Source organism: Streptomyces sp. NPDC018026, from assembly GCF_044327745.1.
Classification (GTDB): domain Bacteria; phylum Actinomycetota; class Actinomycetes; order Streptomycetales; family Streptomycetaceae; genus Streptomyces; species Streptomyces rubrogriseus.
Window position 1 is genome coordinate 392,975 of the sequence record NZ_JBIRFY010000002.1, and the last position, 215,124, is coordinate 608,098.

The 215,124-nt window shown below is 72.2% G+C and carries 174 protein-coding genes, 4 tRNA genes and 3 pseudogenes (1 of these 181 running past the window's edge); 104 read left to right on the forward strand and 77 right to left on the reverse strand.

What is annotated here, in order from left to right; all coding sequences use genetic code 11:
• The 3 genes from ACH4D3_RS07420 to ACH4D3_RS07430 all read right to left on the reverse strand — a co-directional run.
• Positions 1-1,141, reverse strand: the 5' portion of a protein-coding gene (locus tag ACH4D3_RS07420; RefSeq protein ID WP_398317546.1) for an ABC transporter substrate-binding protein. The gene continues 197 nt to the left of window position 1, outside the view; the window shows 1,141 of its 1,338 coding nt (coding positions 1-1,141); its start codon is at positions 1,139-1,141; the stop codon falls past the left edge of the window.
• 97 nt (positions 1,142-1,238) lie between these two features.
• Entirely contained in the window at positions 1,239-2,456 is a 1,218-nt protein-coding gene (locus ACH4D3_RS07425) for an ROK family protein (RefSeq protein ID WP_398317549.1), read from the reverse strand.
• A gap of 226 nt (positions 2,457-2,682) precedes the next feature.
• Complete coding sequence (locus ACH4D3_RS07430; protein ID WP_398318914.1) at positions 2,683-3,867, reverse strand: mechanosensitive ion channel family protein; 1,185 nt, start codon at positions 3,865-3,867, stop codon at positions 2,683-2,685.
• Between the two features lie 256 nt (positions 3,868-4,123).
• Between ACH4D3_RS07430 and ACH4D3_RS07435 the strand changes: the two genes are divergently transcribed.
• Positions 4,124-4,660, forward strand: a complete 537-nt coding sequence (locus tag ACH4D3_RS07435) for an HNH endonuclease (RefSeq protein ID WP_061444733.1) — start codon at positions 4,124-4,126, stop codon at positions 4,658-4,660.
• A gap of 43 nt (positions 4,661-4,703) precedes the next feature.
• Here the strand turns inward: ACH4D3_RS07435 and ACH4D3_RS07440 are convergent, their stop codons facing one another.
• Positions 4,704-5,216 carry a Uma2 family endonuclease gene (locus ACH4D3_RS07440; protein ID WP_398317552.1) on the reverse strand — a complete coding sequence of 171 codons (513 nt, stop codon included), beginning with the start codon at positions 5,214-5,216 and terminating at the stop codon, positions 4,704-4,706.
• The gene (locus ACH4D3_RS07445) at positions 5,213-5,662 is read right to left on the reverse strand and encodes an ATP-binding protein (RefSeq protein WP_398317555.1); all 450 of its coding nucleotides are present in this window, start codon (positions 5,660-5,662) and stop codon (positions 5,213-5,215) included. Before ACH4D3_RS07445 ends, ACH4D3_RS07440 begins: the two co-directional genes overlap by 4 nt.
• A gap of 156 nt (positions 5,663-5,818) precedes the next feature.
• Here ACH4D3_RS07445 and ACH4D3_RS07450 point away from each other — a divergent pair, with 156 nt between their 5' ends.
• Both ACH4D3_RS07450 and ACH4D3_RS07455 read left to right on the forward strand, forming a co-directional pair.
• On the forward strand, positions 5,819-6,703 hold the full coding sequence (locus ACH4D3_RS07450) for a helix-turn-helix domain-containing protein (RefSeq protein ID WP_398317558.1): 885 nt from the start codon (positions 5,819-5,821) through the stop codon (positions 6,701-6,703).
• Positions 6,703-6,915 carry a DUF397 domain-containing protein gene (locus ACH4D3_RS07455; RefSeq protein WP_398317561.1) on the forward strand — a complete coding sequence of 71 codons (213 nt, stop codon included), beginning with the start codon at positions 6,703-6,705 and terminating at the stop codon, positions 6,913-6,915. The genes ACH4D3_RS07450 and ACH4D3_RS07455 overlap by 1 nt, the downstream gene beginning before the upstream one ends.
• Here ACH4D3_RS07455 and ACH4D3_RS07460 read toward each other — a convergent pair.
• On the reverse strand, positions 6,888-7,544 hold the full coding sequence (locus tag ACH4D3_RS07460; protein WP_398317564.1) for a class I SAM-dependent methyltransferase: 657 nt from the start codon (positions 7,542-7,544) through the stop codon (positions 6,888-6,890). The two genes, ACH4D3_RS07455 and ACH4D3_RS07460, sit on opposite strands and share 28 nt — an antisense overlap.
• A 312-nt stretch (positions 7,545-7,856) precedes the next feature.
• On the opposite strand from ACH4D3_RS07460, the gene ACH4D3_RS07465 reads away from it, so the two are divergent.
• The 3 genes from ACH4D3_RS07465 to ACH4D3_RS07475 all read left to right on the forward strand — a co-directional run bounded on the left by ACH4D3_RS07465 (position 7,857) and on the right by ACH4D3_RS07475 (position 10,640).
• Positions 7,857-8,168 carry a hypothetical protein gene (locus ACH4D3_RS07465; protein WP_061444727.1) on the forward strand — a complete coding sequence of 104 codons (312 nt, stop codon included), beginning with the start codon at positions 7,857-7,859 and terminating at the stop codon, positions 8,166-8,168.
• A 9-nt stretch (positions 8,169-8,177) separates the two neighbouring features.
• Positions 8,178-10,280, forward strand: coding sequence for a 4-alpha-glucanotransferase (malQ, locus tag ACH4D3_RS07470; protein WP_398317567.1), 2,103 nt, complete (start codon positions 8,178-8,180; stop codon positions 10,278-10,280).
• A 72-nt stretch (positions 10,281-10,352) separates the two neighbouring features.
• On the forward strand, positions 10,353-10,640 hold the full coding sequence (locus ACH4D3_RS07475) for a hypothetical protein (protein ID WP_398317570.1): 288 nt from the start codon (positions 10,353-10,355) through the stop codon (positions 10,638-10,640).
• Between the two features lie 111 nt (positions 10,641-10,751).
• On the opposite strand, the gene ACH4D3_RS07480 is transcribed toward ACH4D3_RS07475, so the two are convergent.
• Positions 10,752-11,309, reverse strand: a complete 558-nt coding sequence (locus tag ACH4D3_RS07480) for a TetR family transcriptional regulator (protein WP_398317573.1) — start codon at positions 11,307-11,309, stop codon at positions 10,752-10,754.
• Between the two features lie 129 nt (positions 11,310-11,438).
• Between ACH4D3_RS07480 and ACH4D3_RS07485 the strand changes: the two genes are divergently transcribed.
• Complete coding sequence (locus tag ACH4D3_RS07485; protein WP_398317576.1) at positions 11,439-12,959, forward strand: FAD-dependent monooxygenase; 1,521 nt, start codon at positions 11,439-11,441, stop codon at positions 12,957-12,959.
• A 63-nt stretch (positions 12,960-13,022) separates the two neighbouring features.
• Here ACH4D3_RS07485 and ACH4D3_RS07490 read toward each other — a convergent pair whose 3' ends face one another.
• The gene (locus ACH4D3_RS07490; RefSeq protein ID WP_398317579.1) at positions 13,023-13,541 is read right to left on the reverse strand and encodes a MarR family winged helix-turn-helix transcriptional regulator; all 519 of its coding nucleotides are present in this window, start codon (positions 13,539-13,541) and stop codon (positions 13,023-13,025) included.
• A gap of 131 nt (positions 13,542-13,672) precedes the next feature.
• Here ACH4D3_RS07490 and ACH4D3_RS07495 point away from each other — a divergent pair, with 131 nt between their 5' ends.
• Complete coding sequence (locus ACH4D3_RS07495; protein ID WP_398317582.1) at positions 13,673-14,623, forward strand: EamA family transporter; 951 nt, start codon at positions 13,673-13,675, stop codon at positions 14,621-14,623.
• Between the two features lie 64 nt (positions 14,624-14,687).
• Here ACH4D3_RS07495 and pepN (ACH4D3_RS07500) read toward each other — a convergent pair whose 3' ends face one another.
• Both pepN (ACH4D3_RS07500) and ACH4D3_RS07505 read right to left on the reverse strand, forming a co-directional pair.
• Entirely contained in the window at positions 14,688-17,261 is a 2,574-nt protein-coding gene (gene pepN, locus ACH4D3_RS07500) for an aminopeptidase N (RefSeq protein ID WP_398317585.1), read from the reverse strand.
• A 106-nt stretch (positions 17,262-17,367) separates the two neighbouring features.
• Positions 17,368-18,585, reverse strand: coding sequence for an IS701 family transposase (locus ACH4D3_RS07505; RefSeq protein WP_398317588.1), 1,218 nt, complete (start codon positions 18,583-18,585; stop codon positions 17,368-17,370).
• Positions 18,586-18,775: 190 nt separating this feature from the next.
• Between ACH4D3_RS07505 and ACH4D3_RS07510 the strand changes: the two genes are divergently transcribed.
• Positions 18,776-19,363, forward strand: coding sequence for a TetR family transcriptional regulator (locus ACH4D3_RS07510; protein WP_398317591.1), 588 nt, complete (start codon positions 18,776-18,778; stop codon positions 19,361-19,363).
• Positions 19,364-19,390: 27 nt separating this feature from the next.
• Here the strand turns inward: ACH4D3_RS07510 and ACH4D3_RS07515 are convergent, their stop codons facing one another.
• The 11 genes and pseudogenes from ACH4D3_RS07515 to ACH4D3_RS07565 form a co-directional block, all read right to left on the reverse strand.
• A complete protein-coding gene (locus ACH4D3_RS07515) occupies positions 19,391-20,755 on the reverse strand; it encodes an MFS transporter (RefSeq protein WP_398317594.1) in 1,365 nt (454 codons plus the stop codon).
• Between the two features lie 26 nt (positions 20,756-20,781).
• Complete coding sequence (locus tag ACH4D3_RS07520) at positions 20,782-22,194, reverse strand: dihydrolipoamide acetyltransferase family protein (RefSeq protein WP_398317597.1); 1,413 nt, start codon at positions 22,192-22,194, stop codon at positions 20,782-20,784.
• A 15-nt stretch (positions 22,195-22,209) separates the two neighbouring features.
• Entirely contained in the window at positions 22,210-23,187 is a 978-nt protein-coding gene (locus ACH4D3_RS07525; protein ID WP_398318917.1) for an alpha-ketoacid dehydrogenase subunit beta, read from the reverse strand.
• A 19-nt stretch (positions 23,188-23,206) separates the two neighbouring features.
• A complete protein-coding gene (gene pdhA, locus ACH4D3_RS07530) occupies positions 23,207-24,409 on the reverse strand; it encodes a pyruvate dehydrogenase (acetyl-transferring) E1 component subunit alpha (RefSeq protein WP_398317600.1) in 1,203 nt (400 codons plus the stop codon).
• Positions 24,394-25,473: pseudogene (locus ACH4D3_RS07535) on the reverse strand (serine hydrolase domain-containing protein); the annotation flags it as partial. The pseudogene ACH4D3_RS07535 and the gene pdhA, both read right to left, overlap by 16 nt.
• Before the next feature lie 133 nt (positions 25,474-25,606).
• Complete coding sequence (locus ACH4D3_RS07540; protein ID WP_398317603.1) at positions 25,607-26,281, reverse strand: HAD-IA family hydrolase; 675 nt, start codon at positions 26,279-26,281, stop codon at positions 25,607-25,609.
• Complete coding sequence (locus tag ACH4D3_RS07545) at positions 26,266-27,168, reverse strand: sugar phosphate isomerase/epimerase family protein (RefSeq protein ID WP_398317606.1); 903 nt, start codon at positions 27,166-27,168, stop codon at positions 26,266-26,268. The genes ACH4D3_RS07540 and ACH4D3_RS07545 overlap by 16 nt, the downstream gene beginning before the upstream one ends.
• Entirely contained in the window at positions 27,165-29,405 is a 2,241-nt protein-coding gene (locus ACH4D3_RS07550) for an ROK family protein (protein ID WP_398317609.1), read from the reverse strand. The genes ACH4D3_RS07545 and ACH4D3_RS07550 overlap by 4 nt, the downstream gene beginning before the upstream one ends.
• Positions 29,402-30,613, reverse strand: coding sequence for a sedoheptulose 7-phosphate cyclase (locus ACH4D3_RS07555; protein ID WP_398317612.1), 1,212 nt, complete (start codon positions 30,611-30,613; stop codon positions 29,402-29,404). The genes ACH4D3_RS07550 and ACH4D3_RS07555 overlap by 4 nt, the downstream gene beginning before the upstream one ends.
• Before the next feature lie 193 nt (positions 30,614-30,806).
• On the reverse strand, positions 30,807-31,757 hold the full coding sequence (locus ACH4D3_RS07560) for an aldo/keto reductase (RefSeq protein ID WP_398317615.1): 951 nt from the start codon (positions 31,755-31,757) through the stop codon (positions 30,807-30,809).
• A 55-nt stretch (positions 31,758-31,812) separates the two neighbouring features.
• Positions 31,813-33,492, reverse strand: a complete 1,680-nt coding sequence (locus ACH4D3_RS07565) for an FAD-binding protein (protein ID WP_398317617.1) — start codon at positions 33,490-33,492, stop codon at positions 31,813-31,815.
• A 348-nt stretch (positions 33,493-33,840) separates the two neighbouring features.
• On the opposite strand from ACH4D3_RS07565, the gene ACH4D3_RS07570 reads away from it, so the two are divergent.
• Together ACH4D3_RS07570 and ibuL are read left to right on the forward strand one after the other, a co-directional pair.
• Positions 33,841-34,827, forward strand: coding sequence for a nitroreductase/quinone reductase family protein (locus tag ACH4D3_RS07570; protein WP_398317619.1), 987 nt, complete (start codon positions 33,841-33,843; stop codon positions 34,825-34,827).
• A complete protein-coding gene (gene ibuL, locus ACH4D3_RS07575) occupies positions 34,824-36,500 on the forward strand; it encodes an isobutyrate:CoA ligase IbuL (RefSeq protein WP_398317622.1) in 1,677 nt (558 codons plus the stop codon). The genes ACH4D3_RS07570 and ibuL overlap by 4 nt, the downstream gene beginning before the upstream one ends.
• 54 nt (positions 36,501-36,554) lie before the next feature.
• On the opposite strand, the gene ACH4D3_RS07580 is transcribed toward ibuL, so the two are convergent.
• From ACH4D3_RS07580 to ACH4D3_RS07595, 4 genes are all read right to left on the reverse strand, one after another.
• Positions 36,555-37,799, reverse strand: a complete 1,245-nt coding sequence (locus ACH4D3_RS07580; RefSeq protein WP_398317625.1) for an MFS transporter — start codon at positions 37,797-37,799, stop codon at positions 36,555-36,557.
• 134 nt (positions 37,800-37,933) lie between these two features.
• Positions 37,934-38,662, reverse strand: coding sequence for an SDR family NAD(P)-dependent oxidoreductase (locus tag ACH4D3_RS07585; RefSeq protein ID WP_398318920.1), 729 nt, complete (start codon positions 38,660-38,662; stop codon positions 37,934-37,936).
• A gap of 125 nt (positions 38,663-38,787) precedes the next feature.
• Entirely contained in the window at positions 38,788-39,504 is a 717-nt protein-coding gene (locus ACH4D3_RS07590) for an HAD family phosphatase (protein WP_398317627.1), read from the reverse strand.
• A gap of 84 nt (positions 39,505-39,588) precedes the next feature.
• The gene (locus tag ACH4D3_RS07595) at positions 39,589-40,209 is read right to left on the reverse strand and encodes a ScbR family autoregulator-binding transcription factor (protein ID WP_398317630.1); all 621 of its coding nucleotides are present in this window, start codon (positions 40,207-40,209) and stop codon (positions 39,589-39,591) included.
• Positions 40,210-40,425: 216 nt separating this feature from the next.
• On the opposite strand from ACH4D3_RS07595, the gene ACH4D3_RS07600 reads away from it, so the two are divergent.
• Positions 40,426-41,385: a ScbA/BarX family gamma-butyrolactone biosynthesis protein gene (locus tag ACH4D3_RS07600; RefSeq protein ID WP_398317633.1), complete on the forward strand. Its 960-nt coding sequence runs from the start codon at positions 40,426-40,428 to the stop codon at positions 41,383-41,385.
• 98 nt (positions 41,386-41,483) lie between these two features.
• Here the strand turns inward: ACH4D3_RS07600 and ACH4D3_RS07605 are convergent, their stop codons facing one another.
• Positions 41,484-42,509, reverse strand: coding sequence for an aspartate-semialdehyde dehydrogenase (locus ACH4D3_RS07605; protein WP_398317636.1), 1,026 nt, complete (start codon positions 42,507-42,509; stop codon positions 41,484-41,486).
• 266 nt (positions 42,510-42,775) lie between these two features.
• Between ACH4D3_RS07605 and ACH4D3_RS07610 the strand changes: the two genes are divergently transcribed.
• Complete coding sequence (locus ACH4D3_RS07610; protein ID WP_398317639.1) at positions 42,776-43,312, forward strand: RNA polymerase sigma factor; 537 nt, start codon at positions 42,776-42,778, stop codon at positions 43,310-43,312.
• 1 nt (position 43,313) lies between these two features.
• Entirely contained in the window at positions 43,314-44,066 is a 753-nt protein-coding gene (locus ACH4D3_RS07615) for a hypothetical protein (RefSeq protein WP_398317642.1), read from the forward strand.
• Positions 44,067-44,137: 71 nt separating this feature from the next.
• Here ACH4D3_RS07615 and ACH4D3_RS07620 read toward each other — a convergent pair whose 3' ends face one another.
• From ACH4D3_RS07620 to pepN (ACH4D3_RS07630), 3 genes are all read right to left on the reverse strand, one after another.
• Positions 44,138-47,434 carry a S8 family serine peptidase gene (locus ACH4D3_RS07620; RefSeq protein ID WP_398317645.1) on the reverse strand — a complete coding sequence of 1,099 codons (3,297 nt, stop codon included), beginning with the start codon at positions 47,432-47,434 and terminating at the stop codon, positions 44,138-44,140.
• A 231-nt stretch (positions 47,435-47,665) separates the two neighbouring features.
• Entirely contained in the window at positions 47,666-48,736 is a 1,071-nt protein-coding gene (locus ACH4D3_RS07625; RefSeq protein WP_398317648.1) for a hypothetical protein, read from the reverse strand.
• 251 nt (positions 48,737-48,987) lie between these two features.
• Positions 48,988-51,570, reverse strand: a complete 2,583-nt coding sequence (gene pepN / locus ACH4D3_RS07630; RefSeq protein ID WP_398317651.1) for an aminopeptidase N — start codon at positions 51,568-51,570, stop codon at positions 48,988-48,990.
• Between the two features lie 145 nt (positions 51,571-51,715).
• Between pepN (ACH4D3_RS07630) and ACH4D3_RS07635 the strand changes: the two genes are divergently transcribed.
• Positions 51,716-52,354: a DsbA family protein gene (locus ACH4D3_RS07635; RefSeq protein ID WP_398317654.1), complete on the forward strand. Its 639-nt coding sequence runs from the start codon at positions 51,716-51,718 to the stop codon at positions 52,352-52,354.
• A 59-nt stretch (positions 52,355-52,413) separates the two neighbouring features.
• On the opposite strand, the gene ACH4D3_RS07640 is transcribed toward ACH4D3_RS07635, so the two are convergent.
• The 9 genes from ACH4D3_RS07640 to ACH4D3_RS07680 all read right to left on the reverse strand — a co-directional run bounded on the left by ACH4D3_RS07640 (position 52,414) and on the right by ACH4D3_RS07680 (position 61,676).
• Positions 52,414-52,638: a hypothetical protein gene (locus tag ACH4D3_RS07640; RefSeq protein WP_382887444.1), complete on the reverse strand. Its 225-nt coding sequence runs from the start codon at positions 52,636-52,638 to the stop codon at positions 52,414-52,416.
• A gap of 87 nt (positions 52,639-52,725) precedes the next feature.
• A complete protein-coding gene (locus ACH4D3_RS07645; RefSeq protein ID WP_398317657.1) occupies positions 52,726-53,619 on the reverse strand; it encodes a TauD/TfdA dioxygenase family protein in 894 nt (297 codons plus the stop codon).
• Positions 53,620-53,630: 11 nt separating this feature from the next.
• The gene (locus tag ACH4D3_RS07650; protein WP_398317660.1) at positions 53,631-55,004 is read right to left on the reverse strand and encodes an LLM class flavin-dependent oxidoreductase; all 1,374 of its coding nucleotides are present in this window, start codon (positions 55,002-55,004) and stop codon (positions 53,631-53,633) included.
• Positions 55,004-55,735: an ABC transporter ATP-binding protein gene (locus ACH4D3_RS07655; RefSeq protein ID WP_398317663.1), complete on the reverse strand. Its 732-nt coding sequence runs from the start codon at positions 55,733-55,735 to the stop codon at positions 55,004-55,006. The genes ACH4D3_RS07650 and ACH4D3_RS07655 overlap by 1 nt, the downstream gene beginning before the upstream one ends.
• On the reverse strand, positions 55,711-56,562 hold the full coding sequence (locus tag ACH4D3_RS07660; RefSeq protein WP_398317666.1) for an ABC transporter permease: 852 nt from the start codon (positions 56,560-56,562) through the stop codon (positions 55,711-55,713). The genes ACH4D3_RS07655 and ACH4D3_RS07660 overlap by 25 nt, the downstream gene beginning before the upstream one ends.
• A complete protein-coding gene (locus ACH4D3_RS07665) occupies positions 56,559-57,623 on the reverse strand; it encodes an ABC transporter substrate-binding protein (protein ID WP_398317669.1) in 1,065 nt (354 codons plus the stop codon). Before ACH4D3_RS07665 ends, ACH4D3_RS07660 begins: the two co-directional genes overlap by 4 nt.
• Positions 57,624-57,873: 250 nt before the next feature.
• A complete protein-coding gene (locus ACH4D3_RS07670; RefSeq protein ID WP_398317672.1) occupies positions 57,874-59,073 on the reverse strand; it encodes an ROK family protein in 1,200 nt (399 codons plus the stop codon).
• Positions 59,074-59,502: 429 nt separating this feature from the next.
• A complete protein-coding gene (locus tag ACH4D3_RS07675) occupies positions 59,503-60,144 on the reverse strand; it encodes a superoxide dismutase (RefSeq protein WP_398317675.1) in 642 nt (213 codons plus the stop codon).
• A gap of 146 nt (positions 60,145-60,290) precedes the next feature.
• On the reverse strand, positions 60,291-61,676 hold the full coding sequence (locus ACH4D3_RS07680) for an amino acid permease (RefSeq protein ID WP_398317678.1): 1,386 nt from the start codon (positions 61,674-61,676) through the stop codon (positions 60,291-60,293).
• A 335-nt stretch (positions 61,677-62,011) separates the two neighbouring features.
• Between ACH4D3_RS07680 and ACH4D3_RS07685 the strand changes: the two genes are divergently transcribed.
• Entirely contained in the window at positions 62,012-62,593 is a 582-nt protein-coding gene (locus tag ACH4D3_RS07685) for a biotin transporter BioY (RefSeq protein ID WP_398317681.1), read from the forward strand.
• Between the two features lie 82 nt (positions 62,594-62,675).
• Here the strand turns inward: ACH4D3_RS07685 and ACH4D3_RS07690 are convergent, their stop codons facing one another.
• Complete coding sequence (locus ACH4D3_RS07690; protein ID WP_398317684.1) at positions 62,676-64,124, reverse strand: amino acid permease; 1,449 nt, start codon at positions 64,122-64,124, stop codon at positions 62,676-62,678.
• 208 nt (positions 64,125-64,332) lie between these two features.
• Here ACH4D3_RS07690 and ACH4D3_RS07695 point away from each other — a divergent pair, with 208 nt between their 5' ends.
• A complete protein-coding gene (locus ACH4D3_RS07695; RefSeq protein ID WP_398317687.1) occupies positions 64,333-64,818 on the forward strand; it encodes a ribose-5-phosphate isomerase in 486 nt (161 codons plus the stop codon).
• 94 nt (positions 64,819-64,912) lie between these two features.
• Positions 64,913-65,779 (forward strand): Fpg/Nei family DNA glycosylase, encoded by an 867-nt coding sequence (locus tag ACH4D3_RS07700; protein WP_398317690.1) that lies wholly within the window; start codon positions 64,913-64,915, stop codon positions 65,777-65,779.
• Positions 65,780-65,789: 10 nt separating this feature from the next.
• Here ACH4D3_RS07700 and ACH4D3_RS07705 read toward each other — a convergent pair whose 3' ends face one another.
• Positions 65,790-67,034, reverse strand: a complete 1,245-nt coding sequence (locus ACH4D3_RS07705) for a GNAT family N-acetyltransferase (RefSeq protein ID WP_398317693.1) — start codon at positions 67,032-67,034, stop codon at positions 65,790-65,792.
• Positions 67,035-67,247: 213 nt separating this feature from the next.
• Between ACH4D3_RS07705 and ACH4D3_RS07710 the strand changes: the two genes are divergently transcribed.
• A complete protein-coding gene (locus tag ACH4D3_RS07710) occupies positions 67,248-68,435 on the forward strand; it encodes a PP2C family protein-serine/threonine phosphatase (RefSeq protein WP_003976175.1) in 1,188 nt (395 codons plus the stop codon).
• A 47-nt stretch (positions 68,436-68,482) separates the two neighbouring features.
• Positions 68,483-68,950 carry an HD domain-containing protein gene (locus tag ACH4D3_RS07715; protein WP_398317696.1) on the forward strand — a complete coding sequence of 156 codons (468 nt, stop codon included), beginning with the start codon at positions 68,483-68,485 and terminating at the stop codon, positions 68,948-68,950.
• Between the two features lie 10 nt (positions 68,951-68,960).
• Here ACH4D3_RS07715 and ACH4D3_RS07720 read toward each other — a convergent pair whose 3' ends face one another.
• Entirely contained in the window at positions 68,961-70,127 is a 1,167-nt protein-coding gene (locus tag ACH4D3_RS07720; RefSeq protein ID WP_398317699.1) for an acyltransferase family protein, read from the reverse strand.
• 635 nt (positions 70,128-70,762) lie between these two features.
• Between ACH4D3_RS07720 and ACH4D3_RS07725 the strand changes: the two genes are divergently transcribed.
• Positions 70,763-70,957 (forward strand): hypothetical protein, encoded by a 195-nt coding sequence (locus ACH4D3_RS07725; RefSeq protein ID WP_003976178.1) that lies wholly within the window; start codon positions 70,763-70,765, stop codon positions 70,955-70,957.
• 137 nt (positions 70,958-71,094) lie between these two features.
• Here ACH4D3_RS07725 and ACH4D3_RS07730 read toward each other — a convergent pair.
• Positions 71,095-71,165 (reverse strand) — tRNA-Gly (locus ACH4D3_RS07730).
• 163 nt (positions 71,166-71,328) lie between these two features.
• On the opposite strand from ACH4D3_RS07730, the gene ACH4D3_RS07735 reads away from it, so the two are divergent.
• From ACH4D3_RS07735 to clpX, 5 genes are all read left to right on the forward strand, one after another.
• A tRNA-Pro gene (locus ACH4D3_RS07735) sits at positions 71,329-71,405 on the forward strand.
• A gap of 187 nt (positions 71,406-71,592) precedes the next feature.
• Positions 71,593-72,999: a trigger factor gene (tig, locus tag ACH4D3_RS07740; RefSeq protein ID WP_398317703.1), complete on the forward strand. Its 1,407-nt coding sequence runs from the start codon at positions 71,593-71,595 to the stop codon at positions 72,997-72,999.
• A 331-nt stretch (positions 73,000-73,330) separates the two neighbouring features.
• A complete protein-coding gene (locus tag ACH4D3_RS07745) occupies positions 73,331-73,936 on the forward strand; it encodes an ATP-dependent Clp protease proteolytic subunit (RefSeq protein WP_030186848.1) in 606 nt (201 codons plus the stop codon).
• A gap of 50 nt (positions 73,937-73,986) precedes the next feature.
• Positions 73,987-74,697, forward strand: coding sequence for an ATP-dependent Clp protease proteolytic subunit (locus ACH4D3_RS07750; protein WP_385350073.1), 711 nt, complete (start codon positions 73,987-73,989; stop codon positions 74,695-74,697).
• A 191-nt stretch (positions 74,698-74,888) separates the two neighbouring features.
• Positions 74,889-76,175, forward strand: a complete 1,287-nt coding sequence (gene clpX / locus ACH4D3_RS07755; RefSeq protein ID WP_003976182.1) for an ATP-dependent Clp protease ATP-binding subunit ClpX — start codon at positions 74,889-74,891, stop codon at positions 76,173-76,175.
• 93 nt (positions 76,176-76,268) lie between these two features.
• Here clpX and ACH4D3_RS07760 read toward each other — a convergent pair whose 3' ends face one another.
• The gene (locus ACH4D3_RS07760) at positions 76,269-77,276 is read right to left on the reverse strand and encodes a hypothetical protein (protein ID WP_398317706.1); all 1,008 of its coding nucleotides are present in this window, start codon (positions 77,274-77,276) and stop codon (positions 76,269-76,271) included.
• 138 nt (positions 77,277-77,414) lie between these two features.
• Between ACH4D3_RS07760 and ACH4D3_RS07765 the strand changes: the two genes are divergently transcribed.
• The 17 genes from ACH4D3_RS07765 to obgE all read left to right on the forward strand — a co-directional run bounded on the left by ACH4D3_RS07765 (position 77,415) and on the right by obgE (position 102,662).
• Positions 77,415-80,066 carry a valine--tRNA ligase gene (locus ACH4D3_RS07765; RefSeq protein WP_398317709.1) on the forward strand — a complete coding sequence of 884 codons (2,652 nt, stop codon included), beginning with the start codon at positions 77,415-77,417 and terminating at the stop codon, positions 80,064-80,066.
• Positions 80,067-80,312: 246 nt separating this feature from the next.
• The gene (locus ACH4D3_RS07770; protein ID WP_398317712.1) at positions 80,313-81,836 is read left to right on the forward strand and encodes a bifunctional folylpolyglutamate synthase/dihydrofolate synthase; all 1,524 of its coding nucleotides are present in this window, start codon (positions 80,313-80,315) and stop codon (positions 81,834-81,836) included.
• Positions 81,837-81,842: 6 nt separating this feature from the next.
• A complete protein-coding gene (locus ACH4D3_RS07775; RefSeq protein ID WP_159329532.1) occupies positions 81,843-82,199 on the forward strand; it encodes a DUF4233 domain-containing protein in 357 nt (118 codons plus the stop codon).
• A gap of 135 nt (positions 82,200-82,334) precedes the next feature.
• On the forward strand, positions 82,335-82,748 hold the full coding sequence (gene ndk, locus ACH4D3_RS07780) for a nucleoside-diphosphate kinase (RefSeq protein ID WP_398317715.1): 414 nt from the start codon (positions 82,335-82,337) through the stop codon (positions 82,746-82,748).
• Between the two features lie 333 nt (positions 82,749-83,081).
• A complete protein-coding gene (locus ACH4D3_RS07785; protein ID WP_007449816.1) occupies positions 83,082-84,101 on the forward strand; it encodes a rod shape-determining protein in 1,020 nt (339 codons plus the stop codon).
• Positions 84,102-84,283: 182 nt separating this feature from the next.
• Positions 84,284-85,327, forward strand: a complete 1,044-nt coding sequence (gene mreC, locus ACH4D3_RS07790) for a rod shape-determining protein MreC (RefSeq protein WP_398317718.1) — start codon at positions 84,284-84,286, stop codon at positions 85,325-85,327.
• A gap of 13 nt (positions 85,328-85,340) precedes the next feature.
• Complete coding sequence (gene mreD, locus ACH4D3_RS07795; protein ID WP_398317721.1) at positions 85,341-86,012, forward strand: rod shape-determining protein MreD; 672 nt, start codon at positions 85,341-85,343, stop codon at positions 86,010-86,012.
• Positions 86,013-86,116: 104 nt separating this feature from the next.
• Positions 86,117-88,426 carry a penicillin-binding protein 2 gene (gene mrdA / locus ACH4D3_RS07800; protein ID WP_398317724.1) on the forward strand — a complete coding sequence of 770 codons (2,310 nt, stop codon included), beginning with the start codon at positions 86,117-86,119 and terminating at the stop codon, positions 88,424-88,426.
• Positions 88,423-89,619, forward strand: coding sequence for a rod shape-determining protein RodA (gene rodA, locus ACH4D3_RS07805; RefSeq protein WP_398317727.1), 1,197 nt, complete (start codon positions 88,423-88,425; stop codon positions 89,617-89,619). The genes mrdA and rodA overlap by 4 nt, the downstream gene beginning before the upstream one ends.
• Positions 89,620-89,710: 91 nt before the next feature.
• Positions 89,711-91,651 carry a TIGR03960 family B12-binding radical SAM protein gene (locus ACH4D3_RS07810; protein ID WP_398317730.1) on the forward strand — a complete coding sequence of 647 codons (1,941 nt, stop codon included), beginning with the start codon at positions 89,711-89,713 and terminating at the stop codon, positions 91,649-91,651.
• A 234-nt stretch (positions 91,652-91,885) separates the two neighbouring features.
• A complete protein-coding gene (locus tag ACH4D3_RS07815; RefSeq protein WP_398317733.1) occupies positions 91,886-93,835 on the forward strand; it encodes a S1 family peptidase in 1,950 nt (649 codons plus the stop codon).
• Positions 93,836-94,092: 257 nt separating this feature from the next.
• On the forward strand, positions 94,093-94,869 hold the full coding sequence (locus tag ACH4D3_RS07820; RefSeq protein ID WP_398317736.1) for a TIGR03936 family radical SAM-associated protein: 777 nt from the start codon (positions 94,093-94,095) through the stop codon (positions 94,867-94,869).
• Between the two features lie 274 nt (positions 94,870-95,143).
• A complete protein-coding gene (locus tag ACH4D3_RS07825) occupies positions 95,144-99,109 on the forward strand; it encodes a ribonuclease E/G (protein ID WP_398317739.1) in 3,966 nt (1,321 codons plus the stop codon).
• Positions 99,110-99,257: 148 nt separating this feature from the next.
• On the forward strand, positions 99,258-100,319 hold the full coding sequence (locus tag ACH4D3_RS07830; RefSeq protein WP_398317742.1) for an iron-containing alcohol dehydrogenase family protein: 1,062 nt from the start codon (positions 99,258-99,260) through the stop codon (positions 100,317-100,319).
• Positions 100,320-100,519: 200 nt separating this feature from the next.
• Complete coding sequence (gene rplU, locus ACH4D3_RS07835; protein ID WP_007449531.1) at positions 100,520-100,840, forward strand: 50S ribosomal protein L21; 321 nt, start codon at positions 100,520-100,522, stop codon at positions 100,838-100,840.
• Positions 100,841-100,854: 14 nt separating this feature from the next.
• Entirely contained in the window at positions 100,855-101,109 is a 255-nt protein-coding gene (gene rpmA, locus ACH4D3_RS07840) for a 50S ribosomal protein L27 (protein ID WP_003976205.1), read from the forward strand.
• Positions 101,110-101,219: 110 nt separating this feature from the next.
• Positions 101,220-102,662, forward strand: coding sequence for a GTPase ObgE (obgE, locus tag ACH4D3_RS07845; RefSeq protein ID WP_398317746.1), 1,443 nt, complete (start codon positions 101,220-101,222; stop codon positions 102,660-102,662).
• A gap of 119 nt (positions 102,663-102,781) precedes the next feature.
• On the opposite strand, the gene ACH4D3_RS07850 is transcribed toward obgE, so the two are convergent.
• Positions 102,782-104,818: a glycosyltransferase family 4 protein gene (locus ACH4D3_RS07850; protein WP_398318923.1), complete on the reverse strand. Its 2,037-nt coding sequence runs from the start codon at positions 104,816-104,818 to the stop codon at positions 102,782-102,784.
• A gap of 493 nt (positions 104,819-105,311) precedes the next feature.
• On the opposite strand from ACH4D3_RS07850, the gene ACH4D3_RS07855 reads away from it, so the two are divergent.
• Positions 105,312-106,808: a D-ribitol-5-phosphate cytidylyltransferase gene (locus ACH4D3_RS07855; protein ID WP_398317749.1), complete on the forward strand. Its 1,497-nt coding sequence runs from the start codon at positions 105,312-105,314 to the stop codon at positions 106,806-106,808.
• A gap of 177 nt (positions 106,809-106,985) precedes the next feature.
• Positions 106,986-109,103 carry a hypothetical protein gene (locus tag ACH4D3_RS07860; RefSeq protein ID WP_398317752.1) on the forward strand — a complete coding sequence of 706 codons (2,118 nt, stop codon included), beginning with the start codon at positions 106,986-106,988 and terminating at the stop codon, positions 109,101-109,103.
• A gap of 100 nt (positions 109,104-109,203) precedes the next feature.
• Here the strand turns inward: ACH4D3_RS07860 and ACH4D3_RS07865 are convergent, their stop codons facing one another.
• The 3 genes from ACH4D3_RS07865 to ACH4D3_RS07875 form a co-directional block, all read right to left on the reverse strand.
• The gene (locus ACH4D3_RS07865) at positions 109,204-112,797 is read right to left on the reverse strand and encodes a CDP-glycerol glycerophosphotransferase family protein (RefSeq protein ID WP_398317755.1); all 3,594 of its coding nucleotides are present in this window, start codon (positions 112,795-112,797) and stop codon (positions 109,204-109,206) included.
• A 23-nt stretch (positions 112,798-112,820) separates the two neighbouring features.
• The gene (locus ACH4D3_RS07870) at positions 112,821-115,052 is read right to left on the reverse strand and encodes a CDP-glycerol glycerophosphotransferase family protein (RefSeq protein WP_398317758.1); all 2,232 of its coding nucleotides are present in this window, start codon (positions 115,050-115,052) and stop codon (positions 112,821-112,823) included.
• A gap of 229 nt (positions 115,053-115,281) precedes the next feature.
• Entirely contained in the window at positions 115,282-117,591 is a 2,310-nt protein-coding gene (locus ACH4D3_RS07875; RefSeq protein ID WP_398317761.1) for a hypothetical protein, read from the reverse strand.
• 264 nt (positions 117,592-117,855) lie between these two features.
• Between ACH4D3_RS07875 and proB the strand changes: the two genes are divergently transcribed.
• From proB to ACH4D3_RS07900, 5 genes are all read left to right on the forward strand, one after another.
• Positions 117,856-118,959: a glutamate 5-kinase gene (gene proB / locus ACH4D3_RS07880; protein ID WP_398318926.1), complete on the forward strand. Its 1,104-nt coding sequence runs from the start codon at positions 117,856-117,858 to the stop codon at positions 118,957-118,959.
• Between the two features lie 135 nt (positions 118,960-119,094).
• Entirely contained in the window at positions 119,095-119,625 is a 531-nt protein-coding gene (locus tag ACH4D3_RS07885; protein WP_398317764.1) for a hypothetical protein, read from the forward strand.
• 73 nt (positions 119,626-119,698) lie between these two features.
• Positions 119,699-120,985 (forward strand): glutamate-5-semialdehyde dehydrogenase, encoded by a 1,287-nt coding sequence (locus ACH4D3_RS07890; protein WP_398317767.1) that lies wholly within the window; start codon positions 119,699-119,701, stop codon positions 120,983-120,985.
• A 124-nt stretch (positions 120,986-121,109) separates the two neighbouring features.
• The gene (locus tag ACH4D3_RS07895; RefSeq protein WP_398317770.1) at positions 121,110-121,679 is read left to right on the forward strand and encodes a hypothetical protein; all 570 of its coding nucleotides are present in this window, start codon (positions 121,110-121,112) and stop codon (positions 121,677-121,679) included.
• 85 nt (positions 121,680-121,764) lie between these two features.
• Complete coding sequence (locus ACH4D3_RS07900; protein WP_398317773.1) at positions 121,765-122,835, forward strand: hypothetical protein; 1,071 nt, start codon at positions 121,765-121,767, stop codon at positions 122,833-122,835.
• A 13-nt stretch (positions 122,836-122,848) separates the two neighbouring features.
• Here the strand turns inward: ACH4D3_RS07900 and ACH4D3_RS07905 are convergent, their stop codons facing one another.
• The gene (locus ACH4D3_RS07905; protein ID WP_398318929.1) at positions 122,849-124,039 is read right to left on the reverse strand and encodes a M48 family metallopeptidase; all 1,191 of its coding nucleotides are present in this window, start codon (positions 124,037-124,039) and stop codon (positions 122,849-122,851) included.
• A 141-nt stretch (positions 124,040-124,180) separates the two neighbouring features.
• Between ACH4D3_RS07905 and ACH4D3_RS07910 the strand changes: the two genes are divergently transcribed.
• The 9 genes from ACH4D3_RS07910 to ACH4D3_RS07950 all read left to right on the forward strand — a co-directional run bounded on the left by ACH4D3_RS07910 (position 124,181) and on the right by ACH4D3_RS07950 (position 129,387).
• Complete coding sequence (locus tag ACH4D3_RS07910) at positions 124,181-124,342, forward strand: hypothetical protein (RefSeq protein ID WP_398317776.1); 162 nt, start codon at positions 124,181-124,183, stop codon at positions 124,340-124,342.
• Between the two features lie 97 nt (positions 124,343-124,439).
• Positions 124,440-124,607, forward strand: coding sequence for a hypothetical protein (locus ACH4D3_RS07915; RefSeq protein ID WP_398317778.1), 168 nt, complete (start codon positions 124,440-124,442; stop codon positions 124,605-124,607).
• 59 nt (positions 124,608-124,666) lie between these two features.
• Positions 124,667-125,383, forward strand: a complete 717-nt coding sequence (gene nadD, locus ACH4D3_RS07920) for a nicotinate-nucleotide adenylyltransferase (RefSeq protein WP_003976224.1) — start codon at positions 124,667-124,669, stop codon at positions 125,381-125,383.
• A gap of 16 nt (positions 125,384-125,399) precedes the next feature.
• Positions 125,400-127,217, forward strand: a complete 1,818-nt coding sequence (gene pdtA, locus ACH4D3_RS07925) for a polydiglycosylphosphate transferase PdtA (protein WP_398317780.1) — start codon at positions 125,400-125,402, stop codon at positions 127,215-127,217.
• A 93-nt stretch (positions 127,218-127,310) separates the two neighbouring features.
• Entirely contained in the window at positions 127,311-127,757 is a 447-nt protein-coding gene (gene rsfS, locus ACH4D3_RS07930) for a ribosome silencing factor (RefSeq protein ID WP_052838175.1), read from the forward strand.
• Positions 127,754-128,425, forward strand: coding sequence for a histidine phosphatase family protein (locus ACH4D3_RS07935; protein WP_398317782.1), 672 nt, complete (start codon positions 127,754-127,756; stop codon positions 128,423-128,425). Before rsfS ends, ACH4D3_RS07935 begins: the two co-directional genes overlap by 4 nt.
• 108 nt (positions 128,426-128,533) lie before the next feature.
• Positions 128,534-128,606, forward strand: a tRNA-Ala gene (locus ACH4D3_RS07940).
• A gap of 378 nt (positions 128,607-128,984) precedes the next feature.
• A complete protein-coding gene (locus ACH4D3_RS07945; RefSeq protein ID WP_003976229.1) occupies positions 128,985-129,218 on the forward strand; it encodes a hypothetical protein in 234 nt (77 codons plus the stop codon).
• Positions 129,219-129,314: 96 nt separating this feature from the next.
• A tRNA-Ala gene (locus ACH4D3_RS07950) sits at positions 129,315-129,387 on the forward strand.
• Positions 129,388-129,443: 56 nt separating this feature from the next.
• On the opposite strand, the gene ACH4D3_RS07955 is transcribed toward ACH4D3_RS07950, so the two are convergent.
• Positions 129,444-131,054 (reverse strand): NADH-quinone oxidoreductase subunit NuoF family protein, encoded by a 1,611-nt coding sequence (locus tag ACH4D3_RS07955; protein WP_162833105.1) that lies wholly within the window; start codon positions 131,052-131,054, stop codon positions 129,444-129,446.
• Positions 131,051-132,340, reverse strand: coding sequence for a cytochrome b/b6 domain-containing protein (locus ACH4D3_RS07960; protein ID WP_398317784.1), 1,290 nt, complete (start codon positions 132,338-132,340; stop codon positions 131,051-131,053). Before ACH4D3_RS07960 ends, ACH4D3_RS07955 begins: the two co-directional genes overlap by 4 nt.
• Before the next feature lie 536 nt (positions 132,341-132,876).
• Here ACH4D3_RS07960 and leuS point away from each other — a divergent pair.
• The 9 genes from leuS to holA all read left to right on the forward strand — a co-directional run bounded on the left by leuS (position 132,877) and on the right by holA (position 144,762).
• Positions 132,877-135,777, forward strand: coding sequence for a leucine--tRNA ligase (gene leuS, locus ACH4D3_RS07965; RefSeq protein WP_398317787.1), 2,901 nt, complete (start codon positions 132,877-132,879; stop codon positions 135,775-135,777).
• Between the two features lie 168 nt (positions 135,778-135,945).
• Positions 135,946-136,725 (forward strand): hypothetical protein, encoded by a 780-nt coding sequence (locus ACH4D3_RS07970; protein WP_398317790.1) that lies wholly within the window; start codon positions 135,946-135,948, stop codon positions 136,723-136,725.
• 91 nt (positions 136,726-136,816) lie between these two features.
• Positions 136,817-137,662 (forward strand): DegV family protein, encoded by an 846-nt coding sequence (locus ACH4D3_RS07975; protein WP_398317793.1) that lies wholly within the window; start codon positions 136,817-136,819, stop codon positions 137,660-137,662.
• A 142-nt stretch (positions 137,663-137,804) separates the two neighbouring features.
• A complete protein-coding gene (locus ACH4D3_RS07980) occupies positions 137,805-138,866 on the forward strand; it encodes a helix-hairpin-helix domain-containing protein (protein WP_398317796.1) in 1,062 nt (353 codons plus the stop codon).
• Positions 138,863-141,448: a ComEC/Rec2 family competence protein gene (locus tag ACH4D3_RS07985; RefSeq protein ID WP_398317798.1), complete on the forward strand. Its 2,586-nt coding sequence runs from the start codon at positions 138,863-138,865 to the stop codon at positions 141,446-141,448. The genes ACH4D3_RS07980 and ACH4D3_RS07985 overlap by 4 nt, the downstream gene beginning before the upstream one ends.
• Positions 141,449-141,452: 4 nt before the next feature.
• Complete coding sequence (locus tag ACH4D3_RS07990; protein ID WP_398317801.1) at positions 141,453-142,331, forward strand: arylamine N-acetyltransferase; 879 nt, start codon at positions 141,453-141,455, stop codon at positions 142,329-142,331.
• Between the two features lie 170 nt (positions 142,332-142,501).
• Entirely contained in the window at positions 142,502-143,383 is an 882-nt protein-coding gene (locus tag ACH4D3_RS07995; RefSeq protein WP_398317803.1) for a YceI family protein, read from the forward strand.
• Positions 143,384-143,417: 34 nt separating this feature from the next.
• A complete protein-coding gene (locus tag ACH4D3_RS08000; RefSeq protein WP_398317806.1) occupies positions 143,418-143,663 on the forward strand; it encodes a hypothetical protein in 246 nt (81 codons plus the stop codon).
• Positions 143,664-143,772: 109 nt separating this feature from the next.
• Entirely contained in the window at positions 143,773-144,762 is a 990-nt protein-coding gene (gene holA, locus ACH4D3_RS08005) for a DNA polymerase III subunit delta (protein WP_398317809.1), read from the forward strand.
• 257 nt (positions 144,763-145,019) lie between these two features.
• Here the strand turns inward: holA and rpsT are convergent, their stop codons facing one another.
• Positions 145,020-145,286, reverse strand: coding sequence for a 30S ribosomal protein S20 (gene rpsT, locus ACH4D3_RS08010; protein ID WP_003976241.1), 267 nt, complete (start codon positions 145,284-145,286; stop codon positions 145,020-145,022).
• 237 nt (positions 145,287-145,523) lie between these two features.
• Between rpsT and lepA the strand changes: the two genes are divergently transcribed.
• The 5 genes from lepA to ACH4D3_RS08035 all read left to right on the forward strand — a co-directional run bounded on the left by lepA (position 145,524) and on the right by ACH4D3_RS08035 (position 154,044).
• Positions 145,524-147,392, forward strand: coding sequence for a translation elongation factor 4 (gene lepA / locus ACH4D3_RS08015; protein ID WP_398317813.1), 1,869 nt, complete (start codon positions 145,524-145,526; stop codon positions 147,390-147,392).
• A gap of 318 nt (positions 147,393-147,710) precedes the next feature.
• Positions 147,711-149,588, forward strand: a complete 1,878-nt coding sequence (locus ACH4D3_RS08020; protein WP_398317816.1) for an AMP-dependent synthetase/ligase — start codon at positions 147,711-147,713, stop codon at positions 149,586-149,588.
• 204 nt (positions 149,589-149,792) lie between these two features.
• A complete protein-coding gene (locus tag ACH4D3_RS08025; RefSeq protein WP_398317819.1) occupies positions 149,793-152,087 on the forward strand; it encodes a SpoIIE family protein phosphatase in 2,295 nt (764 codons plus the stop codon).
• Between the two features lie 45 nt (positions 152,088-152,132).
• Positions 152,133-153,365: a radical SAM family heme chaperone HemW gene (gene hemW, locus ACH4D3_RS08030; RefSeq protein ID WP_398317822.1), complete on the forward strand. Its 1,233-nt coding sequence runs from the start codon at positions 152,133-152,135 to the stop codon at positions 153,363-153,365.
• Between the two features lie 100 nt (positions 153,366-153,465).
• Positions 153,466-154,044 (forward strand): Uma2 family endonuclease, encoded by a 579-nt coding sequence (locus tag ACH4D3_RS08035; protein WP_398317825.1) that lies wholly within the window; start codon positions 153,466-153,468, stop codon positions 154,042-154,044.
• Here ACH4D3_RS08035 and ACH4D3_RS08040 read toward each other — a convergent pair.
• Together ACH4D3_RS08040 and ACH4D3_RS08045 are read right to left on the reverse strand one after the other, a co-directional pair.
• Positions 154,022-154,843: a DUF3097 domain-containing protein gene (locus ACH4D3_RS08040; RefSeq protein ID WP_398317828.1), complete on the reverse strand. Its 822-nt coding sequence runs from the start codon at positions 154,841-154,843 to the stop codon at positions 154,022-154,024. The genes ACH4D3_RS08035 and ACH4D3_RS08040 overlap by 23 nt on opposite strands.
• Before the next feature lie 34 nt (positions 154,844-154,877).
• Positions 154,878-155,621 carry an MBL fold metallo-hydrolase gene (locus ACH4D3_RS08045; protein ID WP_398317831.1) on the reverse strand — a complete coding sequence of 248 codons (744 nt, stop codon included), beginning with the start codon at positions 155,619-155,621 and terminating at the stop codon, positions 154,878-154,880.
• Between the two features lie 166 nt (positions 155,622-155,787).
• On the opposite strand from ACH4D3_RS08045, the gene hrcA reads away from it, so the two are divergent.
• The 9 genes from hrcA to ACH4D3_RS08090 all read left to right on the forward strand — a co-directional run bounded on the left by hrcA (position 155,788) and on the right by ACH4D3_RS08090 (position 166,223).
• Complete coding sequence (gene hrcA / locus ACH4D3_RS08050) at positions 155,788-156,804, forward strand: heat-inducible transcriptional repressor HrcA (protein ID WP_052838210.1); 1,017 nt, start codon at positions 155,788-155,790, stop codon at positions 156,802-156,804.
• Entirely contained in the window at positions 156,805-157,941 is a 1,137-nt protein-coding gene (gene dnaJ, locus ACH4D3_RS08055; protein ID WP_003976250.1) for a molecular chaperone DnaJ, read from the forward strand.
• Between the two features lie 88 nt (positions 157,942-158,029).
• A complete protein-coding gene (locus ACH4D3_RS08060; protein ID WP_398317835.1) occupies positions 158,030-159,124 on the forward strand; it encodes a nitronate monooxygenase in 1,095 nt (364 codons plus the stop codon).
• Entirely contained in the window at positions 159,121-159,870 is a 750-nt protein-coding gene (locus tag ACH4D3_RS08065) for a 16S rRNA (uracil(1498)-N(3))-methyltransferase (protein ID WP_398317838.1), read from the forward strand. Before ACH4D3_RS08060 ends, ACH4D3_RS08065 begins: the two co-directional genes overlap by 4 nt.
• A 178-nt stretch (positions 159,871-160,048) precedes the next feature.
• A complete protein-coding gene (locus tag ACH4D3_RS08070) occupies positions 160,049-160,564 on the forward strand; it encodes a hypothetical protein (protein ID WP_398317841.1) in 516 nt (171 codons plus the stop codon).
• Between the two features lie 67 nt (positions 160,565-160,631).
• The gene (locus tag ACH4D3_RS08075) at positions 160,632-163,835 is read left to right on the forward strand and encodes a S41 family peptidase (RefSeq protein WP_398317844.1); all 3,204 of its coding nucleotides are present in this window, start codon (positions 160,632-160,634) and stop codon (positions 163,833-163,835) included.
• Positions 163,836-163,911: 76 nt separating this feature from the next.
• Positions 163,912-164,265, forward strand: coding sequence for a histidine triad nucleotide-binding protein (locus ACH4D3_RS08080; protein ID WP_356860710.1), 354 nt, complete (start codon positions 163,912-163,914; stop codon positions 164,263-164,265).
• Between the two features lie 33 nt (positions 164,266-164,298).
• Complete coding sequence (locus ACH4D3_RS08085; protein WP_398317847.1) at positions 164,299-165,204, forward strand: ribonuclease Z; 906 nt, start codon at positions 164,299-164,301, stop codon at positions 165,202-165,204.
• Positions 165,205-165,224: 20 nt separating this feature from the next.
• Positions 165,225-166,223, forward strand: a complete 999-nt coding sequence (locus ACH4D3_RS08090; RefSeq protein WP_398317850.1) for an adenosine deaminase — start codon at positions 165,225-165,227, stop codon at positions 166,221-166,223.
• Between the two features lie 19 nt (positions 166,224-166,242).
• Here the strand turns inward: ACH4D3_RS08090 and ACH4D3_RS08095 are convergent, their stop codons facing one another.
• On the reverse strand, positions 166,243-167,592 hold the full coding sequence (locus ACH4D3_RS08095; protein WP_398317853.1) for an MFS transporter: 1,350 nt from the start codon (positions 167,590-167,592) through the stop codon (positions 166,243-166,245).
• A gap of 381 nt (positions 167,593-167,973) precedes the next feature.
• Here ACH4D3_RS08095 and ACH4D3_RS08100 point away from each other — a divergent pair, with 381 nt between their 5' ends.
• Both ACH4D3_RS08100 and ACH4D3_RS08105 read left to right on the forward strand, forming a co-directional pair.
• Positions 167,974-169,269 (forward strand): glucarate dehydratase family protein, encoded by a 1,296-nt coding sequence (locus ACH4D3_RS08100; protein WP_398317856.1) that lies wholly within the window; start codon positions 167,974-167,976, stop codon positions 169,267-169,269.
• A gap of 180 nt (positions 169,270-169,449) precedes the next feature.
• The gene (locus ACH4D3_RS08105; protein ID WP_398318932.1) at positions 169,450-170,595 is read left to right on the forward strand and encodes a carbohydrate kinase family protein; all 1,146 of its coding nucleotides are present in this window, start codon (positions 169,450-169,452) and stop codon (positions 170,593-170,595) included.
• A 181-nt stretch (positions 170,596-170,776) separates the two neighbouring features.
• Here ACH4D3_RS08105 and era read toward each other — a convergent pair whose 3' ends face one another.
• The 3 genes from era to ACH4D3_RS08120 all read right to left on the reverse strand — a co-directional run bounded on the left by era (position 170,777) and on the right by ACH4D3_RS08120 (position 173,084).
• Positions 170,777-171,730 carry a GTPase Era gene (gene era / locus ACH4D3_RS08110; RefSeq protein ID WP_016326176.1) on the reverse strand — a complete coding sequence of 318 codons (954 nt, stop codon included), beginning with the start codon at positions 171,728-171,730 and terminating at the stop codon, positions 170,777-170,779.
• Between the two features lie 65 nt (positions 171,731-171,795).
• Positions 171,796-172,152, reverse strand: coding sequence for a cytidine deaminase (locus ACH4D3_RS08115; RefSeq protein WP_398317859.1), 357 nt, complete (start codon positions 172,150-172,152; stop codon positions 171,796-171,798).
• A gap of 38 nt (positions 172,153-172,190) precedes the next feature.
• Positions 172,191-173,084 (reverse strand): helix-turn-helix transcriptional regulator, encoded by an 894-nt coding sequence (locus tag ACH4D3_RS08120; protein WP_398317862.1) that lies wholly within the window; start codon positions 173,082-173,084, stop codon positions 172,191-172,193.
• Positions 173,085-173,197: 113 nt separating this feature from the next.
• On the opposite strand from ACH4D3_RS08120, the gene ACH4D3_RS08125 reads away from it, so the two are divergent.
• Positions 173,198-174,658, forward strand: a complete 1,461-nt coding sequence (locus ACH4D3_RS08125; protein WP_398317865.1) for an MFS transporter — start codon at positions 173,198-173,200, stop codon at positions 174,656-174,658.
• On the opposite strand, the gene ACH4D3_RS08130 is transcribed toward ACH4D3_RS08125, so the two are convergent.
• The 7 genes from ACH4D3_RS08130 to ACH4D3_RS08160 all read right to left on the reverse strand — a co-directional run bounded on the left by ACH4D3_RS08130 (position 174,620) and on the right by ACH4D3_RS08160 (position 180,746).
• Positions 174,620-174,994: an MmcQ/YjbR family DNA-binding protein gene (locus tag ACH4D3_RS08130; RefSeq protein ID WP_398317868.1), complete on the reverse strand. Its 375-nt coding sequence runs from the start codon at positions 174,992-174,994 to the stop codon at positions 174,620-174,622. The two genes, ACH4D3_RS08125 and ACH4D3_RS08130, sit on opposite strands and share 39 nt — an antisense overlap.
• Positions 174,991-176,295, reverse strand: a complete 1,305-nt coding sequence (locus ACH4D3_RS08135) for a hemolysin family protein (protein ID WP_398317871.1) — start codon at positions 176,293-176,295, stop codon at positions 174,991-174,993. Before ACH4D3_RS08135 ends, ACH4D3_RS08130 begins: the two co-directional genes overlap by 4 nt.
• On the reverse strand, positions 176,292-176,789 hold the full coding sequence (gene ybeY, locus ACH4D3_RS08140; protein ID WP_398317874.1) for an rRNA maturation RNase YbeY: 498 nt from the start codon (positions 176,787-176,789) through the stop codon (positions 176,292-176,294). The genes ACH4D3_RS08135 and ybeY overlap by 4 nt, the downstream gene beginning before the upstream one ends.
• Positions 176,790-176,801: 12 nt before the next feature.
• Positions 176,802-177,881: a PhoH family protein gene (locus ACH4D3_RS08145; RefSeq protein ID WP_398317877.1), complete on the reverse strand. Its 1,080-nt coding sequence runs from the start codon at positions 177,879-177,881 to the stop codon at positions 176,802-176,804.
• A 105-nt stretch (positions 177,882-177,986) separates the two neighbouring features.
• Positions 177,987-179,330: a GH1 family beta-glucosidase gene (locus tag ACH4D3_RS08150; protein ID WP_398317880.1), complete on the reverse strand. Its 1,344-nt coding sequence runs from the start codon at positions 179,328-179,330 to the stop codon at positions 177,987-177,989.
• Positions 179,331-179,387: 57 nt separating this feature from the next.
• Positions 179,388-179,654: a protealysin inhibitor emfourin gene (locus ACH4D3_RS08155; RefSeq protein ID WP_385961181.1), complete on the reverse strand. Its 267-nt coding sequence runs from the start codon at positions 179,652-179,654 to the stop codon at positions 179,388-179,390.
• A 21-nt stretch (positions 179,655-179,675) separates the two neighbouring features.
• A complete protein-coding gene (locus ACH4D3_RS08160; RefSeq protein ID WP_398317883.1) occupies positions 179,676-180,746 on the reverse strand; it encodes a M4 family metallopeptidase in 1,071 nt (356 codons plus the stop codon).
• Between the two features lie 352 nt (positions 180,747-181,098).
• Between ACH4D3_RS08160 and leuA the strand changes: the two genes are divergently transcribed.
• Together leuA and ACH4D3_RS08170 are read left to right on the forward strand one after the other, a co-directional pair.
• The gene (gene leuA / locus ACH4D3_RS08165) at positions 181,099-182,820 is read left to right on the forward strand and encodes a 2-isopropylmalate synthase (protein ID WP_398317886.1); all 1,722 of its coding nucleotides are present in this window, start codon (positions 181,099-181,101) and stop codon (positions 182,818-182,820) included.
• Between the two features lie 184 nt (positions 182,821-183,004).
• Positions 183,005-183,700, forward strand: coding sequence for a TerB family tellurite resistance protein (locus ACH4D3_RS08170; protein WP_398317889.1), 696 nt, complete (start codon positions 183,005-183,007; stop codon positions 183,698-183,700).
• On the opposite strand, the gene ACH4D3_RS08175 is transcribed toward ACH4D3_RS08170, so the two are convergent.
• The gene (locus tag ACH4D3_RS08175; protein ID WP_398317892.1) at positions 183,697-184,251 is read right to left on the reverse strand and encodes a GNAT family N-acetyltransferase; all 555 of its coding nucleotides are present in this window, start codon (positions 184,249-184,251) and stop codon (positions 183,697-183,699) included. The genes ACH4D3_RS08170 and ACH4D3_RS08175 overlap by 4 nt on opposite strands.
• 248 nt (positions 184,252-184,499) lie before the next feature.
• Here ACH4D3_RS08175 and ACH4D3_RS08180 point away from each other — a divergent pair, with 248 nt between their 5' ends.
• The 9 genes from ACH4D3_RS08180 (at position 184,500) to ACH4D3_RS08220 (ending at position 195,561) form a co-directional block, all read left to right on the forward strand.
• Entirely contained in the window at positions 184,500-185,273 is a 774-nt protein-coding gene (locus tag ACH4D3_RS08180) for an SCO2525 family SAM-dependent methyltransferase (protein ID WP_398317895.1), read from the forward strand.
• A gap of 83 nt (positions 185,274-185,356) precedes the next feature.
• Positions 185,357-187,201: an SCO2524 family protein gene (locus ACH4D3_RS08185; RefSeq protein WP_398317898.1), complete on the forward strand. Its 1,845-nt coding sequence runs from the start codon at positions 185,357-185,359 to the stop codon at positions 187,199-187,201.
• A 2-nt stretch (positions 187,202-187,203) separates the two neighbouring features.
• Positions 187,204-188,121, forward strand: coding sequence for an SCO2523 family variant P-loop protein (locus ACH4D3_RS08190; RefSeq protein WP_398318935.1), 918 nt, complete (start codon positions 187,204-187,206; stop codon positions 188,119-188,121).
• Positions 188,118-189,083, forward strand: a complete 966-nt coding sequence (locus ACH4D3_RS08195) for an SCO2522 family protein (RefSeq protein WP_398317901.1) — start codon at positions 188,118-188,120, stop codon at positions 189,081-189,083. The genes ACH4D3_RS08190 and ACH4D3_RS08195 overlap by 4 nt, the downstream gene beginning before the upstream one ends.
• Position 189,084: 1 nt before the next feature.
• Positions 189,085-190,065 (forward strand): SCO2521 family protein, encoded by a 981-nt coding sequence (locus ACH4D3_RS08200; RefSeq protein ID WP_398317904.1) that lies wholly within the window; start codon positions 189,085-189,087, stop codon positions 190,063-190,065.
• Between the two features lie 99 nt (positions 190,066-190,164).
• On the forward strand, positions 190,165-191,316 hold the full coding sequence (locus ACH4D3_RS08205) for a hypothetical protein (protein WP_398317907.1): 1,152 nt from the start codon (positions 190,165-190,167) through the stop codon (positions 191,314-191,316).
• A gap of 147 nt (positions 191,317-191,463) precedes the next feature.
• Positions 191,464-193,542, forward strand: a complete 2,079-nt coding sequence (locus ACH4D3_RS08210; RefSeq protein WP_398317910.1) for an MMPL family transporter — start codon at positions 191,464-191,466, stop codon at positions 193,540-193,542.
• Positions 193,543-193,609: 67 nt separating this feature from the next.
• Positions 193,610-194,887 carry a sensor histidine kinase gene (locus tag ACH4D3_RS08215; RefSeq protein WP_398317913.1) on the forward strand — a complete coding sequence of 426 codons (1,278 nt, stop codon included), beginning with the start codon at positions 193,610-193,612 and terminating at the stop codon, positions 194,885-194,887.
• The gene (locus ACH4D3_RS08220) at positions 194,884-195,561 is read left to right on the forward strand and encodes a response regulator (RefSeq protein WP_398317916.1); all 678 of its coding nucleotides are present in this window, start codon (positions 194,884-194,886) and stop codon (positions 195,559-195,561) included. Before ACH4D3_RS08215 ends, ACH4D3_RS08220 begins: the two co-directional genes overlap by 4 nt.
• On the opposite strand, the gene ACH4D3_RS08225 is transcribed toward ACH4D3_RS08220, so the two are convergent.
• The 4 genes from ACH4D3_RS08225 to ACH4D3_RS08240 form a co-directional block, all read right to left on the reverse strand.
• Complete coding sequence (locus ACH4D3_RS08225; protein ID WP_398317919.1) at positions 195,549-197,048, reverse strand: alpha/beta hydrolase; 1,500 nt, start codon at positions 197,046-197,048, stop codon at positions 195,549-195,551. The two genes, ACH4D3_RS08220 and ACH4D3_RS08225, sit on opposite strands and share 13 nt — an antisense overlap.
• A gap of 72 nt (positions 197,049-197,120) precedes the next feature.
• Positions 197,121-197,663: a hypothetical protein gene (locus ACH4D3_RS08230; RefSeq protein ID WP_398317922.1), complete on the reverse strand. Its 543-nt coding sequence runs from the start codon at positions 197,661-197,663 to the stop codon at positions 197,121-197,123.
• A 28-nt stretch (positions 197,664-197,691) separates the two neighbouring features.
• Complete coding sequence (locus ACH4D3_RS08235) at positions 197,692-197,904, reverse strand: DUF397 domain-containing protein (RefSeq protein ID WP_398317925.1); 213 nt, start codon at positions 197,902-197,904, stop codon at positions 197,692-197,694.
• Complete coding sequence (locus ACH4D3_RS08240; protein ID WP_398318938.1) at positions 197,886-198,716, reverse strand: Scr1 family TA system antitoxin-like transcriptional regulator; 831 nt, start codon at positions 198,714-198,716, stop codon at positions 197,886-197,888. Before ACH4D3_RS08240 ends, ACH4D3_RS08235 begins: the two co-directional genes overlap by 19 nt.
• Before the next feature lie 114 nt (positions 198,717-198,830).
• Here ACH4D3_RS08240 and ACH4D3_RS08245 point away from each other — a divergent pair, with 114 nt between their 5' ends.
• Genes ACH4D3_RS08245 through ACH4D3_RS08260 form a run of 4 tightly spaced genes read left to right on the forward strand, consistent with a single transcriptional unit; the run spans position 198,831 to position 200,867 of the window.
• A complete protein-coding gene (locus ACH4D3_RS08245) occupies positions 198,831-199,037 on the forward strand; it encodes a hypothetical protein (protein ID WP_361000689.1) in 207 nt (68 codons plus the stop codon).
• Positions 199,034-199,255, forward strand: coding sequence for a hypothetical protein (locus ACH4D3_RS08250; RefSeq protein WP_398317928.1), 222 nt, complete (start codon positions 199,034-199,036; stop codon positions 199,253-199,255). The genes ACH4D3_RS08245 and ACH4D3_RS08250 overlap by 4 nt, the downstream gene beginning before the upstream one ends.
• 22 nt (positions 199,256-199,277) lie before the next feature.
• Positions 199,278-200,024, forward strand: a complete 747-nt coding sequence (gene recO / locus ACH4D3_RS08255) for a DNA repair protein RecO (protein WP_042826133.1) — start codon at positions 199,278-199,280, stop codon at positions 200,022-200,024.
• 12 nt (positions 200,025-200,036) lie between these two features.
• Positions 200,037-200,867, forward strand: coding sequence for an isoprenyl transferase (locus tag ACH4D3_RS08260; RefSeq protein WP_398317931.1), 831 nt, complete (start codon positions 200,037-200,039; stop codon positions 200,865-200,867).
• Positions 200,868-200,899: 32 nt separating this feature from the next.
• Here ACH4D3_RS08260 and ACH4D3_RS08265 read toward each other — a convergent pair whose 3' ends face one another.
• The 4 genes from ACH4D3_RS08265 to ACH4D3_RS08280 form a co-directional block, all read right to left on the reverse strand.
• Positions 200,900-201,319, reverse strand: a complete 420-nt coding sequence (locus ACH4D3_RS08265) for a Fur family transcriptional regulator (RefSeq protein WP_398317934.1) — start codon at positions 201,317-201,319, stop codon at positions 200,900-200,902.
• 62 nt (positions 201,320-201,381) lie between these two features.
• A complete protein-coding gene (locus tag ACH4D3_RS08270) occupies positions 201,382-202,284 on the reverse strand; it encodes a metal ABC transporter permease (RefSeq protein ID WP_398317937.1) in 903 nt (300 codons plus the stop codon).
• Between the two features lie 13 nt (positions 202,285-202,297).
• The gene (locus ACH4D3_RS08275) at positions 202,298-203,068 is read right to left on the reverse strand and encodes a metal ABC transporter ATP-binding protein (RefSeq protein WP_398317939.1); all 771 of its coding nucleotides are present in this window, start codon (positions 203,066-203,068) and stop codon (positions 202,298-202,300) included.
• A gap of 61 nt (positions 203,069-203,129) precedes the next feature.
• The gene (locus ACH4D3_RS08280) at positions 203,130-204,110 is read right to left on the reverse strand and encodes a zinc ABC transporter substrate-binding protein (protein WP_398317942.1); all 981 of its coding nucleotides are present in this window, start codon (positions 204,108-204,110) and stop codon (positions 203,130-203,132) included.
• Between the two features lie 160 nt (positions 204,111-204,270).
• On the opposite strand from ACH4D3_RS08280, the gene ACH4D3_RS08285 reads away from it, so the two are divergent.
• Positions 204,271-205,653, forward strand: coding sequence for a glycine--tRNA ligase (locus tag ACH4D3_RS08285; RefSeq protein ID WP_398317945.1), 1,383 nt, complete (start codon positions 204,271-204,273; stop codon positions 205,651-205,653).
• Between the two features lie 104 nt (positions 205,654-205,757).
• On the opposite strand, the gene ACH4D3_RS08290 is transcribed toward ACH4D3_RS08285, so the two are convergent.
• Positions 205,758-206,834: a chitinase gene (locus tag ACH4D3_RS08290; protein WP_398317948.1), complete on the reverse strand. Its 1,077-nt coding sequence runs from the start codon at positions 206,832-206,834 to the stop codon at positions 205,758-205,760.
• Between the two features lie 112 nt (positions 206,835-206,946).
• Entirely contained in the window at positions 206,947-208,377 is a 1,431-nt protein-coding gene (locus ACH4D3_RS08295) for an MFS transporter (protein ID WP_398317951.1), read from the reverse strand.
• Between the two features lie 101 nt (positions 208,378-208,478).
• On the opposite strand from ACH4D3_RS08295, the gene ACH4D3_RS08300 reads away from it, so the two are divergent.
• The 3 genes from ACH4D3_RS08300 (at position 208,479) to ACH4D3_RS08310 (ending at position 214,707) form a co-directional block, all read left to right on the forward strand.
• Positions 208,479-209,384, forward strand: a complete 906-nt coding sequence (locus ACH4D3_RS08300; RefSeq protein ID WP_398317954.1) for a helix-turn-helix domain-containing protein — start codon at positions 208,479-208,481, stop codon at positions 209,382-209,384.
• A 112-nt stretch (positions 209,385-209,496) separates the two neighbouring features.
• Positions 209,497-210,255, forward strand: coding sequence for a hypothetical protein (locus ACH4D3_RS08305; protein WP_398317956.1), 759 nt, complete (start codon positions 209,497-209,499; stop codon positions 210,253-210,255).
• Between the two features lie 9 nt (positions 210,256-210,264).
• On the forward strand, positions 210,265-214,707 hold the full coding sequence (locus tag ACH4D3_RS08310; RefSeq protein ID WP_398317959.1) for an HAD-IC family P-type ATPase: 4,443 nt from the start codon (positions 210,265-210,267) through the stop codon (positions 214,705-214,707).
• Here ACH4D3_RS08310 and ACH4D3_RS08315 read toward each other — a convergent pair.
• Positions 214,658-214,849 (reverse strand): annotated as a pseudogene (locus ACH4D3_RS08315) (MFS transporter); the annotation flags it as partial. The gene ACH4D3_RS08310 and the pseudogene ACH4D3_RS08315 overlap by 50 nt on opposite strands.
• 95 nt (positions 214,850-214,944) lie before the next feature.
• A pseudogene (locus ACH4D3_RS08320) lies at positions 214,945-215,124 on the reverse strand (MFS transporter); the annotation flags it as partial.

Below are 215,124 nucleotides of genomic sequence, written 5' to 3' on the forward strand. Positions count from 1 at the left end.
GGTCGGTCTTCAGGTCGGGCGACTTGAGGGCCGGGAAGGTGGAGGGCACGTTGCGGATGGCGTTGGCGAAGGCGACGACGGCCTCGGTGTCGGTCGTCATGTACTTCACCAGCTCCCACGCGGCGTTCTGCTTCTTGCTCTGCGGGGCGATGCCCATGACGGTGCCGGACAGGAAGCCCTTGCCGTACTCGGCCACCTCGTCGTCGGCGACGGGCATCGGCGCGGTGCCGATCTCGAAGCCGACCCCGGCGTCCTTCGCCATGCCGAGCCGCCACTCGCCGTCCAGCTGCATGGCGACCTGGCCGGTCTGGAACGGGTGCTTGGCACCCCACTCGTCGCCGAAGGTGTTGCGGTACTTCTCCAGCTTCTCGAAGCCGCCGAGGTCGTCGACGAGCTTCTTCTGGTACGTGAACATCTCGGCGAACGCCGGGTCCTCGGCGACGCTGGACTTGCCGTCCTCGCCGAAGTAGGCGTGGTCCCACTGGGACATGTAGTGGTCGACGACGGTCTCGTAGCCGTGGTAGTTCGGCATGAAGCCGAGCTGCTCGTACGAGTCGCCCTTGGTCTTCGTCAGCTTCTTCGCCACCTGGGCGAACTCGGACCAGGTCTTCGGCGGGGCCTTGATCCCGGCCGCCTCGAAGGCGTCCTTGTTGTAGTAGAGGCCGTAGGCGTCGCCGAGCAGCGGCAGGGCGCAGCGCGTCCCGTCGAACTGCGTGTAGTCCAGCATCGGCTTCGGGATGAGCGCGTCCAGGTCGAGCTTCGACTTCTCGACGAACGGCTTCAGGTCGAGGAAGGCGCCCGAGGAGCAGAACTTGCCGATGTTGGAGGTGGTGAAGGAGGACACCACGTCGGGGCCGCTCGAACTGCCCGCGCGCAGGGCCTGGTTGAGCTTGTCGTCGTTGATGTTGCCGACGACCTTGACCTTGATGTTGGGGTGCGCCTTCTCGAAGCGGTCCACGTTCGCCTGTACGGCCTTCACCTCGGCGGGGGCGCTCCAGCCGTGCCAGAAGGTGATGGTGGTCTCGGCGTTCGGGTCGTCGGAGGCGCCGGACTCGGACTGGCCGGTACAGGCGGTGGCGAGCAGGGCGAGGGAGGCGGAGGCGGCGACCGCGAGGGCCGCTTTTCGGGATGTTCCGGGCATGGCGAAGCTCCCAGGGGACAGGGCGGGACAGGGAAGGGTGGTGCGCGGGTACGGGGTACGTGGGTGCGGGGCTGGGACCGGTGGGGTGGCGCGGGGGTCAGCGCGAGGTGTCGAAGACCTCGTCGCGGGTGGTCGCGAGCGCACTCTCCAGCGCGCCGCGCAGGACGGGGTGCTCGGTCACGTCACCGACGGCGAGCCGGGGCCGGGAGGCGGCCAACTCCTCCAGCTCGTCCCGGACCAGGTCGCGCAGCGCCTCGCCGCCCGCGGTGAGGGCGGTGCCGCTGAGGACGACCAGCTCGGGGTCCAGCACCGAGACGAGGGAGGCGAGGCCGGTGGCCAGACGGGTGGCGTAGGTCTGGAGCAGCCGGCGGTGCGGGTCGTCGTCGCCGTCGGCCCCCGCGGCGCGGGCCACCAGGGCGGCGGCGACCTCGGTGTAGGGCCCCGACGGCACGTCGGTGACCCCCACCTCCCGGGCCAGTCCCGCCAGGGCCTGGGAACCGGCCAGCTCCTGGAAGCCGCCGCTGCCGGTACGGCTGACCTTGCGGACCAGCGGGGCGCCCGGCACCGGCAGGAAGCCGACCTCGCCGGCGCCGCCGGTCCAGCCGCGGTGCAGCCGGCCGCCGAGGACCAGGGCGGCGCCCAGGCCCTCCTGGTTCCACAGCAGCACGAAGTCCTCGTGGCCCCGGGCCGCTCCGAGGCGCTGCTCGGCCACGGCGACGAGGTTCACGTCGTTCTCGTACTCGACCGGCATCGGCAGCGCGGCGGCGAGTTCGTCCAGGAGGGTGGGGGAGTGCCAGCCGGGCAGGTGCGAGGCGTAGCGCAGCCGCCCGGTGCCCGGGTCGAAGGCGCCCGGTGTGCCGACGACGAGGCGGTGGACGTCGTCGCGGGCGAGTCCGGCGGCCTTCACCGCGCCGTCGAGGGCGTCGGTGACCTGCTGGACGACGGGGGTGGCGGCGCGCCGGCCCGGGGTGGGCAGCTCGTACCGGCCGACGGTGCGCCCGGTGACGTCGGCGACCGCGGCGAGGATGCGGTGCGGGGTGACGTCGATCCCGGCGGCGTACGCGGCGGCCGGGTTGACCTCGTACAGCTGGGCGCCGGGACCCGGGCGGCCCTCGGTCGTGCCCCCGGCCAGGACCAGTCCGGCCGCCTCCAGCCGGGCCAGCAACTGCGAGGCCGTCGGCTTCGACAGGCCGGTCAGCTTGCCGATCCGGGTCCGGGACAGCGGTCCGTGCTCCAGCAGGAGGTCGAGGGCGGCCCGGTCGTTCATGGCGCGCAGGACGCGCGGGGTGCCCGGCGTACCGGCGGTTCCTGCCATGCGTGTCCACACCTGCCTCTCGGCCGCTCAGCTTTTCAGGGCGCGGTGGGGGAAGTCCACCGCGCGGATCACGGGAAACGTTCCGGCGGGACGCCCGAGGTGCGTCTGTTAGGAAAGTTTCCTGTTGGCTGGAGAACGTAGGCCCGCCCGCACGGAGCCGTCAAGAGACCGCCCCCGAGGCAACGCAGTCGTTACCTCGGGGGCGGGAAGCGCACCGGGCGGGGAGCTACTTGCTGGTGCTGGGCGGCGGAATGGGGGACGCCGCGATGGACTGCGGCGACACGCTGCTCGCGTACGCCGACGGCGCGGCGACGCCCGCCGCGGGGTCGGCGGCGGCCGGAGCGCCCTCCAGCGGGACGGTGGCGCCGCCGACGATCGCGATGCCGGCCGCGTCGAAGGCCCGCTTGATCCGCCAGCGCAGTTCACGCTCGACGGTGAGGGACTTGCCGGGCATGGTCTTCGCGGACACCCGCACCACCATCGAGTCCAGCAGTACGGAGTCCAGCCCGAGGGTCTCGATCGGCCCCCAGAGCATCTCGTTCCAGGGCTCTTCCTTGCTCATCCGCTCGCCGACCGCGGAGAGGGTCTCCTTGACCTTGTCCAGGTCCTCGTCGGAGCGGACGGTGACGTCGACCCCGGCCGTGGACCAGCCCTGGGAGAGGTTGCCGATGCGCTTGACCTCGCCGTTGCGGACGTACCAGATCTCGCCGTCCACGCCGCGCAGCTTGGTCACCCGCAGCCCGACCTCGATCACCTCGCCGGAGGCCACCCCGGCGTCGATGCTGTCGCCGACGCCGTACTGGTCCTCCAGGATCATGAAGACGCCGGACAGGAAGTCGGTGACCAGGTTGCGGGCGCCGAAGCCGATCGCGACACCGGCGACACCGGCCGAGGCCAGCAGCGGGGCCAGGTTGATCTGGAAGGTGCCGAGCACCATCAGGGCCGCGGTGCCGAGGATGAGGAAGCTGGCCACCGAGCGCAGTACGGACCCGATCGCCTCGGAGCGCTGGCGGCGCCGCTCGGCGTTGACCAGCAGCCCGCTCAGCGCGGTGCCGGTCGACGAGCCGGTCCTGCGGTTCATCCGTTCTATGAGCTTGGTGATCGCCCGCCGCACCACGGCGCGCAGCACCAGCGCGATCACCACGATCAGCAGTACCCGCAGCCCGATCGCGAGCCACGTCGACCAGTTCTCCTCGACCCAGCCCGCGGCGTTGGTCGCGCTCTCGTGGGCCTCCTTCAGCGAGGGCACGGTCGGCGCCGTCGGGGACGGCGACGGCGAGGGCGACGACGCGGACGAAGCAGATGACGAACCGGCGGCCGGCAGGGGCAGGACGGCGGCGGACAGGGACACGGCGGAAACCTCCAGATGCGGCGGCCCGTCCTGCGCGGTCCGGTCCGAGGTCCGGTCCAAGGTCACGGAAAGGTCACCGGACGGGCAGATGCACCACACTAACGGGGCACCGGACGCGGTTCGGCCCGAAACGGGCGGGCGAGACACTGCTCACCCACGCCTGAACCGGTCACGCCCGGGACCGCGGGCCCCGTGTGGTCGAAAACACTCCCAGCCCGTTACCGGGACATGGTGGCGCTACGACCAGGCATGAGGGGAGACTGAACCAGATCGTCCCGGCGCGAGCCACGCGCCGCCGACGCCCAAGGAGGCACCCGTGCCGCATGTCCTGGTCCTCAACGCGTCGTACGAGCCGCTCGGCGTCGTACCGCTCCGCCGCGCGCTCGTCCTCGTCCTGGAGAACAAGGCCGTGTGCCTCGAGGAGTCCGGCGCCTACCTGCACAGCGCGACCGTCACCGTGCCCGCACCCAGCGTGGTCCGGCTCAAGCGGTTCGTGCGGGTGCCCTACCGGGGCCCCGTCCCGCTCACCCGACGCGCCCTGTTCGCGCGCGACGGGGGCCGGTGCATGTACTGCGGCGCCGTCGCCACCAGCGTCGACCACGTCATCCCGCGCAGCCGCGGGGGCCTGCACGCGTGGGACAACGTGGTGGCGTCCTGCCGCCGCTGCAACCACGTCAAGGCCGACCGCCACCTGGTCGAGCTGGGCTGGCGCCTGCGCCACAAACCCGCCCCGCCCACCGGTCTGGCCTGGCGCATCATCGGCACCGGCCATCGGGACCCGCGCTGGTTGCCGTACTTGCAGCCGTACGGCGCGGAGGACGCCATGGCCCGGATCGACGGCATTTCCGCCTGACGTCCGGGCCTCCGCTTGCTCCGGCTTTGGCCCCTGCTCCGGCTCAGCGCACCCAGTTCTTCAACGGCTCGGTGTCCAGGACGATCCCGACCGGCTCGGGCAGCGCGACCTCCTTGCCGAAGGGCAGCGTCTGCACGGTCTCGTACCGTCCCCCGTCCGGACGGCTGTGCACCTTGACCTCACAGGTGCCCCGGTCGATGAGCAGGTACACCGGGATCCCCGTCTCGGCGTAGGCCCGGGGCTTGGCGACCCGGTCACGCCGGTCGGTGTCCGAGTCGTACGAGGTGACCTCGACGACCATGAGGACGGGAGCGGGGTCGGCCCATTCGCCCGCCCCGACGAAGGCGTGACTGGGGACCAGGGAACCGTCGGGGCGGGCGCGGCCCTCGCCGTGGCGCCCGACGCTCAGTCCCTGCCGGGAGTCGAGCCACAGCTCGCGGCGCTGTGACAGGCAGGTGCGCGTGAGCCACTGGATGACGCGTCCTCGGGATCCGTCGGGCCAGACCTTCCGGCCGAGGAGTCCACCGAGGAACTCCAGCCGGGCCTCCTCCCTCACGTGGCTCCCACCACTGCGGCGGTGGGCAGGTCCCACTCGGCGTACACGGTCTTGCCGACGCTCCGTGGCTCCCAGCCCCACCGCGTGGCCAGCGCTCCCACCAGTAAGAGCCCGCGCCCGAACTGCTCACCGGCCTCCGAGAGCGGGCGTGGGCGCGGCAACCGCTCGCCGCGCGGGTCACTCACCTCCACGCGGAGGATCCGGTGACCGAGGGTGACGTGTACGCGGATGAGCCGTCCCCGGAGGCTGCCGTGCAGCAGGGCGTTGGTCATCAGCTCCGACACGACCAGGGCGGCGTCTCCTGCGATCCCCGGCTGCCCCCACTCCGAGACGAGCCGTGCGGCTCTGCGCCGGGCGAGGGGGACGCTGCGCTGGGTGGGGGTGTAGTCGAGCAGGTCTTCACGGAGGGGCGGTGCGGGCGGTGACAAGGGCACGGGTTCTGTCATGGGGCGGTGCCTCCAGGTAGGGGGAGCCAAGGATGGGCCGCAGAGTGAGCGGCCGAGCACTCAAAGTAGTGGGATGCAGTTCCTGGGGGCAATCGCTTCAGGGAATTAATTCCCAAGAGTTCGACGTGATGGGGGATCGACGCCACACTGTGGCGGGTGACGCGATCAACTCTGGCCGCAGGAAACCGGATTTCGACGGTTCTGGGCCGCAAGCTGGGTGCCGAACTGCTGCGTCTGCGTGACGGGTCGGGCCGTACGCAACAGCAGGCGGCCGGTGCCATCTCCGCAACCGCGACGAAGGTCGTGAAGATGGAGCGTGGCTGGGTACCTATGCGGGACCCGGACATCCGCGCGCTCTGTGAGTTCTACGGGGTGCGTGAAGGCCGGACCGTCAACCGGCTGCTCGGCCTTGCTCGGCTGGACCGGGAACGCCGTAAGGCGAAGGGCTGGTGGAAACAGTCGCCGCAGGCCGAGGCAGTGGCGGAGTACATCTCCATGGAAGACGTGGCCGGCGGGGTGCGCACTTGGCAGCAGGCATTCGTGCCCGGGCTGCTCCAAACGCCCGAGTACACGCGGGCCTTGGTGGTCAGTGAAGGGGTCTGGACGGACCCGGACGAGATCGAGGGCGTCGTCGACGTCCGGATGAAGCGGCAGGAACGTCTTGAGGGAAGCCGGCCCCTTCAGCTTTACGCGGTCGTCTGGGAGGCCGCTCTACGGCAGCAGGTCGGCGGCCCCGACGTGATGCGCGCGCAGCTTCACCGCATCCTGGAACTGGCTCAACTCCCCAACGTGCGACTCCAGGTACTGCCGTTCCGGGCGGGCGGACACGCTTGTATGGCCGGTGCCTTCAGCATCGTCTCGTTCGTCGAGCCGGAGGCCGTCGACGTGGTCCACGTCGACACCATCGCGGCTACCGTGTGGGTCGAGGACGAGGCCGAAAGCGCTACGTACAGTTCGTTCTTCGACCGCACCGCACGACTGAGCCTGGCTCCCCAGGACTCGCTCAGACTGATCGAAAACATCAGCGAGGACATGCATTGATGAACGGCTTCGATTTCGTGAAGTCCAGCCACAGCAGCGGAAGCGGCGAATGTGTCGAGGTGGCCTTGAACGTCATCGGGACCGTGGCCGTCCGCGACTCCAAGGGCGCTGCCGACGGGCCGATACTCCGGCTCGCGCCGCAGGCGTGGGCGAGATTCGCGGGGGAGTTGGGCCGGCAGGCCGCTCAGGGGCGGCGCCACGTGAGTGTGTAGCGCCAGAAGAGGCGACGGCGCAGCCGGGCGCCGGGCAGCACCGTGCGGGCCGCCTCGGCGATGTGGGCGAACGGCATGTCGGCGGGGCGGGTCCGGGCGGTCATCGAGGTGGGTGGGGCGGCGCTCCGGCCTCTGTTCTTGAGCCATCCGGTGGCGGCGTTCGGGAGGGCGGCGGCCGCGCTCAGCAGGTGGTCCGTGGCGGTCTGCGGCCGGTAGAGGCCGACGAGGACCAGGGTGCCTCCGGGAGCGAGGTGCCTGCGGAAGGTGTCCAGGGCCTCGGTGAACGGTAGGTGGTGAATGGCGGCGACGCAGGTGATGACGTCGTGGGGTCCGGCGGGGAGCTCCGTCGGGGCGTCCGCGACGGTGAAGGACGCCGCCGTCGCCTCCGGGGTCAGCCTGCGTGCCCGCGAGACGATCACGGGGTCGGAGTCGACGCCGTGCACGGTGTCGGACCGGGTGGCGAGCAGGCGGGCCAGGTCGCCGGTGCCGGAACCGACGTCCAGCGCGCTGCCGAACCGGCGGGGGAGCTGCCGCAGGATCCAGGGGTGGTAGTGGGCGTTGTGGTCCCAGGGGTGAGTGGTGTTGAACCGGTCGAGCGCCTGGAGGAGCCGGTGCGGCAGTGACGTCATGTGTTCCTTCGACGATTCGTCCCGGGGTCACAGTTCCCGAGACTGTGAGTACGCGTACGTGGCCTGGCCCGGTGACCGGTTTGGGTGATCCCTGCCCGGGTTACGTGTTTTTTTGGCTGGGTATGTACGTGTTCGGGAGGGGGTGGGTGTGACCAGGGCCACGTTGGCGGTATTGGGGCGTCTGTCCTCGCGGGGACTGGGTAGGGGCTGCCGTAACTCGCCACAAGCGTGCTCGACACAACGCCCGACCCGGGGCCCGATGGCGGGCCCGTTCCACCGTCCGACCCAGAGCCTGATCCAAAGGAGACCCCCGTGGCTGCACTGGCGCCCCTTCTGCTGCCGGCCCCCTCCAAACCCGTGGCGGAGCCGTCCACCCCCTGGGCGGAGCCCTCCGCCGCCTCCGAGACCCCGCACTACTGCGTCTTCGGCGCCACCGGCAGCTGCGCCGAGACCCCGCTGACCAGCGAACCGCCGCTGCCCGACGCCGAGCCCCTGACCAGCGAGTCGCCGTTCGCCGACGCCGTGCCGCTGACCAGCGAGTCCTCGCCCGAACTCACGGCCGACGTGCCGGAGCAGGGCGGCCCCTCCTTCGCCGTCCCCGTCCCGGAACCCACGAGGTCGTAGAGGAAGCAGATGCCCGCAGCGCAGCCGGCCGAGCCCCCCGCCGAGGACCTTCCCGAGGATCTGACCAGGCTCGCCGCCCTGCACGGCGTCGCCACCTCCTACCGCCCCTCCCCGGACCGCACCGTCCCGGCCACGGCCACCGCCGTCTCCCTCGCGCTGGCCGCCCTCGGCGTGGACACGCGCACCCCCGGGGCCGTACGGGCCGCGCTCGCCGCCCGGGAGACCGAGCTGCGCGAACGGCTGCTGCCTCCCACCGTCGTCCGCTGGGACGGCGGCGGCACCCCGGCCGCCCTGGCGGCCCTGCCCGCGGGCACCCGGCTGCGCGTCGAGACCGAGCGAGGCGAGCGCCGCGACGGAGTCGAGGGGCTTGCGCACGGGGTCCACCGGCTGACCGCCAGCGCGCCCGACGGGCGCACCGCCGACGCCCACCTGATCGTCGCGCCCGCCCGGCTGCCCAGCCCCGCCGCGCGCTGCCACGGGCTTCTCGTCCAGCTCTACTCCCTCCTCTCCCGCCGCTCCTGGGGCATGGGCGACCTCGGCGACCTCGGGGAACTCGCCGACTGGGCCGGACGCGCCCTCGGTGCCGGGTTCGTGCAGGTCAACCCGTTGCACGCGGCGGTACCGGGCGCCCCCACCGACCCCTCCCCGTACCGGCCGTCCTCGCGACGCTTCCCCGACCCGGTGCACCTGCGGATCGAGGACGTGCCCGAGTACGCGTACGTCGCCGATCCCGAGCGCGCCCGGGCCCTGCGGGAGCGGGCCGGTCGGCTGCGCGAGGGCGTCCTGGAGAAGGACGCGCTGATCGACCGGGACGCCGTGTGGGAGCTGAAGCGCGACGCGCTCGAACTGCTCCACGAGGTCCCCCTCGGCCCGGGCCGCCGCGCCGCCTACTGCGACTACCTCGCCGCACAGGGCACCGCCCTGGAGGACCACGCCACCTGGTGCGCGCTCGCCGAGGTCCACGGCTCCGACTGGCACCGCTGGCCCGAGGGCCTGCGCGACCCCCGCTCGGCCGACACCGACCGGGCCCGCGGCGAGCTGATGGACCGCGTCGACTTCCACTCCCGGCTCACCTGGCTCACCGACAACCAGCTCACCGCCGCCCAGCGCACCGCCCGCGAGGCCGGCATGCCGGTCGGGATCGTCCACGACCTCGCCGTCGGCGTGCACCCGCGCGGCGCCGACTCCTGGGCCCAGCAGGAGTACTTCGCCGCCGGGATGTCGGTGGGAGCGCCGCCGGACGCCTTCAACTCCCGCGGCCAGGACTGGGGTCTGCCGCCCTGGCGCCCGGACCGCCTGGCCGGGTCCGGGTACGCGCCCTTCCGGGAGCTGTTGCGCGGCCTGTTCCGGTACGCCGGGGCGCTGCGCGTCGACCACGTCATGGGCCTGTTCCGGCTCTGGTGGGTGCCCGAAGGGCGGCCGCCCACCGAGGGCACCTACGTGCACTACGACGCCGAGGCCATGCTCGCCGTCCTCGTCCTGGAGGCCCACCGGGCCGGTGCCGTCGTCATCGGCGAGGACCTGGGCACCGTGGAGCCCGGGGTGCGCGAGGCGCTGCGCGAGCGCGGGGTGCTGGGCACCTCGGTGCTGTGGTTCGAACGGGACTGGACCGGCGACGGCCGCCCCCTGCCGCCCGAGCGATGGCGCGCCGACTGCCTGGCCACCGCCACCACGCACGACCTGCCGTCCACCGCCGCCCGCCTCACCGGCGAGCACGTCGAACTCCGCGACCGGCTCGGCCTGCTCACCCGCCCGCTGGAGGAGGAACGCGCCGAGGCCGCCGCGGACACCGCCGAATGGCTGGAGGTCCTGGCCCGGCTCGGGCTGCTGCGCGGCACCGGCGGCGACACCGGAACGCCCGCCGAGGAGGCGGAGATCCAGGCCGTGCACCGCTTCCTGCTGCGCACCCCCGCCCGCATGGTCGGCGTCTGGCTCCCGGACGCCGTGGGCGACCGGCGCCCGCAGAACCTGCCCGGCACCTGGGACCAGTACCCGAACTGGCGACTGCCGGTCGCCGACGCCCAGGGCCGCCCGGTGACGCTGGAGGACCTGGCCGCCTCGCCCCGGCTGCACGCCCTGATCGACGCCGTGCGCGCGGCCGCGAGCCGCTGACCGGGGCGGCCCCGGACCCCGTACGGGCACCCCGGGCGCGCGGCCGCCCGGACGGTTCGCTAACTTGGCACCGTGGACAAGAAGAACGCCCTGCGCGCCGGCGCCCTGGCAGCCGGTACGACGCTGATGATGCTGCTCATGTCGTCCCCCGCGCTCGCGCTGACGCGCGACGACGGCGACGACCCCGGCACCGGCCTGAGCGTCGTCGAGACGCTGGGTCTCTACGTCCTGGCCCCGATCGCCCTGTTCGCGATCATCGCGGGCCTGATCATGGTCCTGGACCGGTCCCACCCGGACCACCGGGTCTCGGCTCCCGGTGCCAAGAACAAGGCCAAGGCCAAGGTCGCCGCGAAGGCCTGACCCGACGCCCGGCCGCCCGCCCCAGTCTCACCGAGGGCGCCGCCCCCACCGCACGTACGCGCGCCAGCCGTACGCGGACGGGGACGGCGCCCTTCGGCGTTTCCGCGGCGCTCAGGGGCTCGGCGCCGTCAGGTAGCGCTGGAGCGTGGGCGCCAGCCAGGCCACGACCTCGTCGCGGTGGAGCGCCGCGGTCGGCGGGAAGCGCAGTACGTACCGGGTGAGCGCCAGCCCGAGTACCTGTGTCGCGACGAGCGCGGCCCGTGCGGGGGCCTGTTCGGGGTCCGGGCACACGCGCTGTGCGACCGGCAGGAACTGGTCGCGGAAGATGCCCCGCATGCGCTCCGCCCCCGCCTGGTTGGTGACCCCGACCCGGAGCAGCGCGGTGAGCACCTCGTCCTCCTCCCACCTGGCGAGGAAGTGGGACACCAGGGCCCGCCCGACGTCCTCGCGCGGCAGTCCGGTCAGATCGGGCAGCGCGAGGTCGACCGTCATGGCCGCCGCGAACAGGCCCTCCTTGTTGCCGTAGTAGCGCATCACCATCGACGGGTCGATGCTCGCGTCCCGGGCGATGGCGCGGATGGTGGCCCGTTCGTAGCCGTCGGCGGCGAAGCGTTCGCGTGCCGCGTCGAGGATTGCCGCGCGGGTGCTCTCGGAGCGACTGGAAGGCATGCCCACAAGCGTAGGCCAACACCTGTAGGCCAACAAGTGTTGACTTCGGTCCGGGACAGTCCTACGGTGACAACAAGCGTTGGCAAACCGTTGTTGGCAAACAAGCGTTGGCATCGCAAGGAGGCCCAGATGAACGGCACCCGGCACGCGAACCCCAGCCCCAGCCCCCGCCCCAACCCCAGCCCCCGCCCCCGCCCCGGTCCCGTGATCGTCGTCGGCTCGGGCCCCACCGGCCTGCTGCTGGCCGGTGACCTCGCCGCCGCAGGCATCCCCGTCACCCTCGTGGAGAAGCGCCCGCGCCGGATCAGCAACCTCTCCCGCGCCTTCGTCCTGCACGCCCGCACCCTCGAACACTTCGACGCCCGCGGCCTGTCCGACGAGGTGGAGGCCGTCGGCCGCCCGCTGGACCGCCTTCGCCTCTTCGGCCGCCTCACCGTCGACCTCGCCGACCTGCCCTCCCGCTTCCGCCACCTCCTGGTCCTCCCGCAGTACGAGGTCGAGAAGGTGCTGGAGCGGCGGGCGGTGGCGGCCGGGGTGGAGTTCCGCCACGAGACCGAGACGGTCGGCGTGCGCCAGGAACCGGCGAAGAGCGGCGCGGAGGACGCCGTGACCGTCGAGGTCCGCGGTCCCGGCGGGGAGACGGAAACACTGCGGGCGGCCTACGTCGTCGGCGCCGACGGCATGCACAGCACCGTGCGCGAGGCGGTCGGCCTGCCCTTCCCCGGGCGATCGGCCATCCGTTCCGTCGTCCTCGCCGACGTGCGCCTCGCCGAGCAGCCGGAGACGCTGCTGAGCGTCAACGCCGTCGGGGACGCCTTCGCGTTCCTCGCGCCGTTCGGCGACGGGTACCACCGCGTGATCGGCTGGCACCGCGGCCGGAACGTCCCCGACAGCGAGCCCCTCCACCTCGACGAGGTCAAGGAGATCACCCGCCTCGCCCTCGGCCGGGACTTCGGGATGCACGACGCCCGCTGGCTGTCCCGCTTCCACAGCGACGAACGGCAGGCGCCCGCCTACCGGGTGGGCCGCGTCTTCCTGGCCGGCGACGCCGCGCACGTGCACACCCCGGCGGGCGGCCAGGGCATGAACACCGGCCTCCAGGACGCGGCGAACCTGAGCTGGAAGCTGGCGGCCGTCCTGCACGGGCACGCCGGGCCCGAGCTGCTGGACACCTACCAGTCCGAACGGCACCCCGTGGGCAGGTCGGTGCTGCGCAGCAGTGGCGGCATCGTCCGGCTCGCCATGGCCAAGCGCCCCTGGACGCTGGCGTTGCGGGCGGCCCTCACCGCCGTCCTCGACCACGTGGGCCCGCTCCGCCGCCGGGCGACCGGCCACATCACCGGCGTCGGGTTCCGCTACCCCGCGCCCCGCGGGTCCCACCGGCTCACCGGCACCCGGGTGCCCGACGTGGCCCTCGCGGGCGGCGGCCGGCTGTACGAGGCGCTGCGCGGCGGCCGGTTCGTCCTCGTCACCCCGGACGCGGAGGAGTACGGCGCCGCCCTTGGCCGCGAGGACCGGCTGACGGTGGCGCACTGGGCGAGCGGACGCCGTACGACCGTGCTGGTGCGGCCCGACGGTCACGTCGCCTGGGCGGCGGACGACGCGGACGCGGCCCGGACGCGGGCGGCGCTCGCCGCGCACGTGGGCTGAGGCGGGCCGCCGCGGCGCGTCTCGCCTGCGCCCTCGCCTGCGCCCCTCGCCCGCGCCTTTCGCCTACCTCTCGGTGCCGGCGAGGAGGTCCCGCAGCAGGTCGGCCAGCTGGCCGGCCCGTTCCGCGTCGAGGGCGGCCAGCGCCTCGGTCTGGGCGTCCAGACCCGCGCCGACCGCCTCGTCGATCAGTTCGAGGCCCCGTTCGGTGAGGGTGACCTGGAGTCCCCGGCGGTCGTGCGGGTCGGGGGAGCGGCGCAGCAGGCCCGCCCGCTCCAGCTTGTCCAGCCGGCCGGTCATGCCGCCGGTGGTCAGCATCAGCGTGGCCGACAGCTGCCGCGGCGAGAGCGTGTACGGCTCCCCGGAGCGGCGCAGGGTGGCCAGGGCGTCGAACTCCCCGCGCGAGATGCCGAAGCGCGCGTACGCCTTCTCCATCCGGTCGCCCATCGCGCGCGCCAGCCGGAAGACCCGGCCGAAGACCTCCATGGCGGCCGTGTCCAGGTCGGGCCGGACCGCCGCCCACTGGTCGATGATCACGTCGACGGGGTCCTTGCGCGGTCCGGGCTGCGGGGGGCGTTCAGTCATGCGACGAGTATCGGGGCCGGTCCGCTCGGCCGCAAGAAAGTGGCTTGACGGAAACTAGCTTAGAAGTAAGCTAGTGGCTACTGAGCTTTCCGATCGCCGAGCCTGCCTCGATCCCCGCGAAGGATGCCCTCATGCCCGCCACCCGCCCCGCCCTCGTCGCGCTCACCGCCCTCGCTCCCGTCTCCTGGGGTACGACCTACGCGGTGACCAGCGAGTTCCTGCCGCCGGACCGGCCCCTGTTCACCGGGCTGATGCGCGCCCTGCCGGCCGGGCTGCTGCTGCTCGCCCTCGCCCGGGTGCTGCCGCGCGGCGCCTGGTGGGGGAAGGCGGCGGTGCTGGGCGTGCTCAACATCGGGGCCTTCTTCCCGCTGCTGTTCCTCGCCGCCTACCGGATGCCCGGCGGAATGGCCGCCGTCGTCGGCTCGGTCGGTCCGCTCCTCGTCGTCGGTCTCTCGGCCCTTGTGCTCGGGCAGCGGCCCACCACCCGGTCCGTGCTCACCGGCGTCGTCGCCGCGTCCGGCGTCAGCCTGGTGGTGCTGGAGGCGGCCGGGGGACTGGACGCGCTCGGCGTACTGGCGGCCCTCGCCGCCACCGCGTCCATGTCCACCGGCACCGTGCTCGCGGGGCGCTGGGGCCGCCCCGACGGCGTCGGCCCGCTCGCCCTCACCGGCTGGCAGCTGACCGCGGGCGGCCTGCTCCTGGCACCGCTCGCCCTGCTGGTCGAGGGTGGCCCGCCCGCCCTGGACGGCCCGGCGGTCGGCGGCTACCTCTACCTGGCGCTGGCCAACACGGCGCTGGCGTACTGGCTCTGGTTCCGGGGCATCGGCCGGCTCTCCGCCACCCAGGTCACCTTCCTCGGCCCGCTCTCACCGCTGACCGCCGCCGTGATCGGCTGGGCGGCGCTCGGCGAGGGGCTCGGCCCGGTGCAACTGGCGGGGATGGCGCTGGCGTTCGGGGCGACCCTCGCGGGGCAGAGGGTGCCGCGTGCGAGCACGGTCGAGGTGGTGCGCGGTCCCGGCCTCAGGGCGGTCTCCGCACCCCGCCGCCCGGCCGGGCCCCCGGCCGCACCCGCCGACCGGTAGCAACGGGGAAGGGGACGCCCGGCGCGACACGTGCGCCGGGCGCCCCCTCGTACGTACCGACCGCCTACTCGGCCGCCGCCGCGTCCGCCGCCTGGGCCTTCAGCGCACGCTCGACGCCGGAGCGGGACTCCGAGACCAGGCGCCGCAGGGCCGCGTTCGGCTCGGCGGAGGCCAGCCACGCGTCCGTGCGGTCCAGGGTCTCCCGCGACACCTGCACCGCCGGGTACAGGCCGACCGCGATCTGCTGGGCCATCTCGTGCGAACGGGACGCCCAGACGTCCTTCAGCGCCTCGAAGTACCGCTCCGTGTACGCCGCAAGCAGCTCGCGCTGGTCGGTCTGGACGAAGCCGGCGATGACCGCCTCCTGAACGGCGTTCGGCAGCTTGTCGGAGTCGACGACCGACTCCCAGGCCTCCGCCTTGGCCGCCTCGGTCGGGCGGGCCGCCCGCGCGGTGGCCGCGTGGCGCTCACCGGCGGCGGTCTTGTCCCGCTCGTACTCGCTCTGGATCTCCGAACCGCCGAACCGGCCCACGGCCGCGAGCCGCTGCACGAACGCCCAGCGCAGCTCGGTGTCGACGGCCAGGCCCTCGACCGTCTGCGTGCCGTCCAGCAGCGCGTCCAGCAGGTCCAGCTGCTCCGGCGTCCGCGCCGTCGCCGCGAACGCCCGCGCCCACGCCAGCTGGTGGTCGCTGCCCGCCTCGGCGGCCCGCAGGTGGGCCAGCGTGGCCTCGGTCCAGCGGGTGAGCAGCGCCTCCCGGGCGGTCGGGGCGGCGTACTGGTCGACGGCCAGCTTCACCTGGCGGTGCAGCGACTGCACGACACCGATGTCGGACTCCTTGCCGATGCCGGACAGCACCAGCGACAGGTAGTCCCGGGTCGCCAGCTCCGCGTCCCGGGTCATGTCCCACGCCGACGCCCAGCACAGGGCGCGGGGGAGGGACTCCGTGAAGTCGCCCAGGTGCTCGGTGACCACGGCGAGCGACTGCTCGTCCAGGCGGACCTTGGCGTACGACAGGTCGTCGTCGTTCAGGAGCAGCACCGCCGGGCGGGGCTTGCCCACGAGCTGCGGCACGGCCGTCAGCTCGCCGTCCACGTCCAGCTCGACGCGCTCGCCGCGCACCAGCTTGCCGTCGCCGTCGAGGTCGTAGGCGCCGATCGCGATGCGGTGCGGGCGCAGGGTGGGCTCGCCCTTGGCACCGGCGGGCAGCGCCGGGGCCTCCTGGCGGACGGCGAAGGAGGTGATGACACCCTCGGCGTCGGTCTCGATCTCCGGGCGCAGCACGTTGATGCCGGCCGTCTCCAGCCACGCCTTCGACCAGGCCTTCAGGTCGCGCCCCGAGGTCTCCTCCAGCGCGCCCAGCAGGTCGGACAGGCGGGTGTTGCCGAACGCGTGCCGCTTGAAGTACGCCTGCACGCCCCGGAAGAACGCGTCCTCACCGACGTAGGCGACGAGCTGCTTGAGGACGCTGGCGCCCTTGGCGTACGTGATGCCGTCGAAGTTGACGAGCACGTCGTCCAGGTCGCTGATGTCCGCCATGATCGGGTGCGTGGACGGCAGCTGGTCCTGCCGGTACGCCCAGGTCTTCATCTGGTTGGCGAACGTGGTCCACGAGTGCGGCCACTTCGAGCCCGGCGCGTCGGCCTGGCAGGCGGCCTCGGCGTAGGTGGCGAACGACTCGTTCAGCCACAGGTCGTTCCACCACTCCATGGTGACCAGGTCGCCGAACCACATGTGCGCCAGCTCGTGCAGGATCGTCGCCGCCCGCACCTCGTACGCGGCGTCCGTCACCTTGGAGCGGAACACGTACTGGTCGCGGATGGTCACCGCGCCCGCGTTCTCCATCGCGCCCGCGTTGAACTCCGGCACGAAGAGCTGGTCGTACTTCTTGAACGGGTACCGGTAGTCGAACTTCTCCTGGAACCAGTCGAAGCCCTGCCGGGTGACCTCGAAGATCGCGTCCGCGTCCAGGTGCTCGGCCAGCGAGGGGCGGCAGTAGATGCCGAGCGGGACGGACTGGCCGTCCTTCTCGTACACGCTGTGCACCGAGTGGTACGGGCCGACGATCAGCGCCGTGATGTACGACGAGATGCGCGGCGTCGGCTCGAACTCCCAGACGTTGTCCTTCGGCTCGGGCGTCGGCGAGTTGGAGATGACCGTCCAGCCCTCGGGGGCCTTCACGGTGAACTGGAACGTCGCCTTCAGGTCCGGCTGCTCGAAGCTCGCGAAGACTCGGCGCGCGTCCGGCACCTCGAACTGCGTGTACAGGTACGCCTGGTCGTCCACCGGGTCGACGAACCGGTGCAGGCCCTCGCCGGTGTTGGTGTACGCGCAGTCGGCGGCCACGCGCAGGATGTTGCGCCCCGGCAGCAGGCCCGGCAGCGCGATCCGGGAGTCCTGGAACACCTCGGCGGCGTCGAGGGCGTCGCCGTTCAGCGTCACCTCGTGGACCGCCGGCGCGACCAGGTCGATGAAGGAATCGCCGCCGCCCTCCGCGACGTCGAAGCGCACCGTGGTCACGGACCGGTAGGTCCCGCCCTCCTGCGCGCCGGTGAGGTCGAGATCGATCTCGTACGAGTCAACGGTCAGCAGCGTCGCCCGCTGCCGCGCCTCTTCGCGAGTCAGGTTTGTGCCAGGCACGCGGTCATCTCCTCGTTATGTGTGGGTTGCGCCATCCTTCCACGGTGTGCGGCGTCCCACGATGCCCGGCCCGGATGCCGTGCCGCGAACCCCCGGCCGCCCGGGCTCAGGCCGCCGCCAGGGGGGCCGTGGCCGCCGCGGCCGGTGCTCCCGAGAGCAGGGCGTAGGCGTACGCGGCCGCCACCAGCGTCGTGTGGCGGTGCCAGCCCGGAAAGGACCGGCCCTCGAAGTCGAGGAGGCCGTAGTGCTCGCCGAGGGTGCCGATCGTCGCGCGGGCGCCGGCGGACGCGTCGGCGAGGCTCAGCAGCTCGCTCATCCTGCGCTGGGCCAGATTGGTCAGCCAGATCCGGCCCAGCCTGCGGTGGGTGGCGTCCCACTCGGCGAAGACCCGGCCCGGGGAGGAGACCCGGCTGCCGTCGGGCCGCAGGGCGGGTATCTCGGCCGGGCTCGAGACGACGTGCAGGCGCCGGGGGTGCCCGTCCGGCCCGGCCGTCAGGGCCACGTCCGGATGGCGGATGCCGCCCTGGAGCAGCAGCTGGCGGGCGGAGACCGGGGCGGCGGGTTCGTGCAGGGCCCGGGGGGCATGGCGCCCGACGGCCAGCGGCAGATGGCCGTCGACGCCGAGCAGGAAGCCGTGTCCGTGCCCGGACAGTCGCTCGACCAGCGGGCGGATGTCCATCAGGGCGGTCAGGTCGGCGACGACCGGGGCGGGGACGGCACCGGGCCGTGCGGCCAGCGTCTCGACGAGTTCCAGCGCCTGGGCCCACAGCGGTTGCGGGCGGGTCGCCTCCGGGACGCGTGCCCGGCTGCGGACGGCCCGGTCGCCCGCCCAGCGCTCGGGCAGGTGCAGGCGCCAGTCGACGGGGACGTGTACGTCGGCGGCGGAGAGGAGGACCGCCAGGCCGAGCTGGCAGTTGAGGGTGCGGCCCTGCTCGCGCACGAAGCGGCGGTGCACGCCGACCGAGTGGTCGCCCCGCTTGGGCAGCACGGCCGGTGCGAGGGTCCAGGCGCGGGTGCTCAGCCGTCCCGCCGCCCAGCGCAGCAACTCGCCGCGAGGAATCTCCCAGTCCCAGGGGCTCGCGCTGACGAACTGCTGGAGCGACTGGTGTGCCGTCGGAGAGGCGGCCACCGCCTCCGCCATGCGCCGCACCGACTTCTTGCCCGGGGTGTCCAGCAGCCCCTGGAGGTACAGGTGCCCCCAGCGCTGCTGGTCGGCCCGGGGCAGGTGCCCGAACAGCCGCCGGCTGAACTCGGTGAGCGCCGTGGCTCCGTCCAGCCATCCTCGTGCCGTCGGGTTCCGCCGTGCTTCTTGAATCGTGGACACCCCGTCCCCCTCCTTGCGGTGTGGTCCCGTCCAGGCTTGCAAGAAGCATAAAGAACGTTTGCTTTGTTTCGGGCCCAGTCTCGACTACTTTGGCGAGTCCGGCCCTCCTTCAGGGCGTCACCAGGGGAATGTCAGAAGGGGGACGTCCGTCGTCGGCTGGCGACGACGGCACCGGAAGGCGGAACATTCCATGCAGCAGAGGGCTGCGCTGACGCAGCGAGCACTGATCCACGCGGCGGCGGAGGACTTCGACCGGCACGGCTACGAAGGAGCCTCGCTCTCCCGCATCAGCAAGGGCGCGAACAGTTCGATGGGGGCGTTGACCTTTCACTTCCCCACGAAACGGGCACTGGCCGACGCGGTGCGGGCCGCGGGGCGCGAGATCGTCGAACCGGTGGTGTGGGGGGCGCTGAGCGACACCGGCACCCCGCTGAGGGTTCTCGCGGACCTGACGGCCGGCCTGGTCCGGCTGCTGAACGACGACGTGGTGGTCCGGGCGGCGGCCCGGCTGGAGCGCGACGGTCCGGACGGAACGGCCGACAGCGCGCAGGCCCGGATCTGGTCGCTCGCGCTGCGAACCCTGCTGGAACGGGCCGGAACGGCGGGCGAGCTGCGGCCCGGTGTGCGGCCCGAGACCGCGGCGTCCCTGATCGCCAGGCTGGTCGAGGGCAGTTGGGAGCGGGCCGGGCGGATACTCGGCGAGCCGCGCACCGGGACGGCCTCGGCGGCGGACTTCTGGGACCTGGTCCTGCACGGGGTGAGCGTCGCCCGCCGCTGACGGCACGGCGGGCGGCGCCCCCGCCCGTCAGCCGCGGGCGGACGGCACCGGCGGCGCGGTGGTCCGGGACCGCTTCCCGGTCTGCCGCGCGGCCCGGGCAGCCAGCTCCCCCTGGACCTCGGCCAGGGACCGGTGCTTCGTCTCCGGGACCGTGCGCAGCACGAAGACGGCCGCACCAGCCGACACCGCGGCGAAGAACCAGAACACCGGCCCCACGCCGACCAGATCCGCCGTCGGCAGGAACATCTGCCCGACGACGAAGTTGGCGGCCCAGTTGACCAGCGCGCACATCGCCCCGCCCCGGGCCCGGACCTCGGGCGGAAACAGCTCGGCGGCCAGGATCCAGAAGACCGGGCCGAGCCCGATGGCGAAGGAGGCCACGTAGACGACCATGAGAACCAGGGCCGTCACGTTGGCCACCGGGCCCGTCGGCAGCCCCAGCACCACCCCCAGGGCGACCAGCGAGACGGCCATGCCCGCCAGCGAGACCAGCAGCAGCGGGCGCCGGCCGGCCCGGTCCACGAGCGGAACGGCGGCCACGGTCGCCACCACGTTCACGGCGCCGATCACCACCGAGTACGTGATCGAGTTGGCCGCGGGCAGCCCCGCCCGGGCCATGATGCTGGGAGCGTAGTAGATGATGCTGTTGATGCCGCCGAACTGCTGCGCGGCGGCCAGGACCGTGCCGATCAGCAGGGCCGGCCGCACGACGGGCGACAGCAGCGCGGCGCGCGACGTCCGGGCGGCGGCGGCGCCCGTGCGCGCGGCCCGGGTGCGCAGCCACTCGGGGCTCTCCGGGATCGCCAGGGTTCCCACCAGCATGACGACGGAGGGGATCAGTCCGACCGCGAACATGGCCCGCCAGTCGGCGCTGCCCGAGTAGGCGAGGTTGATGAGGTAGGACACCAGGATCCCCACCGTCAGCAGGATCTGGTTGGCCGTCACCAGCCGGCCGCGCAGCCGCGGCGGAGCGATCTCCGCGAGGTACAGCGGTACGACCGTGGAGGCGCCGCCCACCGCGAGGCCGAGCACCGCGCGTGCCGCGACCAGCGTCGTGAAGCCCGTGGCCAGCACGGCGGCGAGCAGCCCCAGGGTGAAGGTCAGCGCGATGGCCACGAGTACCTTCTTGCGGCCGAACCGGTCCGCGGGCCGCCCGCTGCCCAGGGCCCCGAGGGCCGCCCCGAGCAGCAGTGCGGAGATGATGGCGCCCTCCTGGAAGGAGTTGAGCCCGAAGTCGGTCCTGATGAACAGCAGCGCCCCGGACACCACCCCGGTGTCGAAGCCGAACAGCAGCCCGCCGAGAGCGACGACCGCCGTGCACAGTCCGAGGCGGGCGGGCGGAAGCGCGGCCACCGGTGCCGCCGGACCGTCCTGCGGGGGAGCGTCGAGCATGGTCGTCCTCTTCCGGTCGCGAGCGGTCAGGCCCGGGTGATGAGCAGGTCGGGATCGTGCAGGAGGGCCGCCGTCTCCGCGAGCACCCGGGAGCCGAGGTCGCCGTCGACCAGGCGGTGGTCGAAGGAGAGGGCCAGCGTGGTGGTCTGCCGTGGCACGACCCGGCCGCGGTGGACCCAGGGGCGGGGCGCCACGGTGCCGAGCGCGAGGATGGCCGACTCACCGGGGTTGAGGATCGGCGTGCCCGTGTCGACGCCGAACACGCCGATGTTGGTGAGGGTCACGGTGCCGCCGCGCAGTGCGGCGGGCGGGGTCCGCCCCTCCCGGGCCGCGCGGACCAGTTCGTCGAGGGCGGCGGCGAGTTCGGGCAGGGTGCGGCGACCCGCGTCGTCGATCACCGGCACCAGCAGCCCGCGCGGGGTGGCGGCGGCGATGCCCAGGTTCACCCGTGGCTTGCGGACGATCTCCTGCCGTTCCTCGTCCCAGGAGGCGTTGATCTCCGGGTTGCGCCGCACCGCGAGGGCGAAGGCGCGGGCGGCCAGGAGCATCGGTCCCACCCGCAGGCCGGCCATGTCGGGGTGCCGCTGGAGGCGGCGGACCAGCTTCATGCTGCGGGTGACGTCGACGGTGACGAACTCGGTGACGTGCGGCGCGGTGAAGGCGCTGGCCACCATGGCACGTGCGGTCGCCCGCCGCACACCGGTGACCGGGACCCGGGTCTCGTCGGCATCGGACACCGGCGGGCCGGACACCGGCGGGCCGGACACCGGCGGGCCGGACACCGGCGGGCCGGACACCGGCGGGCCGGACACCGCTCCCGTGCGCGGTTCGGCCGCGGCGGCCTGGACGTCGGCGCGGGTGACGTCCCCGCGGGGTCCGGTCGGCCGGACCGCCGCCAGATCCACCCCCAGCTCCTTGGCCAGCCTGCGCACCGGCGGCTTCGCCAGCGGCAGCGCGGCGGGTGGTGCCGGGGCGGCGGCGGGGGATCGGCGGGCGCGCCGGGCCGGGGCGGCGGCGGGGGTGGCGCCGTAGCCGACCAGGACCGGCGTACGGCCCTCGGCGGCGTCGGCGCTCTCGGCGCTCTCGGCGCTCTCGGCGATTCCGGCGGCTTCCGCGCCTCCGGTGCCGACCGGTGCCGGCCGCTCCGGGTCCGCGGGGTCCGCGTGGTCCGCCCCGGCCCGTGGCCGGGTGTCCACGGTGATGATGGGGGCGCCGACGTCGACCGTCGCGCCCTCCGGGAAGCACAGTTCCCGCACCACGCCCGCGAACGGCACCGGCAGTTCCACGGCGGCCTTGGCGGTCTCGATCTCGCAGACGATCTGCCCGTCGCCGACGGTGTCCCCCGGCCCGACGAGCCAGCGGACGATCTCGGCGTCCCTGAGACCCTCGCCCACGTCGGGCATCAGGAACTCCCGGTCGTACTCAAGGGTGTCCGTCATGGTCAGCAGAGCTCCTCAGTGGGCCAGTGCGCGGTCGACCGCGTCGAGTACGCGGTCGATCCCGGGGAGGTACTCGTCCTCCAGCCGGGACGGCGGATAGGGACTGTGACAGGCGCCGACGCGGAGCACCGGCGCCGACAGGTGGTAGAAGCAGCGCTCGGTCACGTGGGCGGCGATCTCCGCGCCGGCGCCGAAGAAGACCGGCGCCTCGTGCGCGACCACCAGCCGGCCGGTACGGCGCACCGAGCGCTCCAGGGTGTCGAAGTCGATCGGCGAGACGGACCGCAGGTCGACGACCTCCAGGCCGTGCCCCTCCTCGGCGGCCACCTCGGCGGCGTCGAGACAGACGCGCACCATGGGCCCGTAGGCGGCGAGCGTGAGGTCGCTCCCCGGCCGGACCACGCGCGCGGTGGACGCCGGCGGCTGCCGTTCACCGGCGACGGGGTCCGGGTCCACCTCGCCCTTGTCGTAGTAACGGCGCTTGGGCTCGAAGAAGATCACCGGGTCGTCGCTCGCGACCGCCTCCCGCAGCATCCAGTAGGCGTCCGAGGGCGTCGCCGGGGACATCACGCGCAGCCCCGCGACATGCGCGAACAGGGCCTCGGGAGACTCCGAGTGGTGCTCCACGGCACCGATGCCGCCGCCGTACGGGATGCGTACGACGACCGGGAGACGTACCAGGCCGCGCGATCGGGCGTGCATCTTGGCCAGCTGCGTGACGATCTGGTCGTAGCCCGGGAAGACGAAGCCGTCGAACTGGATCTCCACGATCGGCCGGTAGCCGCGCAGTGCCAGTCCGATCGCCGTGCCGACGATGCCGGACTCGGCGAGCGGCGTGTCCAGCACGCGGTCCTCGCCGAAGTCCTTCTGCAGCCCGTCGGTCACCCGGAACACGCCGCCGAGCCTGCCGACGTCCTCGCCCATGACGAGTGTCTTGGGGTCCGAGGCCAGCACCTGGCGCAGGGCCGTGTTGAGGGCCGCCACGAGGGTCATTCGGGTCGCCGTCACGAGGTCACCCCTTCTCGGCGAAGGTCGCCTGGTAGGCCGCGAACGCGGCACGTTCCCGGTCCACCCCGGAGTGCGCCTCGGCGTAGACGTGGTCGAACAGTTCGCCGGGCGCGGGGGAGCCCATGGCGCGCACGCCGTCCCGGACGCGACCGGCCAGCTCCTCGCCCGCCCTCGCGGTCGCGGCGAAGAACGCGTCGTCGGCGGCGGCCTCGTTGCGCAGCAGCCGTTCGAGCCGCAGCAGCGGGTCCTTGGCCCGCCAGCTCTCCACCTCCGCGGCGTTCCGGTACCGGGACGGGTCGTCCGAGGTGGTGTGCGCCCCCATGCGGTAGGTGAACGCCTCGACGAGGAACGGCCCGCGGCCCGAGCGGGCGTGGTCCAGTGCCGCCCGGGTCACCTCCCGCACCGCGAGGACGTCGTTGCCGTCCACCCGGACCCCGGGGAAACCGAAGCCCTGGGCCCGCTGGTGCAGGGGCACCCGCGTCTGGCGCTCGTTCGGCTCGGAGATGGCCCACTGGTTGTTCTGGCAGAAGAACACGATCGGCGCGTCGTACACGGCGGCGAAGTTGAACGCCTCCGCCACGTCGCCCTGACTGGTGGCACCGTCGCCGAAGTACACCATGACCGCCGCGTCGGCGCCGTCCCTGGCCATCCCGCACGCGTAGCCGGTCGCGTGCAGCGTCTGCGAACCGATGACCAGCGTGTAGAGGTGGAAGCCGTGCGCGTCCGGGTCCCAGGACCCGTGGTCCACCCCGCGGAACAGCCGCATCAGGGCCAGCGGGTCGACCCCGCGGCCCAGCGCGACGGCGTGTTCCCGGTAACTGGGGAACACGTGGTCGCCGTCGCGCAGTGCCCGCACCGATCCGGTCTGGGCCGCCTCCTGGCCGAGCAGCGAGGGCCACAGGGCCAGCTCGCCCTGCCTCTGGAGGGTGACTCCCTCGGCGTCCACCCGCCGGGCGACCGCCATGTCCCGGTACAGGGCGCGCAGTTCGTCCGGGCCCGCCTGCGACGCGTAGTCGGGGTGCGCCACCCGGGTGCCGTCGGGCGCGAGCAGCCGTATGCCGTCGCCGCTCACCGGGTGCCGCCGAGGCCCAGTCCGGCCATGGCGCCCGCCACGGCCTTCACCAGCGAGGAGGCCCGCTTGTCGTCGGGCCCGAGCGCGATCAGCCGGTTCATCACGTAGCTGACCCCGGCCGCCGCCCGCGGCCACGCCTGGTTGGCGGAACCGCCGGCGCCGTCGTGGCCGAACGAGTCGCCGTCGACGGTCGGCCGCGGACTGGTCCGCAGCCGGTAGCCGCCGCCCCCGTAGACCATGGGTACGTCGATGAGCTGATCGGTCTTGCTGACCCGCGGCGCGCGGGCCTCGTCGAGCAGCGGGCGCGACAACAGCACCGGTGCCTCGTCCGCCGGACGCGCGGCGTCGGCGGCGAGGATGCCGTAGAGCTTGGCGAAGCCGCGGGCGGAGCCGTAGACGTTGGCGGCGGGAATGAGGGCGAAGCGTCGGTCCGAACGGTTCCAGATGTCCTCGTCCTCGGGAAACGGGACGGGGTTCTGCCAGATGCGCTGGGTGAGCGGGTCCTCGCTGGTGAAGTACCCGGCGAACTGGGCGCGGAAGCCTGTGCCGTACTCGGTGCGGGCGACCCGGTCCAGCCACTGGGGGGCGAGCCCGAAGGACACGTCGATCCCGAGCGGCTCCGCCACCTCCTCGGCGAAGAAGCGGTCCAGCGCACGCCCGTCGACGCGGCGGATCACCTCCGCGATGATCCACCCGGTCGCCCAGGGGCCGTACAGGATGCCCTCCGCGCGCGGATCGGCCTCCGGTTCCTGGTCGGCGAGGAGTTTGGCCATCGCCCGGGGGTCGCAGAGGTCGTCCTGGGTCAGCCGGGCGGCGACGGCGGGCATGCGGGCGGTGAAGGTCAGCACCTGGCGCACGGTGATCGCACCCTTGCCGCGGGACGCGAACTCCGGCCAGTAGCGGGCGACCGGCGCGTCCAGCTCGACCTCGCCGCGGTCGACGAGCAGCAGCAGGGCGGTCGCCAGCACGCCCTTGCTGCCGGAGAAGATCAGTTGGACGGTGTCGCCGTCCCAGGCACGGCCGGTGACGGGATCCGCCGGGCCGCCCCACAGGTCCACGACCCGGTTCCCGCCCACTGCCACGGCGAGCGCGGCACCCTGTTCGTCCCGCTCGGCGAAGTTGCGCGCGAACTCCTCGCGCACGGCCTCGAATCCGGGCGCGACGTGGCCGTGGACGACGACTTCCTGTGCTGTGGTCATGGAGGGAGCACTCCGATCGGTGAGACGAGACGAGACGAGATGGGACGAGACGAGACGAGACGAGATGAAGTGATGTGCGGTGAGCCGGACGGCCCGGGCGGGCCGGAACGTGGAGTGACGCGTCCAGCGGTGTTCAGGCGGGCACCATGGACGGCAGCCGGGTCGGCAGGGTCAGCCGCAGCGCGTCGCCCGAGTCGGAGCAGGCGGCGCCCCGGTAGTCCGTGATCCGCGGGCGGCCCCGGGCGGCCCGGCCGCCGTGCGGACCGACCACCACGGTCCAGCCGCCGGCGGCGCGGCCCGCCCGCAGGCCCAGCTCGGCGTCCTCGAAGACGACCGTCGCCCGCGGGTCGACCCCCAGCCGGCCGGCGGCGGCCAGGTACCCCTCCGGGTCGGGCTTGCCGCGCCGCACGTCCTCGGCGGCGACGACCACGTCCGGCAGCGGCAGTCCGGCAGCGGCCATGCGCCGTTCGGCCAGCTCCCGTCCGGCGGAGGTGACGAGCGCCCAGCGCCCGCGGGGCAGCGCGGCCAGCAGCTCGGCCGCGCCCGGGAGGGCGACGGTGCCGCTGGTGTCGGCGATGTCCTGGGCGACGAGCCAGGCCGTCTCCGCGGCCGTGTCCGTGCCCGGCGGCGCGTGCGCGGCCACCGTCTCGGCGGTCCGCTGCCCGTGGGCGCCGGCCAGCACCGCCGCCGGGTCGAGTCCGTGCCGCGCGGCGAACCGCCGCCAGGTGCGCTGCACCGCCGCCGTCGAGTCGACGAGGGTGCCGTCCATGTCGAACAGCAGCGCCTGCGCCGTCACCGTGATGCCCATGTCCCCGCCGTTTCCTTCGCTTCTGCCGAGTGGTCCGCCACCGTGGTCCGCGGCCCCCGGCGCAGCCCCGCGGCGAGCGCCCGGAGCCGGTCGAGGTCGGCGCGCAGACGGGTGGCGTCGCCCGCGCGGTGATCGTTCTCCAGCACCAGGGCACGTACCGGCGGGCCGTGGGCGGCCATCGCCGCGAGCGTGCCGCCGACCCTGCCGTCGCCCTCCCCGAGCAGGGGCGTGGCGTCCGCACCGGCCGGCCCGTCCTTGGCGTGCACCTGGTCGGCCAGGTGGGCTCCGGCCGTGGTGACCAGGGCCACCGGGTCCAGGCCCGCGGCACGCGCGTTGTAGGTGTCCAGCAGCAGCCGGAACGCGGGCGAGCCGACCTCGCCGACCAGCCGCAGGCTCGCTCGTGGTGTCAGGGTGTTCTCGCTGGCCAGGACGAGGCCGCGGGCCGCCGCCCGGTCGGCCGCGGCACGCAGGACGAGGGCGGTGCGGCGCAGCGCGGTCTCCGTGTCGATCGCGCTGCGCCGGAAGCTGGGCACGAAGACCAGCGGCGCGCCGAGCCCGGCGGCGGCGTCCAGGAGCCGCCGCAGCACGTCCTGCACCCGGGCGGCGGCGAGGGTCCCCTCCGGGGCGGTGAGACCGATGTCGTTGAGCACGTTGCCGGTGACCGCCAACGGGACGACCCCCGCCGCGCGGGCGGTACGGGCGAGCCGGGCGAGCCGCCCCGGCGCGTCCAGCAAGGGGCCGCGGCCGGGTCCTCCCAGGTCGAACTGGATGCCCGGGACCCGGTACCGGAAGGCGAGGTCCACCGCCGCCTCTCCCCGTACGGGCAGCCGCCAGTCCGCCAGCGCGGTCAACGGGTGGCCGGACTCCGGCCGTCCGCCGCCCGTCACGACGGTTCTCCCAGCCGTACGGCCAGCTTGACGAGCCGGCGGCCGGAGACGATCCGGTCGCCGGACTCGGCGAGCCGTGCCAGCACCGGCACCGCGCCCGCCAGGTCGACGACATGCGTCACCAGGTCGCGGTACCGCTCGGGCGACCGGCACAGCTCGGCGGCGGCTTCGAGCAGGTGCTCGCCCGCCACCCCGCGATGCCCCAGAACCCGCACCTTGTGTCCGTTCACGGTGCCCAGTCGCCCCACCCGCGGCGGCAGCGGCCGGCCCGCGCGGTTCGCGGCCCGCAGGCCCGCGAGGTCCACGCCCGGCAGCCGGGTGCTGGTGGCCGGCGGCGCCAGCCCGCTCACCAGGTCGACGACGGCGTCCTTGCCGTCCACCGCGTCGAGCGCCAGGTCCAGACAGGGCAGGGTCGCCGCTGCCGGGGTGGCGACCAGCACGCCGAGCGGCTCGTCGCCGAGAACGTCCGCGAGCCGTCCGGCGGACAGGTCGGCGAAGCGCAGTCGCACGTCGGCGGCGTGCCGGGCCCGCTCGCTCCAGGCCAGGCCCTCGCCGGTGTGGTGGACGTGGACGGTGCGCACGTCGGGCCCGTACCAGCGCCGCGCGGTGCGCACGGCGAGGTGCCCGACCGTGCCGTCGCCGAAGACCAGCAGGGTCCGCGGGCGGTGTTCGGCCAGCGCGAGGGCGGCGTACCGCACCACGGCGAGCGGTTCGATCAGCGCGCCGAGGACGCCGGGAGGGACCTCGGGCAGGGGCAGGACCAGGCCGTCGCGCACCGCCGTTGCGGGGATCAGGGCGCGCTCCTGGAGGAGACCGTCCGTGGTGTTGTGGCCCAGCAGGAAGGACGGGTCGGTGGGGTGGGTGGGATTGACCACGACCTGGGCTCCGGGCACCAGGCGCGGATCATCGACGCCGGGACCGGCGGCCACGATCCGCGCCACGCCCTCGTGCCCCAGCACGGGCGCGCCGTCGTTCCGCAGCCCCCGCAGCATCTGCAGATCGGTGCCGCACACGCCCGCCACGCCCGGGGCGACGAGCAGCTCGCCCGGTCCGGGGCGGGGGGTGGGGCGCGGGGAGAGGTGCATACCGGTGGCGTCACGGACGACGGCATAGTGCCGGCGTGCGCCGTCGGCCGGACCGGGGGCGGTGTGCGGACGGACACGGACCGGGGGGCCGTACGCGGCCCCGTCGGGCGGGGGACCGCCGGCGGGTGGGCCGCCGAGGGCCGCGATGCCCGCGCCGACCAGCCCGTTGGCCTCGCCGGGCGCGCACACGGTGATGCGGCCGGTCAGCCAGCCGGGTGCCAGTTCACCGGTGAGGTACAGGTCCTGGCGGGCGAAGTGCCGGCGCAGGGAGTCCTCGTAGTGCCTGCCCAGGCCGGTGGCCACGCCTCCGGTGATCGCCAGTTCGTCCAGTTCCGGGTCGAGGCACAGCGCGGTGCGCAGTACGTCGGCGACCGGCGCCGTCGCGGCGTCCAGCAGCTCGGCCGCCAGGGCGTCACCGGCGTCGAGCGCGCCGCTCAGCGCCTGGTCGAAAGCCTCGGCCCCGGCCAGCCGCCGGCCCAGCTCCGACGCCTGCCAGCGGTCGCCCGCGCGCTCGCGCAGTACGTCCGCCATCCGGCGCAGCGCCGGGCCGGAGGCGTACGCCGACACATGGCCCACGACCCCGCAGTCGCACGTCAGTTCGACAGGTGATCCGCAGAGTTCCGTGCCCGAGGGCAGGTGACCCGCCTCGCCCTGGAGCCCGCAGGCGTCCGTGGCGATCGTGCCGGTGCGCAGGTCGACGGTGCGGCAGGCGATTCCGGAACTGACCGTCATCAGCAGGACCTTGCGCAGGTGCCGTCGGCGCGGCGCGGACGCGAGGTGCAGCAGCGCCGCGGTCACGTCGTTGACCACGTGCCAGCGCACGTCCGGCCGCCGTTCGCGCAACGCCCCCGGCAGGTCCAGCGGGGTCGTCTCGGCCCCGAAGAGCGGCGCCGAGCCGTAGACCGTGCCGGTGCGCTGGTCGAGGGCCGCGCCGAAGGAGACGCCGGCCGCCGCCGTACCAGGAGGCACCGCCTCGCAGATGACGGTCAGCAGCCGGGCCTTCAGCCTCTCCACAGGCGTCCCGGGATGGTTGAGCAGGCTGGGCGAGGGCGAGTCGGTCACTTCGCCCAGCCCGTCCCGGGGCGACCAGAGCGCGTGACGCACATGGGTCCCGCCCACGTCCAGTACGGCGATGGTGCCCTCGGCGGTCACCGTCCCGGTCCGTCCGCCCGCTCGGTGAACGCGTGCACGTACTCCAGCGCGCGGGCCAGCTCGGCCGGCGTGACGTCGTTGACGAACACGCAGGACCCGATGCCGTCGGTGAGCGGCAGCCGCTGGCGGCCGTCGCGGTGCTTGACGGCGTCGGCCAGCCCCACCTGGAGCAGTTCGGGCGTGAACACGGGGTGCGTCAGGGGAAGTCCGGCGGCGGAGATCAGCGCGAGCGCCCGGTGGGCCTCGTCCTCGGCGAGGTACTGGCGCCCCACCGCGAGGGCCACACACACCGCCATGTCGACGGCCACGGCCTCGCCGTGCAGCAGCGGCGGATCGGCGCGCAGTTCCAGCGACGGGCTGAAGGTGTGGCCGTAGTCCACCGACCGCTCCAGCACGCTCTCCCACAGGTTCGGCTCCAGCTCGTCGAGCATGCCCGCGATGGCCCGGGAGACCACCTCGCTCATGTCCGATCCGCAGTCCGCCAGCGTGTCGTTGGAGATGTGCGCGACGGTCTCCTCCAGCAGCCGGAACAGGTCCGCGTCCTTGATCAGCGCCATCTTGATGATCTCGGCGAGTCCGTTGGAGATGTGCCGGGCCGGCACGGTGCGCAGGAACTCCGGGTCGATCAAGGTCGCCTCGGGCGCGAAGTAGGTGCCCAGCCGGTTCTTGTGCGTGCCGTGGTTCACGCCGGTCTTCACGCCGACGCCCGCGTCGACCTGGCCGACAAGGGTGGTGGGGACCCGGACGTAGGGGGCACCGCGGCGGTAGAGGCTGGCCGCCATGCCGACGACGTCCATCAGCACACCGCCGCCCACCACGACCAGGCGCTCGGTACGGCGCAGGATGCCCATGTCGGTCATGGCCCGGGTGACCTCGACGACCTGCTCCAGGGCCTTGGTCTCCTCGTCACCGGGCATCACCAGCCAGCGGGCGTCGGCCTGCCAGGCGGCGAAGTACGCGCGCAGCGCGGTGCCGTACAGCTCGTCGACGCTCCGGTCGACCACGACCAGGGTGCGCACGCCGTCGCGGCCGTCGGCTCCCACGGCCTTCGCCAGGGTCGGGTTGGCCGGGGCGAGCAGTCCCCGGGTGAGGGACACTTCGTACCCGACGGGCTGCTGGGCCTGTACGTACCAGGTCAGCCCCGGGGCGCGGGGTATGTCGAAGGCGGACGTCAGGCGCGACGGCCTGGCCGTCGTGATCTCGCTCATTGCTGGTCTCCCACTGAGGGTCGGCGACGATGAGGCGGTACGAGGGTGTGGGGGTGCGGGTGGGGGGAACGGCGGACGGGCCGGGTACGACGTGCCCCGCCGGTGCCGGGCCGAGGATGGCCCGGCCCCGGCACCGGCGGGACGGTTCCGGCGGGGATCACCCGCCGAAGCAGGACGGGTGCGGCGGGCCGGCTCAGGCCTCGGCCGCGCCCATGGGCTCGGGCAGCGCGTCCAGTTCGGCCACGTCCTCGGCGCTGAGCACGAGGTCCGCACCGCCGACGTTCTGCTCCAGGTAGCGGCTGGTCTTGGTGCCGGGGATCGGCACGACGTGGTCGCCCTTGCCGATCAGCCAGGCGAGCGCCACCTGCGCGGTGGTGGCCTCGTGCCGCGCGGCCACCGCGGCGACCGTGTCGACGATCGCCCGGTTGTGGGCCAGGGCCTCACCGGTGAACCGCGGCTGCGTGCTGCGCCAGTCGTCCTTGGGCAGGTCGGCCGGCGTGGTGAAGGCACCGGTGAGCAGGCCGCGGCCCAGCGGGGAGAAGGGCAGGAAGGCGATGCCCTGTTCGACGGTGTACGGCAGCACGTCCCGGAAGGCGTCGCGGGTGAACAGCGAGGCCTCGGACTCCACGGCCGCCACCTCGTGCACCTGCTGGGCGGCCCGGATCTGGTCCAGCGTCACCGCCGACAGACCGAGGGCGCGGATCTTGCCGGCCTCGACCTGCTGGGCGAGCGCGCCCCAGCTCTCCTCCAGCGGCACGGACGGGTCGACCCGGTGCAGGAAGTACAGGTCGATGTGGTCCACGTCGAGCCGCTGCAGACTGGCGTCGACGGCGGCCGACAGGTGCTCGGGGCGCCCGTCGAGCCCCAGCCCGTCCGCACCGACGACCAGGCCGCCCTTGGTGGACAGCACGACCTCGTCGCGCCGGCCCCGCAGGGCGCGGCCGACGAGCGTCTCGTTGGTGAAGGGCCCGTAGGCGTCGGCCGTGTCGATCAGGTTGACGCCGAGGTCCAGCGCGCGGTGGATGACCTGGACCGAGGCGTTGTCGTCCCAGCCGTGCGGGTCGTAGCCGAAGGACATGCCCATGGTGCCGAGGCCGACGCGTCCTACGACGGGGCCCTTGGTGCCGAGAGTCGTGGTGCGCATGTTTGATCACTCCAGTTCGGGAGGGTCGGGTGTACGGGTGGTGCGAGGGGTTGGTCTAGGGGAGGCGGACCGACTGCCGGTGCCGGAACACGTCGCGGGGGTCCCAGTCCCGCTTGACCTGCTGAAGCCGCGGGTAGTTCTGCTTCCAGTACAGGTCGTGCCAGGGGACGGAGGAGGTGTTGTAGGCCGGGTCCGACAGGTCGCCGTCGGGGTAGTTGATGTAGCAGCCGTCGGTGACGTCGTTGGGCACGGGCACGCCCCCCGTGTCGCCGTAGACGGCACCGAAGGCTCCGCGGATCCACGCGGTGTTCTTCGCGTCGTCCGCCGCCGCGTACCAGCGGCTCTCGAAGTTCACCTTCATGATCGCGTCGCGTTGGGCCACGGCCGTCGCGGTGGGCGACACGCTCGCGATCCGGCCGCCGGAGGCGGACAGCACGATGCCGGTCATGGTGCTCGGCCGGTCGTCACTGGTGAGGTGGGCGTACATGGCGTCGATCTGGCGCTGCGGGGTGCGCTTGCGCAGATGCGCGGACTTGTGGCAGCCGCGGGTGGTGGGATCGAGCTGGGTCGGGGAGATGGCGCCGATGTAGCGGGTGCCGCGCAGCCACGGCATGAGGCGGGTCGTCGTGTACTGGGAGTCGAGCACGCCGTCGTGCCGCGCGGTCGCGGAGTGCAGGCCGAGGGCCTGGTCCATCCCGGCGAGGAAGTCGGACAGCACACTGGCCGCGTTCGGCAGCGAGGCGTCCAGCTGGACCACCGCGGCCAGCGAGCCGCTGTCGCGGTGGTTGAGCATCAGCCAGGAGTAGAGCGAACCGGCCGTGGTGCCGGCGGTGTTGTGCTGCTCGAACCAGGTGCCCCAGTAGTCGACGAGCCCGCTGAAGCCCTCCTCGGTGACCTTGTCCCAGGGCCAGTTCGCCAGGGTGAGGAATATCTTGGAAGGCGCCTTGGGCAGCAGGGCGCCCGCGGCGCCGGTGGCCCCGGGGGTGCGGAAGAAGTAGGCGGTGACCACACCGAAACTGCCCCCGCCCCCGCCCGTGTGCGCCCAGAACAGATCACGCAGCCGGGCGTCGGACGAGTCCCGGGCGGCGACCACGGCGCGTGCCTGGCCGGCGGCGTCCACGACGACGATCTCCACGGCGTGCAGGTGGTCCACGGTCAGCCCGTACTGGCGGGAGAGGTTGCCGTACCCGCCGCCGGGTATGTGCCCGCCCACGCCGACCGTGTGGCAGATGCCGCCGGGGACGGTGACGCCCCAACCCTCGTAGAGGGCCTCGTAGACATCGAGCAGGGTGGCGCCGGAACCGACCTTGAACGCGTTCATCGAGGGGTCGAAGGAGACCGCGCTCATCAGGGACATGTTGATGTTGATCCGTATGTCCGCGTTGAACACGAAGTCCTCGAAGCAGTGGCCGCCGCCGCAGACGGACAGCCGCTTGTCACCGGTGACCGCCTCCTGCACCGCGGAGACGACCTCGGCGGTGGTCCGCGGCAGCACGACCTTGTCCGGAGCCGCCTTCCAGCGCAGGTTGTTGCCCGACGTCAGGTCCGGGTAGCGGGAGTCGGACGGCGTCACCGCCACAGCCACCGCATCCGCCGCCCGCGCCGTACGAGCCGTACGGGCCGTTCCCGTGCCGGCCCGTGCCGCCGGCGCGGTCGCCAGCCCCGTTCCGGCAGCGGCCGTGAACGCCAGCCCGGAACCGATCCCGACGAACCGACGTCTCTTCAAATCACTCATCAAAAGCCCCCGTTTCTTGAACCGCGCTGTGAAATCGGCACGCCGGAATCCGGCGCGCGCCTGAATCGGCATGTTCGGAATCGGCATGTTCGGAATCGGCAGGTCGGGAATCGACCCTGCGTGAAGTCGGCGGGATTCGGCTCACCGCCCTCGACGGACACCATCTGAACAGGGCCCGATCCCCGAACGCCAGCCCGCCGCGCGTACTTCGGCATGTCCGGCCGACTTCCCGGACTCGCCCTTGTCCCCGCCCGGCGTTCCGCACAGGATTCCGGCCGGAACCCGGGCACACGGCCCGGAACAGCCACGCGTCCGCCCCGGCGGACCGATGCCGAACGGAGCGGAGACGTGAGCACACTTCCCGGAGCCCGGGCCGTCCACCACATCGCCTACACGGTGCCCGACCTGGAGCAGGCGGTCACGTTCTTCGTGGACGTCATCGGCGCCGAACTCGCCTACCGGCTGGGCCCGGTCGAGGACCCCGAGGGTGACTGGATGACCCGCAAACTCGGCGTTCACCCGCGGGCCTCGGCGCACATCGCGATGCTGCGGCTGGGCCCTGTGACCAACCTGGAGCTGTTCGAGTACACCGCCCCCGACCAGGACCGCCGCCGGCCTCGCAACAGCGACTGGGGCGGACACCACCTCGCCATCCACGTCGACGACGTGGACAAGGCGGCCGCCCACCTTCGCGAGGTTCCCGGAGTGACGATTCTCGGGGAGCCGGAGACCATCACGGACGGTCCCATCGCCGGAGACCGGTGGGTGTATTTCACCACCCCCTGGGGTCTGCACATGGAACTCATCAACATGCCCGCCGGAATGCCGTTCGAGGCGACGACCGACACCCGCCTCTACGCTCCCGAGGAATCCTGGGACGCCCATCGGCCGCGACCGGAAAAGGCGTCCGAGAGCGTCAACGCCAATGCCTTCAACCGCCGGGTCATCGACGAATTCCGCGCGAGCGACGGCCGGGTGGCCGACTTCGGCGACGTGCCGCTGCTGCTGCTCAGCACCTCCGGCCGGCGCAGCGGCATGACCCGGACCACCCCGCTGGTCCACCTGCGGCACGAGGGCCGCCACATCGTCTTCGCGGCCAACGGCGGGGCCGACGCCCACCCCGCCTGGTACCGCAACCTCATGGCGGCGGGCGCCGGCACGGTGGAGCTCCCGGGCCGGCGGTTCGCCGTCCGGCCGGTGCCCGTCCCGGCCGCCGAACACGAGGAACTGTGGAACCTGCAGTGCGCCCAGGACGCCAACTTCGAGCAGTTCCGCGACCGTACGGACCGGGACATCCCGGTCGTCGAACTGGTCCCGGTGGAGGCCGCACAGTGACGACGGCCACGGAGTTGTTCCGCAGTGCGCGGGACTTCCTGCTGGAGCACCGCGAGGACTACACCGCCGCCTACGAGGGGTTCCGGTGGCCCCGTCCCGATGCCTTCAACTGGGCGTTGGACTGGTTCGACGTCATCGCCGAGGGCAACGGGCGCACCGCGCTGCACATCGTGGAGGAGGACGGGGGCGAGGTCCGGGTCTCCTTCGCCGAGATGTCCGCCCGCTCCAACCGGGTCGCGAACCGTCTGCGCGAGTGGGGGGTCGGCCCCGGGGACCGCATTCTGGTGATGCTGGGCAATCAGGTGGAGCTGTGGGAGACGGCGCTGGCCGCGATGAAGCTGCGCGCGGTCGTGATTCCGGCGACCACGCTGCTCGGTCCGGCCGATCTGCGCGACCGGGTCGACCGGGGCCGGGTGGGGCATGTGATCGTGCGGGCCGAGGACGCCGGCAAGTTCGACGAGGTGCCCGGCGACTACACGCGCGTCGCGGTGGGCGGGGGCACACCGGCTGCCGGCTGGCGGGCGTACGAGGACGTGTACGGCGCCTCCGACGTCTTCTCCCCGGACGGCCCGACCGCCGCCGACGACCCGCTGATGCTGTACTTCACCTCGGGCACCACCGCCCGCCCCAAGCTGGTCGAACACACCCACGTGTCCTACCCCGTGGGGCATCTGGCGACCATGTACTGGATCGGGCTGAAGCCCGGGGACGTGCATCTGAACATCTCCTCGCCGGGCTGGGCCAAGCATGCCTGGTCGAATCTGTTCGCGCCGTGGAACGCCGAGGCGACGGTCTTCCTGTACAACTACACGCGGTTCGACGCGTCCCGGCTGATGGCCGAGATGGACCGGGCGGGGGTGAGCACGTTCTGCGCGCCGCCGACGGTGTGGCGGATGCTCATCCAGGCCGATCTGTCCCGGCTGGCCACCCCGCCGCGTGAGGTCGTCGCGGCCGGGGAGCCGCTCAACCCCGAGGTGATCGAGCAGGTCCGCCGTCTGTGGGGGAGGACGATCCGGGACGGTTTCGGTCAGACGGAGACCGCCGTGCAGGTCTCCAACAGTCCGGGCCAGGTGCTGAAGACCGGTTCGATGGGCCGTCCCAGCCCCGGTTACCGCGTCGAGCTGCTGGATGCGGTGACCGGCGCGCCCGGTGCCGCCGAGGGGGAGATCGCCCTGGACCTGTCCGGGCGTCCGGTGGGTGTGATGACCGGCTACCACGGCGACCCGGACCGTACCGGCGAGGCGATGGCGGGCGGCTACTACCGCACCGGGGACATCGGCGCGCGGGACGCGGACGGTTACCTGACCTATGTGGGCCGGGCCGACGACGTGTTCAAGGCCTCCGACTACAAGATCAGCCCGTTCGAGCTGGAGAGCGCGCTGCTGGAGCACGAGGCGGTCGCCGAGGCCGCGGTCGTGCCCGCCCCGGACGAGCTGCGCCTGGCGGTGCCGAAGGCGTACATCGTGCTGGCGGCGGGCTGGGAGCCCGGACCGGACACCGCGAAGGTGCTCTTCGAGCACTCCCGCGACAGCCTCGCCCCGTACAAGCGGGTGCGCCGTCTGGAGTTCGGCGAGCTGCCCAAGACCGTCTCCGGCAAGATCCGCCGGATCGAACTGCGCGAGGCCACCGCGGCCGGTTCCACCAACGAGTACCGCGAGGCCGACTTCCGCTGACCTGCTTCGCCCGTGCGGCCGGCACTCGACGGGGTGCCGGCCGCACGGGCGTTCTCAGCGCCGTGCGCCACCGGGCTCCGGCGCCCTGGTGCGGCTCAGCACCCACACCAGTGGGAGTGCGGCCGCGCAGATCACCGCACCGGTCAGCGGCAGCGCGGCGACCCCGTGACCGGTGCCGACCCAGCCGGCCACGGCGGAACCGGCGGCGATTCCCGCGTTGCCCGCCGACGCCCCGAGCGTCGACGCCAGATCCGCACCGGGACCGGCCAGTTCGAGGGTGCGCACCTGGAGCGCCGGTGCCAGACCGAAGCCGAACAGCCCGAACGCGGCCAGGGCGAGGGCGGCCGCCACCGGGTGCGCGCCGACCGGGTGGAGTGCGGCCAGGGCCAGCGTCAGCACCGTGCCCGCCGTCAGTAGCGTCGCCCCGGTGTTCCGGTCGGCGCACCGCCCACCGACCAGCGTGCCGACGGTTCCGGCGGCACCGAACACCAGCAGGTAGCCGCCGACCGCTGCGCCGGACACGCCGGTGACCTCCCGCAGGTAGGGGCCGAGCAGGGTGAAGAGGGTGAACTGGCCGCAGAACAGCACCACCGCGGTACCCAGTGCGATCAGCACCGGCCGCCTCAGCACGTACCGGGTCTGCGCCCGCAGCGCGCCGCGGCCGTCGTCGGGCACCCGGGGCACCAGCGCGAAGGCCAGGGCGAGTGCGGCACAGCTCAGGACGGCGATTCCGGCGAACACCGACTGCCAGGGCAGCACGTGGCCGACGTAGGTGGCCAGCGGCACCCCGAGCAGATTGGCGGCGGCGATCCCGCCGAAGACCACGGCCACCGCACGCCCCTTGCGCTCCGGGCCCGCCAGCGTGCCGGCGGTGGCCGAGGCGGCCCCGACGAACAGTCCGTGCACCGACCCGGTGACCGCCCGGACCGCCACCAGCACCAGGAAGTCGCCCGCGATCGCGGCCACGGCGTTGGCCAGCGCGTACAGAGCCAGCGTGGCGCAGATCAGCAGGCGGCGCGGAAGTCGGATCGTCAGCGCCGTCAGGAGGGGGCCGCCCACGCAGACCCCGAGTGCGTAGGCCGTGACCAGCAGACCGGCGGTGCCGACCGTGATGTCCAGCCCGGCCGCGATCCGGTCCAGCACACCGACCACGACGAACTCGGCCGTGCCGACCACGAACGCGCTGAGTCCCAGCGCGACGAGGGCGCGTCCGCCGGGCCTGCGCGGGGCCCGCGGGGCCGAAGGTCTGGAGGTGGCCGGACGCAATGTCGGCGGTCGGCCGGCAACGGTTCGGGGCATGACGGCTCCTCGGCTTTCGAACGGCGATGGTGTGCGGTCAGCTCACCAGGTCCGCCCACCGCTCGTCCTCGCCGACTGCCCCAAGTAGCGCCCGATCTCGCGCGGCACGTCGGGACGCCGCGCGACGCCGCGCCTCACAGGGCCGTCGCGCCGCCGTCCACCGGTATCGCCCCGCCGGTGATGAAGGAGGACGCGTCCGCGCACAACCAGGCGGCGACGCGCGCGACTTCGGCGGGTTCGGCCATCCGCTTCTGGACCGCGTGCGACGCGAAGCGCTCCTCCAGCTCCGGTGTCTCCCGGAGCACCTCTTCCATCATCTCGGTACGGGTGCTCCCCACGATCAGGGCGTTGATCCGGACACCGTGCGGTCCGTACTCGGCGGCGGCCGCCCGGGTCAGTCCCAGCACGGCGTGCTTGGCGGCGACGTAGGCCGCACTGGCGCCGGTGGCCCGCTGCCCGGCCACGCTGGAGGTGTTGACAATGGCACCGCCCCGCTCCAGCAACCGGGGTATCTGGTGGTGCATGCAGTTCCAGACACCGCGCACGTTGACGTCCATCGTGCGGTTGTAGACCTCGGTGTCCGTTTCGTGCAGGCGGGTGCCCGCCGTTGCGTAACCGGCGTTGTTGAAGGCGCAGTCGAGCCGGCCGAACTCCGTCACGGCCGCCTCCACGACGTGCCGGACGTCGTCCTCCGAGGCGACGTCGCCGGGCAACGCGAGAGCCCGGGCCCCGGACGCGGTGAGTTCCTCGGCCAGGGCGCGCAGCCGGTCCTCGCGCCGGGCCATCAGCACGACCGTCGCCCCCTCTTCGGCGAACAGCCGGGCCGCCGCCGCACCGATGCCGCTGGAGGCACCGGTGATCATGGCTACTCTGCCCCGCAGAGTGCCCTGCGCCTGCGTCTGCGTCTGCACCTGCTCGTGTCCCTGCCCCTGCCCCTGCCCCTGCCCCTGTCCGGGCTTGTGCCCCTCCCCCTGGCGCATCGTGCGGGTCACACCCTCTCGGCGGCGGCGGGCGCCCAGAAGGTGCCGCGGGCCAGTTCCGTGTCGACCGTCCGCAGCAGCGGTTCGTCGATCCGGTCCAGCGCGTCGACCAGATGGCGCACCCCCGCCTCGCGCATGAGCGCCGGCTGATGACTGTGGGCGAAGCCGGTCGGATGGCCGATGAACGCCGTCCCCAGGTCCCGTGCCGCCTCGGCGACGCGGGCCACGTCGTCGACGAACAGCGCCTCCTCGGGCCGCAGTCCGAAGACGTCCTCGGTGATTTCGCGGAGTCCGGGCCGGAAGTCGTTGGTGCACACGTACCCGGGGCCGTCGAACAGGTCCGCGTAGTGGCCGAGGAAGCGCTCGAAGTGGTCGGCGCCCAGCCCGCCGTAGCACACCGTCTTCAGCCCCAGCCGCCGCAGTCGCCGCAGCAGTGCCTCCGCGCCGGGCAGCACGCGGACGGGGTGGTGGGCGAGGTGGGCGTCGCGTTCGGCGAAGTACGCGGCGAGAGCCTGCGGTCCGGTGAGCTGCCCGGGCACCGCCCTGGCCATGTTCTGCCCGGCTATGTGCTGCGGCTGGGAGAACACCGAGCGTTCGAGGTCGGCCGTGTACCGGCCGCCGCGGCTCACCACGAAGTGGTGGATCACCGGGCTGAAGGTGTCGTTCAGCAGTACGCCGTCGATGTTCAGCGCGGCCAGCCGCAGGCGTGCCAGACCTTGGGACATGGGTCCTCCGTAAGCGGGCGCGGCGGTGAGCGCCACGCGGGTGGTGAGGTGGGGTCGTGCGGGTCGGTTCGGCCGGGCCCGGGATCAGACGAGCGGCGTCCGCACGCGCTCCGGGCCCAGCTCGATCCGGGCGACGATGGCCGGTACCGCGATGCCGGGCAGGAGCAGTCGCCACATCCTCGTGGTCCGCTCCATCAGATCCTCCCGGCCGCTGATGACGGCCGAGAACATCTGCATGCCGGTGCACGCCTCGACGACGAACTCGCCGACCTCGGCGGCCTCCACTCCGGCCTGCAGTTCGCCGCGCTCGTGCGCCTCGTGCAGGCAGTCGGCCATGATCTGCGCCCACTCCCGGTAGGGGCTGGCGTCCTGCAGCCCGAAGGACGCCTGTTCGTTGGTCAGCCGGACGCCGGCCCGCAGCAGCGGGTCCACCTGGAGGCGGCGGGACCAGTTGAGCGTGATGTCCACCAGCCGCTGCAGTCCGTGGGACTCCAGGCCCGGGACAACCGTCTCGGCCTGGCTGTTCATCACCGCCCGGGCCAGCTCCTCCTTGGAGTCGAAGTGGAAGTAGAGCGCCCCCGCGGTGAGTCCGGCACGCTTCAGGATCCGGTTGATGCTGGCACCGGAGTAGCCGAATTCGTCGAACGTCTCCGCGGCCGCGCGCAGCAGCGACTCCCTGGTGTGTACCGCTCGCTCCTGCTTCACGCCGCCGGCCATCACTGCCCTTTCAGAAGTAGAACGTTCCTTATGTTATCGGCCGGGTGGTGCCGCTTGGCAACCCTCCGACGGGCGAGGAGGCGGCCGGAAGTGGCTTGTTTTGGTCGTCCATTGGGATTTTCTTTACTCTTTCTTGGTTTGAAGAAAAAAGAACGCTCTTTATGTTTGTGTCTCGGCAACTACCAGAACCTGGGGGGATTCGGTATGTCCGGAATACTTGAGCAGCGCGCGCCGCAGGCCCGGTGGCCCGTCGGGGAGGTCCGCGGACCGGCCCTGGCCGTGCACCAGGAGCACGTGCACAAGAGGAACGGCGCGGAGGTCCTGCTCTCCACCTGGCGGCCCGAGGGGGAGGACACCTTCACCGTCACCGCGCTCTGGCCGCGCGACCATTGCTTCTACGGCCCCGTCCACGGACTGCACGACCCGCTGCTGCTCGCCGAGTCCGTGCGGCAGTCGGTGCCCCTGCTCTCCCACGTCGCCTACGGTGTTCCCTTCGGCCACCAGCAGGCCTGGGAACGGCTGAACTTCGAGCTGGACGCGATGTCGCTGGTGGCCACCACGGCCCCGGCCGAACTGGAACTGCGCGTCAGGTGCTCGGACATCGTGCGCCGGGGTACGCGGCTGGCCGCACTGACCATGACGGTGGACCTCGCCCTCGACGGGCGGCCGCTCGGCACCGCGTGCACCCGATTCAACAGCCAGCCGCGCGCCGTGTACCAGCGGCTGCGCGGCCGCCATGCCGACCTCGAAGGCGCGCTGGCCCGTGCGCTGCCGCCCGGCCCGGCCGTCGCGCCGCACCGCGTCTGCCGCACCCGGGAGGAGGACGTCGTGCTGTCCCCGACCTCGACACCCGGCCGGTGGCGGTTGCGGACGGATCTGTCCCACCCCGCGCTCTTCGACCATCCGGTCGACCACGCCCCGGGCATGCTGCTGCTGGAGGCCGCCCGGCAGGCGGCACACACCGCCGCCGCGCGGGCGTCGACGGTCGTCGCCATGGACAGCGAGTTCGTCCGGTACGCCGAACTCGACGCCCCCTGCTGGGTCTGGACCGACCTGCTGCCCTCCGACGCGCAGGGCCGCCGCAGGGTGCTGGTGACCCTGGAGCAGAACGGGGCCCGCGTCTTCTCCGCGGACGTCACCCTGGAGTCGGCTCCCGGGCTGTGACACGCGCGAGGGCGCGGCCACCGTCGGGTGGCCGCGCCCTCGCGCACGTCACGACGAGCCGTCAGGCACTCCGCCGGTCCTTCAGCTTCGCCAATCCTTCAGCTCCGCCGGTCCTTCAGCTCCGCCGCCACCAGCTCCGCGATCTGCACCGCGTTCAGGGCCGCGCCCTTGCGCAGGTTGTCGTTGGAGACGAACAGGGCGAGGCCGTTGTCCACGGTCTCGTCCTGGCGGATCCGGCCCACGTACGACGGGTCCTGGCCGGCCGCCTGCAGCGGCGTCGGCACCTCGGTGAGCGCCACGCCGGGGGCACCGGCCAGCAGCTCCTTGGCGCGCGCCACGCTGATCGGCCGGGCGAAGCGGGCGTTGATCTGCAGGGAGTGGCCGCTGAAGACGGGCACGCGCACGCAGGTGCCGGACACCTTCAGCTCCGGGATCTCCAGGATCTTGCGGGACTCGTTGCGGAGCTTCTGCTCCTCGTCCGTCTCGTGCAGGCCGTCGTCGACGATGGAACCGGCCAGCGGCAGCACGTTGTAGGCGATGGGCGCCACGTACTTGTCCGGCTTCGGGAACTCGACCGCCGAACCGTCGTGGGTCAGCTTGGGTGCGTCCGCGCCCACCTTCTGGACCTGCTCGAACAGCTCGTCCACGCCGGCCAGGCCGGAGCCGGACACCGCCTGGTAGGTGGCGACGACGACGGCCTCCAGGCCCGCCTCCGTGTGCAGCGGGCGCAGCACGGGCATCGCGGCCATCGTGGTGCAGTTCGGGTTGGCGATGATGCCCTTGGGGCGGTCGGCGATCGCGTGCGGGTTCACCTCGGAGACCACCAGCGGGACCTCGGGGTCGCGGCGCCAGGCGGAGGAGTTGTCGATCACGACGGGCCCCTGCGAGGCGACCTTTTCGGCCAGCGCCCTGGAGGTGGCGCCGCCCGCCGAGAACAGCACGATGTCCAGCCCGGAGTAGTCGGCGGTGGCCGCGTCCTCCACCGTCACGCCGTCCAGCTCCTTGCCGGCGCTGCGGGCCGAGGCGAACAGGCGCAGCTCGGTGACGGGGAAGTCGCGCTCCGTGAGGATCCTGCGCATGACCGTGCCCACCTGACCGGTGGCTCCGACGATTCCGACCCTCACGGTGGCTCCTTCTCCGTTTGTGCGCGTGTCTTCACGCGCGCTTTGCTCGGCCGAGACTTTTCCATCATGGGGCGAAGCCCGGCCCGCCTGTCCAATCCTTTGCACGGTGTTCCCGCACCTTGGGACGCGGTGGCTCGGTCCGCCCCTGCCCATCCCTTCCCGCCCCACACGACGATGTGACGTACGCCTCGCGCCGAAAGGCGGCCGTGCGGGCGAACGTTTCGGGCCGCTCGCGCGTCGTAAGGGAAACGTGGCCGGGGGAGGAAATGGCTTTGCTGCGCAGAAGGGCTCGCCGCGGCCAGGGGGACGACGTACGGGACGACCCCCTGGACGCGGCACAGGAACGCCGGGTGCGGGCGGTGCTCGCGCTCGGCGGGGTGCCGCAGGCGGACCTGCCGGACGGGGTGCAGCAGGTCCGCCTGCGGCTGCTGGAGCGGACGGCCAGTGGCCGCGAGGCGCCGCGCGACGTGTCGGCCTGGGCGGCGGTCGTCGCCTCCAACCTGGCCATGGACTGGCACCGGGCCCGGCGCCGCCAGGACCGGCTCGGGGAACGCCTGGCCGCGTTGCGCCAGCCGGAGCACCCCCGTGACGAGGACCGCAGCGTCCTGTCCCTCGCCGTCGCGCAGGGCCTGGACGAGCTGCCCGACGCCCAGCGCCAGGTCCTCGTCCTGCGCTTCTACGCCGATCTTCCGGTGCGCGGCATCGCCGAGGAGCTGGGCATCCCCGAGGGCACGGTCAAGAGCAGGCTGCACACGGCGGTACGGGCCCTGCGCGCCCGCCTGCACGAGGACGAGGTGGTGTGAGATGGCCGCCGAACAGCACCCCGGTGGGTACGACGACGGGTACGACGCGCTGATGGCCGCGGTCACGGGCGAGCCGCTGCCGCCGGACGCGGGGCCCGACGCCCGCGGCGAGTACCGGGCGGCGACGGCCGACGTGGCGCTGCTGCGCGAGCAGCTGGCCCTGCTCGGCGACGCCCTGGGCGAGGCCGCCCCGGCCGAGCGCCCGGCTCCGGCCCCCGTCCGGGTCCCGGCACCCCGCCGCCGTCCCTTCCGTCTCGCGCTGGGCGTCCTCGCGGCGGCCTGCGCGGGTGTCGTGGTCACGGGCCTGGGCTGGCTGGTCGTGCAGGGCGGCACCGGTGCCACCCAGGACGCGGCGAGCGACAGCGCGGCCGACAGGTCCGCGGCGCGGCCGGACCGCCCGTCCGCGGGCCAGGAGGCCGCCGTGGTCTTCGGCACGCCCCGCTACCTCGCCTGCGCCCGGCTGGTCGCCGAGGGCACGGTGACCGCCGCCGAACCGGTACCGGGCACCGCACGGCACCGGATCACGCTCCGCGTGACGCACACCTACGCACCCGCCAGGAGCACCGGGCCGACGACGGCGTTCGTCCTGGACGACACCCTCGCCCGCCTCGCCCCCGGCGACCGGGTGCTGGTCGGCGCCCTGCGGGACCGGCCCACCGCGGACACGGTGATCACCGGCGACCGGAACATCGCCACCGCCCGCACCTGGATCACCGCCTCCCTCCCGGAGTCCCGCACCCTCACCTGCGACTGACGCCCGGCCCGGGGCAGGCGAAAGGGGCGGGCGCCCAACCCGGCGCCCGCCCCTCCCCGTACCGCACCGGACTACGGCACGACCTTCCCGATCCGCACGCTGCCCAGGCCCGCGACCGTGCCGCGGGCGTTGACCAGCTGGACGCGGCCGAAGAACTCGCGGCCCTCGGGCGCGGCGGCCAGGGCCGTGACGCTGCCGGAGACCGTGGCGGAGTCGCCCGTGCCGAGCTTCACCGCCGCCGAGTCGTCCACCGTCACCGAGCCGAGCGTGGCGGCGAAGTACACGTCCCGGTAGTCGTACTCCGTGCTGCCCGACGGCACCGAGTAGCCCACGACCTCGACGGTGTACGTGCCGGCGGCCGGCTTCGCGACGGAGACCGACTCCTCCGAGTCGCCGTCGGCGGACTGGGCGACGACGGCGCCGTCCTCGCCGTAGACCGTCAGGTCCAGGTCGGCGGCCGCGTCGGAGACGCCCCCGATGGCGACGTCCAGCGACTGGGCGCCCTCGGGCACCTCGACCGTGGAGGTGGCCGTCTGACCCTGCTCGATCGTCGGCCGGGACGTCTCGGAGGAGCCGAGCGGGCCGCCGACCAGCTTGCCCTCCAGGGCGGCGTACTTGTTGGTCACCGTCCAGGAGGCGTCGGCCGGGGTGCCGGCCTTGGCCTCGGGCACGGTCACGACCTCCGGGTCGAAGTCCGCGCCGAGCACGGTGACGTCCAGCTCGTAGGGGTTGTCGAGCAGCGGCGACGTGCGCCGTGCCTCGACCTCGACCTCCCAGACACCCGGCTGCGGGTCCGCGTACGCACGCGCGTCGGGGCGGCAGCCGTTGCCGTCGAGGTAGTTGTTGTAGCAGTACGGCGTCGAGGTGTTGTCGGACGGGACGCCGTACGGGTGGATGGAGATGAACCGGGTCTGGCTCTCACCCTTGAGCCCGCCGATCGCCACCTCCAGCGCCTTCGCGCCCTCGGGGACGGTCACGAAGTACGACTCGGTGCTGTTGCGCTGCACCGAGCCCTTCGCGGAGAAGTCGTACTTCAGCGGGGCGGAGACCACGACCGTGGTCAGCACCTGCTGGTCGACGCCCTCGGTGCGCGGGTCGTCCACCTCGAGAATCGCGCTCTTGAGCCCGGCGGAGCCGGGGCGCGCCTCGACCTCGACGGTCACCGGCTCGTTCAGCGGCAGCCGCACCTCGTCGCGGCCGACGATCCGGAAGGTGCGGCCCGCGTTGTTCTCGAAGTCCAGCTCGTGCCGGATCGGCCGGTCGGCGCCGGAGGTACGCGTGAGCGTGATCTCGTAGGTCTTCCGCTGCCCGGCCTTCAGGCCGCCCTCGCGGTCGTAGAGGCCGGTGCCGTAGCCAGGCGTCTCCAGGAACTGGTCGATCGCGGTGTCGACCGGTGCCTTCACGGTGTACTCGTGGGCGCTCGCGCCGCGCCGGATCGACTTCCAGGCGTCGGGGACGTCGATCAGACCCGCGCCCTCCTCGTACGCCTGCACACCCTTGATGTGGTCGGCGGTGGAGGTCAGCGCCGTGCGCAGCTTCGCCGGGGTCAGGTCGATGCGGGCCTGCTTCGCCGCCGACAGGAGCAGCGCCGAGGCGCCCGCGGCCTGCGGGGACGCCATCGAGGTGCCCTGGAGCATGCCGTAGCCGGCCGGGAGGTCGTAGCCCGCCTCCGGAACCGGGGCGCCCGGCATCCAGGTCTGGATGGAGTTGACCGCCGCGCCGGGCGCGGTCAGCGTCGGCGTGAAGCCGCCGTCCTCACGCGGGCCGCGCGAGGAGAACGGCATCATCTGGTACTTGGTCCGAACCGCGGAGCCGTAGTTCGCCGCCCAGGTCTCGCGGGAGATGGACGCGCCGACCGAGATCACCTTGTCGGCGAGGCCGGGGTCGCCGATGGTGTTGGCGCCGGGGCCGGAGTTGCCCGCGGAGATGACGAGCTGCACGCCGTAGGTGTCGATGAGCCGGGTGTACAGCTCGGCGCGGGCGTTGTTGCCGTCGTTGAGGGCGGGCAGTCCGCCGATCGACATGTTGACGATGTCGACGCCCCGGTCGACCACGAGGTCGATCATGCCCTCGGTGAGCGCGACGTTGGTGCAGCCGCCGCTCCACGTGCAGGCGCGGGACGACACGATCTTCGCGCCGGGCGCGGCACCGTCCATCCGGCCGCCGAACAGCCCGTTGGCGGCGGCGAGTCCGGCCACGTGCGTGCCGTGCTCGGACTCGATGACGCCGATGTTGACGAAGTCCGCCTTGTCGCCCGCGGAGTTGTGGACGACGTCCTTGCGGATCTCGACCACGAAGGGCTGGCGCTCGGCCACGTCCGTCTTCGGGTCGTCGGTGCCGAAGTACCCGACCTGGAAGCCGTCCTTGTAGGGCTTCATCGGGGTGTCGTCGGAGAAGTCGTGGTTGTCGTTCAGGTCGACGCGGACCGTGCCGGCCTGCGCGTCGTACAGGACGCCCCAGGAGTCGGTGGTGTCGCCGTCCCGGTTGGCGTCGCCCGCGGCGTCACCGCCGGTGGTGTACGACTCCAGGAAGGTGCTGACCCGGTACGCGCCCGCGGGCGCCGTCCAGGTCTGCCCGCCGTAGGTGAAGGTGGGCCCGGAGACCGAGGTGGTCATCGGGCGCCAGGTGCGGTCGCCGTCGACGACCGGGTCGGTGGCGGTGACCCAGTCGACGATCTTGCGCTCGCCGGTGGTGGTCTTCTGCAGCGCAGGGTGGCCGAGGTCGACACCCGAGTCGAGGATGCCGATGGTCACGCCGCGGCCGTCCGACTTCGGGTGCTTCTTCACGAAGTCGACGGCGCCCGTCTCGAAGGACGGGTTGTACGGGTTCTCGGCCGGGGTCCAGCGGTTCGGCGCCGGGTAGGAACGGCCCTTGTGCGAGGCGCCCTTCGCCGTGTCCGCGCTCGGCGTCGGGTCGTCCAGCGGGATCTCGTCGCGCAGGTCGATGCCGTGCACGGAGGAGAGCTTCGCGGCGGCGGCGATGGCCGAGTCCGCCTTGGCGGTGGGCACGGTGGCACGCACGTAGCCCAGCTCGTCGTAGGTGCGGCCGACGGTGCCGCCGGAGACCGCGTCCAGCTCCTTGGCCACCTGCTCGGTCCGGCCCGGCGCGGTGGCGACCATCATCGTGACGTTCTTCTCGCCGTCGGCCTTCGCCTCGGCGAGCAGGTCCGCGTCGTCGGAACCGAGCTTGTCGTGGGCGGACTTGACGGACGCGTCGACGGGCGGCGCGGTCGTCGCGGGCCCGTCGGCGGCGAGGGCCGCGGGCACCGGCCCGACGGCGGCGAGCGCGGCGGCGAGACCCGTGGCGAGGGCCAGACGGGCCGCGCGTCTGGCGCCCGGTATCGGTTCGCGCTGGGGGCTGTTGGTCATCGGCATCCCTTGGGGTGAAGGAACGAGCGGTACGACCAAGGCCGACCGGCCCTGGCCGAGGCGGTCCGGAATCCGATCCCGGACGACCGCTCAGCTTTACTCAAGGGATCACTGATTGGGGAGAGTTGTCCGGGACGGGACGAAGCCATGGCGTACTTCCGCCATGCGCCATCGGGGACGCAAGGGGCGGCTCATGACAATCCCGTCACCCGGTGGCCCGCCCGGCGCCCCCTACCGGGGCAGTACCACGACATACGCGGCGGGCTCCCGGTCCCCGGCCGCCATCAGCGCCGTCCGTACGACGGCCGCCTGGTGCTCCGGGCAGTCCCGCAGCTTGCGCGGGGTGAGGTGCACGACCGTGATCCCCAGCCGCTCCAGGTGCTCGCGCTTGCGGGCGTGCTCCGCCCGGGCGGCGTCGTCCTCCTGCTGCCGGTGCGCCCGGGTGTCCAGCTCCAGCGCCACCGCCTGCTCGGGCCAGAAGGCGTCCACGCCGCCCAGGTGGGGGCCGCCGGGCAGGCGCAGGCCGACGTTCCAGACCGGCTCGGGCAGGGCGTGCTCGCGCACCATCCGGTACAGCCGCTGCTCGGCCAGCGCCCGCCCCTCGGCGACCAGCGAGTCCACCGCGTCCACCACGTGCGGACGGCTGAGCAGCCGCGCCCGGTTCAGCTCCCGTACCACCGCGGCCGGTTCGCAGTGACCGCCGCGCACCGCCTCCGTCAGCAGCCGGTGGACCGTGCCCGGGTCGGTCAGCTCCGCGACCGCGTCCGCCAGGGCCCGCGCCACCGGCGCCACCGGAACCCCCGTCAGCTCCACGGCGGTCGGCAGCGCGGTCGTGCGGACGATGCGCGCGCACCCCGTCGTGCGCAGCCTGCGCAGCCGCGGGACCAGGACGTCGATGAGTTCCAGGGCCGACAGCGGGGGAGCGGCGGAGAAGCCGTGCAGCGTCAGCGCGGCCAGGCCCGTGATCATCGCCTCCGCGTAGGCCGGTACCGGCGGGTGCTCCCCGCCCGGCTGGACCGGGACCGAGGCGGTCCCGCCGGGTGCCGTGCCCGAGGTGCGCTCCCGCGCCGCGTAGAGCAGCACCGCGTGCAGGCGCTCGTCGCTGGTCGGCGGCCCCGGGTGCAGCAGGACGACGTTCGGCAGGAGCTGCTGCCAGGGTCCGCCGGGCCGGCACTGCTCGTTGGTCTCCGCGGCGGAGACACCGTGCGCCCGCAGCTGGGCGGCCGTCATCAGCCGGCGCCGGCCGTCGGCCAGGACGTGCAGCGGGCGGGGGCGGGGCGAGAGCGGGATGTTGTGCGTCATGACCGGCAACTTCCCGCGCCCGATCGGCCCCTTAACCGCTGTTACACGCCCATCGCCGAACCGGGACAAGCCCGGACTAAAGGACGGGTGTTCGGATGCCGAAACCCCTGGTCCGAACGGGTGGGACCAGGGGTTACGGCCGGCCGGGCACTCATCTTGTAACGACGACGGAACGCCCAGTCATTGGCCAGAGATCGGGTGATCCGAGCGGGGAGGGCGCCCGCTGCCGAACGCCCGCTACGGAACGCCCGCTACCGAACGCCCGCCGCCGCGTCGCAGGCCTGCCCGCGCAGCGCCCGCGCCAGGTCGTCCCGAGCCTCCAGCACCAGCCGGCGCAGCGCCGGAGCCGCGTCCTCGTGCGCCGACAGCCACGCGTCGGTCGCGTCCAGGGTGTCCCGGGAGTCCCGCAGCGACGGGAACAGGCCCCGGACCACGTCCATCCCGATCTGGATGGACCGCTCGGCCCACACCCGCTCGATCGCCGCGAAGTACTTCTCGGTGTACGGCGCGATCAGGTCCCGCTGCGAGGGCTGCGCGAACCCGGCGATGGTCGCCTCCACCAGCGCGTTCGACAGCGCGTCCGACTCCACCACCTGCGCCCAGGCCTGCGCCTTCACCGCCGCCGAGGGGCGGGCCGCCAGACAGCGCACCTGGTGGCGCTTGCCGGAGGCCGTGTCGTCGCGGGCCAGCTCGGCGGCCAGGACGCCCTCGTCGGCGGCGCCGTGGGCCGCCAGCGGCGCGAGGAAGGCCCAGCGCAGCTCCTGGTCCACGTCCAGGCCCTCGATCTTCTCGGTGCCCTCCAGCAGCCCGCGCAGCAGCTCCAGCTCCGCCCCGCCGGACGCCACCGACGCGAAGAACCGCGCCCACGCCAGCTGCTGCTCACTGCCCGGCGCCGCGTCCCGCAGCTCGCGCAGCGCACCCTCGCCGAGCAGCCGGCCGCCGGTCTCCCGCCAGTCGGGGGCCGCGTAGTGCACCAGCGCCGAGTTCGTCCAGGCGTGCAGCATCTGCAGGACGCCGATGTCGGACTCGCGCCCCGCGAACCGCAGCACCAGCGCCGCGAAGTCCCGGGCGGGCAGCAGCGCGTCCCGCGTCATGTTCCACAGCGCCGACCAGCACAGGGCACGGGCCAGCGGGTCGGTCAGGGACCCCAGGTGTGCGCGCAGCGTCTCCAGCGAGGTCGCGTCGAACCGCGTCTTGCAGTACGTGAGGTCGTCGTCGTTGACCAGGACCAGCTCGGGCGCCTCGGCACCGGCCAGCTCCGCCACCACCGTGCGCGGCCCCTCGACGTCCACCTCGGCGCGCGCGTACCGCTCGAGCGCGCCCTCGGCGGTACGCCGGTACAGGCCCACCGCGACGCGGTGCGGGCGCAGTTCGGGATGCGACTCGGCGGCCTCCTGCACGACCGCCAGCTCGTCGACCGTGCCCGCCTCGCCCAGCAGCACCTGCGGGGTCAGCGAGTTGACGCCGGCCGTCTGGAGCCAGGAGCGCGACCAGGCCGCCATGTCCCGGCCGCTGGTCTCCTCCAGCACCGACAGCAGATCGCCCAGGCGCGTGTTGCCGTACGCGTGCCGCTTGAAGTAGCGCCGCGCGCCCTCCAGGAACGCGTCCTGCCCGACGTACGCCACCAGCTGCTTGAGCGCGGAGGCGCCCTTGGCGTAGGTGATGCCGTCGAAGTTGAGCTTGGCGTCCTCCAGGTCACGGATGTCGGCCGTGATCGGGTGCGTGGAGGGCAGCTGGTCGGCGCGGTACGCCCAGGCCTTGCGGCGGTTGGCGAAGGTGATCCAGGCGTCCTTGAAGCGGGTCGCGTTGACGTTCGCGAAGGCGCCCATGAAGTCCGCGAAGGACTCCTTCAGCCACAGGTCGTCCCACCACTCCATGGTGACCAGGTCGCCGAACCACATGTGCGCCATCTCGTGCAGGATCGTGTTGGCGCGGCCCTCGTACGACGCCCGCGTCACCTTCCCGCGGAAGATGTACTCCTCCCGGAAGGTCACCATCCCCGGGTTCTCCATCGCGCCCAGGTTGTACTCGGGCACGAAGGCCTGGTCGTACTTCCCGAAGGGGTACGGGTAGTCGAAGTGGTCGTGGAAGAAGTCCAGCCCCTGCTTGGTGATCAGGAAGACGTCGTCCGCGTCGAAGTGCGGCGCCAGGCCCTTGCGGCACAGGGCGCCGAGCGGGATCTCCAGCCGGGTGCCGTCCTCGAAGGTCCGCTCGTAGGAATCCGTCACGTAGTGGTACGGACCGGCCACGACACACGTGATGTACGTCGAGATCGGCTTCGTCTCCGCGAACCGCCACACCCCGTCGACGCGCTCACCGGCGCCGTTGGACCACACCGTCCACTCCTCGGGCGCCCGCACCTCGAAGCGGAAGGGCGCCTTGAGGTCCGGCTGCTCGAAGCCCGCGAAGACCCGGCGCGAGTCGGCCGGCTCGTACTGGGTGTACAGGTACACCTCGCCGTCCTCCGGGTCGACGAAGCGGTGCATGCCCTCGCCGGTACGGGAGTACGCGCACTGGGCGTCGACCACCAGTTCGTTGTCGGCGGCCAGGTCCTCCAGCGCGATCCGGGTGCCGTCGAAGACCTCGCTCGGGTCGAGGTCGCGGCCGTTGAGGGACACGGCGGTGACGCTCGGTGCGACCAGGTCGGCGAAGCTGCTCGCGCCGGGCTCGTTGCAGCGGAAGCGGAGCGTGGTGACGGACCGGAACGTGCGCGGCCCCTCGCCCTGCGCGTCACCGACGGCCGAGCGCACGTCGAGGGACACCTCGTACCCGTCGACGGACAGCAGGGCGGCCCGCTCCCGGGCCTCGTCGCGGGACAGATTCTCACCGGGCACGGGCGGCACTCCCTCGGAAGGTGTTCAGTATGCGGACAGCACCGATCCTGCCATGCGCCCCTGACGGGCGGCAGCCGGGAATGGGCGGGCCGGTCGTTCGGTTGCCCCGATGAGTACTCGCTCGCGCCGCCTCATGAGGAGAGACATGTCGGAGAAGACGCCCGTCGACTTCTGGTTCGACCCGGGCTGCCCCTGGGCCTGGATGACCTCGCGCTGGATCCTGGAGGTGGAGAAGGTCAGGGACATCGAGGTCCGCTGGCACCTGATGAGCCTGGCCGTCCTCAACGAGGACAAGCTCGACGAGCTGCCCGCCGAGTACCGCGAAATGCTGGAGACCAAGGCCTGGGGCCCGGTGCGCATCGTCATCGCCGCCCAGGAGGAGCACGGCGCCGACGTGCTCGGCGACCTCTACACGGCGCTCGGCACCCGTATCCACAACCAGGACGAGGGCCTGGGCCGGGAGACGGTCGCGGCGGCCCTGAAGGACGTCGGTCTGCCCGAGTCCCTCATGGACCACTGGGACGACACCCCCTACGAGCCGCAGCTGCGCGCCTCCCACAAGGAGGGCATCGACAAGGTCGGCCAGGAGGTCGGCACCCCGGTCATCGCCGTGCCCGGCGCCGACGGCGGGCAGCTCGCCTTCTTCGGCCCGGTCGTCACCCCCGCCCCCAAGGGCGAGGACGCCGCCAAGCTCTGGGACGGCACCCTGGCCGTGGCCTCCGTGCCGGGCTTCTACGAGATCAAGCGCACCCGCACCAAGGGCCCGGACTTCAGCAACCTCTGAGCAGGGCACGCATGTCCCCGCGCCCCTCCCAGGGGGCGCGGGGAAAAGGAGGGGGGCAGTCAGTCCTCCTCGGGCAGCGTCGCGCCGACGCGCCACCGGTCCTTGCGCTGGATCCGGCGGCAGCCGTTGTACGTGCAGCGGTGATAGGCCTTGGCGACGAAGACCTCCCCGGGTGCCAGCAGCTCCCCGAGGGCCAGCCGGGCCGCCGCCTTCTCCTCGTCCCCCTCCAGGTCGCGGAACTCGTGCATCGTGTCGCCGCAGTTCGGACACCGTACGTACGCCATGAGCGCCTCCTCGGGTGAACGGTGAGTCATTTCCCCCCGGGGAGGCGCCCTACCCCTGCGCTCGCAGGGGCCGTGTCCGGTCCGCCGCTACGCGGCGACCGGGGTGTAGTGCGAGGCGTCGCCCTCGATGGAGTAGCTCTCCTTGCCCTCGATGCCCACCGGCACGGGGCCGGCCAGCGTCACCCGGTGCAGCCGGCGCGGCCGGCCGTCGTAGTTGTCGACGGCGTAGTGCTGGGTGATGCGGTTGTCGAACAGCACCAGCTGGTTCTCCGACCAGCGGTGGCGCAGCACGTTCTCCGGGCGGGTGACGTAGGACTGGAGCAGTTCGAGCAGCTTGCGCGACTCGCCCACCGACAGGCCCACGATCCGCTGCGCGAACCCGCCGATGAACAGTCCGCGCTCGCCGGTCAGCGGGTGGACCCGCACCACCGGGTGGGCCGTGCGGTACTTGATCGAGGTGAACCTGGACCGGTGCGCGGCCTTCTCGGCGTCGATGTCCTCGTCCGCCACCGCGTAGTCGTAGTCGTTGGTGTGCTCCGCCCACAGGCCGTCGGCCAGTCGCCGCAGCGGCTGGGGCAGGTCGCGGTAGGCGCCCGCCGAGGACGCGATCAGGGTCTCGCCGCCGTACGGCGGGACGGTCAGGCTGCGCAGCGAGGTGGCCTGCGGCGGGTTGAGGACGAAGGTGACGTCGGTGTGCCAGTGGTTGGCGCGGCCCCGCTCGCTGTCGACCGGCAGCACGTTCGGGGCGCCGTTCACCGCGTCGACGGTCGGGTGGGCGGTGGTGAGGTCCCCGAAGGCGCGCACGAAGGCCTGCTGGCCCTCGTCGTCGAGGTTCACGTCGTCGAAGACCAGCGCCTTGTGCTCGGCGAGGGCGGCCCCGAGCGCGGTGACGGTGGCCCCGTCCAGCGGCCGGGAGACGTCGACGCCGGACACCTTCGCGCCGATACGGGAGGTGATCTTGGTGATCCGCAGATCGCTCATGCCGGTTCCTCTCAGATGCGGGTGAGTGCGGCCGGTGCCCCGGCCGCGGCCGGGCCGGTGGCCTCGGTGACGTACTGGTTGCGGGGCCGGGGCAGCCCGTAGCGCTCGCGCAGGGTCTGCCGGGGCCCGTACGCGGTGCGCAGCAGTCCGCGCCCGCGCAGGATCGGGACGACGTGGTCCACGAAGGTCTCCAGGCCCGAGGGCAGCACCGGCGGCATGATGTTGAAGCCGTCGGCGGCACCCTCCGTGAACCACGACTCGATCCGGTCGGCCACCTGCTCCGGTGTCCCGGTGAAGGTCAGATGGCCGCGCCCGCCGCCGAGCCGCCCGATCAGCCGCCGCACGGTCAGGCGCTCGCGCCGGGCCAGCTCCACGATCAGCGTGTAGCGGCTCTTGGCGCCCTCGACGGCGCTCTCCGGCGGCAGGTCGTCCGGGAGCGGACCGTCCAGGTCCAGGGTGCCCGGCTCCAGCCGCAGCAGGTCCTCCAGGCGCCGTACGCCGTGCGCGGGCACGATGTGGTCGTCCAGGACCCGCTCCGCGGCCCGTGCCTCCGCCTCGGTGGAACCGAGCACCGGGACGATGCCCGGCAGCACCTTGAGGTGCCCGGGGTCGCGCCCCGCGAGCCGGGTACGGGCCTTGATGTCGGCGTAGAAGGCCTGCGCGTCCCCCAGCGTCTGCTGTGCGGTGAACACCGCCTCCGCGTACCGGGCCGCGAAGGACTTGCCGTCCGTGGAGGACCCGGCCTGCACCAGCAGCGGGTAGCCCTGCGGGGTGCGCGGCACGTTGAGCGCGCCCTCGACACGGAAGTACGTGCCCTTGTGGCGCGGCGGATGGACGCGGGCGTCGTCGCCCCACACGCCGGCCGCCTTGTCGGCGAGGACCGCGTCGTCCTCCCAGCTGTCCCACAGCTTCAGCGCCACGTCCAGGAACTCGGCGGCACGGGCGTACCGCTCGGCGTGCGCGGGCTCGGCGTCCAGGCCGAAGTTGCGGGCCGCCTCGGCCCCCGCGGTGGTGACGATGTTCCAGCCGGCCCGGCCGCCGCTGACGATGTCCAGCGAGGCGAACCTGCGGGCCAGGTTGTAGGGCGAGTTGTAGGACGTGGACGCCGTCGCGATCAGCCCGATGTGCTCGGTCGCGGTGGCCAGCGCGGTGAGCAAAGTGAGCGGTTCCAGCGCGCCGGCCGGCCGCTGTGCGAGGTTGCTCCACAGCTGCGGGCCGTCGGCGAGGAACAGCGAGTCGAAGGTGCCTCGTTCGGCGGTCCGGGCGAGATTCACGTAGTGCGCGAGACTCACGTGCGCGTACGGGTCGCTCTCCGGCAGCCGCCAGGACGCCTCGTGGTGACCGGTGTTCATCAAGAACGCGTTCAGATGCAGTCGGCGGGTCATCAGTGGTCCTCCGTCACACCGAGGGCGGCCAGCAGCCGCTCCCGGTACTCGCCCAGCTTCGGCTCCCGGTAGGAGCGCGGATGGGGGCGGTCGATGGTCAGGTCGAGGCCGATACGGCCGTGCTCCAGCACCAGCACCCGGTCGGCGAGCACGATCGCCTCGTCGACGTCGTGGGTGACCAGCAGCACCGTGGGCCGGTGGCGCGTCCACAGCTCCCGCAGCAGGCCGTGCATCCTGATCCGGGTCAGGGCGTCCAGGGCGCCGAACGGCTCGTCGGCGAGCAGCAGCTGCGGTTCCCGCACCAGGGCCCGGGCCAGTGCCGCCCGCTGGGCCTCGCCGCCGGACAGCTCCCCGGGCCAGGCCCGTTCCCGCCCCGCGAGACCCACCTCGGCCAGGGCGGCCCGGCCGCGCCCGGCGGCCTCCTTGCCCTCCGCGCCGAGCAGCACGTTGTCCAGCACCCGGGACCAGGGCAGCAGCCGGGAGTCCTGGAACACCACCGACACTCGCTCCGGCGCCGACAGCCGGCCCGCGCCCTCCACGCCGTGGTCCAGTCCGGCCACGGCCCGCAGCAGGGTGCTCTTGCCGGACCCGCTGTGTCCCAGCAGCGCCGTGAACTGGCCGGCGGGCAGTTCGAGGTCGATGCCGTCGAGCACCGTACGGCCCTTGAACGACCTGGTCAGACCGCGCAGCCGGACGGCCGGACGGGTCAGCTGCTCAGTGTGCGTCGCCATGACAGCACCCTCCGCTCGATCAGACGGACCACGCTGTCGGAGACCAGGCCGAAGACGCCGTAGATCAGCAGGCCGACGAGGATCACGTCCGTCTGGCCGTAGTTCTGGGCCTGGAACATCAGGTAGCCGAGGCCGCTGGTGGCGTTGATCTGCTCCAGCACCACCAGCCCCAGCCAGGAGCCGGTGACACTGAGCCGCAGCCCCACGAAGAAGCCGGGCAGCGAGCCGGGGATCACCACTTGGCGGATGAACCGCAGCCGGGACAGGCCCTGCACCTCGGCCAGTTCGACGTAGCGGCTGTCGATGCCGGACAGCGCGGCGTGCGTGTTCAGGTACATCGGGATGTACACGACGATCGCGATGATGGCGATCTTGAAGGTCTCCCCGATGCCCAGCCACAGGATGAACAGGGGGATCAGACCCAGGGTCGGAACGGCCCGGTTGAGCTGCACCGTCCCGTCGATCAGGGCGTCGCCCACCCGGCTGAGCCCGGCGGCCAGCGCCAGCAGCACCCCGGCACCGAGCCCGATCGAGAATCCGGTCGCCGCCCGGCGCAGCGAGGTGACGACGTCGGTGGCCAGCGTCCCGTCCGACCACAGCCGGCCGGCCGTCTCCGCCACCGTCCAGGGCGCCGGGATCGCGCCGGGATCCAGCGCCCCGGCGGCCGAGGCGGCCGTCCACAGGACGACCACCAGCAGCGGACCGGCGAGCCGGGCGGCCGGCCACCGCTTTCCGGGCGACAGCCGGCGGCGCCTGCGCACCTGACGGGTGTCCTCGGCGAGGGTGACCGCGCTCTCGGCGGTCGCGAGGGTGGTCACGGCGCTCACCTCCGGTATTCCGCCGTCGCGGCCCGTGCCGCGATGGCCTCGAAGCGACGGTCGAAGAGCTGCGTCACGTCGAACTTCTTCACGAAGCCGCCCTCCGCCAGCAGGTCCGCCGTCTCCTGCTCCCACCTGATCGCCTCGTCCCAGTTCGGCGGGAACAGCGGCTTGTTGGCCAGTTCGGTGACGGCCTCCGCCTGCGCGAGGGTCAGGTTCTGGGTCTTGACGTAGTACTCCTCGTTCCACCGGTCCGGGTGCTCCCAGGTCCAGACGAGGCCCTTGACCCACTGCGGGATGTAGGCGGCGACCGCGGCGGCCTTGGCGGGATCGTTCAGTACGGACTGCGGCGCCCACAGCACGCTGAGCAGGTCGACCACGTCGGTCTCGATGGTGTGCGCGCCCTTGGACCCGTACTGGTTGAGATAGGCGGGGGCCTGGCTGTTGGCGAGCGGGGCGATGTCCACCTGACCGGACTGGAGCGCGGTCAGGAACTGGTTGCTGGTCAGCGGCACCAGTTCGACCTGGTCGTGGTCGAGTCCCGCCTTCTTGAGCGCGCGCAGCAGCACGACGCCCTGCGCCTGCCCCTGCGAGAAGGCCAGTTTCCTGCCCTTGAAGTCGGCCGGGGTGCGAATGTCGCTGCCGGGCTTCGTCGCGAACAGGTAGTTCGGTTTACGGGTGAGGTTGACGGCGACGATCCTCGCCCTGAAACCCTGGTAGTAGGCCTGGATCGGCGGAATACCCGCATTGTTGGCGAGGTCCAGGGAGTCCGCCCGGAAGGCGTTGATGACGTCGGGTCCCGCACCGATGTTCAGCCAGTCCGACACCTTGAACGGAACCGTCAGCCGGGCCAGTTCGAACTGGATTTGCTGAGTGTTCTGATAAGAGGAGATCTTCAGGCTGGTGCCCTCGGGCACCGTGTCGGAGAGCGGAGCGGTGGAGGCGCCCTCCGTCTCGGCGGCGGCACTGCCGCCGGCGCAGCCGCTGAGCCCGGCGACGGCTGCCGAAGCGCCGATCAGCGAGGTGAGGAAGAGACGGCGGTCAATGCCTGTGGCAGGCGGAGAGGGCATGGGAGAACTCCCTGATCTCATACGGACGGGAAACGGCGGCAGCCGGGGAAGACGGCACGGCACGGCAGGGTGGTGCCGGGGCAGTGGGGCATGCGGAATTCCGGAGACGGAAAAGGGAATTCACGCAGAATTCACGCAGCGGGATGCGCGCTCCGGGCGCGCCGGGGCGTCAGCAACAGAGGGTGCGACAGCTCATGGGGTGAATGCTTCCGGTCGTCGGTGATCCGTGTCAACATTCCGAGGCGCTGAATTAATTAACCTCAGGTGAAGCGCCCAACGGATCCCGGTACAGCACGTCCAGGACGACCGAGCCGCCCGCGACGGCCAGCACGGATTCGGGAAAACTCGTCGGGAAGACGTCCGCCGCGCGTTCGGCGCCGACCTCCTCCCGCAACGCCGCCAGGCAGTCCGTGCGGTGCACGGCGCCGATCTCGGTCACCAGCACCGTCTCCGGGTTGAGGACGTCCGCCAGCAGCCCCGCCGCCCGCCCGGTGGCCCGCGACCGCTCAAGCAGCAGGGCGGCGGCCACCGGATCACCGGCGTCCGCCGCGGCGAGCACGTGCCGCGGATTGGCCCCGTCGGTGATCCCGGCCGCACGGGCCCGACGGCACAGGGTCCGCTCGCTCAACTCCGCCTGGAGGCAGCCGGTACGCCCGCACGCGCACGGCTCGCTGCCGCCCGGCACCGGCAGATGTGCGATCGCGCCCGCCTGCGAACGCGGCCCGTGGTGCACCTCGTCGTGGGTGGCGAAGGCCGCGTCGACCACGTTGCCGACGAACAGGTGCAGCACGCTCCCGCTGCCCCGCGCCCGGCCGAACAGCCGCTCACCGTTGACCAGCGCCCGGGCGTGCCCGTCGACGTGGACCGGCAGCCCGGTGTGCGCGCCGAGCACCTCCCGCACCGGTACGTCCCGCCAGCCCAGCAGTCCGTGCTCGACGATCACGCCGGAATCCCGGTCGACCCAGCCGCCGGCCGCGAGCCCCACCCCGAGCGGCCGGGCGTCGCGGACCTCGGCCAGCATCGCCGCCAGTGCCTCGGCCGCGCGGGGCAGCACCCACCGCGGATCGGTGCGCTGGTGCTTCAGTTCCCGCTGCCGCACCACCCGGCCGCGCAGGTCGAGCAGCGCGACGGTGGTGTGGGGGACGGCCACGTGCAGCCCGCCGACCACGAACCGCGAGTCGTCGAGGTCCAGGGGCACGTGCGGACGGCCCACCCCCTTCGACCGCCGCGGCGGCTCGGCCTCGCGGACCAGCCCGAGCCGGGTGAAGCGGGCGCAGTAGTCCGTCACGGACGCCGGGGACAGTCCGGTCAGCCGGGCTATGGTGCTGCGCGCCACGGGCCCGTGCTCCAGCACGGAGCGCAGCACCACACCGGCGGTGGCCCGCCGCCGGTCGCGGTCGGCGCCGCGCGGTAGGGGGGAAGCGATCAGGGTTGCCGCGGTACGGGGCATGGGGGTGGGTCTCCTCCGGAACGGGTCCGACACTGCGCCGTCTGAACGGACGGAGGCGTGCCGGGTCCACCCCGCCCGCCTCACGGATCTGTTGACTCGTTCGCCGGGGGCACCCGTGTGGTGGTGCCCCGTCAGCTCACGCGAGGACGGCGACAGGTGGCGGTGCCCTGGCGTCGCAGGTCGACATAGCGACGCGACGTGAAGTTCCGGGCCTGGGCAACCATGTGTTCGAAGCTAGCAAAACGCCACCGCCCTGCCCAGACGGCGACCGACGGGCGAGACGGAGAGCGCCGTGCGGCGAGACGGAGAGCGCCGAACGGCGAGACAGAAGGCCCCCGCGAGTCACGTCCTCGCGGGGGCCTTCCTCATTCCGCCTGCCCGGTGAAGGTTGAGAAGACGATCACGAGGCAGGGCGATCGGGGGCGGCTGTCACGGCGCCAGCAGCAGCGTGTTGGTACGGGACTTGGCGGCCTCGTAGCGCCTGGCCACGTCCTGCCAGTTGACGACGGCCCACATGGCGTCGATGAAGTCCACCTTCTGGTTTCTGTACTGCAGGTAGAAGGCGTGCTCCCAGGCGTCGAAGACCAGGATCGGGGTGGAGCCCTGGCCGACGTTGCCCTGGTGGTCGTAGATCTGCTCGACGATCAGCCGGCCGCTCAGCGGCTCGTAGGCCAGCACGCCCCAGCCCGAGCCCTGGGTGGTGGCGGCGGCCTTGGTGAGCTGGGCCCGGAATCCGGCGAAGGAGCCGAAGGACTCGGCGATCGCGTCGGCCAGCTCGCCCACGCCGTCCTTGTCCAGGGGCTCGCCGCCGCCGTCACCGGTCATGTTGTGCCAGTAGATCGAGTGCAGGATGTGGCCGGAGAGGTGGAAGGCCAGGTTCTTCTCCAGGCCGTTGATCGAGCCCCACGTCTCCTTGTCCCGCGCCTCGGCGAGCTGCTCCAGCGTGTCGTTGGCGCCCTTGACGTACGCGGCGTGGTGCTTGTCGTGGTGCAGCTCGATGATCTCGGGACTGATCACGGGAGCCAGCGCCGAGTAGTCGTACGGCAGTTCAGGAAGCGTGTAGACGGACATGGCGGATCCCCTCCGGCCTCTTATTGCAAAGGGCTTGCAAGTGCACGCTAGCAGCAAGAGGTCCGGGAGGGGCGGACCCGGCACGCACGAAAGGACCCCCGCACGCCTTCGTGCGGGGGCCCGGGGGAGATTCGCGGGCGGGGACCCTAGCGGCGAGCCGCGCTCCGCCGCTGCCGGGCGTAGCCGACGGCCGCCAGGACCAGCGTCATCCCGCCCGTCGAGTACAGCTGCACCCGTGTGTCCGGCTCGCGGGCCATCAGAACGAACACCGCGGCCATGCCCGCCAGCGCCACCCAGGTCAGCCACGGGAAGGCCCACATGCGCACGACCAGCTTCTCGGGCGCCTCCCGCTCCAGCCGGCGGCGCAGCCGCAGCTGCGCGGCGGCGATGAAGATCCAGACGACCAGGATGACCGCGCCGATCATGTTCAGCAGCCAGGAGAAGACGTCGTCCGGCCGCCAGTAGCTGAGCAGCACGCAGCCGAAGCCGAAGAGGGAGGAGACCAGCACCGCGACCCGCGGCACCCCGCCCGACACCCGGCCCAGCACCTTCGGTCCCTGACCCCGCTCGACCAGCGAGTAGCCGATGCGTGAGGCGCCGTAGATGTTGGCGTTCATCGCGCTCAGCAGCGCCACCAGCACCACGATGTTCATGAGCTGCCCCGCGCCCGGGATGCCCAGTTCGTCGAGGGCCGCCACGTACGGGCCCTTCTCGACGACCTCGGGGGAGTCCCAGGGGACCAGGGTCACGATGACCGCCATCGAGCCGATGTAGAACAGCGCGATGCGCCACATCGCCGTCCGCACGGCGCTCGCCACGCCCCTGACCGGGTTCTCCGACTCGGCCGCCGCGATGGTCACGGTCTCCAGGCCGCCGTAGGCGAACACCGAGGCGAGCAGGCCGATGATCAGACCGTTGCCGCCGTTCGGCAGGAAGTCGTCCAGGTGGGAGGTGCCGGGGGAGTCGGTGCCCGGCAGGACCCCGCAGACCGCCAGCACGCCGAGCACCAGGAACAGCGAGATCGCGCCGACCTTGAGGGCGGCGAACCAGAACTCGAACTCGCCGAAGTTCTTCACGGCGGCCAGGTTCGTCCCGCAGAACACCACCATGAACAGCGCCACCCACGCCCACTCGGGCGTACCGGGCAGCCAGCCGTGCACGATCTGCGCGGCGCCGATGCCCTCAAGACCGACGGCCGTGCACAGCAGCACCCAGAACGCCCAGCCCGCGGTGAAACCGGCCCACGGGCCGATCGCCCGCTCGGCGTGCGCGGAGAAGGAACCGGAGGAGGGATACGCGGCGGACATCTCGCCCAGCATCCGCATCACCAGCATCACGAGCAGGCCGGAGACGGTGTAGGCGACGACGATCGAGGGTCCCGCGGCGGCGATCCCGGCGCCGGAGCCGACGAACAGCCCGGCTCCGATCACCCCGCCGAGGGCGATCATCGACAGGTGGCGCTGCTTGAGGCCGTGGGAGAGGGAGGCGTCCGGCGACTGCTGCGGCGCCTTGGTGGTGGTGCTGTTGGACATGGAGCGGCTCGTCCAATGCGTGGGGGGCTTGGGCAGGGCAAAAGCGCCCACAGTCTCGGGTCTCGTGCCGCCCGGCGACAGCGGATGCCCACGATACGGACGACCCGGATACGGAATGTGATCATCCGAATGCGAAGTTCCGCTTACTGGTGACGCCCGCCTCACCCCCTCGGTGACCGGTGTCACCCGAGTCCGTGTGTATCCCGCGGCCTTTGTCGGGAGCCCACCAAGCCCACGCGCGGGCCTTTGTCGAGCGCTGCTGGTGATCGGTCCCGCCCGCTGGGATAGCGTCGCGGTGTCCCGACATGTCCACACCACCCCACCGCGGAGTCCCCATGAGCACCGCTGCCGTCCCCGCCCGATCCGGGCAGGTCCTCGCCGACCTCATCCCCTCCTCCCGAGTCCGGGACGTCGCGCTGGTGGCGGGCGGTGCCGTGCTCACCGGCATCGCGGCCCAGATCGCGGTGCCCGTGCCCGGCTCCCCGGTGCCGGTGACCGGCCAGACCTTCGCGGCGCTGCTCGTCGGCACCTCGCTCGGCGCCCGCCGCGGCCTGCTCTCCCTCACGCTCTACGCCCTGGTCGGGATGGCGGGCGTGCCGTGGTTCGCCGAAGGCGGCTCCGGCACCGCCGCCCCCTCCCTCGGCTACGTCTTCGGCATGCTGCTCGCCGCCACGGCCGTGGGCGCCCTGGCCCGCCGCGGCGCCGACCGCTCGGTGCTGCGCACGGCCGGCACGATGCTGCTCGGCGAGGCGGTCATCTACGCCGTCGGCGTGCCGTACCTGGCCCTGGCCGCCGACATGTCCCTCACCGCCGCGATCGCGGCCGGCCTCACCCCGTTCCTGATCGGCGACGCGCTGAAGGCCGCGCTGGCGATGGGCGTCCTGCCCACGGCGTGGAAGCTGGTCGACAAGCGATAACCGGCCGCCGCGGGCCCGCACGAGAAGAGGCTCGCCGGAGCGCTACAGCGCCCGGCGAGCCTCTTTCGTTTCCCGGCGGAGATCAGCCCTTCACGGCGTCGGCGGCCTTCCGCGTCGCGGTGACCCGCTGCTTGACGAAGGCGACGACGAGGACGAGCGCGGCGACGAGCAGCGACAGCAGCACGGTGCTGCGCCCGTCGTGCTCGGTGTCGGTCAGCATGTAGCCGAGCACGAAGACGATGACCGCGGCGGCCGCCCAAGTCAGGTACGGGTACAGCCACATCCGCACGACCAGCTTCTCCGGCGCCTCGGCCTGGATGATCTTCCGCAGGCGCAGCTGCGAGAAGCAGATGGCCAGCCAGACGAAGAGGGCCACCGCGCCCGAGGAGTTGAGCAGGAAGAGGAAGACCGTGTCGGGGAACTTGTAGTTGAAGAAGACCGCGACGAAGCCGAAGACGACGGACGACAGGATCGCCGTCTGCGGCACCCCGCGCCGGGTGGTCCGGGCGAAGGCCTTCGGCGCGTCCCCGCGCTGACCGAGCGAGAAGGCCATGCGGGAGGCGGTGTAGAGCCCGGAGTTCAGACAGGACAGCACGGACGTCAGCACGATGAAGTTCATGATCTCGCCGGCGTTCGGGATCCCGAGCGAGTCCAGCGCGGCGACGTAGGAGCCCTGGTCGACGATCGACTGCGAGTCCCAGGGCAGCAGCGCGACCACGACGAAGATGGACCCGAGGTAGAAGACGGCGATGCGCCAGATGATGCTGTTGGTCGCCTTGGTGACGGCCCGCTGCGGGTCCTCCGACTCACCGGCGGCGAGCGTGGGGATCTCGCTGCCCATGAAGGAGAAGACGACGAGCAGTACGCCGGTGAGAACGGCCCCGGCCCCGTGCGGCAGGAACCCGCCGTGTTCGGTGAGGTTCCCGAGCCCGGCCTGGTCGCTGTCCACGCCGGGCAGCACCCCGAAGACGGCCAGCCCGCCGACGACGATGAACGCCGCGATGGCGACGACCTTGATCCCGGCGAACCAGAACTCGAACTCGCCGTAGGAGCCGACGGAGGCGAGGTTGGTGGCGGTGAGCACGACCATCACGATCAGTGCCCAGCCCCACTGCGGCACGGCGGGAATCCACCCTTCGAGGATCTTGGCCCCGGCGGTGGCCTCCACGGCCAGCACCACGACCCAGAAGAACCAGTAGAGCCAGCCGATGGAGAACCCGGCCCACGGGCCGAGCGCACGGTCGGCATGTGCGGAGAACGAGCCCGAGGTCGGGTTGGCGGCCGACATCTCCCCGAGCATCCGCATCACCAGCACCACGAGTGTGCCGACGAGGGCGTACGAGAGGAGGATGCCGGGTCCCGCGGTGGCGATTCCCGAACTGGAGCCCACGAACAGCCCGGCTCCGATGACGCCGCCGATGGCGATCATCGAGAGGTGGCGGTTCTTGAGTCCGGCCTGAAGACCGGAACCGGGTCCCGAGGGGCCCGCGGGCCCCTCCTCGGACTTGGTCAAGGTCGGCTGCGAAGTCATGGGGGGAGGGTTTCCTTTGCGCCGGTCGAGCACTTTCCCGTACGAGCGGTGTACGAGCCGGACCAGTGAAACGGAGGCGAACGAATTCAGGAACCTTTGAATCCGGATCGATACTTGAGCTTTTCCTGAGCTTTTAAAGTTTCACGAGTCGTTTTCCCAGTCGCGACCCGAAGCGTCCACCGCTCGGCGCGCGTGTCACACTCGACGCATGCGCGTGTATCTCGGCTCGGACCATGCGGGCTTCGAACTCAAGAACCACCTCGTCGAGTGGCTCGCGGCGGCGGGTCACGAGCCCGTCGACTGCGGTCCGCACATCTACGACGCCCAGGACGACTACCCGCCCTTCTGCCTGCGCGCCGCCGAGCGCACGGCCGCGGACCCCGACGCCCTCGGCATCGTGATCGGCGGATCCGGCAACGGCGAGCAGATCGCGGCGAACAAGGTGAAGGGCGTGCGCGCGGCGCTGGCCTGGAGCGAGGAGACGGCGTCGCTGGGCCGCCAGCACAACAACGCCAACGTCGTGGCGGTCGGCGCCCGCATGCACACGCAGGAGGAGGCGACGAAGTTCGTCGAGACCTTCCTCGGCACCCCGTTCTCCGGCGACGAACGCCACATCCGCCGCATCGACATGCTCACGTCCTACGAGACGACGGGCGACCTTCCCCCGGTGCCGTCCCACCACCCGCAGCAGTAGAACCCCCCGAGGACCCGACCCGCCCCGCCGCCCCCCACCGCGCGAGCACCGGGGGGCGGCACCGGCCCCGCGGCCGGGCGAAAGGACACCGCACGTGCCAGAGGGGCACACGATCCACCGGCTGGCCCAGGACTACACCGCCGCCTTCGCCCGCACGGCAGTCCGCGTCACCAGCCCGCAGGGCAGGTTCGCCGACTCCGCCGCCCTTCTCGACGGCACCGTCCTGACCACCGCCGACGCCCACGGCAAGCACCTCTTCCTCGGCTTCGGCACAGCCGGGAACGCGACCGAGGACGCGGCCGGGAACGCGACCGAGGACGCCGCCGAGAACCCCGCCTGGGTCCATATCCACCTCGGCCTCTTCGGCAAGGTCGCCTTCGGCCCGGCCCCCGCGCCGCCGCCCACGGACACCGTCCGCCTCCGCCTGGCCAACGACACCGCCCACGTCGACCTCCGCGGCCCCACCACCTGCGCCCTGATCACGGCCCCGGAGAAACAGGCGATACACGACCGCCTCGGCCCCGACCCGCTGCGCACCGACGCCGACCCCGCGGCCGCCCACCGCCGGATCTCCCGCAGCCGCACCACCATCGCCGCCCTGCTCATGGACCAGAAGGTCGTCGCCGGCGTCGGCAACGTCTACCGCGCCGAGGTCCTCTTCCGCCACGGCATCGACCCGTACCGCCCCGGCAAGGACCTCACCCCCGCCGAGTGGGACACCATCTGGCAGGACCTCACCGCCCTGATGCGCGAGGGGGTGCGGAACAACCGCATCGACACCGTCCGCCCCGAGCACACCCCCGAGGCCATGGGCCGCCCGCCCCGCGTCGACGACCACGGCGGCGAGGTCTACGTCTACCGCCGGGCCAACCAGCCCTGCCACCTGTGCGGCGGCCCGATCAGCACCGCCGACCTCGCCGCCCGCAACCTCTTCTGGTGCCCCACCTGTCAGAAACGGTGAGAGTCCGGACTCAGAACCCGTGCGGCAGCCACGGCGCCACGTCCGACCCGAACCCCACCGACGCCTCCGCCAGCGCCCCGGCCCGCACCTCGCGCACCCGGCCGGCCGCGCCCAGCGAACCCAGCCGCACACCCCCCAGGTACGCCGCGCCCAACTCCCGCACGGACAACGCCAGATCCGCCCCGTCGGACGTACGCTCGCACGACGCGCCCTTCGCGTCGCCGCTGAGGCGCCAACGCCCCGCGTTCCAGGGGCAGAAGGCGTCCTCCACCTCGAACACCACGTCCACCGGCGCCTGGTAGGTCCGCGCCGCGAGCGCCGCACCCACGTCCACCAGCCGCACGTACAACGCGTCTCGCAGCTCCGGACGGCACCGCCGGATGTCCGACACCTGGTACTGCCACGCCTCGTCGACCGGCCGCCCCCGCACCGCCAGCCGGGAGGTCAGGTCGACGTCGTACAGGAAGCGCCACAACGCCGCCTCGGTCGCCGGGTCGAGCCCCGCCAGATCGCCGAGGACCACGGTGCCCCCGGCCCCCTCGGGCCCCCAGGCCGGCCGCACCCGGAACCGCGCGAACCCGGTGACCTCGCCGCCCCGCCGGGCGAGGACGCACTGCAGGGGCGAGGCGCCGTCCCGCCCGCTCTCCGGATCCAGCAGCGCCAGCCGCTCCCAGCCGGGCCGCCGGGCCAGCATCCCCGGCCGCCCCGGCACCAGCCGCGCGTAGACCGCCTCGCACGCGTCGAGCACGTCGGCGGGCGCCGCGTACCGCAGCCGTACGTCATCCGTGCCGGCCGGCACCGACAGCCGGACCCGGCTCGTGTCGATCTCCGCGCTCAGCGAGAAGGTCGCGGCGCCGTACCCGAACCGGCCGTAGATGGCCGGCTCGGAGGCCGTCAGGACCGCCAGCGGCTCGCCCCAGGCCCGTACGTCGTCCAACTGCCGCCGCATCATCGACGTCAGCACGCCCCGGCGCCGGTGCGTGGCGGCGACGCTCACCATCGTCACGCCCGCCGCGCGCACCCGCGCGCCGCCCGGCACGGTCATCCGGAAGTCGAACGACCCTGTCGTCCCGACGCACGCCTCGCCCTCCCCGTCGTCCTCCCAGACGCCGATCGACCGGTCCACCCGCGTCAGCTCCCGGAACAGCTCCAGCTCCTCGGCCGGCTCCGGAACCCCGCCGAAGGCACGGATCAGCGACCCGTACCAGGTGTCCCACTCCTCGCGCCGCAGCACCCGCGGCTCCGTCGTCGTCATCGGCATCGTTGTCGTCGTGCCGCCGCCGTCATCACCCGTGGACCGTTCCATACGGCATGCGTACCAGGGCGGCACGAGTCGGGCGAGACAATTTCCGCAGGGGTGCGGCGCGGGAGCCGTTCGTGAAGTTCACTGTGAAGTCCGGCCTCGGACGGGGGACAAGTGGGACCTCCCGTGCCAAGCGGCCGGTCCGATGGATAGGGTCCCGAACTAATGGCAGCAGGACGACAGCGGCGCGCGGAGGCCGAGACGTTCACGGCCCGGTGGAAGAAGCAGTGGCACCGGGCCCGCGTCGGCGTGCGCCGAGCCGCCGTCGACTACTTCCGCGGCGACGGCTCGGACTGGATCGCGCTCGCCGGACTGCTGCTCACGATCCCCGTCATCGCGGCCACCACGATGGCCAACTCCGTGTGGTGCTCGCCCTCCGCGCTGGTCATCCCGATCGTCGCGGGCGGCCTGCTGCTGCGCCCGGCGAGCCTGCTCGGCCTGTACGCCGCGGCGGCCACCGCGCTGATCGTGGAGTCGGTGCAGCTCGGCCCGTACACCGAGGGCCCCTCCCGGGTCACACCCGGCGTGGTCCTGGTGGTGGCGGCCTGCGGCTTCTTCGGGCTCCTCGTCGCCCAGTTCCGCAGCCGGGTCGGCGTGCCCTGGCGGCGCGGCGGCACCATGCTCTTCGACCTGCGCGAACGCATCCGCGTCCAGAGCAAGCTGCCCAAGCTGCCCAAGGGCTGGCACCGCGAGATGGCGCTGCGCCCGGCGGGCGGGCAGTCCTTCTCCGGCGACTTCGTCGTCGCGGCCCGCACCAACGGCGGCCGGACGCTGGAGGTCGTCCTCACCGACGTCTCCGGCAAGGGCATGGACGCCGCCTCGCGCGCGCTGCTGCTGTCGGGGGCCTTCGGCGGACTGCTGGGCAGCCTGCCCCCGCACGCCTTCCTGCCGGCCGCCAACGGCTACCTCCTCCGCCAGGACTGGGACGAGGGCTTCGCCACCTCCATCCACCTCGTCCTGGACCTCGACTCCGGCGACTACGAGCTGTACTCCGCCGGGCACCCGCCGGGCCTCCAGCTCAGCGCGGGCACCGGCCGCTGGGAGGAGAAGTCCGCCGACGGACCGCTGCTCGGCGTGTACGACGGTGCGCAGTTCGACCAGGTGAAGGGCTCGCTGCGGCCCGGGGACGTACTGATGCTGTTCACCGACGGACTGGTGGAGACCTCCGACCGGGACATCGCCGAGGGCATCGACCGCCTCACCGGCGAGGCCGACCGCTATGTCGCGGGCGGCTTCCACGGCGCGGCCTGGCACCTGATCGAGGCCGTGGCCAAGGACGTCAACGACGACCGGGCGCTGCTGCTGATCTGCCGGGAGGGCCCGACGGCCCAGTCCGCACCGGCCACGGACTGAGGCCCGCGCCGGCCACGGACCGAGGCCTGCGCCGCATACTGGGCCCCATGCCCCACGACTCCGGACCGCCCGCCCCGCCGCTCACCCTGGCCGAGGTCGAGGCCACGGCCCGCGCCGCCCACGCCGGACAGACCGACAAGGCGGGCCGGCCGTACGCCGAACACCTGAGGGCCGTCGCCGAGGGCGTGCGGCGGCGCGGTGGCGACGACGAGCAGGTCGCGGCCGCCTGGCTGCACGACGCCGTGGAGGACGACGCGCTGACCGAGGGATGGCTGGACGCGGCGCCGCTGAGCCGTCGTACCAAGGACATCGTCCTGGCCCTCACCAAGCGGGCGGGGGAGCCGCCCGAGGCGTACGTCGCGCGGATCCTGGCCACCCCCGGCGCGCGGCTGGTCAAGGAGGCGGACCTGGCGCACAACGCCGACCCCGCGAGGCTGGCCGTCCTCGACGGGGCCACCCGCACACGACTGACCGAGAAGTACACGCGGATGCGCGCACTTCTCGGTCAGGGGTGACCCACCGGTTCTAGACGGAGACCTTCTCGCCGCCGGCGTCCGACGCGGCGGGCTCGGCGGACGCCTCGCGTGCCCCGGTACCGGCCCGGTCCCGCTTCTCACGGTCCCGGGCGGCGTCCCCGGCGTCGTGTCTGAAGGCCCAGTCCATCCTCGGTTCGACCACGTACCGCAGGACCCGTTGGACGGGCTTGGTGCACAGCAGGGTGATGGCGGCGGCGCCGAGTACGGTGAGCCCGATCTCGCCGAGCGGCCGGTCCAGGAAGGGCTGCTGGAACCAGCCGGTGTAGTCGCCCTCCTTCACCAGGAAGCCGTGCAGCAGGTAGCCGTAGATCGTGCCGGCGCCGAGCGCGGTGAACCACATGCGCCGGCCGGGCACCCAGGCGAAGAAGCAGGCGGTGAGCACCACCGAGCAGCCGAAGAGCGCGAGGGTCAGAACCGGCCCGGACCACCAGGGGGCGCTCGTGTCCTGCACCGAGGCGTTGCGGTAGAACCAGCCGGTCTCCATGCGCGGCACCGACCACCAGGCGATCGCCAGCGCCGCCGCGACCACCGGCACGGACCAGATCCGCACCGAACGGCGCCGCACCAGCTGGAAGTGCTCGGGGCGCAGCAGCAGACCCAGTACGAAGCACGGCAGGAACTGCAGCACCCGCTGCATGTTCAGGTCGTTGCCGACGGTCGGCGTCACGGAGGCCAGCGCGGCGATGCCGAGGGCGATCGGGAGCGGCCAACGGAGCGTCTGCCACAGGGGGGTGGTCAGCCGCCACACGAACAGCGCGCACAGGAACCACAGGAGGTAGGTGGGGTCCAGCAGGCTGATGTCGTTGGCCGGGTCCTCGCTGACGCGGCGGTGCAGCGCGTAGGCGACCTCGAAGACGACGTAGGGGACGACGACACCCGTGATCAGCCGTTTGACGCGCTTGGGGCTCAGGTCGAAACTGCGCGAGAAGTAGCCGGAGATGACGATGAACGCCGGCATATGGAACGTGTACAGGACCCGGTAGAGGGTCTCCACGGTCCGGTTCCCGTCCAGGATCTGGCCCCAGGCGTGGCCCACGCCGACCAGGACGATCGCCAGGTACTTGGCGTTGTCGAAGAACGCGTCGCGCTGCCGGCTCGGGCGGGTGCGTGGGGACGGCGACTTCCGGTCGCCGTCGGATCGCAGCGAGCTAGTCATGCAACCACCCGCCGAAAATCCGGCGAGTAGTCACAGGACCTCGCTGCTCTGATGGGGGACGAGGCAGCGTAGAACATCTGAGGCACCCTAGCGTTCGCCGTCGTATTCCGTAAAACGCTCGACGTCATTCCTGCATTTCGGGTCTTGGGCACGGTGTGAGTACGGTGCGAGTACCCCGTATTTCGGGAACTCGGCCTGCCCGGACGGGTGACGGCCCCCGCGCGGGAGCGCCCTGTTTGTCCTGACACATCATGACTGAACAGCGCACTTACGGGCTTCACGGGTGATCCTGTGATGTCCCTGTGATTCCCCTGTGATCACCCTGTGGTGATGCTGCCGGCGCACTCGCCGATGTGTCCACCGCGACAATTCGAAATACCTGCGAACGCGTTGTGTGGGCACGGAAACGAAACGACTCGAATTCCCCGCAGGTATGGATCGTCGAAATCATGTGCGGGCGGCGACGGCGGGCCGCGCCCGCGTGCGCGGGGGAGCGTGCCGCTCACGGAACCGGCCGGACGATGTGTCACCTGCCGCATGACAGGGCCCGGTTGGTGGCACGATGGTTCTGGCGGGGGTGTTGCGGTGCCACACCTCCGGGCGGGAGTGCGGACCGACCGAGGGTGTGATCAGTTGTGGCCATTTCACTGTCAGTGGTGCTGCTCTTGGGGATCATCCTGGTGGTGCTGCTGCGGGGAGGGTCGATCAAGGCGGGGCCGGCGGTCGTCGCGGTCCTCTTCGGCTTCTTCCTCGCCTCGACCGGCATGGCCGACGACATCCAACGCTTCCTGGACTCGATAGCGGACACGATCAACTCGATCCAGTTCTAGCCCCGCCGCCGCCAGGCCCCGTGCGGTCCGGGCCCCCGGGACCGCACAAAGGCCCCGGGGGCCCGCCCGGAGGCCTCCGGGAACCGCACAAAGGCCTCCGGCCCGATCCCTGCGGGACCGGGCCGGAGGCCTCTCGGAGCGGGCGACGGGAATCGAACCCGCGTAGCCAGTTTGGAAGACTGGGGCTCTACCATTGAGCTACGCCCGCACAGCACGCGCCGCAGGTCGGTGACCGCGGCACTGCACGCATCGTAGCGGGTCGTGCCCCCTCACCGCACACCCCTTCCGGTCCGCGCCGGACCTTCACGGACGCTCGGGAAACCCTGAGGTCCCCGGTGGCCGGCGGCATGTACCCTACGTGTCGCACCAGACGGGGTGTGGCGCAGCTTGGTAGCGCGTCCGCTTTGGGAGCGGAAGGCCGTGGGTTCAAATCCCGCCACCCCGACCATCGACCCATCGACCGACCTCCGAGTGATCGCCGAGTGATCGCCTTTTGGGCCGTGTAGTCGCTGCCGTTACTATGCAAGCTGCACGCCCGTGTGTCTCAGTGTCTGAAGTCTCCGGGCGGCGTAATTTGCCGGACACTCTCTGGTTCCGGCAGAACCCAAGAAGTCAGCCACCAAGGAGACCGAACCGTGAAGAGCGCCGTGGAGACCCTGAACCCGACCCGGGTTCGGCTCACTGTCGAGGTGCCCTTCGAGGAGCTCAAGGACAGCCTCGACGCGGCGTACAAGAAGATCAACCAGCAGGTCACGGTGAAGGGCTTCCGCAAGGGCAAGATCCCGGCCCGGGTCATCGACCAGCGGTTCGGCCGCGGTGCGGTTCTGGAGGAGGCGGTCAACGACGCGCTTCCCAAGTTCTACACCGACGCGGTCAACGAGGCCGAGCTGAACCCGCTCGGCCAGCCCGAGGTCGACATCACGGAGCTGAAGGACGGCGAGACGCTGAACTTCACCGCCGAGGTCGACATCCGCCCCTCCATCGAGATCCCGGACTACTCCGGCATCGAGGTCGAGGTCGACGCCGTCGAGGTCAGCGACGAGGACGTCGAGAAGTCGGTGGAGCAGCTGCGCGAGCGCTTCGCCTCGACCTCCCCGGTCGAGCGCGCCGCCGCGGACGGCGACGTGCTCACCCTCGACCTGCAGGCCAAGGTCGACGGCGAGGTCCTCGAGGACGGCGTCGCCGACGGTGTGTCCTACACCATCGGCTCCGGCGAGCTGCTGGACGGCATCGACGACGCCGTGAAGGGCCTGGAGGCCGGTGGCGAGGCCACCTTCACCTCCGAGCTCAAGGGCGGCTCGGCGGCCGGCAAGGAGGCCGAGGTCACCGTCAAGGTCTCCCAGGTCGCCGCGCGCGAGCTGCCCGAGCTGGACGACGACTTCGCGCAGCTCGCGTCGGAGTTCGACACGCTTGAGGAGCTGCAGGCCGACAGCCGCAAGCGCCTCGCCAACATGAAGCAGTACGACCAGGCCACGCAGGCCCAGGAGCGCGTCCTGGACAAGCTGCTCGAGCTGGTCGAGGTCCCGGTCCCCGAGAAGCTCCTCGAGGACGAGATCAACACCCGCAAGCACAACCTCGAGCACCACCAGCTCGGCCAGATGGGCCTCGACCTGGAGAAGTACCTCGAGCTGCAGGGCAAGACCGCCGAGGAGTTCGAGACCGAGACCCGCGAGGCCGCGGTCAAGGGCATCAAGACCCAGTTCGTCCTCGACGAGCTGGTCAAGCAGGAGAAGCTCAACGTCAGCCAGGAAGAGCTGACCGAGCACCTCATGCGCCGTGCCGCCTCCTCCGGCATGTCCCCCGACCAGTTCGCCCAGGCCGTCGTCGAGCAGGGCCAGGTCCCGCTCCTCGTCGGCGAGGTCGCCCGCGGCAAGGCCCTGGCCGCCGTGGTCGAGAAGGCCACGGTCAAGGACACCAACGGCGAGATCGTCGACCTGGACGACGAGGAGGACGAGGAGACGGAGGCCGCCGAGGCCGCCGCCACCGAGCCCGCCGACGCCGAGAAGGCCGACGACAAGGCCGAGGAGAAGACCGAGGGCTGATCCCCTCGCGCCGTCCCCGACGGATGTGAAACGGGCCCCGGACGTTCCGACGCCGGGGCCCTTTCACTTACGGCTGGACAGCGCCGCAAGGGGCGCGGGGAACTGCGCGACCAGCCACCCACGGACCCGCACCCGGCAATGAACAGGCACCGTCACGGCGCTACGCCCGAGGCGAACACCCGCAGAACCGGGATGGCACCGGAGGGTCACCGCGTTAGGGTCCATGAATACGAGGGCAGGGGAGTCCCGGAAAGCGGCTCCAGCCCCGCAGGGAAACGTGAGACGGCCCGGCGCCGTCGTAAGACGAGCAGGTGGATACGTGACGAATCTGATGCCCTCAGCCGCCGGCGAGCCCTCCATCGGTGGCGGCCTCGGCGACCAGGTCTACAACCGACTGCTCGGCGAGCGGATCATCTTCCTCGGCCAGCCGGTCGACGACGACATTGCGAACAAGATCACCGCACAGCTGCTGCTCCTCGCGTCCGACCCGGACAAGGACATCTTCCTGTACATCAACAGCCCGGGCGGTTCGATCACGGCCGGCATGGCGATCTACGACACCATGCAGTACATCAAGAACGACGTGGTGACGATCGCGATGGGTCTCGCGGCCTCCATGGGACAGTTCCTGCTCAGCGCGGGCACCCCCGGCAAGCGCTTCGCGCTGCCGAACGCCGAGATCCTGATCCACCAGCCCTCCGCCGGCCTGGCCGGTTCGGCCTCGGACATCAAGATCCACGCCGAGCGGCTGCTGCACACCAAGCGGCGCATGGCCGAGCTGACCTCCCAGCACACCGGCCAGACGATCGAGCAGATCACCCGCGACTCGGACCGCGACCGCTGGTTCGACGCCTTCGAGGCCAAGGAGTACGGCCTCATCGACGACGTCATCGCCACGGCCGCCGGCATGCCGGGCGGCGGCGGCACGGGCGCCTGAGCCATCCTCCGCCCCGAGCCGACCGCCTCAGCCCCTTTACAGGAGACACTGTGAACGACTTCCCCGGCAGCGGCCTGTACGACCGCATGAACGCCACACAGGACATGCGCGCCGCTTCCCAGGGCCGCTACACCGGCCCCCAGGCCGAGTCCCGCTACGTCATCCCGCGCTTCGTCGAGCGCACCTCGCAGGGCGTGCGCGAGTACGACCCGTACGCGAAGCTCTTCGAAGAGCGCGTGATCTTCCTCGGGGTCCAGATCGACGACGCCTCCGCCAACGACGTCATGGCGCAGCTGCTGTGCCTGGAGTCGATGGACCCCGACCGGGACATCTCGGTCTACATCAACAGCCCCGGCGGCTCCTTCACCGCGCTCACGGCCATCTACGACACGATGCAGTACGTGAAGCCGGACATCCAGACGGTCTGCATGGGCCAGGCCGCCTCCGCCGCCGCCGTCCTGCTCGCGGCCGGCACCCCGGGCAAGCGCATGGCGCTGCCGAACGCCCGCGTCCTGATCCACCAGCCGTACAGCGAGACCGGCCGCGGTCAGGTCTCCGACCTGGAGATCGCCGCCAACGAGATCCTCCGGATGCGCTCGCAGCTGGAGGAGATGCTGGCCAAGCACTCCACCACGCCGGTCGAGAAGATCCGCGAGGACATCGAGCGCGACAAGATCCTCACGGCCGAGGACGCGCTGAGCTACGGCCTGATCGACCAGATCATCACCACCCGGAAGATGGACAACTCCTCTCTCCGCTAGGCGGGAGGCTGTATCGTCTGCCGCTCCTTGGCACGGTTTGACGCGATTCACGTCAAAGCGAACCGTGCCAAGGGGGGCCCGGACGAGGGGCCCGGCAAGGTACCGTCGGACATAAGGCAGCACCAGGAGTCCGCCCGCCGTCGACGTGACGTCGACGTACGGGAGTCTCCCAGGCGAAGGGGAAGCACACCGTGGCACGCATCGGTGACGGCGGCGATCTGCTCAAGTGCTCGTTCTGCGGGAAGAGCCAGAAGCAGGTCAAGAAGCTCATCGCAGGGCCCGGTGTGTACATCTGCGACGAGTGCATCGACCTCTGCAACGAGATCATCGAGGAAGAGCTGGCCGAGACCAGCGAGGTGCGCTGGGAGGAGCTTCCCAAGCCGCGCGAGATCTACGAGTTCCTCGAGAGCTACGTGGTCGGCCAGGAAGCGGCCAAGAAGGCCCTCTCCGTCGCGGTGTACAACCACTACAAGCGGGTCCAGGCCGGCGAGAACGGCGGCGCCCAAGGCCGCGAGGACGCCATCGAGTTGGCGAAGTCCAACATCCTCCTGCTGGGCCCCACGGGCTCCGGCAAGACCCTCCTCGCCCAGACCCTCGCCCGCATGCTGAACGTCCCCTTCGCGATCGCCGACGCCACGGCGCTCACCGAGGCGGGGTACGTCGGCGAGGACGTCGAGAACATCCTGCTGAAGCTGATCCAGGCCGCGGACTACGACGTCAAGAAGGCCGAGACCGGGATCATCTACATCGACGAGATCGACAAGGTCGCGCGGAAGAGTGAAAACCCGTCCATCACACGCGACGTGTCGGGCGAGGGCGTTCAGCAGGCCCTGCTGAAGATCCTGGAGGGCACCACGGCCTCCGTGCCGCCGCAGGGCGGCCGCAAGCACCCGCACCAGGAGTTCATCCAGATCGACACGACGAACGTGCTGTTCATCGTGGGCGGCGCCTTCGCGGGCCTGGAGAAGATCATCGAGGGCCGGGCCGGCGCCAAGGGCATCGGCTTCGGCGCGCAGATCCGCTCCAAGCGGGAGATCGAGTCCAAGGACCAGTTCGAGCAGGTCATGCCGGAGGACCTGGTCAAGTTCGGCATGATCCCCGAGTTCATCGGCCGACTGCCCGTCATCACCTCCGTCCACAACCTCGACCGCGAGGCGCTCCTCCAGATCCTGGTCGAGCCGCGCAACGCCCTCGTCAAGCAGTACGAGCGCCTCTTCGAACTCGACGGCGTGGAGCTGGACTTCGAGCGCGAGGCCCTGGAGGCCATCGCCGACCAGGCCATCCTCCGCCAGACCGGCGCCCGCGGCCTGCGCGCCATCATGGAGGAAGTCCTCCAGGGCGTGATGTACGAGGTCCCCTCCCGCAAGGACGTCGCCCGCGTCGTCATCACCGCCGACGTGGTCCTCTCCAACGTCAACCCCACGCTGATCCCCCGCGATTCGCGGGGCCGCGGCCCGGGCGAGCAGAAGACGGCGTAGCCGGTCACGCGCCACGCACCACGCGCAACGCACGCGGGAGGGGCCCGGTCGAATTCGACCGGGCCCCTCCCGCGTTGCCGTTGGACGCGCGCGTCAGGCCTTGACGCGGACCTCCTCGCGCAGCTTCGACGTGATGTCGATCGCCTTCTGCTTGCCGACCCCGGTACCGGCGTTGTCGCCGGGGGAGACCATGGCGATCGTGCTGTAGTCGGCCCAGGCGCAGAACCAGTCGGTCGACTCCTTCTTGGTGAGCGCGTTGGTGGCCTTGGTCGACTGGCACTTGGCGACCGTGCCGTCGATCTCGACCTCCTCGGGCTCGCCGACCAGCTCGGCGTTCTGCATGCCGCCGGTGTCGCTGGTGGAGCTGTCCTTGACTTCCTTCTGGATGTTGGCGAAGAACTTGTCCAGGGTCGCCTGGGGGTCGTCGATCTTGCCGTAACCGCCCACCATCGTGAAGCCCTTGGCGGTCAGCAGCTCCGACTTGTCGGGCAGCGTGGACGGGTCCTGGGGGTCGTAGCCGCTGAGGTCGGCGGTCGACCACTGCCCGATCACGGCGGTGCCGTCCTTGACGCCGCTCTTCTCCATGTCCTTGGCGGTGTCGGAGTCACCGCTCTCCTGGCCCTGGACCTTCGTGTACTCGCCGAGTGCCTTCTCCGGCGTCGCCAGCTTGTGCGCGCCGTCGTCCTCCAGGCCGCCCGCGCCACCGCCCCCGCCGATCACGAAGTAGGCGCCCACGCCGATCGCCGCCACGACGGCGACCGCGCCGATGATCAGGCCGGCCTTCTTCTTGCCGCCACCGCCCGGAGCCGGGGGCTGGGGCATGCCGTAGGGCTGCTGACCGTAGGGCGGCTGCTGACCGTAAGGGGGCTGCTGGCCGTAGCCGGGCTGCTGGCCGTACGGGGGAGTCTGCGGCGGGACGCCGCCCTGCTGGGGCTGCTGCGGGTAGCCGTAGCCCGGCTGCTGCGGCGGAGGCGTCTGCTGGGGGTAGCCGTAGCCGGGCTGCGGGGCCTGCGGCGGCTGCTGACCGTACGGTCCCGGCTGGCCGTACGGTCCGGGCTGCTGGGGCTGCCCGCCGTACGGGCCCGGCTGGTTGTGACTCATTTCTGGGTTCCCCCTCGGATGCTTTACGTGGTTCTGACATCCTGACTCAAGCCTGGCGTGCGCAGGTCACCGGGGGCCGCACCGTTACAGAAGAAACGCGTTTCGGGACAGGGCCGTGACGCCCGTAAACTGACCCACGTGACCGAGAACTCTCAGCAGCCGCAGCCCGCACCCAGCACCGAACTGCCGACCCAGTACACGCCGGCCGAGGTAGAGGGGCAGCTGTACGAGCGCTGGGTGGAACGGGGTTACTTCGAGGCCGACGCGAAGAGCGACAAGCCGCCGTACACCGTCGTCATCCCGCCGCCGAACGTCACGGGCAGCCTGCACCTCGGGCACGCCTTCGAGCACACGCTCATCGACGCCCTGACCCGCCGCAAGCGCATGCAGGGCTACGAGACGCTGTGGCAGCCCGGCATGGACCACGCCGGCATCGCCACCCAGAACGTCGTCGAGCGGGAGCTGGCCAAGGAGGGCAAGTCCCGGCACGACCTCGGCCGGGAGGCCTTCGTCGAGCGCGTCTGGCAGTGGAAGAGCGAGTCCGGCGGGCAGATTTCCGGCCAGATGCGCCGCCTCGGCGACGCCGTCGCCTGGTCCCGCGAGCGCTTCACGATGGACGAGGGCCTCTCCCAGGCCGTCCAGACCATCTTCAAGCGGCTCTACGACGACGAGCTGATCTACCGCGCCGAGCGCATCATCAACTGGTGCCCGCGCTGCCTGACCGCGATCTCCGACATCGAGGTCGAGTACCAGGACGACGACGGCGAACTGGTCTCCATGAAGTACGGGGACGGCGACGAGACCATCGTCGTCGCCACCACCCGCGCGGAGACGATGCTCGGCGACACCGCCGTCGCCGTCCACCCCGAGGACGAGCGCTACAAGCACCTGGTCGGCAAGCTCATCAAGCTGCCGCTGACCGACCGCTCCATCCCGGTCGTCGCCGACGAGCACGTCGACCCCGAGTTCGGCACCGGCGCCGTCAAGGTGACGCCCGCCCACGACCCGAACGACTTCGAGATCGGCCAGCGGCACGGTCTGCCGTCCATCACCGTGATGGACGAGCACGCCGTCATCACCGCCCACGGCCCCTTCCAGGGCCAGGACCGGCTCGAGGCCCGCTCCGCCATCGTCGCCGCGCTGCGCGCCGAGGGCCGGATCGTCGCCGAGAAGCGGCCCTACGTCCACTCCGTCGGCCACTGCTCGCGCTGCAAGACCACCATCGAGCCGCGCCTGTCCATGCAGTGGTGGGTCAAGGTCGGCCCGCTGGCCAAGGCCGCCGGTGACGCGGTCCGCGACGGCCGGGTCAAGATCCACCCGCAGGAGATGGAGAAGCGGTACTTCGACTGGGTCGACAACCTCCACGACTGGACGATCTCGCGCCAGCTGTGGTGGGGCCATCGCATTCCCGTCTGGTACGGCCCCGAGGGCGAGGTCGTCTGCGTCGGCCCCGGCGAGGAGCCACCCAGCGGCGAGGGCTGGTACCAGGACTCCGACGTCCTGGACACCTGGTTCTCCTCCGGCCTGTGGCCGTTCTCCACGCTCGGCTGGCCCGAGCAGACCGAGTCGCTCGCGAAGTTCTACCCGAACTCGGTCCTGGTCACCGGCTACGACATCCTCTTCTTCTGGGTCGCCCGGATGATGATGTTCGGCCTCTACGCGATGGACGGCACCCCGCCGTTCCACACCATCGCCCTGCACGGCATGGTCCGTGACCAGAACGGCAAGAAGATGTCCAAGTCCTTCGGGAACGTGGTGAACCCGCTGGACTGGATGGACAAGTACGGCTCCGACGCCCTGCGCTTCACCCTCGCGCGCGGCGCCAACCCGGGCGTCGACGTGCCGATCGGCGAGGACTGGGTCCAGGGCTCCCGGAACTTCGCCAACAAGATCTGGAACGCCACCCGCTTCGCGCTGATGAACGGCGCGACGGTCGAGGGCCCGCTGCCGGACGCGTCGAGGATGTCCTCGACCGACCGCTGGATCCTCTCCCGCCTTAACTCGGTCGTCGCCGAGGTCGACGCGTACTACGAGGACTACCAGTTCGCGAAGCTCTCCGACGCCCTGTTCCACTTCGCCTGGGACGAGGTCTTCGACTGGTACGTCGAGCTGTCCAAGACCACCTTCCAGGCGGGCGGCGAGGCGGCCGAGGTCTCCAAGCGGGTCCTGGGCGAGGTCCTGGACGTGACGCTGCGTCTCCTCCACCCGATCGTGCCCTTCGTCACCGAGACGCTGTGGACGACGCTGACGGGTGGCGAGTCGGTCGTCATCGCCGAGTGGCCGTCGGCTGTGTTCGTTCCTGGGGCTGACGCCCCGGGCGGTTTCCGGGACGCGGAGGCCGAGCGGGAGATCGAGACCGTCCAGTCCGTCATCACGGAGGTCCGCCGCTTCCGCGCCGACCAGGGGCTCCAGCCCGGCCAGCGGGTCCCGGCCCGGCTGACCCTCGCGGGCAGCGCGCTCGCGGCCCACGAGGCGGCCGTCCGGCAGCTGCTGCGGCTCCAGCCGGAGGGTGACGGTTTCGCCGCGACGGCGACGCTGCCGGTCGCGGGGGTCGAGGTCGCCCTCGACCTCTCCGGTGTCATCGACTTCGCCGCCGAGCGCAAGCGGCTGGCGAAGGACCTCGCCGCGGCGGAGAAGGAGAAGGCCCAGGCGAACGCCAAGCTCGGCAACGAGGCGTTCCTCGCCAAGGCGCCGGACCACGTGGTGGACAAGATCCGCGGCCGCCTGACCAAGGCGGACGAGGACATCACCCGCATCACCGCCCAGCTGGAAAAGCTGCCGAAGGCGTAGCCGCCGTACGTCGACGAAGGCTCCCGGCGCCGTATCGGCACCGGGAGCCTTCGCACGCTCAGGGGCGCGGGGAACTGCGCGACCAGCCACGACGGCGCTGCACTCGCCCGGGTCCCAAGTCGCCCCCTCCGTTGGCGCCCCGCAGGGCATCGCGCAGCCCGGCGCTCACGGGGTGCCGCCGCGCCCACCCGTGCCGCCTCGCGACTGCCCGCGGTCACGGGGGGCGGGGTACGTAGACTGGTCCCCGTGAGCGACATCCCCGGCCAGAACGACCAGCCAGACCCCTCCGACCCCCTCGACTCCTTCGACGAGATCATCGACGCGGAGACCACCCGCGACCCCGACCTCGCCGTCATCGAGGCCGGCAGCCGCACCCTGCGCACCCAGGGCGGCCCCCCGCAGGCCGACGTCCCCGGGCGCCCGGAGGACCCCGAGGTGGACGCGGCCCTGCGCGCCGTCGAGACGGAGCTGGCGACCCGCTGGGGCGAGACCAAGCTGGAGCCGTCCGTCAGCAGGATCGCCGCGCTGATGGACGTACTGGGCGAGCCGCAGCGCTCGTACCCCTCCATCCACATCACCGGGACCAACGGCAAGACCTCCACAGCCCGCATGATCGAGGCCCTGCTCGGCGCCTTCGAGCTGCGCACCGGGCGGTACACCTCGCCGCACGTGCAGTCGATCACCGAGCGGATCGGCCTGGACGGGGCGCCGATCTCCGCCGAGCGGTTCGTCGAGACCTACGACGACGTCAAGCCGTACGTCGAGATGGTCGACGCGCAGCAGGAGTACCGGCTGTCCTTCTTCGAGGTGCTGACCGGCATGGCGTACGCCGCCTTCGCCGACGCGCCCGTGGACGTGGCCGTCGTCGAGGTCGGGATGGGCGGCTCCTGGGACGCCACCAACGTCATCGACGGGGACGTCGCCGTCGTCACCCCCATCGACCTGGACCACACCGACCGGCTCGGCGGGACGCCCGGCGAGATCGCGGTCGAGAAGGCCGGGATCATCAAGCAGGACGCCACCGTCATCCTGGCCCAGCAGCCGGTGGACGCGGCGCAGGTGATGCTGAAGAAGGCCGTCGACGTCAACGCCACCGTGGCCCGCGAGGGACTGGAGTTCGGCGTCGTCGCCCGGGAGGTCGCCGTCGGCGGGCAGCTGGTCACCCTGCGCGGACTCGGCGGCGAGTACACCGAGGTCTACCTGCCGCTGCACGGCGCCCACCAGGCGCACAACGCGGCGGTCGCGCTGGCCGCCGTCGAGGCGTTCTTCGGCGTCGGCGCGCAGCGCCCCGAGCCGCTGGACGTCGACACCGTGCGCAAGGCCTTCGCCTCCGTCGCCTCGCCGGGGCGGATGGAGGTGGTGCGGCGTTCGCCGACCGTGGTCCTCGACGCCGCGCACAACCCGGCCGGCGCCCGGGTCACCGCCGAGGCGGTGGGGGAGGCCTTCCAGTTCAGCCGCCTCATCGGGGTGGTCGGCGCCAGCGCCGACAAGAACGTGCGGGGGCTCCTCGAAGCCTTCGAGCCGGTCTTCGCCGAGGTCGTCGTCACCCAGAACTCCAGCCACCGCGCGATGGACGCCGACGAGCTGGCCGCGATCGCCGTCGAGGTCTTCGGCGACGACCGCGTCCAGGTCGAGCCGCGGCTGCCGGACGCCCTGGAGGCCGCCATCACGCTGGCCGAGGAAGAGGGCGAGTTCGCGGGCGGCGGTGTGCTCGTCACCGGATCCGTCATCACCGTCGGCGAGGCCCGACTGCTCCTGAGGAGGGGCTGAGCAACCGTGCGTACGCTCTGTGCTTCGACGCTGATCGGCGAGTTCTTCGTGATCGGCTTCGCCGGACTGGTCGCCATGAAGGACCCGGACCTGTCGGTGGGGACGGTGTGGACGGTCAGCGGCATCGCGATGGTCCTCAGCGTGCTGCTGTGCGGGGTCATCACCCGGCCCGGCGGGGTCGCCCTCGGCTGGGCGCTGCAGGTCGCGCTGATCGCCTCGGGCTTCGTGGTGCCGACCATGTTCTTCCTCGGCGCGATCTTCGCCGCGCTGTGGTGGGCCTCCGTGCACTACGGACGGAAGATCGACGAGGCGAAGGCGCGGTTCGCAGCTCAAGCCGAGGCCTCCGCGCCCGACCCCGCCTGAGCGCGGGAGCGGCCGACGGGGCCGACCTTCGGGCGCGGTATGCCTGACGCTGCGTGACGGACGCCGCGACACGCCCGGTAACCTCAGTCATCACCCGCACGACCGCACAACTCGAACATCTTCAAGGGAGCCCTCGTGACCCAGCGCAGCCTCGTCCTCCTCAAGCCCGACGCCGTCCGTCGTGGCCTGACCGGCGAGATCATCAGCCGCATCGAGCGCAAGGCCGGCTGGCAGATCACCGCGCTGGAACTGCGCACCCTGGACGCCGAGACGCTGGAGCAGCACTACGGCGAGCACAAGGGCAAGCCGTTCTACGAGCCGCTGGTCGAGTTCATGGCGTCCGGGCCGGTCGTGGCGATGGTCGTCGAGGGCGAGCGGGTCATCGAGGGCGTGCGCGCACTGGCCGGTCCGACCGACCCGATCGCCGCCGCCCCGGGCTCCATCCGCGGGGACTACGGTGTGATCGTCCGGGAGAACCTGATCCACGCCTCCGACTCCGAGGAGTCCGCCGAGCGCGAGCTGAAGATCTTCTTCCCGGGCCGGGGCTGATCCGTCTGTTCCGATCCGTCTTCGGGACACGCCGGAGAGGCTTTTTTTCTGACACCGTGTCAGTCGAATGGACCGGGCGGAGCCGGGGCGGTCGCGTAAAAGCGACCGCCCTGTGGCATATGCGCGCCTGATCGGGGGAACGGATCCCACCGTTGGCCCGTCTCCACAAGCGAGGCGGTGCGCCATCTGCTGACAATGGCGAAGACCCTCGCGCAGTGTTCGCGAAAGCGCGTCTACGATGGAAGCCTCCACGCGTCACTGCACCCACTTCGCCTACCTGAAAAGCCCTCAAAAGCTCCTGGGAAGGCCAGTCGAATCCTGATGGGGAACTCAATGTCGTTCATCGGCCGTGACATGGCTGTCGACCTCGGGACCGCCAACACGCTGGTGTACGTCAGGGGTCGCGGGATCGTACTCAACGAGCCGTCCGTCGTCGCGATCAACACCAACACCGGTGGCATCCTCGCGGTCGGCGCCGAAGCGAAGAAGATGATCGGGCGCACGCCCGGCAACATCGTTGCCGTGCGCCCGCTGAAGGACGGCGTCATCGCCGACTTCGAGATCACCGAGCGGATGCTCCGCTACTTCATCCTGAAGATCCACAAGCGGCGGTATCTGGCTCGGCCGCGGGTCGTCGTCTGTGTGCCCTCGGGCATCACCGGCGTCGAGCGCCGCGCCGTCATCGAGGCGTCGTCCCAGGCCGGCGCCCGCCAGGTGCACATCATCGAGGAGCCCATGGCCGCGGCCATCGGATCCGGCCTGCCGGTCCACGAGGCCACGGGCAACATGGTGGTGGACATCGGCGGCGGCACGACGGAGGTCGCGGTCATCTCGCTCGGCGGCATCGTCACCGCCCAGTCCATCCGTGTCGCGGGTGACGAGCTGGACAACGCGATCATCCAGCACGTGAAGAAGGAGTACAGCCTTCTGCTGGGTGAGCGCACGGCCGAACAGATCAAGATCACGATCGGTTCGGCGTACGACCTCGACTCCGACGAGCACACCGAAATCCGCGGCCGGGACCTCGTCTCCGGGCTGCCCAAGACCGTCGTCATCTCCGCCGCCGAAGTGCGCAAGGCGATCGAGGAGCCGGTCAACGCCATCGTCGACGCCGTCAAGACCACCCTCGACAAGTGTCCGCCGGAGCTGTCCGGCGACATCATGGACCGGGGCATCGTCCTGACCGGCGGCGGCGCGCTGCTGCGCGGGCTCGACGAAAGGCTGCGCCGGGAGACCGGGATGCCGATCCACATCGCCGAGGACCCGCTGGACAGCGTGGCGCTCGGCAGCGGCAAGTGCGTCGAGGAGTTCGAGGCGCTCCAGCAGGTGCTGGACGCCTCGCCCCGCAGATGACGTAACACTTCGGTTCCGCCGTACGAGACGATCTCCTCTCGTGCGGCGGATCGTTGATATAGAGGGTTGCGGTACCGGATGCGCGTGAAGTGCCCGACGTACCGAATCAGCTCAATTCCTGAACACCGCCACGTACATTCCGAGATTCCCGAATTCCGACGAGGAAGGCACGGCCGCCGCACGTGAGGGACACGAAAGAGAGCCGGCTGCTCCTGGTGCTGCTGATCGCCATCGCGTTCGCACTGATCACGGTGGACATCCGCGGCGGGGAGGACTCACCGGTCGACGGTGCCCGGCAGGCCGCGGCCAACGTCTTCGGTCCGATCGAGAACGGGGTCTCCTCCGCGGTCGACCCGGTCGGCAACGCGGTCTCCGCGATCCGCGACTCCGGCGACCGGCACGACCGGCTCGCGCGGCTGGAGACGGAGAACGCCGCCCTCAAGGCCAAGCTCGGCAGCGACGAGCGCGGCCGCAGCCGGCTGAAGCAGTTCGACAAGATGCTCGGGCTGGCCGGCGCCGGGCAGTACGGCATCAAGGGCGCCCAGGTCATCGCCATAGGAGCGGCCCAGGGCTTCTCCTGGACCATCACCATCGACGCCGGTGCCGACGACGGCGTCAAGCGCGACATGACCGTCCTCAACGGCGACGGCCTCGTCGGCCGTGTGACCACCGTCGGCCCGGGCACCGCCACCGTGCTGCTCGCCAACGACCCGGACTTCACCGTCGGCACCCGGATGGAGTCCGGCGACGAACTCGGCTTCGCCTCCGGCCAGGGCAGCCGCCCCCTGCGCGTCGAACTCCTCAACGGCAAGGCCGACGTCAAGAAGGGCGACCGCCTCGTCACCTTCGGCTCCCAGGCCGACAAGCCCTTCGTGCCGGGCGTGCCCGTCGGCACCATCACCCGCGTCGACCCCAACGGCGGCGACCTGACCCGCATCCTCGACGTCACGCCGTTCGTCAGCTTCACCAAGCTCGACATCGTCGGCGTCGTCGTCCAGGCCCCGGCCAAGGACCCGCGCGACACGGTGCTCCCGGAGAAGAAGCAGCCGAAGCCCACGCCGACCGTGACGGTCACCGTCACCCCCGGGGCCGACCCCGAGGGCCAGGCCCAGAACGACGAGGCCGGGCAGAACGACGAGGCCGTGCCCAACGACGCGACCGGCCAGAACGACGCGACCGGCCAGAACGACCAGACAGAGCAGCAGAACGAGCAGCCCGAGCCGTAGGAGCCTTCACCCCATGCGCGTCAACCGGATCCTGCTGTCCGTCGCCCTCGTCGTCGTCGCCCTGGTGGTCCAGGTGAGCGTCCTCGCCCGCCTCCACCTGCCCGGCGCCGTCCCCGACCTGCTGCTGCTCACCGTCCTCGGCCTCGCCCTGGTCTACGGCCACGTCGGCGGCGCCCTCGTCGGCTTCGGCGCCGGACTCCTCGCCGACCTCGCCCCGCCCGCCGACCACGCCGCCGGGCGCTACGCCCTGGTGCTCTGCGTCATCGGCTACCTCGCCGGACTCGCCAGACCGGACAACGGACGGCTCCGCTCGGCCACCGGCCCCATGGTCGTCGTGGTCGCCGCAGCCGTCGGCACCACCCTGCTCTACGCCGGCGTCGGCGCCCTCGTCGGCGACACCGCCGCCCGCCACGTCGGCCTGCCCAGCCTGCTGTTCACGGCCGCCCTGTACGACCTGCTGCTCGCGCCCTTCGTCGTCCCCGGCATCATGGCGCTCGCCCGCCGCGCCGAACACGACCCGCTGGCCGACACCAACTCCGCCGCCCAGAGCCCCGACATCTCCTCCGGCTGGCTCTCCTCGGGCACCGGCCTGCGCATCGGCAGACAGCGCAACGCGCTGCGGGTGAAGACGGCCCGGGCCCGCGTGGCCCGCGCCGGACGCATCAAGGGGGTCAAGCGGCTGTGACGACGCGGCAGCACACCAGTACCTGCTTCTTCAGGGGGAGGCACCAGCAGTGACCAATCCCCACCCGTCGCCCACCACCACCCTCGACCGGATGGGCTGCGCCCATGACTAACATTCCGGAGACCGGCCGCAGCACCCGCGTCCAGACCCGGCTCGTCGTCATCCAGATCCTCGTCCTCTCCCTCCTCGCCACCCTCGGCGGCCGCCTCTGGTACCTCCAGATCCGCCAGGGCGACGAGTACGCCGCCGAGGCCTCCGGCAACCACGTCCAGCAGGTCGTCCAGCCCGCCACCCGCGGCTCGATCCTGGACGCCCGCGGCGTCGCCCTCGCCGACAACGAGACCCGCCTCGTCGTCTCCGCCTCCCGCACCGACCTGCTGAAGATGAGGGACGACGGCAAGGCGGTCCTCACCAAGCTCGCCGGTGTCCTCGGCATGAAGCCCCAGGACGTCATCGACAAGGTCCGGCTCTGCGACGCCGAGACCCCGCAGCCCTGCTGGAACGGCTCGCCCTACCAGCCGATCCCCGTCACCGACGAGGCCACCGTCAAGCAGGCCCTGCAGATCCGCGAACGCGCCGAGGACTTCCCCGGCATCACCGCCGAGCCCATGGCCGTACGCCGCTACGCCGCCCCCGGCAAGTCCAACACCGCCCAGGTCCTCGGCTACCTCTCGCCGGTCACCGACGAGGAGCTGCAGAAGGCCCAGGACACCGACTCGCCCTACCTGCGCTCCGACCAGGTCGGCCGCTCCGGCCTGGAACGCCAGTACGACAAGGCGCTGCGCGGCAAGGCCGGTGTCACCCGCTACGAGGTCGACAACCTCGGCCGCGTCATCGGCGAGGCCGAGTCCGACCCGGGCACCCCCGGCGCCAACCTCGTCACCAGCATCGACGCCCGCGTCCAGCGGGTCGCCGAGTACGAGCTGAACGAGGCGATGAAGGCCGCCCGCAAGGAGATGGACCGCAACACCAACCGGCTCTACGAGGCCGACGCCGGCGCGGTCGTGGTGATGGAGGCCAAGACCGGCCGCGTCGTCGCCATGGCCTCCAACCCCGACTACGACCCCAACGCCTGGGTCGGCGGCATCTCCGCCAAGGACTACAAGAAGCTCACCGGCAAGGAGTCCAACTACCCGCTGCTCAACCGCGCCACCCAGGGCCAGGCGGCACCCGGCTCCATCTTCAAGGTCGTCTCCTCGGCCGGCGCGGTCGAGGCCGGCTACGACTTCGACGGCAACTACGACTGCTCCAGCGCCTACAACGTCGGCGGCCAGGTCTTCAAGAACTTCGAGTCGGCCAACGAAGGCATGATCAGCATCGGCCGCGCCCTGGAACTCTCCTGCGACACCGTCTTCTACCGCCTGGCCCACCAGGAGTGGAAGAAGGACGGCGGGATGAACCCCAAGAACCCCAACGACTACTTCTACAAGGCCGCCCACCAGTTCGGCCTCGGCGCCAAGACCGGCATCGACCTCCCCAACGAGGTCACCGGCCGCGTCCCCGACCGCCAGTGGAAGCAGGACTACTGGGAGGCCAACAAGGACGCCTGGTGCAAGTCCGGCAAGAAGGACGGCTCCTACGTCGAGAAGATCGCGTACGAGAACTGCCACAGCGGCAACAAGATGCGCGCCGGTGACTCCATCAACTACTCCATCGGCCAGGGCGACACCCTCGTCACCCCCATCCAGATGGCCACCATCTACGCGGCCATCTCCAACGGCGGCACCATGTACGACCCGAGCATCGGCAAGGCGATCGTCAGCCCCGACGGCAAGAGCGTCCGCGAGATCGAGCCCACGGCCCACGGCAAGCTGCCCATAAGCAAGACCACGCTGGCCAAGATGGACGAGGCCCTCGCCGGCGTCGCCAGCCGCGGCACCGCCGCCTGGCGGTTCGCCCAGGTCGGCTGGCCGCAGGACAAGATCCCGATGCACGCCAAGACCGGTACCGCCGAGGTCTACGGCAAGCAGACCACGTCCTGGTTCGCGACGTACACCAAGGACTACTCGATCGTCATGACGATCTCCCAGGGCGGCACCGGCTCCGGCGCCTCGGGACCCGCCGTCCGCAACATCTACGACGCGCTCTACGGCGTCTCCGACGACGGCGACATCGACCCGAAGAAGGCACTGCTGCCCAAGCCGCAGGCGAGCCTCCCGAAGATCAAGACGGACGGCACCATCCTCTCCCCGAAGCTGCCGAAGGACGTCGTCAAGGAACTCCAGCCCGACGAGAAGGCATCTCCGGACGAGGAGTACGCCCCCGTCGAGGAGGGCGGCCAGCCCGCGACCACCCCCAACCAGAACGGGGAGAACCGCGACACCCGCCGCCACCGACGGCGCGGCGGCGCACGCGGCGCCGGGCGCGGTGCCCGGCCGGGCGGCAGCGGAAGAAGCCGGAGGGCACGCGGATGACCGGCAACAGCTTCCATGTCTCCGGCTACGGCCCCGACAGGGGCGGCTGGAGCCGCCTCTTCGCCCGGGACTCCATGGCCCGGCGGCTCGACTGGCCGATACTGCTGGCCGCCGTAGGGCTGTCCCTGATGGGCTCGCTGCTCGTCTACTCCGCGACCCGCAACCGCACCGAACTCAACCAGGGCGACCAGTACTACTTCCTCACCCGGCACCTCCTGAACACCGGCATCGGCCTCGCCCTGATGGTCGCCACCGTCTGGCTCGGCCACCGCGCGCTGCGCACCGCCGTACCGCTCCTGTACGGCTTCTCGGTGTTCCTGATCCTGCTGGTGCTCACCCCGCTCGGCTCGACCATCAACGGCGCCCACTCCTGGATCAAGCTCCCCGGCGGCTTCTCCCTGCAGCCCTCGGAGTTCGTGAAGATCACGATCATCCTGGGCATGGCGATGCTGCTGGCCGCGCGGGTCGACGCGGGGGACCGGCCGCACCCCGACCACCGCACCGTGCTCCAGGCCCTCGGCCTGGCCGTCGTGCCGATGCTGATCGTGATGCTCATGCCCGACCTCGGGTCGGTCATGGTGATGGTCATGATCGTGCTCGGCGTCCTGCTCGCCTCCGGCGCCAGCAACCGCTGGATCTTCGGGCTGCTCGGCGCCGGCACCGCCGGGGCGCTCGCCGTCTGGCAGCTCGGCATCCTGGACGACTACCAGATCGCCCGCTTCGCCGCCTTCGCCAACCCCGCCCTCGACCCCGCGGGCGTCGGCTACAACACCAACCAGGCCCGCATCGCCATCGGCTCCGGCGGACTCACCGGCTCCGGCCTCTTCGAGGGCTCCCAGACCACCGGCCGCTTCGTCCCCGAGCAGCAGACCGACTTCGTCTTCACCGTCGCCGGCGAGGAACTGGGCTTCCTCGGCGCCGGGCTCATCATCGTCCTGCTCGGCGTGGTCCTCTGGCGCGCCTGCCGCATCGCCCGCAGCACCCCCGACCTGTACGGCACGGTGGTCGCCGCCGGGATCGTCGCGTGGTTCGCCTTCCAGACCTTCGAGAACGTCGGCATGACCCTCGGCATCATGCCGGTCACCGGCCTGCCCCTGCCCTTCGTCTCCTACGGCGGCTCCTCCATGTTCGCCGTGTGGATAGCGGTCGGCCTGCTCCAGTCGATCACCGTGCAGAGACCGATGTCGGCGTAGACCGGCACCCGGGGGGTGCGTGGTGAGGGGGACCGGTCCGGCCGGGTTAGGCTGGATGGTCCCCCTTGTCAGCACACGAAGGTCCCGTGAGATGCCTGCCGAAGCCTCCCCGGCCGCCGAGTCCGTGTTTCCGCAGCTCGAAGCCCTGCTCCCGCACGTGCAGAAGCCGATCCAGTACGTCGGCGGCGAGCTGAACTCCACGGTCAAGGAGTGGGCATCCTGCGACGTCCGCTGGGCCCTGATGTACCCCGACGCCTACGAGGTCGGCCTGCCCAACCAGGGCGTCATGATCCTCTACGAGGTGCTCAACGAGCAGCAGGGCGTCCTCGCCGAGCGCACCTACAGCGTGTGGCCGGACCTCGAGGAGCTGATGCGGGAGCACTCCGTCCCGCAGTTCACCGTCGACAGCCACCGCCCGGTCGGTGCCTTCGACGTCTTCGGCCTCTCCTTCTCCACGGAGCTGGGCTACACCAACATGCTCACCGCCCTGGACCTCGCGGGCATCCCGCTGGAGGCGAAGGACCGCGGCATCGACGACCCGATCGTGCTGGCCGGCGGCCACGCCGCCTTCAACCCCGAGCCGATCGCGGACTTCATCGACTGCGCGGTCATCGGCGACGGTGAGCAGGCCGTCCTGGAGGTCACCGCGATCATCCGCGCCTGGAAGGCCGAGGGCCGTCCCGGCGGCCGCGAGGAACTCCTGCTCCGCCTGTCCAAGACCGGCGGCGTCTACGTCCCCGCCTTCTACGACGTCGAGTACCTCCCCGACGGCCGCATCGCCCGCGTCGTCCCCAACCGCTCCGGCGTCCCGTGGCGCGTCTCGAAGCACACCGTCATGGACCTCGACGAGTGGCCCTACCCCAAGCAGCCCCTCGTCCCGCTCGCCGAGACCGTCCACGAGCGCATGTCCGTGGAGATCTTCCGCGGCTGCACCCGCGGCTGCCGCTTCTGCCAGGCCGGCATGATCACCCGCCCGGTGCGCGAGCGCTCCATCACCGGCATCGGCGAGATGGTCGACAAGGGCCTGAAGGCGACCGGTTTCGAGGAGGTCGGCCTCCTCTCCCTCTCCTCCGCCGACCACACGGAGATCGCCGACGTCGCCAAGGGCCTCGCCGACCGGTACGAGGAGGACAAGATCGGCCTGTCCCTCCCCTCCACCCGCGTCGACGCCTTCAACATCGACCTGGCCAACGAGCTGACCCGCAACGGCCGCCGCTCCGGCCTCACCTTCGCCCCCGAGGGCGGTTCCGAGCGCATCCGCAAGGTCATCAACAAGATGGTCTCCGAGGACGACCTCATCCGCACCGTCGCCACGGCCTACGGCAACGGCTGGCGCCAGGTGAAGCTGTACTTCATGTGCGGCCTGCCCACCGAGACCGACGACGACGTCCTCCAGATCGCCGACATGGCCACCCGCGTCATCGCCAAGGGCCGCGAGGTCTCCGGCTCCGGCGACATCCGCTGCACGGTCTCCATCGGCGGCTTCGTCCCCAAGCCCCACACCCCCTTCCAGTGGGCCCCGCAGCTCTCCGCCGAGGAGACCGACGCCCGCCTCCAGAAGCTCCGCGACAAGATCCGCGGCGACAAGAAGTACGGCCGCTCCATCGGCTTCCGCTACCACGACGGCAAGCCCGGCATCGTCGAGGGCCTCCTCTCCCGCGGCGACCGCCGCCTCGGTGCCGTCATCCGCGCGGTCTACGACGACGGCGGCCGCTTCGACGGCTGGCGCGAGCACTTCTCCTACGACCGCTGGATGGCCTGCGCCGACAAGGCCCTGGAGCCGACCGGCGTCGACGTCGACTGGTACACCACCCGCGAGCGCGGCTACGAGGAGGTCCTGCCCTGGGACCACCTCGACTCCGGCCTCGACAAGGAGTGGCTCTGGGAGGACTGGCAGGACGCCCTCGACGAGACCGAGGTCGACGACTGCCGCTGGACCCCGTGCTTCGACTGCGGCGTCTGCCCGGCCATGGACACCGAGATCCAGGTCGGCCCGACCGGCAAGAAGCTGCTGCCGCTGACGGTGAAGTGACGCAGGTCACTGCCTGTTCGTGACGTACGGTCAGTTTGCCTTGATTCGAACCCGTGGACGAGATCGTGAAGCGTCGTCTTGGATGGCGATGGGGTGCGGGTACCGGGTTCTTCTTGTGAACCGGGGGTGGACGGACTGTGCGTTTCGGCGGATCCGGGTGCCCTTCGACAAGTGAAAAGCAGTCGGCGGACCGCAGCCTTCAGCCCGTAAGGCCGGACGATCCCTAGGACTGCGATGAAGGCACGTAGCAAGATCGTTACACCTCCGAACCGCCTCAGACGGGGCGCATCCCGGCGGCACGCCGGGGTCAGGGCGGCGGCGCTGCTCGGCGTGGCGCCGCTGCTGTTCCTGGCCGCCGCGCCGACGCACGCGGTGGTCGGACAGCCCGGCGGCGGGGTCGACCACGACTTCACCGCCCGGCTCGTGGTCGGCGACCACCAGCGCGGCTGCTCGGGCTCGCTGGTCACCCCCGAGTGGGTGCTCACGGCCGCCAGTTGCTTCGTCGACAACCCCGCCTCCGACCTCTCGCTCCCGGCCGGGCCGCCCCCGCTGAAGACGGTGGCGACCGTGGGCGACGGCCAGGCCCGCACCGTGGTGGAGCTCCGTCCGCACGGTGAGCGCGATCTCGTGCTGGCCCGTCTCGCGCAGCCGGTGCGGGGTGTGGCGCCCGTTCCGGTGGCCGCCACCGCGCCCGCCGCCGGGCAGGAACTGACCGTCGCGGGACACGGCCGCACGGCGAGCGAGTGGGTGCCGCTCGAAAGGCACACCGGCACGTTCGCCGTCACCGCAGTCGACGGCGGCGACCTCACCCTCGCCGGGGAGAACGGCGCGTCGGTCTGCCAGGGCGACGCCGGTGGTCCCGCCGTGGCCACGGTCGACGGCAGGCTCGCGCTGGTCGCCGTCAGCAGCCGCTCCAACCAGGTGGGCTGCTTCGGCAACGAGGCCCCGGAGGGGACCGCGGCCGCCGCGGTCAGCACCCGCGTCGACGACGTCCGGGACTGGATCACCGCCACCGCCCGGTCCACCCCGAGGGCCGACTTCAACGGTGACGGCCGCAGCGACGTCGGCCTGCTCTACGACAACGGAGCCGCCACGGGCGGCGGCTTCAGCGCCGCGCTCTGGTCGCTGACCAGTACGGAGTCCGGGTTCGCCGCGCCGCAGCGCCGGTGGGACAGCACGGTCTTCGGCAGCTGGAACGCGAGCCGCTCGAAGACCTTCGCCGGTGACTTCGACGGCGACGGCCGCAGCGACGTCGGCGTGCTCTACGACAACGGCACACGACCGGACGGCACCGGCAACCGCACCGCGCTGTGGACCTTCACCAACACCGGCGCGGGCTTCGCCGAACCGGTGAGGGTGTGGGACAGCCTGGACGGCGGCAGCTGGACGTGGAGCCGCTCCGAGCCGGTCGTCGGCGACTTCGACGGCGACGGCCGCGACGACGTGGGCGTGCTGTACGACAACGGCGCTCGCGCGGACGGCGGCGGGAACCGCACCACGCTGTGGACGCTGCGGAGCACGGGTTCCGGTTTCGCCAAGCCGGTCATGGCGTGGGACAGCGCGGTCAGCGGCAGCTGGTCCTGGAGCAAGTCGAAGCCGGTCGCGGGCGATTTCGACGGTGACGGGCGCGGTGACGTCGGTGTGCTGTACGACTACGGTGCGCGGGCGGACGGTACCGGCAACCGCACCGGCCTGTGGACGCTGAGCAGCACGGGCTCCGGCTTCGCCAGGCCGGTGAAGGTGTGGGACAGCGGCGACAGCGCCGGCAGCTGGACGTGGGGCAGCTCCGAGCCGGTCTCCGGTGACTTCGACGGTGACGGCCGCGGTGACGTCGGCGTGCTGTACGACAACGGCGCTCGCGCGGACGGCGGCGGGAACCGCACGACGCTGTGGACGCTGCGGAGCACGGGTTCCGGTTTCGCCAAGCCGGTCACGGTGTGGGACAGCGCGGTCAGCGGCAGCTGGTCCTGGGACAAGTCGAAGCCGGTCGCGGGCGATTTCGACGGTGACGGGCGCGGTGACGTCGGTGTGCTGTACGACTACGGTGCGCGGGCGGACGGTACCGGCAACCGCACCGGCCTGTGGACGCTGAGCAGCACGGGCTCCGGCTTCGCCAGGCCGGTGAAGGTGTGGGACAGCGCCGACGGCGGCAGCTGGACCTGGTCGCGCAGCGACCTCGCCTGAGCGACGCGAGTCCGAACCGGACCGCCACGACGGTCGGACGCCGGACGGCGTCCCGTCGTGGCGGTTCGTCGTATCGGTTCGTCGTATCGGTTCGTGTACCGGCGGGAACTCGCGGCGGCCGGAACGCGTACTCTGGAGGAGAGGGCCGGGCGCCACATCCCCATCGAGGTGAGGGTCACGCCCGTCCCGCCCGCCGTACGCAAGGAGAAGTTCCCCTGGGCAAGCGACAGCCCGTAGGCCCGCCGCCCGTTCCCGCGGTGCAGCGCATTCGACTGCGTTACACCAAGCGCGGCCGCCTCCGGTTCACCAGCCACCGTGACTTCCAGCGCGCCTTCGAGCGTGCGCTGCGCCGCGCCGAGGTGCCGATGGCGTACTCGGCGGGGTTCACCCCGCACCCGAAGGTGTCGTACGCCAATGCCGCACCCACCGGCACGGGCAGTGAGGCGGAGTACCTGGAGATCGCGCTCACCGAAGCGCGCGATCCGGAGTGGCTGCGGCTGCTCCTCGACGAGTCGCTGCCCACCGGGCTCGACGTCGTCGACGCGGTCGAGGCCCGGACCTCCGGGCTCGCCGACCGGCTGACGGCCTCCGTGTGGGAGCTGCGGCTGGACGGTGTGGAGCCCGCCGAGGCCGAGAGGGCCGTCGCGGCCTTCGACGCGGCCCCGGCGGTGGAGGTGCAGCGGCGTACGAAGAACGGCGTCCGCACCTTCGACACCCGCTCCGCCGTCGCGCACCTGGAGTGCGTCACCACGCACGGTTCACCGGCTGATAGGCCGAGCGACCGGCCCTGTGCGATACTGCGCCTGGTTGTTCGGCACGTGACGCCTGCCGTACGACCCGACGACGTCCTGTCCGGTCTTCGCGCCGTGGCCGACCTGGCGCCGCCGGTCCCCGCAGCGGTGACCAGGCTGGCGCAGGGGCTGTTCGATGAAGAGACCGGTGCGGTGACCGACCCGCTCGCGCCCGACCGCGAGGCAGAAGCGCCCGAGCCGCATCCGGCCGCCGCTTCCGCCGCCGCGAAGGCGCCGGCGTAAGGAAGGTTCCGCGTAGGGACGGACGTCGTAGCGCCGCCCTCGAACTCGGGAGCCACCTGGGTCGGGCAGCGCACCGACCACAAGACTTTCGCCAGGCCGTGCACGACAAGGGGTACGGAACCGGCGAGACAAGACACGGATGAGCTTCCGAGCGGCGCCCGCGCCCCGGACGGCGGCGACCGCGCATCGCGCGAGCCGCGGACGTCACCGGCGGTCGACATGTCGATGCCGGACCAGGCGCGGCGCCCGGGAGCCTGACGGGAGAAACCCCCGCATGCTCGAACCGACCGAACCCACCGAGTCCTCGACCCCGACGGACTCCGAGTCGAACACCCCCAGCGACACCCTGCCGCCGCGCCGCCGGCGCAGGGCCGCGTCCCGCCCGGCGGGTCCGCCGTCCGGCGGTTCCGAGGCGCCGGCGGAGACCGTCGCGCCGGCCGAGCCGGCCCCCGCCCAGGCGGCCGAGGCCCCCGAGCCGGCGCCGGAGCCCGCGGCCCCCGCCCGGCCGCGGCGCCGTGCGGTCCGCCGTGCCTCCGCGCCCGCCGGGACTCCCGAGGCCGCCGAGGCGGCCGAGACCGTCGTGTCCGCGACCTCCGCCGCCGAGACGCCGGCACCGGCCGAGGAGACCACGGAGCCCGTCGAGACCACCGAGCCTGCCGCGCCCAAGGGGCGTACCCGCCGCCGCGCCACGCGCAGCGTGACCTCGGCCGGCGAGCAGACCGCCACCGAGCCCGCCGCCGCCGCGGCCCCGGAGCCCGCCGAAGCCGCGACGGAGGAAGCGGAGACCGAGGCCGAGGCCGAGAGCGCCGCGCCCAAGGGCCGCACCCGTCGTCGTGCCACGCGCCGTGTGTCCGCCCCGGCCGAAGCGGGCGAGTCCGAGGCCGTCGCGGCCCCCGAGCCCGCGAAGGCCGCGGAGAGCGCCGCGCCCGCCAAGGCCGCGGAGGCAGCCGAGTCCGGCGAGGAGACCGCGCCGCGTCGTGCGCGCCGCCGGTCCACCCGCAAGGCCGCCACCGGGTTCGCCGCTCCGGCGCAGTCCGCCGCCGCGGCGTCCGACGAGGCGGAGGCGCCCAAGCGCCCGTCGCGTCCCGCGGTCGCCGTGTTCCAGGCGCCCGTGTTCGCCGAGCCGCAGTTCCAGACGCCCGAGCGGGCCGCGGCCGAGGCCGCCGCCGAGGCGGCCGGTGCCGAGACGGCGAAGCCGGCCGAGGAGAGCGTGGAGGCCGCTCCGGAGGAGCAGTCCGCCGCCTCCCGCCGCCGTCGCAAGCGCCGGGGCGCCGCCGCCGAGGAGCGGGCCACGGCCGCCGTCACCGAGGACGAGCCCGCGGCCGGTGCCCGGGCTCAGAGCGCCGCCGACGCCGAGACCGACACCGAGGCCGAGTCCGAGACCGAGACCGACGAGTCGGGCGACGAGCACGACGACGCCGACGGCTACGAGGAGTCCGGTTCGCGCCGCCGTCGTCGCCGGGGCGGCCGTCGCCGTCGCCGGGGCGACGCCGCCGACGGCGACACCGACGGCGAGGGCGAGCACACCGGCGCCGACCAGGCCGATCAGGATGCATCGGACACCGCCGAGCAGGCGGACGAGGACGCCGAGGAGAGCGAGGAGGCCGCCGGCGAGAGCGGCGGTTCCAGCAGCAGCCGGCGCCGCCGTCGCCGTCGCCGCCGGGCCGGGGACGGCTCGGGCGAGGCCGACTCCGCCACCGACGACCCCGAGCGCACCGTCGTCAAGGTGCGCGAGCCGCGGCCGGCGCGGGAGAAGAGCGAGCCGTCCGACGAGGTGCAGTCCATCAAGGGCTCGACCCGTCTGGAGGCCAAGAAGCAGCGCCGCCGCGAGGGCCGCGAGCAGGGCCGCAGGCGCGTGCCGATCATCACCGAGGCCGAGTTCCTGGCCCGCCGCGAGGCCGTCGAGCGCGTCATGGTCGTCCGCCAGCACGGCGAGCGCACCCAGATCGGCGTCCTGGAGGACGGGGTGCTCGTCGAGCACTACGTCAACAAGGAGCAGGCCACCTCGTACGTCGGCAACGTCTACCTCGGCAAGGTGCAGAACGTGCTGCCGTCGATGGAGGCCGCCTTCATCGACATCGGCAAGGGCCGCAACGCCGTCCTGTACGCCGGTGAGGTCAACTTCGAGGCGCTGGGCATGGCGAACGGCCCGCGCCGCATCGAGTCCGCGCTCAAGTCCGGCCAGCCGGTCCTGGTGCAGGTCACCAAGGACCCGATCGGTCACAAGGGCGCCCGCCTGACCAGCCAGGTCTCGCTGCCCGGCCGCTACCTGGTCTACGTGCCCGAGGGCTCGATGACCGGCATCAGCCGCAAGCTGCCCGACACCGAGCGCTCCCGGCTGAAGTCGATCCTGAAGAAGATCGTCCCGGAGGACGCGGGCGTCATCGTGCGCACCGCCGCCGAGGGCGCCAGCGAGGACGAGCTGCGCCGCGACGTCGAGCGGCTCCAGGCGCAGTGGGAGGACATCCAGAAGAAGGCGAAGAGCGGCGGCAGCTCGAACGCGCCCTCGCTGCTCTACGGCGAGCCGGACATGACCGTCCGGGTCGTGCGCGACATCTTCAACGAGGACTTCTCCAAGGTCGTCGTCAGCGGCGACGACGCCTGGCAGACCATCCACGGCTACGTGTCGCACGTGGCGCCGGACCTCGCCGAGCGGCTGTCCAAGTGGACCAGCGAGGTCGACGTCTTCGCCACGTACCGGATCGACGAGCAGCTCGCCAAGGCGCTGGACCGCAAGGTCTGGCTGCCCAGCGGCGGTTCGCTGGTGATCGACCGGACCGAGGCGATGGTCGTCATCGACGTCAACACCGGCAAGTTCACCGGTCAGGGCGGCAACCTCGAGGAGACGGTCACCAGGAACAACCTGGAGGCGGCCGAGGAGATCGTGCGCCAGCTCAGGCTGCGCGACCTCGGCGGCATCATCGTCATCGACTTCATCGACATGGTGCTGGAGTCCAACCGGGACCTGGTGCTGCGGCGCCTGCTGGAGTGCCTGGGCCGGGACCGGACCAAGCACCAGGTCGCCGAGGTGACCTCGCTGGGCCTGGTCCAGATGACCCGCAAGCGGGTCGGCCAGGGCCTGCTGGAGTCCTTCTCGGAGACCTGCGTCCACTGCAACGGCCGCGGTGTCATCGTCCACCTCGACCAGCCGACGTCGGCCGGTGGCGGCGGTGGCAAGCGCCGCAAGCGGGCGCGGGCCGGGGCCGAGCAGCCGCACGAGCACGAGGCCGTCGCCGGGGTGGAGACCGGACCGACGCCGGAGCAGGAGGCGGACACCGAGTCCGAGACCGAGGTGGCCGCCGAGGTGGCCGAGCCGGTCGCCCTCCCGGCGCCCGACTTCAGCGCGGACGAGGAGCTGTACAGCAGCGCCGCCGAGGCCGAGGCGGCCGCCACGCGCGGTCGCGGCCGGCGTCGCACCAGCCGGCGGGCGTCCGCCCCGGCGGGTGCGCCCAGGGCGGCGAAGGGCGAGGCGAAGGCGGAGTCCGCGAAGGCGGAGGCCGTGCCCGCCGGGGCGCCGACCGCGCAGGACGTCACGGTGCAGGAGGAGGTCGAGCGTCCCGTGCGGCGCGAGCCCGCCGCCGAGGTGCTGGCCGAGCCCGCCGCCGTCGAGGACGCCGTCTCCGGCGCTCCTGCTCCGGCCGCCGCGGCCGAGACCGCGGCGCCCGCGCCGGAGGAGGCCGCCCCCAAGGGCCGTACCCGCCGTCGGGCCACCCGGAAGGTGTCCGCACCGGCCGGTTCGCCCGAGGGGGCCGAGGCCGCCGTACTGACGGTCCCGGAGACCACCGCCGCGGTGTCCGAGCAGCCCGCGCCGGAGCCCGAGCAGGCACCGGAGGCGGCCCCGGCCGCCGAGCCGGCCGAGAGCGCCGCCGCCCCGGCCCGTCCGCGGCGCCGCGCGGTGCGCAAGCCCACCACGTCCACCGCGTCCGAGGAGGCGGCCGTCGTGGTCGTCCCGTCGGCCCCGGCGGAGGAGGCCCAGGACGCGCGGCCGGAGGCCGAGGAGGCCGCCCCGGCCAAGAAGGCGGCGGCCCGCAAGACGGCCAAGAAGGCGACGGCGAAGAAGGCCGCCACCAAGAAGACCGCGGCCAAGAAGACGACGACCGCGAAGAAGGCCACGGCCAAGAAGGCGGCCAAGACGACGACCGCCAAGAAGGCCACGGCCAAGAAGACGGCGTCGAAGAAGACCGCGGCGGCCGCCCAGCAGGCGCCGTCCTCGGTCTCGGCCGCCACCGACGAGGGCTGATCCGGCACCCGTCCGATACGGCACCTGTCGCACCACGTGTGGCCCCGTGCGAACGGAATCCGTTCGCACGGGGCCACACGTTTCCCCGGCCGCCCCCGCGCGCATCATCAACGACAGCCGGGGTGCCCCGGCAAGGAGAGGAGACCACGTGCCGGTACTGACGAGGCTCATCCCCTCGCCGCTCGTCGTGGACGTCCGGCCGGGCGCCCTGGACGACCTGGCGAGCGTCCTGGCGGACCAGCGGATCTCGCAGTCCGGGAAGCTGGCCGTGGCGATCTCCGACGGCTCGGGGACGCGGCTGCGCCGGCGGCTGGAGCCGTCGCTGCCCGGCGCCGACTGGTTCGAGGTCGGCGGCGGCACCATCGACGACGCGGTGCGCCTGGCCGACGGCATGAAGTCGGGGCGCTACGACGCGGTCGTCGGGCTCGGCGGCGGCAAGGTCATCGACTGCGCCAAGTTCGCCGCGGCCCGGGTGGGCCTGCCCATGGTCGCGGTGGCCACCAACCTGTCCCACGACGGCATCTGCTCGCCGGTCTCGATTCTCGACAACGACGCGGGCCGCGGTTCGTACGGCGTGCCGACGCCCATCGCGCTCGTCGTCGACCTCGCGGTGATCCGGGAGGCGCCGATCCGGTTCGTGCGCTCCGGGATCGGCGACGCCGTCTCCAACGTCTCCGCGGTCGCCGACTGGGAGCTGGCCCACCGGGAGAACGGCGAGAAGGTCGACGGTCTCGCCGCCGCCCTCGCCCGGCAGGCCGGCGAGGCCGTGCTGCGCCACCCCGGCGGCTGCGGCGACGACGGGTTCCTGACCGTGCTGACCGAGGGGCTGGTGCTGTCCGGCATCGCCATGACCATCGCCGGGCACACCCGCCCCTCGTCCGGCGCCTGCCACGAGATCAGCCACGCCCTGGACCTGCTGTATCCCCGGCGCGCGGCCAGTCACGGCGAGCAGGTCGGCATCGGCGCGGCCTTCGCGACGTACCTGCGCGGCGACCGGGAGGGCTCGCTGCTGATGGCGGACACGCTGCGCCGGCACGGGCTGCCGGTGGTGGCCCGGGAGATCGGGTTCGGCGACGAGGAGTTCGTGCGGGCCGTGGGGTTCGCGCCGCAGACCCGGCCCGGCCGGTACACGATCCTGGAGCACCTCGACCTGACGCCCGCGCGGGCGGGGGAGGCGTACGCCGAGTACGTCGCGGCGGTCTCCGGCTGAGGCGCGGGGCCCGGTTTGACCCCTGTCGTGCGGGCCCGTAATCTTGACCGTCGGCGTGTCGACTGACGCGTCACATCCCCGTAAACCTCTTTCCTTCCGGGTGTGCGCCCTCGCGGGCTCCCGCCGGGAGAGGCCGTCCGTGTGTCACCGGGTGGCTGGACTGCGGGGGTGCCGTTCCATAGCGAGAGAGTGAGATCCGCGTGTACGCCATCGTGCGCAGCGGTGGTCGCCAGCACAAGGTTGCTGTCGGCGACATCGTTGAGGTTGACAAGATTTCCACCGCCCAGGTCGGCGACACGGTCGAGCTCTCGACCCTGCTCGTCGTCGACGGCGACGCTGTGACCAGCGACCCGTGGGTGCTGGCCGGCATCAAGGTCCAGGCCGAGGTCGTGGACCACCACAAGGGCCAGAAGATCGACATTCTGCGCTACAAGAACAAGACCGGCTACCGCCGTCGTCAGGGCCACCGCCAGCAGTACACGGCGATCAAGGTCACTGAGATCCCCGCGGCTGCGAAGTAAGGGACTGAGGAGACATGGCACACAAGAAGGGCGCATCGTCCACCCGGAACGGTCGCGACTCGAATGCCCAGCGGCTCGGCGTGAAGCGCTTCGGCGGTCAGGCCGTCAACGCGGGTGAGATCCTGGTCCGCCAGCGTGGCACCCACTTCCACCCGGGCGCCGGTGTCGGCCGCGGTGGCGACGACACGCTGTTCGCCCTGCAGGCCGGCGCGGTGCAGTTCGGCACCCACCGCGGCCGCAAGGTCGTGAACATCGTTCCGGTCGCCTGATCGGACACTTTCGCGAGGCGGGCCTCACTTCCCCGAGGGGAAGCGGGTCCGCCTTTCGCGTGTTACCCAAGAGACATTCGCGCAGTAGGCAGTAACTGGAGGCACATCCCATGACCACCTTCGTGGACCGCGTCGAGCTGCACGTCGCCGCGGGTAACGGAGGCCACGGCTGTGCCTCCGTCCACCGTGAGAAGTTCAAGCCGCTCGGCGGCCCGGACGGCGGCAACGGCGGCCGGGGCGGCGACGTGATCCTCATCGTGGACCAGTCGGTGACCACGCTCCTCGACTACCACCACTCCCCGCACCGCAAGGCCACCAACGGCAAGCCCGGCGAGGGCGGCAACCGCTCCGGCAAGGACGGCCAGGACCTGGTCCTGCCCGTGCCCGACGGCACCGTGGTCCTCGACGGCGCGGGCAACGTGCTCGCCGACCTGGTCGGCCACGGCACCTCCTACGTCGCCGCGCAGGGCGGCCGGGGCGGCCTCGGCAACGCGGCGCTGGCCTCCGCGCGGCGCAAGGCACCCGGTTTCGCGCTGCTCGGCGAGCCCGGTGACCTCCAGGACATCCACCTGGAGCTGAAGACCGTCGCCGACGTGGCGCTGGTCGGCTACCCGAGCGCCGGCAAGTCCTCGCTGATCTCCGTGCTGAGCGCGGCCAAGCCGAAGATCGCCGACTACCCCTTCACGACGCTCGTCCCCAACCTGGGCGTGGTGACGGCGGGCGAGACCGTGTACACCGTCGCGGACGTCCCCGGTCTCATCCCCGGCGCCAGCCAGGGCAAGGGCCTCGGCCTGGAGTTCCTGCGGCACGTGGAGCGGTGCAGCGTGCTGGTGCACGTCCTGGACACGGCGACCCTGGAGTCCGAGCGCGACCCGCTCTCCGACCTGGACGTCATCGAGGCCGAGCTGCGCGAGTACGGCGGCCTGGACAACCGGCCGCGGATCGTCGTCCTCAACAAGATCGACGTGCCCGACGGCAAGGACCTCGCCGAGATGGTCCGGCCGGACCTCCAGGCGCGCGGCTACCGGGTCTTCGAGGTGTCGGCGGTGGCCCACATGGGCCTCAGGGAGCTGTCCTTCGCGCTGGCCGAGCTGGTCGCCACCGCGCGTGCCGCCCGGCCGAAGGAGGAGGCCACGCGGATCGTCATCCGGCCCAAGGCGGTGGACGACGCGGGCTTCACCGTCACCCGCGAGGAGGACGGCCTGTTCCGGGTGCGCGGCGAGAAGCCCGAACGCTGGGTGCGCCAGACCGACTTCAACAACGACGAGGCCGTCGGCTACCTCTCCGACCGGCTCAACCGTCTCGGCGTCGAGGACAAGCTGATGAAGGCCGGCGCCCGCAACGGCGACGGTGTGGCCATCGGTCCCGAGGACAACGCGGTCGTCTTCGACTGGGAGCCCTCGGTCACCGCCGGTGCCGAGATGCTCGGCCGCCGCGGCGAGGACCACCGCTTCGAGGCGCCCCGCCCGGCCGCCCAGCGACGCCGGGACCGGGACGCCGAACGGGACGAGGCGGACCGGGGATACGAAGGGTTCGACCCCTTCGCGTCGTAGCCGCGGTCGCCGTTGCCGGCTCTCCTTGACGATCTCCTCCAGCGGCCGGCACCGCATCAATGCGCCGGCCCCGGACCTGCGGGTCCGGGGCCGGCGCAGAGCAGACGTTCAGCAGTCCTCTAGGAGAGGTCGACAGCGTTGATCGACAGTCCGTTGTCGACGGTGTAGTACGGCCGTACCCTGGCCCGCCCGCGCGGCGTGTCCTCGAACACGGTCACGGGGTACACATAGACCTTCTTGCGGTCCTTGACGTCGCTGAACCACGCGCCGACACGCACTGTTTCGGCCCGGCCGACGAGGCGTACCGACAGGTCCCACAGGTCGTGCTCTTCCTTGTGCAGACGGGCCACGGCCGCGCTGGGAACGCGGATGTGCAGCAGTCCGTCGTCGTCCCGGTGCCATGACGGCTCCAGGACGGCCTCGGTCCGCTTGCGGTTGCGCAGCTCGAAGCCCTCGATCTCGCCTGCGGCGCCGAACAGGCGTGCCGTCACGCCGATCTCGGCGCCGTCGGTGTCGACGGTGATCTGCCGAACCTCGGCGTGGACGTCCGCCTCTCGCGCGGTCAGCGCGATGAAACCGTCCACCGTTGTGTAGGGCAGCAGAGCCTTCACCGGCGACTGGTCCGGCTCGGGCAGAAAGCCGACGAGGCCACGCAGGTCGAGCAGATCGCTGCGCAGGCGCTTGCGCGGCTTCCCCGTCGGCTCGACCCACAAGTCCCACACCGCGTTCCCCAACGACAGGGTGCGCTCGACGGTCGCGCGGACTCGGCCGCCGTCGTCGCGTGTCAAGGGGATGCGAAGCGTCGGGCGGTCGTCCTCGCCGCCACGCCTGATCAGCAGAAGTGTTCCTTCGTCGACCGGTGCCTCGGCCGCCGGCGTGACGTGCAGCAAGCCGTTCGGGTCGGCGTGGAGCGATCCGCTCATGCGCGCGGGTGCGGCGACCGCCTGTGGTTGGGCGGGCCCCGACTGCGCGGCGCGAGTGGGCAGGAGGCGGCGCCAGCGCGAGGTGCGGCGCGAGGCGCCAGCGGAGTCGCCGGCGCCGAGTTCGCGGAACAGTTCCTCGTAGCGCACGGCGATCGCAGCGGGGTCGAACCGCTCGGCATTGCGTCGGGCCGCGATGCCCATCGAGGTCCGTTCGGCTTCGTCGTTGATCAGCCGCAGCAGCGCGGCGCCGATGGCGTCCACGTCTCCCGTGGGAGCGAGCAGTCCGTCCTCGCCGTCACGGATGATCTCGCGCGGGCCGAGCGGGCAGTCGGTGCTCACGACGGGGACGCCACACCGCATCGCCTCCACGATCGTCATGCCGAAGGACTCGCTGGCCGATGTCACGGCCGCGATCGAACCCTTCACCCACTCCGCCTCGATGGGCGAGGCCACTCCCATGAGGTGGACCTGGTTGTACAGGGAGAGTTCGTTGATCAAGGCACGCAGCTTGCCGTGCTGGCTGCCGTCGCCGTATATCCGCAGTTGCCAGTCCGGGTGCTGGGAGGCGATCTTGGCGAAGGCCCGCACGAGGAGGTCGTACCGCTTGACGACCGCCAACCGTCCGGCGGCGACGATCACCTTGGCGGTCGGGTCGGCGGGGGTCACCGCGGGGGCCGGGACGCTGTTGGGTATGGAGACGACCGGCAGCCCCGGCACGGCCATGTCGTTCCGGTAGTTCTCCGCGTCGGCCTCGGAGACCGTGACGAACCCACTCAGGCGTGCGTAGTACTTCTTCAGGTCCGCGACCAGTGGCGCTGGATGTGATTCGAGGGTGATGTGCTCCTGGCCGATACGCAGCGTCCGGTCACCGGCGAGGCGCGCGACGTATACGTTGAGGCCGGGGCGCGTACCGATGGCCACATCCGGGCTGTTCTTCTTGAAGTATTCGGCGACCCGTTCATCGGTCACGGTGCTGTACTGGCGGTAGCGGGCCTCGCCCGCGGGGAAAATCCGGGCCGGCGTATTCCGGTCTTTCTCCGGGACCAGGCGGGTGTCGATCAGTCCGGTGACCTTGACTCGGGGATCCACCGTGAACAGTGGGGCATCCACCGACTGGAAAATCGACACGATCTCAACCTCGTGACGCTCGGCCAAGGCGGAGGCGAGATTGATCGTCGTCCGATTCGTTCCACCCAGGCCATAAATGTTGTGAATCAGGAATGCAATCTTCATGTGAGTCCCGGTCGAGTGAATCGGCTGCCGACATTGAACGACTGTGACGGCACAGAATACCCGAAGGGTGGCACAAGTCCCCCCGCCATTCCGGCCGCGGCCACTCGGCCGGGATGCGCCTGGAAGCGACCTCGATTCGTCGGCGGGTGACCGCTGCCCGGCCCCGTTGAGGAGGACGGTGGATCGAACCGGAAGGTTCAGTCGTCGGCCGCGACCGCCGCGGACCCGGTCCCGTCGGGCACGCGGCGGGAGACGGTTCGGGCGGCAGTGAACAGCACGGGGGTGCGGTCGGCAACGGTCGGCGCCTGTGGAGTTACTCACAGAAAAATCGCGGTGTTCCACACAACCCTGACGGCTGTCTCGCCATTCACCAGCGGTGCGAGGTGAATGGAGGATTGCGTGCACATTTACTGCCGGGGTCGCTCATCTTGCACTGTGGTAACCACAAGTGGGAATATTTCGAGGTTCCCTGTCGCCCCAAGGTAGGTCATCTGTGTCCCAGCACATAGCCAAGCCCCGTACCACCGCAGTGATCCTGGCCGGTGGCACCGGCCAGCGGGTGGGTCTGTCGATCCCCAAGCAGCTGCTGAAGATCGCCGGCAAGGCAGTCATCGAGCACACCCTGACCACCTTCGAGCAGGCCGACTCGATCGACGAGATCATCGTGCTGATGGCGCAGGGGTACGTACCGGACGTCGAGAAGATCGTCGCCAAGGCCGGGTACACGAAGGTCACCAAGGTCATCGAGGGCGGCTCGACGCGGAACGAGACCACCGAGCGGGCCATCGCGGCACTCGGCGAGGGCCTGGCGGAGGGGGAGGACATCAACGTCCTCTTCCACGACGCCGTCCGCCCCCTGCTGTCGCGGCGCGTCATCGACGACTGTGTGACCGCGTTGGAGCGCTTCCAGGCCGTCGACGTGGCCATCCCCTCCGCCGACACCATCATCGTCACCCGGACCCACGGCGAGGACGGCGAGTTCATCACGGAGATCCCGGACCGCTCCCGCCTGCGCCGCGGCCAGACCCCGCAGGCATTCAAGCTGTCCACCGTCCGCCGCGCCTACGAGGTCGCCGCGGACGACCCCAACTTCCAGGCCACGGACGACTGCTCCGTCGTGCTCAAGTACCTGCCGGACGTGCCGATCCACGTCGTGGCGGGCGACGAGTACAACATGAAGGTCACCCAGCCCGTCGACGTCTTCATCGCGGACAAGCTCTTCCAGCTCGCCTCCACCGCCACGCCCGAGCAGAACGACGACGAGGCCTACCGGGAACTGCTCACCGGCCGGACCCTGGTCGTCTTCGGCGGTTCGTACGGCATCGGCAAGGACATCGCGGAGCTCGCCGAATCCTACGGAGCCACCGTCCACGCGCTCGGCCGCTCCACCACCGGCACTCATGTGGAGAACCCGGAGGACGTCGAGAACGCGCTGGCCAAGGCGTACGCCGAGACGGGCCGCATCGACTACGTCGTCAACACGGCGGGTGTGCTGCGCATAGGGAAACTCGCCGAGACCGACAACGCCACCATCGAGGAGGCGCTGAAGGTCAACTACCTGGCCCCCGTGCAGATCGCCCGCTCCGCCTACAAGTACCTGGCCGAGAGCGGGGGGCAGTTGCTGCTGTACACCTCCAGCAGCTACACCCGCGGCCGTGCCGAGTACAGCCTGTACTCCTCGACGAAGGCCGCGATGGTGAACCTCACCCAGGCCCTGTCCGACGAGTGGGCCGGTGACGGCATCCGCGTCAACTGCGTCAACCCGGAGCGCACCGCGACGCCGATGCGGACCAAGGCCTTCGGGCAGGAGCCCGCGGGCACGCTGCTCTCCTCCGAGGCGGTGGCCCGCACCTCGCTGGACGTGCTGCTGTCGGAACTCACCGGGCACGTCATCGACGTGCGCCAGCAGGACCCGACCGCGGGCGCGGCGCGCGCCTCCGGCTTCGAACAGGCGCTGGCCTCGGTGTTGGACCGTCAGGACGGCGTGTAATAATCAAGGACTAATAGCTTCCGACATTCAGGCCCCTGCGCCTTCCCGCCCAAGAATTTGGTGCACGGATATTCGCGGGGGTCTGAATCCGTACTTCCTCAAACCCCAGGCATAAACCGGCATTCTCCCTCCAGAGCAGGTTTCCTCGTGATATCCACCGCTATTCGCGTCGCACGGGTGGACAGCGCGGCCGAACTGGCCGCGGCGATCCTCATGATGCTGGGCTTCCCCTGTCTCATGCTGGGCGCTCTCCTCCCGAGCATTCCCGTCTTCGCGTCCGCGGCCGCCGTGACGTACCTGGCGGACCACTATCTGCACCGCAAGGGCAGCTACCTGATCAAACGGCTCAGCAAGGTCCGGGCGGGCCTGTCGATCCGTTTCCTGATCCGCCAGCTGCTGCTGGTCCTGCTGCTGGCCCGCCTCTCCCTCGCGGACGACCTGATCTACTACGGGGCAACCACCTGCTTCATCGTCTTCTACGCCCTTCAGGCCCCCCAGGGCGCGCTGGTCACCCTGATACGCACCCGCCGCCGCATGCCGGTCGCGACCCGCAACGTCGATCTCGCCTCGCGTGTGCGCATCCCGGACGCCCCGCCGCGCATGCTGCTGCGCCGCTCCGCCGAGAAGATGCTGCACCTCGACCTGGCCGCCGTGGCAGGCATCCTGGTCGCCGCGGCCATGGAGTCGGCCGTGGCCGCCTTCGCCGGAATCGCCGTCACGCTGGCGCTCGGCCTCCTCTACGTGCTGACCCTGGTGTTCTACGCCCGCGTCCGGAGGGTTTCGTCGGACAGCGGCCAGATACTGGCCGCGATCGACGGCTGGCTGCGCGAGTACCGGCCCGAGACGGTTCTGTACTTCTCCGGCTCCAAGGACTCGGCGTACCAGCTCAACATGTGGCTGGAGACCATGGAGCAGTTGGACTCCCGGCCGCTCATCGTCCTGCGCGAGCGAGTCATGCTCGAGCGCATGGCGCCCACCACGGTTCCCGTCATCTGCGTGCCCGGCGGCGTGCACCTGATGAACATGGACCTGTCCACCGTGCGGGTCGCGCTGTACGCGGCGAACGTCGGCAAGAACATCCACATGCTGCGCGTGCCGACCATGAAGCACGTGTTCATCGGCCACGGCGACAGTGACAAGCTCGCCAGTGTCAACCCGTTCAGCAAGGTGTACGACGAGGTGTGGACGGCCGGGCGGGCCGGCCGCGACCGCTACGCCATCGCCGACGTCGGCGTCCGCGACGACGACATCGTCGAGGTCGGCCGCCCGCAGCTCGCGCCCATCCAGACCTGGCAGGGCGTGCCCGACGACCGTATGCCGACCGTCCTGTACGCACCCACCTGGGAGGGCTGGGACGACAACCCCGGCAACACCTCGATCCTGCTGGCCGGTGAGAACATCGTCCGCACCCTGGTGAAGGCCGATCCGCCGGTCCGGGTCCTGTACAAGCCGCACCCCTTCACCGGTACCCGCAGCGCGCAGGCCGCGGCCGCCCACCGGAGGATCACCGCGCTGATAGAGAAGGCCGCCGCGGCGCGCGCCGCCGACCCGCGCTTCACCGCGCAGGCCTCCGCGCAGGCCGACGCCAAGGCCGAGCTGGCCCGCATCGAGGGCCGTCTCGCCGCGCTGTCCGGCGGCACGGCCAAGGGCGACGAGGCCGAGGCGGCCCGCGACGGCATGGTGGACGTCCACAAGCACCAGGAGGCCGCCCGGCTGCGCGCCGACTGGAACGCCGCCTACTGGCGTTCCGTCCCCGACTGGGAGCACCGGGTCGTCACGGGTGCCGAACCGCGTCTGTACGACTGCTTCAACGTCTCCGACGCGATGGTCTCCGACATCTCCAGCGTGGTGTCCGACTTCATCGCCAGCGGCAAGCCGTATGCGGTGACGGACTCCGCGGAGCTGGGTGCCGAGGAATTCCGGAACCAGAACACGGCGGTGCGTGCCGCGGTGATCCTCACCAACAGCGCGACGGAGCTGGACGGGCTGCTGGCGGCGGTCCGAAACCACGCGGCCGACCCGCTGGCCGAGGACCGCGAGGAGCTCAGGCGCTACCTGCTGGGCCCGGACGAGCCGAAGTCCATCGACCAGTTCAACACCGCCGTCGCGGACCTCGCGCGGAAGGCCGAGACCCGCAATTCCGGTCAGGAGACCCGTGTCACGGCCGGCGGCCCGGACGTGGACATGAACCTGACGGAGATACTGCCCGATCAGCGCACGTCGCCCGTTGAGGAGACGGACGACGACCAGCGCACGGCGCCCGTTGAGGAAACGGACGACGTCGCGGCGGGCTGACCCGCCCAGCAGCGGTTCGACGGCTTCGAGCCGTGCGGCCGGGTCCGGCGTCGTGCCGGACCCGGCCGCTTCATGACGGGGCCGAGCGGGGGAGCCGGCGTCAGACCTCCCGCGCCTGCTCCAGCATCAGGTCCACGACGCGCGCCGCGGCCCGGCCGTCGTCGAGGTCGCAGAACAGCTCCTGGAAGCGCCGGTAGCGGTCCGCGTACTCGGCCGACACCTTGTCCAGGTCGCCCAGCGCGCTCACCAGCTCCTCCGAGGTGTGGATCAGCGGACCCGGCGCGTCGTTCTCGAAGTCGAAGTAGAAGCCCCGCAGCTTGTCCCGGTAGTGCTCCAGGTCGTACGTGAAGAACAGCATGGGCCGCTTCAGGTGCGCGTAGTCGAACATCACCGAGGAGTAGTCCGTCACCAGCACGTCGGCGGCGAGATACAGGTCCGCGATGTCGGGGTACTCCGAGACGTCGTGCACGAAGCCGTTGCCCGCGCCGGGAATGCTGTCCACGACGTTGGAGTGCCGGCGGATCAGCAGCACGTGGTCGTCACCCAGCCGCGCGCGGGCGTCCTCGACGTCGATGCGCAGGTCGAACTTGAACTGCCCCCGCCGGTGCGAGAGGTCGTCCCGCCAGGTCGGCGCGTAGAGGATCACCCGCTTGTCGGCGGGCACGCCGAGCCGCTCCTTGATCGCCCGGGCACGCTCGGCGAGGTCCGGCGCGTAGAGGTAGTCGTTGCGCGGGTACCCGGTTTCGATGATCTTTCCGTCGAAGCCCATGGCGCGCTTGAGGATCGGCGTGCTGAAGCGGTTGGAGGAGACCAGCATCGTCCAGCTGCGGGCCTCCTGGATCAGCCGCTCGTGGTACTGCGGGTCGAACTTCGGCGCCTCGATGTCCAGACCGATCTTCTTCAGCATGGTGCCGTGCCAGGTCTGCACGACCACCTGCCCCGGACGGCGCTCCATCCAGTGCGGCAGGTGCGCGTTGGTGACGATGTAGCGGCAGCGGGCCAGCGCCTCGTACCACTCGGTGCTCCAGAACCGCACCTTGCGCGCCGTGTCGGGCAGGTCCACCTGACCGTCCCGGACCAGCCACAGGTACTCCAGGTCGGCCCCCCGGCGCAGCAGCTCCTCGTGCATCGCGCGCGGCGAGTCCGAGTACTGCTTGCCGTTGTAGCTGATGAACAGCACCGCGTCCCGCAGCGGCTGGGTCCGCCCCGCTTCGTACACGTCCTTGCGCAGCCGCTCCTGACGGTAGGCGCCGCGCTCCAGGACGGACAGGTCGGACGGGCAGTTCAGCTGCGGGAAGTTGTACCAGCGGGACTCGAACTCGTACTCCCGGTCCTTCGCGGCGCCGAGCACCGGGAAGTCGTCCACGGCGAGCCGGTCGACGAGGAAGGGGATGTCGCTGCCGTCGGGGGTGCGCAGGAAGAAGTTCCAGCGCCCGCTCTTGAGCGGCAGCGTTCCGTCGGGACCGGACATGGACGCCGGGGTGAACTCGGCGGCGAACGAACCGTCCGGCGACGTCCGCAGGGCCACGGTCTTCTCGTCGAACCGGTCCCGGGCCTTCACGACGAAGTCCGCCCCGTCGATGTCGGCGGCACTCACACCCTCGACGACGTAGCGGTCACCGGCCCAGCGCACCGACGTGATCTTCGCCTGCAGCGGGCGGCCGGAGAACTTCAGATAGCCGTTGTGCCCCGAGACCAGGGCTATCTCGTTGCGGTCGGCGTTCTCCGCGAGGGACGCCGGCAGCCGCATCTCGCCGTCCGCGAGCCCCTCACGGACCACGGTGGAGAAACGACGCTCGCCCCCGTCGGCGGCCACCGCCACCAGCTGGGTGCTCCAGTTGCGCCGGGAGGCCGCCGCGGGGTCCGCGCCGCCGGCGGCGTTCTCCTCCTTCACGACGTCCTGGTGCTCCGGCAGCAGGGCCACGTCCCGCATCGGCACCCGCACCGTGAACGGGGTGTGCGCGCCGTCGGCCGGGCTCAGCGTGACCGGGTAGTGCAGCCGCTCGCCGCTCTTCTTGTTGGTGACGCGCAGCGAGACGCTCTCGCCCGCGTCCAGCGGCACGCGGATCTCACCGTCGATCTCGATGTCCGCGCCGACCGCCCGGTGGCCCGTGATCAGCGCGCGTACCCGCTCGACGGTGAGCCGCAGCGCCCCGTTGACCGGCGTCGGCAGCAGCCGGAAGTCGTCGTCCAGCCACTGGTAGGGCGGGTGGTTGGCCCGCGTCGGGCCCTTCACCTGGACCGCGCGCTTGCGCAGCAGACCGGCGGTGGCGATGCCGATGCCCACCCGCCAGGTCCCCTCCTCCCACTGGGAGCCCCGGCGCAGCTTGAGCGGGTCGAGGTCCGCCTCCCAGCCCGACCAGTCGTAGTTGTTGTGCTTGCGGCCGGACAGCGACGTGGCCTCGGGCACATGGGTGTTGCGCAGCGGCACCACCGTGGCCCGCCGGGAGCCGTCCTTCTTCAGCACCAGGACCTTGGCGGCGCTGCGCCGGCCCGACTGGTCGATCTGGTCGACCCACGCGTGCCCGGCCAGCCGCAGTCTGCCGCCGTCCCAGCGGATGTCCTGCAGCGGGGCGTGGAGCTTCAGGTCCGGGTCGATCCGGCGCGCCTTCTTCGGCAGGCCGGCGGCGGCCGCCTCGACCGTGGGGTAACTGACGTACTTGCGGACGAGCCCGCCGATCTCCACGGCGTCCCCGCGCCGCTCCGCCTTGATCAGGTCCACCAGGTCGTCCAGCGCGTGCTTGCGCACCAGCAGCCACTTGATCCGGGCGGTGGCCGGCAGCTCCATGACCACCTGCGGGTCGACCTGGTCCAGGTACTTGTTGATCACACGCAGGAACTCGGCGCGGAACTCCTCGTCACCGTCCGGCAGGACGTTCAGGAAGATCCGCAGGTCACCGGTGAGGGCGGTGTGGTCGTACGCGTGCTTCAGCTCGGCGCCCGACTCGCCGGGCCGGGAGGCGAAGAAGCGGCTGACGGACTCCACCGCCGCCGCACGGTCCCGTACCGCCTTCGGCTCCGTCCGGCGCTGGGTGATGGAGGGGGCGGCCTCGCCCTCGCGCAGCCGCCAGTAGTACGTGGGCTCGCTGATGATGTCCACGGCCTCGGCGAGGAACTGCGCCGGGAGGATCACCGGGACGTCCTCGTACAGCACGCCCTCGGGGAAGGAGAGGTCGTGCTTCTCCCAGAACGAGCGGCGGAACACCTTGTTGCAGGCTATTCGGTCGGTCAGCAGCTTCTTGTTCCGCGATATGTGCGTCCGCCTGACCGCACCGCCGGCGAGGATGCGGTGCATCGGGGACTGCCAGATCTTGGTGCTGTTGATGTGCTGGACGTTGCCCGTGACGAAATCCGAGCCGCTCTCGTCGAGGGAGTCCACCATCAGCCGGTAGGCGTTCGGCGGGATCATGTCGTCGCTGTCCACGAAGGCGACGTACTCCGACTCGGGTGCCAGCCGTGTCATCCCCGTGTTCCGCGCCGCGCCCAGACCGGCGTTCTCCTTGCGGATCAGCCTGAAGCGCGGATCGCGGGCCTCGTAGTCGGCGGCTATCGACGCCGAGTCGTCCGGCGAACCGTCGTCCACCATCAGCACCTCGAGGTCGCGGAAGGTCTGCGCGGCCAGGGAGTCGAGGCAGGCGGGGAGATAGCGCTCCACGTTGTAGATCGGGACGATGACACTGAGCCGAGGGGCCATGCTGGGTGCGATTCCTTCCGTGGTCAGGCCCGCTCGACCGGTTCGAGCGCCTGGGTGGGGGTCGGGGCGTGGGAACGGTCGTCGAACGGGACGACGGGCAGCAGGTTCTCCTCGCCCAGGAAGACACGTCGTACGACCCGTTCGGCCGCGTGTCCGTCGTCGAATTCGCAAAAGCGCCTGCGGAAGCCGTCCCGGCGCTTGGCCGTCTCCGGGGTGTCGTAGGTGCCGGAGGCGAGCAGCCCCAGCAGCTCCGTCTGGGTGGTGGCCACCGCGCCGGGCGGTTCCTGGAGCAGGTCGAAGTAGGTGCCGCGCACCACGGAGTAGACGTCCCAGTCGGGGACGTAGCTGATGATCGGGCGGTCCAGTACCGCGTAGTCGAACATCGCCGAGGAGTAGTCCGTGATCAGTGCGTCGGCCGCGAGGTACAGGTCCTCCACCCGGGGGTGCCCGGACACGTCCATGATGCGGCCGGTGCGGCGCAGCGCGTCGGTCTGCGGGGAGTCGCCGTAGAAGTAGTGGCCGCGCACCAGCAGCGTCACGTCCGGACCGAGTTCGCGGGCGAACCGGGCCGGGTCCAGGGCGGAGGTGAAGCCCGGCTGGTACTCGCGGTGGGTCGGCGTGTAAAGGAACGCCTTGGTGCCGTCGGCCAGCCCGAGCGCGGCGCGGGCCGCGCGCACGTCCTCGGCGGTGGCGTTGACGAGGACGTCGTTGCGCGGGTAGCCGGTCTCCAGCGTGGTGTACGAGCAGGGGTAGACCCGCTCCCAGACGACGGTCGAGAACCGGTTGGCGCTGATGCTGTAGTCCCAGCGGTCGCACCGCTCCAGGAGCTTCTCGAAGTCCATGTCGGTGGAGGCCGGGTACTTCTGCTGGTCCAGGCCCATGGTCTTCAGCGGGGTGCCGTGGTGGGTCTGGACGTGGATCTGGCCCTCGCGCTTGACCACGGAGTCCGCGAAGTTCACGTTGTTCACGAGGTACTTGGCGCGGGCCAGGGCCGTCCAGTACTCGCGTGAGCCCACCCGGACGACCCGCACCCCCTTGGGCACCCGGCCCGCGTGGTCCGCGTGGACCGCCCAGACGCGGCGCATGCCCGGAGCCAGCCGGGCCAGTTCGGCGTCGATGGCGGCCGGGTTGCAGGAGACGCCGCGGCTCCAGTAGGCGGAGAACAGCGCCAGGTCGTCGTCGAGCGGCAGCCTGAGCTGCGACTGGTAGAAGGCGCCCATCGCGCCGCGCTTGGACCGGTTGAGCGCGGCGCGGATGCCCTTCTTGACCCGTCGGCGCGCCTTCACCGCCGCGAGCGCGCTCATCAGCGTGGTGTAGGCGTCGCGCTCCAGCATCGTGTACTTGTGGCCGCGGCCGCCGCCCGGCCGGGCGAAGCCCTTCGGCATACGGGCGCGGTAGTCGGCGGAGGCACGGTGGAAGAACTCGGCCCGCGCGTCCCGCGGCAGCCGGCCCGGACTCTCCAGCACGGTCAGGTAGTGGTCGACCATCTTGCGGAACAACGGGCCGCGCCATGCGGCGAGTTCCTCGTGCGCGTCGACGTAGTCGAAGACCCGCTGGTACTGGTCGAAGATGTCGAAGTGCTTGCGGCTGACCGTCTTGAGGATGTTGCCGCCCTCACGCCGCTGCCGGTAGTGCACGCAGACCCGGTCCAGCAGGGCGATCCGCTCGGCAGTGATCAGGGAGCCGAACGTCCAGGGCGCGTCCTCGTAGTAGCCGGGCGGGAAGGTGAGCCCGGTGCGGGCGACGAAGTCGCGCCGGTACGCCTTGTTCCAGACGATCTGGAGCAGGTCGAGCAGCTGCGGACGGTCGGTGAGGGAGAACACGTCCGGGCCGGTGTTGCGGAGCAGGTCCGCCCGCTGATTGCGGCTGACTCTGCCGTTCCAGTACGTACGGGCGTAGTCGTAGACGATCAGCTCGGGATCGTCGGTCGCGTCGAGACGGTCCGCTATCGCGCTGAGCGCACCCTCCGTCAGGGTGTCGTCACTGTCCAGGAACAGGACGTAGTCGCCCTGCGCCTTTTCCAGCCCGGCGTTGCGCGCGCGCCCCAGCCCCACGTTCTCGGTGAGGTGCATCACGTGGATGCGCGCGTCGTGCCTCGCGTACTCGTCGAGGATGGCCCCCGAACCGTCCGGCGAGCAGTCGTCCACTGCGATGAGCTCGAAGTCCACGTAGTCCTGGCCGAGCACCGAATCGAGGCATTCGGGCAGGTAGCCCTGCACCTTGTGCACCGGGACGATGAGGGAGAACCTGGGCATCCTTGCAACCTGTTCGAAGGGGGAACTGTCCGTGCGTTGCCGCGTACGGTAGTGCGAAAGCCTGTGGCGTGCGGCCAAGGGTAACGGTCCTGTTGTCGGGTATGCCCGATCCCGTGCCTGATATGTCCGGTCCTGCCCCGGGGGCTCTTATGAGTATCCACACATGCGCCCAGAACGCTCACAGGGCGGTGACAACTTCTTCGCATGCCCGCCCGGGGATGTGGTCCGACTAGTCGACGGGACGGCCCGTCCGCTCAACTCCGCCTGTTGTCAGTGGGGTTGTACCGGTCTTGCCGGTCTCCGGTCGGGGGCCGGGAACGGAGAGGTCCGGGGCGAGGTCCGAGGCGAGGCCCGCGGAGGGGTCCGGGGCGAGGTCCGAGGCGAGGCCCGCGGAGGGGTCCGGGGCCAGGTCCGCGGCGAGGCGTTCGGCCCTGCGGACGCGGTGTTCGCCGGCCGCCGCGCACAGGTCCCGCATCGCACCGGCGAAGCGCTCCCGGGACGGCGGCTCGGCCGGACCCAGCAGGCGCAGGGCCAACGCGGCCCGCTCCTGGGCCAGTTCGTCCCGCTCCGGACGGCGCACCGCCGCCAGCAGCGCCGGCACCCCGGACGCGTCCGGCTCCAGCACGGTCGCCGCCGCCACCGTGGGGAAGGACTTGCGGAACACGTCCTCGGCCAGCGCGCTGGTGTTGGCCACCGCGTACGGCTTGCCGCTCGCCAGGAAGTCGCTGATCACGCTCGACACGTCGCTGATCAGCAGGTCGGCCCGGTTGAAGCAGGCGTACAGCGGCGGCCGGGCGTCCGTGACGACCTGGTGCTCCCACCCGGGCAGCGACGCCCAGTACGCCTCCTCCCACGCGGCCGCCGCCCGCGCTACCGTCCCCGCCCGCCCGGGCTCCGGCTCCGGCTGCCGCAGCATCCGCTCCGCCTGGTCCGCCGCCGACCGGAAACCGGCCGCGGTGAGCCGGTCCAGCTCCGCCGCCCGCCGGGCCAGGCAGGCGGCCGCCGACGCGTCGGGACGCGGACCGCCACGCTCCCGGTTCGCCGCCCGCACCAGCTCCCGGATGCGCAGATCGGCGGCCCGGGCCCGCGGGTCCACCGACCCGGTCAGCGGATGCGGCTTGTACAGCAGCCGTACGCCCGGGTCCGCGAGCAGCGCCCGCACCAGGTTCTCCCCGGCCTCGACCACCGAGGTGTTGCCGGGATTGCCGTCCCAGCCCTCCCAGGTCGGCGCGTACAGGACGGTCGTGAACGCCCCCGGCGCGGGCGGCCCCGCGTAGGGCCGTACGGCGTCCAGCTGCGGGCGGCCGATCTCCACCACGTCCTTGTCCTCGACGCCGACCTCCGCCAGCGCGTACCGCTCGCGCGCCGCGGGACCCGCCACCCACACCTCGTCGTACGCCTTCGCGTACGGGTTGCACGAGGACAGCTTGTCGCTCTCCCCGTGGTTGACGAAGGCGTGCTTGATCGTCGGGATGCGCAGGACCTGCGAGGTCTTGCCGGAGTTGGACGGGTGGAGCAGGACGCGGAGCGTCGAGTGCTCCAGGCGCATCAGCGTGGACACCTTCGGCAGGCACACCACCGGGATGTCGGTCGCCGCGATCCGCTGCACCATGTGCCGCTCCCGCAGCACGATCACCGGCCGCCCGTCCAGCCGCGCCAGCGGCTCCAGCCACATGTTCGCCTGGTACGCCGAGGACGCCCCGCCCGAGAAGTACAGGCCGACCGTCGGCCGGTACCGGGCGAGCCACGCGTCGAACCAGTCGAGCACCTCCTGCTCACCGGCGGGCCTGCGCCCCGGCAGCAGCCGCAGCAGCAGCACGCCCAGGCCGGTCAGTGCCGCGCCCAGCGACAGCGTGAGCCCGGCCACCCCGTACACCGGCGCGTCGGTCGCCGCCGTCGCCAGCAGCCCGGTCGTCGCGGGCAGCCCGAGGACCGCCAGCCGGGGTCCCGGGCGGCGCAGCAGCACCGGGGGTGCCGGGGTCAGCCGCAGCGCGGAGGCGTCGATGTTCCGGGTCACCACGGGCAGCGTCCGGGTGCGCCGGACCAGGACGGACACCGCCTGGATCGACCAGTGCAGGGCGTAGAGGACGAGCAGCCCGGCGACGAGCGGCGCGTAGACGCCCTCCCGGTGCTGTTCGCCGAGCCGCAGCAGACCCACCACCAGCAGCAGGTCGCGCAGCACGTGCCGGACCGTGACATCGGCGTGCGACTTGGCGAACAGCGACACCATGCCCCGCTGCCACCGGTGCAGCACCCCCTCGGCGGCCAGTGAACCGGCGCTCGCCGCGAGCAGCAGCGGCATGTGCGGCAGCAGGGCGCCCACGGCCTGTGCGGCGAAGGCGGCCGCCAGCACGGCCGGGACCAGCAGCTTCACGGCGATCCGCCGCCCGGGCAGGCGGGCCGGACGGGGGCGACGGGGAAGACGGGAAGGACGGGGACGACGGGCCAGACGGGGACGACGGGAAAGGCGGGGACGGCGGGAAGGACGGCGGCGGGGCAGGGATAGGGGCACTGCGGTAGCTCCAGGCTCGTCGCGCATCGGACAACCGGGTTAACGCGGGGTGACCGCCCGACGACACGCGCGTGTTGCCCCGGCCTCCGGGCGCGGCGCGGAAACGGGCGGTGACCGGGTCCGGACCGGCGCGGACCGTGCCGGGGATCCGGCGAGGTCCGTGGCCGTTGTCCGCGGGGTGAACTCCGGTGCGGTGTGCGGTCCCCTTCGCGTAGATTGCCTGGCGGGCGCAGGGATCGGCGCGTGTCGACGGGAGAGGCGGACGGGGCCGTGACAGGGGCAAGGCAGGCCGTGGGCGAGGCCCGCAGGATCGTGGTCAAGGTCGGTTCCTCCTCGCTGACCACCGCCGCGGGCGGTCTGGACGCCGACCGGGTCGACGCGCTCGTCGACGTGCTGGCCAAGGTGCGCGGCGCCGACAAGGAGGTCGTCCTCGTCTCCTCCGGCGCCATCGCCGCCGGGCTCGCCCCCCTCGGCCTGCACCGCCGCCCCCGGGACCTGGCCCGCCAGCAGGCCGCCGCCAGCGTCGGCCAGGGACTGCTGGTCGCCCGCTACACCGCCTCCTTCGCCCGCTACGGCGTCCGCGTCGGCCAGGTGCTGCTGACCAGCGACGACATGAGCCGCCGCGCCCACCACCGCAACGCCTCCCGCACCCTGGACAAGCTGCTCGCGATGGGTGCCTTCCCGATCGTCAACGAGAACGACACCGTCGCCACCGACGAGATCCGCTTCGGCGACAACGACCGCCTCGCCGCCCTCGTCGCCCACCTGGTCCGCGCCGACCTGCTGGTGCTGCTGTCCGACGTGGACGGTGTGTACGACGGCGACCCGAGCAGGCCCGGCACCTCCCGGCTGGCCGAGGTGCGGGACATGGCCGACCTCGCGGGCGTCGACATCGGCAGCGCGGGCAAGGCCGGGGTCGGCACCGGCGGCATGGTCACCAAGGTCGAGGCGGCCCGGATCGCCGCCGCCGCCGGCATCCCCGTGGTGCTGACCAGCGCCGTCCACGCGGCCGACGCCCTGGCCGGCGGCGACACCGGCACGTACTTCCACGCCACCGGCAGGCGCTCCGCCGACCGGCTGCTGTGGCTCCAGCACGCCTCCGCCCCGCAGGGCGCGCTGGTCCTCGACGACGGGGCGGTGCGCGCGGTCGTCGAGGGCCGCAAGTCGCTGCTGCCGGCCGGGATCGCGGGCGTCGAGGGCGACTTCGCCGCGGGCGACCCGGTGGAGCTGCGGGACGGCGCGGGCCGAGCGGTGGCCCGCGGGCTGGTCAACTTCGACGCCAAGGAGATGCCCCGGCTGGTCGGCCGCTCCACCCGGGAACTGGCGCGCGAACTCGGACCCGCGTACGAACGAGAGGTCGTACACAGGGACGATCTGGTGATCCTGCACCCGTAATGGGTCGAAACGTCCCCGAATCGGTGGTGGACGTTCCGCAAAACCGCCCCGCGATCTCGCGCGGCCTGCTCAACTTTCCTCAGGGACAAGTCCGGCCGACCACCGGGCCGAGCCGTGTGCGTGAAGGAGGCCGTCGTGAGCGGAGTACGCCCTGGGACGGCGGCGCCCCGCGGTGGTACCGCCGCCCGCGGTGGTGCGGGCGCCCGCGGCGGCACGGGTGCCCGCCCCGGCGGCGCCCGGGGCGCGAACCGGGCGGGCGGCGAGGAGCGCGCCCTGACCAGCGTCGCCGCCGGCGACCGGTTCCACGGCGAGGAGCCCGAGCACACCCCGCGCCTGTGGCACGTCACGCTCAGCGTCTCCGGCGCCCGCGCCCCGCTCACCGAGGTGCGCCGGGCGCTCGAACAACTCGCGCACGACCACCCCTTCCTGCTGACCAGCCGGTACGCCGACGACCACGCGGAGATCCGGTACTGGGAGGAGGCCCGCGACCTGCACGACGCCGCCGCCGTCGCCCTGCGCCTGTGGGGCGAGCACCGGCAGACCGCCGGGCTGCCGCCCTGGGAGATCGTCGGCCTGGAGGTCATCGACCGGGCCACCTACCACCAGCGCATCGCCGCGGGGTACGGACCGGCACCCGCGACGCCGGTCGGCGTTCACCCGTTTTGACCCCACTCCCGGCGTATCTCGCGGGATGGGACGGCAGGTGGCCGCCCGGAGCGCGCGCACTACGCTTCCCTCCATGACCACGCTCTCGCCGTACGACTCGATGTCACCCGTCACCCGGGCCGCCTACCGGGCCAAGTCCGCCGCGGCCGACCTCGCGCCGCTGCCGCGGGCGGCCAAGGACGACGCGCTGCTCGCCGTCGCGGACGCGCTGGAGGTCCGTACGAGCGAGATCGTCGAGGCCAACGCCCAGGACGTGGCCAAGGCCCGCGCCGCCGGGACCAGCGAGGCCATCGTCGACCGGCTCACCCTGACCCCGGAGCGGGTCCGCGCCATCGCCTCCGACGTGCGCGACGTGGTCGCGCTGCCCGACCCGGTCGGCGAGGTCGTGCGCGGCTCCACCCTCCCCAACGGCATCGACCTGCGCCAGGTCAGGGTGCCGCTCGGCGTGGTCGGCATCATCTACGAGGGCCGGCCCAACGTCACGGTCGACGCCGCCGCCCTGTGCCTGAAGTCCGGCAACGCGGTGCTGCTGCGCGGCTCCTCCTCCGCCTACCAGTCCAACACCGCCCTGGTCCGGGTGGTCCGCGACGCGGTGGGCGGGGCCGGGCTGCCCGCCGACGCCGTGCAGCTGGTGCCCGGCGAGAGCCGGGAGAGCGTGCGCGAGCTGATGCGGGCCCGCGGCCTGGTCGACGTGCTCATCCCGCGCGGCGGCGCCTCCCTGATCAGCACCGTCGTCCAGGAGTCCACCGTCCCCGTCATCGAGACCGGCACCGGCAACTGCCACGTCTACGTCGACGCGCACGCCGACCTCGACATGGCCGTCGACATCCTGATCAACTCCAAGGCCCAGCGCGTCAGCGTCTGCAACGCCGCCGAGACCCTCCTGGTGCACCAGGACATCGCCGCCGAGTTCCTGCCCCGCGCGCTGGCCGCACTCGCCGAGGCCGGGGTCACCGTGCACGCCGACGAGCGGGTGATGGCGCACGCCAAGGACTCCGGCGCGAACGTCGTCGAGGCGACCCCCGAGGACTGGGAGACCGAGTACCTGTCGTACGACATCGCGGCCGCCGTGGTGGACTCCCTGGACCGGGCCGTCGAGCACATCCGGCTGTGGACCTCCGGCCACACCGAGGCCATCGTGACCACCTCGCAGCAGGCCGCCCGGCGCTTCACCCAGCTGGTCGACTCCACCACCGTCGCGGTGAACACCTCCACCCGCTTCACCGACGGCGGCCAGTTCGGCTTCGGCGCCGAGATCGGCATCTCCACGCAGAAGCTGCACGCCCGGGGCCCCATGGGGCTGCCGGAGCTGACCAGCACGAAGTACATCGTCACCGGCGACGGGCACGTGCGGCGCTGACGGCGGGTGCCGCCGCGGGCGCCCCCGGGGGAGGGCCGTGGCCGCACCGATCGGGGCATCTCACCCACCGGATGAATTTCCCCGCCGTCTGCCCAAAACGACCTCCCAGGTCTACTCTGGAGCCGTGCCGGAGGACGTGGGGGGCACGCCGTTCCCGGACGGCAGGGAGCCCGACGACGACCACGACCGCGGGGTGTCGGACGAAGAGTTCGCCTCCGTGGTCTTCGACGAGGCCTTCGTACGGGCGGCCGCGGTGCACGAGCCGACCGCCGTCGAGCGCCTCCTGGCCGCCGCGCAGGCCAGAGCCGAGGCCACCGAGGCGGAAGCGGCCCGCCGGGGCCGCAGCAGAGCCGATCGCTACGACGACGGGTACGGCGATTTCGGCCATGATCCCGACCTCGACGACCCGGACGACGACCGCGACCTCCTCGACCGCCCCTACGGCGCTCCCGCGGCCTACGGCAAGCAGGTCCGCTGGCACCGCCCCGTCGCCTGGCTGCTCGCCCTCGCGATGGGCATCGGCATGGTCGCACTGGCCTTCGTGGCCGTCTACCGGGGCGCGTCCTCGGGCGGCGGGACACAGCAGGTGCCGCCCCCCGCCTCCACCGGGCCGGAGCAGGGCGGCACCGTGACCCCCTCGGCCTCCGCCGACTACTCCCAGCCGGCCGTTCCGGTGATCCCGCGCAGCCCCTGACCTGCCCCAGGAGCGGCGCCAAGCTGTCCCAACTTGACCTGTGGCAGCGCGTTTACGCGTCCGTCCGCTGACCCACTCTGAAGGTATGGCAGGGCTTGGCGGTCCGCCCGGAGGAACGCCCGAGGGCGGTCCCGGAGGCGGCGAGGACGAGTACCGATCCGTCGTCTTCGACGAGTCGTTCGTGCGCGCTGCCCGGCTCCAGGAGTTCTCCGCCCAGGAGCGCATCACCGACCACGCGCCCGCCGTGCGCCGCCGCCCGCCCCTGCGCCGGGCCGGACTGTCCCGGCAGGCCCTGATCCTGGTCCTGCTGATAGCCGTGGCCTTCGGCACCGCCATCTACATGGGCGTACGGCACCCCTACCAGAGCCCCGCCGGGCAGCGGGCCGCCGAGCCGGTGCGGATGACCGTCGTCCCGCTCGCCCCGCGGGAGAGGGTGCCCGGCGCCGACGACGCCGCGTTCCTGTACGCGCACAGCCCCGCCGCGCACTTCAGGACCGCGGCCCAGGGCATCCCGCTGCCGGGGGCCCGGCGTACGGCGCACTTCTCCGAGGACCAGGTGTTCAACGCGCTCACCACCGCCAAGAACTACATCGTCCGCTCGGCGCTCGACCCGGAGGTGCTCGGCGGCGAGGAGGTGCGCTCGGTGCGGGTGCTGCTGGACCCGGACCAGCTTCACCAGTTCGACGAGAGCTTCGAGAAACCCGCCCTGGACGGCCGGCACGCCCCCACGGGGTGGCTGGTCCGCTTCGACCCGGCCCGGGCCGAGCTGGCCGACCCCGAGATCCGGGTGCACGGGAGCCTGCGGGTCGCGGAGAGCGACGCGTCCACCCTGGAGGTCACCGCCGACCACACCATGGTGTACGCGCTGCGACCGGCCGACGACACCCGGGGCGAGGTGTCGCTGTTCACCCTCCGGCGCGAGCTGCACTTCCGCTTCGACCGCGACGACCTGCGGCTGCACCAGACCCGGCTCGTCGCCTCCTACGTCCAGGCCGGGCCGCTCTCCTGCGCCGAGGACGCGGCGAACCACCTCCGCCCGCTGCTGGCCGGCCAGGAGGCCGGGGCCGGTGTCCCCGCCGGCACCGACCCGTACACCTCGGACAACGCCACGGCGCTGTGCGGCAGCCTCGCGGAGAACGCCCGGCCGAAGGTGTGAGCGCGGGACGCGGTCAGGCGCCGTCGCGCGGCGAGCCGTCCCGGGGGGACTCCGGACCGTCGCCGCCGGGCCCTTCGGACCCCTCGGGTCCCTTGGATCCCTCGGGTCCCTCGGATCCTCCCGGCCCCTGCGCCGGCCCGCCGTCGTCCTTGGGCGGCCTCGGCTGGGAGCCCGTGAAGCCGCCGAAGCCCCGCCGCATCCGGTCACCGAGGTCACCGGCGCCGCCCGCGATGTCGTTGACCAGCTTCATCAGCGGGTCCTTGGAGCTGCGCACATGCGTGGCGTAGTGGGACGCGGACTCCCGGAAGGAGTCCCGCACCGAGGTGTCCTTGTCCTCGTCGCGGCGCGGGTAGTGGCCGTCCATGATCCGCTGGTAGTCCCGGGAGGCCGCCCACTTCTTCAGCTCGGCGGCCCGCACGGTGGTGAAGGGGTGCGAGCGGGGCAGCACGTTCAGGATCTTCAGCACCGAGTCGCGCAGGTCGCCGCCCGCCTCGTACTCCTCGGCCTGCTCCAGGAACGCGTCCACGTTCATCTCGTGCAGGTGGTTGCCGCCCGCGATCTTCATCAGGCCCCGCATGGAGGCCTGGAGGTCCTGGCCGACCAGCAGTCCCGCGCGGTCGGCGGACAGCTCCGACTTGCGGAACCACTCGCGCAGCGCGGTCACGATCGCCATGATCGCCACGTTGCCCAGCGGGATCCAGGCGACCCGGACGGCGAGGGAGGTCAGGAAGAGCAGGATCGTCCGGTAGACCGCGTGCCCGGACAGGGCGTGCCCGACCTCGTGCCCGACGACCGCCCGCATCTCCTCCTCGTCGAGCAGCTCGACCAGGCCCGTGGTGACGACGATGATCGGCTCGTCCAGGCCGATGCACATCGCGTTCGGCACCGGGTCCTGGTTGACGTACATCGGCGGGACCTTCTCCAGGTCCAGGATGTAGCAGGCGTCGCGCAGCATGACGTTCAGATGGGCGAACTGCCGGTCCGAGACGCGCACCGAGTCGGACAGGAACAGCAGCCTGAGGCTCCGCTCGGGCAGCAGACCGCTCAGCGCCTTGAAGACCGTGTCGAAGCCGCTCAGCTTGCGCAGCGCCACCAGGGCACTGCGGTCGGCCGGGTGCTCGTACGCCCGTGAGGAGATTCCGGGGAAGCGCCTGCGCTGCCTGCTCGGCACGTTCTCGTGCCCGTTGTGGTGGCCGTCGGACATCTCTTCCCCCATGCGCGTATGTGTGACCTGGACGTACGTATGGTTTTTGCGAACCCTTGTGCGGCCCTTTGCGCCCCCGGAGCCGGGCCCAGCCTAGGCGGAGATACCGTGGACGGGCAGTACGTCGAAGGAGTCCACGCCATGCAGCACATCCCGCACCCCGACTGGCTCGCCGGGGCCGCGACCGCCGCCGAGCAGCAGGGGCCGGGGAATCTGCTCCGGATCGTCCTGATCGTCATGGTGGCGGGCTGTGTGCTGACCGGGTGGTTCCTGCTGCGGGGGTACAAGCAGAAGGACGACTGAGGCGACCCGAAGGTTCCCCGGTCGCCCCGGTCCTCGCACGCCCGCATACGATGAGCGGACGTCTTGTCCCGCCCACACCGGATAGGTCCTGCCGAAGATGAGCCTTCCCCTCAGCGCCGCCCAGTTCGTCACCCTCGCCGCCGAGGGCGGCGAGGAGCACGGCGGCAACCACGCGAGCCTCAGCCCCTACGTCACCGGCATCGGCGCGTTCGTCATCCTGCTGCTTCTGCTGTGGATCACCACCCGGTTCAACCGCGACCGCTGAGCCCGCGGCTCCGTGGGCGCGGCCGGGTCACTCCGGGCGGGCCGGTAGGGTCTGCTCGCATGGGAGAGCACGACACGCCTACCGGCCCGGCGCACGCGCCGGCGCGCGGCACGCAGAACGCGGTGCCCGCCCGCGCCACCGGCCCGGTCCAGGGCCCGGTGAACGGTCCGGCCGACGGCCCGTCGGCCGGCAAGCGACGCCTGGGCGTCATGGGCGGCACCTTCGACCCGATCCACCACGGCCACCTCGTGGCCGCCAGCGAGGTCGCCGCGCAGTTCCAGCTCGACGAGGTGGTGTTCGTGCCGACCGGGCAGCCGTGGCAGAAGAGCCACCGCGCGGTCTCCGCGGCCGAGGACCGCTATCTGATGACGGTCGTCGCGACCGTCGAGAACCCGCAGTTCTCCGTCAGCCGCATCGACATCGACCGCGGCGGCCCCACCTACACCGTCGACACCCTGCGCGACCTGCGCGCCCTCAACCCGGACGCGGACCTGTTCTTCATCACCGGGGCCGACGCCCTCGCCCAGATCCTCACCTGGCGCGACAGCGAGGAACTGTTCTCCCTCGCCCACTTCATCGGCGTCACCCGGCCCGGCCACACCCTCACGGACGCCGGACTCCCCAAGGGCGGCGTCTCGCTCGTCGAGGTCCCCGCCCTCGCCATCTCCTCCACGGACTGCCGTGCGAGAGTCGCCAAGGGCGATCCCGTCTGGTACCTGGTGCCCGACGGAGTCGTGCGCTATATCGACAAACGCCACCTGTACCGCGGCGAGTGAGCCGAGAGGGGCACCGGTGAACGACGGATACGACGCGGGACACGGCGACGACCAGTACGAACTCGTCGGCTACGACGAGTACGGCCGCCCCGTGTACCGCCAGGCCCAGCAGGGTCAGGGGCAGGCCCAGGGCCACGGCCGGCCCGGCCACCAGCAGCAGTACGACCCGTACGCGCAGCAGCAGGGGCAGCAGGGGCAGCCCTACGGACAGCCGGGGCAGAACCACGGACAGCAGGGGCAGCCGTACGGGCAGCCTGGGCAGCAGTACGGCCAGCAGCAGTACGGCCAGCAGCAGTACGGGCGGCAGGGCTACGGCTACGACCCGTACGCCACCGGCAGCCGGCCGCCCGTCCAGCAGCCCTACGACCCCTACGGCAACCAGGGCGGCTACGACACCGGTCAGCAGCCCGCGCAGCCGCCGTACGACCCGTACGGCCGGGCCGCGACCAGTGGCCCGCAGCCCCGGGTCGCCGAGCAGACCGCCCACATCCCGCAGCAGGCGGGCCCGCCCGAGGAGCGGGAGCGCACGGACCCCGCCGAGGCGGCCGAACCCGGCGGGGACTACCGCACCGAGCAGTTCGCCTTCGTCGAGGAGCCGGCCGGCGACTCCGAGGACGTCATCGACTGGATGAAGTTCACGGAGAACCGCACCGAGCGCCGCGAGGAGGCCCGCAGGCGCGCCCGCTCGCGCATCGTCGCCCTGGTCGTCGTCCTGGCGCTGGTCGCCGTCGGCGGCGTCGGCTACCTCTGGTACGCGGGGAAGCTGCCCGGCCTGTCCTCCTCCGACGACAAGACCGGCGGCACCACGACGGCCGGCGCCCAGAAGCGCGACGTGATCGCCGTCCACCTGCACGACACCAAGGGCGGCGGCACCTCCACCGCGCTGCTGGTGAACAACACCACCACCAAGCAGGGCACCGCCGTGCTGGTGCCCAACGCGCTCGCCCTGACCGGCGACGACGGCAGTACCACCACGCTCGCCAAGTCCGTCGACGACGAGGGCCCCGACGCCACCCGCACCGCCCTCGACTCCGCCCTCGGCACCGACATCGAGGGCACCTGGCGGCTCGACACGCCCTACCTCCAGATCCTCGTCGACCTGGTCGGCAACATCGACGTCGACACCGACGCCGACGTCCCCGACCCGGAGTCCAAGGACAAGGGCGCCGCCCCCCTCGTGCACAAGGGCGAGGGCCAGACCCTCAGCGGCAAGATGGCCGTCGCCTACGCCACCTACAGCGCCAAGGGCGAGGAGGCGAACGCCCAGCTCCAGCGGTTCGGGCAGGTCATGCAGGGCGTCCTGCGCAAGCTGTCCTCCGACCCGCAGGGCGCGACGACCACCGTCCAGACCCTCGGGCTGATCCTCGACCCGCCGCTGACCGAGAAGGACCTCGGCACCTTCCTCGCCGGGCTCTCCGACCGCGCCAAGGGCGGCGACTTCAAGACCGCGCTGCTGCCCGTCCAGGACGGCGGCGGACTCAGCGCCGAGGCCAGTGACAGCGTGGTCAAGGACGTCCTCGGCGGCACCGCCAAGAGCCCCGACAAGGATGCCGCCGTCAGCGTCTCCGTCCGCAACGCCACCGGCGTCGAGGACCGCACCGGCAAGGCCCGCGTCGTCCTCCTCAACGGCGGCTTCACCTTCGTGTCGGGCGGCACCGCCTCCGGCACCGAGGCCACCTCGGAGGTCGTCTACGCCGAGGCCGCCGACAAGGAGAACGCCGTCCAGGTCGCCAAGACCCTGGGCCTGCCCACCGACGCCGTCTCCCAGGGGAAGGTCTCCGCGAACGCGCGGGTCTCGGTGGTGCTCGGGCAGGACTACAAGCCGGCGTCGTAGGGGCCAAAGGGGCGGACGGTTTTTTCGCGTGGGCCCGTGTCGGCGGTCGTGAGACCCTTGAGGTCAACCGACCGCCGACCCGAAAGCCAGGCAGTGACCGCGACCGACCGCTCCATCGAACTCATCAACGCCGCCGCCCAGGCGGCGGCCGACAAGCTCGCGCACGACATCATCGCCTACGACGTCAGCGACGTGCTGTCGATCACGGACGCCTTCCTGCTGGCCTCCGCGCCCAACGACCGCCAGGTCAAGTCGATCGTCGACGAGATCGAGGAGCGGCTGAACAAGGAGCTGGGCGCCAAGCCGGTGCGCCGCGAGGGCGACCGCGAGGCCCGCTGGGTCCTGCTCGACTACGTCGACATCGTCGTCCACGTCCAGCACAGCGAGGAGCGCGTCTTCTACGCCCTGGAGCGGCTGTGGAAGGACTGCCCCGAGCTGGAGCTGCCCGCCGACGCCAAGGAGACCCGCGGCAAGGCGGAGGAGCACGCGAAGCTCCAGGCCGCCGAGGAGGCGACGCGCACCGACGAGGACTGGCGATGAGCGCCACCGGTGAGGTGACGGCGGGCAGGCCGGGCCGCGGCCGCCGCGTCATCCTGTGGCGGCACGGCCAGACCGCGTGGAACGTGGAGCGCCGCTTCCAGGGCAGCACGGACGTCGCACTGACCGAGACCGGCGTGCGGCAGGCCCGCCGTGCGGCCGGGCTGCTCCTGCACCTGAGGCCCGACGCGATCGTCGCCTCCGACCTCGCGCGCGCCTCGGACACGGCCGCCGAGCTGTCCGTGCTCACCGGCCTGGAGGTGACCCTGGAGGAGGGCCTGCGGGAGACCTACGCGGGGGTCTGGCAGGGCCTGACCCACGACGAGATCATCGCCCGGCACGGCGACGAGTACGCGGCCTGGAAGCGCGGCGAGCCCGTGCGCCGCGGCGGCGGCGAGCTGGAGACCGAGGTCGCCGACCGCGCCGCCCCCGTGGTGCTCCGGCACGCCGAGAAGCTCCCCGAGGACGGCACCCTCGTCGTGGTCAGCCACGGCGGCACGATCCGCACCACCATCGGCCGCCTGCTCGGCCTGGAACCGCACAGCTGGGAGAGCCTCGGCGGCCTGACCAACTGCTGCTGGTCCGTGCTGGGCGAGGGCGCCCGCGGCTGGCGCCTGCTGGAGCACAACGCCGGCACGCTGCCCGAACCGGTGATCGGCGACGACGTCTGAACGGCGATTTCACTTTCCGGCAGGTCGCAGGCTAAAGTTCTTCTTGTTCGCCCCGCCGAGCGGAGCGGACGAGGAGCAGGACCATGCGGCCCGGGTCGCGTGGCACCAGGGGCTATAGCTCAGTTGGTAGAGCGCCTGCATGGCATGCAGGAGGTCAGGAGTTCAATTCTCCTTAGCTCCACAACCCACGGACGAATCCCGTCCCCTTCGGGGGGCGGGATTTTTCGTCTCCGCCCGCTTGAGCAACATGCGTCCCACAGGCGTATACGTCGGTGGGACTCCGTGTCCGGACCGGTACTGATGCGTCGCTGACCGGGCCGGTCCGGCCGTGGCAGAATCAAACGGCCGGAAGGGGACCGCGGCCCGACGGGAGGGAGTGGCGATGCCTGGGAGCATCCTCGAGGAGGTCGGTCACCTCCTCGGCGGAGCGATGGCAAGGAACACGGTCACCCGCCTCAGCTGTCCTTCCTGCGGTTCCGGGCATGTGGCCCAAGTCCTCGGCGACAACGGCGGAATCTCTTACGTGTGCACGGCCTGCGGCCACAGCTGGAGCTGATCGATGGGTGCACACAGGCGGAAGTGCGACTGGTGCGGCAGCGGCACGCCCATCGTGCGCGACATGGAACCGGTCAACCCCGACTACCAGTACTGGTGCGAGGAATGCGCGCGGGCGCTGATCATAAAAGGCGACCCCATCGAGACGTACCGCGAACTCGAGGGCGAGCCGATCTACGGCCGGCTGCTGGAGGAGCACTGCACGCTCAAACGCTTCTACTCGTTCGTGACGGCATAGGGCGAACCGGACGGAACGGAAACGATTTGGTGTTCGCCCCGGTGGACCGTGTAATGTTGGCGTCGCCGCCGGGGAGACCGGGCGGATGAAGGACAAGGGGCTATAGCTCAGTTGGTAGAGCGCCTGCATGGCATGCAGGAGGTCAGGAGTTCAATTCTCCTTAGCTCCACATCTCAAATGAAACCCCCCGGATCCCTGATCCGGGGGGTTTCGTCGTCCGCGGCCTCAGCGGCCCAGCGCCCGGCGGCCCCGGCCCTGGGAGAGCACCGGAAGGTTGGTGCGCGAGGACGGCGCCTGCCCGCGGGTGTCCTCCTCGATGCGCAGCGCCAGCGCCGGGCAGCGACGCACCGCACGCACCGCCTTGGCCTCCGCGAAACGCGGCACCTCGGCCTGCGCGACGGTCGGGAAGCCGTCGGCGCCCAGCTGGAAGACCTCCGGCAGGATGTCCGCGCACAGTCCGTGCCCCCGGCACAGCGTCCAGTCGACGAAGATCTTCTGGCGGCTCGGGCCGTTCTCCTCCCCGCCGCCGGGGACGCCGGTCGGGGCCCTGCCCCCCTCGAAGAGCGGCAGGACACCCTCCACGGGCCGGCCGCAGCCGTTGCCGAGGACATGGGCGGCCAGGTCGTCCGTGAACGCCTTGACGGTCGACTCCAGGAACATCGCCGAGCCGTCCGGGTGCGAGCAGGCGCCGCGCCGCTTCACGTTCCGCGCGACCTGCTTGACCGCCTCCAGGGCGGCCGGGCCGCCGCCGTTCAGGATGTCCTCAAGGCCCCGCGCGGCGGCCGGCAGGCCCAGGTAGCAGGGGCCGCACTGGCCGGCGCTCTCCTCGGCCAGCCACTGCGCCACCCGCAGCGACTCGCCCAGCGGGCAGGTGTCCTGACCGATCGGCAGGATCGCGCCCGCGCCGAGCGAGCCGCCCACCTGCTGCAAGGAGTTGCGGGAGACGATCGCCTCGTCGACGGTCGCCGCGTCGATCCACTTGCCGTGGTAGCCGCCGGTCAGCACGCCCTGCGGCACCGGCGGAGCGCCGGCCAGCTGGAGGACGTAGCGCAGCGGCACGCCCGTCGGCACCTCGATCACCATCGGCCGGGCCACCGCCCCGGAGACCGTGAGCATCACGGTGCCCGGCTCGTCGTACAGGCCGGTGTTGCCGTAGCGCTCCGGGCCGATGCGGGCGGCGATGGCCAGCTGGGCGAAGGTCTCGGCGTTGGACAGCAGGGTCGGCGCGCCGCCGACGCCGCTCCTGGAGGCGCTCACCTTGCGGCCGGGCGGGATCGCCGGGCCGCCGTCGATGGAGCGGATCAGCGAGGCCGCCGCACCGGTCACCATGCGCACCGGATTGCGCTGCACGCGCGCGCGGAGGGCGGACCGGCGGCCGTTGCTGAGCCCGCGCTCGGCCAGGGCGGCCTCCATGGAGCGCTGCGTGGACTCGCGGGTGACCCCGATGACGAGGGTGCGGGCGCCCATCGCCTCGGCGCACAGCAGCGCGCCGTCCAGGATCAGGTGCGGGGCGCGGTTGATCAGCACCGTGTCCTTGCGGCAGGCGGGTTCGTCCTCGCTGCCGTTGACGACCACGACCGGGCGTACGCCGCGCTTGATCGCCGCCTCGGCGACCGAGCGCAGCTTCTTGTGGAAGGGGAAGCCCGCGCCGCCGCGGCCCTTCAGCCCGATGCGTTCGGAGAGCTGCGCGAGCTGCTCCCCGCCCATCGGTTCGAGCGGTCCGTGCACCTTGAGGTGCATCGGCAGGTCAAGCCGCTCGACAAGGTCGAAGCCCGACGTGAGCTGGGGAAGCCCGACCACGCGGACCTCCGGGACGTCGGGCAGGGCCTCGTTCAATTCAAGCCTCCGGAAGGCGTGTTCCAAGGTTCACCGGAACCCGGTGCGTCGAAGTCGTGGGACGGCGACGGCGCACCGGGGGTTGGTTCGGGGGCGGGACCGCTGTTGTACGTGTCGCTGGGGTAGTACGTGTCGTAGACCGCGTTCGTCTCACTGGTGTCGTACACGTCACTCGAGCCGTAGCCCGAGGCGGGGGGCGCGGAGTACTGCGCGGAGTAGGCCGTGGAGTGGTCCGCCGCCTCCGTGGTGCCGTAGACCGGGATGGTGTGTCCGGTGTCGTTGAGCGGGTCGTAGGCCGACGGGGGTGCCTCGCCGACCGGGGGCGGCGACGGTATGGGCCAGCTGCCCGAGGTGCTGCCGCCGCCGTCCACCACCGGCATCGCCTCGGTGGGCCGCAGGTCGGACGGCAGCCCGGCGGAGGCGGCCGGGTCGGCCGTCAGCGGCGGCCGGCCCGCACCCGGGGGGCCGGACACGGCACGGTAGGCCGCCGCGAAGCCGCTCGGGGGCTCCGGCGCGGTCACGCGCTCCGCGGGTTCGTACCGCAGGGCGGACGGGGACGCGCCGCGTGACCGGGACCGCCCGGCGCTCTCGTAGCCGGGCAGGGCGGCGGTGGCCCTCGGTCGGCTCTCCGCCGCCTCCGCGTCCTCCTCGCGGGCGGGCCGCTCCCCGGTCCCGAGAAGGCCGGCGATCCGGTCGGCGACCCTGCGCTTGACCGGGCGGGGCGCCGCGCGCAGCGCCAGGGCCGCCATGACGCCGACCAGGGACAGGGCGTACAGGACCACGAAGACCGGCTTGGCGGCGCGACCCGCGTAGAGCCCGTGCAGCAGGGCCAGGCACCACGCCGGATAGGCCAGCATGTGCATGGCCCGCCAGCGGGCCGCCACCGGGGCCGGGGAGGCGAAGCGGTTGCGCAGGGCTCCGGTGACCCCCACGAAGATCATGAGCATGCTGGCCAGGGTGCCGAAGCCGATGAGGACGGCCCGGCCGCCGAACGCCTCGTCCTCCGTGGCCAGGAGTCCGAACGGGAGGACCGCGGCGACCCAGGTGGTGTGGTCCAGGACCAGCTTGACCACGATGTGCACCAGCAGGAAGACGACCGAGGCGACCGCGGTGGTCCGGTGCACCGCCTGGGCCAGGATCCGCTGCCGGGTGTCGAGGACGATCCGGTCCTGGGCGAGCAGACCCCAGATCACCGAGCAGCTGAGGAAGACGAGGGAGAGGACGCCGGCGCCGAAGTCCAGGAACTGGGCGAAGGTGTCGTCCACCGTGCTGTCGTTCGTCACCACGACGGGCCTCCCCACGTCAGGGACGTGAGGGGAGGCGGCGGACTGGTGTCGCGAGGGTGGATCGGGGGAGGGTTCATGGGGGCAACTCCGGAGCGGTTCGGGAAAGCGGTCCCGCTGCCGCACTCTAAGTGGCGCCATACCCGTGGGTAGGTGGTTTGAGTTATTGCGTTGTTATCAAATGACAGCGCACTCGTGCTGGTGTCCCTTAGTGGTCGTTACGCGAAGTAACCTTTGACCTTGGTTCAGGTTCGCCTCCGTTTTCCGGATGCCGGGCCCCGGATTCCGGTCGGCCGCGCGTGGCGCGGAAGCCCGTCGCGGCCCCCTCGGCGACTGCGGTACCCTGACGCCATGCGTGCCGTACGCCTTCTGCTTAGCGAGCCGCGCTGATCAGTCCCGACCCCGGTCGTAGTCCGGTGGCCGGAATCGGCGCGGCGTCCCCTCCTGTGCGAGGGGATTTTTCATTTCCCGGCCTTCGCAGCCGCTGGTCATGAAGGTCGCAGCCGCTGGCAGAGACGATCGATGGAGCTTTGAGGATCATGAGCGAGACGAACCCCGCGGCGACCGCCCCTGTGTCGGCGGACGCCGCGCCGCACCGCTACACGGCTGCCATGGCCGCCGAGATCGAGGCACGCTGGCAGGACTTCTGGGACGCCGAGGGGACGTACGCCGCGCCGAATCCCAAGGGCGACCTGGCGGGCGACCCGGAGCTGGTCGCCAAGCCCAAGAAGTTCATCATGGACATGTTCCCGTACCCCTCGGGTGCGGGCCTGCACGTCGGCCACCCCCTGGGGTACATCGCCACCGACGTCTTCGCCCGCTTCCAGCGGATGACCGGCCACAACGTCCTGCACACCCTGGGCTTCGACGCCTTCGGCCTGCCCGCCGAGCAGTACGCCGTGCAGACCGGCACGCACCCGCGCGTGTCCACCGAAGCCAACATGAAGAACATGCAGAGCCAGCTGCGCCGGCTGGGTCTGGGCCACGACAAGCGCCGCTCGTTCGCCACGATCGACCCCGAGTACTACAAGTGGACCCAGTGGATCTTCCTGCAGATCTTCAACTCCTGGTACGACGACGAGGCGAAGAAGGCCCGTCCGATCGCCGAGCTGGTCGCGCAGTTCGAGTCCGGTGAGCGGGCGGTCCCGGGCCACGCGGGCCGGGCCTGGAGCAGCCTGAGCGAGGCCGAGCGCGCCGACGTGCTGGGCGAGTACCGCCTGGCCTACGCCTCCGACGCGCCGGTCAACTGGTGCCCCGGACTGGGCACCGTACTGGCCAACGAGGAGGTCACCGCCGACGGCCGCTCCGAGCGCGGCAACTTCCCCGTCTTCAAGTCCAAGCTGCGCCAGTGGAACATGCGCATCACCGCCTACGCGGACCGGCTGCTGGACGACCTGGACCAGCTGGACTGGCCCGAGGCGATCAAGCTGCAGCAGCGCAACTGGATCGGCCGCTCCGAGGGCGCCCGCGTCGACTTCCCCGTCGACGGCGAGCGCATCACCGTCTTCACCACCCGCCCCGACACCCTGTTCGGCGCGACCTACATGGTGCTGGCGCCCGAGCACCCGCTGGTCGAGAAGTTCACCCCGGCCGCCTGGCCCGAGGGCACCCGCGACGCGTGGACCGGCGGCCACGCCACCCCGACCGAGGCCGTCGCCGCGTACCGCGCGCAGGCCGCCTCCAAGTCCGACGTCGAGCGGCAGGCCGAGGCCAAGGACAAGACCGGCGTCTTCATCGGCGCGTACGCCACCAACCCGGTCAACGGCGAGCAGGTCCCGGTCTTCATCGCCGACTACGTGCTGATGGGTTACGGCACCGGCGCCATCATGGCCGTCCCGGCGCACGACTCCCGCGACTTCGAGTTCGCGCGGGCCTTCGAGCTGCCCGTCCGGTGCGTCGTCGAGCCGACGGACGGCCGCGGCACCGACACGTCGACGTGGGACGAGGCCTTCGCCTCCTACGACGCGAAGATCGTGAACTCCTCCGGTACGGACGTCGCCCTGGACGGTCTGGGTGTCGTCGAGGCCAAGGAGCGCGTCACCGAGTGGCTGGAGCGCACCGGCGCCGGTGCGGGCAACGTCAACTTCCGCCTGCGCGACTGGCTGTTCAGCCGCCAGCGCTACTGGGGCGAACCCTTCCCGATCGTCTACGACGAGGACGGCATCGCCCACCCCCTGCCCGCCTCGATGCTGCCGCTGGAGCTGCCCGAGGTCGAGGACTACTCCCCGCGCACCTTCGACCCGGACGACGCCGACACCAAGCCCGAGACCCCGCTGTCGCGCAACGAGGACTGGGTCCACGTCACCCTGGACCTGGGCGACGGGCGCGGCCCGCGCAAGTACCGCCGCGAGACCAACACCATGCCCAACTGGGCCGGCTCCTGCTGGTACGAACTGCGCTACCTGGACCCGCACAACGGCGAGCAGTTGGTCGACCCCGAGATCGAGCAGTACTGGATGGGCCCGCGCGAGGGACTGCCGCACGGCGGCGTCGACCTGTACGTCGGCGGCGCCGAGCACGCCGTGCTGCACCTGCTGTACGCGCGCTTCTGGTCCAAGGTGCTGTTCGACCTGGGACACGTCTCCTCGGCCGAGCCGTTCCACAAGCTGTTCAACCAGGGCATGATCCAGGCCTACGTCTACCGGGACAGCCGCGGCATCGCGGTGCCCGCCGCCGAGGTCGAGGAGCGCGACGGCGCCTACTACTACCAGGGCGAGAAGGTCTCCCGGCTGCTGGGCAAGATGGGCAAGTCCCTGAAGAACGCGGTCACCCCCGACGAGATCTGCGCCGAGTACGGCGCCGACACGCTGCGCCTGTACGAGATGGCGATGGGCCCGCTGGACGTGTCCCGGCCGTGGGACACCCGCGCGGTGGTCGGCCAGTTCCGGCTGCTGCAGCGGCTGTGGCGCAACGTGGTCGACGAGGACACCGGTGAGCTGTCCGTGGCGGACGTCGCGGAGGGCGACATCGACGCCGGCACCCTGCGCGCCCTGCACAAGGCCGTCGACGGCGTACGGCAGGACCTGGAGGGCATGCGGTTCAACACCGCCATCGCCAAGGTCACCGAGCTGAACAACCACCTGACCAAGGCCGGAGGCCCGGTCCCGCGGTCGGTCGCCGAGCGCCTGGTGCTGCTGGTCGCGCCGCTGGCCCCGCACGTCGCCGAGGAGCTGTGGCGCAAGCTGGGGCACGAGTCGTCCGTGGTCCACGAGGACTTCCCGGTCGCCGACCCGGCCTACGTCGTCGACGAGACGGTGACCTGCGTCGTCCAGATCAAGGGCAAGGTCAAGGCACGGCTGGAGGTCGCCCCCTCCATCTCCGAGGGCGACCTGGAGAAGGCCGCGCTGGCCGACGAGAAGGTGGTGGCCGCGCTGGGCGGGGCCGGGATCCGCAAGGTGATCGTGCGGGCACCGAAGCTGGTGAACATCGTCCCGGCGTAGGCGGTGACCGGGGCGTCCAGGGCGTCCCCTACGGGTCGGGTGCGGGCAGGTTCGGGGTTCTCGCGGAACCCTGGGCCTGCCCGTTGCGTTTACCGTGGAAGAGCGGCACGACGGGTGCCGCGCCGTGGCCGGCCGGCCCGCGGGCCGGACGCTCGGAGGAGGAGCCCAGTGGAAGCAGCGCTCACCGTCTTCGCCCTGCTCTTCCTGCTCGCCGTCGTGCTGGGTGTCTACGCCACGGTGAAGGCCGTCGGCGCCGCCAAGCGCAGCGTGGACCGCGGCATCTCCCAGGCCCGCCGCACCGTCGAGGACCACACCCTGCGGGCCAAGTCCCTGGTCCAGGTGGGCCCGGCGGCCGAGCTGGCACAGCTGCGGCTGACACTGCGCACCTCCATGCGGGCCACGCAGGACGCGCTGCACGCGCGCGTGGCCGAGGACGAATCCCTCAAGGAGTCCCTCACCCTCTTCGAGCGGCTCAGCGCCCACGGCTTCGAGCTGGACGGCGAGCTGCGGCGCCTGGAGTCCGAGCCGGACCGCGCCACCCTCGCCGAGCGCCTGCCCGGGCTGCGCGAGCGCACCGAGCGCATCACACGGTCGGCCGACGCCCTGCGCTGGGCGGCCCGCGACCGCGCCCGCCACTTCGCGGACGACGACCTGGACTCGCTGAGCGCACAGATCGACATGGAGGCCGGTGCCCTGCGGCACTGGACGGAGACTAAGACGCAGGCGGAGGCGGCGGCCGGGACCGGCCCGGGGGAGACACCGCCCGCCGCGCCGCCGTCCTGGCCCGAGGCGCCGCCTGCCGACGCCGCGTCCGCCCGGCAGACCTGGCCGGACGCCCCGGCGCGGGAGCCGGCGGAGGGAAACCCCGCCCGGCCCGCCATCACCCCGCCCGCCGCGAGCCCCGTGTACCCGTGGCAGAAGAAGGCCCGCCCGGAGAGCACGACCTGACCGACCCCGCCGACCCGGTCACGACCCTGTGAACGCCCGGTCGCCGGGGCCGGACTGCCGCACCGGCACTACGCCAGGTAACCTCCAGCTCATGTCCCGCCATGTCGCTATCGTCACGGATTCAACGGCCTACCTCCCGGCCCGGGCGATGGAGCGGCACGGCATCACCGCGGTACCCCTGACCGTCGTCCTGGGCGACCGGGCCCTGGAGGAGGGCACCGAGATCTCGACCCGCTCCCTGGCCCAGGCACTGCAGAAACGGCGGCCCGTCACCACCTCCCGCCCCAGCCCCGAGCTGTTCGCCGAGACCTACCGCAGGATCGCCGAGTCGGGCGCCGACGGCATCGTCTCCCTGCACCTGTCCGCCGAACTCTCCGGCACCCACGACGCGGCCGTCGTCGCGGCACGCGAGGCGCCCGTCCCGGTCCGCGTCGTGGACACCGGGATGATCGCGATGGCCCTGGGGTTCTGCGCGCTCGCCGCCGCGGAGACGGCGGAGGCGGGCGGCACGGTGGACGAGGCCGTCACGGCCGCGGAGAAGCGTGCCGCGGGCACCTCGGCCTACTTCTACGTCGACACCCTCGACTATCTGCGCCGCGGCGGCCGGATCGGGGCGGCCCAGGCGCTGTTCGGCTCCGCCCTCGCCGTGAAGCCCCTGCTGCGGCTGGAGGGTGGCCGCATCGAACCCCTGGAGAAGGTCCGGACGGCGTCCAAGGCCATCGCCCGGCTGGAGGAGATCGCCGCCGACCGGGCGGGCGGCGCGCCCGTCGACATCGCCGTCCACCATCTCGCCGCCCCGGACCGGGCGTCGGCCCTGGCGGACCGCCTGCGGGACCGGGTTCCCGGGTTGGCCGACCTGCACGTGAGTGAGGTCGGTGCGGTGATCGGCGCGCACACGGGGCCGGGCCTGCTGGGGGTCGTGGTTTCGTCGCAGTGAGCGTGTGCCGTGTGCTGGGCGACGCGGGGCGGGCGCTGTCGCCGCACCCGTGAGGGGGACGGAGTTTTCCACAACCCGTGGGTAGTCCCCGGGAATTGAGCATGATCATCGCGGGGGCGCCGAAGTGCCCGATCCTCCTCGCATGGCTCTTCGATCACGCTCACGTTTCCGCACCGCGTCCGCGACCAGCGGCCCGGGCCGCGCCCCGGCCTCCGACGGCCGCCTCGCCCACCGCCGCGCACCCGGCTCCCGCACCCACGCCCGCCACCGCTCCCACGCCCGGCACGGCCGTCGGCACGCGGCGCCGGAGGAGGTGCGGCGAAGGGCGGAGACACTGTTCGCCGAGCGCACCGAGGGAGCCGAGCGCACCGAGGGAGCCGGGGGATACGACCACGCGGGAAACGAGGGGGCACACGGGGAGACGGGGAAGGGGCCACCCCTGCCCGGCCCCGACGCTCCCACCGGCCCCGGGACGACCTGGCGGGAGCGTGCCGGCTCGGCGCTGCGGGAGCGGATGCCGCTGTGGTTGCAGACGCGGTGCGGGCTGGAGCGGCGCAGCGTGGCCGCGCTCTCGGTGCTGCTCGTCGTCGCGGCGGTCTTCGCGGTCCAGCACTTCTGGACCGGCCGCACCCAGCCGGTGGCGGCCCCCGAGGTGGTGCGGGAGGCGGCGGCCTACGGAGCCGGGAAACCGGGACCGACGAGCGAGGGCCGCGACACGACCGGCGGGCCCGGGCCCAAGGTGGCGGCCACGACCACGGCCGGGCCCGAGATCGTGGTGGACGTAGGCGGCAAGGTCCGCGAACCCGGGATCCACCGCCTCCCGGCCGGTTCACGCGTCGCGGACGCCCTGCGGGCCGCCGGAGGGGTCCGGCCCGGCACGAAGACCGACGGACTGAACCGCGCCCGCTTCCTGGTGGACGGCGAACAGGTGATTGTCGGAGCGCCCGCGCCCGTGCCTCAGCCGGGAGCGGGTCCCGCCCCGGGCGGGCCGACGGGTGCGGCGGGACCCGCGGCACCGGTCTCCCTCAACACGGCGACCACCGACCAGCTCGACACCCTCCCCGGCGTCGGCCCGGTCCTGGCCCAGCACATCATCGACTACCGCACCCGGCACGGCGGTTTCCGCTCGGTCGCCGAACTGCGCGAGGTCAACGGCATCGGCGAACGCCGCTTCGCCGACCTGCGGGATCTCGTGCGGCCATGAGCAGGCACATGACCGGAGCGGACCGGCCGCACGGGCTGGACGGGCTGGCCGGGCCGGCCGGTGCCGACCAGCCACCTGCCAGGCCCCCGCGCGCCGCCGTGCACGCCGCCTCCGGTCACCGGCTGGGCGCGGCACACCCCCGGCAGGAGGGCCCCGCCGACCTGCGCCTGGTCCCACCCGCCCTCGCGGCGTGGGCGACGGCGGCGGTGACGCTGGACGTGCCGGCCCGCTGGGCGGTGGGCGTGGTGACGGGCGCACTGCTCCTGGCCGGGGCACTGCTGTCGGCGTCGCCGCGGGGACGGTCCCGCGCACCGGTCGCCGCCCTGCTCCTGTGCGTCGCCGCGTCCGCCGCCTCGGCCGCACTGCACGGAGCGGACCTGCGCCGCGGGCCCGTCCCCGAAGCGGCCCGGCACTACGCCACCGTCACCGCCGAGGTGGAGGTCACCGGCGACCCCCGCCTCACCCGGCCGCGCGTCCGGGGCAACCGCGCGGTGCCGCCCACGGTGCTCATCGAGGCCGACGTGCGGCGGGTGAGCGAGGCGGCCGGGAAGACGGTGACGACCCGGACGCCAGTGCTCGTCCTCGTCGACGTCGGCGAGGGGGACGAGCGGTCCCGCACCCGGCCCGCACCCGCCCGCTGGCTGACTCTGCTGCCGACCACACGGCTCCGCGTCACCGCACGGCTCTCGCCCCCGAGGCAGCGCGGCGACCGGATCGCCGCGGTACTGCGGGTACGCGCCGGTCGACGGCCTCCCGACGTGCTGGCGGCGCCGTCGGCGGCGCAGCGCCTTGCCGGACGGCTGCGGGAGGGCCTGCGCGAGGCGACCGAGGACCTGCCGACGGACGCGAGGGCGCTGCTGCCGGGCCTGGTCGTCGGCGACACCTCACGCGTCACACCGGAGCTGGAGGAGGCGTTCAAGGAGACCGACCTGACACACACCCTGGCCGTTTCGGGCGCCAACTTCACGATCGTGCTCGCACTGCTTCTCGGCCCGCCGGGCCTGGCCCAGCGCAGTGAGCGCCGAGGCCTGGCCCCCCGCTTCGGCCTGCCTCTGAGGGCGACCGCGCTGCTCGGAGCGCTGCTCGCGGTGGCCTTCGTCGTCGTGTGCCGGCCGGACCCGAGCGTGCTGCGGGCGGCCGCCTGCGGGTCCGTCGCCCTGCTCGCCCTGGCCACCGGACGCCGCAGATCACTCCTGCCGGCCCTGGCCACGGCGGTCCTGCTCCTGGTGCTCTACGACCCCTGGCTGGCCCGCAGTTACGGCTTCCTGCTCTCCGTGCTGGCCACAGGGGCGCTGCTCACGCTCGCTCCCCGGTGGAGCGCGGCGCTGCGCCGGCGCCGCATCCCGCCCCGGCTCGCGGAGGCGCTGGCCGCCGCGGGTGCCGCGCAGGCCCTGTGCGCGCCGGTGGTCGCGGTGCTGTCGGCAAGGGTGAGCCTGGTAGGGGTGCCGTGCAACCTGCTGGCGGAGTTCGCGGTGGCCCCGGCCACCGTGCTCGGCTTCGCCGCCCTGGCGACGGCGCCGGCGGCGATGCCCCTGGCCAAGAGCCTGGCCTGGTGCGGGGGCTGGCCGGCCGAGTGGATCGCGGCGATCGCCCGCACCGGGGCCGCGCTGCCCGGCGCGGGAGTGGACTGGCCGGGCAGTTGGGCCGGGGCGGCGCTGCTCGCCCTGGTCACGGTGGGCGTGCTGCTCGTCGGCCGGCGGTTGCCGAGGCATCCCTGGTGGTGCGGTGTCTGCGCGGTGCTGCTGGTGCTCGCGGTGCTGCAGCCGCCGCCGCTGGCCCGGCTGGTCAAGGGGTGGCCCCCACCGGGGTGGCGGATGGTGATGTGCGACGTGGGCCAGGGGGACGCGCTGGTCCTCGCGGCGGGAGAGGGGACGGGCGTGGTCGTGGACGCGGGCCCCGACCCCACCCTCGTCGACCACTGCCTGCGCGCCCTCGGCATCACCCGCGTGCCCCTCGTCCTGCTGACCCACTTCCACGCCGACCACGTGGCCGGGCTGCCCGGGGTGCTGCGGGGCCGCTCGGTGGGCGCGATCGAGACGACCGCCCTCGAAGAGCCCGCCGACCAGGCCGAGTTCGTCCGCAGACAGGCGAGGGCCCGGCGCATCCCCGTGCGGCACGCGGTCACCGGCGAGCAGCGACGCTCCGGCCCGCTGTCCTGGCAGGTGGTCTGGCCCCCGCCGAGCCCACCGGCCACCACCGCACCGGGCACCGAGGGCGGCCCCAACGACGCCAGCGTCACCCTCCTGGTCCGGACGGCGGGCCTGCGCGTGCTCCTGCTCGGCGACCTGGAGCCCCCGGCCCAGCGGGAGCTGGCCCGCTCCCCGGCGGCAGCGGTGCTGAAAGGCGTCGACGTGCTGAAGGTGGCCCACCACGGCTCGGCCCACCAGGACTTCGCGTTCCTCCGCCGGGTCGCCCCGCGTCTGGCGCTCATCAGCTGCGGCGAGGACAACACCTACGGCCACCCGGCACCCGGCACCGTCGCGGCACTGCGCGCCCAGGGGGCGACGGTGCTGCGCACGGACCGGGACGGGGCGGTGGCGGTCGCGGGGAGGGGGAGGGAGCTGCGGGTGGCGGGAGACTGAGGGCATGGATTCAGTTCAGGTCGATGCCTACCTCCGCCGGCTGGGAGCCGGGTACCCGGAGGAGCCCACCGTCGAATCACTGCGCGCGCTGCACCTGCGTCATCTGCGGACGGTGCCCTTCGAGAACCTCTCCGTCCACCTGGGCGAGGAGATCGTGCTGGAGGAGAAGCGGCTGTGGGACAAGGTCGTGGGCGGGGCAAGGGGCGGAGGAAGGGGCGGGTTCTGTTACGAGCTCAACGGGCTCTTCGGGGCGTTGCTCACGGCCCTCGGGTACGAGGTCACGCCGCTGGCGGCGCGGGTGTACGGCGACGGGGGCCGGCTCGGGATCCCGTACGACCACATGGCACTGCTGGTGCGTACGGCGGACGGGGGCGACTGGCTGGCGGACGTCGGATTCGGGGCGCACAGTCACGGTCCGCTGGCGTTCGCGGAGCGGGGCGGGCAGGTGGATCCCGGGGGGACGTTCCGGGTGGTCGAGGCGGGGCCGGACGCGGCGGGGGTGCGCGGCGGACCCGGCGGCCCGGGCGAGGCCGGTCCGGCGGCCGACCTGGACGTGCTGCGGGACGGCAAGCGCGTGTACCGGGTGGAGGTGCGGCCCAGGGTGCTCGACGACTTCGTGTCCGGCGCCTGGTGGCACAGCACCTCGCCCCGGTCGCACTTCCTCCGGTCGCCGGTCTGCTCGCGGCTCACGGAGGACGGCGGCAGGATCACGCTCAGTGGCCGCCGGCTCACGACGACGGCCGTCGACGGCGTTCGTCAGGAGCGGGAGCTGGACACGGACGCCGACGTGCTCGCCGCCTACCGCGACCACTTCGCGATCCACCTCGACGACGTGCCGTCCGTGCCGTCCGCGCCGACCGTGCCCCCTGTGTCCCGGCTGTGAGAAATCCCGCCCGTTGCGGTGAAACCGGAGCACACGGGTCCACTCCTGCCCACTCCCAGCACATATGACGGTTTCCCGCGATGTGGTCCCGTGTTGCCTCGAAAGCCACATCGGTGATCGAATGTTTCTCCGTCAACTAGATTTCCGATGTCGTGCAGAGGGTGTCGCAAATGATCGGCCGCTTGCTGGGAAGCCGAACGAAGCGGATGCAACGGACGGGTCCCCTGGCGGCGGTGCACACCCCGCCGGACGCGGGAGTGCTGAGCTGCCGCGTCCTCGACCCCGTCAACGACCCGGTGACCCATGCGGAGTTCACGGTCAGCGACGCCATGGGGCGCAAGGTGGTCGGCGGCGGTACGGACCCCTTCGGGTCGTTCGTGGCGACGGTGCCCGCGGGGGAGTACCGGCTCGCCGTGTCCGCCGAGGGGTACACCCCGTACCGGGCCTCAGCGACGGTCGTCGAGGACACGCTGGCCTCGCTCGGGGACGTGACGCTGCAAGTGGCCCAGCCGCCGGAGCTGCCCGCGCCGGGCGACTGGGAGATCGAGCCGGCCCACTCCTCGATCGCCTTCACCGCACGGCACATCGGGCTGGCCCGGATCCACGGCCGGTTCAACTCCTTCGCGGGCGCGGTGCGCATCGCCGAGGACATGGAGCAGTCGGCGATGCACGTCGTGATCGACGCGGCCTCCATCGACACCAACGTGAAGATGCGCGACGACCACCTGCGGTCGGCCGACTTCCTGGACGTGCAGCGCTACCCGACCCTGGAGTTCTACAGCGACCGCTTCACGCACCGCGGCGGCAACCGCTGGGCCGTCACCGGGGCGCTGTCCCTGCACGGCGTGACGCGCACGGTCACCCTGGACACCGAGTACCTCGGACTCGGCAACGGCATGGAGGGCGAGACGCGGGCGGCCTGCCGCGCCACCACCGAGCTGCACCGCGACGACTTCACGGTGAGCTGGCAGACGATGCTGGCCCGCGGCATCGCCGTGGTGGGCCCCAGCATCCGCATCGACCTCGACGTGCAGACCGTGCCCAAGGGCTGACCGGAGCCGACCGCAGCTGACCGACAATGGCACCGTGAGCGACGTGAGACATGTACTGGTGCTGCCCGACCGCGACGCCGCGGAGGAGGCCGCCCAGGAACTCGGGGAGCGGTTCGGGACCGACGAGGAACCGCGGATCCTGAGGGACGCCCTGGCCGGCGAGGACGACGCCGAGGACGCCCAGTGGCTCGTCGTCCTGCGGGACGAGCGGGCGCTGCTGGACCCCGGTGAACTGGACGCGTTCGCGGGCGAGTGGGAGGGCTGGCGCGAGGAGCCGTAGCCGCGGCGCCCGTCCGGCAGCTCCCCGTCCGGCAGCTCCCCGTCCGCCGGCTGCCCGACCGGCAGCGGCCCGTCCGGCGTTGTCAGTCGTGCGTGCGATGCTTGTCGCGATGGCCAGGAAGACTGCGAACGACGACCCTCTCGCCCCGGTGACCCTTGCCGTGGGCCAGGAGGACCTCCTGCTCGACCGTGCCGTGCAGGAGGTGGTGGCCGCCGCGAGGGCCGCCGACGCCGACACGGACGTACGCGACCTCACCCCCGACCAGCTGCAGCCCGGCACCCTCGCCGAGCTCACCAGCCCCTCGCTCTTCGCCGAGCGCAAAGTCGTGGTCGTACGCAATGCGCAGGACCTGTCCGCGGACACGGTCAAGGACGTCAAGGCCTACCTCGCCGCCCCCGCCGAGGAGATCACCCTCGTCCTGCTGCACGCGGGCGGCGCCAAGGGCAAGGGCGTCCTCGACGCCGGCCGCAAGGCGGGGGCGCGCGAGGTGGCCTGCCCGAAGATGACGAAGCCCGCCGACCGGCTGGCCTTCGTGCGCGCGGAGTTCCGCACGGCCGGGCGGTCGGCCACGCCCGAGGCCTGCCAGGCCCTCGTCGACGCGATCGGCAGCGACCTCAGGGAGCTGGCCTCGGCGGTGTCCCAGCTGACCGCCGACGTCGAGGGGACCATCGACGAGGCGGTCGTCGGGCGGTACTACACCGGGCGGGCGGAGGCCTCCAGCTTCACGGTCGCCGACCGGGCGGTCGAGGGACGCGCGGCGGAGGCGCTGGAGGCGCTGCGCTGGTCGCTGGCGACCGGAGTGGCGCCGGTGCTGATCACCAGCGCGCTCGCACAGGGCGTGCGGGCCATCGGCAAGCTGTCCTCCGCCCGCGGCGGACGCCCCGCCGACCTCGCCCGTGAGCTGGGCATGCCGCCCTGGAAGATCGACCGCGTCCGGCAGCAGATGCGCGGCTGGACCCCGGACGGCGTCTCCGTGGCCCTGCGCGCGGTGGCCGAGGCCGACGCGGGGGTGAAGGGCGGCGGGGACGATCCCGAGTACGCCCTGGAGAAGGCCGTGGTGATCATCGCTCGGGCGGCGCGTTCACGAGGCCGGACCTGACCTCAGGACCCTTGACCTCAGGACCCTGACCCGGGGCAGGACCCTGACCCGGGCCGGCACTCCCCGCACACACCGAAGGCCCCGGCGCCCGTCCTGGGGAAGGACGGCCACCGGGGCCTTCGGATCAAGCTCGCGGATCCATGCCCGCGTGGCGAACGCAGGCCGCGCACGGATCCTGGGTGCCGGACGGGAGCGGATGAGAGAGGGCCCGCTCTGGGTCCTTCCGGCGGTCACACCAGATAAATCCAGACAGGGGTTCAGCCCTTGAGAGCGCCGACCTTCTGCGCCAGCGCCGACTTCTTGTTGGCGGCCTGGTTCTTGTGGATGACGCCCTTGGAGACGGCCTTGTCGAGCTCGCGCGAAGCGACGCGCTGGAACTCGGTGGCCTTCTCGACGTCACCCGCGGCGGCGGCCTCGCGGGCCTTGCGGATCGCGGTCTTCAGAGAGGACTTGACCGACTTGTTGCGCAGCCGGGCCTTCTCGTTGGTCTTGTTCCGCTTGATCTGGGACTTGATGTTCGCCACGAATGAGCCTTTGCAGGTTCAGGCACGAGGCCGCGAGGGTCCCGTGCCGGTGATTTCTTGAAGGAGTGCCTCGTGCTGAGAGGGCAAGAGACACAGCCACCCACACTACCAGCGGGTCACGGAGGGTCCCAAACCCATACCGGCTCCCCACCCGTGGGACCATGGAGGCTACGTATCGATCCGACCCGAGACCCGAGACCGCAGACACTGCGGACGCCTCAAGAATCAGGACCCTGCGTGCCCGCGATCCCCAGCCATGTGCCCGAGCCGAGCCGTACCGACCCGGCGCTGATCCGCAACTTCTGCATCATCGCGCACATCGACCACGGCAAGTCCACGCTCGCCGACCGGATGCTCCAGCTGACCGGTGTGGTCGAGCAGCGGCAGATGCGCGCCCAGTACCTCGACCGCATGGACATCGAGCGCGAGCGCGGCATCACGATCAAGTCCCAGGCGGTGCGGTTGCCGTGGGCCCCGTCCCACGACAAGGGCGCCCCGCACATCCTCAACATGATCGACACCCCGGGGCACGTCGACTTCACCTACGAGGTGTCGCGGTCGCTGGCCGCGTGCGAGGGCACCATCCTCCTCGTCGACGCCGCCCAGGGCATCGAGGCCCAGACCCTCGCCAACCTGTACCTGGCGATGGAGAACGACCTCACGATCATCCCCGTGCTGAACAAGATCGACCTGCCGGCCGCGCAGCCCGAGAAGTTCGCCGAGGAGCTGGCCAACCTGGTCGGCTGCGACCCCGACGACGTGCTCAAGGTCTCCGCCAAGACCGGCCTCGGCGTCGACGCGCTGCTGGACAAGGTCGTCGCCGACATCCCGGCCCCGGTCGGCGTCAAGGACGCCCCCGCCCGCGCGATGATCTTCGACTCCGTCTACGACTCCTACCGCGGCGTCGTGACGTACGTCCGGGTCATCGACGGCCAGCTCAACAAGCGCGAGCGGATCCGGATGATGTCCACCGGCGCCACCCACGAGCTGCTGGAGATCGGCACCAACTCGCCGGAGATGCTCTCCGCCGACGGCCTCGGCGTCGGCGAGGTGGGCTACCTGATCACCGGCGTGAAGGACGTCCGCCAGTCCAAGGTCGGCGACACCGTCACCAGCCAGCACAAGGGCGCCGAGGAGGCACTCGGCGGCTACAAGGACCCCAGGCCCATGGTCTTCTCCGGCCTGTATCCGCTGGACGGCTCCGACTACCCCGAGCTGCGCGAGGCGCTGGACAAGCTCCAGCTCAACGACGCCGCCCTGGTCTACGAGCCGGAGACCTCCGCCGCCCTCGGCTTCGGCTTCCGCGTCGGCTTCCTCGGCCTGCTCCACCTGGACGTGATCCGGGAACGCCTGGAGCGCGAGTTCGGCCTCGACCTGATCGCCACCGCGCCCAACGTGGTCTACCGGGTGATCATGGAGGACGGCACCGAGCACACCGTCACCAACCCGAGCGAGTTCCCCGAAGGCAAGATCAACGAGGTGTACGAGCCGGTCGTGCGGGCCACGATCCTCGCGCCGACCGAGTTCATCGGCTCGATCATGGAGCTGTGCCAGACCCGGCGCGGCACCCTGCTCGGCATGGACTACCTCTCCGAGGACCGGGTGGAGATCCGCTACACCCTCCCGCTCGCGGAGATCGTCTTCGACTTCTTCGACCAGCTGAAGTCGAAGACGCGCGGCTACGCCTCCCTCGACTACGAGCCCACCGGCGAGCAGACCTCCAGCCTGGTCAAGGTCGACATCCTGCTGCACGGCGACAAGGTGGACGCCTTCTCGGCGATCACCCACAAGGACGCGGCGTACGCGTACGGCGTACGGCTCGTCGCCAAGCTGCGCGAGCTGATCCCGCGCCAGGCCTTCGAGGTGCCCATCCAGGCCGCCATCGGCTCCCGGGTCATCGCCCGCGAGACCATCCGCGCCATCCGCAAGGACGTCCTCGCCAAGTGCTACGGCGGTGACATCTCCCGCAAGCGGAAGCTGCTGGAGAAGCAGAAGGAAGGCAAGAAGCGGATGAAGATGGTGGGTTCCGTGGAGGTTCCGCAGGAGGCCTTCATCGCCGTCCTGTCCAGCGACGACAGCGCGGGGTCGGGCAAGGGCAAGAAGTAACCGCCACGCCGCATGCCAAGTCCGGGTGAAACGGACACCGAGGGGCCCGTCGTACGAAAGTGCGGCGGGTCTCTTCGCATGTCACGGGCAGGCGTCTGTAGGAAATGACAGGGCGCGGGCACTTACGCGGGGGCCGGTCGCCCTTTACTCTGATGCCTGCCCCGTAGTTACTCGTGAGTTAAACAAGTGATCGGACAACGGTCCGCGTCACCGCCTCAGCACCGCCTCAACACCGTTGAACACCGCCCGAGAGTGAACCAGCCACACCTGAGCCAGCCGCAACGAGCCAGCCGCACCGTCGCGGGCCCGGAGGATGTCGTGAGCGACACACAGACACTGATCGAGAACCGTCCGCCCTCCGTGGCGGGACTCTTCCTGGAGCGGGTGGCCGCCACGCCGGACGCCGAGGCGTACCGCTACCCGGTGCCGCCGGCCGCGGGCGAGGGCCCCGACGACTGGAAGTCGCTGACCTGGGCGCAGGCAGCCGAGCGGGTCTACGCGATCGCGGCCGGCCTGATCGAGCTGGGCGTGCAGCCCGAGCAGCGGGTGGCCCTGGCCTCCGCCACCCGGCTGGAGTGGATCCTCTCCGACCTCGGCATCATGTGCGCGGGCGCCGCGACGACCACCGTCTACCCGCAGACCAACGCCGACGAATCGGCGTACATCCTCTCCGACTCCGAGAGCCGGGTGCTGATCGCGGAGGACGCCGCGCAGCTCGCCAAGGCGAAGGAGAAGAAGGCGGAGCTGCCCGACCTCACCCACGTGGTCGTGGTCGACGCGACCGGCGCGGACACCTCCGAGGACTGGGTCCTCACCCTCGACGAGCTGGAGCGCCGGGGCGCGGCCCGCCTGGAGAAGGACCCGCAGCTGATCAAGGAGCGGGTCGGCGCGCTCACCAAGGACCAGCTCGCCACCCTCATCTACACCTCCGGCACCACCGGCCGGCCCAAGGGCGTCCGGCTCCCGCACGACTGCTGGTCGTACATGGCCAAGGCGATCGCGGCCACCGGCCTGGTCACCAAGGACGACGTGCAGTACCTGTGGCTGCCGCTCGCCCACGTCTTCGGCAAGGTGCTGACCTCCGGCCAGATCGAGGCCGGTCACGTCACCGCCGTCGACGGCCGGGTCGACAAGATCATCGAGAACCTGCCGGTCGTCCGGCCGACCTACATGGCGGCCGTGCCCCGCATCTTCGAGAAGGTCTACAACGGCGTCGCCGCCAAGGCCCGCGCGGGCGGCGGGGCCAAGTACAAGATCTTCCAGTGGGCCGCCGGCATCGCCCGCGAGTACGCCAAGGTCACCCAGGACAACTTCAGGCGCACCGGCACCGCGAGCGCCCCCGCCGGCCTGCGCACCAAGCACGCCGTCGCCGACCGGCTCGTCTACGCCAAGATCCGCGAGGCCTTCGGCGGCCGCCTGCGCGCCTGCGTCTCCGGCTCGGCGGCCCTCGCGCCCGAGATCGGCTACTTCTTCGCCGGCGCCGGCATCCACATCCTGGAGGGCTACGGCCTCACCGAGTCCTCCGCCGCCTCCTTCGTCAACCCCGGCGAGGCCTACCGCACCGGCACCGTCGGCAAGCCGCTGCCCGGCACCGAGGTGCGCATCGCCGACGACGGCGAGATCCTGCTGCGCGGCCCCGGCATCATGGAGGGCTACCACAAGCTCCCCGAGAAGACCGCCGAGGTCCTGGAGTCCGACGGCTGGTTCCACACCGGCGACATCGGCGAGCTGTCGCCCGACGGCTACCTGCGCATCACCGACCGCAAGAAGGACCTCATCAAGACGTCCGGCGGCAAGTACATCGCGCCGGCCGAGGTCGAGGGCCAGTTCAAGGCGGTCTGCCCCTACGTCTCCAACATCCTGGTGCACGGCGCCGACCGGAACTTCTGCACCGCGCTCATCGCCCTCGACGAGATCGCGATCACCGAGTGGGCCAAGGAGAACGGCCTGGAGGGCAGGCCGTACGCCGAGATCGTCGCGGCGCCCGCGACCGTCGAGATGGTCGACGGCTACGTCAAGCAGCTCAACGAGGGCCTCCAGCGCTGGCAGACCATCAAGAAGTTCCGCCTGCTGCCCCGCGACCTCGACGTCGAGCACGGCGAGATCACCCCGAGCCTGAAGCTGAAGCGGCCGGTGGTGGAGCGGGAGTACAAGAACCTGATCGAGGAGATGTACGAGGGCTCGCGCGAGGCGTAGGCGGGCCGGAACCTCCCGGCAACCGCGGGTGTTCGAAGATGGCCGGTTTCCGACCGGCTTCCGGCCGTCTTCGAACGTTCGCCTAGCACGGTTCTCACCCGTGGCGGCCCACTTCGGTAACTCCGTGCTTATGGGCGGGGCCGGTCTGTCACTCTGTCGGCATCGACTGCGAGGAATTCGCACGAACTGCCCGGGGAGACGTCCATGGGGGCCATTCCGACGCAGCGGGAGACCGCCTCCCGCGCCGGCGCGCTGCCCGCACACAACGCCGAGGCATCCGCCGACGCAACCGCCGAGAGCTTCGACGCAACTGCCGAGGGCTCCGCGGAGTGCGCGCGGGCGCGCGTGACCCTGCTCGGCAGTTCCCTCGCGCCGGGCGCCGCCCGCGCGATGGTGCGGGCCGCGCTCGCCGACTGGTCCGCGCTCGCCCTGCCCGGCACGGAGCAGCTGACCGAGCACCTCACCGCCGACGCCCTGGTCGTCGTCAGCGAGCTGGTCACCAATGCCGTGGTGCACGCCGGCACCGACGTCGAGGTGGGCCTCCAGGTGGAGGGGACCGGCACGCTCGTCGTCGAGGCCACGGACCAGCACCCGTCCCGCGCGCCCAGGAGCGCCGACCCCGAGACGCCGCACGATTCCGCCGAGTACGGGCGCGGCCTGCGGCTGGTCGCCGCGCTCGCGGAGGCCTGGGGGATCACCTACCGCCCGGGCACCAAGACGGTGTGGGCGCGGTTGTCGGCCGTCGGCACGGACGACGCCGGGCAGGCCGAGGCGTACGCCGGAGGACGCGGGGCGCGACGCACCGACGCGCCGGGTGCCTGGCGGCCGGGGGAGGGGCGGGACGGCCAGGACGGAGGCCCCGGCGGCCAGTACGGCGGCCAGTACGGCAGCCGGGACGGCCACGACGACCGGCGGTCCCAGGGCGGCGGCGGCCCGCGGGCGCTGGACGCCCCGACGCCCGGCCCGCACCGCTGGGCGGCGGCCCCGGGCCTCGAAGCTGCCCCCGGCCTTGAAGCCGACCCCGGCCCCGAATCGCGCCCCGGCTTCGAAACGGGTCCCGGCCGCCGGTCGGAGCCGCCGCGGTGGCCGGACCTGCCGGACGGCGTGACCGGCACCGCCCGGCGCGGCGTCCGCGACCGGGAGTGGCTGGGCCGCGGCGCCCTGTCCTTCCTCGCCGAGGCCTCCGACCTGCTGGCCGGGCAGCTCGACGAGGACCTGGTCGCCTCCCTCACCGGCCAGCTGATCGTGCCCCGGCTCGCCGACTGGTGCGGGGTGTGGCTGGAGGACGAGTCCCTGGGCCGCGGCGCCTGGACCGACGACACCGGCGCGGCCGTCGGCGCCCGGCTGGCCCGCGTGTGGCACTCGGGCGAGGGCCGCCTCGACGAGTTGCACGCCGCCCTGGAGAAGGACCCGCCCCGCCCGCGCGACCCGTGGCGCTCCGGCCCCGTCGGCCACCCCTGGCCCGGCGACGCGCTCGGCCCGGACGGCACGCACGGCACCGCGCTCGCCTACCGGCTGGTCGCCGGCGGCAGGCCGCTGGGCACCCTGGTCATCGGACGGGCCGACACCCCGGGCGCCCCGGACGACTCGGGCACCCCGGGCGCCCCCGGCGCCACCGGTTTCCCCGACGAGATCACCGGCCTGGTCGAGGACCTCAGCCGCCGGGTGGCGCTCGCCATCGGCGCCGCCCGCCAGTACGCCCGGCAGGCCACCATCAGCGCCGTACTCCAGCGCGGCCTGCTGCCCGGCGCGGTCGCGGAGATCCCCGGTGTGCGCAGCGCCCTCGTCTACGAACCGCGCGACAAGGGCGGCCCCAGCGGCGACTTCTACGACCTGTTCCCGGCCGGCGACGGCCGCTGGTGCTTCGCCGTGGGCGACGTCCAGGGCAAGGGCCCCGAGGCCGCCGTCGTCATCGGCCTCGCCCGGCCCTGGCTGCGCCTGCTGGCCCGCGAGCAGTACGGCGTCCCCGACGTCCTGGACCGCCTCAACCAGCTCCTCCTCGACGACGCCACCGAGGCCGCCGACGCCGCCGCCCGCGCGCTGGTCGCCGCCGGAGGCCCACCGGTTGCCCCGGGCGACGGACCGCAGACCCGTTTCCTCTCCCTGCTCTACGGCGAGCTGGTCCCCTTCGACGGCGGCGTCCGCTGCACCCTCGCGTCCGCCGGACACCCGCTGCCGCTGCTCCTCGGGCCCGACGGCATGGTGTCCGCCGTCGCGTGCCCGCAGACCCTGCTCGGCGTCGTCGAGGACGCGACGTACGTCAGCGAGACCTTCGAGCTGCGCTCCGGCGACACCCTGCTGTGCGTCACCGACGGGATCACGGAGCGGCGCAGCGGCTCCCGCCAGTTCGACGACGGCGACGGGCTCGCCGCGGCGCTGGCCGGGTGCGTGGGCCTGGACGCCGAACTGGTCGCCGAGCGCATCAGGCGTCTGGTGCACGAGTTCGGGCCGCGGCCCCCGGAGGACGACCTGGCGCTGCTGGTGCTCCAAGCGGACTGAACGGGGCGGGCCGGGGAGCCGGCCGGGTGCGGGACAATGGAACGCATGCCCTCCGCACTCCCCGACGGCGAGCCCGTCCCCGCCGACGGCGCCCTGCCCGCGTCCGCGCTCGCCGGGGCCGCCGACCGCCCCCTCGGCTTCTACCTGCACGTGCCGTACTGCGCTACCCGCTGCGGCTACTGCGACTTCAACACCTACACCGCCACCGAGCTGCGCGGCACCGGCGGCGTCCTCGCCTCCCGCGACAACTACGCCGACACGCTCGTCGACGAGGTCCGCCTGGCCCGCAAGGTGCTCGGCGACGACCCCCGCGAGGTCCGCACGGTCTTCGTCGGCGGCGGTACGCCCACTCTGCTGGCCGCCGGCGACCTGGTGCGGATGCTGGGCGCGATCCGCGACGAGTTCGGCCTGGCGCCGGACGCGGAGATCACCACCGAGGCCAACCCGGAGTCCGTCGACCCGGCGTACCTCGCCACCCTCCGCGAGGGCGGCTTCAACCGGATCTCCTTCGGCATGCAGAGCGCGAAGCAGCACGTCCTGAAGATCCTGGACCGCACCCACACGCCAGGACGCCCCGAGGCCTGTGTCGCCGAGGCCCGCGCGGCCGGCTTCGACCACGTCAACCTCGACCTGATCTACGGCACCCCCGGCGAGTCCGACGACGACTGGCGGGCCTCCCTGGACGCCGCGCTCGGCGCCGGACCCGACCACGTCTCGGCGTACGCCCTGATCGTCGAGGAGGGCACCCAGCTCGCCCGGCGCATCCGGCGCGGCGAGGTCCCGATGACCGACGACGACGTGCACGCCGACCGGTACCTGATCGCCGAGGAGGCCCTGTCCGCGGCGGGTTACGACTGGTACGAGGTGTCCAACTGGGCCACCTCCGACGCCGGGCGCTGCCTGCACAACGAGCTGTACTGGCGGGGTGCCGACTGGTGGGGCGCGGGACCGGGTGCGCACTCCCACGTGGGGGGCGTGCGGTGGTGGAACGTGAAGCACCCGGGGGCGTACGCGGGGGCGCTGGCGGCGGGCAGGTCGCCGGGCGCGGGGCGCGAGGTCCTGTCGGACGAGGACCGGCGCGTCGAGCGCATCCTGCTGGAGCTGCGCCTGCGGGAGGGCGTCCCGCTGTCACTGCTGCGGGAGGCGGGGCTCGCGGCGTCGCGGCGGGCGCTGTCCGAGGGGCTGCTCCAGGAGGAGCCGTACGAGGCCGGGAGCGCGGTGCTGACGTTGCGCGGGCGCCTGCTGGCGGACGCGGTGGTGCGGGACCTGGTGGACTGATCACTCGGGGGAGCGAATCGGTGCGGAACGCGGGCTCGGCCCCTAACCTGATCCACAGGCTGCCGCCGACAGCACGCGGCGAATGTGGAGGGCCACGGAGATGACAGCTGTGGACGAACGTGGAGTCGCGGAGTTCTTCGCGGGGTTCGAGCCACCCGAGGGGCTCAAGGTGGAGCTTCTCCGGGGGGAAATCGTGATGATGCCCAGCCCTGATCTGGTGCACAACCGGATCGTCACTTCGCTGATGGATCAGATTCCGCACCGGCGGTGGGAACGGCTCCAGACCCAGGACGTCGATGTTGTCGACGAGGCCAGTGAGCCTGTGCCCGACCTGGTGGTCATGGAAGTCGGTGTTGGCCCGGACTCAGGGCGTCTTCTGCCGTCACAGATGATCACGATGGTCGTGGAAGTGGTCTCGCAGACCAGCGTCGACCGGGACTATGGCGTCAAACGCTTGATCTATGCTGCGGGCGAAGTGCCCGCCTACCTGATCGTCGACCCCGTCATGGCCCAGTGCGTTCTGTACTCGGAGCCGGTCGGACGAGGTGAGGGGGCTGACTACCAGGTGCAGCGGATCACTCAGTTCGGGACACCGCTGCCGCTGGAACTGTTGGACGTTGAGCTGGATACCACCGAGTTCGGCACTTACAAAGGCGTCAAGCCTCATCACCGCCCGTAACGAAGTCGATCAGCTCCTCCACCCTCCCCAGCAACTCCGGCTCCAGGTCCTTGTACGACCCCACCCGGGCCAGGATCGCCTGCCACACCGCCCCCGTGTTCTCCGACGGCCACCCCAGCGCCCGGCACACCCCCGTCTTCCAGTCCTGACCGCGCGGCACCCGGGGCCAGCCCTCGATCCCCACCGACGACGGCTTCACCGCCTCCCAGATGTCGATGTACGGGTGGCCCACGACCAGCGCGTGCTCGCTCGTCACCGCCTCCGCGATGCGCCACTCCTTCGAACCCGGCACCAGGTGGTCCACCAGGACGCCCAGCCGTGCGTCCGGTCCCGGGGCGAAGTCGGCGACGATCGACGGAAGGTCGTCCACGCCGCCCAGGTACTCCACCACCACCCCCTCGATGCGCAGGTCGTCGCCCCAGACCTTCTCCACCAGCTCGGCGTCGTGCCGCCCCTCGACGTAGATGCGCCCGGCGCGCGCCACCCGCGCCCGTGCGCCGGGGACGGCGACCGAACCGGACGCCGTACGGGAGGGGGCGGAGCGTGCCGGACCGGAGGAGGACGGGCGGACCAGCGTCACCACGCGGCCCTCCAGGAGGAAGCCGCGCGGTTCCAGCGGGAAGACGCGATGCTTGCCGAAGCGGTCCTCCAGCGTCACCGTGCCCGCCTCGCAGCGGATCACCGCGCCGCAGAACCCGGTGCCGGGCTCCTCGACCACCAGGCCGGGATCGGCGGGCACCTCGGGAACGGGCTGCGGCTTCTTCCACGGAGGGGTCAGGTCGGCGGAGTACTGGCGCATTCTGCCGACGATACGAGGAACGCCCGCGCGGTGATCAACGCGACACGCCGAACCGGGCGGCCAGCGCGTCCCGTTGGGCCCGCACGAACGCCGCGTCCACCACCGCTCCGTGACCGGGGGCGTACAGTGCGTCGTCGCCGCCCATCGCCAGCAGCCGGTCCAGCGCGGCCGGCCAGCGCGACGGTAGGGCGTCGGGCCCCGCCTGCGGCTCGCCGGACTCCTCGACCAGGTCGCCGCAGAACAGGACGTCCGGGGAGCCCGGCACCAGCACCGCCAGGTCGTGCCCGGTGTGCCCCGGGCCCACGTCGGCCAGCAGGACCCGCCGTCCACCGCCCAGGTCGAGCGGGTGCTCGCCCCGGACCTCGTGCCGGACGGGGGAGAGCGCCTCGGCCGCCGCCCGCGCCGCCCGGACGTCCAGCCCCTCCGCCACCGCGTCCGCGCGCAGCGCCTCCCGCCCCTGTCCGCCAGGCGCGAACAGCGCACCCGTACCCGCCGCGCCGTACGCGCCGTACACCTCGGCGCCCGTGAACGCCGCCGCGCCGAAGACATGGTCGAAATGCGGGTGGGTCAGCGCGAGATGTGTCACACGGCGACCGGCGAGCCGCCGCGCCCCCTCGCGCAACCGGGCGCCCTCGTCCAGGCTCGACCCCGCGTCCACCATCAGCGCCGCGTCCGCGCCGAGCACCAGCCCCGCCGTGCAGTCCCACCCCGGCAGCCGGCACCGCCCCACCCCGTCCGCCAGCCGCTCCCAGCCCAGCGCTTCCCAAGTCACCGTCACGGCGACGACGCTAACGGCTTGGTCCCGGCCTTGCCGGGGGCGTACCCCACGGCCGTACACTGGGCCGGGGAAGTCTGGCACTCGCGAGCCATGAGTGCCAGGACAGACAAGTCGGACAGGGCCAGACGGGCCGAAACGGGCGGACGACAGCTGGAGGTGCGCGCCGATGCTCAGTGAACGCAGGCTGAAGGTGCTGCGCGCCATCGTCCAGGACTACGTCGGCACCGAGGAGCCGGTCGGTTCCAAGGCCCTCACCGAGCGGCACAACCTCGGCGTCTCCCCGGCCACCGTGCGCAACGACATGGCGGCCCTGGAGGACGAGGGGTTCATCGCCCAGCCGCACACCAGCGCGGGGCGCATCCCGACCGACAAGGGCTACCGGCTCTTCGTCGACAAGCTGGCGGGCGTCAAGCCGATGACCGCGCCCGAGCGGCGTGCCATCCAGAACTTCCTGGAGGGCGCCGTCGACCTCGACGACGTCGTGGCCCGCACGGTGCGGCTGCTGGCGCAGCTCACCCGGCAGGTCGCCGTCGTGCAGTATCCGTCGCTGACGCGCTCGACCGTGCGGCACGTGGAGCTGCTCTCGCTCGCGCCCGCGCGCCTGATGCTCGTGCTGATCACGGACACCGGGCGGGTCGAGCAGCGGATGGTCGACTGCCCGGCGCCGTTCGGCGAGGCCTCGCTGGCCGATCTGCGGGCGCGGCTCAACAGCCGGGTCGCGGGCCGCCGTTTCACGGATGTGCCGGCTCTGGTGGAAGATCTGGCGGAGCCCTTCGAGGCCGAGGATCGCGGTACGGTCTCCACCGTGCTCTCCACTCTCCTGGAGACGCTGGTCGAGGAGAACGAGGAGCGGCTGATGATCGGCGGCACCGCCAATCTGACCCGCTTCGGGCACGACTTCCCCTTGGTGATCCGGCCGGTGCTGGAGGCGCTGGAGGAGCAGGTCGTGCTCCTCAAGCTGCTCGGCGAGGCGAAGGATCCGGGCGTGACCGTACGGATCGGTCACGAGAACGCCCACGAGGGACTCAACTCAACGTCCGTCGTGTCGGTCGGCTACGGTTCGGGCGGCGAGGCGGTTGCCAAGCTCGGCGTGGTCGGACCGACCCGCATGGACTACCCGGGAACGATGGGAGCGGTACGCGCAGTGGCACGGTACGTCGGACAGATCCTGGCGGAGTCGTAGGTGGCCACGGACTACTACGCCGTACTCGGCGTGCGCCGCGACGCCTCCCAGGACGAGATCAAGAAGGCGTTCCGGAGGCTCGCGCGCGAGCTGCATCCGGACGTCAACCCCGATCCGAAGACCCAGGAGCGGTTCAAGGAGATCAACGCCGCCTACGAGGTGTTGTCGGACCCGCAGAAGAAGCAGGTCTACGACCTCGGCGGCGACCCCCTCTCGCAGGCCGCCGGCGGTGGCGCGGGCGGCTTCGGCGCGGGTGGCTTCGGGAACTTCTCGGACATCATGGACGCGTTCTTCGGCACGGCGTCGCAGCGCGGGCCGCGCTCGCGCACCCGCCGCGGCCAGGACGCGATGATCCGCATCGAGGTCGAGCTGGACGAGGCCGCGTTCGGTACGACCAAGGACATCCAGGTCGACACCGCGGTCGTCTGCAACACCTGCAACGGCGAGGGCGCGGCGCCGGGCACGTCGGCCCAGACGTGTGACATGTGCCGCGGCCGCGGCGAGGTCTCGCAGGTCACCCGGTCCTTCCTGGGCCAGGTCATGACCTCCCGCCCCTGCCCCCAGTGCCAGGGCTTCGGCACCGTGGTCCCGACCCCGTGCCCCGAGTGCGCGGGCGACGGCCGGGTCCGCTCCCGGCGCACCCTGACGGTGAAGATCCCGGCCGGTGTCGACAACGGCACCCGGATCCAGCTCGCGGGCGAGGGCGAGGTCGGCCCCGGCGGCGGCCCCGCCGGCGACCTGTACGTCGAGATCCACGAGCTGCCCCACTCCACCTTCCAGCGGCGCGGCGACGACCTGCACTGCACGGTCACCATCCCGATGACGGCGGCGGCCCTCGGCACGAAGGTGCCGCTGGAGACCCTCGACGGCATGGAGGAGGTCGACATCCGCCCGGGCACCCAGTCCGGCCAGTCGATCCCGAAGCACGGCCGGGGCGTCACCCACCTGCGCGGCGGCGGCCGCGGCGACCTCATCGTGCACGTCGAGGTCACCACCCCGGGCAAGCTCGACCCCGAACAGGAACGCCTCCTGCGCGAGCTGGCCAAGCTCCGCGGCGAGGAACGCCCCACGGGGCAGTTCCAGCCCGGGCAGCAGGGGCTGTTCTCCCGGCTGAAGGACGCGTTCAACGGGCGCTGATGCCGTACGCCGTGATGCGGATGCTTCTGGCGTATGCCAACGGAAGCCCGGATTCGGACTTGTGTGGAGGACGTGACAACATGCCGTCATGTCCTCCGCACTGACCGATCTCTTCCCCTACCCGATCGTGCAGGCACCCATGGCGGGCGGCGTCTCCGTGCCGCGGCTCGCGGCCGCGGTGTCCGAGGCGGGCGGGCTGGGCTTCCTGGCCGCCGGGTACAAGACCGCGGACGGGATGTACCAGGAGATCAAACAGCTGCGGGGGCTCACGAGCCGTCCCTTCGGCGTCAACCTCTTCCTCCCGCAGCCGGAGACGGCCGATCCCGCCGCCGTCGACGTCTACGCCCACCAGCTGGCCGGCGAGGCCGCCTGGTACGAGACCGAGCTGGGCGACCCCGACTGCGGCCGGGACGACGGCTACGACACCAAGCTCGCCGTCCTGCTGGACAACCCGGTGCCGGTGGTGTCCTTCCACTTCGGCGTGCCCAGCCGCGAGGTCGTCGACTCCCTGCACCGCGTGGGCACCTTCGCCCTGGTCGGCGCGACCACCGCGGACGAGGCCCGGGCCGTCGAGCAGTCCGGCGCCGACGCGGTGATCGCCCAGGGCACGGAGGCCGGCGGCCACCAGGGCACCCACCGGGACAACCCGGAGACCGGCGGCGCCGGGACCGGCCTGCTGTCGCTGGTCGCCCAGGTCCGGGAGGCGGTGAGCCTGCCGATCGTCGCCGCCGGCGGCATCATGCGCGGCGGCCAGATCGCCGCGGTCCTCGCGGCCGGCGCGAGCGCGGCCCAGCTGGGCACCGCCTTCCTCGCCACCCCCGAGTCCGGCGCGCACGACCTGCACAAGCAGGCGCTGACCAACCCGCTCTTCGTCCGCACCGAACTCACCCGCGCCTTCTCCGGCCGCCCGGCCCGCGCCCTGGTCAACCGCTTCCTGCGCGAGCACGGCCGCTACGCCCCCGCCGCCTACCCCGAGGTGCACCACCTCACCGCGCCGGTGCGCAAGGCGGCGGCGAAGACGGGCGACGCGCAGGGCATGGCCCTCTGGGCGGGACAGGGCCACCGGATGGCCCGGGAACTGCCCGCCGGACAGCTGGTGGAGGTGCTGACGGCCGAACTCGCCGACGCCGGGACAGCGTTGTCGGGACTGTCGGGCTACGCGACGGGAGGCGGCGCCCGATGACGGCACCGGTGTTCGTGGTCGACTCCCTGCGGCCGCAGGACCTGCCCGCGGGGGAGTACGTCCTCGACGGCCCCGAGGGACGCCACGCCGTCTCCGTGAAGCGGCTGCGGGCGGGTGAGGACGTCGTCCTCACCGACGGGCGCGGCCACTGGGCCGAGGGTTCGGTGAAGGCCGCCGAGGGCAAGGACCGCCTGGTCGTCACCGTCCCGGACGGCGTGCGCGAGGAACCCGCCGAGCAGCCCCGCATCACCGTCGTCCAGGCGCTGCCCAAGGGCGACCGCGGTGAGCTGGCCGTCGAGACGATGACCGAGGTCGGGGTCGACGCGATCGTGCCGTGGGCGGCGTCCCGGTGCATCACGCAGTGGAAGGGCGAGCGCGGCCTGAAGGCGCTCGGCAAGTGGCGGGCGACCGCCCGGGAGGCGGGCAAGCAGTCCCGCCGGGTCCGCTTCCCCGACGTCGCGGACGCCGCGAGCAGCAAGCAGGTTGCCTCACTTCTGGCCGCGGCCGACTTCGCCGCCGTCCTCCACGAGAGCGGCGACGTCCCCCTGTCCGACGCCGAACTCCCCGCCTCCGGCGACATCGTGCTGGTGGTCGGCCCCGAGGGCGGGGTGTCCCCGGAGGAGTTGGCCCTCTTCGCCGAGGCCGGTGCGAACCCCTACCGCCTGGGCCGCAGCGTCCTGCGCACCTCCACCGCGGGCACCGCCGCCACCGCCGTACTCCTGGCCCGCACCGGCCGCTGGTCCTGACGGCGCCGGTCAGCCGTCCGCAGCGCGAGTGGCGGCCACCGCCGGGAACAGCTCCCGTGGCCGTTTCGTCCACCACAAGCCGTCCGAACCGGCGTCCGTCCCGCATGCGCCCACGGCAGTGAGGAGTGGCCGTATGCGCCCTACCCCCGGGTCCCCGGCCGATGGGACGCTGCCCTTCATGTGGGCAATGAGACGGATTCGGCGCATCGCTCCCGTGGCCGTCGGCGCGGCCGTCGCCGTCGGTGGGCTCGTCGCGTGCGAGCCGGGCGGACTCAGCTCCGCGACGGTCGCCTACACGACCGACCAGACCGTGACCCGGGAACTGCAGCGGCTGAAGGCGGACGTGCACTGGCTCACCTGCACCGCCTCCTACGGCGGCAAGGGCAGCACGGCCTCGGCGAGCGAGAACGCGGTCGCCACCGTGCACTGCGAGGGCAAGACCGACGACAACAAGGACATCACCGTCGACGGCAAGGTCACCCGGGTCGTCAACGGCGCCTGCGTGCGTGGCGGCCTGACCGCGAAGGTGGACGGCAAGGAGTGGTTCCGGGTGAAGGGGCTGGGCAACTGCGACGCCACCAGCGCCCCGCCCGCGAACCGGCCCTCCCGGAACGGGCCGGGACCCACCGTGACCGTCACCCGGACCATCTGGTGCCCCGACGACCCGCACTGCCGCCCGGTCGAGGGCAAGTGACCGGACGGTGGCCATGGCCGGGAAGTGATCCAAACCTCTGTCGGCGGGGCGCGCCCCTGCATAGGGTATGGGGGTGACTCAGCCCGCAGCGCCTGCCTACCTCCGCTTTCCGCACCCGCACGGCGAGTTGGTCGCCTTCACCGCCGAGGACGACGTGTGGCTCGCCCCGCTCGGCGGTGGCCGTGCCTGGCGGGTCAGCGCCGACAACGTGCCGGTGAACCACCCGCGCATCTCGCCCGACGGCACCACGGTCGCCTGGACCTCCACCCGCGACGGCGCCCCCGAGGTGCACGCCGCGCCCGTCGACGGCGGCCCCGCCAAGCGCCTCACCCACTGGGGCAGCATCAGGACCCAGGTACGCGGCTGGACCGCCGACGGCCGCGTCCTCGCCCTGAGCACCTACGGCCAGGCCAGCCTGCGCCGCAGCTGGGCCCGCGCCGTCCCGCTCGACGGCGGACCGGCGACCACCCTGCCGTACGGACCCGTCGGCGACGTCGCCCAGGGCCCGCACACCGTGCTGCTGTCCGCGCCGATGGGCCGCGAGGCCGCCTGGTGGAAGCGCTACCGGGGCGGCACGGCCGGCAAGCTGTGGATCGACGCCGAGGACGACGGCGAGTTCGTGCGCCTGCACGACGGCATCGACGGCAACATCGAGTACCCCTTCTGGGTCGGCGACCGCATCGCCTTCCTCTCCGACCACGAAGGCACCGGCGCCCTCTACTCCTCCCTCGCCGACGGCTCCGACCTGCGCCGGCACACGCCCCTCGACGGTTTCTACGCCCGGCACGCCGCCACCGACGGCACCCGCGTCGTCTACTCGTCCGCCGGTGAGCTGTGGACCCTCGACAACCTCGACGGCGCCGAACCGCGCCGCCTGGACATCCGGCTCGGCGGCGCCCGCGTCGACCTCCAGTCGTACCCGGTCAACGCCGCCCGCTGGTTCGGCTCCGCCTCCCCCGACCACACCGCGCGCGGCAGCGCCGTCGCCGTACGCGGCGGCGTGCACTGGGTCACCCACCGCTCCGGACCCGCCCGCGCGCTGGCGGCCACCTCGGGCGTGCGCACCCGGCTGCCGCGCACCTTCCGCGCCGACGGCGAGGAGTGGGTGGTGTGGGTGACGGACGCCGAGGGCGACGACGCCCTGGAGTTCGCGCCCGCCACCGGACTCGCCCCCGGCGCCACCGCACGGCGCCTGGCCGCCGGGCAGCTCGGCCGGGTGCTGCACCTCGCCGTGGCCCCCGACGGCAGCCGCGTCGCCGTCGCCTCGCACGACGGGCGGGTGCTGCTCGTCGAGCGGGAGAGCGGCGAGGTCCGCGAGGTCGACCGCAGCGAGGACGGCGACGCCTCCGGCCTGGTCTTCTCGCCCGACTCCTCCTGGCTCGCCTGGTCCCACCCCGGCCCGGAGCCGCTGCGCCAGCTCAAGCTCGCCAACACCACCGATCTGTCGGTGAGCGAGGCGACGCCGCTGCGCTTCAAGGACTACTCGCCGGCCTTCACCCTGGACGGCAAGCACCTCGCCTTCCTCTCCACCCGCTCCTTCGACCCGGTCTACGACGAGCACGTCTTCGACCTGGCCTTCGTCGAGGGCGCCCGCCCGTACCTGATCACCCTCGCCGCGACCACCCCCTCGCCCTTCGGCCCGCAGCGCCACGGCCGCCCCTTCGAGACCCCGGACCGCGAGGAGACCCCCGACAGCGAGGGCACCCCCACCACCCGGATCGACATCGAGGGCCTCGCCGACCGCATCGTGCCCTTCCCGGTGGAGGCCGCCCGCTACTCCCGGCTGCGCGCCGCCAAGGACGGCGTCCTGTGGCTGCGACACCCGCTCACCGGCGTCCTCGGCGCCTCCCGCGCCAACCCCGAGGACCCCGACCCGAACACCGAGCTGGAGCGCTACGACCTCGCCCAGCAGCGTGTCGAGCACCTCGGCGGCGACGCCGACCACTTCGAGGTCAGCGGCGACGGCAAGCGGGTGTTGCTGTGGACCGACGGGCGGCTCAAGGTCGTGCCCAGCGACCGGCGGGCCTCCGGCGACGAGGACAGCGACACCAACATCACCGTCGACCTGGGGCGGGTCCGGCAGACCGTCGAACCGGCCGCCGAGTGGCGGCAGATGTTCGACGAGACCGGCCGCATCATGCGCGACCACTACTGGCGGGCCGACATGAACGGCGTCGACTGGGACGGCGTCCTGGACCGCTACCGGCCCGTCCTGGACCGCGTCGCCACCCACGACGACCTGGTCGACCTCCTGTGGGAGGTGCACGGCGAACTGGGCACCTCGCACGCCTACGTCACCCCGCGCGGCGGCCACGGCTCCGGCGCCCGGCAGGGCCTGCTCGGCGCCGACCTCTCCCGCCACGAGGACGGCGCCTGGCGCATCGACCGTGTCCTGCCGTCCGAGACCTCCGACCCCGACGCCCGCTCCCCGCTCGCCGCACCCGGGGTCGCGGTGCGCGCCGGGGACGCGATCGTCGCGGTCGCGGGACAGGCAGTGGACCCCGTCACCGGTCCGGGCCCGCTGCTCGTCGGCACGGCGGGCAAGCCGGTCGAGCTGACCGTCTCCCCGTCCGGCGGGGGTGAGGTGCGGCACGCCGTCGTCGTCCCGCTCGCCGACGAGGAGCCGCTGCGCTACCACGCCTGGGTCGCCGACCGCCGTGCCTACGTCCACGAGAAGTCCGGCGGCCGGCTCGGCTACCTGCACGTCCCGGACATGCAGGCGCCCGGCTGGGCCCAGATCCACCGCGACCTGCGCGTCGAGGTGGCCCGGGAGGGCCTGGTCGTCGACGTCCGCGAGAACCGCGGCGGGCACACCTCCCAGCTGGTGGTGGAGAAGCTGGCCCGGCGCATCGTCGGCTGGGACCTGCCGCGCGGCATGCGGCCGACCAGCTACCCGCAGGACGCGCCCCGCGGGCCGGTCGTCGCGGTGGCCAACGAGTTCTCCGGCTCGGACGGCGACATCGTCAACGCGGCGATCAAGGCGCTGGGCATCGGCCCGGTGGTCGGGGTCCGCACCTGGGGCGGCGTCATCGGCATCGACAGCCGCTACCGGCTGGTGGACGGGACGCTGATCACGCAGCCGAAGTACGCGTTCTGGCTGGAGGGCTACGGCTGGGGCGTGGAGAACCACGGCGTCGACCCCGACGTCGAGGTCCCCCAACGCCCGCAGGACCACGCGGCGGGCCGCGACCCGCAGCTGGACGAGGCGATCGCGCTCGCGCTGGCGGCGCTGGAGGAAACCCCGGCGAAGACACCGCCGAGCCTGCCCTGACCCGCGGCACCGCCCGCGGCTGCGGCGGTGGCGGATACGATGCCCGTCAGAAGATCACCGGCGTGAGGAGAGCCAAGTGACCGGCGAGCCACAGGACGACTGTCTGTTCTGCAAGATCGTCGCAGGGCAGATTCCCGCGACGATCGTGCGCGAGACGGACACCACCGTCGCGTTCCGGGACATCAACCCGCAGGCCCCCACCCACGTCCTGGTGATCCCCAAGGCCCACCACAAGGACGCCGCCGCCCTCGCCGCCGAAGCCCCGCAGCTCGCCGCCGACGTGCTGCGCGAGACCCAGGCCGTCGCCGACGACGAGAAGCTGGAGAGCTACCGCACCGTCTTCAACACCGGCAGCGGCGCCGGACAGACCGTCTGGCACGCGCACGCCCACGTGCTCGGCGGCCGAGGTCTCGAATGGCCCCCCGGATAACCCGCACCGGACAGAACCGGACCATCACCCACCATGTCCGTACGTGAACTCGTCGTCCTCGGCACCGCCAGCCAGGTCCCGACCCGGCACCGCAACCACAACGGCTACCTGCTGCGCTGGGACGGCGAGGGCATCCTGTTCGACCCCGGCGAGGGCACCCAGCGCCAGATGCTGCGCGCCGGGGTGGCCGCCCACGACCTGAACCGGATCTGCGTCACGCACTTCCACGGCGACCACAGCCTGGGCCTCGCCGGGGTGATCCAGCGCATCAACCTCGACCGGGTCCCGCACGAGATCACCGCCCACTACCCGCGCTCCGGGCAGCGCTTCTTCGAGCGCCTGCGGTACGCCACCGCCTACCGCGAGACCGTCGCCCTCACCGAGGCTCCGGTCGCCGCCGACGGCCCCCTCGCGGTCACCCCCGCCTACACCCTGGACGCCCGCAGGCTGTCGCACCCCGTCGAGTCGTACGGCTACCGGCTCACCGAGCCCGACGGCCGCCGCATGCTGCCCGGGCGCCTCGCCGCGCACGGCATCAAGGGCCCCGACGTGGGCCGCATCCAGCGCGACGGCTCGCTGGGCGGCGTCCCGCTCGACGAGGTCAGCGAGGTCCGCCGCGGCCAGCGGTTCGCGTTCGTCATGGACACCCGGCTGTGCGCGGGCGTGCACGCGCTCGCCGAGGGCGCGGACCTGCTGGTCATCGAGTCCACCTTCCTCGACGAGGACGAGGCGCTCGCCACCGAGCACGGCCACCTCACCGCCGGACAGGCCGCCCGGGTCGCCCGGGACGGGGGCGTACGGCACCTGGTCCTGACCCACTTCAGCCAGCGCTACTCGGACCCCGAGGAGTTCGAACGGCAGGCGCGCGCGGCCGGTTACGAGGGCGAGCTGACCGTGGCCCGCGACCTCACCCGCGTACCGGTTCCGAAACGTCGGTGAAACCGCCGTACGATGCTCTGATGCCCCTGCCCAAAGCTGAACTGCACCTCCACATCGAAGGCACCCTGGAACCCGAGCTGGCCTTCGCGCTGGCCGCCCGCAACGGCGTGTCCCTGCCGTACGCGGACGAGGACGCGCTGCGCGAGGCGTACCGCTTCGCGGACCTCCAGTCCTTCCTGAACCTGTACTACGAACTGATGGCCGTCCTGCGCACCGAGCGGGACTTCGAGGACCTCGCGAACGCCTACCTCGCCCGCGCCGCCGCCCAGGGCGTCCGGCACGCCGAGATCTTCTTCGACCCGCAGGCCCACCTCGCCCGGGGCGTGGAGATGGGCACGGTCGTGGAGGGGCTGTGGCGGGCGCTGGGCGCAAGTCGCGAGAACCATGGGGTGTCCACCCGGCTGATCCTCTGCTTCCTGCGCGACGAGTCCGCCGAGTCGGCGATGCGGACGCTGGACGCCGCCAAGCCGTACCTCGACCGCATCACCGGTGTCGGCCTGGACTCCGCCGAGGTCGGCCACCCGCCGGTCAAGTTCCGCGAGGTGTACGCGGCCGCCGCCGCCCTCGGCCTGCGCCGGGTCGCGCACGCGGGCGAGGAGGGGCCGCCCGCGTACGTCGCCGAGGCCCTCGACGTCCTCGGCGTCGAGCGGATCGACCACGGGCTGCGCTCGGTGGAGGACCCGGCGCTGGTCGAGCGGCTGGTGCGCGAGCGCGTCCCGCTCACCCTGTGCCCGCTGTCCAACGTGCGGCTGCGCACGGTCGACACCCTCGCCGACCACCCGCTGCCCGCGATGCTCGACGCGGGCCTGATGTGCACGGTGAACTCCGACGACCCGGCCTACTTCGGCGGCTACGCGGGCGACAACTTCGACGCCGTGCGCGAGGCCCTCGGCCTGACCGGGGAGCGGCTGCGGGAGCTGGCCCGCAACTCGTTCCTCGCCTCCTTCCTGGAGGACGACGAGGAGCTGCGGGCGCGGTACCTCGCGGAGGTCGAGGCGTACCGGTTCCCCGCCGCGTAGCGGTTCCCGCGCGCGGGGCTCAGCCCGGCCCGGACCCCGGTGCGGCCGCCGCCTGCCGGGGTCCGGCCGTGTCGTAGGCGCCCTGGACGGCCACCGCCGGGACCTCCACGTCGATCTCCACGACCGGCTGCTCCACGGCACCGACCTCGGGCACCGCACCGCTCGGCGTTCCCGTGGCGGCGGCGACCAGCGCGGCCGGGGTGCCGCCGCGGCGGCGGATCGCGCCGGGCAGCAGCGGGCGCCCCGCGGTGTGCAGCGCTACGGCGGTCATCGGCGCGGCGACCAGCAGCAGCCCGGCGGCCAGGATCAGCCCCATGCCCGCGTAACCGGCCTGCGCCGGCAGGACACTGCCGGCCAGCGGTCCGGCCGCGGTGCCCAGCGAGGACGCCGAGCCGACCAGCACCGCCCACCGGCCGCGCGCGTCGAGCGAGGCGGCGAGGCCGATCAGGTACGACAGGACGACCGGGTAGACGGTGTTCCAGGCGATCTCCCCGGTGGCGAAGGCCGTCGGGGTCGTCGCCGACGCACTCACCGCGATGCAGCCCGCGATGAGCACCGTGCCGGCGCCGACGGGCATCGCCCGCCCCAGCCGCGGCCCGAGCGCACCCGCCGCCAGCACGCCCACCAGGCCCGCGCCCAGCGCGACGGCGAAGACGACGCCGAGGGCGGCGTCACCGAGACCGGCCTGGGTCAGCCCGATCCGGCCGCTGACGCCCCACAGGGAGTTCTGGGCCAGGGACCAGCACAGCACGGTGACGGCGAGGACGAGCCCCGAACGGCGGTGGGGGAGCGGGGCGGTGGCGTCGGTGCCGGGTGCGGCCGGGGAGTCGGCCGCCGGGCCCGGCAGGCGGCCGGTCAGCGGCCACACCGCCAGCGCCGTCAGGGCGATCGCGGCCAGCGGCAGCCCGTGCGCCCGGCCGAGGTGCGGCACCGTCAGGTACACCGCACCGGCCAGCGCGGACACGCTCAGCAGGCCCACCGTGGAGGCGCGGTGGGGATCCTTCTCGGCGGCGATCCGGGTGGCGGCGACCGTCATGGCCGTCCCCGACCCGAAACCGCCCACGACCGCGCCCAGGACCACGGCCGGGACGGCGGTGGTGAGCGCGGCGGCGCCGTAGCCGAGGACGGCCAGGACGAGGCCGAGGCGGGCCGATGCCCGGGCGCCGAGCCGCTGCACCCGGGAGGCCAGCAGGAAGCCCGCGGTCGCCGAACTCAGCAGCAGCGCGCTGCCGACGGCGCCCGCCTGCGTGGTGGACAGCGGAAGGCTGGTGTCGAGTCTGCCGACGGTGGTGGGCAGCAGGTAGGGAGGCAGGTACCCGGCCGTGAAAAGGGCGACGAGGGGCCAGGGAGTGGTGCGGGGGGCGAACACGGGCGTTCCCAGGGCATGCGAAAGGGACGATGGGGAGGGAAGGGGCGACGACCCGTCGACCGAGAAGGGCGCGCGGGCAATTTGTATCAAGCGGAAGGAGCCCCGAAACAAGCGAGTCGATGTGATCTAGGTCACATATCCGTTTGGGAGTTTAGAAGCCGGGTAGCAGCGAGCGCCAATGTCAGCGGACCGAGCCGCTTCCGGCCGGAATCGCCGCCTCCGAGGTCGGTGCGGACCCGGCCCCGCGAGATGTCGACCCATTGACGCTCCAGGGTCGCCTATCTAATCTCCATTTCCATACATGGATTACATCTACATACGAAAACATGCGCGGTGGAGACGACGAGATCCCACCGGACTCGACCTCGTAGGAGCCGCCCTGTGACCCGCGACCTCACGATCACTGCCGTCCGCCTCAGGCCGATCCTCGTCGCGGACCCGCCGCTGCTCAACACGCAGGGCGTGCACCAGCCGTACACCCCCCGGCTGATCGTCGAGGTCGAGACCGCCGACGGGATCACCGGTGTCGGCGAGACCTACGGCGACACCAAGTACCTGGAGCTGGCCCGCCCGTTCGCGGACAAGCTGGTGGGGCGCCAGGTGAGCGACCTCAACGGCCTGTTCACCCTCGCCGACGAGGTCGCCGTCGACTCCTCCCGGGTCTCCGCACAGGTCGACGTCGGCGGGCTGCGCGGGGTCCAGACCGCCGACAAGCTGCGCCTGTCCGTCGTCTCAAGCTTCGAGGTCGCCTGCCTCGACGCCCTCGGCAAGGCGCTCGGCCTGCCCGTGCACGCGCTGCTCGGCGGCAAGGTCCGCGACAGCGTCGAGTACAGCGCGTACCTGTTCTACAAGTGGGCCGACCACCCCGAGGGCGTGGCGGCAGAGAAGGACGACTGGGGTGCCGCCGTCGACCCGGCCGGAGTCGTCGCCCAGGCCCGCGCCTTCACCGAGCGGTACGGCTTCACCTCCTTCAAGCTCAAGGGCGGCGTCTTCCCGCCCGACGAGGAGATCGCCGCCGTCAGGGCCCTCGCCGAGGCGTTCCCCGGGCACCCCCTGCGCCTGGACCCCAACGGGGCCTGGTCCGTGGAGACCTCGCTGAAGGTCGCCGGGGAGGTCGGGGACGTCCTGGAGTACCTGGAGGACCCGGCCCTCGGCACGCCCGCGATGGCCGAGGTCGCGGCGCGGACCGGGGTGCCGCTCGCGACCAACATGTGCGTGACGACGTTCGCCGAGATCCAGGAGGCGTTCACCGAGGGCGCCGTGCAGGTCGTGCTCTGCGACCACCACTACTGGGGCGGGCTGCGCAACACCCAGCAACTGGCCGCCGTGTGCCGCACCTTCGGCGTCGGAGTGTCCATGCACTCCAACACCCACCTCGGCATCAGCCTCGCCGCCATGACCCACGTGGCGGCCACCGTGCCCGGCCTCCACCACGCCTGCGACTCCCACTACCCCTGGCAGTCCGAGGACGTGCTCACCGAACGGCTCGCCTTCGACGGCGGCCGGGTCGCCGTCTCCGACGCCCCCGGCCTCGGCGTCGAACTCGACCGCGACCGGCTGGCCTTCCTCCACCGCCGCTGGCTCGACGACGACGGCACGCTCCGCGAGCGCGACGACGCGGCCGCGATGCGGGCCGCCGACCCCGCGTGGGTCACCCCGGCCGTGCCGCGCTGGTGACCGGCGGTCCCGGTTCCTGCGCCGGGTTGTCCGCGCGGTGGTGCACACTGGCCTGATCCGCACCATGCCAGGGAGCGCACCGTGACAGCCTCCACCGCGTCCACCGTGTCGACCGCCAGCGTCACCGCCACCGCCACCACGTCCGCGTCCGACGTGCAGGTCGTGCCGGCCATGCCGGCGATGCCCGTCGTGCCGGCCGAGGAGCGAACACACCGCCACACCCAGGGCGAGGGAGCGCACCGCCGGCCCGAGGTCGACCCCCTCGCCGGCCTGCGCGCCCCGCAGGACCCGCCCTGGGACGTGTACCTGACGGGCACCGTCTTCCTCGACGTCGTCTTCACCGGCCTCGACTCCGCCCCGGTGCGCGGGACCGAGTCCTGGGCCCGGGGGATGGGGTCGAGCCCGGGCGGCATCGCCAACATGGCGACCGCGCTGGCCCGTCTCGGCCTGCGTACCTCGCTGGCCGCCGCCTTCGGCGACGACCACTACGGCGACTACTGCTGGGACGCGCTCGCCCAGGGCGAGGGCATCGACCTGTCCCCGTCCCGCACCGTGCCCGGCTGGCACTCGCCGGTGACGGTGTCGATGGCGTACGAGGGGGAGCGCACGATGGTCTCCCACGGCCACCAGCCGCCGCCGGAGGAGCCGTCGCCCGACCGCCCGCCCCGCGCGCGTGCCGCCGTCGCCTCCCTCACGCCCGGTGTCCGGGCCCCCTGGATCGCCCAGGCCGCCGCGAGCGGCACCCGCGTCTTCGCCGACGTCGGCTGGGACGACACCGGCGCCTGGGACCTGGCCGGACTGCCCGACCTCGCGCACTGCGAGGCCTTCCTGCCGAACGCGGAGGAGGCCATGCGCTACACCGGCGCCACCTGCCCGCGCGCCGCCGCGCACGCACTGACCGAGCACGTGCCGCTCGCGGTGGTCACCCTCGGCGCGGACGGCGCGTACGCGGTCGACCGGCGCACGGGGGAGAGCGCCGAGGTCCCCGCCATCGAGGTGGAGGCCCTGGACCCGACCGGTGCCGGGGACGTCTTCGTGGCCGGCTTCGTCACCGGCACCCTGGCCGGCTGGCCGCTCGCCGACCGGCTCGCCTTCGCGGGCCTGACCGCGGCGCTGTCCGTCCAGGAGTTCGGCGGCTCGCTGTCGGCACCCGGCTGGTGCGAGATCGCCACCTGGTGGCGCAAGGTCCAGTCGGTCGAGAGCCAGGACCCGACGGCCCTGCGCCGCTACGCCTTCCTGGCCGACCTGGTCCCCGACGCCCAGCCCGGCTCCTGGCCCCTGCGCCGCGCGGTCCCGACCATCGGCTTCCGCCGCCCGGCATCCTGACCGCCCCTGCCCCTCGGGCGCTTCAGAACCCGAGGCGCCGCAGCTGCTTCGGGTCGCGCTGCCAGTCCTTGGCGACCTTCACGTGCAGGTCCAAGCTGTATCAATGTGCGGCTACCGCCGCGTGGCGGGGCGGGGGTGTCGGGCCGGGCGGTTTCCGGGCCCGCGATGCCCGGGGGCGGCTTCAGAACCCGAGGCGCCGCAGCTGTTTCGGGTCGCGCTGCCAGTCCTTGGCGACCTTCACGTGCAGGTCCAAGAAGACCGGGGTGCCGAGGAGGGCCTCGATCTGGGTGCGGGACTTGATGCCGACGTCCTTCAGGCGCTTGCCCTTGGGCCCGATGATGATGCCCTTCTGGCTCGGGCGCTCGATGTAGACGTTGGCGTGGATGTCGAGGAGCGGCTTGTCGGCCGGGCGGTCCTCGCGCGGGAGCATTTCCTCGACGACCACCGCGATGGAGTGCGGCAGCTCGTCCCGTACGCCCTCCAGCGCGGCCTCGCGGATCAGTTCCGCGACCATGACCTGCTCGGGCTCGTCCGTCAGGTCGCCCTCGGGATAGAGCGCCGGGCCCTCGGGCAGCAGCGGGGTGAGGAGGTCGGCGAGCAGGTCCACCTGCTGGTTCGCCGTGGCGGACACCGGGACGATCTCCGCCCAGGCGATCCCCAGCTCCTTGCCCAGCTGGTCGATCGCGATCAGCTGCTCGGCCAGCGTCTTGGAGTCCACCAGGTCGGTCTTGGTGACGATCGCGACCTTCGGGGTCTTCCTGATCCCCGCCAGCTCCTTGGCGATGAAGCGGTCACCGGGGCCCAGCTTCTCGTTGGCCGGCAGGCAGAAGCCGATCACGTCCACCTCGGCCCACGTGGTGCGCACCACGTCGTTGAGCCGCTCGCCCAGCAGCGTGCGCGGCTTGTGCAGACCCGGGGTGTCCACCAGGATCAGCTGGGCGTCCTCGCGGTGCACGATGCCCCGCACGGTGTGCCGGGTGGTCTGCGGCCGGTTGGAGGTGATCGCCACCTTCTGCCCGACCAGAGCGTTCGTCAGGGTGGACTTGCCCGCGTTGGGACGGCCCACGAAGCAGGCGAAGCCGGCCCGGTGAACAGTCTCGGCCGGTTCTTCGGATGACTGGGTACGAACGCTCATGGCGCCCATTGTCCCTGATCCCCGGAGCCCCGCCGTACCACGGTCGCCCGCCGGGCCCGCGAGTGTCAGCCCGCGCTCACCGTGGCCCGCACCGTGCCGTCCGGACCGGCCACCAGCACCGGTGTCTCCGCCCCGCCCAGGTCCCGTACCGCCGCCCGGTCCTCCTCCGACGCCGACTCCGCCGAGGTCACCACCGCCGCGGCCTCCAGGGACTTCGCGCCGGACGCCACCGCCATCGCCACCGCCGTACGCAGCGCGCTGAGCTTCAGGGAGTCCAGGGCGACCGTGCCGGCGACGTACGTGCGGCCGGTCTCGTCGCGGACGGCCGCGCCCTCGGGGACGCCGTTGCGGGCGCGGGCCGAGCGGGCCAGGGTGACGATCTTGCGGTCCTCGGGGTCGAGGCCGGGAGTCTCGGTGGTCATGGGGTGAGCATACGGAGCCCCGCCGGAGGCCGGGCCGCTCACCCAGCCACCGGGTACATCGCCCCGCGTCGGCCCTCCGGTGACGCCAGCCACGCCAGCTTCGACGCCGTGTTCGCCTCCTCCAGCGGTGTGTGCAGCACGATGGTCAGGTCGGGGCGGGCCGGGACCTGGAGGGCCGTCGACTCCAGGCTGAGGAGGCCCACCAGCGGGTGGTCCAGCTCCTTGCGGATCTGCCCCGCGTCCTCGATGTCCCGCTCCTCCCACAGCGCGGCGAACTCGGCGCTGGCCCCCTTCAGGTCCGCCAGCACCTGCTGGAAGCCCTCGTCGTCCGGGTTGGCCGCGCAGGTGGCGCGGAACTGGGCGACGACCGTGCGCGCGTTGTGCTCCCAGTTGCGGGCGCGGGAGCGGTAGAGGGGGTCGGTGAAGAAGTCGAGGATGCAGTTCCACGTCGTGTCCGGCCGCATGCCCAGCACCATCGAGGCCGCGTCGTTGTACAGCACGCAGTTGTAGTACCGGTCCATGATGTGCGCCGGATACGGCATCCACGTGTCGATCAGCCGCCGCAGCCCCTCGCACATGTCCCGCTTCGACGGCTCGACCTCGGCCGCGGGCGGGTTCAGCCCCGCCAGCACGTACAGGTGGCGGCGCTCGGTGTTGCTGAGCCGCAGCACCCGGCCGACCGCGTCCAGCACCTGCGGGGAGACGGAGATGTCGCGGCCCTGCTCCAGCCACTGGTACCAGGACGCGCCCACCCCGGCGAGCACGGCCACCTCCTCGCGGCGCAGCCCCGGCGTGCGGCGCCGCGCCCCGCCGTCCGGCAGCCCGACCTCGGCCGGGGACACCCGGGCCCGCCGGCTCATCAGGAACTCCCGCAGCTCACTGCGGCGCCGGTCCCGGCCCGCGGTCCCGGTCCTCGTGATCACGTCCGGCACGTACGCACTCCCCCCGTAGCCACGCCTGTGGTGCCTGCCGGTGCCTGGTGGTGGCACCACCAGAACAATCGGCGTCTCCCCACAACTATTCCGGTGGCCCGAGGCTCATGTCCATGGCGATCGACACCACCCCGACTCCCACCCCGGCCCCCGTGGCGCCGGAACCGTCCGCTCCACGGCTCTCCGCGCGCGACCGGCTGGTCCTGTTCGTGCTCTGTGCGGCCCAGTTCATGGTCGCGCTCGACTTCTCCGTCCTGAACGTCGCCCTGCCCGTGCTCGGCGCGGACCTCGGCATGAGCACCTCCGCCCTCCAGTGGGCGGTCACCGCGTTCGCCCTGCCGTCCGGCGGCTTCCTGCTGCTCTTCGGGCGCATGGGCGACCTCTACGGCCGCCGGCGGCTCTTCCTCGCCGGGCTCGCGCTCTTCGGCGCCGCCTCCCTGCTGGCCACCCTCGCCTGGGACCCGGCCTCCTTCCTCGCCGGGCGTGCCCTCCAGGGCCTCGGCGCGGCGGCCATCGTCCCGACCGGCATGTCCCTGCTGACCACGACCTTCCCGGAGGGCCCCGCCCGCGACCGCGCCCTCGGCATCTCCGGCACCCTGCTCTCGCTCGGCTTCACCGTCGGCATGGTGGCCGGGGGCGTCCTGACCGACCTGCTGAGCTGGCGCTCCACCATGGGCCTGCTCGCCCTGTTCGCCCTGATCGTGCTGCCCCTCGCGCCCCGCCTGCTGCCCGAGTCGCGGACCCCGGAGCGGCCCCGCCTCGACGTCCCCGGCGCCATCACCGTCACCGGCGGCCTGCTCTCCCTGATCTACGCCCTGACCACGGCCGCCGAGCACGGCTTCGGCCGCACCGACGTCCTGGTCGCCCTCGTCGCGGGCCTGCTGCTGCTGGCCGCCTTCGTGGCCGTCGAGTCGCGCAGCGCGGCGCCGCTGGTCTCGCTGCCGATGCTGCGCCGCCGCACGGTCGCGTGGGGCAACCTGGGCGGTCTTGTCACCTTCTCGATGATGTCGACGGTCGTCTTCGTGCTCACCCTGTACCTCCAGGAGATCCTGCACCTGAGCGCCTTCGAGACCGGCCTGGTCTTCGGAGTGCAGGGCGTGCTGTCGGTGCTGGCCGGTTCCCTCGCCCCGCGCGTCATCGGCCGCTTCGGCGCCCGCCGCACCCTGGTCGGCTCGCTCGCTGGACAGGGTGCCATCGGCCTGTCCCTGCTGGCGCTGGGCGAGGGCGGCCGGTCGGTGCTGCTCGCCACCGCCGCCGTGTCCCTGGCCAGCATGTGCCACCTGGGCGCGATCATCTCCTACGGCCTGACCGTCACCTCCGGCGTCCCCGACGCGGAGCAGGGCCTGGCGACCGGCCTGGTCACCTCCACCCAGCAGGTCGGCATCACCGTCGGCATCCCGCTGCTCGGCGTGCTGGCCACCACCGCCACCGACCTCGCCTCCGGCGTCCGTACGGTGCTGGTCCTGGACGCGGTGATCGTGCTGGCGGCGGCCGTACTGGTCGGGGTGGGGCTGCGCGTCAACCGGGCGGCGGGCTCAGGGGCGGTCGAGGCGGAGCCGCTCCGCGCGCGGTAGACCGGCGACGACGAGGTCGTACGAGTCCTCCACCAGCTCCCGGACGACACGGTCCGGGAGCCGGCGCCCGTCCGGTGCGCCGCCCACCGTCACCGTGTTCCAGTGCCGCTTGTTCATGTGCCACCCGGGGACGATCAGCCCCGGGTGGTCGGCGCGCAGCCGGAGCGCGTCGTCCGGGTCGCACTTGAGGTTGACGGTGAGCGGGCGCCCGTCCAGCGAGGTCAGCGCGAACATCTTCCCCAGCACCTTGAAGACGGAGGTCTCCGGGTTGAAGGGGAAGTCCTCCACCGCGGCGTTGAAGGACAGACAGAAGTCGCGCAGTTCCCCGGGGGTCATTCGGACGCGGCCTCCTCGGCCGGCTTCGCCGCGCCCACCGGCTCCACCAGCACCGTCACGATCTTGTTCCGGCGGCCCGCGGCGGCCTCCGCCGTCAGCCGCAGCTCACGGCCGTCGGGCAGTTCCACGATCGAGGACGCCCCGGCGATCGGGACGCGGCCCAGCGCCTTCGCGAGCAGACCGCCGACCGTCTCCACGTCCTCGTCGTCGTACTCGTCCAGGCCGTACAGCTCGCCCAGGTCGCCGATGTCCAGGCGGGCGGTGACCCGGAAACGGTCCCCGCCCAGCTCCTCCACCGGTGGCAGCTCCCGGTCGTACTCGTCGGTGATCTCGCCGACGATCTCCTCCAGGATGTCCTCGATGGTGACGATGCCGGCCGTGCCGCCGTACTCGTCGATGACGACGGCGACGTGGTTGCGCTCCTTCTGCATCTCGCGCAGCAGGTCACCGGCGTTCTTGGTGTCCGGCACGAAGGACGCCGGACGCATCGCGGTGGAGACCAGGTCGCTCTCCGCGTCCCGGCTGATGTGCGTCCTGCGGACCAGGTCCTTCAGGTAGACGATGCCGACGATGTCGTCCTCGCTGTCGCCGGTCACCGGTATCCGGGAGAAACCGGAGCGCAGGGCGAGGGTGAGGGCCTGCCGGATGGTCTTGTAGCGCTCGATGACCACGAGGTCGGTGCGCGGCACCATGACCTCCCGCACCAGGGTGTCGCCCAGTTCGAACACCGAGTGCACCATGCGGCGCTCCTCGGCCTCGATCAGGGACTCCTTCTCGGCGTAGTCCACCAGCGCCCGCAGCTCCGCCTCCGAGGCGAAGGGACCCCGGCGGAAGCCCTTGCCCGGGGTCAGCGCGTTGCCGATGAGGATCAGCAGCGACGGGATCGGGCCCATGATCCGGGCCAGCGGCAGCAGCACGTACGCCGCGGCGGTCGCCGTGTTCAGCGGGTGCTGGCGGCCGATGGTGCGCGGCGAGACCCCGACGGCGACGTAGGAGAGCAGCACCATCACCGCGATGGCGATGATCAGCGCCTCGCCGGTGCCGTCGAACTGTCTCAGGCAGGCGTACGTGACCAGCGCGGCGGCCGCCATCTCGCAGGCGACGCGGACCAGCAGTGCCACGTTGAGGTAGCGGGTCGGGTCCGCGGCGACCTGGGCGAGCTTCTCGCCGCCCCGGCGCCCGGACCGTACCGCCTCCTCGGCGCGGAAGCTGGAGACCCTCGCGAGCCCCGCCTCCGCGCACGCGGCCAGCCAGGCGACCACCACCAGGGCGACGGCACCGGCGACGAGCGGGAGGCTCATGAGACCGTCGGGGCCGGGGACGGGCCGGTCAGGCCCTTCTCCGCACGCCAGCCGTCCACGATCGCGGCCTGCAGACCGAACATCTCGGCCTTCTCGTCGGGCTCCTCGTGGTCGTACCCGAGCAGGTGCAGCACCCCGTGGACGGTCAGGAGCTGGAGCTCCTCGTCCATGGAGTGCTCCGTCGCCGCCTCGGCGCCCTGCTTGGCGGCGACCTCCGGGCAGAGCACGATGTCGCCGAGCAGCCCCTGCGGAGCCTCCTCCTCGTCCTTGGACGGCGGACGCAGCTCGTCCATCGGGAAGGACATCACGTCGGTGGGACCCGGCAGGTCCATCCACTGGATGTGCAGCTGCTCCATGGCGCCGGCGTCCACGACGATCACCGAGAGCTCGGAGAGCGGGTGGATGCGCATCCGCGCGAGCGCGTAGCGGGCGATGTCGAGGATCGCCTGCTCGTCGACCTCGGTTCCGGACTCGTTGTTGACGTCGATCGACATGGTCGTGCTGGTCTACTTCCCCTTGGCCTTGGCACCGTGTCTCGGTGTCCGGCCGCCGTTGTGGCCGCCGTTCTCGGTGCCGTTCCTGCTGTCGTACTGCTCGTAGGCGTCGACGATACGGCCCACCAGCTTGTGCCGGACGACGTCGTGGGACGTGAGCCGGGAGAAGTGGACGTCCTCGACGCCGTCCAGGATGTCCTGCACCTGCCGCAGACCCGACTTCGTGCCGCCGGGCAGGTCGACCTGGGTCACGTCACCCGTGATGACGATCTTCGAGTCGAAGCCGAGCCGGGTGAGGAACATCTTCATCTGCTCGGGGCTGGTGTTCTGGGCCTCGTCCAGGATGATGAACGCGTCGTTCAGCGTGCGGCCGCGCATGTAGGCCAGCGGCGCGACCTCGATCGTGCCCGCCGCCATCAGCCGCGGGATCGAGTCCGGGTCGAGCATGTCGTGCAGCGCGTCGTACAGCGGGCGCAGATACGGGTCGATCTTCTCGTACAGCGTGCCCGGCAGGAAGCCGAGCCGCTCCCCGGCCTCCACCGCCGGGCGGGTCAGGATGATGCGGTTGACCTGCTTGGACTGCAGGGCCTGCACCGCCTTGGCCATCGCCAGGTAGGTCTTGCCGGTGCCCGCGGGGCCGATGCCGAAGACGATGGTGTGCTTGTCGATCGCGTCGACGTACCGCTTCTGGTTCAGCGTCTTGGGGCGGATCGTGCGGCCGCGCGAGGACAGGATGTTCTGCGTGAGCACCTCGGCCGGGGTCTCCCGGCCGTCGCTCTCCCCGTTCTCGCTCGCCTTGAGCATGGCGATCGAGCGTTCCACTGCGTCCTCCGTCATCGGCTGCCCCGTGCGCAGCACCAGCATCATCTCGTCGAACACGCGCTGTACGAGGGCGACCTCATGGGTGTCGCCGACGGCGCTGATCTCGTTGCCCCGGACATGGATGTCGGCCGCCGGGAAGGCCTTCTCGATCACGCGCAGGAGGGAGTCTCCGGAGCCCAGTACGGTCACCATCGGGTGCTGGGCGGGGACGGTGATCCGTGCGCTCGCCTGCCCCTGCGCGGGGGTGTGGGCTGAGGGTGTCTGAGTCATGGGCCGGCGCTCTAGGCCTGCTCGTCCTCCTCTGCGGCGTCCGCCGCGTGACGGGTGTGTCTGCTGACTCCAGCGTACGACTCCCCGCCGACAGCACCGAGGGGTTTATCCGACCGGTACCCGCCGCTGCCCGTCGAGCAGATCCCGGAACCAGCCGTACGACGCCTTGGGCGTCCGCCGGAGCGTCTCGAAGTCCACGTGGACCAGTCCGAACCGGCGGGCGTACCCCTCGGCCCACTCGAAGTTGTCCAGCAGCGACCACACGAAGTAGCCGCGCACGTCGACGCCCGCCTCGATCGCCCGGTGCAGGGCGCGCACGTGCCCGTCGAGGTAGGCGATGCGGTCCCGGTCGTCGAGGCCCTCGTAGGAGCAGCCGTTCTCCGTGATCACGACCGGCGGGAGCCGGTTGCCGTAGCGGTCCCGGAAGCCGGTGAGCAGCTCCGTCAGCCCCTCCGGGACCACGGGCCAGCCGAAGTCCGTCACCGGCCGCCCCTCGATCCGGCGCACCGAGAAGGGCAGTTCGGCCGGGAGCGTCATCCCGCCGAACTCGATCTCCGCGCCCTGCGGGGCGCCCACCCGCGTCGGCGCGTAGTAGTTCACCCCGTACCAGTCCAGTGGCTCGGCGATGATCTCCAGGTCGGCCTCGACCTCTGCGGCGGAACCGGGCATGAGGTCACCGATGCCCTCCGGGTACCGACCGGTCAGGAGCGGGTCGGCGAACATCCGGTTCAGCAGGAGGTCGTAGAAGTCGGCCGCCTCCCGGTCGGCCGGGCCGTCCGAGGCGGCCCAGACCGGGCCGTGCGAGTTGGCGATGCCGACGTCGGTGGCGCCGGACGCGCGCAGGGCCCGTACCGCCAGGCCGTGCGCCAGCAGCTGGTGGTGGGCGACCGGCAGGGCGTCGAACAGCAGCTCCCGGCCGGGGGCGTGGACGCCGAGGGCGTGGCCGAGCAGGGTGTGCTCGGCGGGTTCGTTGAGGGTGATCCACTTGCCGACCCGGTCGCCGAGGCGCTCCGCGACGACCGACACGTACGCGGCGAACCGGGCGGCGGTGTCCCGCTCCAGCCAGTCCAGGCCCGCCGGCAGGTCCCAGTGGAACAGCGTCGGCACCGGCCGCACGCCCGCCGCGCACAGCTCGTCCACCAGGCGGTCGTAGAAGTCCAGGCCGCCGGGGGAGTCCACCCGTGTCCAGGAGACGGAGAAGCGGTAGGCGTCCACGCCGAGGTCCGCGAGCAGCGCCACGTCCTCGCGGTAGCGGTGGTAGTGGTCGCAGGCCACCGCCGCCGTCGAACCGTCCTTCACCCGGCCGGGCTCCGCCGTGAAGGCGTCCCACACGGACGGCCCCCGCAGCCCGGCCGCGCCCTCGATCTGGTGCGCGGACGTGGACACGCCCCACAGGAAGCCGTCCGGGAACCGCGGCATCGGGTGCGCCGGCATCGCGTCAGTCGCCATGCGCGGATCATCCGTACCCCCGGTAAGGGAAGTCAACGCCCGTGCGCCCACCCGGTGTTACGCGCCCTCCTTCAGCACCCGCGAGATCAGCGCCCGCTGCTCGTCCGTCAGCCGGGGATCGGCGGCGTACACCGTCCGCCCGTCCACGGTGAGCTGGTAGCTGAACCCGTCCGGCACCCCGACCGGCGGGGTGGTCCGGCCGTCGGCGACCGCCCGCTCGGCCAGCGCGTGCCACTCGTCCGCGTCGGGGCGTCCCGCGGTCTCGACCTCCGCATGGCGTTCGATGCCCGCGAAGCCTCCTGTGCGCCTCACCTGAATCCGCATGGACCCGTGTCTAGTACGGAACTACCGCGTCCGCACCCCGACCTGCTCCCAGGCCTTGCCGACCGCCTCCAGCTCGTCCCCGTCGCCGTGGCGCTCCCGGGCGGCCCGCACCGTCAGCGTCGCGAAGTCCGTGAACGAGGCGTCCTGGGCCAGCTCGCCGCCGGTCAGCACGTCGTACCAGAGCTGCCCGGCCCGCTCCCAGGCGTGCCCGCCGAGCGCGGTGGCGAGCAGGTAGAAGGCGTGGTTGGGAATGCCGGAGTTGATGTGCACGCCGCCGTTGTCGCGGCCGGTGCGCACGAAGTCGTCCATCGTCGCGGGCTGCGGGTCCTTGCCGAGCACGTCGTCGTCGTAGGCCGTGCCCGGCGCCTTCATGGAGCGCAGCGCCTCGCCCGTCACCCGCGGGGCGAGCAGCCCGGCGCCGATCAGCCAGTCGGCCTCGGCGGCGGTCTGGCCCTGCGCGTACTGCTTGATGAGGGAGCCGAAGACGTCGGAGACCGACTCGTTGAGGGCGCCGGGCTGGCCGTAGTAGGTCAGGTTGGCGGTGTGCTGGGTGACGCCGTGGGTCAGCTCGTGGCCGATCACGTCCAGGGCGATGGTGAAGTCGAGGAAGATCTCCCCGTCCCCGTCGCCGAAGACCATCTGCTCGCCGTTCCAGAAGGCGTTGTTGTACTCGCGGTCGTAGTGCACGGTCGCGTCCAGCGGCAGGCCCGCGCCGTCGATGGAGTCGCGGCGGTAGACCTTGAGGTAGTGCTCGAAGGTGGCGCCCAGGCCCGCGTAGGCGCGGTTCACGGTGGCGTCCTGGCCGGGCTCCTCGCCCTCGGCGCGCACCTGGTCGCCCGGCAGGTCGGTGCCGTGGCGGGCGTCGTAGACCGTGCGCTGCGGCTTCCCGGGCTCGGCGCCCGCGCGCGGGGCCACGGAGGGGGCGCCGACGACCGCGGTCAGGCCGCGGCGGGTGCGTTCGGCGGCGTCGCGCTGGATGGTGCGGCGGGCGGGCCCGGCGAGCACGGGGTCCGTGTTGCGGGCGAGCCGGTCGAGGACGTGGGGCGGGACGATCGTGCAGAAGACGGGCTGGAAGCCCCCGTGTGTCGTCATGTCCGGCACTCTCGCACTGAGTGACCGTACTGTCACCACCCGCAACCACGATCGGTGCACAGAGGCGGGAAGGGGCTCCCGTGGCCCGGCCGGGAGTGGTATACGGCACTCTTTGTCCCCTTTCTCACTCCGGTCCCGCATACTGATACGGACCCGCGTGACCCGCGTGACTCGGCTAGGGTGCTGGGCATCATGCGATTCGGGCTGCTTCTCCTTAGCTGCCGCGGCGAGGGCCTGTAGAGGCCGACTCCCTCCCCGCGGAGCTTGGTGGTGCCGTCGGCCGTCCTTCCGGACACGCGGACGACGCGGACACCGCCGAGATCCGCGGACATCACGAGGAGCCCACGCCATCATGGCCAACCGCCAGCAGCCCAGCCCCATGCCGACCGCCAGGTACCGCGGCTACGACCAGGTCGACATCGCCGACCGCACCTGGCCGGGCCAGCGGATCACCACCGCTCCCCGCTGGCTCTCCACCGACCTGCGCGACGGCAACCAGGCCCTGATCGACCCCATGTCGCCGGTCCGCAAGCGCGCCATGTTCGACCTGCTGGTCAAGATGGGCTACAAGGAGATCGAGGTCGGCTTCCCGGCCTCCGGCCAGACCGACTTCGATTTCGTACGGTCCATCGTCGAGGACCCGGACGCCATCCCGGACGACGTCACCATCTCCGTACTGACCCAGGCCCGCGAGGACCTGATCGAGCGCACGGTGGAGTCCCTGAAGGGCGCCAGGCGGGCCACCGTCCACCTGTACAACGCGACCGCGCCGGTCTTCCGCCGGGTCGTCTTCCGCGGCTCGAAGGACGACATCAAGCAGATCGCGGTCGACGGCACCCGCCTGGTCATGGAGTACGCCGAGAAACTGCTGGGCCCCGAGACGGAGTTCGGCTACCAGTACAGCCCCGAGATCTTCACCGACACCGAGCTGGACTTCGCCCTGGAGGTCTGCGAGGCGGTGATGGACACCTACCAGCCCGGCCCCGGCCGCGAGATCATCCTCAACCTGCCCGCCACGGTGGAGCGTTCCACGCCGTCCACGCACGCCGACCGCTTCGAGTGGATGGGCCGCAACCTGTCCCGCCGCGAGCACGTCTGCCTGTCCGTCCACCCGCACAACGACCGCGGTACGGCGGTGGCGGCGGCCGAGCTGGCGCTGATGGCCGGCGCCGACCGCATCGAGGGCTGCCTGTTCGGACAGGGCGAGCGCACCGGCAACGTCGACCTGGTCACCCTGGGCATGAACCTGTTCTCCCAGGGCGTCGACCCGCAGATCGACTTCTCCGACATCGACGAGATCCGTCGCACGTGGGAGTACTGCAACCAGATGGAGGTCCACCCGCGCCACCCGTACGTGGGCGACCTGGTCTACACGTCCTTCTCCGGCTCCCACCAGGACGCCATCAAGAAGGGCTTCGACGCCATGGAGGCCGACGCGGCCGCCAAGGGCGTCACCGTCGACGACATCGAGTGGGCGGTCCCCTACCTGCCCATCGACCCCAAGGACGTCGGCCGCTCCTACGAGGCCGTCATCCGCGTCAACTCGCAGTCCGGCAAGGGCGGTATCGCCTACGTCCTGAAGAACGACCACAGCCTGGACCTGCCGCGCCGGATGCAGATCGAGTTCTCCAAGCTCATCCAGGCCAAGACCGACGCCGAGGGCGGCGAGATCACGCCGACGGCGATCTGGGACGTCTTCCAGGACGAGTACCTGCCCAACCCGGACAACCCCTGGGGCCGCATCCAGGTGGCCAACGGGCAGACCACGACCGACCGCGACGGCGTCGACACCCTGACCGTGGACGCCACGGTCGACGGCGCGGAGACCACGCTGGTCGGCACCGGCAACGGCCCGATCTCGGCGTTCTTCCACGCGCTGCAGGGCGTCGGCATCGACGTACGGCTGCTGGACTACCAGGAGCACACGATGAGCGAGGGCGCCTCCGCGCAGGCCGCCTCCTACATCGAGTGCGCGATCGGCGACAAGGTGCTGTGGGGCATCGGAATCGACGCGAACACCACGCGCGCCTCGCTGAAGGCGATCGTCTCCGCCGTCAACCGCGCGGCTCGCTGACCAGCCGAATCGGTGGTTTGAGGTCCCGCTCGCCGGAAACCGGCGGGCGGGACCCCGTCATATACCGGCCATATATCTGTGATGGTCACGGAAAGGTATCGTCCTGGGTACTGACTCCACGTCGGTGATGTGGCTAACATCACGCCAGCGCGACGATGCTGTCGCGCCGTTACGGAGGTGCGACGTGCTGCCAGGACGGGGACGAAACAGCCGAGCTGCCCGGCTGCCACGCATCCTGGGCACCCGCACCGCGTGGACGCCCGTCGGCGACGGCGAGTTCTTCTGCCCCGGCTGCGGCGGCGACCGCAACTACGCGCGGCTCACCGGCCGCCGCCGCTTCACCCTGCTGGGCGTGCCCGTGCTGCCCCGCGGCGAGTCCGCGCCGACCGTCGAGTGCGCGGCCTGCCGCCGCCACTACGGCACCGACGTCCTGGACCACCCGACCACCACCCGCTTCTCCGCGATGCTCCGCGACGCCGTCCACACCGTCGCCCTCGCGGTCCTGACCGCGGGCGGCACCTGCTCCCGCACCTCGCTGGAGACCGCGACCGTCGCGGTGCGCGCGGCGGGCTTCGAGGACTGCACCGAGGAGCAGCTGGACGCGCTCGTCGAGGCGCTGGAGGCGGACACCGGCCGGGTCCGCGGCGAACCGTGCGTGCCGGGCCTGGCGATAGAGCTGCACGAGGCGCTGGACCCGCTGGCACCGCACCTCGCCGCCGTCGGCCGCGAGTCGATCCTGCTGCAGGGTGCCCGCATCGCCCTGGCGGACGGCCCCTACACCCCTGCCGAACGCGACGCCCTGGCCACCGTCGGCGCGGCCCTGACCATCTGCTCCGACGACGTGACCCGCCTCCTGGACTCGGCGGGCACGCCCTCCTAGGGCAGGCCCTGGTCCGGCGCGAGGTCCAGCCGCATGATCTGGCGGTGCACGCCCGGGCCGAAGTAGTCCGGACGCAGGCCGCCGTCGGGCTCCTCGGGCCGGAAGCCCAGTGAACGGTAGAGGAAGATGGCGGCGAGGTTGGCGGGCTCCACCGTGAGGCGGACGACCTGTATGCCGTCCCGGCGCAACCGGCTCAGCACCTCCCGCATCAGCTCCCGGCCCAGCCCGTGGCGGCGCCGGTCCACGGTCACGCACAGCCCGAGGATCCAGCTGTCGGTGCCGAGCGTCCGGGTGGCGGCCAGCACGTAACCGCGCAGCCTGCCCGTGCCGTCGTCGAGGACCAGGAAGTGCTCCTCGTACATGTCGAAGAGCTGGCGCAGCAGGAACCCGGGATAGGCAAAGTCCTGGAAGACCTCCTCGTCCAGCCGCCGCAGTTCCGGCAGGTCGGACTCCCGTGCCGTGCGCAGGTCCAGTGGCAGGTCGTCCGGTGGCAGTCCGGGCCGGGTGAGCGGGTCGTGGTCGAGGGAACGTTCCAGCGGTTCGGCGGTCATGCAACCCCCTGGTCTGCGTCAACTCTTGGGCATCCGTGCCCCACACGGTCGGGTGAAGGACTCATGTGGCGGCCAGTGTCTGCTTCTGGCTAGAGTGAGCGTCCAACTTCCCTCATGCAAGGGCGAGTTCATGTGTGCGACCATGCGCCCGACGTGCGCCGGGCGGATGAGGATGGCGTATTCCCGCACTGGTCCGTAGTGGCCGCGTCACTTAACGTGAACAGTACTGGGGATATGTCCAAATTCGAATGGAACGTGGCAGGGTGACTATGGATCGCAACGCCGACGCGCCTTGGTCGAAGTTCGATCCAGAGGTGTACGTGGACAACAATTACCGGACACCGCTCGAAGTCGACCTGCTGATCGTCCGGTTGATGCGCGACTACTTCACCCGCTGCTTCGAGGGAGCGCCGCCGCGCTCCGCGCGCGGCATCGACGTCGGCGCCGGCGCGAACCTGTATCCGGCCCTGTCCATGCTGCCCTGGTGCGAGAAGCTGCTCCTGCTGGAGTACGCGCACCCGAACGTCGAGTACCTGGAGAAGCAGGTCGCCCCGGCCGGGTACGACATCGCCTGGGACCCCTTCTGGGACGTGCTGCGCGAGGCCCCCGCCTACGCCGCCGTAGAACCGAGACCGCTGGTCGCCGACATCGTCCGGGTCGAGCGCGGCAACCTGTTCGACCTGGAGGGCGGGGACCGGCGCTGGTCGCTGGGGACCATGTTCTTCGTCGCCGACTCCATGTCGGAGGCGCCCGAGGAGTTCCACCGCGGCGTGCGCTGCTTCATGAACGCGCTCGGCGAGGGGGCGCCGTTCGCCGCCGCCTTCATGAAGGAGTCCGTCGGCTACCGCGTCGGCGCCCACGACTACCCGGCCTACCGGGTGAACGAGGAAACGGTCGGCCAGAGCCTGGAGCCGTTCACCCAGGAGCTGGAGATCCACGATCTGCACCACTCGGTGCGGCCGGGGCACGAGGGAATGCTCCTCGCCCTGGGACGGCGCAATTCGGCGATTGCCGCCCCGTAGGAACGGGGACATGCTCAACGGGGACCATCGCAACGGGGACATGCCGAACACAAGGCAACGAGGTCTGTACGAGGGGTGCGGGGATGCAGATCAAGCCACGCCAGCACCTGCTGGACATCTGGCAGGCCATGGCCCGTCATTCGTTCGACGACGGGAAGCTGGTCCGGGGGGACACCGACGGACTGAGCAGCGTCGCGGACGCCGAGCGTCTGCTCTGCCTGCTGTATCCGGCCACCGAGGTACCCGCCTTCCGGCTCGACCAGCCGGACACCACCGAACGTGACGTCCTGCGCGCCCTCGACCGGGTCGGCAGCCGGCTGGAGATCCCGCCCAACCTGATCGCCGCGCTGACCCAGTTCATGCGCACCCACACCGGCACGGACGACAGCCCCACCTTCTCCGGCGGACACTACTTCCGCCCCTCCGAGCCCGGCGGCACGATCAGCCACGAACAGCGCCAGCTGGGCGTGGTCGACTCCTACTCCATGTCCGTCACGCTCTGCCTGGCCACCCTCGGCTTCCTCAAGGTCTACGAGGGCACCACCACCCGCCCCGAGGTCCTGAAGGCCATCACCGAGCTGCGCGAGGCCACCAACGCCCGGCTGACCTCCGCGATGGTCAGCCTGCTGCGCTCCTTCTCCGTGAACGTCTTCGACGCCGAGTCGGAGCAGGGCAAGCGGCTGATCCAGGTCATCGGCCAGGGCGGACAGTCCGACCGGATCGTCCTCCAGCAGTTCTCCCGCCGGTTACGCCCGCTGCGCGCCACCATCATCGAGAGCCTGTCCCGAGGCATCCAGGTCGACGAGGGCATCCGCGACGAGAGCCAGCTCTTCGAGTGCGGCTGGGCCTGGGGCATCGTCAAGGACGCCCCGCAGATCACCGACCTGAACGTCGACGTCCTCGGCCAGCCCGACGGCATCGCCGACCGGCTGCCCTACGTGTACTTCACCGTCGTCGCCCTCGACGGCATCCAGGACCTGTTCTCCGACCGCACCCTCACCCTCGGCCTGCTCGACGAGGACCAGCAGAAACTCGCCGAGATGCTCCGCCTGCGCTGGGAACTGAGCCAGCAGTACTGGTCCGCGATCGCCCGCTTCGGCGGCGAGCGCTGGCCCCTGGAGGACCTGCCCTGGCAGACCACCGGCCTGCGCCTGGAGTCCGAGTACTTCTCCCTGACCGTCGCGGCCATCCTCGTCCACGACCTGGTCCGCCGGAAGGCGACCGACGACGACCTCACCCGCACCGTCGCCATCATGGAGCGCCTCGCCGACCGGGGCCGGGTCACCAGCCGCATGACCAAGAACGACCCGACCCTCCTGCTGCACACCCCCGGCGTCACCATGCCGCTCGCCGGCTCCGAGCGCGCCGGCGGCCAACTCCTGTGGCGGATGACCGACTTCTCCGCCCAGCTCCTCAAGCGCATCATCCAGCTCGCCGAACTCTCCCGGAACATCGGCGCCCAGGACCGGCTGCTCCGCCTCGCCGAGCAGTCCTTCGAACACCTGTGGAAGCGGCGCATCGACGAGGAGGAGGGCGCCGGACTCTGGGACAACATCCAGGCCGTCTACCCCGACGCCCAGGACGCCGGACTGCGCATGTCCTGGAGCATCACCGAGCGCGTCACCGAATGCCTCGTCGCCGCCCGCATCCTGTACGAGCAGCAGCCCATCCGCAGCCCCGAACTCGCCGAGTTCGCACGGGAACTGCTCAGCGAGGCCACCCACCTCTTCGGCAAGGAGCAACTGGAGGCGTCCGCCGCCGCCGACGGCAGCAGAGCCAGGGCCATGCGGAGCATCGAGAGCCGCCTCGACCACGCCCGCAGCCTGGTCGACGACCGGCCCGCGACCGCCTTCGCCCTGGCCCTTCCCGTGCTCCAGGAACTCGACACCCTGGCCCAGGCCAGGGGCGCCGCCGCCCAGGAGGTGTGAGCGTGCTGGTCTTCGCCGCCTCCGACAAGGGAGGCACGGGACGCTCGGTGACCAGCGCCAACCTGGCCTACCAGCGAGCCCTCACCGGTGACCACGTGGCCTACGTCGACTTCGACTTCGGCTCACCCACCGCCGCCGCCGTCTTCGACGTGCCCGGCGCCATGCGCGGCACCCAGGAGCGCGGCCTGCACTCCTACCTGGAGGGCGAGACCGCCGAACCGGTCCGCATCGACGTCTGGCGGCAGACCGAGCACCCCCTGCTGCGCGCCCGCCCCAACCAGTCCGGCCGCCTGGTGCTGTTCCCCGGCGACGCGGGCGGCGGCGAGTTCGCCACCGGCGAGGAGGCCCTGGAGCGCTGCGTCGACCTGCTGCTCAAGCTCAACGCCGAGTTCGACGTCACCTTCGTCGACCTCAGCGCCGGCCGCAGCTACGCCGTCGACATGGTCCTCGACGCCACCGCCCACCCCCGGATGAGCAACATCCCCTTCCGCTGGCTGGTCTTCCACCGCTGGACCCGCCAGCACGTGATCGCCGCCTCCGGACTCGTCCACGCCGAGCACGGCATCATCGGCGGCGGCGTCGAGCGCGGCCACGACGAGGACGACCTGCGCGCCGCGATCCGCTTCGTGCGGGCCGCCGTGCCCGACCCCGAGTCGCCCCTGTGGTCGCAGGGCTCCACCGCCCAGGCCACCTGGATGCAGGCGTGCGACGAGGCGCTGCGCCGGCTCGCCGCCGAGCACCGCATCGGCGACAGCGTCGTCCTGGGCATCGTGCCCCTGGAACCCATCCTCCAGTGGCAGGAGCAGCTCATCACCGAGGAAGACGTCCTCTCCACCCAGATAGCGAACAAGGAGACCCTGGAGGCGCTGGAGGAGATCGCCCGGCGCCTGACGGACGACACCCACTGGGGGCGGCTGTGACGGAGCCCGTGTTCCGCGAGACCGCCGCCGAGCCGCGCACCCAGTCCGTGCCGCTGGCCCACCTCTCCGTGGAGCTGGGCCACCTCTACATGGAGGACTTCGAGGCCGGACCCGAACGGCTGCGCGCGCACTTCGCCGAAGTACGGCCCTGGGTGGAGGCGGCCCGCACCGCCGCCACCGCCCGGGCCGGCGGCAAGCGGGCCCGGATCAGCACCTGCTTCCTCATCGACGACTACTTCACCCGCTTCTCCACCCCCGCCGAGGTCGTCCCCATGCTCCTCGCGGAGGCCGAGCGGGCCGGACTGACCGTCGACTACCTGGCCCGCGAGTCCGGCTGCGCCGTCACCGGCAAGGTGCCCGTCGCCGAGGCGGTGGCCGCCCGCATCGTCGAGTCGCCGCCCCCCGGCAGCTACGGCCTGCGCCCGCCCGCCGCGCAGACCGGCTGGCTCGCCAACGGCGAACGCAGCCCCGTCGCCCGCGCCCCGCAGGCCATGAAGCGGGCCGTGGCCTGGCAGCCGCCGCACGAGACCGCCGCCCGCCGCCACTCCGTCTTCCTCGACGTCGAGCTGTGGAGCGACGACGCCGACGGGCAGCGCCTGTGGTCCTGCCCCTTCCTCGCCGCCGTCTGGCAGCTCGCCCGCCTCGGACTCCTGCGCAACGAGGGCGAGGCCGTCCTCGCCCCCCAGCCGCACACCGCCACCGGCTTCCCCGACAGCTGGGACGAACTGCCCACCCTGCTGAAGCTCAACGAGCGCGCGGACCCCTTCGCCGCCTACCGCACCTGCTCCGTCCTGCCCACCCGCTTCCTCCCCGTCGAACACGCCGTCCGCGTGATCCTCGACCAGATCGAGGTCGACCCGGGAGCACTCGCGCAGGTCGCCGACCGCTCCGGGAAGGAACGCATGCCCGTCCCCGACTCGGTCGCCGACCGCATCTCCTACGTGTACTACTCGGGGCCCTGACATGGCGCCGCGGCAGAGCACCCCGCCCGCCGTCCTCGCCTGCGGCGAGATCCGCACCTGTCTGCTGCCCGCCCGGCAGGCCCTCGACATCCGCTCCGCCGCCCAGCTCCTCGGCCTGCGCGCCGACGAACGCGTGCTGCTCTCCGAACGCCCCGGCCTCTACGCGCGTTCCCCCGCCACCCTCACCGGCGTCGACTGCCCCCTGCCCAGCGCCAACGGCGCCCGCATCCGCGCCGTCGGCACCGTCACCGCGCACGCCGCGCTCACCGAGGGCCGCGTGCTGCAGACCTCCGCGCACTGCCGCCTGCCCGGCACCGGACCCGACCAGCGGCGGCCCTGGGGCGAGTACCTGGTGCGGCCCGGCGTCGTCGAACCGCTCGGCAAGCTCCCGCACGAGGCGGTCGCCCAGGGCGTCCTCGGCGGCCCCCGCCACGGCGACCTCGACGTCGGACTCATCGCCGACGCCCTGCTCACCCGGGTGCTGCGCCACCCCCTGCTCGACCAGCGCCCGCCCTTCCGCTCCCGCCCCACCCGGCTGCGCTGGGCGGCGCTGCCCGCGGCACCCGGCGAGGGCCCCTCCCTGGAACGGTTCACCCTCGCCGAGGACGAACTGCGCACCGTCCGCCTGCGGGTGCCCGAGGGCACCAGCGGCGCCGAACTGGCCGCGCTCTGCGACGACCTGGCCCTGCACGACTGGCTGCTCACCACCGTCGTCCGGATGCTCGACGGCCTCCGACTCGGCGCCGGGGCCGCCCACGACGCCGGCGCCGTCGTACGGACCCTGCGCCCGGCCGTCGACCACCTCCTGCACCTGTGGATGCCGGGCGCCCGGGTCGGCCGCGAACTGGCCGCGCTGTGGGACCCGCTGGAGCAGCGTCCCGGCTTCACCCGGCAGTGGCAGGCCCTGGTGCAGCGCATCCGCGACCAGCTCACCCTGCACGCCATCCCCGCAGCCCACCGGGAGGTGGAACCGGCCACCTGACCGAGCCCCGCCGTCCGGCACGCGCAGCACCGCACGCCCGTCACCGCACACACATCCCCGCACGATCCGACGTGTATCCCAACGGGGGGAGAGAGCGAGATGAGCACGGCACAGTCACCCCGACCCGACCACACGCCCCGTACGACCAACCCGATCGACCCGAGGGGCGAGTCCCCCTGGGCCCGCATGCTGCTGGTCGCCCTGGTCGTCGGCGGCCTCTTCTGGAGCGTCGCGGCCCTCCTCGACCCGGACGACGGCACCCTGCGGCAGTTCGTGGCCGCCGTGCTCTGCGCCGCCGCCGCGCTGGCCGTCCAGTACGTCCTCGGCCTGGCCCCGCGCCCGGCACCGGACCGGCCGGACGAGCACACCCGGCCGGACGAGCACACCCGGCTGGAGGAGCACACCCGCCGGGTGGAGGACGCCCTCGCCGAGAACACCGCCGCCGTACGCGAGGGTCTCAGCCGGTACGACACCGAGCTGAAGTCGGGCCTGACCCGGCACACCGAGGACGTCAAACAGCTGGTCGAGACGCACGTCGCCCAGGTCGACCACGGGCCCGCAGAGGCCGCCCGCACGCTGGACCCGGTCCGCATCGACAGCGTGCCCGACCTGGCCAAGGGCTTCGCCGACGTCCTGCTGCCCAGCCCCTCCATCCTGCACACCTTCGTCCACCTGGAGATGTCCCGGGTGGTCGGCCACATGGCGGACCTCACCAACCTGAGCGCCGAGTGCCCCGGCGAGAACCACGACTGGATGCTCACCCTCACCAAGGCCGCCGAGCAGTCCATCCTCGCCACCAGCACCTCCGTCGACCGGCAGTTCTGGAACAGCGAGCCCGCCGGGCGCTACCTCGACGCCCAGCAGGCGGCCATCGACGAACAGGGCGTCGCGGTACGCCGCCTGTTCCTGCTGGAGAGCGCCCGCGACCTCGACGACCGGCTGCTGCGGCTGTGCGAGGAGCAGGAGCTGCGCCGCATCGACGTCCGCGTGGCGGTCCTGCCGGAACTGCCCCCGCACCTCCAGCGCGGCACCACCAACGACTTCATCCTCTACGACGAGGAGGTGTCGTTCGAGATCGAGCAGGACCTGCGGGACGTCAACGTCCGCACCCGGCTCACCGCGCGCCAGGACTACGTACGGGACCGGCTCAAGCGCTTCCGGGAGCTCTGGGACGCGGGCATGGGCCTGCGCGAGCTGGAGGTGCGCGTCGACGACGAGGAGGACGGCAAGTGGGTGGTCGACCAGGCCTGAGGGCCGCCGTACTCCCCGGGGAGTAGCGACGGCCCCGCGTCTCCCCGGGCAGTAGCCGAAGGCTCGCCCTCACGCCCGACGCGTCGGCGCCCCGCCGGCGGAAGTCTGGAGACCCACCCAGACATCCACCGGAGGGAGGCCCGTCAGATGGGGGCCACAACGACAGGCGCGGGACGGCGACGGGCCGTGCCCTGGCTGGTGCTCGGACTGTGGATCGCCGTGCTGGCGATCGCCTCGCCGTTCGCGGCGAAACTCGGCGACGTGCAGCGCGACCGGGCCGTCGACTACCTGCCGGTGAGCGCCGACTCGACGCAGGTCGCCAAGATCCAGGAGCGGCTGCCGGGCGGCGAGGCCACCGAGATGGTCCTCGTCTACCACCGCGACGCCGGACTGACCGCCGCCGACCGGGAGACCGCCGCCGGGCAGGTCGCCGAGATAGCCGCGGCGCACGAACTCACCGGCCGCCCGGCGGGCATCCCGTCCAAGGACGGCACCACCCTCATGTACCCGGTCGCCTCCACCGAGCCCGGCACGGACGAGAAGGCCCGCGACGCCCTCGTCAACGACGTACGGGACATCGCCCAAGGGGGCGACGGGCTCGGCGTCGAGGTCGGCGGCTCCGGCGCGCTCGCCACCGACGCCTCCGAGGTCTACAACTCGCTGGACGGCCCGCTGCTCTACACCACCGCCGCGGTGGTCGCCCTCCTCCTGATCCTCATCTACCGCAGCCCCTTCCTGTGGCTGGTCCCGCTCGCCGTCGCCGGACTCGCCGACTACCTCTCCATGGGCGTCGCCTACGGCCTCAACCAGACCTTCGGCACCGCCGTCTCCGGCCAGAGCAGCGGCATCATGACCATCCTCGTCTTCGGCGTGGGCACCGACTACGCGCTGCTGCTGGTCTCCCGCTACCGCGAGGAACTGCGCCGCATCGAGCGGCCGTACGACGCCATGGTCGCCGCCCTGCGCGGCTGCGGACCCGCCGTACTGGCCTCCTCCGGCACCGTCGCCGCCGGACTCCTGTGCCTGCTGGCCGCCGACCTCAACTCCAGCCGGGGCATGGGCCCCCTCGGCACCGTCGGCGTGCTGTGCGCGCTGGCCGCCATGCTGACCCTGCTGCCCGCGCTCCTGGTCCTGCTCGGCCGCCGCGTCTTCTGGCCGCTGGTGCCCCGCTACGGCAGCACCCCCAAGGCCCGCCGGTCGCTGTTCGCCGCGATGGGCAGCTCCGCCGAACGCCGCCCCCGCACCGTCCTGGTGGGCGGCGCCGTCCTGCTCGGCGCGCTCGCGCTGGGCGCCTTCGCCCTGCCCGGCAACCTCAAGCAGGAGGACTCCTTCACCACCCGCCCCGACGCGATCGCCGCGATGGAGACCCTCGCCGACGCCTACCCGGAGCGCGGCACCCAGCCGATCAGCGTCATCAGCCCCACCGACCGCGCCGACGCCGCGCTCGCCGAGATCCGCGACACCCGCGGCGTGAAGAGCGCCGAGGCGGGCCGCAGCGGCGGCGGCTGGACCGAGCTGACCGTACTGGCCTCCGCGCCGCCCCAGTCGGCCGCCGAGACCGCCACCATCGAGTCCCTGCGCGACAGGCTCGACGGCTCCTACGTCGGCGGCCCCAGCGCCGAGCAGATCGACCTGGAGGACACCAACGCCCGGGACACCGCCATCGTCGTACCGATCGTGCTCCTTTCGGTCCTGCTGATCCTCACGGTGCTGCTGCGCTCGCTGGTCGCGCCGCTGATCCTGGTCGCCGCCGTCGTCGCCGTGTGGGGCGCCGCCCTCGGCATCGGCGGCCTCGTCTTCGATCCCCTCTTCGGCTTCGAGGGCACCGACCCCGGGCTCGGCCTGCTCTCCTTCGTCTTCCTGGTCGCCCTCGGCGTCGACTACGGCATCTTCCTGATGCACCGGATGCGCGAGGAGTCCCTGAACGGCGCCGAACCCACCCAGGCGGCGCTGTCCGCGCTGCGCACCACCGGCGGCGTCATCGCCTCGGCCGGACTGGTCCTCGCCGCCACCTTCGCCGTGCTCACCAGCATGCCGATGGTGCAGCTGGTCGAGCTGGGCTTCGTCATCGCGGTCGGCGTCCTGCTCGACACCTTCCTCGTCCGCACCTACCTGGTCACCAGCGCCAGCGTCGCCCTGCGACGCCGGGTGTGGTGGCCGGGACGGCTGTCCCGGGAACCCGGCCGGCCCGCACCGGACGACGTACGGGAGCCCGTCGGTGTCTGACGTGCCCGGCGACCGGAGCGCGCCCCTCCCCTCCCGGAGGGGCGCGCCCGTCGCGGAGTATGGACGGGTGCAGGCAACCACGACAGCGACGAACCGGGGGCGGACCGCCCGGCCCCGCAGGCCCGAGCGGATCATCGCCGCGATCAACCGCGACCCGCGCACGGCCGAGCACGGCACCCGCAACGACGCCGTGCTCGCGGGAACCCTCCTGCTCGGCGCCGTCTGCCTGGCGCTGTTCACCGACGACGGCCGCCGCCCGGACGCGCTCGGCTGGACGCTGCTGGTCGCCGCGCACATACCGATCGTGTGGCGGCGGCGCCACCCGCTGCTGGTGCTCGCGGTGCTGGTCGCCGTGGCCGGGCCGTACCACGCGATGGACAACAACCACACCGCCGTGAGCCCCGCCTCCTACGTGGCCCTCTACACGCTGGCCGTCACCGGCCGCCCGCTGCGCACCATCCTGACCGGCATCGCGGTCCTCACCGTGTCCGTGAGCATCATGCTCACCGTCAACACCCACCAGGCGCTCGAACTGATCCGCATCTCGGGCTGGGTCATCGCCATCCTCTTCTGCGGCATCGACGTCCGGTACTACCGCCAGTACGTCGCCGCCATCGTCGAGCGCGCCGAACGCGCCGAACGCACCCGCGAGGAGGAGGCCCGGCGCCGCGTCGCCGAGGAACGCCTGCGGGTCGCCCGGGACCTGCACGACCTGCTGGCGCACAGCATCACCCTCATCGGGGTGCAGACCTCGGTCGCCGCCCACGTCCTGACCGCCGACCCCGAACGCCTGGACCGGCAGGCCGTCGCCAAGGCACTCGACGACATCGCCGAGACCTGCCGCTCGGCGCGCGGCGAACTGCGCACCACCCTGGAGGTGCTCAGGGCGCAGGACACCGCGGGCGTGCCCGACGCCCGCGGCCCGCTGCCCGGCCTGAGCGGGCTGCCCGACCTGGCGGAGAGCGCCCGGCTCGCCGGAGCGGACGTGGAGCTGTCGGTGCGCGCCGACGACGTCCCGCCCGCGGTCGGTGCCGCCGTCTACCGCATCACGCAGGAGGCGCTGACCAACGCCGTGCGCCACGCGGGGCCCAAGCCGTCGGTCCGCGTCGCGGTGCACGCCGAGCGGGGCGCCCTGCGGCTGTCCGTCACCGACGACGGCACCGGACCCGACCCGGCGGGCACCCCGGGCTTCGGCCTCGTCGGCATGCGCGAGCGGGCCCGCAGCGTGGGCGGCACTCTCGACGCCGGACCGCGCCGGGACGCCGCCGGCTTCGAGGTGACGGCCGTGCTGCCGACCCCCGCCCCGCCCCCTGCCGACCCCCTGACCTCGGAGAGAACCGCATGACGATACGCGTGCTGCTGGCGGACGACCAGAACCTCGTCCGCGCGGCGTTCGCCCTGCTGGTGGCGTCGGCCCCCGACATGGAGGTCGTCGGCGAGGCCGGTACCGGCCGCCAGGCCGTGGAGCTGGCCCGCGCCCAACGCGCCGACCTGGTCGTCATGGACGTACGGATGCCCGACCTGGACGGCATCGAGGCGACCCGGCTGATCGCCGCCGACGAGGATCTCGCCGGGGTCCGCGTGCTGGTCCTCACCACCTACGACACCGACGAGAACATCGTGGACGCGCTGCGCGCGGGCGCCTCCGGCTTCCTGGTCAAGGACACGAAGCCCGCCGAACTCCTGGACGCCATCCGCACGGTGACGGCGGGCGACGCCCTCCTCTCGCCCGGCCCGACGGCCCGCCTGATCGAGCGCTTCCTGCGCAGCCCGTCGGCCCTCCAGTCGTCCGGATCGGGCCCCGACTGCCTGTCGGACCGGGAGCGCCAGGTCCTCGCCCTGGTGGCCCGGGGCCTGAACAACACGGAGATCGCGGACACCCTGGGCCTGAGCCCGCTCACCGCGAAGACCCACGTCAGCCGCATCATGGGCAAGCTGGGGGCGCGGGACCGGGCCCAACTCGTGATCGTGGCCTACGAGTCGGGCCTGGTGACGCCGGGCGCGGGTCAGTCGCAGTAGACGTCCGAGCCCGGCCGCTGCCCGGTCGCCAGGAAGCGGGAGACCGTGGCGTCCCCGCAGGCGTTGCCGTTGGCCAGGTAGGAGTCGTGCCCGGTGGAGTCCACGGTCACCATGACCGCGCGCCGGCCGAGCGCCTCCCGCATCCGCAGGGCGCCGGAGAGCGGGGTGTTGACGTCCCGTGCGTTCTGGACGAGCAGCACGTTGGACGGCCCGCGGCCGGTGATCCGCACCGGTGCCTCACGCGGCGGGTACGGCCAGGCCGCGCAGAGCATCGCGTTGCGGGGCATCCCGGCGGTGAGCGGGTACTCGGCGCGGCTCTCGGCCACCTCCTTCTCGTACGCGGCCGCCGTGCGGGGCCAGGCGACGTCGTTGCACAGGACACCGGCCCCGACGGCGGTGACGTTCTGCAGCACCGCCTCGGGCGGCGCCTGGGGCGCGGGCGGCACGGTGCCCCGCCGGGCGGCCAGCATCAGCTTGGCGAGCGTCGGGTAGCGGCCGGGGGCGGCGAAGCTGTCCAGCATGGTCTGGCGCAGCACGTTGCCGTTCAGCTCCTCGGGATTGGCCCCGGGCCACGGGATGGGCTCCCGGTCGAGCCGGGCGGCGAGCCGCAGGAACAGCGGCCGCACGTCGGCGGCCCGGTCCGCCAGGCGGTCGGGGTTGCCGGGCTTCGACGCCCACGCGGCGAAGTGCGGGAAGGTGTCCTCCACCCCCCGCTCGTGCGCCGCCAGCCAGGCGCGGTTGACCAGAGCCGGGTCGGGGTTGTCGACGCTGTCCAGCACGATCCGGTCGGTGCGGTGCGGGAACAACTGCGCGTACACGGCCCCGACGTACGTCCCGTACGACACGCCCCACGCGGAGATCCGCCGCTCGCCCAGCGCGGCCCGGAGGCGGTCGATGTCGCGGGCCTCGTTGGCGGTGCTGAGGTGCTTGATCAGCTCGCCGCCGTTGCGTGCGCAGGCGTCGGCCGTGCGCCGGGCGGTGGTCATGTTCCCGTCCACCGAGCCGTCGGGGGCGGGCCAGGGGCGGAGCCTGGAGGTGGCGAGATCGCCGTACTCCAGCCCGCAGTCGGCGGGAGTGGACGGGGCGAGGCCGCGCGGCGCGAAGCCGATGAGGTCGTGGGTGTCACGGACGTCCTGGGGGAGCTTCTGCCCCTTTCCCGAGGGGTCGTTCAGACTCGACCCGCCCGGCCCGCCGGCGATGAGCAGCAGGGCCCCGCGGCGGGCGTCCGGCTTCTCGGCGGGGATGCGGGAGACGGCCATCTCGACACGGGGACCGTCCGGGTCGGCGTAGTCCATCGGCACGTCGAGGGTGGCGCACTCCTGCCGGGGGTCGAGCCCGGTGCCCTCGCAGGCGGACCAGGTGAGGGGCTCGGGCCCGCTCGTGCTCGTCGCGGAGGCGGTCACCGGTGCGGTGACGCCGAGGAGGGCGGTGGACACACCGACGATGGCGGCGTTGCGGATGCCTTTGCTTCGCTTGCGTTGCGTCATGCGAGGAGCCTCGCCGAAGCCCGGGGGCCGTCACATCCGGGCAACAGCATGATATTTACGGGGGGTTGCCCCCTAGGGGAGAGTCACGTTGCTCTCGAAGTTGAGCCAGGCCAGGGAGGCGATGGTGCTCATCGAGGGGCACAGCTCCCGCAGCTTGGCCGAGTCGGTCTTGGGCGGTGTCGAACCCATCTCGTAGCACCCGAGCTTGCGGACGGTGCCCACCGCCTTCACCACGTGGTCCGCGGACTTCTCGACCTCGGTGTACTCACCGTCGGGGAAGTCGCGCTCGATGCTCTTGCCCATCGCGCCGGCGAGTTCCGCGGCCGCGGTGAGGTCCTCACCGCAGCCGGGGTCGTCCCAGGCGACGTGGCTGCACATCGGGGAGGAGTTCATGCCGTAGGCGATGCGGAAGAGCGGCAGCAGCTCCGCGGGGGTCGCGGGCTTGGCCGAGGAGGCGGCCGCCGACGGCTGCTTCGACTCCGACGGGGCGGAGGAAGCGGCCCGGGGCGATTGCCGGTCGTCGGCCGCCTTCCCGTCCTCGCCGCCGCAGGCGGACAGCGTCAGGGTCATCGTCACGGCTGCGGACAGGGCGAGGGCGAATCGGCGCGTGATCATGGGGTCACTCAAGCGCCGGACGAGTTGTTCAGACACCCGGTCCGCAGGACTGAACAACGGTGCGTACGAACTCCGTCCAGGCCGCCGCCCCGACGACGACCACGGGGCCGTCGCTCACTTTGCTGTCCCGGACGGGTATGACGCCGGGGACTCCGTCGGTGACTTCGAGGCAGTTGCCTCCGTCGCCGTTGCTGTACGTGCTCTTGCGCCAGCGGGCGGCGCTCAGGTCGTACTCGCGCATCGTCTGAATTCCTCAGCCGCCGATCGGACCAGGGCGAGGGACGTCTCCGGCGACAGTGCGGCGCCCCTGATCAGATCGTAGGCTCGGCGGGCACGGTGCACCACCGCCGGATCGTCCAGCAGGCTTCCTGAAAACGACGTTTCTGTATAGGCGGTTGGTGGAGCGTCCTCGAACTCCATGAGCCTGAGGGACCCGCTGTTGGCAGGGGCGCCTGCCGAGAAGGGGAGGACCTGGAGCAGAACCTTGCGTTCGGCAGCCAGCACGCTCATGTGCTCCAGCGCTGCCGCCGCCACCTCCGGCCCGCCGACGGGAACGTGGAGCACGGTCTCGTGCACCACCGCCCAATACACGGGGCGTGTAGCGTCGCCGAGGATCCGTGACCGCTCCATGCGGGCCGCAACCCTGTCGTCGACGAACTCTTCGGCCGCGAAGGGGTGTGTTGCCAGGGTGAGCGCCCTGGCATACCCGGGTGTCTGGAGGAGCCCGGGAACCACCGTCGGCTCGAAGTCGCAGACCGTCGATGCCAGCCGCTCCAGCTCGACCACCCCGGCGAAGTAATCCGCATACCGGGGATCATCAATCAGCTTCCTGCACAGGCGCTCGAAAATACCGTCGGTTTGTAGCGCCTCGTCGATCCGCTGGGCCACGTCCAACTGCGGTTTCCGAATTGCCTGTTCGAACTGGCCGATGTAGCCGCCCGACACGAATACCCGTGCACCCAGCTCCACTTGGGTGATTCCGGCGTCCTCTCGCCGCCGTTTCAGTTCCGTTCCGAAGAACTCCCACGCGGCCTGCCGTGAACCATTGGCCATAACCAACCCCCATGCGCTGACCCGCACTTGTAGTGCACATACTCCTGCCGAGTGTAGGCACGTCGCGTCATTCTGGGGACACGAAGAGTGAAACCGTAAAGGGAAGGGAACACGGTGGAAGCACGACACTCGGCGCTCTGCGTCGAAGGAGCGGAGGACACGGTGAAAGAATTGCGCGCGGCGCTCGCGGAGGCAGGAATTATTCTGCCCTCACTGGGGCTCGACCCGGTGAGTCTTGCGCGGGAGGCACCCTGCCCGCTCGTCGAATTGGGCCGGTGTTCCGTGGAGACCGCACAGCGCCTCGCGGCGGTGCTGCGATGACGACGACGCCGCCCGTGGGGGTCTACGCCGTGGACACCCGCAGCGGCCGGGTCGGGATCGTCATGGGGCACGAGGGGCCGTACGTCCAGATGCGGCCGTACGGCGGGGGGCGGGAGTGGGACGCCGAGCCGGGTGACGTACGCCACGCCACCTCGTCCGAGCGGCTCAGCGCGGCGACGGCGTACACCAACGCCCGAAGCCGGGGCGAGGTGCCTTGAAGGATGCGCGAGAATGGGCGGCATGAGTCTGTTCCGCGACGACGGCATCGTGCTGCGCACCCAGAAGCTGGGTGAGGCGGACCGGATCATCACCATGCTCACGCGCGGTCACGGGCGCGTACGCGCCGTGGCGCGCGGGGTGCGGCGCACGAAGTCGAAGTTCGGCGCGCGGCTGGAGCCGTTCTCGCACGTGGACGTGCAGTTCTTCTCGAAGGGCAGCGAGCTGGTCGGGCGCGGGCTGCCGCTGTGCACGCAGAGCGAGACGATCGCGCCGTACGGTGGCGGGATCGTCACCGACTACGCGCGGTACACCGCGGGGACCGCCATGCTGGAGACGGCCGAGCGGTTCACCGACCACGAGGGCGAGCCGGCGGTGCAGCAGTACCTGCTGCTCGTGGGCGCGCTCAGGACCCTGGCCCGGGGCGAGCACGCGCCGACGCTGGTGCTGGACGCGTTCCTGCTGCGCTCGCTGGCCGTGAACGGCTACGCCCCGACCTTCGGGGACTGCGCGAAGTGCGGCCTGCCCGGTCCCAACCGGTTCTTCTCGGTCGGCTCGGGCGGCTCCGTCTGCGTCGACTGCCGGGTGCCCGGCAGCGTCGTACCCTCGCCGCAGGCCCTGGAACTGCTCGGGGCGCTGCTTGCGGGAGACTGGGGCACGGCGGACGCGGCCGAGCCGCGGTATGTGCGGGAGGGGAGCGGACTGGTCTCCGCCTACCTGCACTGGCACCTTGAGCGGGGACTGCGCTCCCTGCGGTACGTCGAGAAGTAGGAGAGAACGGATATGGCCGTACGCGGGATTCTGGGGCGGCAGCGCCGGGAGTACAGGACGCCGGAGCCGCACCCCTCCGGCGCGCGGCCGCCGACCCTCGGTGACCTGGTCCCGGGGCATGTGGCGATCGTCATGGACGGCAACGGCCGCTGGGCCAAGGAGCGCGGGCTGCCGCGCACCGAGGGGCACAAGGTCGGTGCCGAGCAGGTCATGGACGTGCTCCAGGGCGCGATCGAGATGGGCGTCGGGAACATCTCCCTGTACGCCTTCTCCACCGAGAACTGGAAGCGCTCGCCGGAGGAGGTGCGCTTCCTGATGAACTTCAACCGCGACTTCATCCGCAAGTCCCGCGACACCCTGGACGAGCTGGGTGTGCGGGTGCGCTGGGCGGGGCGGATGCCCAGGCTGTGGAAGTCGGTGGCCAAGGAGCTCCAGGTCGCCCAGGAGCAGACCAAGGACAACGACCGGCTCACGCTGTACTTCTGCATGAACTACGGCGGGCGGGCCGAGATCGCCGACGCGGCGCAGGCCCTCGCCGAGGACGTGCGGGCCGGGAAGCTCGACCCGGCCAAGGTCAACGAGAAGACGCTCGCGAAGTACCTGTACTACCCGGACATGCCGGACGTGGACGTCTTCCTGCGGCCGAGCGGGGAGCAGCGCACGTCCAACTACCTGCTCTGGCAGAGCGCGTACGCGGAGATGGTCTTCCAGGACGTGCTGTGGCCCGACTTCGACCGGCGTGACCTGTGGCGGGCCTGCCTGGAGTTCGCCTCCCGGGACCGCCGCTTCGGCGGCGCCATCCCGAACGAGGAGCTTCTGGCCATGGAGGGCAAGCTGGGCTAGCGGGCCCGGGGCGCAGCCCCGGCCCCTTCCGCTCAATCGCCGCAGGCCCCCGCGCAGTCGGCGCAGGTGCCGAAGATCTCCACCGTGTGGGCGACGTTGACGTAGCCGTGCTCGGCGGCGATGGCCTCGGCCCACTTCTCCACCGCGGGGCCCTCCACCTCGACCGCCTTGCCGCAGGCGCGGCAGACCAGGTGGTGGTGATGGTCGCCGGTGGAGCAGCGCCGGTAGACGGACTCGCCCTCGGCGGTGCGCAGGACGTCGACCTCGCCGGCGTCGGCGAGGGACTGCAGGGTGCGGTAGACCGTGGTGAGTCCGACCGCGTCGCCCTTGTGCTTGAGCATGTCGTGGAGTTCCTGCGCGCTGCGGAACTCCTCGACCTCCTGAAGGGCTGCCGACACGGCAGCCCGCTGCCGGGTGGCGCGGCCCTTCACGGGCGGTCCAGCGGTGGTCACTGGATTCCTCCTCACGTCTTCGCGGCTTGCCGGGCCATTGTGCCAGCCCGGTTCGCCCGCGGTCAGACGCCGACCTCGTCGGCGGCCCCCCTGGTGGCCGGAATCTTGCACTCCGCCGGATCCGCGGCGGGCTGCGCGGCGGCGAGTGCCCGCGCGCGTCGCCTGGCCAGCGGGGCGGCGAGCACGCTCAGCGCGATGAACGCGCCGATGGTGAGCAGCACGATCGTCGCGCCGGGCGGCACGTCCTGGTAGTACGACGTGACCGTGCCGCCGATCGTCACGCTCACGCCGAGCGCGACGGCGATGGCGAAGGTGGCGGCGAAGCTGCGGGTGAGCTGCTGCGCGGCGGCCACCGGGACCACCATCAGCGCGGAGACCAGCAGCAGGCCGACGACGCGCATCGCGACCGTCACCGTGACCGCCGCCGTGACGGCCGTCAGCAGGTTCAGCGCGCGCACCGGCAGGCCGGTGACCCGGGCGAACTCCTCGTCCTGGCTGACGGCGAACAGCTGGCGGCGCAGGCCGACGGTGACCAGGACCACGAAGGCGGCGAGCAGGCAGATCGCGGTCACGTCGGACTCGGAGACCGTCGACAGGGAGCCGAAGAGGTACGAGGTGAGGTTGGCGTTGGACCCGCCCGGCGCGAGGTTGATGAACATCACGCCGCCCGCCATGCCGCCGTAGAAGAGCATGGCGAGGGCGATGTCGCCGCGGGTCTTGCCGTACCAGCGGATCAGCTCCATGAGGATCGCGCCGAGGACGGAGACCAGGGTCGCCATCCACACCGGGGACCAGGAGAGCAGGAAGCCGAGACCGACGCCGGTCATCGCCACGTGGCCGATGCCGTCGCCCATGAGGGCCTGGCGGCGCTGGACCAGGTAGATGCCGATGGCCGGGGCGGTGATGCCCACCAGGACGGCGGCGAGCAGCGCCCGCTGCATGAAGGCGTAGTTCAGGATTTCCATGGTCGTCGCCTTCTCAGCTCAGCAGGCCGGTGCGGATCGGTTCGGCGCCCGCCGGTGCGTGCGGGTGGACGTGGTCGTGGCCGGGCAGCGCGTGCTGGCCGACCGCCTCGGGCGGCGGGCCGTCGTGCAGGACGCAGCCGTCGCGGAGGACGACCGCCCGGTCGATCAGCGGCTCCAGGGGGCCCAGCTCGTGCAGGACGAGGAGGACGGTGGTGCCGGCCGCCACCTGCCCGCGCAGGGTCTCGGCCAGTACTTCCTGGCTGGCCAGGTCGACGCCGGCCATCGGCTCGTCCATGATCAACAGGTCGGGTTCGGCGGCGAGCGCGCGGGCGATCAGCACCCGCTGGTGCTGGCCGCCGGAGAGGGCGTTCACCGAGTCCTTGGCGCGGTCGGCCATGCCGACCAGGTCGAGGGCGCGGCGTACGGCCTCGTGGTCGGCCTTGCGCAGGACGCCGAAGCGGGCCCGGGAGAGCCGGCCCGAGGAGACCACCTCGGTCACCGTGGCGGGGACACCGCCCGCGGCCGTGGTGCGCTGCGGGACGTAACCCAGGCGCCCCCAGTCGCGGAAGCGGCGCCTGGGGGTGCCGAACAGCTCGATCTCGCCGGCCGTCACCGGCACCTGGCCGATGATCGTGCGTACGGCCGTGGACTTGCCCGAGCCGTTGGCGCCGAGCAGCGCGACCACCTGGCCGCGCCGCACGGTGAGGTCGATGCCGCGCAGGACGGGGCGTGAGCCCAGCTCGGCGCGGACGCCACGCAGGGATATGACGGACTCGTCGCTCACGATGTCCTCCGTAACGATCGAACGGGCCGGGCGGCCCGGTGGGGCTGCCCGGCCGGGCTGCTTACTTGGCGCCGAGGGCGGTTTCGAGCGCCTTGAGGTTGGCTTCCATGACCCCGACGTAGTCCTCGCCCTTGGACTTGTCGGTGATGCCCTCCAGCGGATCGAGGACGTCCGTCTTCAGGCCCGCGTCCTTGGCGAGGGTCTTCGCGGTCTTGTCGGACACCAGTGTCTCGTAGAAGACGGTGGTGACGCCGTCGGCCTTGGCCTCCTGCTGGAGCTCCTTGATCCGGGCGGGGCTGGGCTCGCTCTCCGGGTCGAGGCCGTTGATGGCCTCCTGGGTGAGGCCGTAGCGCTCGGCGAGGTAGCCGAAGGCGGCGTGGTTGGTGAAGAAGACCTTGGTGTCGGTCTTCGCCAGGCCGTTCTTGAACGCCGTGTCCAGGCCGCCCAGCTTCTTCGCCAGCGCCTCGGCGTTCTTGCGGTAGTCGTCGGCGTGGTCCGGGTCGGCCTTCTCGAAGGACTCCGCGACGCCCTGGGCGATCTCGGCGTACTTCACCGGGTCCAGCCAGACGTGCGGGTCGAGGGCGTGCTCGCCGCCCTCGGAGTGCTCCTCCTCGGCGTGCTCGTCCGCGTGCTCCTCGCCGCCGTGGTCGTGCTCGACGTTCCCGTGGTCTTCCAGCTTCGTGAGCGTGGCCGCGTCGATCTTGGTCTTCACGTCGGACTGGGCGATCGCCTCGTCCACGGCGGGCTGGAGGGACTTCAGGTAGAGCACCGCGTCCGCCTCGCCCATCTGGGCGGTCTGCTTGGCGCTCAGCTCCAGGTCGTGCGGCTCCTGGCCGGGCTCGGTGAGGGTGGTGACGTTCACGTGGTCCCCGCCGATCTGCTCGGCGAGGTACTCCATGGGGTAGAACGACGCGACGACGTCGAACTTGTCCGTGTTGCCCGCCGCCGAGCTGTCGCTGGAGCAGGCGGAGAGGGTGCCGAGGCCGAGTGCGGTGGCCGCGGTGACTGCTATGCCGGAGATGCGGCGTCGTCGTGCGTTCATGACACTCATTTTCAACAAATATGGAAACCGTTGTCAACAAGCGGGCGATTCCGCAGCTGGGAGGCCCCGATTTGGCCGAGGGGTGGCCCACGCCGGTAACCTGAAGCATTCTCTGGAAGCATCTCGCTTCGTCGCCCGTCGTCGTAATGAAGAGAGCACCGTGGCCGCCGACAAGATCGACACCATCGTCAGCCTGAGCAAGCGCCGTGGCTTCGTATTCCCCAGCAGTGAGATCTACGGCGGTACGAAGGCCGCCTGGGACTACGGTCCGCTGGGTGTCGAGCTCAAGGAGAACCTCAAGCGCCAGTGGTGGCGCTACATGGTCACCTCGCGCGAGGACGTCGTCGGTCTCGACTCCTCCGTGATCCTGGCCCCCGAGGTCTGGGTGGCCTCCGGTCACGTCGCCACCTTCACGGACCCGCTGACCGAGTGCACCTCCTGCCACAAGCGGTTCCGCGCGGACCACCTGGAGGAGGCGTACGAGGAGAAGAAGGGCCACGCCCCGGAGAACGGCCTGGCCGACCTCAACTGCCCCAACTGCGGCAACAAGGGCACCTTCACCGAGCCCAAGCAGTTCTCCGGTCTGCTCTCCACCCACCTCGGCCCGACCCAGGACAGCGGCTCCGTCGCCTACCTGCGGCCCGAGACCGCCCAGGGCATCTTCACCAACTTCGCCCAGGTGCAGACCACTTCGCGGCGCAAGCCGCCGTTCGGCATCGCCCAGATGGGCAAGTCCTTCCGCAACGAGATCACGCCCGGCAACTTCATCTTCCGCACCCGCGAGTTCGAGCAGATGGAGATGGAGTTCTTCGTCAAGCCGGGCGAGGACGAGAAGTGGCAGGAGTACTGGATGGAGCAGCGCTGGAACTGGTACACCGGTCTCGGCCTGCGCGAGGAGAACATGCGGTGGTACGACCACCCCGCCGAGAAGCTCTCCCACTACTCCAAGCGCACCGCCGACATCGAGTACCGCTTCCAGTTCGGCGGCAGTGAGTGGGGCGAGCTGGAGGGTGTCGCCAACCGGACCGACTACGACCTCTCCTCGCACGCCAAGGCCTCCGGCCAGGACCTCTCCTACTACGACCAGGAGGCCCAGGAGCGCTGGACGCCGTACGTCATCGAGCCGGCGGCCGGTGTCGGGCGCGCGATGCTCGCCTTCCTGCTCGACGCGTACATCGAGGACGAGGCGCCGAACGCCAAGGGCAAGCTGGAGAAGCGCACCGTGCTGCGGCTCGACCCGCGGCTGTCGCCGGTGAAGGTCGCCGTGCTGCCGCTGTCCCGCAACCCGGAGCTGTCGCCTAAGGCGAAGGGGCTCGCGCAGGCGCTGCGGCAGAACTGGAACATCGAGTTCGACGACGCCGGGGCGATCGGGCGGCGCTACCGGCGTCAGGACGAGATCGGGACGCCGTTCTGTGTGACGGTGGACTTCGACACGCTGGACGACAACGCGGTGACCGTCCGGGAGCGGGACACGATGAAGCAGGAGCGCGTGTCGCTGGACCAGATCGAGGGGTACCTCGCTTCTCGGCTGGTCGGCTGCTGAACGTCCGTTCCGGTTGAGGTACCAGGGGGCTCCGCCCCCTGGACCCCCGGGCCTATGCCCACCCACCACCCGACTCGGTCGGCTGGTGGGTGGGCGTTTTCACGTCAGCGGCCCTGTAGGGACTTCACGTTGTTGCCGAAGGTCCAGTTCTTCGAGCCGTCCCAGTTGAGGGACCAGGTCATCAGGCCCTTGAGGGCGCCGTTGTAGTGGTTCCAGGCCTGGGAGACCAGGGACGGTGCCATGTAGCCGCCGCCCGCGCCGGGCTGGGCGGGCAGGCCCGGAACCTGCTTGTCGTAGGGCACCCGGATCGTGGTGCCCTGGATGACCAGGCCCTTGTCCAGGCAGTCGGTCTGGGCGGTGAAGCCCTGCACGGTGCCGGCCGAGTAGGAGTCGCCGGAACAGCCGTACATGCTGCCGTTGTAGTACTGCATGTTCAGCCACCACAGGCGGCCGTTGTCCGCGTACTTCTTGATGATCGGCAGGTACGCGCCCCAGATCGAGCCGTAGACGATGCTGCCGCCGGTGACGTACGCCGTCTCCGGGGCCATCGTGAGGCCGAAGTTCGAGGGCATGCGGGCCAGTACGCCGTCGATGATGCGGATCAGGTTGGACTGGGACGCGGAGAGCTGGTTGATGTTGCCGCTGCCGGTCAGGCCGGTCTCGATGTCGATGTCTATGCCGTCGAAGTTGTACGTCTTGAGGATCGGGACGATCGTGTCGACGAAACGGTCCGCGACCGCGGTCGAGTTGAGGTCGATTCCGGCCGTCGCGCCGCCGATGGAGAGCAGCAGCGTCTGCCCGGACGCCTTGGCCGCGCACATCTCCGCGGGCGTCGCCACCTTCACGCCCCGGTCCATGCCGTCCTCCCACAGGGCCGTGCCGTCGGAGAGGATCACCGGGAAGGCCGCGTTGAGGACGTTGTAGCCGTGGGCGCCGATCTGGGGGTCGGTGATCGGCGTCCAGCCGAAGGGCGGGTGGACGCCGTTGGCGGCGCCGTCCCAGTTCTCCCAGTAGCCCTGGAGGACCTTGCCGGTGGGCTTCGACTTCACGGCGCAGGTGTCGGCGGCCGCGCCGGTGGGGGCGGCGCTACCGGGAGCCGCCGACGCGGTGGCGACTCCCAGTGGGACCAGAACGGTGGCCGCCAGTGCGGCGGCCAGTAGACGGATCTTGCGGCGGATCATGCCGGGCCTCCCGGTGGGGGTTCGGTGAGGGAGAGTCGTCTTGTGTCGTAGGCATGACAGTGCTTTGGTCCAGACCTTTCGTCAAGAGGTCTGGACCAAGAAGCGGATCCGCTCAGGCGATCGTCCGGGGCAGGCGCAGACTCAGCAGGCCGGTCAGGGCCACCCCCGCGAACTGCACCAGCAGCGTCGTCACCAGGGCGTCCCGCATGCCCATCCCCGGGACCAGCGACAGGAACAGCGTGCCCAGGGTGGCCACGCCCAGCGCCAGCGACGACTGCTGGGTGGTGACCATGACGCCGCTGCCCACACCGGCGCGTTCGGCGGGCACCTCCGAGAGGACCAACCGGAGGACGACCGGGAGCTGGAGCGCCTGGCCCGCGCCCGCGACCGCCGCGCCCGGCAGGAGTTCGACCAGTCCCAGATCGGGCCAGGAACGCCACGCGGCCAGCGTCATCAGGGCCAGGCCCACCCCCTGGAGGGCGGCGCCGGTGGGGACGACGCGGGTGCCGTAGCGGGCGACCAGCCGGGGACCGGCGAGGGAGAAGAGGAAGAACACCACCGCCAGTGGTGCCAGTGCCAGGCCCGCGGCCACCGGGCCCAGGCCCGCGCCCTGCTGCAAAGCCACCGCGATGACGAACATGAAGCCGCTGAAGCCGATCGAGAACGGCACGATGAGCAGGAGGCCGCGGCGCAGCGACACGATCGCGAACAGGCTCGGCGGGACCAGCGGCGTACGGCCCGCGCGGTCCGCCCGGCGCTCCACCGCGTAGAACGCCGCCGCCACGAACGGGAACGCCGCCAGCGACAGCCACGTCCACAGCGGCCAGCCCGCCGCCCGGCCCTCGGTCAGCGGGACCAGCAGGGTCAGGATCGAGGCGGCCAGCAGGAAGGTGCCGGGGACGTCCACCGGCTCGGGGCGCGCGGAGCGGGTCTCCGGGACCGCGCGGGCGGCCAGGAAGAGGCCCGCGAGGACGACCGGGACGTTGACGAGGAAGACGGAACGCCAGCCGGTGCCCGCGATGTCGGCGGCCACCAGGACGCCGCCGAGGATCTGCCCGGCCACCATCGACAGGCCGGCCGTGGCCCCGTACAGGCCCATGGCCTTCGCGCGCCGGGGACCGGACGTGGTCGCCTGGATGGTCGCCAGCACCTGCGGCAGCATCGCGGCGGCCGAGGCGCCCTGCGCCACCCGCGCGGCCACCAGCGACCAGGCGTCCGGCGCCAGACCGCAGGCCAGCGAGGTCAGCCCGAAGGCCGCCATGCCGCCCAGGAACAGGCGGCGCCGGCCGAAGAGATCGCCGAGCCGGCCGCCGAGGACCAGCAGGACGGCGTACGCCACCCCGTATCCGGCGACGACCAGTTCCAGGACCGCCTCGCTCGCGGAGAGATCCGCGCCGATGGTGGGCAGGGCGACGTTGACGATGAAGAAGTCGACGAGCGGGAGCGCCGCGGCCAGCAGCACCGTGAAGAGCCCGAGGCCACCGAGCGCGGGCGGCGCCGTGGGGCCCGTACGGACGGGACGTGAAGTGATGGTTTCGGTCACGTGGTCGAGCCTGCGACCCTTTCCAAGGTGGTACCAGAGTCTTCTTGTGCTGGTAGTAGGACTACCTGGCAACAGGGTTCAGGACGCGGCACCCTGGAGGCATGACGACCACGACGGGTCAGGAGACGGTGGCACAGGCCCCGCCCCGGGACACCGGCTCGGAGATCCGGCGGCACGAACTCGCCGCCTTCCTGCGCAGCCGCCGCGAGCGCATCGCGCCCGAACACGTCGGGCTGCCCCGCGGACGCCGCCGCCGGACCCCGGGGCTGCGGCGCGAGGAGGTCGCCCAGCTCTCGGCCGTCGGCGTCACCTGGTACACCTGGCTGGAGCAGGCCCGGGACATCCAGGTGTCCGTGCAGGTCCTCGACGCCCTCGCCCGCGCCCTGCTGCTCGACCCCACCGAGCGCGCCCACCTCTTCCAGCTGGCGGGCTCCGTCGACCCGACGCCCGCGACGCATTGCCCGGCCATCACACCGGCGGTGCGCGCCCTGCTGGAGCAGTTCGAGCCCTACCCCGCCTGCGTGCAGAACAGCCGGTACGACATCCTCGCCCACAACCGGACGTACGGGCTGCTGCTGTGCGACCTGGACTCGGTGCCGCCCGAGGACCGCAACTGCATGGTCCTCTGCTTCACCCACGAGGACTGGCGGTCCTCCATCGTCCATCTGGAGGAGACCCAGCGGCTGATGGCGGCCCGGTTCCGCGCCACCATGGCCGGTCATCTCGCCGAGCCCGCCTGGAAGATGCTGCTCAAGCGGCTGCGCACCCAGTCGCCCGCCTTCCGCGAGGCCTGGGAACGGTACGAGGTCGTCGCGCACCGCGGCAAGCGCAAGGAGTTCCTCAACCGGCACGTCGGCCGGATCCGCGTCGACCACACCGACCTGTGGCTCGGACCGGAACCGGGCCCTCGGATGGTGACCTACGCACCGGCCGACGACGACTCCCGGCAGCGGCTGGAGAAGCTGCACGCGATCGCCCTGGAGCGGGAGCCGGCCGCGTCGGGATGAGCGCCCGAAGTGCGGGAACCCGGGGAAATGCGGAAGGTGATGTTCCCGGGGTTTCCCAGGCTGTGCACAGCCCGGGGTTCCCACAGCACGGACAGGGCGAGGACGAACAGTCATGGCTGAGCAGAAGTCGGCGCGGACACTCCCGCGGCCGTTGCACGCGGCCGCTTCGGCGGTGCGGAAGGTGCCGGGTGCCGGGACGGTGGGCAGGGCGGCCGAGGGCGCGCTGGACAGGATCGGGGCGGTGTCGCCGCGCGGGCGGCGCGTGCTCGTCTACACGGGTGCCGGAGTGCTGGGCGTCGCCGGACTGGTGGAGTGGCCGGTCGCGGTCACCGGGGCGGCGGTGGCCTGGCTGACGCAGCCGCGCGGGCGGAACGGGCAGAACGGGCGGGGCGGCGACGGGAGCGCGGCGAAGGGCGGGGACGCGGAAGCGGGCGGGGCCCGGGGTGCCGCCGGCACCAAGCCTGCCCGGACGACGGCCAGGAAGACCACCAGCAGGGCGGCCACGGCGAAGGCCGCCACGGCGAAGACGGCCGGGGCGAGGGCGACGAGCGGGACCAAGGCCGCCGGGGGCGGGACGGCCGGGACGGCCACCACCGCCAAGTCGGCTGCCGCGGCCAAGCGGACCACCGGCGCCAAGCGGACCACCGGAGCCAAGAAGGCCGCCGCCAAGTCCACGGCGGCGAAGTCCGCCGCCGCGAGGAAGTCGCCCGCGAAGAAGACCTCCGCGAAGAAGACCGCGTCCCCCACCCGGGCCAAGAGCGGGTCGGGGACCAAGGCGACCTCCAGCCGGCCCTCCTCCTCGGGCGGCGGCCGGAGCGGGAGCCGCAGCCGCAAGACGGCCGCCGCGTCGCGCACCCGCACGTCCGGCTGAGGGAGAGCGATGGCCGGCGGACTGCTCACGCGTTCCCAGGACGCCGTCACGGGATTCGTGCTGGCCGGACCCCGGCTGCTCGCGCGGGGCACCGCGCCCGCCGTGGGCGCCGCGGCCGGGGCGGCGGCGGGCACCGCGCGGGCCGGGGTGCGCGGCGCCGACTTCGCGGCCCGGGCGGCACGGGTGGCCCGCGCCGCGCTGCCCGGGGGATCGCGGGACTGGCGGGCCGGACCCCGGGCGCACCTCGCGCTGCGGCCGGTCGCGAGGGACGAGGTGCACCGGGCGGGCGGTACGGAGAGGGTGGGACGGCGGGTGGCGGCGGCACTGGCCGAGCACCCGGACGTGCTGCTGGCCTACTGGGACACCGGTCTCGCCAGACTGGTGGTGACCGCGACCGAGGACACGCTCACCGACCGCGTCGTGGACCACGCCACGGAACTCGCCGAACGCCACGGACTCACCCGGGTGGACCAGACGGCCCGGACCGGCCGCACCGAGTCGGACGGACCGGTGGACGGACCGGTGGACGACCTGGTGGGCGACGACCCGGTGGACGAGCCGGACCACCCCGGCGACCCGGCCCCGGTGCGCGTCGCGGCGGCCGCGCTCGGCGCGGACGTGCTGGGCGTCGCCGCCGCCGTGACCGGCGCGCGGCTGCGGCTGCCGCCCTCGCCCCGCCTGGTCACCGCCGTAGCGACGCTGCTGCGCGAGAACCCGGCCTTCCGCGCCTGGCTGCGCGAGCGGCTCGGCGACCACCGCATGGACGTGGCACTGGCCGCCGCCAACGCCGCCGTCCACGGCGCCGGGCAGAGCCCCACCTCACTGGTGCTCGACGGGGCGCTGCGCGTGTGCCAGCTGACGGAGGCGGTGGCGCGGGGTGCCGCCTTCGAGGTCGTGCACGACCGGTTGTGCGTGCCCGGCCGCGACAGCCTGCCCGCCGCCCCCGCCCTGCGGCCGCCGCCGCGCACCTCACCGGCCCAGGACTACGCCGCCCACGCCTCGGCGGGCAGTGTGGCGGGCGCCGCCGCGACCCTGCTGGTCAAGCACGACCTGGCCGAGGCGGCGGAGGCGGTGCTCGCCGGTTCGCCCAAGGCCGCCCGTTACGGGCCCGCCGCCTTCCACGCCGTACTGAGCGCGGCGCTGTCCCGCGCGGGTGTGCTGGTGCGCGATCCCGGGCGGCTGCGGCAGCTGGAGATGGCCCGCACGGTCGTACTGCACCCCAGCGCGCTGCGGGTGCCGGGCGCGGGCGCGGACCCGTGGACCGAGGACGTGCTGGACGCGGCGCGGCGCGCGGGACTGCGCGTGGTCATGGTCGAGGACCCGGCACTGGCCGACTTCACCGGCCTCGCCGACCAGGTCGTCGGCGCCCGCCGCCCGCTCGCGGACGTCGTGGCCGAACTGCGCGCCGAGGGCGGCGTCGTCACCGTCGTACGGCCGCCGCCCGGCGACGACGGGTCCGTGTCGGCCGGGCTGCTCGCCGGGGACGTGGCCGTCGCGCTGGCCGACGGGGACTGCCCGGTGGCGTGGGGCGCGGACGTGCTCGCGCCGCAGGGGCTCGCCGACGTGTGGCGGGTGCTGCGGGCGGTGCCGGTCGCGCGTGCGGTCGGGCGGCGCTCGCAGACGCTGGCCCGGTCCGGGGCCGCGCTGTCCGGACTGCTGGTCGCGGTCGGCGAGGCGCGCGGCAGGAGCCGGGGCGGCGTGTCGTCGCTGCTGGGGATGCGGCACGCGCCGGTCGACGCGAGCGCGGCGCTGGCCCTGCTGTCCGGCACCCGGGCGGCGGTCGGCGTGGCGACGGCCCGCGCCCCGCACCCCCGGGCCCGGGTCGCCTGGCACGCGCTGGACCCGCAGGACGTACGGGACCGGCTGGAGCGGGCGCGCGAACCCGGGCCGACCGCCGTGGAACAGGCCACGGCCCGGCTGCGGGCGGCCGCCGACCGGGCGGGCCGGGTGCCCGTGCTGGCTCCGGTCCGCTGGTCGTGGCAGCTGGCCCGGGCCGTACGCGGCGAACTGGACGACCCGCTCACCCCGGTCCTCGCGGTCGGCTCGGCCGCCTCCGCGATCCTCGGGTCGGTCGTCGACGCGCTGCTCGTGGTCGGCGCCCTCGACCTGAACGCGCTGGTCGGCGGCTTCCAGCGGCTGCGCGCCGAGCGGGCGCTGTCCGGGCTGCTGGCGGAGCAGAAGCAGAAGGCCCGGGTCGCCGAGGAGCCCTCGCGGGAGGGTCGACCCGCCCGCGGCAGTGCGGAGCCCGCCCCGGAGGGCGAGCCGCGGATCGTGGACGCGGCCAAGCTGCACCCCGGCCAGGTGATCGAGCTGAAGGCGGACGACGTGGTGCCCGCCGACGCGCGGCTGCTGTGGGAGGACGGCCTGGAGGTGGACGAGTCCGCGCTGACCGGTGAGTCGCTGCCGGTGGACAAGTGCGTGGACCCGGCGCCCCGCGCCCCCGTGGCGGAGCGGTACTGCATGGTCTTCGAGGGCACGACCGTGGTGGCCGGGCGGGCCCGCGCCGTCGTCGTCGACACCGGCGACCACACCGAGGCGGCGCGCGCGGTCGCGCTGGCGGCCCGTACGCCGTCCGCGGCCGGAGTGCAGGCCAGGCTCCAGGAGCTGACCCGCAAGGCGCTGCCGCTCACCCTGGCGGGTGGCGCCGCGGTGACCGGGCTCTCGCTGCTGCGCGGGGCGCCGATCCGGCGGGCCGTCGCCGGTGGCGTGTCGGTGGCGGTGGCCGCCGTGCCCGAGGGGCTGCCGCTGGTGGCGACCGTGGCCCAGCTCGCCGCGGCCCGCAGGCTCAGCCGCCGGGGCGTCCTGGTGCGCACCCCGCGCACGCTGGAGGCGCTGGGCCGGATGGACACCGTCTGCTTCGACAAGACGGGCACCCTCACCGAGAACCGGCTGCGGCTGTCCCGGGTCGTGGGCACCGACGGCACGGTCCGCCGGGCGGGCGACCCGGACGCCGCCGACGCCGTACGGACCGCCGCGCGCGCCTGCCCCCGGCTGGACGGCGACGGCGCCCGGCCCACCCACGCCACCGACGAGGCGATCCTGGACGCGGCCGGGGACGACCCCGGGTGGACGCAGGAGGAGGGCCTGCCCTTCGAGACCTCCCGCGGCTACGCCGCCGCCGTCGGACGCGAGGACGGGAGGGGCCCCGCCGTACTGGTGGTCAAGGGCGCCCCGGAGACGGTGCTGCCCGCCTGCGCCGGTCTGCCGGCCCACGCCCCGGAGGCGGCGCAGCGGCTGGCGGGAGACGGACTGCGCATCATCGCGGTGGCGCGGCGGACCCTGGCACGGGGCGAGAAGGCGGCCGACGTGCTGGAACGGCAGCCGTCGGAGCTGGAGTTCACCGGACTGCTCGCGCTGGCCGACGTGGCCCGCGAGACCTCCCCGGCGCTGGTGCGCGGGCTGCGCGAGGCGGGCGTACGGCCCGTGGTGCTGACCGGCGACCATCCGCAGACCGCCCACGCCATCGCCGTCGACCTGGGCTGGCCCGAGGACGCGGTCGTGGTCACCGGCGACGAACTCGCCGCCGCCGACCGCACCGCCCGCTCCCGGATGCTGCGCGACGCGGACGTCGTGGCCCGGGTGGCGCCCGAGCAGAAGCTCCAGGTCGTCGAGTCGCTGCGGGACGCCGGGCGGGTCGTCGGCATGGTCGGAGACGGCGCCAACGACGCCGCCGCGATCCGGGCCGCCGACATCGGCGTCGGCATCAGCGCCCGCGGCTCGGCCGCCGCCCGCAACGCCGCCGACCTGGTGGTCACGGGCGACGACCTGCTGGTGCTGGTGGAGGCGGTGCGGGAGGGGCGTGCCCTGTGGCACAGCGTCGCCGACGCCATCGCCATCCTGATCGGCGGCAACGCGGGCGAGGTCGGCTTCGGCATCCTCGGCACGGTGCTGGGCGGCGCCGCCCCGCTGTCCACCCGGCAGATGCTGCTGGTCAACCTCTTCACCGACCTGTTCCCCGCGATGGCCGTCGCGGTGACCAAGACGGGCGATCCGGAGCAGGAGGAGGCCGACGCGGGCGCGCCGCTCGGTACGGCCGTGCTGGGCGAGCCCCTGCTCCGGCAGATCCGGCACCGGGCCCTGACCACCGCGCTCGGCGCGACCGCGGCCTGGCTGCTGGGCCGCTTCACGCCGGGCACCCGGCGCCGCTCGACGACCATGGCGCTGTGCGCGGTCGTCGGCACGCAGCTCGCCCAGACCCTCGCCGACCGCCGCGACAGCCGCGTGGTCCAGGTCACGTCCCTCGGCTCGGCCGCCGCCCTGGTCGCCCTCGTCCAGACGCCGGGCGCCAGCCGCCTCTTCGGCTGCACCCCGCTGGGCCCGGTCGCGTGGACGTGCGTGGCCGCCGCGATCGCGCTGGCGCTGGCGGGGCAGCGGGCGTTGCCGGGCCTGGAGGACGCGATCGTCAGGTACTGGCCGAAGCTGGCGGAACGGCTGCCGCGGGCGGTGCGGTGAGGCGGGGCGCCGAGACCGGCCGCCGCCCCGCGGGGGCCCAGCCGCCGCTCGTGACGGCGCCGAGGACGAGGACCGCGAGGCCGCAGGCGGCCAGGATCCACCAGCCGGGGCGGGCGGCGGAGACGAAGGTCTCGCGGTACGAGCCGGAACGGCTGCCGCGGGCGGGTGCGGTGAGGCGGGTCGCCGAGACCGGCCGCCGCCCGCGGGGGGCCGTCACGTTCCCGCCCGCGGGGGGCGTCATGTCCCCGCCCGTGCCGCCTCCCGTACCTCCGGCGACCCGAGGCGCTCGGCCGTTCGCTCCGCCGTGCGGTGGGCCCAGCGGCCGCTCGTGACGGCGCCGAGGACGAGGACCGCGAGGCCGCAGGCGGCCAGGATCCACCAGCCGGGGCGGGCGGCGGAGACGAAGGTCTCGCGGTA

Coding starts and splice junctions, on each gene's coding strand:
- ACH4D3_RS08205 (WP_398317907.1), top strand. CDS start 190,165: ATGAGCACGGCACAGTCACCCCGACCCGACCACACGCCCCGTACGACC.
- holA (WP_398317809.1), top strand. CDS start 143,773: ATGGCCAGGAAGACTGCGAACGACGACCCTCTCGCCCCGGTGACCCTT.
- ACH4D3_RS07515 (WP_398317594.1), bottom strand. CDS start 20,755: ATGCTCGACGCTCCCCCGCAGGACGGTCCGGCGGCACCGGTGGCCGCG.
- ACH4D3_RS08235 (WP_398317925.1), bottom strand. CDS start 197,904: ATGCGCGAGTACGACCTGAGCGCCGCCCGCTGGCGCAAGAGCACGTAC.
- ACH4D3_RS08310 (WP_398317959.1), top strand. CDS start 210,265: ATGGCCGGCGGACTGCTCACGCGTTCCCAGGACGCCGTCACGGGATTC.
- ACH4D3_RS08160 (WP_398317883.1), bottom strand. CDS start 180,746: ATGACGACACACGGGGGCTTCCAGCCCGTCTTCTGCACGATCGTCCCG.
- ACH4D3_RS08185 (WP_398317898.1), top strand. CDS start 185,357: ATGCAGATCAAGCCACGCCAGCACCTGCTGGACATCTGGCAGGCCATG.
- ACH4D3_RS08070 (WP_398317841.1), top strand. CDS start 160,049: ATGTGGGCAATGAGACGGATTCGGCGCATCGCTCCCGTGGCCGTCGGC.
- ACH4D3_RS08150 (WP_398317880.1), bottom strand. CDS start 179,330: ATGGCGACTGACGCGATGCCGGCGCACCCGATGCCGCGGTTCCCGGAC.
- ACH4D3_RS07585 (WP_398318920.1), bottom strand. CDS start 38,662: ATGATCACCGGTGCCTCCAGCGGCATCGGTGCGGCGGCGGCCCGGCTG.
- ACH4D3_RS08130 (WP_398317868.1), bottom strand. CDS start 174,994: ATGACCCCCGGGGAACTGCGCGACTTCTGTCTGTCCTTCAACGCCGCG.
- ACH4D3_RS08250 (WP_398317928.1), top strand. CDS start 199,034: ATGACGACGACGCCGCCCGTGGGGGTCTACGCCGTGGACACCCGCAGC.
- ACH4D3_RS07865 (WP_398317755.1), bottom strand. CDS start 112,797: ATGGCCCCTCGGCTCAGTGTCATCGTCCCGATCTACAACGTGGAGCGC.
- ACH4D3_RS07975 (WP_398317793.1), top strand. CDS start 136,817: ATGTCCCGCCATGTCGCTATCGTCACGGATTCAACGGCCTACCTCCCG.
- ACH4D3_RS08220 (WP_398317916.1), top strand. CDS start 194,884: ATGACGATACGCGTGCTGCTGGCGGACGACCAGAACCTCGTCCGCGCG.
- ACH4D3_RS07825 (WP_398317739.1), top strand. CDS start 95,144: ATGCTCGAACCGACCGAACCCACCGAGTCCTCGACCCCGACGGACTCC.
- ACH4D3_RS07590 (WP_398317627.1), bottom strand. CDS start 39,504: ATGTCCCAAGGTCTGGCACGCCTGCGGCTGGCCGCGCTGAACATCGAC.
- leuA (WP_398317886.1), top strand. CDS start 181,099: ATGGCCAACCGCCAGCAGCCCAGCCCCATGCCGACCGCCAGGTACCGC.
- nadD (WP_003976224.1), top strand. CDS start 124,667: ATGGGAGAGCACGACACGCCTACCGGCCCGGCGCACGCGCCGGCGCGC.
- obgE (WP_398317746.1), top strand. CDS start 101,220: ATGACCACCTTCGTGGACCGCGTCGAGCTGCACGTCGCCGCGGGTAAC.
- ACH4D3_RS07870 (WP_398317758.1), bottom strand. CDS start 115,052: ATGCCCAGGTTCTCCCTCATCGTCCCGGTGCACAAGGTGCAGGGCTAC.
- ACH4D3_RS07715 (WP_398317696.1), top strand. CDS start 68,483: ATGCCCCACGACTCCGGACCGCCCGCCCCGCCGCTCACCCTGGCCGAG.
- ACH4D3_RS07425 (WP_398317549.1), bottom strand. CDS start 2,456: ATGGCAGGAACCGCCGGTACGCCGGGCACCCCGCGCGTCCTGCGCGCC.
- mreD (WP_398317721.1), top strand. CDS start 85,341: ATGCGCGTCAACCGGATCCTGCTGTCCGTCGCCCTCGTCGTCGTCGCC.
- ACH4D3_RS07745 (WP_030186848.1), top strand. CDS start 73,331: ATGCCCTCAGCCGCCGGCGAGCCCTCCATCGGTGGCGGCCTCGGCGAC.
- ACH4D3_RS08125 (WP_398317865.1), top strand. CDS start 173,198: ATGGCGATCGACACCACCCCGACTCCCACCCCGGCCCCCGTGGCGCCG.
- ACH4D3_RS07455 (WP_398317561.1), top strand. CDS start 6,703: ATGAACGGCTTCGATTTCGTGAAGTCCAGCCACAGCAGCGGAAGCGGC.
- ACH4D3_RS07910 (WP_398317776.1), top strand. CDS start 124,181: ATGCAGCACATCCCGCACCCCGACTGGCTCGCCGGGGCCGCGACCGCC.
- ACH4D3_RS07785 (WP_007449816.1), top strand. CDS start 83,082: ATGTCGTTCATCGGCCGTGACATGGCTGTCGACCTCGGGACCGCCAAC.
- ACH4D3_RS07710 (WP_003976175.1), top strand. CDS start 67,248: ATGGCAGCAGGACGACAGCGGCGCGCGGAGGCCGAGACGTTCACGGCC.
- ACH4D3_RS08210 (WP_398317910.1), top strand. CDS start 191,464: ATGGGGGCCACAACGACAGGCGCGGGACGGCGACGGGCCGTGCCCTGG.
- ACH4D3_RS08300 (WP_398317954.1), top strand. CDS start 208,479: ATGACGACCACGACGGGTCAGGAGACGGTGGCACAGGCCCCGCCCCGG.
- ACH4D3_RS07995 (WP_398317803.1), top strand. CDS start 142,502: ATGATCGGCCGCTTGCTGGGAAGCCGAACGAAGCGGATGCAACGGACG.
- ACH4D3_RS08135 (WP_398317871.1), bottom strand. CDS start 176,295: ATGAGCCTCCCGCTCGTCGCCGGTGCCGTCGCCCTGGTGGTGGTCGCC.
- ACH4D3_RS07705 (WP_398317693.1), bottom strand. CDS start 67,034: ATGACGACGACGGAGCCGCGGGTGCTGCGGCGCGAGGAGTGGGACACC.
- ACH4D3_RS07650 (WP_398317660.1), bottom strand. CDS start 55,004: ATGACCCGCCGACTGCATCTGAACGCGTTCTTGATGAACACCGGTCAC.
- ACH4D3_RS07850 (WP_398318923.1), bottom strand. CDS start 104,818: ATGAAGATTGCATTCCTGATTCACAACATTTATGGCCTGGGTGGAACG.
- ACH4D3_RS07510 (WP_398317591.1), top strand. CDS start 18,776: ATGCAGCAGAGGGCTGCGCTGACGCAGCGAGCACTGATCCACGCGGCG.
- ACH4D3_RS08075 (WP_398317844.1), top strand. CDS start 160,632: ATGGGGGTGACTCAGCCCGCAGCGCCTGCCTACCTCCGCTTTCCGCAC.
- ACH4D3_RS07655 (WP_398317663.1), bottom strand. CDS start 55,735: ATGGCGACGCACACTGAGCAGCTGACCCGTCCGGCCGTCCGGCTGCGC.
- ACH4D3_RS07890 (WP_398317767.1), top strand. CDS start 119,699: ATGACCACGCTCTCGCCGTACGACTCGATGTCACCCGTCACCCGGGCC.
- ACH4D3_RS07480 (WP_398317573.1), bottom strand. CDS start 11,309: ATGCCTTCCAGTCGCTCCGAGAGCACCCGCGCGGCAATCCTCGACGCG.
- ACH4D3_RS08060 (WP_398317835.1), top strand. CDS start 158,030: ATGTCCTCCGCACTGACCGATCTCTTCCCCTACCCGATCGTGCAGGCA.
- ACH4D3_RS08270 (WP_398317937.1), bottom strand. CDS start 202,284: ATGGAAATCCTGAACTACGCCTTCATGCAGCGGGCGCTGCTCGCCGCC.
- malQ (WP_398317567.1), top strand. CDS start 8,178: ATGCCCGCAGCGCAGCCGGCCGAGCCCCCCGCCGAGGACCTTCCCGAG.
- ACH4D3_RS08225 (WP_398317919.1), bottom strand. CDS start 197,048: ATGACGCAACGCAAGCGAAGCAAAGGCATCCGCAACGCCGCCATCGTC.
- ACH4D3_RS08145 (WP_398317877.1), bottom strand. CDS start 177,881: ATGACTCAGACACCCTCAGCCCACACCCCCGCGCAGGGGCAGGCGAGC.
- ACH4D3_RS07690 (WP_398317684.1), bottom strand. CDS start 64,124: ATGACTTCGCAGCCGACCTTGACCAAGTCCGAGGAGGGGCCCGCGGGC.
- ACH4D3_RS08290 (WP_398317948.1), bottom strand. CDS start 206,834: ATGATCCGCCGCAAGATCCGTCTACTGGCCGCCGCACTGGCGGCCACC.
- ACH4D3_RS08035 (WP_398317825.1), top strand. CDS start 153,466: ATGACAGCTGTGGACGAACGTGGAGTCGCGGAGTTCTTCGCGGGGTTC.
- rpmA (WP_003976205.1), top strand. CDS start 100,855: ATGGCACACAAGAAGGGCGCATCGTCCACCCGGAACGGTCGCGACTCG.
- ACH4D3_RS07460 (WP_398317564.1), bottom strand. CDS start 7,544: ATGACGTCACTGCCGCACCGGCTCCTCCAGGCGCTCGACCGGTTCAAC.
- ACH4D3_RS08040 (WP_398317828.1), bottom strand. CDS start 154,843: ATGCGCCAGTACTCCGCCGACCTGACCCCTCCGTGGAAGAAGCCGCAG.
- ACH4D3_RS07985 (WP_398317798.1), top strand. CDS start 138,863: ATGAGCAGGCACATGACCGGAGCGGACCGGCCGCACGGGCTGGACGGG.
- ACH4D3_RS07525 (WP_398318917.1), bottom strand. CDS start 23,187: ATGACCCTCGTGGCGGCCCTCAACACGGCCCTGCGCCAGGTGCTGGCC.
- ACH4D3_RS07540 (WP_398317603.1), bottom strand. CDS start 26,281: ATGGGCATCACGGTGACGGCGCAGGCGCTGCTGTTCGACATGGACGGC.
- ACH4D3_RS07445 (WP_398317555.1), bottom strand. CDS start 5,662: ATGACAGAACCCGTGCCCTTGTCACCGCCCGCACCGCCCCTCCGTGAA.
- ACH4D3_RS08105 (WP_398318932.1), top strand. CDS start 169,450: ATGCCCGTCGTGCCGGCCGAGGAGCGAACACACCGCCACACCCAGGGC.
- ACH4D3_RS07980 (WP_398317796.1), top strand. CDS start 137,805: ATGGCTCTTCGATCACGCTCACGTTTCCGCACCGCGTCCGCGACCAGC.
- ACH4D3_RS07560 (WP_398317615.1), bottom strand. CDS start 31,757: ATGCGCACCACGACTCTCGGCACCAAGGGCCCCGTCGTAGGACGCGTC.
- ACH4D3_RS07555 (WP_398317612.1), bottom strand. CDS start 30,613: ATGAGCGAGATCACGACGGCCAGGCCGTCGCGCCTGACGTCCGCCTTC.
- ACH4D3_RS07815 (WP_398317733.1), top strand. CDS start 91,886: ATGAAGGCACGTAGCAAGATCGTTACACCTCCGAACCGCCTCAGACGG.
- ACH4D3_RS07670 (WP_398317672.1), bottom strand. CDS start 59,073: ATGCCCCGTACCGCGGCAACCCTGATCGCTTCCCCCCTACCGCGCGGC.
- ACH4D3_RS07665 (WP_398317669.1), bottom strand. CDS start 57,623: ATGCCCTCTCCGCCTGCCACAGGCATTGACCGCCGTCTCTTCCTCACC.
- ACH4D3_RS08280 (WP_398317942.1), bottom strand. CDS start 204,110: ATGAACGCACGACGACGCCGCATCTCCGGCATAGCAGTCACCGCGGCC.
- ACH4D3_RS07490 (WP_398317579.1), bottom strand. CDS start 13,541: ATGACTGAACGCCCCCCGCAGCCCGGACCGCGCAAGGACCCCGTCGAC.
- ACH4D3_RS07680 (WP_398317678.1), bottom strand. CDS start 61,676: ATGTCCAACAGCACCACCACCAAGGCGCCGCAGCAGTCGCCGGACGCC.
- rodA (WP_398317727.1), top strand. CDS start 88,423: ATGACCGGCAACAGCTTCCATGTCTCCGGCTACGGCCCCGACAGGGGC.
- ACH4D3_RS07610 (WP_398317639.1), top strand. CDS start 42,776: ATGGCTTTGCTGCGCAGAAGGGCTCGCCGCGGCCAGGGGGACGACGTA.
- hrcA (WP_052838210.1), top strand. CDS start 155,788: ATGCTCAGTGAACGCAGGCTGAAGGTGCTGCGCGCCATCGTCCAGGAC.
- ACH4D3_RS07760 (WP_398317706.1), bottom strand. CDS start 77,276: ATGAGTCACAACCAGCCGGGCCCGTACGGCGGGCAGCCCCAGCAGCCC.
- ACH4D3_RS07810 (WP_398317730.1), top strand. CDS start 89,711: ATGCCTGCCGAAGCCTCCCCGGCCGCCGAGTCCGTGTTTCCGCAGCTC.
- ACH4D3_RS07600 (WP_398317633.1), top strand. CDS start 40,426: ATGTCCGGAATACTTGAGCAGCGCGCGCCGCAGGCCCGGTGGCCCGTC.
- ACH4D3_RS07635 (WP_398317654.1), top strand. CDS start 51,716: ATGTCGGAGAAGACGCCCGTCGACTTCTGGTTCGACCCGGGCTGCCCC.
- ACH4D3_RS08065 (WP_398317838.1), top strand. CDS start 159,121: ATGACGGCACCGGTGTTCGTGGTCGACTCCCTGCGGCCGCAGGACCTG.
- ACH4D3_RS07720 (WP_398317699.1), bottom strand. CDS start 70,127: ATGACTAGCTCGCTGCGATCCGACGGCGACCGGAAGTCGCCGTCCCCA.
- ACH4D3_RS07625 (WP_398317648.1), bottom strand. CDS start 48,736: ATGACGCACAACATCCCGCTCTCGCCCCGCCCCCGCCCGCTGCACGTC.
- ACH4D3_RS08230 (WP_398317922.1), bottom strand. CDS start 197,663: ATGATCACGCGCCGATTCGCCCTCGCCCTGTCCGCAGCCGTGACGATG.
- ACH4D3_RS07495 (WP_398317582.1), top strand. CDS start 13,673: ATGCCCGCCACCCGCCCCGCCCTCGTCGCGCTCACCGCCCTCGCTCCC.
- mrdA (WP_398317724.1), top strand. CDS start 86,117: ATGACTAACATTCCGGAGACCGGCCGCAGCACCCGCGTCCAGACCCGG.
- ACH4D3_RS07645 (WP_398317657.1), bottom strand. CDS start 53,619: ATGAGCGATCTGCGGATCACCAAGATCACCTCCCGTATCGGCGCGAAG.
- ybeY (WP_398317874.1), bottom strand. CDS start 176,789: ATGTCGATCGACGTCAACAACGAGTCCGGAACCGAGGTCGACGAGCAG.
- ACH4D3_RS08025 (WP_398317819.1), top strand. CDS start 149,793: ATGGGGGCCATTCCGACGCAGCGGGAGACCGCCTCCCGCGCCGGCGCG.
- ACH4D3_RS08115 (WP_398317859.1), bottom strand. CDS start 172,152: ATGACCACCGAGACTCCCGGCCTCGACCCCGAGGACCGCAAGATCGTC.
- ACH4D3_RS08090 (WP_398317850.1), top strand. CDS start 165,225: ATGCCCCTGCCCAAAGCTGAACTGCACCTCCACATCGAAGGCACCCTG.
- ACH4D3_RS08180 (WP_398317895.1), top strand. CDS start 184,500: ATGGAACGTGGCAGGGTGACTATGGATCGCAACGCCGACGCGCCTTGG.
- leuS (WP_398317787.1), top strand. CDS start 132,877: ATGAGCGAGACGAACCCCGCGGCGACCGCCCCTGTGTCGGCGGACGCC.
- ACH4D3_RS08200 (WP_398317904.1), top strand. CDS start 189,085: ATGGCGCCGCGGCAGAGCACCCCGCCCGCCGTCCTCGCCTGCGGCGAG.
- ACH4D3_RS08260 (WP_398317931.1), top strand. CDS start 200,037: ATGGCCGTACGCGGGATTCTGGGGCGGCAGCGCCGGGAGTACAGGACG.
- ACH4D3_RS07675 (WP_398317675.1), bottom strand. CDS start 60,144: ATGTCCGTCTACACGCTTCCTGAACTGCCGTACGACTACTCGGCGCTG.
- ACH4D3_RS07945 (WP_003976229.1), top strand. CDS start 128,985: ATGGGTGCACACAGGCGGAAGTGCGACTGGTGCGGCAGCGGCACGCCC.
- ACH4D3_RS07905 (WP_398318929.1), bottom strand. CDS start 124,039: ATGTCCGACGGCCACCACAACGGGCACGAGAACGTGCCGAGCAGGCAG.
- ACH4D3_RS07620 (WP_398317645.1), bottom strand. CDS start 47,434: ATGACCAACAGCCCCCAGCGCGAACCGATACCGGGCGCCAGACGCGCG.
- ACH4D3_RS08155 (WP_385961181.1), bottom strand. CDS start 179,654: ATGCGGATTCAGGTGAGGCGCACAGGAGGCTTCGCGGGCATCGAACGC.
- era (WP_016326176.1), bottom strand. CDS start 171,730: ATGAGCGTTCGTACCCAGTCATCCGAAGAACCGGCCGAGACTGTTCAC.
- hemW (WP_398317822.1), top strand. CDS start 152,133: ATGCCCTCCGCACTCCCCGACGGCGAGCCCGTCCCCGCCGACGGCGCC.
- ACH4D3_RS07915 (WP_398317778.1), top strand. CDS start 124,440: ATGAGCCTTCCCCTCAGCGCCGCCCAGTTCGTCACCCTCGCCGCCGAG.
- ACH4D3_RS07685 (WP_398317681.1), top strand. CDS start 62,012: ATGAGCACCGCTGCCGTCCCCGCCCGATCCGGGCAGGTCCTCGCCGAC.
- ACH4D3_RS07580 (WP_398317625.1), bottom strand. CDS start 37,799: ATGCCCCGAACCGTTGCCGGCCGACCGCCGACATTGCGTCCGGCCACC.
- ACH4D3_RS08175 (WP_398317892.1), bottom strand. CDS start 184,251: ATGACCGCCGAACCGCTGGAACGTTCCCTCGACCACGACCCGCTCACC.
- ACH4D3_RS07485 (WP_398317576.1), top strand. CDS start 11,439: ATGAACGGCACCCGGCACGCGAACCCCAGCCCCAGCCCCCGCCCCAAC.
- ACH4D3_RS07520 (WP_398317597.1), bottom strand. CDS start 22,194: ATGACGGACACCCTTGAGTACGACCGGGAGTTCCTGATGCCCGACGTG.
- ACH4D3_RS08305 (WP_398317956.1), top strand. CDS start 209,497: ATGGCTGAGCAGAAGTCGGCGCGGACACTCCCGCGGCCGTTGCACGCG.
- recO (WP_042826133.1), top strand. CDS start 199,278: ATGAGTCTGTTCCGCGACGACGGCATCGTGCTGCGCACCCAGAAGCTG.
- ACH4D3_RS07935 (WP_398317782.1), top strand. CDS start 127,754: ATGAGCGCCACCGGTGAGGTGACGGCGGGCAGGCCGGGCCGCGGCCGC.
- ACH4D3_RS07615 (WP_398317642.1), top strand. CDS start 43,314: ATGGCCGCCGAACAGCACCCCGGTGGGTACGACGACGGGTACGACGCG.
- ACH4D3_RS07640 (WP_382887444.1), bottom strand. CDS start 52,638: ATGGCGTACGTACGGTGTCCGAACTGCGGCGACACGATGCACGAGTTC.
- ACH4D3_RS07900 (WP_398317773.1), top strand. CDS start 121,765: ATGGCAGGGCTTGGCGGTCCGCCCGGAGGAACGCCCGAGGGCGGTCCC.
- ACH4D3_RS08085 (WP_398317847.1), top strand. CDS start 164,299: ATGTCCGTACGTGAACTCGTCGTCCTCGGCACCGCCAGCCAGGTCCCG.
- ACH4D3_RS07990 (WP_398317801.1), top strand. CDS start 141,453: ATGGATTCAGTTCAGGTCGATGCCTACCTCCGCCGGCTGGGAGCCGGG.
- ACH4D3_RS07875 (WP_398317761.1), bottom strand. CDS start 117,591: ATGCGCGACGAGCCTGGAGCTACCGCAGTGCCCCTATCCCTGCCCCGC.
- ACH4D3_RS07695 (WP_398317687.1), top strand. CDS start 64,333: ATGCGCGTGTATCTCGGCTCGGACCATGCGGGCTTCGAACTCAAGAAC.
- ACH4D3_RS08240 (WP_398318938.1), bottom strand. CDS start 198,716: ATGGCCAATGGTTCACGGCAGGCCGCGTGGGAGTTCTTCGGAACGGAA.
- ACH4D3_RS07565 (WP_398317617.1), bottom strand. CDS start 33,492: ATGAGTGATTTGAAGAGACGTCGGTTCGTCGGGATCGGTTCCGGGCTG.